This is a genomic window from Litchfieldia sinesaloumensis, from assembly GCF_900156865.1.
GTDB lineage: Bacteria > Bacillota > Bacilli > Bacillales > Bacillaceae_L > Ferdinandcohnia > Ferdinandcohnia sinesaloumensis.
Window position 1 is genome coordinate 94,017 of record NZ_LT732529.1, and the last position, 230,686, is coordinate 324,702.

The 230,686-nt window shown below is 37.1% G+C and carries 204 protein-coding genes, 1 tRNA gene, 1 riboswitch and 1 other annotated feature (1 of these 207 running past the window's edge); of the genes, 144 read left to right on the forward strand and 61 right to left on the reverse strand.

Annotated features, from left to right (window positions below):
- Nucleotides 1–597, reverse strand: a 597-nt coding sequence (locus tag CZ490_RS00515) for a SulP family inorganic anion transporter (protein ID WP_268761965.1), incomplete at its 3' end; no start/stop codon positions are given.
- Between the two features lie 527 nt (nucleotides 598–1,124).
- Here CZ490_RS00515 and CZ490_RS00520 point away from each other — a divergent pair.
- A tRNA-Gly gene (locus tag CZ490_RS00520) sits at nucleotides 1,125–1,198 on the forward strand.
- Nucleotides 1,199–1,268: 70 nt separating this feature from the next.
- Here the strand turns inward: CZ490_RS00520 and CZ490_RS00525 are convergent.
- Complete coding sequence (locus tag CZ490_RS00525; protein ID WP_077617040.1) at nucleotides 1,269–1,934, reverse strand: B3/B4 domain-containing protein; 666 nt, start codon at nucleotides 1,932–1,934, stop codon at nucleotides 1,269–1,271.
- Nucleotides 1,935–2,037: 103 nt separating this feature from the next.
- On the opposite strand from CZ490_RS00525, the gene queG reads away from it, so the two are divergent.
- The 13 genes from queG (at nucleotide 2,038) to CZ490_RS00590 (ending at nucleotide 23,292) form a co-directional block, all read left to right on the forward strand.
- Nucleotides 2,038–3,171, forward strand: a complete 1,134-nt coding sequence (gene queG, locus CZ490_RS00530) for a tRNA epoxyqueuosine(34) reductase QueG (RefSeq protein WP_077617041.1) — start codon at nucleotides 2,038–2,040, stop codon at nucleotides 3,169–3,171.
- A 144-nt stretch (nucleotides 3,172–3,315) separates the two neighbouring features.
- A complete protein-coding gene (locus CZ490_RS00535; protein ID WP_077617042.1) occupies nucleotides 3,316–4,200 on the forward strand; it encodes an amidase domain-containing protein in 885 nt (294 codons plus the stop codon).
- Nucleotides 4,201–4,280: 80 nt separating this feature from the next.
- Nucleotides 4,281–4,760, forward strand: a complete 480-nt coding sequence (gene trmL, locus CZ490_RS00540; protein ID WP_142255315.1) for a tRNA (uridine(34)/cytosine(34)/5-carboxymethylaminomethyluridine(34)-2'-O)-methyltransferase TrmL — start codon at nucleotides 4,281–4,283, stop codon at nucleotides 4,758–4,760.
- 277 nt (nucleotides 4,761–5,037) lie between these two features.
- Nucleotides 5,038–6,492, forward strand: coding sequence for an IS1182 family transposase (locus CZ490_RS00545; RefSeq protein WP_077617044.1), 1,455 nt, complete (start codon nucleotides 5,038–5,040; stop codon nucleotides 6,490–6,492).
- Nucleotides 6,493–7,231: 739 nt separating this feature from the next.
- Complete coding sequence (locus tag CZ490_RS00550; RefSeq protein ID WP_077617045.1) at nucleotides 7,232–9,127, forward strand: PrkA family serine protein kinase; 1,896 nt, start codon at nucleotides 7,232–7,234, stop codon at nucleotides 9,125–9,127.
- Nucleotides 9,128–9,698: 571 nt separating this feature from the next.
- Nucleotides 9,699–10,868 (forward strand): sporulation protein YhbH, encoded by a 1,170-nt coding sequence (yhbH, locus tag CZ490_RS00555; RefSeq protein WP_077617046.1) that lies wholly within the window; start codon nucleotides 9,699–9,701, stop codon nucleotides 10,866–10,868.
- A 137-nt stretch (nucleotides 10,869–11,005) separates the two neighbouring features.
- Nucleotides 11,006–12,535, forward strand: a complete 1,530-nt coding sequence (locus tag CZ490_RS00560) for a response regulator transcription factor (RefSeq protein ID WP_200801534.1) — start codon at nucleotides 11,006–11,008, stop codon at nucleotides 12,533–12,535.
- Nucleotides 12,536–12,545: 10 nt separating this feature from the next.
- Nucleotides 12,546–14,315: a sensor histidine kinase gene (locus tag CZ490_RS00565; RefSeq protein ID WP_077617048.1), complete on the forward strand. Its 1,770-nt coding sequence runs from the start codon at nucleotides 12,546–12,548 to the stop codon at nucleotides 14,313–14,315.
- A 374-nt stretch (nucleotides 14,316–14,689) separates the two neighbouring features.
- The gene (locus tag CZ490_RS00570) at nucleotides 14,690–15,973 is read left to right on the forward strand and encodes an ABC transporter substrate-binding protein (RefSeq protein ID WP_077617049.1); all 1,284 of its coding nucleotides are present in this window, start codon (nucleotides 14,690–14,692) and stop codon (nucleotides 15,971–15,973) included.
- Between the two features lie 214 nt (nucleotides 15,974–16,187).
- The gene (locus CZ490_RS00575) at nucleotides 16,188–17,114 is read left to right on the forward strand and encodes a carbohydrate ABC transporter permease (RefSeq protein WP_077617050.1); all 927 of its coding nucleotides are present in this window, start codon (nucleotides 16,188–16,190) and stop codon (nucleotides 17,112–17,114) included.
- Entirely contained in the window at nucleotides 17,111–17,935 is an 825-nt protein-coding gene (locus CZ490_RS00580) for a carbohydrate ABC transporter permease (protein WP_077617051.1), read from the forward strand. The genes CZ490_RS00575 and CZ490_RS00580 overlap by 4 nt, the downstream gene beginning before the upstream one ends.
- 26 nt (nucleotides 17,936–17,961) lie before the next feature.
- The gene (gene lacZ / locus CZ490_RS00585) at nucleotides 17,962–21,003 is read left to right on the forward strand and encodes a beta-galactosidase, LacZ type (RefSeq protein ID WP_142255316.1); all 3,042 of its coding nucleotides are present in this window, start codon (nucleotides 17,962–17,964) and stop codon (nucleotides 21,001–21,003) included.
- Between the two features lie 60 nt (nucleotides 21,004–21,063).
- On the forward strand, nucleotides 21,064–23,292 hold the full coding sequence (locus CZ490_RS00590; protein ID WP_077617052.1) for an alpha-galactosidase: 2,229 nt from the start codon (nucleotides 21,064–21,066) through the stop codon (nucleotides 23,290–23,292).
- A 68-nt stretch (nucleotides 23,293–23,360) separates the two neighbouring features.
- Here CZ490_RS00590 and pelA read toward each other — a convergent pair whose 3' ends face one another.
- Nucleotides 23,361–27,989: a pectate lyase gene (pelA, locus tag CZ490_RS00595; RefSeq protein ID WP_159439880.1), complete on the reverse strand. Its 4,629-nt coding sequence runs from the start codon at nucleotides 27,987–27,989 to the stop codon at nucleotides 23,361–23,363.
- A 437-nt stretch (nucleotides 27,990–28,426) separates the two neighbouring features.
- Entirely contained in the window at nucleotides 28,427–29,305 is an 879-nt protein-coding gene (locus CZ490_RS00600) for an AraC family transcriptional regulator (protein WP_077617054.1), read from the reverse strand.
- A 429-nt stretch (nucleotides 29,306–29,734) separates the two neighbouring features.
- Between CZ490_RS00600 and speD the strand changes: the two genes are divergently transcribed.
- The 8 genes from speD (at nucleotide 29,735) to CZ490_RS00635 (ending at nucleotide 36,877) form a co-directional block, all read left to right on the forward strand.
- On the forward strand, nucleotides 29,735–30,544 hold the full coding sequence (gene speD, locus CZ490_RS00605) for an adenosylmethionine decarboxylase (protein ID WP_077620893.1): 810 nt from the start codon (nucleotides 29,735–29,737) through the stop codon (nucleotides 30,542–30,544).
- Between the two features lie 251 nt (nucleotides 30,545–30,795).
- Nucleotides 30,796–30,933, forward strand: coding sequence for an FbpB family small basic protein (locus CZ490_RS00610; RefSeq protein WP_077620894.1), 138 nt, complete (start codon nucleotides 30,796–30,798; stop codon nucleotides 30,931–30,933).
- An 89-nt stretch (nucleotides 30,934–31,022) separates the two neighbouring features.
- A complete protein-coding gene (locus tag CZ490_RS00615) occupies nucleotides 31,023–31,730 on the forward strand; it encodes a TerC family protein (protein WP_077617055.1) in 708 nt (235 codons plus the stop codon).
- A gap of 148 nt (nucleotides 31,731–31,878) precedes the next feature.
- Complete coding sequence (locus CZ490_RS00620) at nucleotides 31,879–32,460, forward strand: TetR/AcrR family transcriptional regulator (protein ID WP_077617056.1); 582 nt, start codon at nucleotides 31,879–31,881, stop codon at nucleotides 32,458–32,460.
- Between the two features lie 77 nt (nucleotides 32,461–32,537).
- Nucleotides 32,538–33,473, forward strand: coding sequence for an SDR family NAD(P)-dependent oxidoreductase (locus tag CZ490_RS00625; RefSeq protein WP_077617057.1), 936 nt, complete (start codon nucleotides 32,538–32,540; stop codon nucleotides 33,471–33,473).
- 176 nt (nucleotides 33,474–33,649) lie between these two features.
- Nucleotides 33,650–35,977: an RNA polymerase recycling motor HelD gene (gene helD, locus CZ490_RS00630; RefSeq protein ID WP_077617058.1), complete on the forward strand. Its 2,328-nt coding sequence runs from the start codon at nucleotides 33,650–33,652 to the stop codon at nucleotides 35,975–35,977.
- Between the two features lie 111 nt (nucleotides 35,978–36,088).
- Entirely contained in the window at nucleotides 36,089–36,232 is a 144-nt protein-coding gene (locus tag CZ490_RS22450) for a hypothetical protein (RefSeq protein WP_200801535.1), read from the forward strand.
- An 87-nt stretch (nucleotides 36,233–36,319) separates the two neighbouring features.
- Nucleotides 36,320–36,877 carry a DNA-3-methyladenine glycosylase I gene (locus CZ490_RS00635; protein WP_077617059.1) on the forward strand — a complete coding sequence of 186 codons (558 nt, stop codon included), beginning with the start codon at nucleotides 36,320–36,322 and terminating at the stop codon, nucleotides 36,875–36,877.
- Nucleotides 36,878–37,001: 124 nt separating this feature from the next.
- Here the strand turns inward: CZ490_RS00635 and CZ490_RS22215 are convergent, their stop codons facing one another.
- A complete protein-coding gene (locus CZ490_RS22215) occupies nucleotides 37,002–37,139 on the reverse strand; it encodes a hypothetical protein (protein WP_159439881.1) in 138 nt (45 codons plus the stop codon).
- A gap of 108 nt (nucleotides 37,140–37,247) precedes the next feature.
- Here CZ490_RS22215 and proC point away from each other — a divergent pair, with 108 nt between their 5' ends.
- The 3 genes from proC to CZ490_RS00650 all read left to right on the forward strand — a co-directional run bounded on the left by proC (nucleotide 37,248) and on the right by CZ490_RS00650 (nucleotide 40,385).
- Complete coding sequence (proC, locus tag CZ490_RS00640) at nucleotides 37,248–38,054, forward strand: pyrroline-5-carboxylate reductase (protein WP_077617060.1); 807 nt, start codon at nucleotides 37,248–37,250, stop codon at nucleotides 38,052–38,054.
- 408 nt (nucleotides 38,055–38,462) lie between these two features.
- A complete protein-coding gene (locus tag CZ490_RS00645; RefSeq protein ID WP_159439882.1) occupies nucleotides 38,463–39,389 on the forward strand; it encodes a VanW family protein in 927 nt (308 codons plus the stop codon).
- A 78-nt stretch (nucleotides 39,390–39,467) separates the two neighbouring features.
- Entirely contained in the window at nucleotides 39,468–40,385 is a 918-nt protein-coding gene (locus tag CZ490_RS00650; RefSeq protein ID WP_077617062.1) for a ketopantoate reductase family protein, read from the forward strand.
- A 38-nt stretch (nucleotides 40,386–40,423) separates the two neighbouring features.
- Here CZ490_RS00650 and CZ490_RS00655 read toward each other — a convergent pair whose 3' ends face one another.
- Entirely contained in the window at nucleotides 40,424–40,864 is a 441-nt protein-coding gene (locus CZ490_RS00655; RefSeq protein ID WP_159439883.1) for an OsmC family protein, read from the reverse strand.
- 447 nt (nucleotides 40,865–41,311) lie between these two features.
- On the opposite strand from CZ490_RS00655, the gene CZ490_RS00665 reads away from it, so the two are divergent.
- A complete protein-coding gene (locus CZ490_RS00665) occupies nucleotides 41,312–42,241 on the forward strand; it encodes an alpha/beta hydrolase (RefSeq protein ID WP_077617064.1) in 930 nt (309 codons plus the stop codon).
- Between the two features lie 87 nt (nucleotides 42,242–42,328).
- Here the strand turns inward: CZ490_RS00665 and CZ490_RS00670 are convergent, their stop codons facing one another.
- The 3 genes from CZ490_RS00670 to CZ490_RS00680 form a co-directional block, all read right to left on the reverse strand.
- A complete protein-coding gene (locus tag CZ490_RS00670; RefSeq protein WP_077617065.1) occupies nucleotides 42,329–42,424 on the reverse strand; it encodes a YjcZ family sporulation protein in 96 nt (31 codons plus the stop codon).
- A gap of 149 nt (nucleotides 42,425–42,573) precedes the next feature.
- Nucleotides 42,574–43,446 (reverse strand): sulfite exporter TauE/SafE family protein, encoded by an 873-nt coding sequence (locus CZ490_RS00675; RefSeq protein ID WP_077617066.1) that lies wholly within the window; start codon nucleotides 43,444–43,446, stop codon nucleotides 42,574–42,576.
- A gap of 90 nt (nucleotides 43,447–43,536) precedes the next feature.
- Nucleotides 43,537–44,448 (reverse strand): RluA family pseudouridine synthase, encoded by a 912-nt coding sequence (locus tag CZ490_RS00680; RefSeq protein ID WP_077617067.1) that lies wholly within the window; start codon nucleotides 44,446–44,448, stop codon nucleotides 43,537–43,539.
- Nucleotides 44,449–44,616: 168 nt separating this feature from the next.
- On the opposite strand from CZ490_RS00680, the gene CZ490_RS00685 reads away from it, so the two are divergent.
- A complete protein-coding gene (locus tag CZ490_RS00685; RefSeq protein ID WP_142255317.1) occupies nucleotides 44,617–45,018 on the forward strand; it encodes a DUF5365 family protein in 402 nt (133 codons plus the stop codon).
- Nucleotides 45,019–45,155: 137 nt separating this feature from the next.
- On the opposite strand, the gene CZ490_RS00690 is transcribed toward CZ490_RS00685, so the two are convergent.
- Complete coding sequence (locus tag CZ490_RS00690) at nucleotides 45,156–45,635, reverse strand: thioredoxin family protein (RefSeq protein ID WP_077617069.1); 480 nt, start codon at nucleotides 45,633–45,635, stop codon at nucleotides 45,156–45,158.
- Between the two features lie 3 nt (nucleotides 45,636–45,638).
- On the reverse strand, nucleotides 45,639–46,079 hold the full coding sequence (locus tag CZ490_RS00695; protein ID WP_077617070.1) for a disulfide oxidoreductase: 441 nt from the start codon (nucleotides 46,077–46,079) through the stop codon (nucleotides 45,639–45,641).
- A gap of 185 nt (nucleotides 46,080–46,264) precedes the next feature.
- Between CZ490_RS00695 and CZ490_RS00700 the strand changes: the two genes are divergently transcribed.
- The 3 genes from CZ490_RS00700 (at nucleotide 46,265) to CZ490_RS00720 (ending at nucleotide 49,710) form a co-directional block, all read left to right on the forward strand.
- On the forward strand, nucleotides 46,265–46,942 hold the full coding sequence (locus CZ490_RS00700; protein ID WP_077617071.1) for an HAD family hydrolase: 678 nt from the start codon (nucleotides 46,265–46,267) through the stop codon (nucleotides 46,940–46,942).
- A 140-nt stretch (nucleotides 46,943–47,082) separates the two neighbouring features.
- Nucleotides 47,083–48,245, forward strand: a protein-coding gene (locus tag CZ490_RS00710; RefSeq protein ID WP_142255311.1) for an IS3 family transposase whose coding sequence is annotated in 2 segments (ribosomal slippage) — nucleotides 47,083–47,356 and nucleotides 47,356–48,245 — 1,164 coding nt in all. Because the reading frame shifts where the segments join, the coding sequence is not laid out codon by codon here.
- A 302-nt stretch (nucleotides 48,246–48,547) separates the two neighbouring features.
- Nucleotides 48,548–49,710, forward strand: a protein-coding gene (locus CZ490_RS00720; RefSeq protein ID WP_142255311.1) for an IS3 family transposase whose coding sequence is annotated in 2 segments (ribosomal slippage) — nucleotides 48,548–48,821 and nucleotides 48,821–49,710 — 1,164 coding nt in all. Because the reading frame shifts where the segments join, the coding sequence is not laid out codon by codon here.
- A 78-nt stretch (nucleotides 49,711–49,788) separates the two neighbouring features.
- Here CZ490_RS00720 and CZ490_RS00725 read toward each other — a convergent pair.
- On the reverse strand, nucleotides 49,789–50,034 hold the full coding sequence (locus CZ490_RS00725; protein ID WP_077617072.1) for an HPr family phosphocarrier protein: 246 nt from the start codon (nucleotides 50,032–50,034) through the stop codon (nucleotides 49,789–49,791).
- Nucleotides 50,035–50,191: 157 nt separating this feature from the next.
- On the opposite strand from CZ490_RS00725, the gene glpK reads away from it, so the two are divergent.
- From glpK to CZ490_RS00740, 3 genes are all read left to right on the forward strand, one after another.
- Complete coding sequence (gene glpK, locus CZ490_RS00730; RefSeq protein WP_077617073.1) at nucleotides 50,192–51,682, forward strand: glycerol kinase GlpK; 1,491 nt, start codon at nucleotides 50,192–50,194, stop codon at nucleotides 51,680–51,682.
- A 131-nt stretch (nucleotides 51,683–51,813) separates the two neighbouring features.
- Entirely contained in the window at nucleotides 51,814–53,484 is a 1,671-nt protein-coding gene (locus CZ490_RS00735; RefSeq protein ID WP_077617074.1) for a glycerol-3-phosphate dehydrogenase/oxidase, read from the forward strand.
- 723 nt (nucleotides 53,485–54,207) lie between these two features.
- Nucleotides 54,208–55,938 carry a phospho-sugar mutase gene (locus CZ490_RS00740; RefSeq protein WP_077617075.1) on the forward strand — a complete coding sequence of 577 codons (1,731 nt, stop codon included), beginning with the start codon at nucleotides 54,208–54,210 and terminating at the stop codon, nucleotides 55,936–55,938.
- A 46-nt stretch (nucleotides 55,939–55,984) separates the two neighbouring features.
- Here CZ490_RS00740 and CZ490_RS00745 read toward each other — a convergent pair whose 3' ends face one another.
- Nucleotides 55,985–56,224, reverse strand: coding sequence for a YhdB family protein (locus tag CZ490_RS00745; protein WP_077617076.1), 240 nt, complete (start codon nucleotides 56,222–56,224; stop codon nucleotides 55,985–55,987).
- A gap of 202 nt (nucleotides 56,225–56,426) precedes the next feature.
- Between CZ490_RS00745 and CZ490_RS00750 the strand changes: the two genes are divergently transcribed.
- From CZ490_RS00750 to CZ490_RS00775, 6 genes are all read left to right on the forward strand, one after another.
- Nucleotides 56,427–56,783 carry a DUF3889 domain-containing protein gene (locus CZ490_RS00750; RefSeq protein WP_077617077.1) on the forward strand — a complete coding sequence of 119 codons (357 nt, stop codon included), beginning with the start codon at nucleotides 56,427–56,429 and terminating at the stop codon, nucleotides 56,781–56,783.
- A 120-nt stretch (nucleotides 56,784–56,903) separates the two neighbouring features.
- On the forward strand, nucleotides 56,904–58,316 hold the full coding sequence (locus tag CZ490_RS00755; RefSeq protein WP_077617078.1) for a SpoVR family protein: 1,413 nt from the start codon (nucleotides 56,904–56,906) through the stop codon (nucleotides 58,314–58,316).
- A 133-nt stretch (nucleotides 58,317–58,449) separates the two neighbouring features.
- Nucleotides 58,450–58,806 (forward strand): putative zinc-binding protein, encoded by a 357-nt coding sequence (locus tag CZ490_RS00760; protein WP_077617079.1) that lies wholly within the window; start codon nucleotides 58,450–58,452, stop codon nucleotides 58,804–58,806.
- Between the two features lie 189 nt (nucleotides 58,807–58,995).
- On the forward strand, nucleotides 58,996–59,415 hold the full coding sequence (locus CZ490_RS00765; RefSeq protein ID WP_077617080.1) for a universal stress protein: 420 nt from the start codon (nucleotides 58,996–58,998) through the stop codon (nucleotides 59,413–59,415).
- Between the two features lie 370 nt (nucleotides 59,416–59,785).
- Nucleotides 59,786–61,264, forward strand: coding sequence for a SulP family inorganic anion transporter (locus tag CZ490_RS00770; RefSeq protein WP_077617081.1), 1,479 nt, complete (start codon nucleotides 59,786–59,788; stop codon nucleotides 61,262–61,264).
- A gap of 115 nt (nucleotides 61,265–61,379) precedes the next feature.
- Entirely contained in the window at nucleotides 61,380–61,910 is a 531-nt protein-coding gene (locus tag CZ490_RS00775) for a CBO0543 family protein (protein ID WP_077617082.1), read from the forward strand.
- Between the two features lie 120 nt (nucleotides 61,911–62,030).
- Here the strand turns inward: CZ490_RS00775 and CZ490_RS00780 are convergent, their stop codons facing one another.
- From CZ490_RS00780 to CZ490_RS00790, 3 genes are all read right to left on the reverse strand, one after another.
- Entirely contained in the window at nucleotides 62,031–62,498 is a 468-nt protein-coding gene (locus CZ490_RS00780) for a hypothetical protein (RefSeq protein ID WP_077617083.1), read from the reverse strand.
- 121 nt (nucleotides 62,499–62,619) lie between these two features.
- Nucleotides 62,620–63,270 (reverse strand): hypothetical protein, encoded by a 651-nt coding sequence (locus tag CZ490_RS00785; RefSeq protein ID WP_077617084.1) that lies wholly within the window; start codon nucleotides 63,268–63,270, stop codon nucleotides 62,620–62,622.
- Nucleotides 63,271–63,374: 104 nt separating this feature from the next.
- Nucleotides 63,375–64,184: an EcsC family protein gene (locus CZ490_RS00790; protein WP_077617085.1), complete on the reverse strand. Its 810-nt coding sequence runs from the start codon at nucleotides 64,182–64,184 to the stop codon at nucleotides 63,375–63,377.
- Between the two features lie 142 nt (nucleotides 64,185–64,326).
- On the opposite strand from CZ490_RS00790, the gene crcB (CZ490_RS00795) reads away from it, so the two are divergent.
- Nucleotides 64,327–64,710 (forward strand): fluoride efflux transporter CrcB, encoded by a 384-nt coding sequence (crcB, locus tag CZ490_RS00795; RefSeq protein ID WP_077617086.1) that lies wholly within the window; start codon nucleotides 64,327–64,329, stop codon nucleotides 64,708–64,710.
- Nucleotides 64,707–65,066 (forward strand): fluoride efflux transporter CrcB, encoded by a 360-nt coding sequence (gene crcB / locus CZ490_RS00800; protein ID WP_077617087.1) that lies wholly within the window; start codon nucleotides 64,707–64,709, stop codon nucleotides 65,064–65,066. Before crcB (CZ490_RS00795) ends, crcB (CZ490_RS00800) begins: the two co-directional genes overlap by 4 nt.
- A gap of 50 nt (nucleotides 65,067–65,116) precedes the next feature.
- On the opposite strand, the gene CZ490_RS00805 is transcribed toward crcB (CZ490_RS00800), so the two are convergent.
- Complete coding sequence (locus CZ490_RS00805; protein WP_077617088.1) at nucleotides 65,117–65,680, reverse strand: FAD-dependent oxidoreductase; 564 nt, start codon at nucleotides 65,678–65,680, stop codon at nucleotides 65,117–65,119.
- A 259-nt stretch (nucleotides 65,681–65,939) separates the two neighbouring features.
- Between CZ490_RS00805 and CZ490_RS00810 the strand changes: the two genes are divergently transcribed.
- Both CZ490_RS00810 and CZ490_RS00815 read left to right on the forward strand, forming a co-directional pair.
- The gene (locus CZ490_RS00810) at nucleotides 65,940–68,732 is read left to right on the forward strand and encodes a YhgE/Pip domain-containing protein (RefSeq protein ID WP_077617089.1); all 2,793 of its coding nucleotides are present in this window, start codon (nucleotides 65,940–65,942) and stop codon (nucleotides 68,730–68,732) included.
- A gap of 122 nt (nucleotides 68,733–68,854) precedes the next feature.
- Entirely contained in the window at nucleotides 68,855–69,601 is a 747-nt protein-coding gene (locus CZ490_RS00815) for a GTP cyclohydrolase II (protein WP_077617090.1), read from the forward strand.
- A gap of 706 nt (nucleotides 69,602–70,307) precedes the next feature.
- Here CZ490_RS00815 and CZ490_RS00820 read toward each other — a convergent pair.
- The 5 genes from CZ490_RS00820 to CZ490_RS00840 all read right to left on the reverse strand — a co-directional run bounded on the left by CZ490_RS00820 (nucleotide 70,308) and on the right by CZ490_RS00840 (nucleotide 74,270).
- Nucleotides 70,308–70,679, reverse strand: coding sequence for a potassium channel family protein (locus tag CZ490_RS00820; protein WP_077617091.1), 372 nt, complete (start codon nucleotides 70,677–70,679; stop codon nucleotides 70,308–70,310).
- Between the two features lie 129 nt (nucleotides 70,680–70,808).
- Nucleotides 70,809–71,885 (reverse strand): hypothetical protein, encoded by a 1,077-nt coding sequence (locus CZ490_RS00825; RefSeq protein ID WP_077617092.1) that lies wholly within the window; start codon nucleotides 71,883–71,885, stop codon nucleotides 70,809–70,811.
- Between the two features lie 191 nt (nucleotides 71,886–72,076).
- Complete coding sequence (locus CZ490_RS00830; RefSeq protein WP_159439884.1) at nucleotides 72,077–72,523, reverse strand: MarR family winged helix-turn-helix transcriptional regulator; 447 nt, start codon at nucleotides 72,521–72,523, stop codon at nucleotides 72,077–72,079.
- Between the two features lie 110 nt (nucleotides 72,524–72,633).
- Nucleotides 72,634–73,632, reverse strand: coding sequence for an inorganic phosphate transporter (locus CZ490_RS00835; RefSeq protein WP_077617094.1), 999 nt, complete (start codon nucleotides 73,630–73,632; stop codon nucleotides 72,634–72,636).
- Nucleotides 73,633–73,649: 17 nt separating this feature from the next.
- Nucleotides 73,650–74,270 carry a DUF47 domain-containing protein gene (locus CZ490_RS00840; RefSeq protein WP_077617095.1) on the reverse strand — a complete coding sequence of 207 codons (621 nt, stop codon included), beginning with the start codon at nucleotides 74,268–74,270 and terminating at the stop codon, nucleotides 73,650–73,652.
- Nucleotides 74,271–74,471: 201 nt separating this feature from the next.
- Here CZ490_RS00840 and CZ490_RS00845 point away from each other — a divergent pair, with 201 nt between their 5' ends.
- The 14 genes from CZ490_RS00845 to CZ490_RS00910 all read left to right on the forward strand — a co-directional run bounded on the left by CZ490_RS00845 (nucleotide 74,472) and on the right by CZ490_RS00910 (nucleotide 86,014).
- The gene (locus CZ490_RS00845; protein WP_077617096.1) at nucleotides 74,472–75,209 is read left to right on the forward strand and encodes a hypothetical protein; all 738 of its coding nucleotides are present in this window, start codon (nucleotides 74,472–74,474) and stop codon (nucleotides 75,207–75,209) included.
- Entirely contained in the window at nucleotides 75,202–76,275 is a 1,074-nt protein-coding gene (locus CZ490_RS00850; protein ID WP_077617097.1) for a DUF3419 family protein, read from the forward strand. The genes CZ490_RS00845 and CZ490_RS00850 overlap by 8 nt, the downstream gene beginning before the upstream one ends.
- Nucleotides 76,272–77,312 (forward strand): hypothetical protein, encoded by a 1,041-nt coding sequence (locus tag CZ490_RS00855; RefSeq protein WP_077617098.1) that lies wholly within the window; start codon nucleotides 76,272–76,274, stop codon nucleotides 77,310–77,312. The genes CZ490_RS00850 and CZ490_RS00855 overlap by 4 nt, the downstream gene beginning before the upstream one ends.
- Nucleotides 77,313–77,325: 13 nt before the next feature.
- Nucleotides 77,326–78,006, forward strand: coding sequence for an iron-containing redox enzyme family protein (locus CZ490_RS00860; RefSeq protein ID WP_077617099.1), 681 nt, complete (start codon nucleotides 77,326–77,328; stop codon nucleotides 78,004–78,006).
- 211 nt (nucleotides 78,007–78,217) lie between these two features.
- Complete coding sequence (locus CZ490_RS00865) at nucleotides 78,218–80,257, forward strand: transglycosylase domain-containing protein (protein WP_077617100.1); 2,040 nt, start codon at nucleotides 78,218–78,220, stop codon at nucleotides 80,255–80,257.
- A 179-nt stretch (nucleotides 80,258–80,436) separates the two neighbouring features.
- Nucleotides 80,437–80,946, forward strand: coding sequence for a hypothetical protein (locus CZ490_RS00870; protein WP_077617101.1), 510 nt, complete (start codon nucleotides 80,437–80,439; stop codon nucleotides 80,944–80,946).
- A gap of 126 nt (nucleotides 80,947–81,072) precedes the next feature.
- The gene (locus tag CZ490_RS00875) at nucleotides 81,073–81,600 is read left to right on the forward strand and encodes an NfeD family protein (RefSeq protein WP_077617102.1); all 528 of its coding nucleotides are present in this window, start codon (nucleotides 81,073–81,075) and stop codon (nucleotides 81,598–81,600) included.
- Between the two features lie 16 nt (nucleotides 81,601–81,616).
- Complete coding sequence (locus CZ490_RS00880; RefSeq protein ID WP_077617103.1) at nucleotides 81,617–83,152, forward strand: flotillin family protein; 1,536 nt, start codon at nucleotides 81,617–81,619, stop codon at nucleotides 83,150–83,152.
- Nucleotides 83,153–83,314: 162 nt separating this feature from the next.
- Nucleotides 83,315–83,878, forward strand: coding sequence for an RNA polymerase sigma factor SigY (gene sigY / locus CZ490_RS00885; protein WP_077617104.1), 564 nt, complete (start codon nucleotides 83,315–83,317; stop codon nucleotides 83,876–83,878).
- The gene (locus CZ490_RS00890) at nucleotides 83,832–84,185 is read left to right on the forward strand and encodes a YxlC family protein (RefSeq protein WP_077617105.1); all 354 of its coding nucleotides are present in this window, start codon (nucleotides 83,832–83,834) and stop codon (nucleotides 84,183–84,185) included. Before sigY ends, CZ490_RS00890 begins: the two co-directional genes overlap by 47 nt.
- On the forward strand, nucleotides 84,182–84,385 hold the full coding sequence (locus CZ490_RS00895; RefSeq protein WP_077617106.1) for a sigmaY antisigma factor component: 204 nt from the start codon (nucleotides 84,182–84,184) through the stop codon (nucleotides 84,383–84,385). The genes CZ490_RS00890 and CZ490_RS00895 overlap by 4 nt, the downstream gene beginning before the upstream one ends.
- The gene (locus CZ490_RS00900) at nucleotides 84,385–84,591 is read left to right on the forward strand and encodes a hypothetical protein (RefSeq protein ID WP_077617107.1); all 207 of its coding nucleotides are present in this window, start codon (nucleotides 84,385–84,387) and stop codon (nucleotides 84,589–84,591) included. Before CZ490_RS00895 ends, CZ490_RS00900 begins: the two co-directional genes overlap by 1 nt.
- On the forward strand, nucleotides 84,572–84,886 hold the full coding sequence (locus CZ490_RS00905) for a YbjQ family protein (RefSeq protein WP_077617108.1): 315 nt from the start codon (nucleotides 84,572–84,574) through the stop codon (nucleotides 84,884–84,886). Before CZ490_RS00900 ends, CZ490_RS00905 begins: the two co-directional genes overlap by 20 nt.
- A gap of 108 nt (nucleotides 84,887–84,994) precedes the next feature.
- Entirely contained in the window at nucleotides 84,995–86,014 is a 1,020-nt protein-coding gene (locus CZ490_RS00910; protein ID WP_077617109.1) for a thiazole biosynthesis adenylyltransferase ThiF, read from the forward strand.
- A 273-nt stretch (nucleotides 86,015–86,287) separates the two neighbouring features.
- On the opposite strand, the gene CZ490_RS00915 is transcribed toward CZ490_RS00910, so the two are convergent.
- Nucleotides 86,288–86,671 (reverse strand): globin domain-containing protein, encoded by a 384-nt coding sequence (locus CZ490_RS00915; RefSeq protein WP_077617110.1) that lies wholly within the window; start codon nucleotides 86,669–86,671, stop codon nucleotides 86,288–86,290.
- Nucleotides 86,672–86,889: 218 nt separating this feature from the next.
- On the opposite strand from CZ490_RS00915, the gene CZ490_RS00920 reads away from it, so the two are divergent.
- Nucleotides 86,890–88,158, forward strand: a complete 1,269-nt coding sequence (locus CZ490_RS00920; protein WP_077617111.1) for a hemolysin family protein — start codon at nucleotides 86,890–86,892, stop codon at nucleotides 88,156–88,158.
- Nucleotides 88,159–88,230: 72 nt separating this feature from the next.
- Here the strand turns inward: CZ490_RS00920 and CZ490_RS00925 are convergent, their stop codons facing one another.
- The 3 genes from CZ490_RS00925 to CZ490_RS00935 all read right to left on the reverse strand — a co-directional run bounded on the left by CZ490_RS00925 (nucleotide 88,231) and on the right by CZ490_RS00935 (nucleotide 89,365).
- A complete protein-coding gene (locus tag CZ490_RS00925) occupies nucleotides 88,231–88,620 on the reverse strand; it encodes a hypothetical protein (RefSeq protein ID WP_077617112.1) in 390 nt (129 codons plus the stop codon).
- A 31-nt stretch (nucleotides 88,621–88,651) separates the two neighbouring features.
- Nucleotides 88,652–88,870: a YozQ family protein gene (locus CZ490_RS00930; protein WP_077617113.1), complete on the reverse strand. Its 219-nt coding sequence runs from the start codon at nucleotides 88,868–88,870 to the stop codon at nucleotides 88,652–88,654.
- Between the two features lie 285 nt (nucleotides 88,871–89,155).
- On the reverse strand, nucleotides 89,156–89,365 hold the full coding sequence (locus CZ490_RS00935; RefSeq protein ID WP_010283556.1) for an alpha/beta-type small acid-soluble spore protein: 210 nt from the start codon (nucleotides 89,363–89,365) through the stop codon (nucleotides 89,156–89,158).
- A gap of 293 nt (nucleotides 89,366–89,658) precedes the next feature.
- Between CZ490_RS00935 and CZ490_RS00940 the strand changes: the two genes are divergently transcribed.
- On the forward strand, nucleotides 89,659–89,901 hold the full coding sequence (locus tag CZ490_RS00940) for a hypothetical protein (RefSeq protein WP_077617114.1): 243 nt from the start codon (nucleotides 89,659–89,661) through the stop codon (nucleotides 89,899–89,901).
- A 78-nt stretch (nucleotides 89,902–89,979) separates the two neighbouring features.
- On the opposite strand, the gene CZ490_RS00945 is transcribed toward CZ490_RS00940, so the two are convergent.
- The 8 genes from CZ490_RS00945 to CZ490_RS00980 all read right to left on the reverse strand — a co-directional run bounded on the left by CZ490_RS00945 (nucleotide 89,980) and on the right by CZ490_RS00980 (nucleotide 97,719).
- On the reverse strand, nucleotides 89,980–91,077 hold the full coding sequence (locus CZ490_RS00945; RefSeq protein ID WP_077617115.1) for an ABC transporter ATP-binding protein: 1,098 nt from the start codon (nucleotides 91,075–91,077) through the stop codon (nucleotides 89,980–89,982).
- A 139-nt stretch (nucleotides 91,078–91,216) separates the two neighbouring features.
- Nucleotides 91,217–92,116 carry a PucR family transcriptional regulator gene (locus CZ490_RS00950; RefSeq protein ID WP_077617116.1) on the reverse strand — a complete coding sequence of 300 codons (900 nt, stop codon included), beginning with the start codon at nucleotides 92,114–92,116 and terminating at the stop codon, nucleotides 91,217–91,219.
- Nucleotides 92,117–92,187: 71 nt separating this feature from the next.
- The gene (locus CZ490_RS00955) at nucleotides 92,188–92,373 is read right to left on the reverse strand and encodes a hypothetical protein (RefSeq protein WP_077617117.1); all 186 of its coding nucleotides are present in this window, start codon (nucleotides 92,371–92,373) and stop codon (nucleotides 92,188–92,190) included.
- 64 nt (nucleotides 92,374–92,437) lie between these two features.
- Nucleotides 92,438–92,650 (reverse strand): YheE family protein, encoded by a 213-nt coding sequence (locus CZ490_RS00960; protein ID WP_077617118.1) that lies wholly within the window; start codon nucleotides 92,648–92,650, stop codon nucleotides 92,438–92,440.
- Nucleotides 92,651–92,660: 10 nt separating this feature from the next.
- Entirely contained in the window at nucleotides 92,661–93,860 is a 1,200-nt protein-coding gene (locus CZ490_RS00965) for a YheC/YheD family endospore coat-associated protein (protein ID WP_077617119.1), read from the reverse strand.
- On the reverse strand, nucleotides 93,857–95,215 hold the full coding sequence (locus CZ490_RS00970) for a YheC/YheD family endospore coat-associated protein (RefSeq protein ID WP_077617120.1): 1,359 nt from the start codon (nucleotides 95,213–95,215) through the stop codon (nucleotides 93,857–93,859). The genes CZ490_RS00965 and CZ490_RS00970 overlap by 4 nt, the downstream gene beginning before the upstream one ends.
- A 50-nt stretch (nucleotides 95,216–95,265) precedes the next feature.
- Nucleotides 95,266–96,336, reverse strand: a complete 1,071-nt coding sequence (locus CZ490_RS00975) for a YheC/YheD family endospore coat-associated protein (protein WP_077617121.1) — start codon at nucleotides 96,334–96,336, stop codon at nucleotides 95,266–95,268.
- 24 nt (nucleotides 96,337–96,360) lie between these two features.
- Nucleotides 96,361–97,719: a YheC/YheD family endospore coat-associated protein gene (locus CZ490_RS00980; protein ID WP_077617122.1), complete on the reverse strand. Its 1,359-nt coding sequence runs from the start codon at nucleotides 97,717–97,719 to the stop codon at nucleotides 96,361–96,363.
- A gap of 279 nt (nucleotides 97,720–97,998) precedes the next feature.
- On the opposite strand from CZ490_RS00980, the gene CZ490_RS00985 reads away from it, so the two are divergent.
- From CZ490_RS00985 to CZ490_RS01015, 7 genes are all read left to right on the forward strand, one after another.
- Nucleotides 97,999–99,135: a DUF445 domain-containing protein gene (locus CZ490_RS00985; protein ID WP_077617123.1), complete on the forward strand. Its 1,137-nt coding sequence runs from the start codon at nucleotides 97,999–98,001 to the stop codon at nucleotides 99,133–99,135.
- A gap of 216 nt (nucleotides 99,136–99,351) precedes the next feature.
- Entirely contained in the window at nucleotides 99,352–99,708 is a 357-nt protein-coding gene (locus tag CZ490_RS00990; protein ID WP_077617124.1) for a YlbF/YmcA family competence regulator, read from the forward strand.
- A 171-nt stretch (nucleotides 99,709–99,879) separates the two neighbouring features.
- Nucleotides 99,880–100,743 carry a Cof-type HAD-IIB family hydrolase gene (locus CZ490_RS00995; RefSeq protein WP_077617125.1) on the forward strand — a complete coding sequence of 288 codons (864 nt, stop codon included), beginning with the start codon at nucleotides 99,880–99,882 and terminating at the stop codon, nucleotides 100,741–100,743.
- Between the two features lie 137 nt (nucleotides 100,744–100,880).
- Nucleotides 100,881–102,395, forward strand: a complete 1,515-nt coding sequence (locus CZ490_RS01000) for a coproporphyrinogen III oxidase (RefSeq protein ID WP_077617126.1) — start codon at nucleotides 100,881–100,883, stop codon at nucleotides 102,393–102,395.
- A gap of 216 nt (nucleotides 102,396–102,611) precedes the next feature.
- On the forward strand, nucleotides 102,612–103,751 hold the full coding sequence (locus CZ490_RS01005) for an acyl-CoA dehydrogenase family protein (protein WP_077617127.1): 1,140 nt from the start codon (nucleotides 102,612–102,614) through the stop codon (nucleotides 103,749–103,751).
- 43 nt (nucleotides 103,752–103,794) lie between these two features.
- On the forward strand, nucleotides 103,795–105,414 hold the full coding sequence (locus CZ490_RS01010) for a long-chain fatty acid--CoA ligase (RefSeq protein ID WP_077617128.1): 1,620 nt from the start codon (nucleotides 103,795–103,797) through the stop codon (nucleotides 105,412–105,414).
- Between the two features lie 120 nt (nucleotides 105,415–105,534).
- Nucleotides 105,535–106,323, forward strand: coding sequence for an enoyl-CoA hydratase (locus tag CZ490_RS01015; protein ID WP_077617129.1), 789 nt, complete (start codon nucleotides 105,535–105,537; stop codon nucleotides 106,321–106,323).
- Nucleotides 106,324–106,692: 369 nt separating this feature from the next.
- Here the strand turns inward: CZ490_RS01015 and CZ490_RS01020 are convergent, their stop codons facing one another.
- Nucleotides 106,693–106,875 carry a YhzD family protein gene (locus CZ490_RS01020; protein ID WP_077617130.1) on the reverse strand — a complete coding sequence of 61 codons (183 nt, stop codon included), beginning with the start codon at nucleotides 106,873–106,875 and terminating at the stop codon, nucleotides 106,693–106,695.
- A 159-nt stretch (nucleotides 106,876–107,034) separates the two neighbouring features.
- On the opposite strand from CZ490_RS01020, the gene CZ490_RS01025 reads away from it, so the two are divergent.
- The 8 genes from CZ490_RS01025 (at nucleotide 107,035) to CZ490_RS01060 (ending at nucleotide 116,692) form a co-directional block, all read left to right on the forward strand.
- Nucleotides 107,035–107,934, forward strand: coding sequence for an ABC transporter ATP-binding protein (locus CZ490_RS01025; RefSeq protein WP_077617131.1), 900 nt, complete (start codon nucleotides 107,035–107,037; stop codon nucleotides 107,932–107,934).
- On the forward strand, nucleotides 107,927–109,180 hold the full coding sequence (locus CZ490_RS01030) for an ABC transporter permease (RefSeq protein ID WP_077617132.1): 1,254 nt from the start codon (nucleotides 107,927–107,929) through the stop codon (nucleotides 109,178–109,180). The genes CZ490_RS01025 and CZ490_RS01030 overlap by 8 nt, the downstream gene beginning before the upstream one ends.
- Nucleotides 109,181–109,355: 175 nt before the next feature.
- Nucleotides 109,356–110,588, forward strand: coding sequence for a metallophosphoesterase family protein (locus tag CZ490_RS01035; protein WP_077617133.1), 1,233 nt, complete (start codon nucleotides 109,356–109,358; stop codon nucleotides 110,586–110,588).
- A gap of 4 nt (nucleotides 110,589–110,592) precedes the next feature.
- A complete protein-coding gene (locus CZ490_RS01040) occupies nucleotides 110,593–113,610 on the forward strand; it encodes an ATP-binding protein (protein WP_077617134.1) in 3,018 nt (1,005 codons plus the stop codon).
- 69 nt (nucleotides 113,611–113,679) lie between these two features.
- The gene (gene yhaM, locus CZ490_RS01045) at nucleotides 113,680–114,624 is read left to right on the forward strand and encodes a 3'-5' exoribonuclease YhaM (protein WP_077617135.1); all 945 of its coding nucleotides are present in this window, start codon (nucleotides 113,680–113,682) and stop codon (nucleotides 114,622–114,624) included.
- Between the two features lie 103 nt (nucleotides 114,625–114,727).
- Nucleotides 114,728–115,567: a hypothetical protein gene (locus CZ490_RS01050; RefSeq protein WP_077617136.1), complete on the forward strand. Its 840-nt coding sequence runs from the start codon at nucleotides 114,728–114,730 to the stop codon at nucleotides 115,565–115,567.
- A 75-nt stretch (nucleotides 115,568–115,642) separates the two neighbouring features.
- On the forward strand, nucleotides 115,643–116,002 hold the full coding sequence (locus CZ490_RS01055) for a YtxH domain-containing protein (protein ID WP_077617137.1): 360 nt from the start codon (nucleotides 115,643–115,645) through the stop codon (nucleotides 116,000–116,002).
- Between the two features lie 111 nt (nucleotides 116,003–116,113).
- Nucleotides 116,114–116,692: an HTH-type transcriptional regulator Hpr gene (locus tag CZ490_RS01060; protein WP_077617138.1), complete on the forward strand. Its 579-nt coding sequence runs from the start codon at nucleotides 116,114–116,116 to the stop codon at nucleotides 116,690–116,692.
- A gap of 7 nt (nucleotides 116,693–116,699) precedes the next feature.
- Here the strand turns inward: CZ490_RS01060 and CZ490_RS01065 are convergent, their stop codons facing one another.
- Complete coding sequence (locus tag CZ490_RS01065; RefSeq protein ID WP_077617139.1) at nucleotides 116,700–117,044, reverse strand: DUF1878 family protein; 345 nt, start codon at nucleotides 117,042–117,044, stop codon at nucleotides 116,700–116,702.
- Nucleotides 117,045–117,282: 238 nt separating this feature from the next.
- Here CZ490_RS01065 and CZ490_RS01070 point away from each other — a divergent pair, with 238 nt between their 5' ends.
- On the forward strand, nucleotides 117,283–117,822 hold the full coding sequence (locus tag CZ490_RS01070) for a DUF3267 domain-containing protein (protein ID WP_077617140.1): 540 nt from the start codon (nucleotides 117,283–117,285) through the stop codon (nucleotides 117,820–117,822).
- Between the two features lie 70 nt (nucleotides 117,823–117,892).
- Nucleotides 117,893–118,072 (forward strand): hypothetical protein, encoded by a 180-nt coding sequence (locus tag CZ490_RS01075; protein WP_077620895.1) that lies wholly within the window; start codon nucleotides 117,893–117,895, stop codon nucleotides 118,070–118,072.
- Between the two features lie 74 nt (nucleotides 118,073–118,146).
- On the opposite strand, the gene CZ490_RS01080 is transcribed toward CZ490_RS01075, so the two are convergent.
- Entirely contained in the window at nucleotides 118,147–118,230 is an 84-nt protein-coding gene (locus CZ490_RS01080) for a YjcZ family sporulation protein (protein ID WP_121447089.1), read from the reverse strand.
- A 301-nt stretch (nucleotides 118,231–118,531) separates the two neighbouring features.
- Between CZ490_RS01080 and CZ490_RS01085 the strand changes: the two genes are divergently transcribed.
- Complete coding sequence (locus tag CZ490_RS01085) at nucleotides 118,532–119,404, forward strand: peptidylprolyl isomerase (RefSeq protein WP_077617142.1); 873 nt, start codon at nucleotides 118,532–118,534, stop codon at nucleotides 119,402–119,404.
- A gap of 73 nt (nucleotides 119,405–119,477) precedes the next feature.
- Here the strand turns inward: CZ490_RS01085 and CZ490_RS01090 are convergent, their stop codons facing one another.
- The 4 genes from CZ490_RS01090 to CZ490_RS01105 form a co-directional block, all read right to left on the reverse strand.
- Nucleotides 119,478–119,675 carry a sporulation YhaL family protein gene (locus CZ490_RS01090; protein ID WP_077617143.1) on the reverse strand — a complete coding sequence of 66 codons (198 nt, stop codon included), beginning with the start codon at nucleotides 119,673–119,675 and terminating at the stop codon, nucleotides 119,478–119,480.
- 237 nt (nucleotides 119,676–119,912) lie between these two features.
- Nucleotides 119,913–120,431, reverse strand: a complete 519-nt coding sequence (locus CZ490_RS01095) for a tryptophan transporter (RefSeq protein ID WP_077617144.1) — start codon at nucleotides 120,429–120,431, stop codon at nucleotides 119,913–119,915.
- 122 nt (nucleotides 120,432–120,553) lie between these two features.
- On the reverse strand, nucleotides 120,554–121,636 hold the full coding sequence (gene serC / locus CZ490_RS01100; protein ID WP_077617145.1) for a 3-phosphoserine/phosphohydroxythreonine transaminase: 1,083 nt from the start codon (nucleotides 121,634–121,636) through the stop codon (nucleotides 120,554–120,556).
- A gap of 211 nt (nucleotides 121,637–121,847) precedes the next feature.
- Nucleotides 121,848–122,273: an HIT family protein gene (locus CZ490_RS01105; protein WP_077617146.1), complete on the reverse strand. Its 426-nt coding sequence runs from the start codon at nucleotides 122,271–122,273 to the stop codon at nucleotides 121,848–121,850.
- Nucleotides 122,274–122,888: 615 nt separating this feature from the next.
- Here CZ490_RS01105 and CZ490_RS01110 point away from each other — a divergent pair.
- From CZ490_RS01110 to CZ490_RS01120, 3 genes are all read left to right on the forward strand, one after another.
- The gene (locus CZ490_RS01110; protein ID WP_077617147.1) at nucleotides 122,889–123,626 is read left to right on the forward strand and encodes an ABC transporter ATP-binding protein; all 738 of its coding nucleotides are present in this window, start codon (nucleotides 122,889–122,891) and stop codon (nucleotides 123,624–123,626) included.
- Nucleotides 123,623–124,852 (forward strand): ABC transporter permease, encoded by a 1,230-nt coding sequence (locus CZ490_RS01115; protein WP_077617148.1) that lies wholly within the window; start codon nucleotides 123,623–123,625, stop codon nucleotides 124,850–124,852. Before CZ490_RS01110 ends, CZ490_RS01115 begins: the two co-directional genes overlap by 4 nt.
- 68 nt (nucleotides 124,853–124,920) lie before the next feature.
- Nucleotides 124,921–125,631: an EcsC family protein gene (locus CZ490_RS01120; protein ID WP_077617149.1), complete on the forward strand. Its 711-nt coding sequence runs from the start codon at nucleotides 124,921–124,923 to the stop codon at nucleotides 125,629–125,631.
- Between the two features lie 46 nt (nucleotides 125,632–125,677).
- Here CZ490_RS01120 and CZ490_RS01125 read toward each other — a convergent pair whose 3' ends face one another.
- Together CZ490_RS01125 and CZ490_RS01130 are read right to left on the reverse strand one after the other, a co-directional pair.
- A complete protein-coding gene (locus CZ490_RS01125) occupies nucleotides 125,678–126,877 on the reverse strand; it encodes a M20 family metallopeptidase (protein WP_077617150.1) in 1,200 nt (399 codons plus the stop codon).
- A gap of 229 nt (nucleotides 126,878–127,106) precedes the next feature.
- On the reverse strand, nucleotides 127,107–129,242 hold the full coding sequence (locus CZ490_RS01130; protein ID WP_077617151.1) for a GDYXXLXY domain-containing protein: 2,136 nt from the start codon (nucleotides 129,240–129,242) through the stop codon (nucleotides 127,107–127,109).
- 167 nt (nucleotides 129,243–129,409) lie between these two features.
- Between CZ490_RS01130 and CZ490_RS01135 the strand changes: the two genes are divergently transcribed.
- The 14 genes from CZ490_RS01135 (at nucleotide 129,410) to CZ490_RS01200 (ending at nucleotide 148,105) form a co-directional block, all read left to right on the forward strand.
- The gene (locus CZ490_RS01135) at nucleotides 129,410–130,099 is read left to right on the forward strand and encodes a TerC family protein (protein WP_077617152.1); all 690 of its coding nucleotides are present in this window, start codon (nucleotides 129,410–129,412) and stop codon (nucleotides 130,097–130,099) included.
- A 106-nt stretch (nucleotides 130,100–130,205) separates the two neighbouring features.
- Entirely contained in the window at nucleotides 130,206–130,538 is a 333-nt protein-coding gene (locus CZ490_RS01140) for a YckD family protein (protein WP_159439885.1), read from the forward strand.
- 182 nt (nucleotides 130,539–130,720) lie between these two features.
- On the forward strand, nucleotides 130,721–132,076 hold the full coding sequence (locus tag CZ490_RS01145) for a transposase (RefSeq protein ID WP_077617154.1): 1,356 nt from the start codon (nucleotides 130,721–130,723) through the stop codon (nucleotides 132,074–132,076).
- Nucleotides 132,077–132,454: 378 nt separating this feature from the next.
- Nucleotides 132,455–134,026, forward strand: a complete 1,572-nt coding sequence (locus CZ490_RS01150; protein WP_077617155.1) for a sensor domain-containing diguanylate cyclase — start codon at nucleotides 132,455–132,457, stop codon at nucleotides 134,024–134,026.
- A gap of 359 nt (nucleotides 134,027–134,385) precedes the next feature.
- Nucleotides 134,386–135,849, forward strand: coding sequence for an extracellular solute-binding protein (locus CZ490_RS01155; protein ID WP_077620896.1), 1,464 nt, complete (start codon nucleotides 134,386–134,388; stop codon nucleotides 135,847–135,849).
- 285 nt (nucleotides 135,850–136,134) lie between these two features.
- Nucleotides 136,135–137,619, forward strand: coding sequence for an extracellular solute-binding protein (locus tag CZ490_RS01160; protein WP_077620897.1), 1,485 nt, complete (start codon nucleotides 136,135–136,137; stop codon nucleotides 137,617–137,619).
- 122 nt (nucleotides 137,620–137,741) lie between these two features.
- On the forward strand, nucleotides 137,742–138,986 hold the full coding sequence (locus CZ490_RS01165) for an MFS transporter (protein WP_077617156.1): 1,245 nt from the start codon (nucleotides 137,742–137,744) through the stop codon (nucleotides 138,984–138,986).
- A gap of 252 nt (nucleotides 138,987–139,238) precedes the next feature.
- Entirely contained in the window at nucleotides 139,239–140,186 is a 948-nt protein-coding gene (locus CZ490_RS01170) for an ABC transporter permease (RefSeq protein ID WP_077620898.1), read from the forward strand.
- Between the two features lie 20 nt (nucleotides 140,187–140,206).
- Entirely contained in the window at nucleotides 140,207–141,082 is an 876-nt protein-coding gene (locus CZ490_RS01175) for a carbohydrate ABC transporter permease (protein WP_077617157.1), read from the forward strand.
- 42 nt (nucleotides 141,083–141,124) lie between these two features.
- A complete protein-coding gene (locus CZ490_RS01180) occupies nucleotides 141,125–142,258 on the forward strand; it encodes a prenyltransferase/squalene oxidase repeat-containing protein (RefSeq protein WP_077617158.1) in 1,134 nt (377 codons plus the stop codon).
- Nucleotide 142,259: 1 nt separating this feature from the next.
- Nucleotides 142,260–143,777 (forward strand): glycoside hydrolase family 28 protein, encoded by a 1,518-nt coding sequence (locus tag CZ490_RS01185; protein WP_077617159.1) that lies wholly within the window; start codon nucleotides 142,260–142,262, stop codon nucleotides 143,775–143,777.
- A 131-nt stretch (nucleotides 143,778–143,908) separates the two neighbouring features.
- Nucleotides 143,909–144,919 carry an alpha/beta hydrolase family protein gene (locus tag CZ490_RS01190; RefSeq protein ID WP_077617160.1) on the forward strand — a complete coding sequence of 337 codons (1,011 nt, stop codon included), beginning with the start codon at nucleotides 143,909–143,911 and terminating at the stop codon, nucleotides 144,917–144,919.
- A gap of 26 nt (nucleotides 144,920–144,945) precedes the next feature.
- Nucleotides 144,946–146,511: a glycoside hydrolase family 43 protein gene (locus CZ490_RS01195; RefSeq protein WP_234987147.1), complete on the forward strand. Its 1,566-nt coding sequence runs from the start codon at nucleotides 144,946–144,948 to the stop codon at nucleotides 146,509–146,511.
- 40 nt (nucleotides 146,512–146,551) lie between these two features.
- A complete protein-coding gene (locus CZ490_RS01200; protein ID WP_077617162.1) occupies nucleotides 146,552–148,105 on the forward strand; it encodes a glycoside hydrolase family 43 protein in 1,554 nt (517 codons plus the stop codon).
- A 30-nt stretch (nucleotides 148,106–148,135) separates the two neighbouring features.
- Here CZ490_RS01200 and CZ490_RS01205 read toward each other — a convergent pair whose 3' ends face one another.
- Both CZ490_RS01205 and CZ490_RS01210 read right to left on the reverse strand, forming a co-directional pair.
- Complete coding sequence (locus CZ490_RS01205) at nucleotides 148,136–149,035, reverse strand: pectinesterase family protein (RefSeq protein ID WP_077617163.1); 900 nt, start codon at nucleotides 149,033–149,035, stop codon at nucleotides 148,136–148,138.
- Between the two features lie 78 nt (nucleotides 149,036–149,113).
- A complete protein-coding gene (locus CZ490_RS01210; RefSeq protein WP_077617164.1) occupies nucleotides 149,114–151,417 on the reverse strand; it encodes a helix-turn-helix domain-containing protein in 2,304 nt (767 codons plus the stop codon).
- Nucleotides 151,418–151,716: 299 nt separating this feature from the next.
- Between CZ490_RS01210 and CZ490_RS01215 the strand changes: the two genes are divergently transcribed.
- The 7 genes from CZ490_RS01215 (at nucleotide 151,717) to modA (ending at nucleotide 158,799) form a co-directional block, all read left to right on the forward strand.
- Nucleotides 151,717–152,832 carry a glycoside hydrolase family 88/105 protein gene (locus tag CZ490_RS01215; RefSeq protein ID WP_407639772.1) on the forward strand — a complete coding sequence of 372 codons (1,116 nt, stop codon included), beginning with the start codon at nucleotides 151,717–151,719 and terminating at the stop codon, nucleotides 152,830–152,832.
- Nucleotides 152,833–152,835: 3 nt separating this feature from the next.
- Nucleotides 152,836–154,131, forward strand: coding sequence for a Gfo/Idh/MocA family protein (locus CZ490_RS01220; protein ID WP_077617166.1), 1,296 nt, complete (start codon nucleotides 152,836–152,838; stop codon nucleotides 154,129–154,131).
- 29 nt (nucleotides 154,132–154,160) lie between these two features.
- Nucleotides 154,161–154,820 (forward strand): YesL family protein, encoded by a 660-nt coding sequence (locus CZ490_RS01225; RefSeq protein ID WP_077617167.1) that lies wholly within the window; start codon nucleotides 154,161–154,163, stop codon nucleotides 154,818–154,820.
- Nucleotides 154,821–154,830: 10 nt separating this feature from the next.
- A complete protein-coding gene (locus tag CZ490_RS01230; protein WP_077617168.1) occupies nucleotides 154,831–155,511 on the forward strand; it encodes a rhamnogalacturonan acetylesterase in 681 nt (226 codons plus the stop codon).
- A 14-nt stretch (nucleotides 155,512–155,525) separates the two neighbouring features.
- On the forward strand, nucleotides 155,526–156,365 hold the full coding sequence (locus tag CZ490_RS01235; protein WP_077617169.1) for a sugar phosphate isomerase/epimerase family protein: 840 nt from the start codon (nucleotides 155,526–155,528) through the stop codon (nucleotides 156,363–156,365).
- Between the two features lie 107 nt (nucleotides 156,366–156,472).
- Nucleotides 156,473–157,966: a tagaturonate epimerase family protein gene (locus CZ490_RS01240; RefSeq protein ID WP_077617170.1), complete on the forward strand. Its 1,494-nt coding sequence runs from the start codon at nucleotides 156,473–156,475 to the stop codon at nucleotides 157,964–157,966.
- 59 nt (nucleotides 157,967–158,025) lie between these two features.
- Nucleotides 158,026–158,799: a molybdate ABC transporter substrate-binding protein gene (gene modA, locus CZ490_RS01245; protein WP_077617171.1), complete on the forward strand. Its 774-nt coding sequence runs from the start codon at nucleotides 158,026–158,028 to the stop codon at nucleotides 158,797–158,799.
- A gap of 62 nt (nucleotides 158,800–158,861) precedes the next feature.
- Here the strand turns inward: modA and CZ490_RS01250 are convergent, their stop codons facing one another.
- A complete protein-coding gene (locus CZ490_RS01250) occupies nucleotides 158,862–159,104 on the reverse strand; it encodes a helix-turn-helix transcriptional regulator (protein ID WP_327078395.1) in 243 nt (80 codons plus the stop codon).
- Nucleotides 159,105–159,286: 182 nt separating this feature from the next.
- Entirely contained in the window at nucleotides 159,287–160,102 is an 816-nt protein-coding gene (locus CZ490_RS01255; protein WP_077617172.1) for a bifunctional hydroxymethylpyrimidine kinase/phosphomethylpyrimidine kinase, read from the reverse strand.
- A 229-nt stretch (nucleotides 160,103–160,331) separates the two neighbouring features.
- Between CZ490_RS01255 and trhO the strand changes: the two genes are divergently transcribed.
- The 3 genes from trhO (at nucleotide 160,332) to CZ490_RS01270 (ending at nucleotide 162,337) form a co-directional block, all read left to right on the forward strand.
- Nucleotides 160,332–161,300 (forward strand): oxygen-dependent tRNA uridine(34) hydroxylase TrhO, encoded by a 969-nt coding sequence (gene trhO / locus CZ490_RS01260; protein WP_077617173.1) that lies wholly within the window; start codon nucleotides 160,332–160,334, stop codon nucleotides 161,298–161,300.
- Between the two features lie 120 nt (nucleotides 161,301–161,420).
- On the forward strand, nucleotides 161,421–161,687 hold the full coding sequence (locus tag CZ490_RS01265) for a hypothetical protein (RefSeq protein ID WP_077617174.1): 267 nt from the start codon (nucleotides 161,421–161,423) through the stop codon (nucleotides 161,685–161,687).
- Nucleotides 161,688–161,707: 20 nt separating this feature from the next.
- Nucleotides 161,708–162,337, forward strand: a complete 630-nt coding sequence (locus tag CZ490_RS01270; protein ID WP_077617175.1) for an NUDIX hydrolase — start codon at nucleotides 161,708–161,710, stop codon at nucleotides 162,335–162,337.
- Nucleotides 162,338–162,410: 73 nt separating this feature from the next.
- Here CZ490_RS01270 and CZ490_RS01275 read toward each other — a convergent pair whose 3' ends face one another.
- A complete protein-coding gene (locus tag CZ490_RS01275; protein ID WP_077617176.1) occupies nucleotides 162,411–164,516 on the reverse strand; it encodes a transglycosylase domain-containing protein in 2,106 nt (701 codons plus the stop codon).
- A 220-nt stretch (nucleotides 164,517–164,736) separates the two neighbouring features.
- Complete coding sequence (locus CZ490_RS01280; protein ID WP_077617177.1) at nucleotides 164,737–165,243, reverse strand: antibiotic biosynthesis monooxygenase; 507 nt, start codon at nucleotides 165,241–165,243, stop codon at nucleotides 164,737–164,739.
- Between the two features lie 143 nt (nucleotides 165,244–165,386).
- Between CZ490_RS01280 and CZ490_RS01285 the strand changes: the two genes are divergently transcribed.
- The 4 genes from CZ490_RS01285 (at nucleotide 165,387) to hemY (ending at nucleotide 171,387) form a co-directional block, all read left to right on the forward strand.
- Nucleotides 165,387–167,525: a transglycosylase domain-containing protein gene (locus CZ490_RS01285; RefSeq protein ID WP_077617178.1), complete on the forward strand. Its 2,139-nt coding sequence runs from the start codon at nucleotides 165,387–165,389 to the stop codon at nucleotides 167,523–167,525.
- A 213-nt stretch (nucleotides 167,526–167,738) separates the two neighbouring features.
- On the forward strand, nucleotides 167,739–168,776 hold the full coding sequence (gene hemE, locus CZ490_RS01290) for a uroporphyrinogen decarboxylase (protein ID WP_077617179.1): 1,038 nt from the start codon (nucleotides 167,739–167,741) through the stop codon (nucleotides 168,774–168,776).
- 22 nt (nucleotides 168,777–168,798) lie between these two features.
- Entirely contained in the window at nucleotides 168,799–169,731 is a 933-nt protein-coding gene (hemH, locus tag CZ490_RS01295) for a ferrochelatase (protein WP_077617180.1), read from the forward strand.
- Between the two features lie 225 nt (nucleotides 169,732–169,956).
- Entirely contained in the window at nucleotides 169,957–171,387 is a 1,431-nt protein-coding gene (hemY, locus tag CZ490_RS01300; RefSeq protein ID WP_077617181.1) for a protoporphyrinogen oxidase, read from the forward strand.
- 154 nt (nucleotides 171,388–171,541) lie between these two features.
- Here the strand turns inward: hemY and yhfH are convergent, their stop codons facing one another.
- Entirely contained in the window at nucleotides 171,542–171,670 is a 129-nt protein-coding gene (gene yhfH, locus CZ490_RS01305) for a protein YhfH (RefSeq protein WP_077617182.1), read from the reverse strand.
- A 191-nt stretch (nucleotides 171,671–171,861) separates the two neighbouring features.
- On the opposite strand from yhfH, the gene CZ490_RS01310 reads away from it, so the two are divergent.
- From CZ490_RS01310 to CZ490_RS01340, 7 genes are all read left to right on the forward strand, one after another.
- The gene (locus CZ490_RS01310; protein WP_077617183.1) at nucleotides 171,862–172,593 is read left to right on the forward strand and encodes an MBL fold metallo-hydrolase; all 732 of its coding nucleotides are present in this window, start codon (nucleotides 171,862–171,864) and stop codon (nucleotides 172,591–172,593) included.
- Nucleotides 172,594–172,600: 7 nt separating this feature from the next.
- Nucleotides 172,601–173,593: a lipoate--protein ligase gene (locus tag CZ490_RS01315; RefSeq protein WP_077617184.1), complete on the forward strand. Its 993-nt coding sequence runs from the start codon at nucleotides 172,601–172,603 to the stop codon at nucleotides 173,591–173,593.
- A gap of 170 nt (nucleotides 173,594–173,763) precedes the next feature.
- Nucleotides 173,764–175,317 carry a fatty acid--CoA ligase family protein gene (locus tag CZ490_RS01320; RefSeq protein ID WP_077617185.1) on the forward strand — a complete coding sequence of 518 codons (1,554 nt, stop codon included), beginning with the start codon at nucleotides 173,764–173,766 and terminating at the stop codon, nucleotides 175,315–175,317.
- Between the two features lie 120 nt (nucleotides 175,318–175,437).
- Nucleotides 175,438–176,214 carry an enoyl-CoA hydratase gene (locus CZ490_RS01325; RefSeq protein WP_077617186.1) on the forward strand — a complete coding sequence of 259 codons (777 nt, stop codon included), beginning with the start codon at nucleotides 175,438–175,440 and terminating at the stop codon, nucleotides 176,212–176,214.
- 181 nt (nucleotides 176,215–176,395) lie between these two features.
- Nucleotides 176,396–177,124, forward strand: a complete 729-nt coding sequence (locus tag CZ490_RS01330; protein ID WP_077617187.1) for an AzlC family ABC transporter permease — start codon at nucleotides 176,396–176,398, stop codon at nucleotides 177,122–177,124.
- A complete protein-coding gene (locus CZ490_RS01335; protein WP_077617188.1) occupies nucleotides 177,117–177,422 on the forward strand; it encodes an AzlD domain-containing protein in 306 nt (101 codons plus the stop codon). Before CZ490_RS01330 ends, CZ490_RS01335 begins: the two co-directional genes overlap by 8 nt.
- A gap of 11 nt (nucleotides 177,423–177,433) precedes the next feature.
- Complete coding sequence (locus tag CZ490_RS01340; protein WP_077617189.1) at nucleotides 177,434–177,739, forward strand: MGMT family protein; 306 nt, start codon at nucleotides 177,434–177,436, stop codon at nucleotides 177,737–177,739.
- 24 nt (nucleotides 177,740–177,763) lie between these two features.
- Here the strand turns inward: CZ490_RS01340 and argS are convergent, their stop codons facing one another.
- Nucleotides 177,764–179,449: an arginine--tRNA ligase gene (argS, locus tag CZ490_RS01345; RefSeq protein WP_077617190.1), complete on the reverse strand. Its 1,686-nt coding sequence runs from the start codon at nucleotides 179,447–179,449 to the stop codon at nucleotides 177,764–177,766.
- A 42-nt stretch (nucleotides 179,450–179,491) separates the two neighbouring features.
- Nucleotides 179,492–179,856 (reverse strand) — a binding site (T-box leader).
- 175 nt (nucleotides 179,857–180,031) lie between these two features.
- Between argS and CZ490_RS01350 the strand changes: the two genes are divergently transcribed.
- The 3 genes from CZ490_RS01350 to aceA all read left to right on the forward strand — a co-directional run bounded on the left by CZ490_RS01350 (nucleotide 180,032) and on the right by aceA (nucleotide 184,470).
- Nucleotides 180,032–181,291, forward strand: a complete 1,260-nt coding sequence (locus tag CZ490_RS01350; protein WP_200801536.1) for a M48 family metallopeptidase — start codon at nucleotides 180,032–180,034, stop codon at nucleotides 181,289–181,291.
- 284 nt (nucleotides 181,292–181,575) lie between these two features.
- Nucleotides 181,576–183,165, forward strand: coding sequence for a malate synthase A (gene aceB / locus CZ490_RS01355; RefSeq protein ID WP_077617192.1), 1,590 nt, complete (start codon nucleotides 181,576–181,578; stop codon nucleotides 183,163–183,165).
- A 27-nt stretch (nucleotides 183,166–183,192) separates the two neighbouring features.
- Nucleotides 183,193–184,470 (forward strand): isocitrate lyase, encoded by a 1,278-nt coding sequence (gene aceA / locus CZ490_RS01360; RefSeq protein WP_077617193.1) that lies wholly within the window; start codon nucleotides 183,193–183,195, stop codon nucleotides 184,468–184,470.
- 69 nt (nucleotides 184,471–184,539) lie between these two features.
- Here aceA and CZ490_RS01365 read toward each other — a convergent pair whose 3' ends face one another.
- A complete protein-coding gene (locus tag CZ490_RS01365; RefSeq protein ID WP_077617194.1) occupies nucleotides 184,540–184,776 on the reverse strand; it encodes an IDEAL domain-containing protein in 237 nt (78 codons plus the stop codon).
- 279 nt (nucleotides 184,777–185,055) lie between these two features.
- On the opposite strand from CZ490_RS01365, the gene CZ490_RS01370 reads away from it, so the two are divergent.
- Complete coding sequence (locus CZ490_RS01370; RefSeq protein WP_077617195.1) at nucleotides 185,056–185,268, forward strand: hypothetical protein; 213 nt, start codon at nucleotides 185,056–185,058, stop codon at nucleotides 185,266–185,268.
- Nucleotides 185,269–185,508: 240 nt separating this feature from the next.
- Complete coding sequence (locus CZ490_RS01375) at nucleotides 185,509–186,039, forward strand: competence protein ComK (protein WP_077617196.1); 531 nt, start codon at nucleotides 185,509–185,511, stop codon at nucleotides 186,037–186,039.
- A 56-nt stretch (nucleotides 186,040–186,095) separates the two neighbouring features.
- On the opposite strand, the gene CZ490_RS01380 is transcribed toward CZ490_RS01375, so the two are convergent.
- Complete coding sequence (locus tag CZ490_RS01380) at nucleotides 186,096–186,461, reverse strand: YhjD family protein (protein WP_077617197.1); 366 nt, start codon at nucleotides 186,459–186,461, stop codon at nucleotides 186,096–186,098.
- Between the two features lie 167 nt (nucleotides 186,462–186,628).
- On the opposite strand from CZ490_RS01380, the gene CZ490_RS01385 reads away from it, so the two are divergent.
- The 15 genes from CZ490_RS01385 to CZ490_RS22585 all read left to right on the forward strand — a co-directional run bounded on the left by CZ490_RS01385 (nucleotide 186,629) and on the right by CZ490_RS22585 (nucleotide 208,683).
- Entirely contained in the window at nucleotides 186,629–188,620 is a 1,992-nt protein-coding gene (locus CZ490_RS01385) for a S9 family peptidase (RefSeq protein WP_077617198.1), read from the forward strand.
- Nucleotides 188,621–188,772: 152 nt separating this feature from the next.
- The gene (locus CZ490_RS01390; RefSeq protein WP_077617199.1) at nucleotides 188,773–189,393 is read left to right on the forward strand and encodes a TVP38/TMEM64 family protein; all 621 of its coding nucleotides are present in this window, start codon (nucleotides 188,773–188,775) and stop codon (nucleotides 189,391–189,393) included.
- A gap of 26 nt (nucleotides 189,394–189,419) precedes the next feature.
- A complete protein-coding gene (gene lepB / locus CZ490_RS01395) occupies nucleotides 189,420–189,980 on the forward strand; it encodes a signal peptidase I (RefSeq protein ID WP_077617200.1) in 561 nt (186 codons plus the stop codon).
- A gap of 121 nt (nucleotides 189,981–190,101) precedes the next feature.
- A complete protein-coding gene (locus CZ490_RS01400) occupies nucleotides 190,102–193,338 on the forward strand; it encodes an AfsR/SARP family transcriptional regulator (RefSeq protein ID WP_077617201.1) in 3,237 nt (1,078 codons plus the stop codon).
- A 251-nt stretch (nucleotides 193,339–193,589) separates the two neighbouring features.
- The gene (locus CZ490_RS01405; protein ID WP_407639798.1) at nucleotides 193,590–194,813 is read left to right on the forward strand and encodes a substrate-binding domain-containing protein; all 1,224 of its coding nucleotides are present in this window, start codon (nucleotides 193,590–193,592) and stop codon (nucleotides 194,811–194,813) included.
- Between the two features lie 70 nt (nucleotides 194,814–194,883).
- Nucleotides 194,884–195,651, forward strand: a complete 768-nt coding sequence (locus tag CZ490_RS01410) for an ABC transporter ATP-binding protein (protein ID WP_077617203.1) — start codon at nucleotides 194,884–194,886, stop codon at nucleotides 195,649–195,651.
- Complete coding sequence (locus tag CZ490_RS01415; RefSeq protein ID WP_077617204.1) at nucleotides 195,635–196,342, forward strand: ABC transporter ATP-binding protein; 708 nt, start codon at nucleotides 195,635–195,637, stop codon at nucleotides 196,340–196,342. Before CZ490_RS01410 ends, CZ490_RS01415 begins: the two co-directional genes overlap by 17 nt.
- A 28-nt stretch (nucleotides 196,343–196,370) precedes the next feature.
- Complete coding sequence (locus CZ490_RS01420) at nucleotides 196,371–197,231, forward strand: branched-chain amino acid ABC transporter permease (RefSeq protein ID WP_077617205.1); 861 nt, start codon at nucleotides 196,371–196,373, stop codon at nucleotides 197,229–197,231.
- A gap of 4 nt (nucleotides 197,232–197,235) precedes the next feature.
- Nucleotides 197,236–198,243 (forward strand): branched-chain amino acid ABC transporter permease, encoded by a 1,008-nt coding sequence (locus tag CZ490_RS01425; RefSeq protein WP_077617206.1) that lies wholly within the window; start codon nucleotides 197,236–197,238, stop codon nucleotides 198,241–198,243.
- A gap of 12 nt (nucleotides 198,244–198,255) precedes the next feature.
- A complete protein-coding gene (locus tag CZ490_RS01430; protein ID WP_077617207.1) occupies nucleotides 198,256–198,435 on the forward strand; it encodes a hypothetical protein in 180 nt (59 codons plus the stop codon).
- Between the two features lie 4 nt (nucleotides 198,436–198,439).
- Complete coding sequence (locus CZ490_RS01435) at nucleotides 198,440–199,456, forward strand: 3-oxoacyl-ACP synthase (RefSeq protein WP_407639799.1); 1,017 nt, start codon at nucleotides 198,440–198,442, stop codon at nucleotides 199,454–199,456.
- A complete protein-coding gene (phaZ, locus tag CZ490_RS01440; RefSeq protein ID WP_077617209.1) occupies nucleotides 199,456–200,367 on the forward strand; it encodes an intracellular short-chain-length polyhydroxyalkanoate depolymerase in 912 nt (303 codons plus the stop codon). The genes CZ490_RS01435 and phaZ overlap by 1 nt, the downstream gene beginning before the upstream one ends.
- Nucleotides 200,364–201,101 carry a 3-oxoacyl-ACP reductase FabG gene (gene fabG / locus CZ490_RS01445; RefSeq protein ID WP_077617210.1) on the forward strand — a complete coding sequence of 246 codons (738 nt, stop codon included), beginning with the start codon at nucleotides 200,364–200,366 and terminating at the stop codon, nucleotides 201,099–201,101. The genes phaZ and fabG overlap by 4 nt, the downstream gene beginning before the upstream one ends.
- A 409-nt stretch (nucleotides 201,102–201,510) precedes the next feature.
- Nucleotides 201,511–203,013: an acyl-CoA synthetase gene (locus tag CZ490_RS01450; RefSeq protein WP_077617211.1), complete on the forward strand. Its 1,503-nt coding sequence runs from the start codon at nucleotides 201,511–201,513 to the stop codon at nucleotides 203,011–203,013.
- A gap of 288 nt (nucleotides 203,014–203,301) precedes the next feature.
- Nucleotides 203,302–208,683, forward strand: a complete 5,382-nt coding sequence (locus CZ490_RS22585) for a 5'-nucleotidase C-terminal domain-containing protein (RefSeq protein WP_234987149.1) — start codon at nucleotides 203,302–203,304, stop codon at nucleotides 208,681–208,683.
- Nucleotides 208,684–208,836: 153 nt separating this feature from the next.
- On the opposite strand, the gene CZ490_RS01470 is transcribed toward CZ490_RS22585, so the two are convergent.
- Nucleotides 208,837–209,247 (reverse strand): VOC family protein, encoded by a 411-nt coding sequence (locus tag CZ490_RS01470; protein ID WP_077617212.1) that lies wholly within the window; start codon nucleotides 209,245–209,247, stop codon nucleotides 208,837–208,839.
- A 146-nt stretch (nucleotides 209,248–209,393) separates the two neighbouring features.
- On the opposite strand from CZ490_RS01470, the gene CZ490_RS01475 reads away from it, so the two are divergent.
- The 4 genes from CZ490_RS01475 (at nucleotide 209,394) to CZ490_RS01490 (ending at nucleotide 214,179) form a co-directional block, all read left to right on the forward strand.
- Nucleotides 209,394–209,903, forward strand: coding sequence for a GNAT family N-acetyltransferase (locus CZ490_RS01475; protein WP_077617213.1), 510 nt, complete (start codon nucleotides 209,394–209,396; stop codon nucleotides 209,901–209,903).
- Nucleotides 209,904–209,999: 96 nt separating this feature from the next.
- Nucleotides 210,000–210,215: riboswitch (cobalamin riboswitch) on the forward strand.
- 146 nt (nucleotides 210,216–210,361) lie between these two features.
- Entirely contained in the window at nucleotides 210,362–212,644 is a 2,283-nt protein-coding gene (locus CZ490_RS01480) for a ribonucleoside-diphosphate reductase subunit alpha (RefSeq protein ID WP_407639800.1), read from the forward strand.
- A 15-nt stretch (nucleotides 212,645–212,659) separates the two neighbouring features.
- Nucleotides 212,660–213,706: a ribonucleotide-diphosphate reductase subunit beta gene (locus tag CZ490_RS01485; protein WP_077617214.1), complete on the forward strand. Its 1,047-nt coding sequence runs from the start codon at nucleotides 212,660–212,662 to the stop codon at nucleotides 213,704–213,706.
- 2 nt (nucleotides 213,707–213,708) lie between these two features.
- Nucleotides 213,709–214,179, forward strand: a complete 471-nt coding sequence (locus CZ490_RS01490) for a flavodoxin domain-containing protein (RefSeq protein ID WP_077617215.1) — start codon at nucleotides 213,709–213,711, stop codon at nucleotides 214,177–214,179.
- A gap of 97 nt (nucleotides 214,180–214,276) precedes the next feature.
- Here CZ490_RS01490 and CZ490_RS01495 read toward each other — a convergent pair whose 3' ends face one another.
- Nucleotides 214,277–215,416 carry an MFS transporter gene (locus tag CZ490_RS01495; RefSeq protein WP_142255319.1) on the reverse strand — a complete coding sequence of 380 codons (1,140 nt, stop codon included), beginning with the start codon at nucleotides 215,414–215,416 and terminating at the stop codon, nucleotides 214,277–214,279.
- A gap of 266 nt (nucleotides 215,417–215,682) precedes the next feature.
- Here CZ490_RS01495 and addB point away from each other — a divergent pair, with 266 nt between their 5' ends.
- From addB to CZ490_RS01515, 4 genes are all read left to right on the forward strand, one after another.
- Nucleotides 215,683–219,171, forward strand: a complete 3,489-nt coding sequence (gene addB / locus CZ490_RS01500; RefSeq protein WP_077617217.1) for a helicase-exonuclease AddAB subunit AddB — start codon at nucleotides 215,683–215,685, stop codon at nucleotides 219,169–219,171.
- On the forward strand, nucleotides 219,164–222,928 hold the full coding sequence (addA, locus tag CZ490_RS01505; protein ID WP_077617218.1) for a helicase-exonuclease AddAB subunit AddA: 3,765 nt from the start codon (nucleotides 219,164–219,166) through the stop codon (nucleotides 222,926–222,928). Before addB ends, addA begins: the two co-directional genes overlap by 8 nt.
- Before the next feature lie 131 nt (nucleotides 222,929–223,059).
- Nucleotides 223,060–224,244, forward strand: a complete 1,185-nt coding sequence (locus CZ490_RS01510; protein WP_077617219.1) for an exonuclease SbcCD subunit D — start codon at nucleotides 223,060–223,062, stop codon at nucleotides 224,242–224,244.
- Complete coding sequence (locus tag CZ490_RS01515) at nucleotides 224,241–227,627, forward strand: AAA family ATPase (RefSeq protein ID WP_077617220.1); 3,387 nt, start codon at nucleotides 224,241–224,243, stop codon at nucleotides 227,625–227,627. The genes CZ490_RS01510 and CZ490_RS01515 overlap by 4 nt, the downstream gene beginning before the upstream one ends.
- A 31-nt stretch (nucleotides 227,628–227,658) precedes the next feature.
- Here the strand turns inward: CZ490_RS01515 and CZ490_RS01520 are convergent, their stop codons facing one another.
- The 6 genes from CZ490_RS01520 to CZ490_RS01545 all read right to left on the reverse strand — a co-directional run bounded on the left by CZ490_RS01520 (nucleotide 227,659) and on the right by CZ490_RS01545 (nucleotide 229,669).
- On the reverse strand, nucleotides 227,659–227,877 hold the full coding sequence (locus CZ490_RS01520; RefSeq protein WP_077617221.1) for a spore germination protein: 219 nt from the start codon (nucleotides 227,875–227,877) through the stop codon (nucleotides 227,659–227,661).
- A gap of 78 nt (nucleotides 227,878–227,955) precedes the next feature.
- Nucleotides 227,956–228,342, reverse strand: coding sequence for a spore germination protein GerPE (locus tag CZ490_RS01525; RefSeq protein ID WP_077617222.1), 387 nt, complete (start codon nucleotides 228,340–228,342; stop codon nucleotides 227,956–227,958).
- Nucleotides 228,343–228,348: 6 nt separating this feature from the next.
- Nucleotides 228,349–228,528, reverse strand: a complete 180-nt coding sequence (locus tag CZ490_RS01530; RefSeq protein WP_077617223.1) for a spore gernimation protein GerPD — start codon at nucleotides 228,526–228,528, stop codon at nucleotides 228,349–228,351.
- Nucleotides 228,525–229,151 (reverse strand): spore germination protein GerPC, encoded by a 627-nt coding sequence (gene gerPC / locus CZ490_RS01535; protein WP_159439886.1) that lies wholly within the window; start codon nucleotides 229,149–229,151, stop codon nucleotides 228,525–228,527. Before gerPC ends, CZ490_RS01530 begins: the two co-directional genes overlap by 4 nt.
- Before the next feature lie 69 nt (nucleotides 229,152–229,220).
- Nucleotides 229,221–229,436: a spore germination protein GerPB gene (locus CZ490_RS01540; protein WP_077617225.1), complete on the reverse strand. Its 216-nt coding sequence runs from the start codon at nucleotides 229,434–229,436 to the stop codon at nucleotides 229,221–229,223.
- Nucleotides 229,437–229,447: 11 nt separating this feature from the next.
- Entirely contained in the window at nucleotides 229,448–229,669 is a 222-nt protein-coding gene (locus tag CZ490_RS01545; RefSeq protein ID WP_077617226.1) for a spore germination protein, read from the reverse strand.
- Nucleotides 229,670–229,880: 211 nt separating this feature from the next.
- Here CZ490_RS01545 and CZ490_RS01550 point away from each other — a divergent pair, with 211 nt between their 5' ends.
- Nucleotides 229,881–230,686, forward strand: partial view of a DUF418 domain-containing protein gene (locus tag CZ490_RS01550; protein ID WP_077617227.1) — the 5' portion only. 391 nt of this gene lie beyond the right edge of the window; only the first 806 of its 1,197 coding nucleotides appear in the window; its start codon is at nucleotides 229,881–229,883; the stop codon falls past the right edge of the window.

Below are 230,686 nucleotides of genomic sequence, written 5' to 3' on the forward strand. Positions count from 1 at the left end.
TGACCCAGGCACTTTCGGAAAAAATTTTGGCGTTAGTAGGAGAACTACCAAACAAATGATAGCAGTTAATAGACTATAACTATTAATCTGATTAAAATGAAGAACAATTTCTCTCATATTATCCAAAAATAGCTCATGCTTCTGAACTTTTTCTAGGCCAAGAAAATTTGGTATTTGTCCTACGAAAATAATAACCGCAATCCCAGATGTGAAACCAATAGTGACAGGTCGTGGGATAAATTTAATTAATGATCCCAATCTAAAAATTCCCATTAGCAATAAAATAACCCCAGCCATAAAGCCCGCAATTAATAGATTTTCAAATCCATAGGTTACAACAATCCCAAACAAAATCGGAATAAACGCACCAGTAGGACCACCGATTTGATACTTTGAGCCTCCGAAGAGTGAAATAAGAATACCCGCAATGATGGTTGTGTAGATCCCATATTCAGGCTTTACGCCTGAAGCAATCGCGAAGGCCATTCCAAGAGGAATAGCTATTATCCCAACAACGATACCGGAAATAAGATCCTTTTGAAAGGATTGAAACGAATATCCTTGATATCTCCCCGAAAAAGCCCATTTACTTTTCATGTTTATCATTCCTTTTGAATAATTGAATATCTGATTATTTGAATATATATAGAATCTACTCCTATTATTCTGTAAAGTCAAAGTAAATGTTAAAAAATAAAATGGGACCACCATTGAAAATTGGCAGTCCCTAATAAATGACTTTAGTATCAAAGGATAATTACATCAGAAGTGTTAAACATCTTAATAACATAGAAATATTTTAAAAATTACTATTGCAATATAGTAACCAGGTGTGTATAATAACTCAAGTAGTTATTAAATAAAAAAACTTCGACAAAATGTTACAAAACGTCTTGCATTGTATTTACAAACTTGTTATAATGTTCACATAATTCATTTGCGAACATAATATTATTAATAGTGTGCGGGTGTAGTTTAATGGTAAAACCTCAGCCACGAGCAAAGCTTCAATGATTATGCTGCGAGTTGCCTCGACACATTTACATCATGAAATAGCTAGCAGAGGAAGAGGCATGTAAGGCCTGAGAGACGTAAGATAGTTTGATAACAATTTAATATATAGTGCGGGTGTAGTTTAATGGTAAAACCTCAGCCTTCCAAGCTGATGTCGTGAGTTCGATTCTCATCACCCGCTCCATACATATATAACGCAGTGTTTCGTTTCTTAGATAAACGAAGTGTTGCGTTTTTTCATTTTTAAAGAGAAATTACATGACTAAAAAGGACTTTGCTGAACCACCATGAACTTGCGTAAACATTGCCCCAAGTGATGCTAGTAAATTTTTACAGCTGTCTTCTTGTAGTGAAGGGTTCAAATATACAATTTGAATAGCATGTTTCGTATCAGTAGTTACGGCCGTTCTTTCGGAATCAACATAAGGACTTCCAAATGCACCAGTTTCATCACTAGATAACATTTTATCCTTCATAGAAATTACTCTTCCGTTAATTGCCATATATTCGTCACTAGATTGTCCGATACGAATCTCGATATCTCCTTTGATCTTGGTTGTATCGTATATTCCGATTGGGATTTCATATTGCATCGAAAAGAAATTGTTCAGGTCGACAGCTGAGTGAATTGAGCTTAAAAAGTTTTGCTTTTGGATCCGGCGATAGATTGCTTCTACTGATGGACGATAGCGATTTGGATCAGTACCCACCTGCTTGAAAATCTGCCTCCATGCTGAGATTCCTTCTACATCGGTCACAGGCTTGTCCTCTAAATCAAAAAAGAGAGATTCTTGAAAGGTCTGCAGTCTGCCTCGAATCATTTGTGGAGATTCGCCAACTTCGATATGCTCGTATTGAATAATTCCTACCTTGAGATTTGGAACAAGCTCTTTTAAATGTGGCGAAATGTGAATTTCCATCATTTATCCCTCCAAAAATAGTTTTAAATAGTGTACCATAAATCCTAGTGCTTCATTAACTAGAGCGGCTTATTAAATTTGATGAAAGGGGGTTACTCTGAGTTTGGATATTTTACAATTTCAACAAGAACTTGTTGAGTATAGCAAAACAATAGGAATCGATAAAATTGGCTTTGCGAGCGCTTCTCCGTTTGAAGAGTTAAAATCAAGACTACTTCGCCAACAGGAATTAGGGTATCAATCAGGGTTTGAGCCGAAGGATATAGAAAAACGAACTAACCCTGAGCTCCTTATGCCTGGGGCAAAATCAATTATTGCAATTGCCTTAGCCTATCCTTCCAAGCTTAAGGATGCACCTAGAAGTACACGCACGGAACGTCGTGGGATGTTTGCACGTGCTTCATGGGGAGAGGACTACCACCATGTTTTACGGGACCGGCTCCAAAAATTAGAATCATATATCTTAGAAAAACTCCCAGATGCAAAACTACAGTCGATGGTGGATACGGGCGAATTATCCGATCGAGCAGTAGCAGAACGTGCAGGTATCGGATGGAGCGGAAAGAACTGTGCAATCATTACGCCAGAATTCGGATCGTATGTGTATTTAGGTGAAATGATCACAAATATTCCGTTTGCACCTGATACTCCAATAGAGGACCAATGCGGTTCATGTCGTGCATGTCTTGATGCGTGTCCAACAGGGGCTCTGGTTCAAGGTGGTCAAATTAATGCGCAAAGATGTGTAAGCTTTTTAACGCAAACAAAGGATTTCTTACCAGAAGAATTCCGCACAAAAATTGGTAATCGCCTTTATGGCTGTGATTCCTGTCAGACTGCATGTCCGAAAAACAAGGGTATTGATTTCCATTTTCATGAGGAAATGGAGCCGAATCCAGAGGTAGTTAAACCGCTGTTAAAGCCGATTTTATCGATTAGTAATCGTGAATTCAAAGAAACATTTGGGTCATTGTCTGGTTCATGGAGAGGTAAAAAGCCGCTCCAACGTAATGCAATTATTGCTCTGAGCCACTTTAAAGACATTAGTGCAATTCCAGAATTGACAACCGTATTGAAGGAAGACCCTAGACCGGTGCTTCGAGGAACTGCCGCATGGGCGATTGGGAAAATAGGAGACAAAAGTGCTCTTTCTATTTTAGAAGAGGCAAGACTTAAAGAGAAGGACGAGCAGGTATTACAGGAAATTGAAAAAGGACTTAATATGTTAAACAACTAGAAGGGTGCAATGACGCATCCTTCTTTTTACTATTTACTGAAAGATTCAATTCAACGCCTAATTGAGAGTAAGAAAGATTCTCTACTTAAAACACATATTCCTTCATATTGTGTAATATCACAACTTTGAGGTGGTGTTAGGTTGATGAAGTCGACATTAGCGAAGGTGGTTGAAGCTAAAGCTCAATTACTAGTTGGAAATACTCGAAACGCATCTTCGGTACAATTACCTGAGAAAGAACTTGGACTCATACAACGTAAAAAAGAACTTCTAGACGAACGCTCAGCGGAAATCGTCAAATGTCATACAAACAGTCAAATTATCGGAAAGAAAGAAGTGGATGGAAAGTTGCATCTCAATTATCTGGTCCATTATCAATACTTAATACGCCAAAATAAAAATCTCTACGTAGAGGAGCAGTGTGAGGAAAGAAGGGCAATTTTTACATCAAATAAACTGATAACGGATGAAGAGGTACTCAAGGAGGTGGATTATGATTATGAGCCAATGGAACGGGAAACCACCGAAGAACGAAATCTAGATTTTAGGTATAACCGACTTGCAGCAGTACAATACGCGGAGCGTTGGTGGAATGACTATAATCCAAAGTATAAAAAATTTAATGATAATTGCACAAATTATATCTCTCAATGCCTGCATGCAGGCGGTGCACCCATGTATGGCCATCCAAACCGCGGAAAAGGATGGTGGATGCAAAATAATAATTGGAGCTATAGCTGGTCTGTTGCAAATGCATTGAGATGGTATTTAAGTGGATCTCAAAAAGGTCTGCAAGCAAAAGAGGTCTCTTCTCCAAAAGAGCTGTTATTAGGCGACGTGATCTGTTACGACTTTGAAGGGGATGAGCGTTTTAATCACAATACGATTGTGGTAGCGAAGGATTCACAAGGATATCCGCTTGTAAATGCACAATCACAAAACAGCAGGATGAGGTACTGGTCCTATTATGATTCCACTGCGTATACACCTAACATCAAGTATAAGTTTTTTCATATCATCAATAATTAGAGGACTTCACATAAACGAGAAGGGGATAGAGACACGACAGTACAATCGTTATCTTTTTTGGTATAATACGATTGAGGTGAATGTTAGTGGGATTACACGTCGTATTATATCAACCAGAAATACCTGCGAATACAGGCAATATTGCACGAACATGTGCGGCAACAGGTACAACCTTACATTTAATTCGGCCACTTGGCTTTTCAACAGATGATAAAATGCTGAAGCGTGCAGGACTTGATTATTGGGAACATGTAAAAATATATGATTATGATTCTCTGGAGGAGCTTTTCGATAAATATAAGGATGGAGAGTTTTATTTCATTACGAAGTTTGGAAAAAATACGTATTCATCCATTGATTGCAGTGATTTACGAAAAGAACACTTCTTTGTATTTGGTAGAGAAACCACCGGGTTACCGAAGAGTCTTATAGAAAACAATAAAGAGCGGGCATTGCGTTTACCAATGACAGAAAATGTTCGTTCTCTTAACTTATCAAATACAGCAGCTGTCCTCGTATATGAGGCATTGAGACAACAAAATTATCCAGGACTTTCATAAAAAGTGACCTCTACAAAAGCGAGGGCACTGAAAAAGTCCATTTTCTAAAGTGGAGGTTGATTTCCGCTACAGGCACTCGCTTTCCGCGGGCGGTCCGGAAGCCTCCTCGTCGCTACACTCCTGCGGGGTCTTCCCTGGCCACGCTTTTCCCGCAGGAGTCTCGTGCCTTACGCTCCAATCAACAAATTTAATAAAAGGTATCATATTCTCAAAATGGAGAAAATGATACCTTTTTTCGTTGTATAATTATAGTATCAATTCAATGTGGGTGGGTTCTATGATTCAAAAACAACAATCAATGACTATTAGTCCGTTTATGCAAATCTATGATATTGTCGTTCCGAAGGATAATATGCTGCGGAAAGTTAATGAACTTGTGGATTTCTCTTTTGTATATGAAGAGCTTAAGGATAATTATTGTCATGATAATGGTCGAAATGCTGTCAATCCTATTCGTATGTTCAAATATTTATTCCTAAAGACTATTCATGACTTATCTGATGTTGATATTGTTGAGCGTTCTAAGTATGACATGTCTTTTAAGTATTTTCTGGACATGGCTCCTGAAGAGCCTGTGATCAATCCAAGTTCTTTAACTAAGTTTCGAAAACTTCGATTGAAAAATGTTGACCTATTAGATTTGTTAATTAATAAGACCGTTGAAATTGCGATTGAAAAGGAAATCATCAAAAGTAAAAGCCTTATTGTAGATGCTACCCACACTAAAGCGCGTTACAATCAGAAATCTCCTAAAGAAATCTTATTGGATCGCTCGAGAAAACTAAGAAAAGCCGTTTATCAAATAGACGAAACAATGAAAGAAAAGTTTCCTACAAAAACTACGACTGATGTTCTACAAGATGAAATTGAGTACAGCCAAAAGCTTATAGATGTGATCGAAAAAGACGAAACTTTATCTCAGTATCCAAAAATTAAGGAACAATTAAACCTTTTGAAAGAAACAGTTGCCGACGATATTAAACATTTACAGATTTCTGAGGACAGAGATGATGCAAAAGTTGGGCATAAAAGTGCTGATACCGCTTTTTTTGGATTCAAAACACATGTTGCTATGAGTGAAGAACGTATTATCACAGCTGCTACGGTCACAACAGGTGAGAAAAATGATGGAAAACAACTGGAGACTCTAATAGAAAAAAGTAAAAAAGCTGGACTAGATGTTGAAACAGTAATTGGTGATGCAGCCTACTCTGAAAAGGGAAATATCGAATACGCAAATGAGAATGAGATAAAATTAGTAGCTAAATTAAACCCTTCTATAACACAAGGTTTTCGGACAAAGGAAGATGAATTCCAATTTAATAAAGATGCAGGGATGTATGTGTGTAAAGCAGGACATATGGCTATTCGTAAAGCACGGACAGGGAAAAAGGGAATTGGAAATAACCAAAAGGACACTTATTACTTCGATATTGAAAAATGCAAACATTGTCCTTTTAAAGATGGATGTTATAAACAAGGGGCTAAAAGTAAAACATATTCAGTCACGATTAAATCAAATGTACATAAGGAGCAGGCACTATTTCAAGAAAGCGAGTATTTCAAAGAGAAATCTAAAGAACGATATAAAATAGAGGCTAAAAATAGCGAACTAAAACACAGACACGGGTATGATGTTGCAAAATCCTCGGGTCTAATTGGCATGGAGTTGCAAGGTGCCATGGCGATATTTACAGTAAATGTCAAGCGGATTTTAAAACTCTTAGGTTAAATAGTAGGGATGGAGTTTTAAATATACGGATAAAAAAGACGACTTTAAATTCAAAAATGAATTTGAGTCGTCTTTTTTGTTACGTAAATTTAGTTACCCCTAAAATAACGTCAGTTCTTCAGTGCCCTCACAAAAGTAGGGGTCACTTTTAATTCTTGTCTAGCTAAAGTGCCTAACCTCTCGAGGCCATAAGCCAATCCGTTAAGAAGTATAAGAGGGTCATCCTTACTGACGGCCATTCTTATGCATGTCAGGGATTTTCAAGGCACTTGCGCATTTCGTTTTTATTTTTTGTTTACAGTTGGCTTATCTTCGTAAGCAGAAGTAAAGATGGCAGCTAAAAATGTAACACAAACACCTAAAATTAGAACTAATTTCATGTGTATTTCCTCCTTTATGTATGAAGCTCAAGCCTCAAAAAGCTTTATAAAACACGTCTACGTGTATTATACCCCAAATTCAATATCGTGTGAATGTTATCTATGGACAAATTGTAAACATTTTCGCACCTTTCAAGAATAGGCACATACACTAGTAGTGAACGTCCTTCCTATTTTATCCCCTTATTTTCAAAAAAATTATCCCCTTTGTCCAACTAAGAAAACAGAAGGAATTTTTCATACAATTCAGAATAGGACATGTTGAAATTTGTAAGATTAAAGCATGTTAAAGGACATCCTCGCATACATTTTAATAAACCGTGCAAGAGACATCAAAAGATGGAGGAGGCCCCTAATAAATGGATATCTTAAAAAAGATAGAACAATTTCGTGAAGAGGAACAACGTTTGAAGTGGGAAGGTACCTTCGCTGAATATTTGGAAATTCTAAAGGAAAAGCCGTGGGTTGCACAGTCTGCTCATTCCAGAGTTTATAATATGATCAAGGATGCAGGTGTTGAAGAGGATGATGGCAAGCGTAAGTACAAATTCTTCGATCACCAGCTTTTTGGTCTTGAAGAGTCACTAGAGCGCTTGGTGGAAGAATATTTTCATCCAGCTGCCAAACGACTTGATGTTCGAAAACGAATATTATTATTAATGGGTCCTGTTAGTGGCGGTAAATCAACTCTCGTTTCCATGTTAAAAAGGGGATTAGAAACTTATTCCCATACGGAACGTGGCGCGGTTTATGCAATAAAAGGCTGTCCAATGCATGAAGACCCATTACACTTGGTACCACATCATTTACGAGAAGACTTTTTTGATGAATATGGAATTCGAATTGAAGGGAATTTGTCACCATTAAATATGATGAGATTACAAGAAGAATATGGTGGCAGAATTGAGGATGTCAGAGTGGAACGGATCTTCTTCTCAGAGGATAAACGTGTAGGAATAGGTACGTTTAGCCCGTCAGATCCAAAATCACAGGACATTGCAGATTTAACAGGAAGCATTGATTTTTCTACGATTGCAGAATTCGGTTCAGAATCGGACCCAAGAGCCTATCGCTTTGATGGTGAACTAAACAAAGCTAACCGTGGAATGATGGAATTCCAAGAAATGTTAAAATGTGATGAGAAATTCCTCTGGCATTTATTATCACTAACACAAGAAGGAAACTTTAAAGCAGGAAGGTTTGCGTTAATCTCGGCAGATGAACTAATAGTTGCTCATACGAATGAAACGGAGTACCGTTCCTTCATTGCTAATAAGAAAAATGAAGCGTTACATTCACGTATCATTGTCATGCCTGTTCCTTATAACCTGAGAGTTTCTGAGGAAGAGCGAATTTATGAAAAAATGATTAAGGAAAGTGACGTTCGTGACGTTCATATTGCACCACACACGTTTAAAGTGGCAGCGATGTTTACAATTCTAACAAGATTAAAAGCGCCTAAAAAAGGCGATGTCGATATTATAAAAAAGATGAGATTGTACGATGGAGAAAGTGTTGAAGGTTTCAATGCAGTTGATGTAGAGGAACTGAAAAAGGAATACCAGGATGAGGGGATGAGTGGTATTGATCCACGTTATGTGATTAACCGTATTTCATCCACCATTATCCGTAAAGAAATACCATCCATAAATGCATTAGATGTATTGCGTTCATTAAAGGATGGACTAGAGCACCATCCATCTATATCAAATGAAGACCGTGAGCGCTATTTGAATTTCATCTCAATTGCGAGACGAGAGTACGATGATATCGCGAAAAAAGAAGTGCAAAAGGCATTTGTTTATTCATACGAAGAATCTGCTAAGACGTTAATGGATAACTATCTTGATAATGTTGAAGCGTATTGTAATAAAAATAAACTTCGTGATCCGTTGACTGGCGAGGAAATGAATCCGGATGAAAAGTTAATGCGCTCGATTGAAGAGCAAATTGGTATCTCTGAAAATGCGAAGAAAGCATTTAGAGAAGAAATTCTCATTCGTATCTCGGCATATGCACGAAAAGGAAGACGATTTGATTACAATTCCCATGAACGCCTGCGTGAAGCGATTCAAAAGAAATTATTTGCGGATCTTAAGGACGTCGTAAAAATTACAACATCCACAAAAACACCGGATGAGCAGCAACTTAAAAAGGTAAACGAAGTTGTGGCAAGATTGATTGATGAACATGGCTATAATTCAACATCAGCCAATGAACTTCTTCGTTATGTTGGTAGCTTACTGAATCGATAATTGATAAATAACGTTATAGGGGTTAGGCCAATGGATGGTCTAATCCCTTATTTTTCAAATAGGATCGGATGCACGTTTTTACCGTTTATCGTGTTTAAGGAAAGGAAACGTATGATGACCACCGCTCTTCTTCCGTGCTTATGAAGAAGGACGTTGGAAAATCCTCTTCATCGTACTTATGAAGAGGAAAACCAGCCTAAGATCCACTAATCTTCCGTTCCTTCATGTTTAATAAGATGTAGGAGAACTTGTCCATTTTATGAAAAAAGTTAGTGATGTTAATGATTGAAAAATCAGTAGGAACTTGTCTATTTTTAAGGCACACAGCCCAATTTGCGAAATTTTTTGTCAATAATACGATAATCTTGCATAGTATAAAGTAATCTACTATTCGTTCTTATAGTGCCAAGTAGGTAAGAAGTAGGTCTCTTTTTTATTTTAACCAAATGTAAAACTATATGTTTTTTCGTATTACGAAATTCTTTCGCAAGCCGTCAAGATAATGTATGAAGGTCAAGGTAAAAATGTGAATCGTTCGTAAAAAGAAATTAAAAATGGGAGGGGAAAATTAATGTCTAAGAATTTTGTTATTTCACAAGAAGATTGGTCCCTCCATCGCAAAGGCCATGATGATCAAACACGACACCAAGATAAGGTACAGGATGCAATTAAGAATAATTTACCTGATTTGATTACCGAAGAAAGTATAATCATGTCAAACGGAAGAGATGTTGTTAAAATTCCGATTCGTTCATTAGACGAATATAAAATCCGGTACAATTATGATAAAAATAAACATGTTGGCCAAGGGGATGGAGAGAGTCAGGTTGGTGACGTTATCGCTAGAGATGGTTCTGGCCAAAGTGCAGGCAAAGCGGGTCCTGGAAAAGGGCAAGGTGCAGGTGATCAGGCTGGTGAAGACTATTATGAGGCAGAGGTTTCACTTATGGAGCTTGAGGAAGCGCTATTTAAGGAGCTGGAATTACCAAATTTGAAGAGGAAAGAACAAGATCAGAACATCGTTGAGAATATTGAATTTAATGATATCCGCCGTACGGGTCTAATGGGTAATATTGATAAAAAGCGAACGATGATTTCAGCTTACAAACGAAATGCAATGGCTGGAAAACCAAGCTTTCATCCAATTTATCGTGAAGATTTGAAGTTCAAAACGTGGAATGAAGTTGTTAAACCAGATTCAAAGGCAGTTGTACTCGCAATGATGGATACGAGTGGTTCGATGGGGATTTGGGAGAAGTATATGGCGAGAAGCTTCTTTTTCTGGATGACCCGATTCCTGCGTACCAAATATGAAACGGTTGAAATTGAATTTATTGCTCATCACACAGAAGCGAAGGTTGTCTCAGAGGAGGATTTCTTCTCAAAAGGTGAGAGTGGAGGTACCATTTGCTCATCCGTTTATCGCAAAGCATTAGAAATCATTGATGATAAGTATCCAGAAACACGCTATAATATTTATCCATTCCATTTTTCAGATGGGGATAATTTAACTTCGGATAATGCTAGATGTGTAAAATTAGTAAGTGAACTAATGAAGGTTTCGAATATGTTTGGTTACGGTGAAGTAAACCAATACAATCGTCATTCAACTCTTATGTCAGCTTATAAAAACATTGAAGATGAAAAGTTCAGGCATTATATCTTAAAACAAAAAGCAGACGTATTCCATGCGATGAAGAGCTTTTTTAAAAAGGAAGAAGAGAATAAAATGTATGCGTAAAGAGAGCCAGCCGATAAGGCTGGCCTTTACTTATTCTTTTAAGTCGTAAGGGCAATAAAAGATGTTTGTACCAATTTTGATGTGTATAATAAATAGTAGTTAAGAAACGGAAAGTCTTTGTATGTGGAGTGATTGCATTGACGGAGAATGAATTTTGCAGAATTCTAATTGTTGACGATGAAGTATTAATAAGGCAAGGAATTAAATATTATCTAAATTGGGAAGAGGAAGGTTTTCAAATAGTTGGAGAGGCTTCAAATGGTAAAGAAGCTCTAGAATTGATTGAAGAAACAGATCCTCATATTGTCATTACAGATATAGTAATGCCAATTATGGATGGAGAAGAGCTCACAAAAGAAATAAAAATAAAATATCCAAATATAGAAATACTTATACTTAGTAGTTTTGGAGAGTATGATTATGTTCGATCTACTTTCCAAAGTGGTGTTGTAGATTATATATTAAAGCCTAAGCTAGATGCACAAGGTTTGTTGGCTGTTTTAAAAAGGGCACAAGAGAAAATTCCTTTATCTAAAAATAAAAAGAAAGTACTAGATGTGGACCTTTCTATAGGACAAGCTATCGAAAAACAAATCAAAGGCTATGAAGTAGGTGTAGATGAAGAACTAACTCTGAACACATTTCCATATGACAGCTTTTTCTTAGTAGCTATCGATTTAAAAAGCGTCACAGCTGATGATGTCACACTTGAGACAATAGATAGGAATTTAAAGTTAAATTTGACTAAAACTTTTCTTTATCAGCAGGAACAAAGCAATTATGTTGCTATTCTCAACTTTAATAAAGAATATGAGCCTGAGGTGATTAACAGGCTTTCTCAAATTGAGAAAACAATACCTCAAGTAGCCATTGTTCTAAGTGATGTATTTTCAACCTTTAATGAAATAGGAAAGGTGTACAAAGAAGAATTGCAACCTATGCTTCAATATCGGTTCTATTTCCCTGAGAAATCTTTCGTCCAGAATTCTGATTTCCCTAAGGAACCACCATACTGTGATCCGTTTAACCTAGATCGATTCACAGAGGATTTTACACGTGGGCGTTTTGATTTGGCACTAACTTATGTAAGAGAATATGCGAAGATATACTCTGCATGTTACACAACTGATATTGCTGAATTTAAATCTTTTTTTGGGAATATCATTTTTAATATTTCAATTCTCTTAGAGAATATGGAATACGATGTAAAGGAACTCGAAAGTGTTAAGTATGATTCTTTGCAGTTTATTGAGGAAGCAAATACGGCAACTGAAGTTGTGAAGCAGCTACATACGTTTATAGACGAGTTTTATAAATGTATAGAACAAAAACGAAATTCTCCTAGTCAATCAAATATGAAAAAGCTTTTAGATTATATTCAGAATCATTATGCAGAACCACTTACACTAACAGGAGTAGCTACTCATTTTCATTTTAATCCTTCTTATTTATCAAATTATTTTTCGGTTCATAATAAAGAAGGTTTTATTGAGTATTTAAATAAAATTCGCGTCGAAGAAGCAACGAAACTACTCGTTCAGAGTGATGTTCCTATTTCTGAAATTGGTCCTATGGTCGGTTACTCTGATCACAGTTATTTTTCGAAAATGTTTAAGAAGATAAAAGGAATGTCACCTAGCCAGTATCGTAGAAAAACGACGAGCTGAGGGTTATCTAATGAAGAATCGTAGATTTCTATTTAAGCATAATAGTCTATTTTTAATATTGTTTCTTTTAACAGTAATTAGTATTATTTCGGTTGCTGTTATTATCACGTGGACTACTCTACGTATGGCAGAAGACTTTTTCATCGATAAGTTTAGTATTACGAATGCTAAAGTGCTAGACCAAGTTACCGACAGCTTTGAATCCTTTCACTACTCAATCGTGACTGCTTCTAATAACTTATCTCAAAGCGGGACAATGAAAGCAATATTGACCGAAGAGCAAACCAATGCAGAAAAGATGAGCTCCTATTTTAATCTTCGCCAGTTAATGAAGAGGGTGGAGCCTAATCTTGATGCATACGATGTGAGTATAACTGTATTAGGTGAAAATGAGATTAGTTACTCTACAAACAGGAATTATTGGCCAATTTCTGACTATGAATTAACTGAAAGCCATCTTACTTCTAGGACCAGCCAAAATCCTAAAAAGTTAATGTATCATTATGACCAACGTGAGAATCTCAACTCTAATCAATTAAGCTCCTTCGTAATAGCGACAAGAGCTTTGTTAGAGCATAGTTCCGGTAATGTATATGGAATTATGTATTTTGCCATTCGTGAAAACGAATTTCGAAGTTTTTATACAAACTATACAAGTCCAGGGAATGACATTTTTGTTATCGACAAATATGGAAGAATTGTTTCAAGCAATCGAAATGACTTAATTGGTCAGGGGCACCCTGTCCTACAAGAGTATGCGTCTGAACTCATAGAAAATTCTAAAAAATACATCATTAAAGACTTTGATGACAAAGAACATATTTTCTTTGGACAATACTTGGAATCATTCGATTTATATATCTTAAATGTAGTTGATAAGGAAACCGCTGTTAGCGGGTTAATTGATACAAAAGAAATGGCGGTTACATTGACAGTCATTATTGTGGTAGCCATTCTTTTTGTCTTTCTAATGTCAAGAAGAATAACCAATGCGTTGTATCGTCTAGTCAGAGAAATTTCCGATGCTTCAAAGAATAATTTCCATCAATATGTGTCAGTAGAGGGGACATATGAAACGAGGGAATTGGGACAAGCATTTAACTCAATGCTCGATGAACTTCATGATTATGTTGATCAACTTGTTGAATCTCAAAAGCAGATACGGCATGCGGAGCTTGCAGCACTTCAACAACAGATTAATCCTCATTTTCTCTACAATACGTTAACATCGATAAAATTTATGGTGAATCAAGGTAGCAAGGAACAAGCGGAGGATACACTCAATGCCTTTATATCCATTTTGCAAAATACAATTGGAAACGGTAGTGAGACCGTCACTGTAAGACAGGAGGTTAACACTCTAAAGGATTACGTGTTAATTAATCAAATGCGGTATGGAAACAGAATAAGTGTTAGTTATTTTGTGGCTGTACATTGTGAAGATTATTTGATTCCTAAACTGATTCTCCAACCTTTCATGGAAAATGCATTTTTCCATGGATTTAATCATAAGTCAGAAGGCTCAATAAAAGTATTGATTTGGAAGCAGGGAGTAGAACTAGTTTGTGAAATAGTTGATAATGGGGATGGAATGGATCTAAATGAAGGAAATGAACTTCCAATTTCTAATCGAAAGCAAGACCGTTTCACTGGAATTGGAATACGTAATGTTCACGAGCGCATCCAACTCTTATACGGGGAAAAATACGGAGTTTCTATTACAAGTGAAATTGGAAAGGGTACTAAAGTAAGGATTACCTTACCACCTAATAATGAATAAAAATTGGCTCCATTTTGTGGGAGGCCGCTGAAAAACTTGCGTTTTGAGAAAATGATACCTTTTGTTAAAAATTTGTTGATTGGAGCGTAAGGCACGAGACTCCTGCAGCGGAAATCAACATTCACTTTAGAAAATGGACTTTTTCAGTGCTGTGCTCTCATTTAGTGGGGGCTCTTTTTTTTAGTTATGTATATAAAAATTATCATAAAATCTAAAAATAGTTCAAATTTGAAATTTGGAAGCGGATACAACATATAAAAATAACACAATTTTAGTTAAATATCGTCCTAACGAAACGGTGAATTTAGGTGCTAAGATAGATATGTAATAAAGATAACGCTTTCAAATAAAGAATAATTCAAGGGGGAATATCCATGAAAAAAATCTTAGCATTATTATTTGTTAGTATTTTAATTTTATCTGCATGTTCATCTGATTCAGAAAAAACGGCAGACGAGTCAAAAGATACAAATGAAATAACAGTATGGGCTTGGGATCCTAATTTTAATATTAAAGCAATGGAAATTGCTAAAGAAGTGTTTGCTGATGAAAACGCTGATGTAAAAGTAAATATTGTCGAAAATGCCCAAGACGATATTATTCAAAAGCTAAATACAGCACTTAGCTCTGGAACAACTAAAGGATTGCCTAACATCGTTCTAATAGAAGATTATCGTGCACAAAGCTTTTTACAAGCATATCCAGATTCATTCCACAAAATTACGGGGTCATTTAATGTTGATGATTTTGCACCGTATAAAATTGCACCAACTAGTTTCGAAGGAGAAAACTATGGCCTTCCATTTGACACTGGTGTAGCAGGTTTATATGTTAGAACTGATTATTTAGAAGAAGCTGGTTACTCAGTAGAAGATATTACAAATGTTGATTGGAATAAATTCATTGAAATCGGTAAGAAAATCAAAGAAACAACTGGAAAAGATATGTTAACTCTTGATCCAAATGATCTTGGACAAATTCGTATGATGATCCAATCAAGTAACTCTTGGTATTTAAAAGAAGATGGTGTAACACCAAACTTAGCTGACAATGAGGCACTAGAACAGGCATTTGAAGTATACAAATCAATTCTTGATGCAGATATTGTAAAGCCAGTTTCTGACTGGAGTCAGTTCTTAGCGGCGTTTAATAGTGGTGATGTGGCATCTGTTCCAACAGGAAACTGGATTACACCTTCGATTAAAGCTGAAGCTTCACAATCAGGCAATTGGGCAGTAGTTCCATTTCCAACTCTTCCTGATGTTGAAGGCTCTGTGAATGCTTCAAACCTTGGAGGAAGTTCATGGTATGTACTTAATGTAGATGGTAAGGAAGATGCTGTAGACTTCCTAGCAAAAACATTCGGTTCAAATGCTGATATGTATCAAACATTAATTAATGAAATCGGTGCGATTGGTACGTATATGCCAGCTGCTGAAGGTGAAGCATATCAAGCTGCAGATGAGTACTTTGGTGGACAAACAATCGTTTCTGACTTCTCAACATGGACAGAACAAATTCCGCAGGTTAACTATGGTCTGCATACGTACGCGTTAGAAGACATTTTAGTTGTTGAGATGCAAAACTATTTAAAAGGTAAATCAATTGACGACGTGTTAAAGGATGCACAAAAACAAGCTGAAGCACAGGTCAAATAATAACCACATATAGTCTCGAAAATCTGACAAAATTGATATTGAGGCAATGCCTCGGAAAACTCTCAACTCCTCTTATAGCGGAGCTGTCCTGAAGCGTCAGGCGAGAACTTCCGAGGCTCTTATTATTAAATAGAGCAATAGACATCAGTTTCCTCCAATATTGGCGGCAAATCGTGTTCTAAATTTATTTATAGAAGTAGGGAGTTGACTAAAAATGATTACAGCGAAAACGAACGCCGATATACCCCGAAAAACAAGTAAATCTTCAAGAGGTCTTCGTACGAAAAATGCATTAATTGGCTGGTCATTTATTGCAATTGCAACCATTATGATCTGTTGGTTCTATTTTTACCCAATGGTTCAAGCATTAATAATGTCATTTCAATCTGGGACAGGAACAAATCTAACTTTTGTTGGATTGGAAAATTACAAACGTCTTTTTCAAGATCCAACCTTTATTGCAGCCGTTAAAAATACAGTCATTTTTTTAATAGTCCAAGTACCGGTGATGATCTTATTAGCTCTTGTATTCTCAGTCTTATTAAATGACAAGACATTAAAGTTCAAAGGTTTATTCCGTACCGCTATCTTTTTACCAGCTGTTACGTCTTTGGTCGCCTATTCCGTTATATTCAAATATCTATTTGGAGTAGATGGAATACTAAATATTATGTTAATGAAAATATCTATAATATCTGAACCAATTCAATGGCTTACTGACCCCTTCTGGGCGAAGATAGCGATTATTATTGCGATTACATGGAGATGGACAGGATATAATATGATATTCTACCTATCTTCTTTACAAAACATAGACCCATCTATTTATGAAGCAGCGAAAATTGATGGTGCAACATCTGTCCAACAGTTTTTCAAAATTACAATACCGATGTTGAAGCCTATTATTCTATTCACTTCAATTACTTCAACGATTGGTACGCTTCAATTGTTTGATGAGGTTATGAATATTACCGGTGGGGGACCTGGTAACTCCACAATCACAATATCACAATATATCTATAATATTTCCTTTAAATACACACCAGACTTTGGCTACGCTGCAACAGTATCGTATGCTATCGTAATTATGATTGTTTTCTTCTCTATCATTCAGTTTAAAGTGGCAGGTGATAAAAAATGAGTAAATTCAAACGTGTTATTAGTTATGGAGTATTAATTATTGCCACAATCATCTCGGTATTCCCTTTCTTGTGGATGATTGTAAGTGCTACGAATAAATCAGTAGATGTAACAAAAGGTAGATTGTTACCCGGCTCAAATTTAATAGAAAACTTTCAGAACCTTCTAGAGACAGTAAATTTAGTACCTGCACTAGTCAACTCAGCAAAGGTTTCAATCTCTACAACTATTCTAGCTTTATTGATAGGTTCTTTAGCTGGTTATGGTTTTGAGATTCATAGGAGTAAGGCAAAAGATATTGTATTCAATATTCTATTACTTTCAATGATGATACCTTTTGCAGCCTTAATGGTACCGTTGTTCCGTATGTTTGGTTCAATTTCACAAAACGCTCCATTTATGGGAATTGATACACTAACTGCAGCAGTACTACCGAGTATTACTACAGCGTTTCTTATCTTTTTCTTCCGCCAAAATACAAAAATGTTTCCGAAGGATATTTTAGAGGCAGGTCGAATTGATGGATTAAGTGAATTAGGAGTATTCTTTAAAATATACGTACCAACAATGAAAACAACTTATGCAGCAGCAGCTATTATTACGTTCATGGCTAGTTGGAATAACTATCTATGGCCATTAGTAGTGTTACAATCTCCTGAAAATCAGACAATACCCTTGCTTATTTCAAATCTAGGTTCAAGTTATTCACCTGATTATGGAATGATTATGACAGCAATTGTAATTGCTACTTTACCTGCAGCGCTAATATTCTTCTTAATGCAAAAGCATTTCGTTGCAGGAATGATGGGATCTGTGAAATAACATTTTTAAGGAAAGGTAGTGTAATAATGACTATGAAACCGAGTTTAAACTGGCTTTCAGATTTGAATGTATTTGCAGTTAATCGAGTATCAGCACATTCGGATCACTCTTATTATGAAAATTTGGAGGAAGCAAAAGATAAAGCGCCTATGAGTATGCGCTTTGATATGAACGGCAATTGGAAATTTCATTATGCAGATAATCCGAAACTTCGCCCAAAAGAATTTTATGAGTTGGATTATGATTGTCGAAGTTGGGAACATATCAAAGTTCCAGGGCATATCCAATTACAGGGGTATGGACAACCACAATATGTAAATACGATGTATCCTTGGGATGGACATAATGATATTCGTCCACCTGAAATCCCGACTGACCACAATCCAGTTGGTAGTTATGTAAAGTATTTTACTGTTCCTGAAAACATGGTACAGAAGCCTGTATATATCTCTTTTCAAGGAGTAGAATCTGCATTCTATGTTTGGCTAAATGGTGAATTTGTAGGATACAGTGAAGACTCATTTACACCTGCAGAATTTGAATTAACTCCTTTTATAAAGGATGGAGAAAATAAGCTTTGTGTTGAAGTATATCAACGTAGTACAGGAAGTTGGTTAGAAGATCAAGATTTCTGGAGATTTTCAGGGATTTTTAGAGATGTATATTTATATACAGTTCCCGAAATTCATATTCGTGACCTACATGTAAATGCTGATTTAGATCAATCCTTAACGGTTGGAACGCTGAATGTAAATCTTGAATTGTTAAAGAGTATATCTACTGACGTGCCATTAGTAGTTGAGTTATTTGACGCAGAAAATCAACTTGTTATATCTGAAAATATGAACCTATCAGATAGCAAGCATTCATTTTCTATGTCACTTAACGAGCCAAATCTTTGGAGTGCTGAAAAACCTTATTTGTATAGATTGTATCTTCAGGTCTTTAATCAATCTGGAGAATTAATTGAAGTTGTGCCACAGAGTGTTGGGTTTAGAAGATTTGAACTTGTTGATAAGGTTATGAAAATAAATGGCGAACGAATCGTATTCAAAGGTGTTAATCGTCATGAATTTAACTATCAAACTGGCCGTGCAATTACGAAAGAAGATATGCTTTGGGATATTAAAACTCTTAAACAACATAATATTAACGCAGTCAGGACATCTCATTATCCAAATCAAAGCCTTTGGTATGAGCTTTGTGATGAATATGGAATCTATGTAATTGATGAAATGAACTTAGAAACCCATGGTTCATGGCAGAAGATGGGGGCTGTAGAGCCATCATGGAATATACCAGGGAATAAACCTGAATGGCATGATATTGTAATGGATCGTGCAGTTTCCATGTTTGAAAGAGATAAAAATCATCCATCGATTGTGATTTGGTCTTGTGGAAATGAATCATATGCTGGTGAAGTCATTTTAAGTGTTTCTAAATATTTTAAAAAAGTAGACCCAAGTCGTCTTGTTCATTATGAAGGAGTATTCCATAACCGTGATTATGATGAGATAAGTGATATGGAAAGCCGCATGTATGCAAAGCCAGCTGATATTGAAAACTATTTGAACAATCAACCTGAAAAACCTTATATCAGCTGTGAATATATGCATGCAATGGGTAATTCACTTGGAGGTATGAATAAATATACAGATTTAGAAAGTAAATATCCTATGTATCAGGGTGGCTTCATATGGGACTATATTGACCAGTCTCTAATCAAAAAGGACCGTTACGGAAACGAGTTTTTGGCATATGGAGGAGACTTTGGGGATCGCCCAACTGATTATGGGTTTTGTACAAATGGAATTGTGTATGCAACCCGAGAGCTTTCACCTAAAATGCAAGAAGTAAAGTTTCTGTATCAAAACATTAAGCTATACCCAGATCAATCTGGTGTAAGAATTGTAAATGATAACCTATTTACAAATACAACTGATTTTGAGCTTCAATATGTGTTATATCGAGAAGGGGTAGAGGTATACAAAACTACTACTAATGTTGATATTGCACCATTAAGCGAGGGAAATCTGTCGTTCAATTGGCCGTCTGGCGTTATGGATCTACCAGGCGAATATAGCATCCTAGTTTCATTCAAACTTAAGGAACAAACAGTTTGGGCTGACGCTGGTTATGAAATCGCATTTGGACAATTCATATTTGAGGTCGGGGAAAAATTGATATCAATTCAAAGAGATAAAGCTAGTGAATTACGAGTAGCTTACGGTGATGTTAATATCGGTGTTCATGGAAGGGAATTCTCTGCTATCTTCTCAAAACAAGCTGGGAGTTTGATTTCATTAAAATATGCAGGAAATGAAATGATTGAAATGCCTCCAGCACCATTATTCTGGAGAGCTACAACTGATAATGACAGAGGATTTTCTCAAACCTATCATTCAGGTGAGTGGTTAACCTCTAGTCTTGCACGCAAATGTGTAGGAGTAGACGTGCAGGAAGAAGTAGATTCCGTTCGGGTGAGTTTTGTATATAAATTACCAATTCATAGTGAGGTTAAAGTTAAGGTTGATTATACAGTGCTTCGTGACGGAAGTGTAAGAGTTAAATCCGTATATCATGGTACTGAAGGATTACCACAAATGCCTATACATGCTGTATCTTTCAAAGTATCTGCAGATTATGATCAGTTAGAATGGTATGCAATGGGTCCAGATGAGAATTACTCGGATCGTTCAGAAGGAGCAAAATTAAGTATCTTTACTAACAACGTTAAAGATAATCTCTCAGGCTATGTCATGCCGCAGGAATCAGGTAATCGTACCGGTGTACGTTGGGTTCGTTTAACAAATAGGGAAGGAACTGGTCTCAAAATTGAATCAGTTTCAGAACCAGTTGAATGTAATTTCTCACCATATACAGCATTTGAACTTGAGTCTGCGCAACATGTTTATGAGTTGCCACCTGTGCACTATACAGTTGTTACAGTCGCAGGAAAGCAAATGGGTGTTGGTGGTGACGATAGCTGGGGAGCACCTGTACATGAAGAGCATCTACTTCAGGCAAATGAAGATAGAGAATTCGAGTTTATCATTCAGCCACTGTAAATGATATAAATCTAAAGAGCTTGATTTTATCAAGCTCTTTAGTATAGGAGGGGAAAAGTGATGAATTATATACTAATAAACGAGCAAACCAAAGAATTTCACTTAACAAACGGTAACATTAGTTATATTTTTAATGTCTTAAAAAATGGGAGTCTGGGTCAGTTATATTTTGGGAAGGCCATCAAACACAGAACGGATTTTTCTCATTTCCAGCGTACAGATATTCCAACGGCAGCCAGCTGTCATTACTTTCAAGATGATCCTGCATTCTCGTTAGAAACCATTAGACAAGAATATCCGGTTTACGGAAAAGGAGATTTCCGAGACGCTGCGATTGAGCTTGAAACAAACGAAGGGAGAATTGGTAATGGTTTTATTTATAAATCATATGAAATCTCTCAAGGGAAACCAAATCTCAAGGGATTACCTGCAACATACGCAAAAGAAAACGAAGCAAGTTCTATTACAATTACATTAATTGATGAAAAAGTTCAAGCAGAACTACAGTTAACCTACACCATATTTCATGACTTTTCAGTTATAACTAGAAGTGTAGCCTTGAGAAATAGTGGATCTAATCCAATCTATATAAAAAAGTTAATGAGTTCTTCGATTGACCTTCCAGATGCAGCTGATTTAAGAATGATTCATTTAGCTGGTACTTGGTCAAGGGAAAGGCATCTTGAGAAACGTGACCTTGTACCAGGCATTCACTCGGTTGCAAGTATTCGGGGAGCAAGTTCACATCATCATAATCCATTTATAGCATTAATGAGAAAAGATGCAACAGAGCATGATAATGAGGTTTATGGTTTCAATTTCGTATACAGTAGTAATTTCTTAGGTCAAGTTGAAGTGGACCATTATGATACGGCGCGAGTCATGATGGGGATTCATCCTCATCAGTTTAAGTGGCAACTTGAAGGAGAAGATAGTTTTCAGACCCCTGAAGTGGTTATGGTTTACTCAGAAAATGGATTAAATGGGATGAGTCAGACGTTCCATAATCTATATAAAAATCAGCTAATTAGAGATCCGTGGAAAACTGAAGATAGACCTATTTTAATTAATAACTGGGAAGCAACTTATTTTGATTTTAATGAAGAAAAATTAGTTAATATCGCAAAAAGTGCAAGTGAACTTGGAATTGAATTGTTTGTCTTAGATGATGGTTGGTTTGGTAAAAGAAATGATGATACATCCTCACTCGGTGACTGGTTTGAAAATGAAGAGAAATTACCTGATGGTTTAACCTCTCTCTCAGAGAAGATAAACAAACTAGGAATGGAATTCGGACTATGGTTTGAACCTGAAATGGTAAGTCCGAATAGCCTTTTGTTTGAAACACATCCAGATTGGATAATAGGAAGACCACAGGAGCACTTAACTTTTGGACGAAATCAGCTTGTACTTGATTTTTCAAGAGAAGAAGTTGTCGAGTATCTTTATGAGAAGATGGCCACAATCATAAAGAGAACGAATTTGTCCTACATCAAATGGGATATGAACCGTAATATTACGGATGCATTTTCAAACGCACTTTCATATGAGAAACAGGGTGAGTTTTTCCATCGTTACATTCTAGGTGTTTATACTTTATACGATAAACTAACATCTGAATTCCCAACAGTTTTGTTTGAATCATGTGCAGGTGGTGGGGGACGATTTGATCCTGGAATGTTATATTATGCGCCACAGGCGTGGACAAGTGATGATACAGATGCAGTCGAAAGACTCAAGATTCAGTATGGAACATCCATCGTTTATCCGATTTATAGTATGGGTTCACATGTTTCCGCTGCACCTAACCATCAAACGTTACGGTCAACATCCATTGAAACAAGAGCAAACACAGCTTATTTTGGAACCTTTGGTTATGAACTGAATCCGTTAGAGTTAAGTGATGAAGATCGTAATGTTATAAAAGTGCAAGTGGAATTTTATAAGACACATCGTAATCTTGTTCGTGACGGGAACTTTTACCGACTTCAAAGTCCGTTTGAACAAAATGAAACTGCATGGATGATTGTTTCAAAAGATAAAAAAGAAGCATTAGTAGGCTACTATAAAGTGCTAGCTACTCCTACTACAAAAAAACATCAAGTCTTAACGTTAAAAGGATTAGATGAATCTATCTCATATACTATAAATGGAACAGAAGATATTTATTACGGAGATGAATTAATGTATAGAGGATTGCCACTTTCAGTCGAGTTTAATGGTGCTAATGGACAACATGCAGAACGCGGTGGAGATTATCAATCTATTGTTTATTACTTAAAAGGATAAGGGTTAGAAATGTATGCGAAAAAGAGAGGGGAGAACCCTCTCTTTTTTGCTACGAACCCTATAATTATTTAGGAGTTTAATCCTTTTCTTCTATAATATACACAACCAACACTAATTCCAATTAGAGTGAAAAGAAAACCTAGCATTAGCCAGTTATAGTTCGAAGTGGCAGTAGTGGGTAAGGTATTGTCACCTTTTTTATTCTCAGGCCCTTCAGAATTGTCTTTATTTTCGTCACCATTGCCTGGATTCTTACCATTACCAGGGTTCTCGTTACCGTTCCCTGGATTCTCGCCATCACCAGGGTTTTCGTTACCGTTCCCTGGATTCTCACCATTACCAGGGTTTTCGTTACCATTCCCCGGATTTTCACCATTACCAGGGTTCTCGTTACCGTCTCCAGGCTCTTCACCGTCACCAGGCGGTTCTTCGTCCCCACCTGGTTCCTCAGTTTCCCCATCTGTAGGATCCCAACCATTTAGTACATTTTTCACTGTCCAGTTAGCGGCTTCTTCATCGGTCAGCTGCCTTCTTGATTCATTAATTGCAGCACCAGGTCCGAAGTTTTTATATTCATATAAGCGTGCTTTTTCAGGATCCAAGCCACTCATGGATGTCCAGCCTTCTTCTTTAATGTGATTTCCGAGTTCACTATTCATAATGACCACACTACCGATTGCATTTGGATTTCCACCAGCAGGCCAAGGTCTGCCTAAATAGACAGTGCCAGCAGGAGCATCACTTGTAAGCTTGCTATCCTTGATCAAGATTCCGTATGGATCTGTGATTAAAGTACTTGCAGCAGTGATATATCCATTATTTGAGTCTGAACCACGGTCAAGTGAGTGAATAATAGAATCCTCAAAAACAGCGCGTGCTGCACCGAAGATAAAATCAACATCACCTTCAACATACACTTGTGTATAGTATTGGCTTCCAGAGTGGACATATAAGGTATCCTGGTTACCAATGAATCTTACATTCTTAAAATATTGCCGTTCCCCAGCAGCATATACGGCAACAGCTTGTTTACCGCTCACATCTGTGGAGCTTTCATCAAAAGAGTTTTCGAATGTTACATTTTCAACTCTGAAATCATTCGCGCGTAAATAGACACTTGCACTTCCACTTGTACCAAGAGTACCACCAACACCATTATCTCTACCCGCAAAGTTATCGTAAGTTAAGATAGTCTTTTCTGGGTCTTCACCAATTATTGTAATAAATGGTTTAGTATTCGGTACAGTGACAACCTCTTTATAGACTCCATTTTTGATAAAAATCGTAATCGGAGTTGTATTATTTGCAGGAATCGCATCAATTGCAGCTTGGACTGTTGTATAGTCACCAGTTCCATCTTTAGCAACAAAGATTTCATTTTCAATCTCACCAATCTGTTCTTCTATGCTTTTCACAACTTTGATATCACCATCTTTTAATTGTCGACCATCAAGATCATTAGAGTTAGTACCAACTACCTGTGCATATACGTGATTTGTAAAATATCCAGTTTCTGAGACAGTACTTAATAATTTCGTCCCCCAATGACCACCCCATGAATAACCATTTCGACGTTCTTCTTCAATTTCCATAATGTCGTATTTAATAACACCATCCCGACCAGAGAAGATTCCACGGTTGGTACCAATCTCATAAAATCTATACCATGCGGTAGAATTTGAATCTTCTACAAAATACACATTATTTGGATCACCACTTACATATCGAGTATTTTCTAGTTTAACCTCATCTAGCCATTGTAGTGCAGCAAGAACTGATTTCTTTATTTCATCAGTTTGTGGACGAGACATAAGGAATCTTATAATACCAATTGATTCCTGACCTGAAACCGATGCATGCTCATAGGCACGTGCATTTTGTGGTTCAAACGTATACGGATCATGCTGAGCGCCCCAAGCGGTTAACGTTCCATCAGGGAATTTAATTTGTGCTTTTAAAATATAATCAATTCCACTTTTAATTGAAAGCTTGATTCTTTGAATATACGAATCGTCCAATACATCAGAGTCAAATGGATACCTATTTTCAACAATATCATCCATCATCTCTAAAACATTGATCATTGCTTCATCATTAAAGGTGACATAGTCGGAGTAATTACCGCGACTAGGATAGACCTGAGCGAACCCACCAGTGTCGTATTGTAATTGGAATAAGAACTCAAGTCCTTTTTCAACGCTATCTTTGTATTTTTTATCGCCGGTTTCACGATACACCTCGGCTAAGAAAAGGATCTCCTTAATCGTTGCATCATTATCAATCGTACCTAATTCAACACCATTTTCAATCCATTCAGAACGAGGCTCAGTCCCATCCCAAGGGCGTTCATAAATATGTGGCCAGTTTTTTGTCCAACCACCATGCTCCATTTGCCAGGTTAATAGATTATCAGCTTTTCGAATCGCTTCGTTTAAATCGCCTTTAAAATCTACCTTCTCTGGTTCAACTACGTACTGCCCGTTTTGATCCAGTTCATCTAAACTGTTTAAAATAAGTACTGTTTGGCCAAATTTATTTTTACCTTTTGCGGCCTTATCAATTCTGAGATTCTTGAAGTTAGGGCTGAGAGTCGACCAATTACCAGTAGGATAAACGACACGAATATCAGAGAAATCAAATTCATCAAATGTACTATTTAATGTAATAGCAATAAGATTGCTTGATATCGCATGAACATTCGCAATTTGAACGGTATTATTTGAATCATCGCTTGGAAGAGAATCAACTAGGATTTTTGCTTCTCCCCATGTAAGGTCATTATTATCATCATTTGCTAATGTTGCGGTACCATTTAAATTCTTAATAATTTCTACTGCTTCCTGTTTCTTTAGTAACATGTCCGGATGAATCTTATTATTCTTTACAAGACTATCCATGTAGCCAGCTTGTTTCGCAGCTGCAAGAACATAGGAATACCATTCAGTAAGGGAGACTTCCCAAACGTTTGTTTCACTACTTAAGCCCTTAAATGGTTCTTCTTTTTCAAGTCCAAGTTTACTATTAATTAATGCCATGAGCTCAAGTCTTGAGATAGAATCGTTATCAGCAGGCTGCTTGTCAGCGATCAATCCCAACTCATTCAATTTTTTTAGGTGAAGGCCACTCACAACATCCGTTAAATCAGATTCTTCAACATCAATCGGACCATCACTAGAGCCGTTTTCTTTATTATGGATTCGCAAATGGTCAATATTGGCTCCACCACTTGGACCAACACCAGTAGCACGAATTTTATTTTCCCCAGCATTTAAGTTTGCTTTAGTTGATGTGTACACCCATGTTGTCCATGCGCCGGTAGGGTCAAAGGCTAATGATTCTGCTACAACCTTGTCATTTACCTTAATCTCAGCAGGTCGTGCATCAGATCCGCCAGAAGCGTATCTGAAGTCAATGAAGTATTCTCCATCAGTTGGAACATTTACAGTCCATTCAACCCAGCTGCCTGGCTGATTTGGTTTAAAGTCAATAAATCCAGTTCCCGTAAATCCAGGATGCTGATTATCAATGATGACACCATTTTCATCTAGATGAGCATCTTCAGCCTCATAGGTTTGATCAACTTCCATATAAACTTTTAGATGGTCGATATTCGCACCGCCACTCGCTCCAACGCCGGTAGCAACAATTATATTCTCGCCAGCCTTTAAGCTTGCTTTAGTTGATGTGTAAATCCAATTTGCCCAACCACCTGTTGGATTGAAGGCGAGTTCAGGCTCGACAATCTCTCCATTAACCTTTATTTCGGAAGGACGTTCATCAGTTCCACCATGGGCAAATCGAAAATCTAACGTATATTCTCCTGCGACAGGAACATCGATTGTCCATTCGATGATACCTCCTGGTGCATTCGGTACCATATCTACGAAACCAGTTCCTGTAAACCCAGGATGTTTATTATCAATAATGGCATTTGTTAGCTTTCCTTCCTCAGCTTCAAAAATGCCACCTTGAACAGGTTCAGAAGGAGGGGTCGGTTCACCAGGCTCTTCAGGTTCTTCAGGCTCAACCTTTGGTAAAGATCCGGAAATTTTAATGTCATCCACATAATGTCCAAGTGCTTTACTACCTGGAGTAAATGTTTCAAAATAATTTACTTTAGTCGTAGGTTCATTTAGTTGGGCATCCTCTAATTTAAGTTCATCATTGATATAAACATCTGCTGTTTGATTGTTTATATCAATCTCAACCTTGATGTCGTACCATACATTTTCCTCAAGTTGAACCAATGGGGTAAAATTGCTCCCAGTTCGATAGGATATGTGATTATCCTTGGTTTCAATAATGATAGGCGTTTTGTCTCCTTTTACTCTCATTACTTTCGTAGAGCTTGTATACTTCGGTTGCATGAATTTCATTTGCACAGTGACTACATCAACGAGTTCATCAAAGGATTTGCTTAGATTCACGTCTGCTGTTTCACTAGTGTCATTTAGGAATACACTCTTGTTTGTAAGATCCGGAACTTCTGTTACTTCAATTGTTCCACCATTCTCAGATACATTAAAATTTGCTGGAGGTTCGCCAGTGATATCTCCATTAAAATTAGCTTCAAAAAGAAAGCTGGAATCGTCCGTTTCTTCAGCATTAACCAGATTTATAGATACTGAAGAAAACATACTTGTGAACGTAAGTAGTACCACTAACAAAAGATAACCGAAACGCTTAGTTACACTCATTTTTTTAACTCCTTTCTTTGTACATAGATTGATAGACATCTGAAAGAACTGCTAATGTCACACCTCCTTGATAGGTCGAAAGAACTATTGGAATATTCAGTTATTAAAACGGTTACAAAGGAGAGTGTATCATAGGGTTGACACCAAAAATAGCAACATATTGCTGTAAAAGTATGCTGATATTGCTATTAGGGAGAGACCTTACAAAATGATTATTACTGTAATAGGAGATAGGCATGTATGAAAGAATCAAAAAAAGAGAGGGGAGACCCTCTCTTTCTATCGAGCTATATCATTTTAGGTAAAGAGGCCTTTCCTACGATATAATACAACACCAACACTAAAACAGATAATGGTTATTAGGGTGTCTACTATAATTGACAGTTGTATATATAAACTCTTACATCAACAGTTGCACCTAAAAATAGAAGTAAGAATCAGAGAATATTTGCTTTAGATCGAAATTGCTTTGGAGTCATATTGACTTGTTTTTTAAAGCTTCTGATAAAATTTGATGGGGAAGTAAATCCTGTTTTTTCCGAAACTTGATGAATTGGAACACTTGTAGAATGTAATAATTTTTTTGCCTCGTTAATTCTTCGTTGGAGTATGTATTCGTGGATGGTTAAACCAAGTTCTTTCTTGAAAAAATGGCATAGGTAATATTTATTTAGATGTAAGGTTTGGGCCAAGTTGTCGAGACGCCAATCGGTATTCCAAACTATATTAATTTCTTTCAAAATCCTTTCAAGCATTTCGCCCTTTCTCGAATCTCGGTTTGTGATTAGAGGTGTGTTCTGTACAACGGATGACTGAAGGTCACGACCGATAAATAGGAGAAACTCAAGGAAATATAACTCTAATGCACTTTCTTTTTCCCAAAGATCTTCGTTCTCTTGTTCAAATAAAAGGTTATCAACAATTTGTTGTAGATATTCTTCCTTCCATGGCTGTAGAGTAAGCACGTATTGTGGGGAAGGGAGACTGTCCAAAAAATGTGTAAACTTCTCAAATATTGGATGCTTAAAACTTAAAAAGTCCTCGGAAAAGAGGATAACGACTCTTTCATAAGGTACTCCTTTACGCAATCTGACCTTATGAAAATCTGTACTCTTAAAAAAGATGATTTGTCCTTTTGTTAGATGAAACACGTTTTCTTCAAAAATATATGTGGTTTCACCGTTCTGGAGCCATACGATTTCAAAACCTGAGTGAGAATGGAAGTTTGATGCAGTTTTTCGGTCCACCTTGTATTGTACTGAGAATTTCGGTCTCTTAAATTTTTTGCTAAACAATTTATCATGATAGACTCTCATTTTTCCACCTTCCTTAAACTATTCCAATATTAAAAATAAATCGGTTTCAAAAATGAGTTTAACATAGTAGAGATAGTCATAAATGTGCATAAATTGCTCTAAAAATATGAAAACCTTGCTAATTAGCAAGGTTCTTATCAAATGATTATAGGTGTTATGAGAAAAAAGGACAAAATGTAATTATTAATAGAAACTTAATTATTTGTTCATAGTTTCTTCATACTTGCAAAGTAATATAAAGACATGGAAAAGAAACAGCTTTTTCATACCCCCCTTTTAAATGATCATATCTTTTTTAGTATCCGGCTAATGTAGCCGGATATTTTTTTTGAAAAAATGAATATTACGTTTAAATGTATAGAATCGCAGGATTCAACCAATATAAAAATATGGAAAAAATAAAAATAGGGGGATATATACATGAAGCATATGACGCTTACACCAAATCAGATTCTGAATCTACACGGTTTCAACAATCTGACAAAATCATTAAGTTTTAATATGTATGATATTTGTTATACGCGTTCACAAGAAGAGCGAGATGCGTATATTGAATATATTGATGATGTATATAATGCAGATCGCTTAACTGAGATTCTCAGTAATGTTGCGGATATCATTGGTGCGAATATTTTAAATGTCGCAAAGCAGGATTATATTCCGCAGGGGGCAAGTGTTACAATTTTGGTATCTGAAGGCCCAGTCGATGAATCGCCTGATGAAGCGTTTGAAGAGTCCCCAGGACCGATTCCAGGGTCTGTTGTTACGCAGTTAGACAAAAGCCATATCACCGTTCACACGTATCCTGAATCACATCCTCATGAAGGAATAAGTACATTTCGAGCTGACATTGATGTTTCAACCTGTGGAGAAATATCTCCTCTTAAAGCGTTAAATTATATGATTCAGTCGTTTGAAACGGACGTGATGACAATTGATTATCGAGTACGTGGATTCACGCGAGATGTGACAGGGCATAAGCTATTCATTGACCATGAAATAAATTCGATTCAAAACTACATCCCTGATGAAATTCAAGAAATGTACCATATGTTTGATGTGAATGTGTATCAGGAAAACATTTTTCACACAAAATGTAAACTAAAGGAGTTTGACTTAGAGCACTACTTGTTTTTTAATAATACGAAGGAAAAACTAACGCCAGAAGAGGAAACAATCATCGCTGAAAAACTGATTACCGAAATGGATGAAATTTTTTATGGAAAAAACATTAGATAAATAGTTGACAAAAGTGTGAACAGGATGTAAAATTATTCATATAATAAATATTGTGAATATTGTTCTCCTAAAGGGGAGTAGCTTTTACAGCAAAGTCGTCATTTCAGAGTGTCACAACTCTCGGCTTTGTTGGCAACTTTAACGTTGTTAGCAAGACCTTTACCAGACTACGGTAGAGGTCTTTATTTATGGCCTTTACCAACCAAGGTAAAGGTCATTTTGTTTTTTACTGGATCGAGGTGAGAAGAGGTATGTTAAAGAGGAGAATAGGGTCAGTATCAATGGAAGAATTAATAAAAAGAAACAAAGAAGAGCTTTTACGAGATAAGCAAGAGTTAGAAAAAATTGAAAAACGTCTTGATGATAAGCATGTTACTACAGTGAAGTAGTTTTATTCTAGGGAAGGTCTATGCTTTCCCAATTAAATAGATTAAAAGTTTAATAGTTTAATAGTCAAAAAAACGAAGGGAGATCTTTGATGGAATTTTTAAGCGCTGAGTTTTTTTCCGCACTCTTAGTTATTATTATGATTGATTTGGTGCTTGCGGGCGACAATGCCATCGTAATCGGATTGGCGGCAAGAAATTTACCTAAAGAACAACAAAAGAAAGCTATTATCTGGGGAACTGTAGGTGCAATTGCAATTCGAATTGTAGCAACATTAGCAGTTGTATGGCTCCTTGAAATCCCAGGTTTACGACTTGTAGGTGGTATCCTTCTTGTATGGATTGCTTATAATCTGTTAGCTGACGACAAAGGTCATGAAATTAAAGCAGTTGGTAACTTCTGGGCAGCAATACGAACCATTATTATTGCAGATGCTCTAATGGGTCTAGATAATGTTTTAGCAGTTGCTGGTGCTGCTCATGGTAACTTCTTACTAGTTGTTTTGGGACTAATTATTTCGGTTCCAATTATGGTTTGGGGAAGTACATTATTCATTAAGTTAATTGATCGTTTCCCAATCATTATCACAATTGGTGCTGCAATTTTAGCTTGGACTGCGTCAAAGATGATTGTTGCAGAACCATTCCTAAGCTCAGTCTTTAGTAATGGCTTTGTGAAATATGGTTTTGAAATTCTCGTAGTGGCTGCTGTAGTTGCAATTGGCTATATGAAGCAGAAAAAAGCAAAAACGGAATATGCAGCACAACAAGAACAACAAGTGTTAGCAAAAGTAGAATAGTACTTATAGGCTAGGCGGACCCATAAAAGGGTCCGCTTTTATATTGTATTGAAGATTACAAAATATGTGCATGGAATTGATTGACATTTGGGTTAAACTGGAATAAACTATTTATTGAACAGTGGTTAATAAAGGAGATACAGCAATTATGTCACCAAGAAAACAGGTTCAAGAAGAATTATCACGGGAAAGGATCATGGATGTTGCCCATGAATTATTTGTTCAAAAAGGGTATCAACATGTTTCAATGCGACAAATTGCAAAAGAACTAGAGTACAGCCATGGCGCAATTTATTATCATTTTAAAAATAAAGCTGATTTATTTTATGCAATGGTTGTTCAAGATTTTGAAATGCTAAATAGAGTTTTAGAGCAAATTATCAATCTAGACTTACCGCCCGTAGAAAAAATAAAAAAAATACTCATAGGTTATATCGAATTCGGCTTAACACACAAAAGCCAATATGAAATGATGTTTCTAATAAATGACGAAGAAGTAAAAAGCTGCATTCAAAATGAACCTCTAGAAAGCTATGGAATGTTTGCGAATGCTTTATCGTCTTTAAGTAATCATAAAGCGAGCATTCAGGATATCTGGTCAATTTTCCTGTCAATCCATGGATTTGTTACCCATTACTGTAGAAGTAAACAAACATTTGAGGATGTAGAAGGTTTAGCGGTGTCACATGTTGAGTTTATTGTAAAACCAATAATTGAGGGGAAAGAGTAATACTCCCCTCGATTAATGTATATATTTTTTTATTGTCTTTTGACCAGTGGTTAATAAACGCAAAGGAGAGGATTGGAGTGAAAAAAGCCTTAGTACTAGGTGCAACTGGTGGAATGGGATATGCAATTGTCGAGGAGTTAATCGAACGTGGAATAGAGGTAATTGCATTCGCACGAAATGAAGAAAAATTAAAGAGGTTTTTTCAAGATAGTAAGAATGTACAAATTCATGCGGGGGATGTATTTAACATTACAGACCTTACCCATGCGGCAAGAGAAGTAGATGTTATTTTTCATGCGATAAATATACCATACAGTGAGTGGTCTCAAAAGCAGCCAACTTTAATGAGGAATGTGGTAAAAGTGGCAGAATCGTCAAACTGTAAACTTGCGATAGTTGATAATATTTACGCTTATGGTCGGGGAAATGGAGAAAAAATAAAGGAAGAATACTCGAAAAACCCTCATACTAAAAAAGGGAATATTAGGCTAGAACTTGGGAAAATAGCCTTCCAAGCAAATACTCCAGTTCTTGTCGCTCATTTTCCGGATTTCTATGGACCCAATGCTGAAAATGCCATGCTCACTTATACATTTAATAAGATGGTTCAAAACAAAAAGGCCATGTTTGTCGGGAATCAACAAAATGCTAGGGAATATATTTATACACCTGATGGTGCAAAAGCAATTGTCGAGCTTTCCCTACATGAAAAGGCATATGGGCAAAGCTGGAATATCCCTGCCGCAGGAGTAATCTCAGGTAAGGAGATTATTCATATAGCACGTACTCATCTTGATTTTCAAAAAACTGTTTCAACAGTGTCAAAAGGTATGATTCAATTTTTAGGTATTTTTGATATGCAAATGAGAGAGGTTGTTGAGATGTTTTATTTAATGGAGGATCCGGTCGTATTAGATGGAACAAAATATGAGCGAGAAATTGGTTCCTTACCAGTTACGCCATATGAAGAAGGAATTAGAAAGACATTGGATTTTATGGTGGATAATAACTAAAAGTACATTGAAAAAGACAGAACGACATGATATGATGTCTATGTTCTGTCTTTTTTTAGATATGTATCATAAAAGCGTTCAATTTACCCTATTATAATTATATAACAACAAAATCGCTTTGTCAACAAACTTTCATTGGGTAGAGACAGAAGTTCACTTAACGAGGAGTGGTGTTCATGGAGAAACAACAACAGACACACTGGAATAAGGAACAAGACAGACTAGAAGATGTATTTGATGTCATCGACAGCAAGAAGGAGGCTATTGAATCCAAAGTGGGGGGGATTAAAGGTGAGATTGTCGACCTCCGTAAATCATTTTGGGAGGATGTAACTGTCAACCTTGATGAGCCTGATGACGTCCTTGAAACATTTCAAAGTATCAAACAACAATCCGAACTATTAGGTGAACGTGAAAGAAACCATCGGCAGATTCATAAACAAATGAAGGTGCTGGACAGACTTAAAGAATCGCCTTACTTTGGTCGTTTTGATTTTCTTGAAGATGGAGAAGACAAAGCAGAGAAAATTTACATTGGAATTGCTTCCTTATTAGACAAGAATGAAGAGGATTTCTTAATTTTTGACTGGAGAGCACCAATTTCAAGTATGTACTATGACTATTATCCAGGCCCAGCCAAGTATGAAACACATTATGAAACAATAACAGGGGAAATGACGTTAAAACGTCAATTCATTATAAAAAACGGAAAATTGAAAAGCATGTTCGACACAGGTGTCACGATTGGAGATGAAATGCTTCAAGAGGTACTTGGTAACAATGCGAATACTCAAATGAAAAGCATTGTGGCTACAATACAACGGGAGCAAAACAAAATCATTCGGAATGAAAAGAGCCGCTATTTAATCGTTCAAGGTGTGGCTGGATCAGGAAAAACGTCGGCTGCTCTTCAGCGGGTTGCTTATTTGTTATATCGCTATCGGGAACAGCTAAGTTCAAATAATATTATGTTATTTTCTCCAAACCCTTTATTTAATAGCTATGTTGCGACTGTTCTACCTGAATTAGGAGAAGAAAATATGCAACAATCGACTTTCCAAGAGTATGCGCGATATCGATTAGATAATCTTTTCGAGGTGGAAGATCCATTTAAGCAGATGGAATACTTATTAACAGCTATGGAGAAGTCTGATTATAAAGTGAGGCTTCAATCGATTGCATTTAAAGCAACCCTTGCCTTCAAGACCCTTATTGATACGTATGTAAAAGAACTTGGGGAACAAGGACTTCTTTTTAAAGATATTTATTTTAAACAGAAAAAAATCATTTCAAAGGATGATATTCAGGACTATTTTTATTCATTATACACAACGACATCAATACCGAATCGATTAACAAAGGTAACAGAGTGGTTAATTAAGGAAGTCATTAAGCGTGAGCGGAAAGAACGTAAAAAAGATTGGGTCCTACAAGAAGCAGAATTGATGGAAAAGGAAGAGCACCTTGAGATTTTTAACCAATTACAGAATAAACGTGAGTTTTCCGAGGAGACCTTTGATGACTATGAACGTGAAGAAAAATTAATCGCGAAAGAAATCGTACGAAAACATTTTAAGCCAATAAAAAAAGCAATTAAAAGACTTGATTATCTTGATATAAAAGGATTATACTCCCAATTATTTACTTATGCGAAAGAGAAAAACGTTACAGAGAAATGGCAAGAAATTTGTTTCTATACTATAAAAAGTTTGCAAAATAATTATCTGACCTATGAAGATACAACTCCATTTCTATACATGCAGGATCTGGTTGAAGGAAAAAAATCTAACACAGGAATCCGTCACTTATTCATCGATGAGGCACAGGATTATTCTCCTTTCCAGTTTGAATATCTAAAGCAATTGTTTCCGAATTGTCGTATGACAATACTGGGGGATTACAATCAGGCCATATATGCACATACAATGGGGGCTCCGACCCTACTATCACCAGAACTCTATGGGGACGAAAAATATGAAGTTATCCAGTTAAAGAAAAGTTATCGTTCTACAAGAGAAATTGTTGAGTTTTCAAAAGGGATTGTATCTGGTGGTGAGGAAATAGAACCATTTAATCGTTCTGGTGCATTTCCATCGTATAGGGAAGTGCAGACAAAAGAAAACCTACATGAGGAACTACTTGCACATATTAAAACTCTTCAAGACAAAGGTCATGAAACAATTGCGGTGATCTGCAAAACAGATACAGAAAGCAAAGAAGCTTTCGAGGCGTTACGAGATAAAATCCAAATTCGTTTAATGAGCCAAGAATCCTATCAATATGATAAAGGTGTTTTGGTATTACCGACTTATTTGGCTAAAGGAATTGAGTTTGATGCCGTGATTATTTATAATGCATCCAATGAGGTATACGGTAGAGAATACGAAAGAAAACTTTTTTATACCGCATGTACAAGGGCTATGCATGAATTACGAGTCTTTTCAATTGGCAAAAGAAGCTTTTTCTTTAATGGAATTAATAAGGAAAAATATATAGAAATGTGAGAATCAGCAAGTATGCTGGTTCTTTTTTTTATTTGGATATTATTAACGTGAAAAAAAGATGCCAGGAAAGATAAAAATAAGAAAAAGATTTCTTCATAAGGAGGTAGAAAAATGACGACAAATTGTTTTTATTGCCATGACCCTTTTGAAAATGAAAGATTTCATTATGTAGCGTTTGTAAATATTGAAGGAGAACGAGAAGAAACATTATGCAAGGAATGCTATCAAGATTGGCTTGAAGGGATAAAGGAATGAATGATGTCTAAAGGGAATAGAGCGAAATCTCTAATTCCCCATTTTTTTGTTATAATTCTTTTATCAGGATAAAAAGGTGGGAGACTTTTGAATAGGTGTGGTTGGGTTAATGAGGATCCCCTTTACATTGACTACCATGACAATGAATGGGGTATTCCAGTTTTTGACGATCGCCTCCTCTTTGAATATTTAAATTTAGAGGGAGCACAGGCTGGTCTTAGTTGGTATACAATCTTAAAAAAAAGAGAGAATTATCGCAAGGCCTTTGATAACTTTGATCCATCAAAAATTATTACATATGATTCAGTGAAAATAGAAGAACTCTTGTCAAATGAAGGTATTGTCCGAAACCGATTAAAGATACAAGCAGTTATAACAAATGCAAAAGCATATTTTGAAGTGGTACAGGAATTTGGAAGTTTTCAATCATATATCTGGTCATTCGTTGATGGTAAACCAATTATAAATCATTTTAAAACTTTGGCCGAAGTACCAGCCACTACGGAAATTAGTGATAAATTAAGTCGTGATTTAAAAAAACGCGGTTTTAAATTTGTTGGCCCCACGATTTGCTACGCATTTATGCAAGCAACTGGAATGGTAAATGACCATATCGTTAGTTGTCATTGTTATAACCGTACATAGCGTCTGAAGTTACCGAGAGTTCGGACAAGGCACAGCAAAATGTAGTTACACTTGTCCGAATAATTTCTGATTTAATTTCATTGTTAATTTACATTAGATATCGTATGCGTTTTTACCTTTTCTATTACATATTTGAATTGTCATCGTCTTCATCTTCGTACAAATAGCCAAGTTCTCTTTCTTTGTGAGCCAAGGTATTTGTAAGGTCATGCCATCCTGAGTACCCAAAGACGGTATCAAGAAGTCTTTCGAATCGATACATGTTTAGTCACCTCTTTTTGGGAGTTAGTATGTCCAGACAATCGACAAGTATGTGTAATTTTTTTAGACGGCAAAACTTCTTTATAATAATAAGTAGAGGTGGTTTATAATGAGCAAACAAATAGGTTTTATTGGTTGTGGGAAAATGGCCCAAGCTATGATTCAGGGAATTATTACGTCCAAAGTCGTTACACCAGAACAAATCATCGTAAGTGCAAAAACAGAGGATTCGCTTCAACATGCCGAGAAGGCATTTGAAATTAGGACAACAATTCACAACAATGAGGTGGCAGCCCAAGCAGATTTACTGTTCCTCGCGGTTAAACCAAATTTGTACGGGGAGATCATTAACGAGGTGAGAGAGTCCGTTAATGATCAGACGATAATTATTACAATAGCTGCTGGAATATCACTGGATTATGTTGAAAAACAGTTTGGAAAACCAATGAAGGTAGTACGTTCCATGCCAAACACACCTTCCTTAGTAGGTGAAGGAATGAGTGCCCTTTGTGTAAGTTCATCAATTGATGAAGGAGATTTATTTGAAGTTGTTCAACTTTTTGAGGGATATGGAAAGGTAGAGGTTATAGAGGAAAGGCTTATGGATGCTATTCCAGCCGTAAGTGGTTCTTCACCTGCATATGCCTATTTATTTATTGAAGCCTTAGCAGATGGGGCTGTTTTGCAAGGGATTCCACGTAATCAAGCATATAAACTTGCAGCCCAAGCACTACTTGGTGCGGCAAAAATGGTCCTAGAAACAGGAAAACATCCAGGGGAACTGAAAGATGATGTTTGCACACCGGGTGGCGCAACCATTGAAGCAATTGCAACACTTGAAAAACAAGGTTTCCGAGCAAGTGTAATTGCAGCAATGGAAAGTTGTACAGAAAAGTCGAAAGAATTATCAAGTTAACCTAGAAAAGCATTCAGACTGTTCTCTAGGCCTAAAAAACTGTAATCAATAATACTGATTGCAGTTATTTTAGTTGATTTGTTCTTTAATAAGAACGTATAATGAAAATATGTCAAATGTTACTAAAAATGTAACGAAAATGAAAGTTCCAACGTCTAATGTAGTGAAAACTGGTTAACTTCTTCTGATTTCAAGCTACTACTCTTACCAAAAATTTCACTCCAATCTTCCAACATCTTAGTCTACTTACAATGTACGAGAAGGTAAATCTAGAACTTACAGTAAATAGGAATATATTCTTTTTTTCATAATAAAATGCCTATGTAAGTTCCTTTGTTAACCACTTTTAATATTTGTAACATTGTCCAGGAAAAAAGCGAAGACAAGTAAACTATGGGAGAGAGTAACTTGAAGAAATCAACTTTACCATTATTATTGGGTGTATTTTTAATGAGTGGTTGTAGTCTCATCGAGAAAAAAGAACCAGTAAGTGTTGAATTGCATCATGTTGCACCAGTTGAAAGCGTTGAGGCAAAACAGGGGATTGGGGCTCGGGAAGTTTCTATTATTGATCCTCGAGATAATTCTGTTATTGAAGTATTGAATATGGCGGATTACCAAACTGAAGAGGAATTACAAGCAAAGGCTACTCAATTAGCAAGTGATTTAGCCGCATCAATTGACAGACCGATGAAACCTGCAAAACTATCAACAACTGGAGAGCTGCAGCCTGGCCAAAGTAGAATGATACTAATTGAAGATGAGCTTGTCACTAGATTACTAGATGATTCTATTTTTACCAAACAGGTCATACTGCCAATTGAAGAAACGAACCCAAATGTTACACAAGAACAAGTAGAAGGGATAAGTGAAGTTGCCCTTGGAAGCTTCACTACGTACTTCAATGCTTCAGTAGAAGGAAGAACCTTTAATATAAAAAAATCTGCAGATGCAATCAATGATATAGTATTGGGGCCAGGAGACCAATTTTCTTTTAATACAGTTGTAGGTAATGCCTCCAAGGATAATGGATATGCGCTTTCGACTGTCATTGTTAATAAAGAATTTGTTCCGGGTTATGGAGGAGGAGTTTGTCAAACTTCAAGTACTCTCTATAATGCGGTTGTTAAAGCGGGTCTTGAAATTGTCCAAATTCATCATCATTCAAAACCAGTCGGATATGTTCCGCTTGGTCATGACGCAACGGTTGCTTATCCTTATTTAGATTTTAAGTTTGCGAACAATCGTCCTTATCCAGTTGTATTAAAATCATATGTAAAGGGTGGATCCCTTCAAGTTGAAGTTCGTTCTGCAGCAAATTATGTATCAAATTAGTAGAATAAAAGGCCAGCGAAGCTGGTCTTTTTTCTGTTATACTATCAATAAGTTAGTATGAAAGGGGTTGCAAAGTTTTTGAGAATACTAGTTGTAGGAGCTGGAGCAGTAGGTGGCTATTTTGGGGGGCGATTACTTGAAAAAGGTGAAGATGTAACCTTCTTAGTACGTGAAAATCGCCAAAAACAAATACATAAAAATGGTCTTCAAATCGAAAGCATACATGGAAATGTGACACTTCAACCGAGGACCATTTTATCGGGTGAGAAGGTGGGTACGTTTGATGTCATAATCCTATCAACAAAACAATATCATCTGGACGGTGCTTTACATAGTATTGAGCCATATGTAGGTGAAGCCACAATGATTCTCCCGTTATTAAACGGCTTTAGTCATGTAGATGTTATCAAGTCCAAATTCAACCCCGAAAATGTAATCGGTGGCTTATGTTTTATCGAATCAACATTGGACTCCGAGGGGAAAATTATTCAATCAAGCCCTAACCACCGCGCTAACTTTGGGGAATTATCAGGGGAAAGAACGGAACGTATTGAAAAATTAGCAAAAGTGATGTCAGGCACAAAAACAACCATTCAATTAAGTGACAATATCATTCGGGAAATGTGGCATAAGTATATGTTTATTACTTGTCTCTCAGGAGTGACATCTTTAATGAGATCTCCAATAGGTCCGATACGAGAAGAAAACAATGGGCAGAAGATAATCTTAAATCTTTTGAAAGAAATTGGTGCTGTAATGAGGTCAATTGGTGCTCCAATAGATGAAGATATTGAGGAAAAGCATCTAGAAACAACAAACTCAATGACATATGAGATGAAGTCATCGATGCAGCGTGATATGGAAAAAGGAATAGATATCGAAGCGGATCAACTACAAGGTTATTTGTATAATATTGCCCAGAAAAAGGGTATCGAGACTCCATTATTAGAGCTTATTTATTCAAGTTTAAGGGTGTATCAAGTACAAAGAGGGTAAACAAATACACCCCTTATAAAAATTAAGGGGTGTACCTATTATCCAACTACTTTTACAACAGGTTCAACGGTTACCTCAACATTACCTTTAAGCGTCTGTGAAATAAAGCAGGCTTTCTCTGCACGATGAGCAAGTTGAATTACTTTTTCTTGTAATTCATTGTCAGCCTGTTTTACAAAAAGTACTGGTTTATGAACAATACTTTCAAATACTAAACGCTTACCATCTTTTTTCACGGTTCCATCTGTTTCGACCTCAAAGTGGGTGTATTCAATATTACGGTTAGAAAGAATTGCAGCAAGAGTAAGCATATAGCAATTTGTTGCTGCTGCAATTAGCAATTCCTCAGGATTTGCACCGACACCTGGGCCATCAAGTTGCTTTGGAGCAGAAACGGTAGTTTGAAGCCCATCTGTGGTAATCGTACCTTCACCGTTTCTATCGCCGGTCCATGTTCCTTTCACTGTAAAAAGACTCATCTCATTCATCCCCTCGTAGTTTCACTACTTATACTTCTATTATATGCACAAAAATTGGAAACAAGAAAGGAATCTGTACATAAAACAAAAAGCTGATTCCGTTAACGGAACCAGCTTTGAAATACAAAGGGAATGCCACAATTGCCGTCCCCATATTGTTTCACAACCTGCACTCTCACAGGTGGGAGTTTGCATAAATTGCGTCACCTTCCATGAAAATCAAATGCGCCTTGGCATATTTGATGGCCTGGTGTTGCAAGCTAATCTCTTAAACTCCCTAATAATTAGTATTCGGTTGAAACAATACTAGGAAACGAACATCACAGCACTTGTTGTTATGCCTTTATTTTACCGGACCTTCTACTGAATGAAAATAGGTGGTTGTTACCAAATTTATTTCTATTATTTATACTGAAAAATATACTATTTTAAAAGGAGGCTATGGGAATGAGTTGTACGGATTTTACATTTGTAGCAGATGATGGTACCGAAATCTATTGTAAAAAATGGGTAGAAGAGAGCTATTTAACTCCAAAAGGAATAGTTCAAATTTCACATGGAATGGCTGAACATATTGGACGCTATGATGTTTTTGCAAAAGCGTTGATCAAAGAGGGATATGTTGTTTATGGTAACGACCATCGAGGACATGGTCAAACGGGGATAAACGCAAATTTAATGGGGTATTTTGCAGAAGAAAATGGGTTCAATCTAGTTGTTAAAGATATGTACCAACTAACAGAGGTTATTAAGAATCTTCATCCTAACCTACCCATTTTTCTTTTTGGGCATAGCATGGGCTCTTTCTTAACACGGAGATATATACAGACATATGGAGCCGAATTGGCAGGTGTCATACTATCAGGGACAGGTGGGGACCCAGGCTTAATTGGCAAGGTGGGAATCGGAATCGCTCGGCTAGAAATGAAACGTAAAGGAAAGAAGACACAGAGTCATCTTATGAACAAGCTTACCTTTGGAAGATACAATAAGGCCTTTAAAGCAGCACGAACTGAATACGATTGGCTTACAAGAGACGAAAAAGAAGTAGATAAATATATCCAGGATCCCCTTTGTGGTGGTGTATTTTCTGCTGGCTTTTTCTATGATCTAGTCAGTGGTGTTGCAATAGTGAATGACCAGCATGCTAATAAAAAAATTGAACCGGAATTACCGATGTACTTTATAGCAGGTGATAGAGACCCTGTGGGTAATTTTTCAAAGGGTGTTCTTCAAGCTGCAGAGATGTATAGGAAAATAGGAATCAAAGATGTAACTGTTCAGTTATATGAAAATAGCCGCCATGAGATAATAAATGAATTGAACAAAGAAGAGGTATTCAAAGATATTATTCACTGGTTAGATAGTCATAAATAAAAATAGGATCTAAAGGCTACGGCCTTCAGATCCCTTTCGAGGAGATATGGTGTGGATACGTGGTGGATACGCACAGGTACCTTTTGATTAGTTCCAGTAAGAAGCACCTACAATAATTAATAGGATAAATAGAACCACGATTAACGCAAAGCCGTTGTTGCCTCCGCCTCCATTATAGCCCATATATAGCACCTCCTTCTTTGAGAGATACTATATAGTATGTGGTAAATGAATAAGTGAAATGGACAATCATGGAGAAAGTGAAAAACAGGTATTACCCTAGATTTCTAGAAAATAAAAACAACACCCTTAATTGATGGGGTGTTGTTTGGTTATCCGGCTTCTTTCTCTTTAAGGCGAAGTCGATGAGAATGAAGCACAAAATGGATTAGCATAAAGGAACAATACGTAAACAAAAGAAGCAGTCCGACAAAGTCAAGATGAAGTAGCTTAAAAACTAAGCTGACCCCAGTGGCGATATATAACCCAGCTAAAAAGTATCGAACCTGATTATCCTCGTACACATTTGTTACTTTTGCTCCAATTTGGCCGCCGATAAGGGCTCCAACAATCAGGATGCCGATTATTGCGTAATCAAGCTGAACTGAAGAAGCGTAGGTTGTAAAACCTGCCGCAACAATCATAAATACACTAAGCAGGCTTGTACCCACAGCATATTTTGTTTGATAGGAAAGGATACTGATTAATAATGGAACAATAATGAATCCTCCACCTACCCCTAATGCAGTTGAAATAAAACCGGCGAATAAACCGATCAACACAATTTTTATATACGAATATTCTGTTTTACTGGTTGGCTGCTCCTTGCTAGGAGATTTGCTCACGAGTATTGAAATAGAAAAGTATAAAATGAGAGCTAGGTACATTAATGGAATAACCGTGTTTTCTAGTTGATACCTTTCAAGTAATATCACAAATGGATGGGCAAGCTGAGTAGCGATAATCCCACTTATTCCAATAATGATGGATGTTTCCCATTTAATATTATTTAGGCGAAAATGCGCAGTTACTCCAGAGAGTGATGTTGCAACTGTATACAATAGGCTTGTGGCAATTGCTGTTACTGGAGAAAACCCCAAAAGGATTAATGTTGGGGTAAGAATAAACCCGCCTCCAATGCCAAAAAAGCCAGACATGATTCCGATACTTAGACCCAATACAACGTAAATAAGTAAGTCCTGCAATGGCAAACTCCTTTCCTTATTCACTCTGTTGTTCATTATACAGGAAAAATCTAAATCCTGCATGTGTACAAGACCTAAAAACCAGACAATTTAGAAAAATGCACTTTCGAAAATTGGTGGTTCATCCAAAAATGGTGCTTCACATATAATTTCTTCATTTGTTAATGGGTGAAGCAATTTAATTTTTGCCGCATGTAGAGCCTGTCTAGGGACAGTTGGTTTTCCACCATATAAAGTATCTCCCAAAAGTGGGTGACCTATATGGCTTAAATGCACTCGAATCTGATGTGTGCGTCCTGTTAGGAGTTCAAGTTCTACTAAGGACATTTTTTTAGCAGGAAATGTTTGTATTACTTTATATTTTGTAATTGCCTTTTGCCCTTTTGGGGATATTCTTCTACGAGTTGGATGGTGGCGGTCGCGTCCTATTGAAGCATCAATCATGCCTTTTTTTTGCCTAAAAATACCGTGGGCTAGGGCGACATAGGTTCGTTTAATCTCCCGGTTTTCGAGTCTTCGGTCTAAAATTGCCGAAGCCAATTTGTGTTTTGCAAAAATAATAGCACCGGTTGTATCACGATCGAGACGATGAATATGACGAACTTTTGTAAACAGGCCATGTGCTTGAAAATGATAGGCAATCCCGTTTGCTAAAGTACCAAGTTGGTTATCTTCGTTAGGATGGGTATCCATTCCTGATGGTTTATTTGCAATCAGGAGATGATCATCTTCAAATAAAATTTGTAAATTAGGATTGTATTCTGGCTGAACCCCGTACTCATCTTCCATAAATAGGTGTATTTGGAATTTATCATTCACTTTAAGAGATGTATTCCAAGGGAGGATTTCTCCGTTAAGTTTTGCACCTTTTTCCATTCGTAATTGATGGAGCATTTGTTTAGGCATTTCCCATTTTACTTTCAGGGCATCCTCAATTGTAATACCGTCCCAACTACTTGGTATTGATATCTCAAACCATTCCCCTAGTTTCTTTGTAAACAATATAATCATCCTCTTGAAATTCTTTCAATTTTATCTTTTACAAGTATATCCAAACCAGGTGATGAAAGAAAGAGAATGGTGGATTTAGAGGAAAGACTTACCGTACCAAAAACGAAGAACCCTATGTTATTCTAGATTTACTATGGAGATATAAGGGTGGGTTTTACATTGAAAATTGTAGTAGCATCAACTCCGGAGCAGGAGCATCATATTACGGAGCTAATAGATTACATGTACTCCTCTATCTTCCCAAATTACTTTGAAGATGAGTATATTGGAAAATTAGAAGAATGGAATGTGTTAACTCCAAAAGAGGAAGACGCCTACTATAACCGCACATTGGATAAGGCTTTCAAAGTCATATCAAGCCTTCAAGCAATTATTGCAGTACTAGAAACCATTCAAGAAGAGGGCTGCCAGGAAAATCATGAGGATATCTTTACAAAAAACGTGAAGATTCTTAATGATTATGGTTATTTATTCCCATTCAAGATTGAAGAGTTTCAACGTGAGAATAACACACAAAGCCTAAGTAAATATTCAAAACCAGCAAATCAATATCTAGCTTAATACATAAAGGCAGCGGCAGCCTTTACTAGTAATGCGTAGGTGCCAATATATCGGTTTAGACCTGAGAGCCGATGGCGCATGAAGCTAGACAAGAACGAAAAATCCCTGTTCAAAATGTTTGAGCAGGGATTTTTCTATTATTTTGAACTAGCCGTTGCTGATTCGAACCATGTTTTATATTCATTATGGTCTGGATGATAACCCACCAGACGTGAAACCTCTTCGCCATTTTCAAAATGAATCAATGTGGGCGTATATTCGATTCCGTATTTATTCCAACCTTCTTCAAACTCTAGAAGGTTGTACTTTTTTAAGTCAAGTCCCATATCATCTACCATTGGAACGATAACAGGAGTTGTTTCTTGACAGTGTGGACAGGTTGGACTATAGAAATAGACAGTCATTGTTTCCCCATTTTCCAATTTCGTCTCCAATTCATCAGGTAAAATCTGATTTCCATAGTTTGGATCATCAAGCTGTTTAATTGTTGCAGGATCAAGGTTTTTCTTTCCGTATGGATTTCCTTCTGCCTGCTGTTTGTTTTGTTGTGTAGTCACAAATGCAAGTGCTCCAAAGATAGCGACGATTATGACTGTAAAAATAATTACCTTTTTCAAGATTTAATTACCTTCTTTCAATTTTTTTAATGTTAAGAAGCTAGTAATAGCAATGATTGTAAAACCTATAAGTGCTAGAAAAGGAATTGTTACAAAACCAAACCAATTAATATATTGGCCAGTACATGGCACAATTCCGCATGCAAGAGAGTTTTCACCGACAGCTGGAATCTTTTGAACTAGATAGTGATAGATTGAAATAGAACCACCAATTAAAGATAGAATAAATGAATAGAGTGCAATAGAATAATTCTTTTTAATAATAGCGATTCCCAAAATGATTACGAGAGGGTACATAAAAATACGTTGATACCAACATAATTCACATGGTATAAATTTCTGGATTTCTGAAAAATATAGACTACCAAGTGTGGATATTAGTGCGGCAGCAAACGCTATAAATAAATATGTCTCCAGCACCTTTTCATTTAGTTTAGAATTCATCGAACCCCTCATTCCAGATAAGTATACTAAAAATTATAGTATCTCAAATAGTGAATGTAAAATGTAAAATCTTGAAGTGAAGATATCCAGTGAACATTTTGTGTCATTTTTGAACCTGCAGAAATGGACATTCCTTTATAGTTCCTTATAATAGAAGGTGGATTAGATAGACAGGAGATGATGTTTTGATAAAGGCAGTTATTTTTGATTTTGATGGACTAATCTATGATACAGAAACGAATGAATACAATGTATTGAATGAGATTTTTCAAGAACATGGTTCAGAGCTTCCACTGTCGGTGTGGGGGAAAGTAATTGGAACCCAGGCAGGATTTAATGCTTTAACATATTTGGAAGAGCAAATTGGTAAAAAAGTAGACCATGAGAAATTAACGAAGATAAGACGCGATCGGTTTAATGAACGAATGAAAAATGAAGGGGCATTACCTGGTGTAGAGGAGTATCTTTCAGCGGCAAAGAAAGCCGGATTAAAAATAGGGCTAGCATCAAGCTCGACTTATGATTGGGTGTCAAATCATTTGAAAAATCTTTGTCTTTTGGATTACTTTGAGTGCATTCGGACCTCAGATGACGTCGAAAAGGTAAAGCCAGACCCAGCCCTATTTTTAGAAGCAGCAAAATGCTTGGGTGTGTCACCTGAGGAATGTGTTGTCTTTGAAGATTCTGCAAACGGGGCACTAGCTGCTAAACGTGCAGGTATGTATTGTGTTGTCATACCTAACCAGGTTACAAAGGATCTAGATTTCTGTGAGGTAGATGATCGTTTGGTTTCGATGGCTTCGATTGAGTTAAATCAATTACTTGCTAGGATTGAAAGAGGAAAAACTAATCAGGGTGAGTAGAGACCTTGATGACGTACCTATATTAAATACAAAAACCACGATGAATATTAGAGTGACCCAGTAAAATGAGACAAGGAAAAAACACCCCCTGTATCGAATTTAGTTAATAACTAATCGATTTTTATGGAGGGTGTTTTTATATGGGGAAAAAGGTACATTATCCATCAGAGATTAAAGTAAAAGCAGTAGAAATGAAAAAGAATGGATTTACAAACTCAGAAATTATGAATGAATTGGGGATAAAGAATGTCTCACAAATAAAGACATGGATGCGCTGGGATCGTAATGGTGAAAGCTATCGTTTTGAACAGCCTATTGGAAAACAGTACAGTTATGGAAAAGGTCCAGGAAGCCAGGATGAACTTGAAATAGAACGCAACAAAAATAAGCATCTTCAGATGCAAATTGAAATTTTAAAAAAGTACAAAGAACTCGAAAGGAGCTGGTTCCGCAAGTAGTTATTGAATTGGTAGAGGAGTTATCAAAAAGATATAAAGTAATTGATATACTCAGTGTTCTAGAAATACCAAAATCTACATTTTATCGTTGGAAAAAGAAATACATTAATCGAGGGCCAAAAAAATTAGAAAAGCTTATAATCGGCCTTTGCGAAGAGACTAAATATCATTATGGACATAGAAAAATTAAAGCTCTTCTAAAACAGCGTTATAACATTAAGGTTAATCGCAAGACTGTACAAGTTATAATGCAAAAGTTCAATCTTCAATGTCAGATTAAAGTAAAAAGACAGAAACATATCAATGGCGAAAGTAATATTATTGTGGACAACATTCTTAACCGGAACTTTAAGGCAGAAAGACCAAATGAAAAGTGGGTAACTGACATTACATACCTACCATATGGCTCTTCTATGCTTTATGTATCAACAATAATGGATTTGTATAATAACGAGATAGTCGCTTATACGGTAAGTTCAGTACAAGATACGAATTTTGTATTGAGTACATTGAGAGAGGCCATAAAAAAGCGAAGACCTAAAAAAGTTCTATTGCACAGTGATCAAGGATCAGTATATACATCCTATGCATATCAAAATTTCGCAAAAGAAAAAGGCATTATCACAAGCATGTCCCGTAAAGGAAACTGCCATGATAACGCCGTAATTGAATCCTTTCACTCCTCGCTAAAGTCGGAAGGATTCAAAGACCATAGAAGATCTTCTATCACTAATATTAAAGTAATTGAGATTGTGAATCAATATATGTATTACTATAACGAAAAACGAATACAGGCAAAATTAAACTACCTGGCTCCAATTGAATATGGACGCCAGGTAGCATAGGTGTTTTTTCTAATTCCCATTTTGGCGGGTCAGTTCANTAACCAGGTTACAAAGGATCTAGATTTCTGTGAGGTAGATGATCGTTTGGTTTCGATGGCTTCGATTGAGTTAAATCAATTACTTGCTAGGATTGAAAGAGGAAAAACTAATCAGGGTGAGTAGAGACCTTGATGACGTACCTATATTAAATACAAAAACCACGATGAATATTAGAGTGACCCAGTAAAATGAGACAAGGAAAAAACACCCCCTGTATCGAATTTAGTTAATAACTAATCGATTTTTATGGAGGGTGTTTTTATATGGGGAAAAAGGTACATTATCCATCAGAGATTAAAGTAAAAGCAGTAGAAATGAAAAAGAATGGATTTACAAACTCAGAAATTATGAATGAATTGGGGATAAAGAATGTCTCACAAATAAAGACATGGATGCGCTGGGATCGTAATGGTGAAAGCTATCGTTTTGAACAGCCTATTGGAAAACAGTACAGTTATGGAAAAGGTCCAGGAAGCCAGGATGAACTTGAAATAGAACGCAACAAAAATAAGCATCTTCAGATGCAAATTGAAATTTTAAAAAAGTACAAAGAACTCGAAAGGAGCTGGTTCCGCAAGTAGTTATTGAATTGGTAGAGGAGTTATCAAAAAGATATAAAGTAATTGATATACTCAGTGTTCTAGAAATACCAAAATCTACATTTTATCGTTGGAAAAAGAAATACATTAATCGAGGGCCAAAAAAATTAGAAAAGCTTATAATCGGCCTTTGCGAAGAGACTAAATATCATTATGGACATAGAAAAATTAAAGCTCTTCTAAAACAGCGTTATAACATTAAGGTTAATCGCAAGACTGTACAAGTTATAATGCAAAAGTTCAATCTTCAATGTCAGATTAAAGTAAAAAGACAGAAACATATCAATGGCGAAAGTAATATTATTGTGGACAACATTCTTAACCGGAACTTTAAGGCAGAAAGACCAAATGAAAAGTGGGTAACTGACATTACATACCTACCATATGGCTCTTCTATGCTTTATGTATCAACAATAATGGATTTGTATAATAACGAGATAGTCGCTTATACGGTAAGTTCAGTACAAGATACGAATTTTGTATTGAGTACATTGAGAGAGGCCATAAAAAAGCGAAGACCTAAAAAAGTTCTATTGCACAGTGATCAAGGATCAGTATATACATCCTATGCATATCAAAATTTCGCAAAAGAAAAAGGCATTATCACAAGCATGTCCCGTAAAGGAAACTGCCATGATAACGCCGTAATTGAATCCTTTCACTCCTCGCTAAAGTCGGAAGGATTCAAAGACCATAGAAGATCTTCTATCACTAATATTAAAGTAATTGAGATTGTGAATCAATATATGTATTACTATAACGAAAAACGAATACAGGCAAAATTAAACTACCTGGCTCCAATTGAATATGGACGCCAGGTAGCATAGGTGTTTTTTCTAATTCCCATTTTGGCGGGTCAGTTCATATCATACAGATATCCTATCGTGGTTTTTATTTTTTTGTGATTAAATAAAACTTCTAAGCCATGCAAAGGCTTCCTCTTCGTCAGGACCATCGATTCTAACAGTGATTGTCTGTCCTTCACGGATTCCTGCTCCCATTAGTCCTAAAATACTTTTTGCATTATATGATCTATTTTTAAAATGAAATTCTACATCACTTGTAAATCGACTCAAGTTCTGAACTAATTCACCAGCCGGCTTTGCATGTAATCCTTCCTTAATAGTTACGGTAATTTCTTTTTCGATCAAATCATCCCACTCCTTAAAGAGGTAATTTTAATGGACCATTACTACATTTATTCTGGAAATGTATTTTTAGACCTAAAATTACAGACCATTTGCAGTAGCGAAAAATATGTAAGCGTGTTAATTTAATGTAATAAGAGAGTTCTAAGGGGGAAATAACTTGGAAAAATACATACTTTCATTAGATCAAGGGACCACAAGTTCACGTGCTATTTTATTTAATCAAGAAGGTGAAATTGTTCATGTGGCACAGAAGGAATTCACACAAATTTTTCCCAAACCAGGTTGGGTTGAGCATAATGCAAACGAGATATGGGGCACGATATTATCAGTCATGGCGACGGTTTTATCCGAAGCTAGTGTAAAAGCAAGTCAAATTGCTGGAATTGGAATTACGAATCAACGTGAAACCACAGTAGTTTGGGACAAAGAGACAGGACAGCCCGTGTACAACGCAGTTGTCTGGCAATCTCGTCAAACAGCGGAAATATGTGAGGATTTAAAAGCTAAAGGGTTAAACGAAACTTTCCGCGAAAAAACTGGTTTATTAATTGATGCCTATTTTTCAGGAACAAAAGTGAAATGGATTTTAGATCATGTAGAGGGGGCACGACAAAAAGCAGAAAAAGGCCAACTTTTATTTGGAACAATAGATACATGGTTAATTTGGAAACTATCTGGAGGCAAGGCTCATGTTACGGATTATTCAAATGCATCTCGAACATTGATGTACAACATCTATGAATTAAAATGGGATGATGAGTTGTTAGAACACTTAACTGTTCCAAAGTCAATGCTTCCCGAGGTTAGACCGTCTTCGGAAGTATATGCCAAGACAGCCGGTTACCATTTCTTTGGCCAAGAAGTGCCAATTGCTGGCGCTGCAGGTGACCAACAGGCAGCTCTTTTCGGGCAAGCCTGTTACCAACAGGGAATGGTCAAGAATACATACGGTACAGGCTGCTTTATGTTAATGAATACGGGTGAAAAAGCAGTACACTCAAAACATGGATTATTAACAACAATTGCATGGGGATTGAACGGTAAAGTTGAATATGCATTAGAAGGAAGTATTTTTGTAGCTGGATCTGCACTTCAATGGCTTCGTGATGGGCTTCGCATGATTAAAGATGCGAAAGATAGTGAAGGATATGCGATAAAGGTTGATTCAACTCAAGGTGTGTATGTAGTCCCTGCATTTGTTGGGCTTGGTGCACCATATTGGGATAGCGATGTTCGTGGTGCTGTATTCGGGCTCACTCGTGGGACAACAAAGGAACATTTCATCCGTGCAACATTAGAAGCATTGGCATACCAAACAAAAGATGTCCTCACTGCAATGGAAGCAGACTCTGGTATTTCTCTAAAGACACTCCGTGTAGATGGTGGAGCTGTTAAAAATAACTTTCTGATGGAATTCCAAAGTGGAATTTTAGGAGTACCAGTCGAGAGACCGGTTATTAATGAGACAACTGCTTTAGGGGCAGCTTACCTTGCTGGATTGGCAGTTGGCTACTGGAAGGATCAAGCTGAAATTTCGAGTAAATGGGCAATTGACCGTACGTTTGAAGCAAAAATGAGTGACGTTCAACACGAAGAGCTATATAGCGGCTGGAAAAAGGCCGTACAGGCAGCGATGGCATTCAAATAGAAATTATGCTATTATAGAGATAAGTTAATTATTCGGTAGGAGATTTGGAGAGACCGCAGGAGCCATTGTCACGATGTGAACAATGTCTTTTGTGGTCTCTTTTTTCTATCACTTTAAAGGAGTGGGGTTTTATGTCACAGTTTTCCAGCTTAGATCGAGATTCAATTTTAGCTGACATGGAAAAGGAAGTTCATGACTTATTTATTATAGGTGGTGGGATTACAGGTGCTGGAATTGCACTTGATGCTACTAGCCGTGGTTTGAAAACAACTCTTGTTGAGATGCAGGACTTTGCAGCTGGAACATCCAGTCGCTCCACTAAACTTGTGCACGGTGGCCTACGCTATTTAAAACAATTTGAAGTAGGTTTAGTAGCCGAGGTAGGTAAAGAAAGAGCTATTGTTTATGAAAATGGTCCACATGTAACAACCCCAGAGTGGATGCTCTTACCCCTACATAAGGGTGGGACGTTTGGGAAATTTTCAACATCAATTGGCCTTCGTGTATATGACTTTCTAGCTGGTGTAAAAAGATCAGAGAGACGTTCGATGTTGAATGTGGAGCAAACGCTAGCTAAAGAACCACTCATTAAAAAAGATGGCCTAAAAGGCGGCGGGTATTATGTAGAGTATCGAACGGACGATGCTCGTTTAACGATTGAGGTCATGAAAAAGGCAGTTGATAAAGGTGCGAAAGCGGTCAATTATGCCAAGGTGGAATCGTTCATTTATGAAAATGAAAAGGTTAAGGGAGTAAAAGTAGTAGACGTACTAACAGGAAAAGAATATCAAATCTATGCTAAAAAAATCGTTAATGCTACAGGGCCTTGGGTTGATAAGATGAGGGAAGCAGACTCTTCAAAAAAGGGGAAAGTCCTTCGCTTAACTAAAGGTGTCCACATTGTAATTGATCAATCAAAGTTCCCACTAAAACAAGCGGTCTACTACGATACTCCTGATGGACGAATGGTGTTTGCAATTCCTCGAGACGGAAAAACATACGTGGGAACGACGGATACATTTTACGACAAAGACACTGCGCATCCAACAGTAACGGTAGAGGACCGAGAGTATTTAATTAAGACAATTAACTATATGTTCCCAGATGTAGATGTGAAGGATTCTGATATTGAATCAAGCTGGGCTGGTTTACGCCCTTTGATTTATGAAGAAGGAAAAGATCCGTCTGAAATTTCACGTAAAGATGAAATCTGGGTATCGGATTCAGGTTTGATTACCATAGCAGGTGGAAAATTAACGGGTTATCGCAAAATGGCTGAAATCGTCGTAGACAAAGTAGGGAAGCTTTTAGAAGAGGAAGGGGAAGCTGTACTCAAACCTTGCCAAACCAAAAATATTCCGATATCAGGTGGAAACGTCGGTGGATCGAAAAAATTTCCATTGTTTGTGGAAAGTAAGGTCGAAGAACTAGTGAGTGAATTTCAGCTAACTCATGAAGACGCTGAAAGGCTCACTCGTTTATATGGATCAAATATTGAGTTGGTAAAAGGAATCATGCAAGACTATAGGGATCAAGCACATAAAACAGCTCTCTCATTACCTGTACTTGCGGCTTTGGAATATGGAATTCAATATGAAATGGTGACAAAGCCAATTGACTTCCTCATTCGACGTACAGGAGCAATGTTTTTTAATATAGCATGGGTTAACAAATGGAAAGAAGAGATTGTTGCTTATATGGCTGTAAAGTTTAATTGGACTGAAGATGAAAAGCGAGGTTACGAAGCCGAAGTCGAATCCTATATCAAAGTAGCGACCGAGGCCAGTGAAAGGGACATGTAATTTGTATGGATTCAGGCGGAGTAATTCGCCTGTTTTTTTAGTGAGTTGGGGACAAACTGATTTGGATGTATGGCACCGTAGGGATAGTTACAAGGTAGGGTGTTATTCAGGTGCGCATCTGGATAAAATTAGGTAAATGCGAACCAGTAAACCCGAGATGCAGGTACGCATTTGGATAAAATTAGGGAAAAGCGAACCAGCAAACCCGAAATGCAGGTTCGTATTTGGATAAAATTAGGAAAGAGCGAACCAGTAAACCCGAAATGCAGGTACGTATTTGGATAAAATTAGGAAAAAGCGAACCAGTAAACCTTAAATGCAGGTACACAAATGGATAAAATTAGGTGAATGCGAACCAGCAAACCCGAAATGCGGGTACGTATTTGGATAAAATTAGGAAAAAGCGAACCAGTAAACCTTAAATGCAGGTACGCAAATGGATAAAATTAGGTAAATGCGAACCAGCAAACCTTAAATGCAGGTACGCAAATGGATAAAATTAGGAGAATGCGAACCAGCAAAGCCAACAACTATCCGCTCACTTTGATAAAATTAGTGGAAACCAAGAGGCAACTGCCAAAATACAAGCCTGCAACTACCTACATAACAATAGATAACAGACAAACTTGAATAAAACATTGGAAATTAACAGGATTTTATATAGAATAAGTAGAAGATAAAACATACAAGTAATATACAACTTAAAATGGAGGTTCATCGAACATGAGCTGGATGGAAAAATATAACCAGTGGCTGAACACGCCCGGGTTAGATGAAGAAATAAAAAATGCGTTGCTTGAAAAAAAAGACAATCCAAAAGAGCTTGAAGATTGCTTTTACAAAAACCTTGAGTTTGGAACTGGTGGAATGCGTGGGGAAATCGGACCAGGGACAAACCGCATGAATTTATATACAGTACGGAAAGCATCAGCGGGGCTTGCTGCTTTTATTGAGTCTTTCGGGGAAGAGGCAAAACGTCGTGGAGTTGCGATTGCTTATGACTCTCGTCACAAATCACCTGAATTTGCTATGGAGGCAGCGAAAACCCTTGCCTCACGTGGAATTCAAACGTATGTATTTGATGAACTTCGACCAACACCAGAACTATCTTATGCTGTTCGTCATTTAAACGCATTCTCTGGAATTGTAGTAACAGCTAGCCATAATCCACCAGAATATAATGGTTACAAGGTATATGGTTCTGATGGTGGACAACTACCACCTGAGGCTGCTGATACAGTGATTGAAAAAGTAAATGCAATCGAACACGAGTTAGAACTAAAAGTGAGTAGTGAAGAAGAATTAAAGGCTTCAGGACTTATTAAAATGATTGGTGCTGAAATCGATAACGCTTATACAGAAAAGTTAAAAACTATTTCAATTAATCCTGAACTGTCACAAGTAGGAGTTAAAGTTGTCTTTACACCGCTTCACGGAACAGCAAACAAGCCAGTTCGTAATGGATTAAAAGCATTTGGATATGAGAATGTAACAGTAGTAAAAGAACAGGAACTACCAGATCCGAACTTCTCTACTGTAAAGTCACCAAACCCTGAAGAACACGCAGCATTCGAATTAGCAATTGCTGAAGGTAAAAAGATTGACGCAGACATACTAATTGGAACAGATCCCGATGCAGATCGTTTAGGTGTAGCTGTTAAGGATAACAGCGGTGAATATGTTGTATTAACAGGAAACCAAACGGGGGCAATTCTGCTGCATTACATTTTATCTGAAAAGAAAAAGAAAGGTATTCTTCCGGATAATGGAATCGTGCTAAAGACAATTGTTACGTCCGAAATAGGACGAGAAATTGCTACATCATTTGGACTTGATACGGTCGATACATTGACTGGATTTAAATTTATCGGTGAAAAAATTAAGCAATACGAACAAACTGGAGAATACAAATTCCAATTTGGCTACGAAGAAAGCTATGGATACTTAATTGGAGACTTTGCTCGAGATAAGGATGCTGTTCAAGCGGCACTTTTAGCAGTAGAAGTTTGCGCTTATTATAAGAACAAAGGTATGACTATGTATGAAGGTCTAATGGAAATTTTCGAGAAGTATGGCTATTATCGTGAAGGTCTTGAATCCTTAACTCTAAAAGGGAAGGAAGGCGCAGAGCAAATTAATAATCTTCTTGCTAGCTTCCGAAGTGAGCCACTAACAGTTGTTGCGGGTCGCAAGATAAATCTCATCGAAGATTATAAAGAAAGTATTCGTACTCATATTGAAGAAGGCAAAAAAGAGGAAATTACGCTTCCAAAATCAAATGTCTTAAAGTATTTCTTAGAAGATGGTTCATGGTTCTGTTTACGTCCTTCTGGCACAGAGCCAAAAGTGAAATTCTATTTTGGAGTTAAAGGAAATTCTCTAGAAGACAGTCAAAATGTCTTAAATAGCATTTCATCAGATGTTATGGAACAAGTTCATTCTATTTTAAAATAAAAACAGGACCCGCGGGTCCTGTTTTTTCAATAAAGGCAATCCCCACTTACATATGTGCGGCTAGCTCCTCCATACTTTCTGTCGATGCATGGTCTATATAGCGGAGTAAAGAATATAACTGTCGTTCAATAACGGAATAGTCTTTTTCAAAATTATAGGCATGTAAAAAATGTTCGATTTTTTTGGAAAGAAAATCATCCTTTGTCCGAACCATCAAAATAAGTAGGTTGTCCCACTGTGATCTATGCGTGTAATAAAGCGCTTTGTCGTAATCTACACTATTCACTGCTTTTTCCCTCCTTTAAGGAGTTGATTATAGTTTGTGGAGAAATGCTGTTTTTTCTCGCTGTAAATCTTGGGCAAGAATCCAATACAAATTTGAATAGTAAGCAGAACTGAAAATGCATTAGAACTGGTAAAAATAAAATGACTAATCTCTAATGAAAAAGCGCAAAATACAAGTGATTTTTACATAGGAGGTAATAACCGTGGAAAAACGAATGTTAATTTCAATTTTGTGTACCATGTTTCTTTTTCTGGGTGGTCCATCGGTAGGTGCACAGCAGAAACCACCACAAAAACCACCACAACAGGAACAACAGCTTCCAACAGATTATGAAAAATGGGGCAGGATTGCGGTTGAATTAGCAAAAATGAATTATGTGGACAGCAAGATAAGCGATTATCAATATAAGGGAAGAGAGAACCTAACAGATACGCAATCGAAGGATACATTTGAGTTAAAAGTTCAAACAAAAGATCGCACATTTACAGCGAAGGTAATGATTTTGTTTAATCCCCAAACAGATTCCCTTTTATCGTTAAGCATTGAAGAAGTTAAATAATCCAAAAGCCACTATTTTGTGGCTTTTTTCGTTAAATCCACGTAACAAACAAAATCCCCTTTCATCATTTTGACAAACTCCTCATAAATTGTGATAAGGACGAAAAGGGGGAGATCAACTGTGAGAGATTCAGACCGCCAGGCACTCGAGTATGCAATCGATGAAATTACAGAAATTGCAGAAGGCTTTGGACTTGATTTTTATCCAATGAGATACGAAATATGTCCTGCTGATATAATTTATACATTCGGTGCTTATGGGATGCCTACTCGTTTTTCACATTGGAGTTTTGGAAAGCAATTTTATCGAATGAAACTCCAGTATGATTTAGGGTTAAGTAAAATTTATGAACTTGTTATTAATTCAGATCCATGTTATGCCTTTTTGCTTGATTCCAATTCCCTCATCCAAAACAAATTAATTGTTGCCCACGTACTTGCTCACTGTGACTTTTTCAAAAATAACTTTCGTTTTAGTAATACAAAACGAGATATGGTTGAAAGCATGGCTGCAACTGCTGAGCGCGTAAAGCATTATGAGCATTTATATGGAAAGCTTGAAGTTGAGACATTCCTGGATGCGGTATTAGCTATTCAAGAGCATATTGACCCATCTCTCATGAGGCCAAAACTGTCTTGGAGTCTTGGGGATGATGAAGAGGAAGAGGTAAAGAGAAAGGCAACTCCATACGATGATTTATGGAATATGGATAGCAAGCCTAACAATGAAAAGCCAGTTCCCCGTAAGAAAAAGAAATTTCCACCCCAGCCTGAAAAAGACATACTATTATTCATTGAACAATATAGTCGTGAACTAGAGGACTGGCAGCGTGACATTTTAACAATGATGCGTGAGGAAATGTTATATTTTTGGCCGCAACTTGAAACAAAAATTATGAACGAAGGCTGGGCTTCGTATTGGCACCAGCGTATTATACGAGAGATGGATTTAACTTCTGATGAAGCTATTGAGTTTGCAAAGCTTAATGCAGGAGTCGTTCAACCATCAAAAACTAGCATTAACCCATATTACCTTGGCTTAAAAATCTTCGAGGATATTGAGGAACGCTACGACAATCCAACGAAAGAAATGATGGAGCGGGGCGTAAAACCAGGGTCAGGTCGCGATAAAATCTTTGAAGTACGTGAAGTAGAATCGGATATTTCATTCATTCGAAATTATTTAACAAGGGATCTAGTTTATCGGGAAGATATGTATCTGTTCCAAAAGCAAGGTCGTGATTATAAAATTATAGATAAGCAATGGGAACAGGTTCGGGACCAGCTTGTGAATATGCGTGTCAATGGAGGCTTTCCTTATATCACGGTGAATGACGGCGATTATTTGAAAAGCGGAGAACTCTACTTAAAGCATTGGTACGAAGATATTGAGCTGGATTTAAAATACCTTGAAAAAGTACTCCCATACATCTATCAACTATGGGGCAGACCAGTACACATGGAAACCGTTTTAGAAAATAAAACCGTTGTATTTACGTATGATGGAAAAACAGTGCACAGGAAGTATATATGAAATATGAGAAGCTACCTAGTCGGGTAGCTTCTTCCTTTTTTTAAAAATCTCTGAAAAATAGTGAGTTTCTTCACTGAGCATAAATGGAAATTAAGCTAAAATAAGTTTTAATCTAAAGGGAGGGGATAGATAGGTGGAAAAAAATAAACTACCAATTGTGTACTCATGCTCAGGGTGTTCATCAGCTGCACAAACAGCCAATACAATTGCGATAAGAATGGACCGAGAACATGTAGCTGAAATGTCCTGTATTGCGGGTGTTGGAGGGGATGTTAAACCTCTTGTTAAAACGGCAAAATCAGGTCGTGACATTATTGCGATTGATGGTTGCCCACTAGCTTGCAGTAAGCATATTCTTGCAAGACACAATCTTGAAGCAAAACACCATTTTGACTTAACAAATTTTAATGTGCCCAAAAAGCAACATGTAGATCCGGATCCGCAACTTACGAAAAAAGTATATCATCAGATTTTAGAGTTAATGCAATAATGTTTAATAAGAAAAGGCTGAATTGAAACTAGTAACGTAAGTGACATTATAGCCTTTTCTTCACCCAATTTTTATAAACCTTTCCGTTTATCGTATATTTGCCTGCCGAAACAGTGATACAATATATGAAAACGCTTTAATATATAAACGTGAATCTTTCCTTAGTTAAACTTTAAAGGGAGGTTAATGATGTACAACAAAATCCTATTAGCCACTGATGGTTCTGAGCATTCTAGGCGAGCAGCTGAACATGCAGTAATGCTTGCAAGCGGAAATTCCCATACAACAATTGTAATTGTATACGTAGTTGATCCTAATAAAGTTAAATCCGATATATTAGAAAACTGGAATGGGCCGGATATTGGTGATAAAAGAAGACTTCGGTTGAGAGAAACTGAACGGATTTTGAAGAAAACAAGAGCGTCCTATGAAATAAACATTCTTCATGGTGAACCAGGACCTACTATTGTCAATTATGCGAATAAAAATCAGTTTGATCTCGTCATCGTAGGTAGTAGAGGGTTAAATGTCCTCCAGGAGTTTGTATTAGGAAGTGTCAGTCATAAAGTAGCTAAGCGTGCCAATTGCCCCGTATTAATCGTAAAATAAATAAAGAACAGAGAGGTAGATGACTTTAACTACCTCTCTCTCCGTTAGCATCTACGCTTCGAAATGATTAGTCAGTCAATATTTAGAGCAATCCTCTCAAGCCATTACCAATCGCCCTTAAGAAATAACTGCGGCCTAAAAAATACCACTACAAATAGATGGTGTTTACCATTCTATACTGAAAACGAAAGATAAGAAGAGTATTTTTAAGATAACATAAATTGTTTACGATTACATGAGGTTTCACAAAAGTGAACCAATCCAGTATACTATGATTTGTTCACGACGGACCCGACTTTCATGAGAGTTGAAAGTCATAATGAAAATAGATAGGCGAGAGCCTAAGAAAAACAAAGAAAGAGGTGCTAAATTGAATTTATCAACATATAAAACTGAATGGTTTGGCAATGTCCGAGGAGATATTTTGGCAGGAATTGTTGTAGCACTCGCACTCATTCCAGAAGCAATCGCTTTTTCATTAATTGCAGGGGTTGATCCAAAGATTGGATTATACGCCTCATTTTGTATTGCCGTAACAATTGCATTTGTTGGGGGAAGACCTGGCATGATATCCGCAGCTACAGGTGCGACGGCATTGTTAATGGTAACTTTGGTTGCAGAACATGGCCTCCAATATTTACTTGCTGCGACGATTTTAACCGGAATTATACAAATTGTTATGGGTGTGTTAAAGCTAGGTAGACTCATGAAATTTGTCCCACGATCCGTTATGACTGGTTTCGTGAACTCTCTTGCCATCCTTATTTTTGTTGCTCAATTGCCGCATTTTGTAGGAGAATCATGGCAAATGTATGCGATGGTAGCTGGAGCTTTAGCCATTATTTACATCTTCCCACGTTTAACAAAGGCTGTTCCATCGCCACTAGTTGCGATTATTGTTATGACGATAATTGCCATAATAACCAATAGTGGAGTACGTACCATTGGAGATATGGGTGAACTTCCGTCAACATTACCGATCTTTTTACTTCCTGATATTCCATTGAATTTTGAAACATTAAAAATTATTTTTCCTTATTCTTTATCAATTGCGATTGTTGGTTTAGTTGAGTCGTTATTAACTGCTTCTATCGTAGATGATATGACTGACACAGAAAGTGATAAAAACAAGGAAGCACGTGGTCAAGGAATTGCCAATATCGTCTCTGGTTTCTTCGGATCAATGGCAGGTTGTGCGATGATTGGTCAATCAGTGATTAACGTTAAATCAGGAGGCCGTGGAAGACTTTCAGCATTTGTAGCTGGTGTGTTCTTAATGGTGTTAATACTAGTATTACAAGACTTCTTAGTCCTGATTCCTATGGCAGCCCTTGTTGGGGTAATGATTATGGTTTGTATTGGAACATTTGACTGGTCTTCATTACGAACACTTCATAGAGTTCCGATTACGGATACGATTGTTATGATTGTAACTGTTATTACAGTTTTACAAACTCATGACCTCTCAAAAGGTGTTTTAGTTGGTATTCTTTTAAGTGCAATCTTTTTTGCTGCTAAAATCTCAAAAGTAAAGGTAACGAGCCTATCAGCAAAGGCTTCACATAAGAAAGTGTATCACGTTTCAGGACAACTGTTCTTTGCATCAGTAACTGATTTTGTTGATAGCTTTGATTTCAAAGAAGACGTCAAAGAAATTGATTTAGATCTATCAAATGCTCACCTTTGGGATGACTCTGCGGTTGGGGCGATTGATAAGGTCGTTATAAAATATCATCAAAATGGCACCAAAGTAAACATTAAAGGATTAAATACAGAAAGTAATAAATTAGTTGAAAAACTAGCTGTATATAAGTCTCCGGCTGCTCTTGATAAAGCAGTAAACCAATAAGATAAAACGACACGCTGTTGTATGGAGCGTGTTTTTTTGTCTAGTAAGAAAGGAATAGGACATAATAAAAGGTAACTTCAAAAATTTTACAGTTTTAATAATTGGGGTGCCTTTTGTGAATGCAATCTATGGATTCGTTTGGCTACTAGCGCTATTTGTTTGGGGCGATTGGAGAAATCCAAAAAAGTACTACTCAACTTATCTCTTCTTTCTATTAGGTGATTTTTTATATCTCTATTTTTTCTCAGATTATTATCCGATGTGGAGTTATGCCCCTCAGGGCTTTGATGAGGACATCGGACTTACAAACACACATGTTGTTTTATCAATAATGGCAATTAAATATCCTGCAACCATTCTAATTTTTTTGGGAAGATATCCTGGGGATCAATCATGGGTTAAACAGTTGATTTATATCTTAATGTGGAGTTCTATTTACGGAATCAATGAGGCTTTGGATTTATTCTTTGGTCTAATAACCTATGACAATGGCTGGAGTATTTGGTGGTCAGTGTTATTTAATTTCGTCATGTTCTCAATACTACGATTACATTTTGTGCGACCATTACGTGCCTGGGTAGCTTCCTCTATTTTTATTCTCATTCTTTGGCATGTCTTTGATGTGCCGTCTTCGGTGTTCCGATAAAGTTATAAAGATAGAGAGGGGTTCTACGAGGAACTTAGTAAAAAACAAAAGTTGTATAAAAAGGTGAAATGAATTTTAAAGGTTGCTGGTCTTATTCAGCAACCTTTTCTTTTTATGTAATTATCCGAGAGCATCCGATTTACTAAAGGTCAGGATAATTTTCCTTAAGATAAAACCAATAATTAATCCTGGAATTACACACATCATCGGGAAAAAGACAGGTCCAAATGTGACACCGAAAAACGTGGCCTTGGGTGATACCATTAAACCAACCGTTACAGAATAAGCACAGAAAGCAAATGGTAAAAAGGAATAAGGTGCTTTACCACCGCCTGCTTCTTTAAATGCATCCCACATAGCGAAAAAATAAAGACATGGATAGAACATAAGCCATCCATAGTTAATAGATGTAAGTGCTCGCTCTGTTTCACCTAAGAAACTAAGCATAATTCCTTCATTAAAATTTGCGCAGGTATTAACCAAGAACTCTAAGAAAATAAATGTGAGACCCTTTAAATATTGCTTGTTTAATAATTGTCCGAACCCCGGCAATGCAATGCTCCAAAATATGCGTTCAATTGCTTTCACATTCGTGTTATTCACCACACTTCAATTTCGATATCTATATTTTCTTATATTTCCCAGTTTATTATTCATGGAAAATCAATGTAAAAAAAGCATCTGCACTAAGCAGATACCTTTTACGATATTACATATGTTCATTTGGAGGTACTGGCATACCATGAATGGAACTTCTTTCGATTGACTTATTGGGCGAATGAGATTCGTGCATTGGGTGTGATTGCTGATTCGGATAATCATCTACCTCGGATGGAACCTGGGTAGGCTGAACCTCATGAGCTTGTGTGCCAATGTTGTCAGTTGTATGAGTTACATAATCCTGAGGAGGGCTTTGAGTTGAGTAATCCTGGACAGTCTGATCCGAGTATTCATAATAACCATGTTGAACTTGGTTTGTTTGAGTATGATTTCCTTGGGATGTATTTTGATTATATTCTTGCGGTTGTTGTGGATACCCCTGATATTGCTGCGTATTAAAACTTGATGGATGCTCATTGGACTGATTCTGTTGAGGCATTCCTTGTTGGCTAGTAGGTTGCTGACTCTGCAGTTGTTCTACAATTTGACCTACTGCTTCTGCTGGTGTGTCTGGGATTTTATCAAAAAAACCTTTACCTTTGTCAGGGTTTGAAATAATCCCCATTGTTGCCAGAATCCCAAAAATAGCAGTTACATATGTTTCCCAAGTCGTTAAATCAATTTGCAGACCTAAGTCTTTAAATACCATATATAAAATCGATACAAGAGAGACCCATAATCCATAGTTTTTCCATTTCATAAGCTGATAACCCCTTTCGGTAGTCTCCTGAGTATCTTATTCTGTTCCTTTAAAAAAGGTTACCAGCTTGAGGTAGGTTGTACCAAATTCCATGGAAAATCTGTTTAGTTCTCGGGTTGCACATCCTGCATTCTTTCTAGGATTCGTCTTTTTCGGTATAACATATTACCAGTCTCTGTAAGGTCTTGAATCATTGAACGATTTGAAATCGCCCCGAAAATAATTCCCGCAATCGGAATCATTTGAAAGAGCTTTTTCCAACCAAATTGATCTCGATAAGTGTAGACAACCTCACGCCAACCTTGCAGTTGGGACATCATCTCATTAGAAGAACTTCTCCCTTGATAAAAAGAGGATAGTTCTTTTAAGATGGCTTGCTTACCAACGATATCTGCAGATGAAAACTGCAAGCATTTAATTATAAAAATCCGCTCATTTTTATCTTTTGGATCGAATCCATGTATAATGGCTATTTCTTGTAGTGTTTTTAACGACATACTTAATATTGCGGGGATATCGACAGCAAGTGTAAAAATACCTCCGACACCAGTAGTGGCACCTTGGAGGGTAGCAACCTTGGTCCATTTTTCTGCATGCTCTTGACTTGCTTCAATCATGGCTTGAACGGGTATTTTCTCAATATCTGAGATGCTTTCAATGGTGGTATTTGTCTTCTTTTCAACGAGATTTAAAATTGCTTTTTCCTGAACAAGATATTTACCACCAGTTTGAAGATAGCTACCAATTTCATCAAGTAATACTCCAATTTTGTCATGAATGAATTTCGGAGTTAGCTTATCGAGAATCTTGAATGGAAGACGACCAATCCGCTCCCAGAACCATAATCCACTTTGTTCTTTTTCCCAAGCTTCGATTCTTTTTAATTCAATTTCAAGTATTTCTTTAGACTCCATTTGCATACCTCTTTCTCATTATTGCTTAATGTGTATTACGTATGTAATGTAAAATAGTTTCATTTGAACTTCAGGAAACGCTCCCTATTCCTTAGCACAAAAATGGTATAATAATTTAATCAGATAAAGGACAGTGATTGCAATGAAAATACTGTTTGTAATGCTAGGTGGATTTTTTGGAGCTATAAGCCGTTATTTACTAGGTGTGTGGATCATTATGCCTACAGGCTTCCCAATTGGAACTTTAACTGTAAATTTGATTGGTTGTTTTATTCTGGGATGGTTATTAACCTTTATAGCTACTCTCAGAAAAGTTAATCCGATGATTACATTATTTTTTGGAACTGGATTTTTAGGATCATTTACTACATTCTCCACATTCTCTGTAGAAGTGATTCAACTGATTGAAGATCAGAAGATAGGATACGCTGCTCTTTATATGATGTTAAGTCTATTTGTAGGATTAATACTTTCTTACATAGGGTATCGAGTAGCTATTACACGAAAATTAGGTGAAAAATCATGATGATATTGGTGGGGATAGGCGGTGCATTAGGTGCAGCAAGTAGATATTTAGCAGGAGTATGGATTGCTAGGAAAACCCGAAGCACATTCCCATATTCGACTTTCTACATAAATATTGCTGGCTCATTTTTATTAGGGATTATAATAGGATTGAAGTTAAATCAAGATATTTCAGAATGGAGTTGGTTGTTGTTAGGAGTAGGTTTCTGCGGTGCATTTACCACGTTTTCAACGTTCGGGTATGAAGTCATTCAATTAATGATTACTCACCAAACTAGGAGAGCCTTTGTGTACATAGTAGCAACAACTGCAATATCCATCATTTCATCATATATAGGTATCCAAGTCCTCATATAAAAAGCCAGGAGAATATTCTATACTCCTGGCTTTTGGCGTGCGTGGATTTATTATTTTTTTAATACGTCATGGTCAACATAACGTTCACCATTGATTTCGCTGATTACATTTATTGCTACTTTAGCGCCGTCACCAGCTGTGATGATGGTATGAACACTTACACCAGCACATGTTCCGGCAGCCCAAATACCTTCTACATTTGTTTTTCCTGCTGTATCAACATCCAGAACCGTTTTAATACGTGGCTCGGTTCCTTCTTTTGTAGCCACACCAGATGCGGCAGCAACATCAGTTAAAGCACCTGTTGCAAAAATCACGTGTTGTCCTTCGTACCCACCATTTTCAGTTACTACTTTAATACCGTTTTCAGTTTTCTCAACAGAAGTAACAGCCTGTTGAACAACCTCAGCTCCGAATTTAGCAGCTTGCTTTTGGCCGATTTCAACTAGTTCTGGTCCTTCGATTTCCATTACGCCATAATGGTTTTCAACCCATGCACGTTTTGTCATACCTTTGTCACTATCTAAAAGTAATGTTTTCTTTCCAGCCTTAGCGGTAAATAAAGCAGCACTCGCACCAGCTGGACCTGCTCCAATAATTACAACATCAAACATAGACTACAACTCCTTATGTAAAATACTATTCAATGATAATTATACCCATTAAAGAGTTGACAATCTAATCATCTGCTTAAAAAACGATTTAATAGGGAGGAGGTCCTCAAATAAAAATTTTTTCATTTAGGCATTTTTGGAAGGATTTTCTATGGTTGAGTCCGAATATAAAGAAAAGTTAGAAATAATAGAATATTAAATGAATGAGTATTCATTCATTTCTTTGTTTCTAACAAAAATGAATAAAGGGGGTTACTAAATGAATGCCTTTAAACTATTTAAGGCAGACCTAGCAAGAATTGCACAAAAGAAGACAGTATTATTTTCAGTTATTGCGGTATTGCTAGTTCCAATTGTGTACGCAGCAATACTACTATCGGCAAAATGGTCACCGTATGACAATCTGTCTAACTTGCCAGTTGCTGTCGTCAACCTGGACAAGGGTGCTGTCTCTGGCGGCGAACCTATTAATGTAGGGGAAGATCTTGTTGCTAATATGAAGGAATCAATGACGTTAGGATTCCAATTTGTTAGCCAAGAACAAGCCCAAAAAGGGTTGGAACATCAAGATTACTATATGGTAATCGAAATCCCTGAGGACTTTTCAGAAAAGATTACAACTGTTTTAGATGAAAATCCTCAAATACCAGAATTGCGTTATATCCAAAATGAAGGCCTTAACTTTATGGCCGCCCAGGTGACAAATAGCGCAACAGTGACAATTCGTGAACAACTCGGTAATACCATTACTGAAACCTATGCAAAAAATCTGTTCACTCAATTAGGTGAAATTGCAAGCGGTTTCAAGAGTGCTTCAGATGGTTCTGAGCAAATCCATTCTGGATCAACAGAACTACATGATGGAACTAGTACAATGCTAGAGTCCTTACAGGAAAAGGCACCAGATATTGATAGGCTAGCTGCTGGTGCAGAGGAGCTTGAAGCGGGGACTGGGGAGTTATTAAGTAGTTTAACAGGTAAAAAAGGTGATATTGCAAAATTAGCTGCAGGTGCAAAAGCAGCAAATGATGGTACAGCTGAAATCCTTAGTAACTTAAAAGGGAAGTCTGGTGATATCGCAACACTTGCCAAAGGTTCAAAAGATTTGGAAGCAGGAACAAAAGAAATACTGACCAACCTAACTGGAAAACAGCCTGATATATCAAGACTTGCTGAAGGGGCTGCCTCAATAGATTCAGGAGCAGCGACTATTTTAGGTAGATTAGATGGAAGTGCTGAAAATATTGCTGCACTTGCTGCAGGCTCAAAGGAACTTTCTGCCGGTGTGCAGAGTTTATTAGACCAAATTGAAGGCGGTTCTGATAAAATAACTGAGCTTCATCAGGGTGCTTTGGCTTTAGAAAATAGTGGCCCAGTGTTAAAGGGCGGGGCTAAGCAGGTGTTAGATGGCTTGCAAGAGATTCAATTGAGCGTTGATGGAAAATTGCTACCAGGAGTTCAGGGCTTAAAAGCTGGGGTTGGCGAACTTCGAAATCGTGTAGATAGTGAGCTAGCAGTAGGTTCAAAAAAGTTAGCAGATGGATTAGAAGCATACTCTAAGCATCCACTTCTTGCAGCAGACCCACTATTTGCAGCATTAGTTCAGGGAAGTAAGGATATTAATGCTGGAATTAATGAAGTAATTACCGGCATTGACACTAGATTAACACCAGGAATAGATACACTTGAAAAAGGGATCTATGAAAAAGGAAATCCAGAAACTCTAAAAAACGGCATCGATGCCCTAGTTGCTGGGCAGTCAACATTATATACAAAAGTGGATAAGGAGCTAGTTCCAGGATTTACGAGTTTGGCTGATGGTACAACACTACTAGATGCTTCCTGGAAAAAGATGCTGACAGAAATTCCTGTGATGAATAAAGGAGCAAAAACGATTGCTGCTGGTAACGAAACCGTTAACGAAGGCTGGCAAGCTCTTACTGCTGGGGTAACGGAATTGAAAACTGGTACTTCTCAGATTAGTGTAGGTACTGCAGATGTTAATAATGGGTGGAAGGCACTCACTGCGGGTGCTACAGAGTTAAATGCGGGTTCTGCAAAAATAGCTGCTGGTAACCAAACAGTTAACACTGGTTGGCAGACGTTAACAGGTGGAGTAACTGAACTTCATGCTGGTACATCCCAAATCGCAGCAGGGAATGCGGATGTTAATAAGGGCTGGCAACAACTTTCTGTAGGAGCAGCTCAAATCCACGGTGGAGTTCAGCAAGTAAGTGATGGCACCCAAACTGTTAAAACTGGCTGGGGTGATTTAACAGAAGGTGCTACACAGATTAATGATGGAGTAGGTAAAATTAAGGATGGTAGTGAGGAATTGGCTAGTGGGCTTGGTGATGGTGCTGAAAAGACAAGCGCTATCAATGCTGGTGATTCAAATATTGAAATGTTCTCATCACCGGTAAAAACTGTTGGCGAAAAAGTAAATAGCTATCAGTATTATCGAGATTCAACAGCACCATACATTATTTCACTTGCACTGTTCGTGGGTATGCTTATCCTGTCCTTTATTATTGACTTTAAAAAGCCAGCGAACGATCCATCTTCATGGATTAGCTGGTTTGCAAGTAAGTATTTGCAACTTTCAGTATATGCAATCGGACAGGCATTACTAGTTTCTATATTTGTTTTACTATTCCTAAGATTACAGGTAGGAAGTGCAATTTCGTTCATGTTATTTACCGTTTTTGTGAGTATGACATTCATGACAATCATTTTCTTCCTAGTAACATTAGCAGGAAATCTTGGCAGATTTTTAGGGTTAGTCTTTATCGTGCTTCAACTCTCAATCACTGGAGCAAACCTTCCAATTGAGATGCTTCCAGAAGGCTTACGTAACCTTAGCAAGTTTTTACCGCTAACCTATTCAAATGCTGGATTTAAGTCGATTATATCTCTTAATGATGTCAGTATGATGTGGGCGAATATTGGAATCCTGTTCATTTACTTTGCTATCTTTATAGCATTGGCCGTAGGTGTATTTTTACTAAGTGGTAAAAGACAAGAAGAAAATGATATGACCTATTCAGGTTAACTCTGAGACCCGAGATCCCTCACAATGAGGGAGTCGGGTTTTTTCTATACAAAACGCACCTCTGGATAATCTTTTTATAAATATCTAATACTACGTGTATCTTGAGGTCAGGGGGATTTAAAGTGATTACGAATGAAATCATATCAATCTTAGAAAGTAAAATACAGTTTATTGAAAGAGGCGATAAAGCGATTTATTTAGTGGGGCCAATTGAGTTACCAGTAAATTTAGATGGAGAAACAGTTGTTTTTAAATGGTATTGCTGGCTTCTTTGTAGTGAGGTGACCATTGATACAAATCGTATTATTGAGAAACTATCATCATCCAACCTTGCTGAAATGCAACAATCAAGTGTTTTGGTATATGGTGATTTTGAACAGGCAGACGAAGCGCTAATCAGAATGCACAGTATCTGTCATACTGGTGATATTTTTGGAAGCAAACGTTGTGATTGTGGTTATCAATTGAAACATTCAATGAAGATCATTGTGGAGCATGGGGCAGGAGCTTTATTTTACCTTGCAAATCATGAAGGGCGAGGAATTGGCTTGTTCAGTAAGGCAATGGCGTATATCCTGCAGGAAAATGGGCTTGATACAGTGGAAGCAAACCTCCAACTAGGGTTTAAGGACGACGCTAGGAATTACGATGATGCAATTCGAGTATTAAAAACGTTACGAACAAAACCTGTTTCCTTAATAACGAATAATCCTAAGAAGATTGACGCGTTAAAAAATGCTGGATTGAATGTTTCAGAGCGAATGCCAATCTGGGGAGATGTGTCAGAATTCAATCAAAAATATTTAAAGACCAAGGTAGAGCGAGCTGGTCACTTAGTTGAAATGGCACAGGACGAACAACCACTATAGGCTCGTGTCTGGGAAGAATTAGCTAGATGTGAACTAGAGCATCGAAAAGGGTTCGGTCAAGGAATAATTTTGGGAGTAAATCCGCAAAAGCTCATAAGAGGTTCACGTATGTAAGAAATCAGGGGATTGCGAACCCGCAAGTCCACTTAATAGGTTTGAATATGTAAGAAATTAGGGAACGCTGAACCCGCAAAGGCTCTTAACAGGTTCGCACATGGAAGAAATTAGGGAACACCGACCCCGCAAAGGCTCTTAACAGGTTCGCATATGGAAGAAATTAGGTAACGCCGACCCCGCAAAGGCTCTTAACAGGTTCGCAAGTGGAAGAAATTAGGTAACACCGAACTCGCAAAGGTTCTTAACAGGTTCGCATATGGAAGAAATTAGGGAACACCGAACTCGCAAAGGCTCTTAACAGGTTCGCATATGGAAGAAATCAGGGAACAATGAACCCGCAAAGGCTCTTAACAGGTTCGCATATGGAAGAAATTGGGTAACACTGAACCCGCAAGCCCGCTTAACAGGTTCGCACATGGAGTAAATCAGGAAACACCGACCCGCAATGACCCAAAAGAATTTAGCACATGAAATAAATTAGGTAACTACAACCCTACAAACACTAAAAAGGGGTCCGCAGCTGAATATTAATCAGGAGTGCGAACCCAAACCCTATTATCACTAATAATCATAACTAATTACATTCCAATTAGGAATCATAAGGAAAGTTATCACCTTCGTAATTCTTAAATGGCGGGAGAAACTGTATGACAATTACTACAGGCAACAAGTAACCAATCAATGCTTCAATAATAGCTACAGCCCTTGATACCCCAAATGGCGTTACATCTCCATACCCAACTGATAAAAGGGTAATTGCACTAAAATATAAGGAGCGGGTCACCATGTCGATGGACTGCTCCTGGTGCGACTCAGAGGCATAATGATCATGAACAGATCCTAGATCAAGTATATCTAAAAAAATATATATAACTGCAAATGTTAATAATGTATTAAGATAGACAACGATGAAAATTAATCCACGATACAGAGTTTTCTTGCGGTGTATGAATGATTTCATATAAAACTCACATCCCTTACAGGCGTCCTTTATATATGTATATTAAGAAGTCAGTAGAATAGACTAGCCTTCCAATATCCTTGTGAAATGAAAAAACTCGGCAAATTTGCCGAGTAATGCTGCCCCATGCTATTGAGGTAAATCGTTCATTTTAGACTGATTTAATGCTTGGAAGAATGCTTCTTTATCATCTGCAGTGACATACATCTTAGTAATCTTCTTTCTCTTGCCAAATGGGAGATAGGCAAATATAGGTTCTGCTAATTCAATTTCGAATTGTGGATCTTCTTCAAAAAGATCTGGAAGGGTAATTGAAAAACTCTCCTTTTCTTTTTCTCTAGTCTTTTTATCTGTAACGGATGCTTGCACAGATTTGATGTTGTCTAAATTAACTTCAATTTCACGTCGAATACCGACCTGTGCAAAAAGCTTATTGTCTTTTAAGACAATAGGTGAAAGACGTACAGCTTGGTAATCTGCAACAATCCAGAGTAGTGCATATAGATCCAAAATGGTTATAATCCATGCGGCAGTATGACCCCAGAAATGAGCAATTAAAAAGTGAATTCCAATTACCTCAATGACCATTGCATGTACAAGCATGATAAACAAACCGAAGTATCCAGACTTTGTATGAATTGTGAATACATGCGAGCCTGCTTTATTCTCCCATTTCTTCTTCCAAACAAAGAATGCATAATAGAAAATGGTGAAATCGTAAACAAGAAAATCAATAAGTTTTTTCTTCCCAAATGTTTTATACAAAGCGTTACGCATTGTAGAAGGGTAATAAAAACAGTTTTCTTTTTGTTCTTTGTAATTACGAATAAGTATTGGAATTTTACGTAGTAATAAGCTGGCAAGATATAATTCAATTACAATAAAAACTGCCTCGACTAATAAAATTCCGTACTTAGCGTACTTAAAAATATCACTGTTATGATGTGGAACAATGAAATAAGAAAACCAAAAGCCGGCGATAACTACAGGAAGAAGTGTAATTAAAGAGAGACGGTTGCGTACCACTAGCAAATAGAAAAAGAGTGGTAATACAATAGTTAAATCAAACATGGAGGCGAGTATCAGTGTATCCGTTATTGGCTCGAATGGCTGAACCACCATAATGGTATAATTTGAGCTCAAGATTAACAGTGCTACTATTAGAAACAGATAAATTGATTTGTTCTTTTTGAGTGAAAGCACCATGGGACATCCCCCTTAATTTTGTTTAGTACACGGATTTGAAGTGGATACCAAAAGTAGTGGAAAAGGATATGAACAATAATCGAACCGAAGTTCCTACATGTAAAAATGAAAACCCCGTCAAATCTTTTGTCTCGCTTGCAGAGATATAAAATATTGCCAGTATACAAATGATACTGGTCAAAAGGACTAGGCTACGAACCATTTTCATCGGAAGTAATTATTATCGTATGCAGTTTTCTAACGATAGTTTGGAACTGTATCATTTCCTCTTCAGTTAGTTTTGAGTAATATTTCTCCATAATTACTTGATCGATTTTTTCACTTTCCTTATACATTTCTTTCCCCTTCGAACCAAGAGATATGAGAATTTCACGTCTGTTATTAGGATTAATTTCTCTTTTAATGTACTGTTCACTTTCTAATTTGTTTAAGAGCTGGCTGGTAGCACTGGCTGATATCTTCATGAGCTGCGCTAATTCATTTACCGTAATCGTTCCTGCTTGGTAGACATGGTGTAAGACAATTGATTGTTTGGTGGTAATGTCATATTGGAAGATGGCTTCAAATTCCTTGAGCAAAAGTGCATTGACCTCATCGAGAAGAGTAAAAGTTTCTTTCATATATGCTGTTGTATCCATATTACACCCTCCTTTAATGTTAATATCAATAAACATTTAAGTTACCTTAAATATATTATAAAATTAAACGTTTTCCTTGGCAACAAAAAAAGGCGGCTTTTGCCACCTTTTTAAAAAAATAGGTTGATGATTTGAAAAATGATTCCAGCTAATAATGCTGAAATAGGAAGCGTAATCACCCAAGTGAGAACGATTTTACGAGCGACCCCCCACTTAACCCCTTTAATCCGCTGTGCGGAGCCTACGCCCATGATAGCAGATGAGATAACATGAGTTGTGCTAACTGGTAAATGAATGTACGTCGCTCCAAATATGATGAGAGCAGAAGACAAATCTGCTGCCGCTCCATTTATAGGACGGATTTTCATAATTTTACCGCCAACTGTTTTAATAATTTTCCAACCACCAATTGAAGTACCAAGCCCCATGGCAGTTGCAGCGGCAATTCGTACCCATAACGGAACATCAGTAGAGGTGGTGAATCCTCCAGCTATTAATGCCATCGTCATAATCCCCATTGCTTTTTGAGCATCATTTGTTCCATGGGTAAATGCCTGAAGTGAGGCAGTGAAAATTTGAAAAATCCTAAAGCCCTTATTTGTTTTATATAGTGTTGAGTTACGAAAGATGACCTTAAATAGACTCATCATTATAAATCCAACTGCTAATGCAATAAAAGGGGAAAGAATAAGTGCTTGTATGATTTTTATAAAGCCACTGTAGTTTAATATCCCAAATCCAGCAGCGGAGATAGCCGCCCCTGCTATTGAACCAATTAAGGCGTGAGATGAGCTACTAGGAATACCGTAATACCAAGTTAACAGGTTCCAAGCTATTGCCGAAAGGAGCGCCGCCAAAATAACAACAGTTCCATTTTCAATTGCGAACGGATCTACAATGTCTTTAGTGATAGTTTTGGCTACACCTGTAAAAGTTATCGCGCCGATAAAGTTCATTGAAGCAGCTAAAATAATAGCAACTCTTGGCTTAAGCGCCTTAGTCGATACACTGGTTGCAATCGCATTAGCTGTATCATGAAAACCATTAATAAAATCAAATGCTAGGGCAAAGAAAATAATTAAAATGGTGAGTAATAGTAAAGTATCCATGCTAGTATGATTCTCCCTTAGGCGTTTCTCATAATAATCGTTTCAAGTGTATCTGCAACGTCTTCACAGGAATCTGATACGCCTTCGAGAATCTCGTATATCTCCTTAATTTGAATAATTTTTATAGGATCAGTTACATTTTGAAAAAGTTGTTTTAATGAAATACGAAAAATCTCATCACATTGCGATTCATAGTCATTGATTTTAATCGTATGTTGCCGTATCTCTAATAGCTTTTTTGAAGACAGAAGCTCAATTGCTTTAATAATTTCGATTGTGCTTTTATGAATGTGGTCAGCGTAAGAATTCATATATTCATCAGTTTCTGTCAACGAGTAAATTTCAAAGCGTTCCGCACATTGCTCCATTCCGTCCAAAACATCATCCATCTTGATGGCTAAATGTAAGATGTCCTCCCGTTCAATTGGAGTAATGAATGATTTATTTAACTCAGTTATTAAGCCATGGATTATTTTGTCCCCCTTCTTTTCATAGTTCTTCATTTCAAATGAAAATTCTTTCAGGTTAGAGACATTTTTAATTTTAAACTGAACAAAATAATCAGCTGCTTCTTTTAAATTTACGGAAATGGATGATAGTGCGTCAAAAAAAACATCTTTTTTCTTGTTTCCAAACATAGTGTTTAATCCTCCAGCAAAAATAACTTAACACACGATTGAATTTCAAAATGTTCACATGTGTTTAGGTGTAAAACTTATTGTTTTAGTATCTATAGAAAATTCAGGGAATATACTTGAAATTTATCTATTATCGTGTAAAATTACACTAAAGAGAAAATGGTGTAATTTTACACTAAAGGAATTGGCTGGTGTGTAAAGATGTTAACTATAGAAATTTTGAACACTAGGGATGAACAATCAAAAACAAAAAAAGAAATCATTTCACTAGCAAGAAGGGTCAGCCAGATTGGGGAAAAGTACGTACACTCAAAACTTGAAATTTACGACCAAGTCATTTGCCTACGACGAAATCAAAAGCTATTGGCCGCTCAATTCGTTCAAAGCTTTGAACAGAATGGAGACTTTTTTGTATACTTTGGACCTTTGTTTTCAAGAATGAGCTGTTTTCTTGAATTGTTTATGCAGTATTTATTTGTGGTAATGGCCGATAATCAAGAACGAAGAATTCACCTACTTGCTGAAATTGAGAATCCAGAAGTGCTTTTGCTGTTTAAAGCCTTGTTTGAGGATAGGGCTTATCCAAAATTTATCAATTGTCCTGTCCCAAATGAAATAAAGGAAAAGGTTCATATTTTTTCAGAGAACCTCTCCCATATTCATGACCTTGATAGTGATCGTTTAACCTCAAAATCCATTGATTCGCTTTATCAAAAGCAGTCTATTCATAAAGAAATAGAGAATTGGTTGTATTCAAGAAAAATTGATTTATCACAATGTATGAATGTTGTACTGTACGCGACTATTCCGGATACACCAGATTTGCGCAAAGATTTCATTATGGAGCTAGAGCATGGAAGACAAAGGTTGGGGAATTGGAAGGATAGGAAAAACGAAGTGTTAGCTTTATTTGAAGGAGGAATCGTAAGTAATGTCTGAGATTTTTTTTTCACAGATTAGGGAAGATAGCTTAGTAGAAAGAGAGATTTCAAGTTTAGTGATACCTAAGAAAGTTCTTGTAATTGGCTCTGGTGGCTGTACAGCTTTTTCCATTTTGGATGATTCGGTTGACCAGGTTATCTGTGTAGATGTCAATCTCGCCCAATGTGCTTTAATTGAGTTAAAGAAGGCAGCTATAAAGCGTTTGTCGTTGGATGAATATCTTGCTTTTATCGGTGAAACTCCATGTGAAAATCGGTTAGGAATTTATCAGGAGTTAGCGAATGAACTTCCTGGTTACGTTCAAGAATTTTGGACGACACGTAATCAAGATCTTGACTTAGGAATTAATCAATGTGGAGTAAATGAACGTTTTTATCGTTTTATAGGAGAATCTATTTGCCGGAATATATACGATGAAACCGTTTGGAATGAATTATTTGCTGCAAAAAGTCTAGAGGAACAGCATGCATTTTATCATCAGTATTTAACCACTATCGAATGGAGAACAGTTGCCCAACTATTATTGAGTAAAACGACACATCTTCAATTCTTTCCTGCGTTCATGTTTGCTAATGCACGTGAGAACGATTTTGGGAATTTCTTTTTGAGCCAGTTTGAGAAGGAAGTAAAAACAAAACCGATTCACTCTAATTATTTTCTAAGCCAAATCTTGTTTTCTACCTATTTGTATGAACAGAACGAGGGTGTTCCGTTTTACCTAACTGAAGAAGGATATGTAGCAGCCAAAAGAAATATTACTAAACTTGTAATCCATCCATTGAGTATTCAGGAGCTACTATTTAAGGAAGGTTCCATTGATGCTTTTTATTTGTCTAATGTATTTGACTGGGCAGATGAGAAAGGAAAAGAAGCGATTTGTAACGGGATATTACGCTCAAAATCTGAGAATGCAGTCGTATTGTTTCGAAACATGCTTAGTACGAGTCAACTGCCATCTAGTTTTATGAGTAAATTCAGCATTAATGAAGAATTATCTAGACGGTGTGAAAAGCTAGAGAGATCCATGTTATATCAAAAAATCACAGTAGGGAAGTTTCTATGACCTATCAATTTTTAGAACTTGATGAATCATTTGAGGAACAATTATTACGTTTAGCTTCAAGAACAAATACAGGTAGCGATCTCTTTTATGTTGACCGCTCACCTCATTTTTTTCGATTATCAGATGAATTCGGAATGACAAAGCATTTCGGGTTATTTAGGGAAAATGAACTAATCGGGTGTGTCGCGGTAAGTCAGCAACAGCGGGTAATTGATGGTACTTGTGAAAGAGTATTTTACTTAAATGATTTAAGGCTACACCCAGATTACCATCGGACGTTTGCCTATTATCGTCTTGCAGAAAATTTACTATCATTCTATCGAAATGAAGATACCGTAAAATGGATGTTTTCAACGGTTCTTGACAGTAACACAAATAAATCATCGATGATAAAGGGAAATCAGCTCCTTCCAGGAGGTGTTGAAATTGGCAAGACTACACATATTGGTGTCCCGATGTTCATGAATTACCGAAAACACAAACAAAAGTCATACAACGAACATTTAAGTGTTATTGAGATTGACGGGGAAGAGGCTTGGCAGGTTTATCAAAAACGAATGACGTTTAAATCATTTGCCCCATGTGATAAGGACCTTTTTATGAAAGAAAATGGTGTGTTTTTAGTCATAAGAAATGATAGGAAAGAAGACCTGGCGGTGTGTAAGCTTGTGGACCAAAGTGATGCTAGGAAACTTCGGCTCTCTGACAAACTTCCAATCGCGTTTAAATTGGTGAATTTTCTTTGTAGGGGTGTTGTTTGCCCACCATTACCAGATAAAGGAGACCTTTTTCGTCATGGTTACATGGCGTATTTCATGGCCAAGGAAAACCCACTACGTTATCGAGATGAATTTATTGCTTATATACAAAAAACTTATAAGCATCGATTCACATATTTATTTTACGGGGCCAGTGCAGAGGATAGCCAACGTTACCGAAGCAATCTATTAACGATTAAACTTTCATCAACGACGTATGCTTATGGAGATATTCCAATAAGTCTTGCAATGGATTTTCATGAATTAACACTAATTTAAGGAGGAAGTATCAATGGAGAAATTTATCGAGCTTAAGAAAGTGACAGACAGTCTATTTGGTGAAAAAAAGATTGAAGAACATCCATTATTTACAGCAATGAAAAATAAGGAGTTTTCTGAAGAACAACAAAAGAAAATTGCCCTTCAAATTTATCATGTGGTTCTTTACTTCCCTCGTTTTTTATCGGCAATTTTAACAAATATGCCAGATTATAGAATGAGAATGCCGCTGGTGGAGAATTTATTTGAAGAGCATGGGAAAATGAATGAAAAATATGTTCATAGTCAGACGTACAAGCAATTTTTAAAGGGAATTGGGATTACTGAACAGGAAATTAACGAAAGTGAGCCAAGTATTCCGGTCATTGCATACAATCGAGCTATAACTGATTTATGTCTCCACTATCCCTACTTAGAGGGATTAGCAGCACTTGGAGTGATTGAAGAAATTGTTGCAAGGGTTTCACCATTGGTAGGAAAATTTGCAAAGAATACCTATGGGAGTGAGAACCAATCGCTTATTCATTTCACCGACCATGAGGTGCTTGATGTTCAACATGCCAATGAAATATATGAAGTAGTGGCCCTAGGTTATGAAGGAGATCAAAAACGGATGATTGAAACAGGTTTGAAATTTGGTATGTATTATCACTCAAGAATGTACACTGACATCCTTGAAGATGTTCGTAACTAAATGGTAAAAAAATATATTAACTGGTATCCCCCTAAAAAATAATCCCATTCGAATTCATATATATAGTGCTATTTTATCAAAGTTTTTGATGTCTAGCTCCAGGCGCCATCGGCTCTCGGGTCTAAGCCAATCGCTTCGGAAGGTTGGGCTTGTCTTATGCTTGTCGCCGATAAGCAGGCGCATTCCGCATTTCTATCAGGAGGGCATTTGAATGGGAAAGAACTTCATGAAGACTTTGTCCGAGGTTGGGAAAGTAAAAATCATACTGTTGATTGGTTTGCTATTTATTTTATTTGTTGCAATCGGAATGAACTTGTATATCAATTCTCGTGATGTAAGTGCATTAAATAATCCATTGCCAGAGCCAACTATTATTTATGATAAAAATGGGGAGATTGCCAGCAAAGTTTCAGGAACTAAAATTGAAGCTGTCCGGTACGAAAATATCCCACCACATGTGGTCAATGCTATTATCGCCATAGAAGACCGTCGATTTTATAAACATCCGGGTGTTGATTATATTGGTATTTTTCGTGCTCTATTTCGGAACATAAAAGCGGGCGGGATTGTTGAGGGTGGAAGTACGATTACCCAGCAATTAACAAAGAATGTCTTTCTAACACATGAGCAAACACTGAAGCGAAAAATAGATGAATTCTTCATTGCTCAAAAAATAGAGCGTACATTTTCAAAAGAAAAAATCATGGAAATGTATCTCAACCAAATCTATTTTGGTGAAGGCGCATGGGGGATTAAAAATGCTGCTAGAACCTACTTTGGAAAAGAGGTTCATGACTTAACCGTAAGTGAAGGGGCGATTCTTGCTGGGTTAATTAAGGCTCCTTCGTCCATGAATCCTTTAATAGATATGGAAAAGTCGTTTAATCGAAGAGACCTTGTATTAGCGATGATGGAGGAACAAGGCTTCCTTACTTCAGCTCAAGTGAAAGATGCAAAGGAACAGGAAATTGTATTCAAAGGGCGCCAACTTGATCCATACAAAGGAAAGTATCCTTATTATGTTGATTATATAATTGAAGAGGCTATTGAGAACTATGGACTCACCCAAAATGAAGTATTATCTGGTGGCTTGGAAATTTATACAGAGCTTGATCCTCATATGCAAGAATCGATGGAAAATGTGTATAAAAACGATAGTCTTTTTCCGGAGAGTACATCTGATCAATTACTTCAGAGTGGTGCTATTTTAGTAGATCCAAAGACTGGCGGGGTAAGTGCGCTAGTGGGAGGACGTGGTGACCATGTATTTCGTGGCTTTAATCGTGCGACTCAGTTAAAGAGACAGCCAGGTTCTACCATTAAACCACTGTCTGTGTATACGCCTGCATTGGAACATGGTTATAGTATTTATGATGTCCTACCGGATACACCGATGAGCTTCAATGGCTACGAGCCTAAAAATGTGTCTGGAAACTTTAAAGGCAGTGTAACAATCTATGATGCAGTGAGGAATTCAGATAATGTTCCAGCGGTATGGCTGTTAAATGAAATTGGACTTAAAACAGGTATTGATGCTGTCAATAAATTTGGTCTTCCGATTACAGAAACGGATCATAACCTAACTCTTGCTCTCGGAGGTTTGGATGGGGGGGTGGCCCCGATTCACATGGCAGAAGCTTATACAACATTTCCAAATGAGGGAAGTAAGACGAAGGCACATGCCATTTCAAAAATTGTTGATACAAGTGGAGAGGTCATTGCTGAATGGAATGAAGAACCTGAACAAATTACGAGCCCTGAAGTTGCAAAAAGAATGACATTTTTACTCAAGGGAGCGGTTGAAAATGGAACTGGCCGCCATGCAAGAATTGAAGGTAGAGAAGTTGCTGGGAAGACTGGTTCAACTCAGGTCACTATCGATGGAATAAATGGATCAAAGGATATATGGATGGTTGGATATACACCTGAGTTAGTAGGTGCAGTATGGCTTGGATATGATAAAACAGATGCAAATCATTATGTAACAACTTCCAGTTCAACAGCTGCAACTATTTTTAAAGAAATCATGCAGCAGTCCTTAAGTAATACTCCAGCTAGTTCATTCAATCTCCCAGCCTATCAGCCTCCTGTTCAAAAGAAGGAGAATGTGCGGAAACAGAACAATGGTAGGGAAGAAAGGGATGATAAGAAAGGGCAGAAAGAGAAGTGGAAAGAGGAAAGAAAGAAACAGAAAGAAGCAGAAAAAAGGCGTAAAAAGGAAGAAAAAAAGAGAAAAAAAGACGATGACTAAAAAGGAGGTTCCCAACATAGGGAACCTCCTCTTTGTTTGCATAGAATTACACACATAAGATTAACTAATGAGAGTCGATAATGAAAAAAATATTTATTATAAATTAGTTGTATAGTATTGTAAAACTAGGAATATTTTGTGTGATAAAAGACCTAATATATTTGAAAGTGTTGGTGCGAATGAAAAAAGGTTTGCTATTTGTATTAGCATATGGAGTAATTATTCTATTATTAATTGGGATTGGATTCTTCTATTCTAAGCTTTTTGTACCCACCACGAACGTAAGCATTGATAATAACAAAGAGAAATCAGAGTTTACCCAAAGTTTTAAAGAAGCTCTAAGAGAGGACAAGGAGCGAACAGAAAAGAAAAAATTAGAAGAAAACAATAACAATAGATGGAATCCATCTCCGACCTTTATTTTAGTTGCTGTTTCGGTTGGTGCTGTTGCTGATATCGTAATAGTGATCCTTTGGGCACGCCATGAAAACAGAAAGAACCAGGACATGGGACTAGAAAGCAGACAACGAAAAAAAAGAATCACAGATTCCACCATTTTTTGGTGGATAATTGGATTAGGAGTTGTCCAGAAGAGACATGAAAAGTTAGTGGTTGATTGGAGATACGTGATAGCCTATATTGTTATCGGCTTTGCTTTAAAGTTCTGGATTTCCAAAGATTTTGTTTAAATAGAAGTAAACGACACCCTTTTACATAAAATTTATAATTTTTATAAAAAAGTGAAACCTTTTTCAATCAACTATCGTAAATAACATTGTAAAGAGAACTTCAAATGTCGTTTTGGAGGTGAATCTGTGGAAATATTCGGATATGATATCGAAACAGTCTATCTTATTGGCTTAGTTATTAGTGGAATTGGTACCCTACTCTTTATTTTGTTTGGTGATTTTCTTGAGGGAATGTTCCCAGACAGCTTTTTGAGTCCCACACTTATTTTTTCTTTCCTCACATTTTTGAGTGCGTCAGGTTATATTTTTGAAAAACTGCTTTCCTTTCATAGCATCGTAATTTTTATAATTTCACTTGTTCTAGCACTTATTTTAGTCACATTACTTAATGTCTTTGTTCTTATTCCACTATCCTCTGCAGAAGAATCAACGGCGTACAAGGAAGAGGATTTAAAAGGTAGAATCGGAAGGGTGATTACTTCGATACCGGTTGACGGCTATGGAGAAGTTGTTATTGAAGGAATCAGTGGAACCATTGCCAAATCGGCCAAAAGCTTTCACAATGAACCTATTCCATATGATGAAAAGGTTCTTGTAATAGATATAAAAGAAGGCGTTGTATACGTCTTGCCTTACCAAAATATGATTAATTAAAGGGGGATTTAAAGGTATGACTACTGGAATTTGGATTGTAATTGGAATTGTAGCATTCTTGCTACTAGCACTTATTGGGGTGTTTGTTACAAAGTACAGAACTGCAGGTCCAGATGAAGCACTCATTGTAACAGGGAGCTACCTTGGTGGGAAAAATGTTCATGTAGATGAAGCTGGGAATCGAATTAAAATAGTTCGCGGTGGGGGTACATTTGTACTACCGGTATTCCAACAAGCTGAACCACTTAGTCTCCTATCTAGTAAACTAGATGTCTCAACACCTGAAGTGTATACAGAACAAGGTGTTCCAGTTATGGCTGACGGGACTGCGATTATTAAAATAGGTGGTTCAATTTCAGAAATTGCTACAGCTGCCGAACAGTTTTTAGGGAAAAGAAAAGAAGACCGAGAAAATGAAGCTAGAGAAGTATTGGAAGGTCACCTTCGTTCGATTCTTGGTTCCATGACTGTAGAAGAGATTTATAAAAATCGAGAGAAGTTCTCACAAGAAGTTCAACGAGTTGCGTCTCAAGATTTAGCAAAAATGGGTCTTGTAATCGTTTCGTTCACCATCAAAGATGTGCGCGATAAGAATGGTTATTTAGATTCACTTGGAAAGCCGAGAATTGCGCAGGTAAAACGTGATGCAGATATTGCAACTGCAGAAGCTGATAAAGAGACACGTATTAAACGTGCAGAAGCAGATAAAGAAGCGAAAAAGTCCGAGCTAGAGCGCGCGACTGAAGTGGCTGAAGCAGAAAAAGTTAACCAGCTAAAAATTGCTGAATACCGTAGAGAGCAAGATATTGCAAAGGCACGTGCTGACCAAGCCTACCATTTAGAAGAAGCAAGAGCGAAACAAGAAGTTACTGAACAGCAAATGCAAATTCAGATTATAGAAAGACAGAAACAAATTGAGCTAGAAGAGAAAGAGATTTTACGTCGTGAAAAGCAATACGACTCAGAAGTGAAGAAGAAAGCAGACGCTGATCGTTACTCTGTCGTTCAAGCAGCAGAAGCAGAAAAAGCAAAGCAGTTGGCAGAAGCCGATGCGAATAAATATCGAATTGAAGCAATGGCGAAAGCAGAAGCAGAGAAAATCCGTATTGATGGTCTTGCAAAAGCAGAAGCCCAACGTGCACAAGGGGAATCTGAAGCAGATATTATCCGCCTAAAAGGTCTTGCAGAAGCAGAAGCAAAACAAAAAATTGCAGAAGCCTTCGAGCAATATGGAAGAGCTGCTATCCTCGATATGGTTATTAAGATGCTTCCTCAATATGCGAAGGAAGTTGCGGCACCATTATCAAATATTGATAAAATTACAGTCGTGGATACTGGTAGCAATGGGGAAAACAGTGGTGCCAATAAGGTTACAGGCTATGCAACGAACCTAATGTCTACACTTCAAGAATCGTTAAAAGCTTCTTCAGGTATTGATGTAAAAGAAATAATTGAGAATTTGTCTGGTAAAGGCAATGTGAAAAACAGTATCGACCAATTAACTGATGAATTAGTCCAATCAAGAAAAACTGAATCAACTGAAAAAGAATAATTGTCAAAGGAGAAGTTAGACCTACACATGGTTCTAGCTTCTTTTTTGGGGTATTGGGTAAAATAAACAAAAAAATATGTAACGTAAAGTGAACTTTTTACTTACCTTATTCGTATTATTAACGAAAATAATATCAAATCATCTCGGGGGAGAATTCATTGCATGGATGAAAAGGAACTAATACGTAGTGCAAAGCGTGGTGATTCACTCGCGTTTGCAATGCTTTTTAAGGAGCATTATCCTTTTTTAGTAAAATATCTTATAAAAGTTACAATGAAACCTGATATAGCCGAAGACCTGGCACAGGAAACAATGATGAAAAGTATGGAAAAAATTAAAATGTATAATGGCAAAGCAAAATTCTCCTCATGGCTGATAACAATAGCAACGAACTTATACATTGACGAACTCCGAAAGAAGAAACGTGAACATAATTATCAGCAACAGGAACAAGCGTTACGAAAAATGAAATGGCAATTTAATAACCTATCGGAGGATTGGAATGACGTCCTTAATGCACTGGGAAGGCTTTCTGATGAAATTAGAATTCCAATTGTGCTAAAGCATTATTATGGATATTCGTATGAAGAAATAGCTGAAATGCTTCATATCGCCATTGGTACTGTTAAGTCGAGGATACATAATGGAATCCATACGGTAAGAAAGGAGCTGAGACCAAATGAAGAAAAACAAACTAGTACTGCTAAACAACGAACAACAACATGAGGATGATCCTGAAACGGTTCAAGAAGTTAAAGAAGCACTTACTAAAATAGACAATCACTATTCGGTTTTCACTCCGGATTTACAAGTGTTTGAACAAATGGTAGCAGCTGAACAACAGAAACAAAAAAAGAAATTTAGACGTGATTTAACTGCATTTATTTTAATTGCTTTACTTATTATGACAGGCTTAGTTACTGCCTTTTTTCAACTACCACTAGCATTTATCATCATACAAGGTATTGTAACGATAGGCTTACCACTTTATAGCTACTTTGGTAATAGAAAAAAGGTGATGGGTGTACGATGACAACAGAAGATATCCGTATAATTATACCAGTCGTAATTTTAGTACTCATCCAAGGGTTTTGGCTGTTTTTAGATGCGAGAAAAAGGGGACATAATTATTGGTTTTGGGGTATTTGGGGCTTGATTCAGACGCCATTGCCAACTATTTTTTATCTCATTTTTGCTAGAAAAATTTATCGTCGTAAAGCAGGTAGGGAATGATGAGGAATATAGCGAAATATATTGTATTAATGATAGCTATTGTTGGACAAATCATAGGTATTGTTTTTTTGTTCATTGATATATCGAGGGCTTTAACGTTTTATGCCTTTTATATGGTTGCCATTATTTTATTATTTGCATTGTTAGTTTGGGAACGAAAAAGTGAGAAAAGGGAGGATGATGAAAATGATTATCGTGACTACTGATTTTGTACCAGGTAAAGAAATAAAAGAGCTAAAAGGGTTCGTTAGAGGAGGCACCGTTCAGTCGAAGCATATAGGAAGAGACATTATGGCAGGATTTAAAACAATTGTTGGAGGAGAAATTTCCGATTATACAGAAATGCTAGAAGAGGCAAGGCAAAAAGCGATTGGACGAATGGTGGATGATGCAAAGGCAAAAGGAGCAAATGCGGTTATCGCGATGCGTCTACAAACATCAGCTGTGATGCAAAATGCATCAGAAATTATTGCATATGGTACAGCAGTTTATGTAGAATAATCCCTTTTCAAGCTAGAATAGAAAGCCTATTCTAGCTTTTTTATTATAAAAAAGCCTTTCCTATGATAGGATAGACTCATTAAGATAGCAGGGAAGGTAGGGACCGAGATGAATGATCGCTATTCTCGACAAGAACTTTTTACTCCAATTAGAGCAGAAGGGCAACAGAAAATACGAAATAAGCATGTCCTAATTGTCGGTGCCGGTGCACTAGGTACGGGAAGTGCAGAAGGGCTTGTTCGGGCAGGTATAGGTAAACTCACTATTGTTGATCGCGATTATGTAGAATGGACAAATTTGCAAAGACAACAATTATATAGCGAAGAGGATGCAGCCAATCGTTTACCAAAGGCCGTTGCTGCTAAAAGACGATTGGAAATGATTAACTCTGAGGTGGAAATTCAGGCACATGTTATGGATGTTTCGATTGAGGAGATTGAAAATATTATTGTAGATATAGACCTAATTATCGATGCTACTGATAATTTTGATATTAGAATGCTCCTAAATGATGCATCACAAAAATTTAACATACCATGGATTTATGGGGCATGTGTTGGTAGCTATGGGATTAGTTATTGCATTCTGCCAGGACAGACACCATGTCTTCATTGCCTGTTAGAAACCGTTCCGATAGGTGGACTGACATGTGACACTGTTGGAATTATTAGCCCCGCTGTTCAAATGGTAGTAGCCTATCAGGTAACTGAAGCACTTAAATTATTAGTGGAAGATTATGAAGCGCTTAGAAACAAACTGGTGTCATTTGATTTGTGGAAAAACCAGCACACTGCTATTAAGGTCGACAGAGTAAAAAAGGAAGGTTGCCTTTCATGTGGTACCAATCCTACATATCCATATTTGTCATACGAGAACCAAACAAAGTCAGCAGTTCTATGTGGAAGGGATTCTGTTCAAATACGACCAAGCGATAAAATTGAAAGAGATTTAGATTCTCTGGCAGAACTTTTATCGGCTCAAGGTGGCAAAATTGAAAAGAATCCGTATCTCTTATCTTTTACAAAAGACCAAAATCGGATGGTTATCTTCAAAGACGGACGTGTTCTCATACATGGAACAAAGGATATATCAGAAGCTAAGGGCTTGTATCATCGTTATTTAGGATAACTAGTTAATTCCATATTCAGTTCTAAAAAGAACTCCTTCATGTCAGCGAAAACAGATTCACAAAAGATTCAAACGTTTGACAAAATGTTGCCTTAAAATACGCAAAAGTTGATTGAATTTGATGATACTCTATTATCATAAAAGGATAATGGGGGAATCAAAGTGGAAGAACTATCAATTACATTTAATATTGCAGCATCTTTGGTATTACTATTTTTCATTGGTGCAATAATAATAGAATCCTAAAAAAAAATCCACGCATGCGTGGATTTTTTAGTCTGGCGTATTTACCATGATTCCTGCTACTTGTTGGAGTCGCGCATAGAAGGCTTCAGCTGCATCACCAGTAAGTCCCGTTTCTTCGAATGCTTCTTTCATACAACGTAGCCATGCTTTAGCACGTGTAGGTGTTACTTCAAAAGGCATATGCCGATATCTCATTGCCGGTGGACCAAATTCATTACTATACAATGTTGGGCCACCTAAAAACTGGGTTAAGAACATATATTGTTTTCTTTTAATTTCCTCGATATCTCCTTCGAATAAAGGAGCTAAATCTGAATCAGCATATACTTTAGGGTAAAAAGCCTCAACTAAGTTTTCGATAGCATCGGCTCCACCAATTTCTTCATATAAATTATTCAATTTAAAATCCATCGTTTCACCACCACTAAATATTATATTATAAGTACTATACCAATACTAAAAACAACAAGGTGTGATTTGAATCACAATTATACTTAATCATTCCCATTGATGTGAATGTTTGCTATTATAAAAATAACCAGAAGAATTTGTGTTAGTGATAGCTATTTCTATTAATACTATCTTAAACAAAAACAAATTTTATTACAATTTAGGAGTGTGAGTTTTACGTGGACGATTTGCCACTGAGTACCATTATTTTGTTAGTTGTTTTAATCTTTTTATCAGCTTTCTTTTCTGCGAGTGAAACGGCTTTTTCGAGTGTTAACAGAATACGGCTCAAGAATTATGTAGATGAAAAACGACGTGGAAGTAAGAAAGCATTTTACATTACGGAGCATTTTGACAATGCACTTTCAACAATCTTAGTTGGAAATAATATCGTTAATATTGCTGCTGCGTCAATCGCATCTAAAGTTGCTACAGATCTTTTTGGAGGCAATACAGGACTTGTAGTCAGTACATTCGTAATGACATTACTCATTTTAATCTTCGGGGAAGTACTTCCAAAGTCATTTGCAAAAGAAAATGCGGAGACCTTTTCGTTACGAGTCTCAGGTATTCTCTTTTCATTAATGAAGTTACTGACGCCAATTACATATTTATTTGGATTATTGAAGGCAATGGCAGCTAAGCTTATTAAGAGTAATAATGATGCTCCATCCTTCACTGAAGAGGAACTTAAGGTAATGGTTGATATGAGTGAAGAAGAGGGCGTTATTGATAATAAAGAAAAAGAATTGGTACACCGCTCACTTGATTTTAACGATATATTAGTTGGAGAAATTTTAACACCTCGAATCGATATGATCGCGGTGGAAGTTAATGATCCTATTGAAAAAATTCGTGATATGTTTTTAGAAGAACGATTTTCACGTGTCCCAGTGTATGAAGAGAATATTGATAATATCATTGGGATTTTATCAGAACGTGAATTTCTAAGTCTCCTTGTTCAACAAAAGAAGATTAATGTTCGTTCTATAATCCGTAAACCGTTTTTTGTGGTAGAATCAATGAAAATTTCAACCTTATTGCCTGAGCTTCAAAAAAGTAAGACACATATGGCAATCGTTGTTGACGAATTTGGTGGAACATCTGGTTTAATTACGCTAGAGGACATAATTGAAGAGATTGTTGGAGAAATCTGGGATGAGCATGATGAAAAAATTAAGTACATTACTCAAATAGATGAAAATACGTATGAAATAAATGCAGATATGCCACTTGATGACTTTGCAGAGATCATAGGAATTGAAGAACCTGAAAGTTCACATCATTCTGTTGGTGGATGGATATTTGAGTCCTTTGAGAAGATTCCGGTCATCGGTGACACGTTTGATTATCACCATCTCACCTTAACAGTTGTAGAAGTCGAAAATCGACGAATAAGAAAAGTGAATGTAGAAGTTAACCAACCAATATTAGATATTGAAGATTAATTATATAACACGAGGGGACGGTTCTTTAAGTAATCCAAAATGGATAACGTAAAAGTGCCGTCCCCTCTTTAGCTACTGAATAATATCAGCGAGATCTGCAGGAATAGGTATTTTGTCATCAACATCATATTTTTTTTCAAATGAATGGTATTCAAAGAGAATCCCTTCCGGTGAGGATACTGATAAGTCTAGAATGTAGTCACCATGATCCCCTTTGGTTTCAAGATAAAATGTATTATCATCAATTTTCAGGTGATAAAAGTGATATTGAAACCCTAGAAATTCTTTTGTATCAAAACTCGTGTTCGGGTGGGTCGAAATGTACTGAGCTAAATCATCAATTGTGGCCATGGGTTTGTGCAATACAGTATTAATTTTTTCTTTTACAATTTGGGATGTAGTCGAAAATGTTTCCTTTGCCTTCGTTGTTAAATCCCGAATAAACTGATTAACTTCACTCAATCCGGATCTCTCCTAAAAAGGATTTTCTTAGTTAAGAATAATAATCCTGGTAGCCCTCGCGTGGAATTTCGACATTTTTACCTTTAACGTCATCAACTACGGCTTTAATTTCACCTTCCATGTAAGCATCGCTTACTTGTTCATGTGTTGTAGCAAGTCCAGATGACAATTGGTCATTCTTGCCGTAGTCCTCGATCTCATACTGCCTACCTGCTAACTCTTCTGTGCCGTTTTGTAATTTATCCTTCAAAGTAATCTCCTCCTACTCATAGTGTCATCATAATTAGTATCCCAACAAAATTTTGTAATAAGTCTAGTTAATAATTGGAACCTTAGACTGTGAAAGGGGTTGTTAATCCGGTAAGCGCTGCATGCCCGTACCAAGTGAGCAGCAAGGATAAAGGTAACGCAAGTAGTGCTGCATACCCGTAGCAAGTGAGAAGTAAAAAAGGTTACGGAAGCAATAGGGCAATTATAAATAAAAACGAGAGACACCCTTTTGGGGTGCCTCTCTAGCCATATTATTTAATTGTTATTAACCTTGACGTCCACTCATAGATTGTTGAGCGAATGATACTAAACGCTTTGTAATTTCTCCACCAACTGATCCGTTTGCGCGAGATGTAGTGTCAGCACCTAAGTTAACACCAAATTCTTGAGCAATTTCATACTTCATTTGGTCGATAGCTTGTTCTGCACCTGGTACTAATAATTGGTTACTGTTGTTGCTATTGTTGTTTGCCATTTTCCTTCATCTCCTTAAACTGATTTTTTTTGGTGGGTTACTCCGGAATTGCACCAGATATAAGGGTTTCCTTAGCCTCTAGGCTAACCCGTTTTATAAACTTTTCTAATGATGTTCGGTGGTGCTTGGTGAGTTGCTGTTGCTGTGTTTGTACTAAGTATTATGTGACGTAAAACGATTTATATTCGAAAATTTATCTACCAATTAATTCCTTTGAAATAGAAAGCATAACAGCCTCGATTCATCAAAAACTATTTGTAATAAATCTTGAATTATGAGTAGGAGAGAAGAGCATGGCTATTTGTCCATTATGTAATGGCTTTAATAAAGCAAGTTTCTCTTGTGCACAATGTGGAAGTACTCTTGAGGATTCTGGACGCATTATCGATTATTTTGACGACTATAGTGCATATATGCAAATCGATGACATGAAGAGGATAGATGGTTTTCAAACAACGTTACAAGACAATGAATGTGCTCATTTATTTTATTGTACAAACTGCCATACGGATGAGATCAAATTTATTAAAGAATAGGTACCATTGTAACTGCCACTTGGTCCAACAACAAAAAAAGTCGCCCAATGATGGACGACTTTTACTTTTTACTATTAATTATCGGATTCTTCGATCAGTTTCTACGTCGAAGAAGTGACACTTGTTCATATCGAACGCTAATTCAATTGTTTCACCTGGTTTTGCTTGAGTACGAGAATCAACACGTGCTACAAAGTCAGTTCCAGCTAACTGAGAGTAAAGCATAGTCTCAGCCCCAGTTAATTCAGATACTTCGATATGCGCATTGATTTTTGAACCTTGAGATGACTCAATGAATACAGGCTCATCATGAATGTCTTCTGGACGGATACCAAGGATTATCTCTTTGTTCAAATAACCTTGCTCACGAAGGACCTTCATTTTTCCTTCTGGAACCGCAATTTTTACATCACCAATAGTGAATGTACCATCTTTTAGTGTTCCAGGGAAGAAGTTCATTGCAGGTGATCCAATGAAACCAGCAACGAATACGTTCTCTGGGTTATCATAAACTTCTTTAGGAGCACCGATTTGTTGAATAATACCATCTTTCATAACTACAAGTCTAGTCGCCATTGTCATTGCTTCTGTTTGGTCATGTGTTACGTAGATTGTAGTTGTTTGTAAACGTTGGTGAAGCTTAGAAATTTCAGCACGCATTTGTACACGAAGCTTAGCATCAAGGTTTGATAAAGGCTCATCCATTAAGAATACCTTAGCGTCACGAACAATTGCACGACCTAACGCAACACGCTGACGTTGTCCACCAGATAGAGCTTTAGGTTTACGATTTAAATACTCTTCTAAGCCTAGAATCTTTGCAGCTTCCTGAACTCGACGATCAATTTCATCTTTCGGGAATTTACGAAGTTTTAGTCCGAATGCCATGTTATCATATACACTCATATGTGGATATAGTGCATAGTTTTGGAATACCATTGCGATATCGCGGTCTTTCGGAGCAACATCGTTTACACGTTTGTTATCAATAAAGAAATCCCCTTGAGAGATCTCCTCTAGACCTGCAATCATACGTAACGTAGTTGATTTACCGCAACCTGATGGACCTACGAATACGATAAATTCTTTGTCTTGAATATGAAGGTTAAAATCCTCAACTGCTGTTACTTTATTGTCGTATACTTTATAAATATGATCTAGAACTAATTCTGCCATTTTTTCTCCTCCTATTTTGAAAACGGTTTCGATAGTTAAAGTTTACTCGAGAGAGAAAAATGCGTAAATGTGTAAATTGCACAAAACGATGAAAGGGTTTTCGTGCATGTCTACGAATGATTAGATATTAGCTCTAAAATTAAAAATGCTCAATAGTCAAAATAGCTAAATAGGTAGTGACAGCGCCGTGAAAATGCTTAATATCAATCCCAGTCTTTTCAGTGAATTTTTCTATACGATATTGTAGGCTATTACGGTGCATGTATAGCCGTTTTGCTGCATTTGATACATTTAAATCACTCTCAAAGAAAACCTTAACCGTTTCAAGTAGCTCAAGGTCATTTTGAAGTTCCTCAGGGATTACATTTTTTAGTTGGTTGCGAAAATTCGTCCCCATCCCCTCTAGTAATAGAAAAGGGAAAATATCATGTAAACGATAGACTTTCTGTTTATGTAAAAACAGTCTCCCTTTCTGAAACCATTCTTTTTCAGTTTGAAAGAGGCGAGGTAAATCATTTGAAAGGGGGTATGTCTGTCCAATAAATAAGCGCAAATCTGTATAGAAATCACTAGTCAAAGTGACAGTAATTTCTTCATAAAGAATATCATCTATTGTTTCTTCATTTCTCGATTCAATCAGTACGCCACTCGAATCACTTTCCCATAAGAAGATGGTATTCATAGGCAAAAGTGCTTGAATGGCCTCTTGGAATTCTAACTGGTCTGTTATTGGTTGTTCAGCATGAAATTGAATAAATCTACATTGTGAAAATGAAAATTGATCAATTGCTAGGTTGCCCTGTTGATAATACAAAAAGTTATACCAAAAGGCCTGTGAGTCAGTCATATCATTGACATGACTACCGTATGGCGTGAAGAGTGAGGATAGAAGTGATGCTTCTTTCGTCGAAAGTCGTTCCTTTTTAATCCCAAAAAAGGTTCCTGTATCAACTGAAAACCAAGAGTATAATTTAGTTTTATAAGGTGATTGAGCGGTTACAAAGTCATCTTTATAATGGAGTTTTAAATTATCAATCATCAGAATTAATTCCTTTCGTAATAAAAAAATCTCCCTCTATTATAACAGAAGGAGAATGTGTCGCTAATTGATTATTCTATTACTTCTGGTGGATCTTCTTCGACAAAGTCGCGAGCTTCTTCTATGTTTGTTTTTCCGTGAAAACGATACACGCTTCCACCAGCCATTCCTTCATTAATGAAACGGTCAACATCCATGAGAACCTCATCTTTCCCTTCATATTGAAGGTCTTCACGTTCTTTCCCTTTTTTAGACATAAAAAAACCTCCTTTGGTACATAGTGTGTGAAGGAGGCGGAAAAATAATCATCGTAGATATCCATTAATTATCATAAACATGGAAGAGCATTAATTCATGAATTTGTTTTGTAATGTCATTTATGACGTTTAAATCAGGGTGATCCCCATGCCAGTCAATACTTCCATCCTTATTATATACTCCACTAAATTTTGTTCCTTGGTAGTAAAAAGAAAAACTCCAGCCAGGAATCTTGCTACTTTTATATAAAGGCTTCCATTGAAAATGTGAGATCATTGTAAACTCCTTAAGTAGTTATAGTTGCTTTCATTATAAGGAGTTTGGTTAAATTTTCAAGCCCTTTTTTACGGATGTGGGTCTCGTCGAATACCATCGGCTTTGAGTTAATCTCGTAAATAAAGAGTCCCCCGTCAACACTGCGACCAAGGTCAATTGAAAATTCTCCGACAAATTCTTCAATTTGTTTGTTTAATTCTTTTCCAATAATATAGACGAGTCGATTTAAAAGTGCTTCATCAAACCGTGGACGAACCCTTTCATATGGAATAATAGTGCCACCGTTTGGTACGTGAGTTGTAACTTCGCTTTCACCACTTAATCGAACTCCAATTCCGCTGATGGAATGTCCAGTACTGTCATAATCATAATGGCATAATAACCGTAAGTCATACCGTTTTCCATCATATGTGTCGTATGGAATGGCTTTTTGTAAAATAAAGTCCTCTTGAGCAAATTCTTCATCATTCTTCTCCCAAAATGAAGCGAGAGTTCGATAAATTTGTTTCCCATTTGGTGTTTCCACGATGATTTTATTTCGTTCCTTTTTTAGCCTGTAAATGCCAATACCTTTGGATCCACTAGCTCTTTTCAAATAAATGTCCTGATGTTTTATTAACATTGATTCTAGGTCGCTTAATTGCGTAAGTAGAATGGTCTCTGGTAGAAAGGAAATAAGAGATTGATTTCTTTTCAAAATTTGATAAACATTCCATTTGGAAAAGAAGTATGGATTAAAAAAGGGAATCCCTTTCATTTTTAAAAAGGAAACCACAGCATTAAAAAGTTGGGTTTCCTCAATTGGGCGATAGGGTATACGGTTATAAACTGTAGTAGGTAGAGGTACTTCTAGTTTTATCCATTTCATTAACGGTTTATAAAAGGTAAAGCACTGGACAGGGTGTTCCTGTAATGAATGTGGTGTAATAATTATTCCTAGTGCACCACGATCTTGTAAAGCTAAAACAATACTTTTTAAGTTTTGTAAGTTACCGATAAATGTATTGTCTGAGGATGGTGCAGTTAAAATTCCAATTAAAGGTCCAACACGGTTGCCATCTCTATTTACAGGAAAGGGGAGCGAATTGTTTTGCCTGCCCGCCACATAAGTTAAGATAGTATCCTCTTTTCCGAAAAGAAGGCCTTTTGGCTCTTCACACTGGTACCATTCTCGTCTTGCGATGTTGTAATAAATGGTACACATGTTCATTTAAATACTTCCTCAGGGGTTTTGATGGTTGTTTCAGTTAAATAGACAGCATATTGCAATGGAAGCCTGCTAGAGAGTTTATCATATTTTCTGAGCTTTGGATGTGAAAAGATGGAGCGGCCAGGCTTAGAATTTGCTTCAAAAAGCCAGACACTTCCATTTTTATCTAGCCCTAAATCAAATCCAAGTTCACCAATATGTCCTTTTTGTCTTGAATCGATGACCTCACTTAATAACAATGCTGCTTGTTTTAGGGAATCGGCTATTTTTCTGCATTCCTCGATATCATGGAATAGTTCAGTAAGTGTCCGAACAACTCCTCCGTTATTAAGGTGTGTAGTCACACTTCCTCGCCCAGAGATTTTACCCGCGATTACACTTACTTGCCAAACGCCTTTTTCATCTTTGTTTGTATGAACACGAAAATCAATTGATTTATGATCATGACGAATCAAATGAATTCCCTGTTGAACGATATAATGTTCCAATCGTTTGTTACGAAAATGAGTGTTGATGAACGATTCGATGGTAGAGAATCGCTGTAGACGATTATTTCCATTCTCGTCACGGTAACGACAGAAATAAGAGTCCGTTTCTCGGTCAAATAAAACTTGGTATATTCCTAAACCAAGGCTTCCGTTTGCAGGTTTGATATAGACATGTTGATATTTTGAAAGCATCCGTTCAATCAAGGAAAAGGTTGGATTTTTATGAGTTTCGGGTAAATACGTTGCAACACGGTGGTCACCCTCTAATAGTTGATGGATTTCCCATTTGTTAAAAAATCCAGGGTTAAACCATGGAATTAAGTATTCTTGATGTAGACGTTCTTTAATTTCACGTAAGGTTTTATGTTTTTCTGTTCGACGGTTTGGGAGGCGATCATATACAACATTAGGAAATGGAATTTCAATTGTTTCCCAACCATTATGACTATGAAATAATCCATGGATTGTACCTTTATCCCAATCAATATGTTTCGCACCAAAAATAAACACATACGCACCGACAACTTTTTCCTGTGCCAAAAGTTTTGCAAAGAATAAGGTACGTTCTCCAATTGGTCGAATCATCGATTCACTAAATCCAGCAGTGAAAATTCCAACCAAAGGACCGATATACATATTCCCATCATGGACAAAAACTTGCGTTGTACTTGTGTAAGGAATTTTTAGAGATTCAAAGATGTCTTCAGATATTTTGAGTTCTTGTTTATCACTCTGAATGACCTCGCATTCGCAGAAGGAGGTACCAAAATATATATGCTTAATTGTTTTTTTATATTGGATGGTTCTAGGCATATACACTTTTCCGAGTTCCTGTTTCGTAATAGTGAGTGGTAGTGGTGTTCGCATTTTTACAGCTCCTTTTTAATGTGTCCAGCTCCGGGGCGCCTTGCACTTTTTTAAGTAGAAAGTTTTGACTGTAAATAGTGACAATAGTGTAAGGGTGTTGTATAGAGAGTATCTTCAATTGATGGGTCAGTATCTAAAATTACCTTTCTACCAGGTTTTGAATTTGTATCTAAGATCCAAAGGGCTCCGTCCTTTGTAAGACCCAAATCTATGCCCATTTCGAATAGAGGTTCGAAGTGTTCTTCTAAAACATTGGGCAGCCTATTACTAATTGTATGAATGTTTTCTAAAAGTAATTGCTTATGAGAGATAGACATTTTTTCTGTCCAGGTATGAAAAGAATGAGTCTCACCGCCGCCACCTAAATTTGAGATAAGGTGACCAGGTAATCCAAGACGAATCCCACGGCCTTGTTCAACCCATTTTCCTTGGCCATTCTTTTGAAGCAAAATCCGGATATCAAATGGGCGGTTGTCTTCGTCGTGTAGTTGTAAGTATTCTTGTGATAGATACGGCTGTATAGAAACATTGGCATCAAGCCATTTTTTTAAATCACGTCTGGTTGTAAACTGTGTTTTATTTAGTTGCTTTGATTCCTTGTAGATAACCTCAACGTAGTTACGGTGTAGAAATAGTCCAATTATGCCTCTTCCCATTGAGCCTTTTTCAGGTTTAAGGATAAGTTGATGCTTTTTCATCAAGGTTCGTAGAATAGCAGAGGAGGAGTGAGCTTGCTCGGTAAAAGGGATGTAGGGTGAAAGTATTTCATCTTGGCACAACACATTGTAAATCTCCCATTTATTTGGAAGACCTTGACCGAGAAATACCGTATCTGGTCGACTTTTCAACCAGTTCATGATGGGTTGACTTTTAATAGATAACTCATCACTCGTGTAGAAACATCGATCATATAAAAACGTCGGAATGTCAAATATACATTGTTCCCACTTATTCGTTGTATGGTTGTATTGTTCACCGCGGATCATCTCCGAGGATGGTTCAATGGATGTTGGTGTAAATCTATAAAGCTGAATACCTAACTCTGGTGCCCGTTTTGCTATTTCAGTTGCGTACCCTCTCTCCTGATTTGGGTAAATTGTAACAAAACCCAATGGAATCATAGGACCCACTCCTTTCTTATCAATTTAAGTCAACTCGGAAAGATAGACACAATGTTGCAATATTGCTTTTGCACTTGGACGAATTCTAGTCGATACTCCATTCTGTTCTTGGTTTTTTGAAGGTTTTGTATTGACTTCAATAATGGTTGGTTTGCCATTTTCATCAAGTGCAAGGTCAATCCCAAGTTCAGCAAAAATGCCATCTGCTGTTCCGTCGATAATCTCTGCCACCTCAATTGCTAAATCCTTTAATAATCTTTTAATATGAGGAATTTGTTTTACTTCAAAGTTCTTTATAAGGACTTCATGAACCTTTTTAATTTCTCCTCCTCTTGCAAGATTAGAAACAAATTGGTCTTTTGAAGAAACTCGTGCGACAGCTGAGGTTATTTGCCACTTTTCACTTAATTGTTTTTGACAAAGTAAACGAAAATCCAAGGGCTTTTCCTCATACAATAGGAGGGGAATACATTGCTGAACAATGAATGTATGTTGTTTCAACCTTGATAAAAGAGACTGAAATAGGGAGGCAAAACTTTGATGAACAGTCTCAATTTCGCCAGAAAACGTTGTGTAATCTAAAAAGTATGAGTCATCCTCTAGTTTATGAATCCGGAAAATATTTCTCCCCTGACTGCCATGAACAGGTTTTACAAATACACACTGATAATTCTCAATCATGTCAAAGAGAACATCCTTACCAGTTAAAACAATAGTATCAGGCATATACGTTTGTAAATGTTCATGTTCCTTTAATATTTCATACACTTCCCACTTATTTAAAAAGTGATCATTAAAATAGGGAATACGGTTAATCTGCAACTCATTTGTAAAGTCAGTAAAACGTAGGGACTGCTCTCGTTTACGCGAGTGAATCCGATTGTGGACTACTTGTGGGTATGGGACAATCGACTTTTTCCATGTACCATCGAAAAAGACATACCCCATGTGATCATAGAATGTATTTAACGAGAATACATAAAAAAGTACTCCAATTTCATTTGCATATTTCGATAATTCCTCGCAAAATTCCTCTATAGAACCTAATGATATGCGACTTTTTTGCTCGGAAACATCTGTTAATAAACCGACGACTGGACCAATTTCTAATTTGCTATTTCCTTTTTTTTGAAGAGTAATTGAAAAAGTCTCAGCTGGAAGCTGTAATTCACGTAGAACACTTTCACTACATTGAATAACAGGTTCGCTCTCATTAATAGATACGATTTCAACGTTAACACTATTCCTACTGCAGTGTATTTCAATACTCTGTTGTTTTTGTAGGCTTAATTTCTTAAAAATAATTTCACTCATTTTTATTTGAAAGGGGGAGACCTGCTTATTTGTAACAGGAATTACCTCGATAAGAATTTTTTCCGTCATCTCGATAACCTCATTTGCTTAACTTGACGTTCAAACACTATAATTGATAAGGTGATAAAAAATCTTGAACTTAGTTTTTGATGTCTAGCTCTAGGCGCCAACGGCTCGAGGACACTAGTCAATCGCTTCGGAAGGCAAGAACGCCTTCTGTCAGCGCTTATCATGTACTCGTTGCCGCTTTGCGGACACCTTGCGCTGTTCTGGTCTGGGCGAAAGCCTGATACCGTATCGTATGAAAAAAACATAAAAACTGTGAGTGAAAATTAAAGGGTGAGTTATATGAATGTATTTTTAATGATTCTATTCATGATGGTAATTGGAGCCATCATAGGGGGAGTAACAAATTCGCTAGCAATCAAAATGCTATTTCGTCCGTATAAAGCTATATATATTGGCGGAAAACGGCTACCATTTACCCCTGGATTAATTCCAAAACGAAGGGATGAACTCGCTTCTCAGCTGGGTAGAACCGTTGTTGAGCACCTTCTTACTCCTGAAAGTCTTAAAAAAAAGCTACGAGACGAGAATTTTGTCAACACAATTGAAGGATGGGCGAAGGAAGAAGTCGAAAAACTTCTCGACACAGAAAAGAACTTCATCGAGCTTACTGCACAAGTTGGGATACATAAATTCGATGATTTGGCAGAGGGAAAACTACTAAATTTTATTGAAACAAAATATGAAGGCCTGCTAGATGAAATAGGCCAAAAGGAGATTGGAGAGGTCATTCCTGAGGAACTGCTAGAAAAAGTAGAAATGAAGTTTCCTGGCGTTGCTGAATATATTACTGCAAAAGGCATCGAGTATTTTGAGAGTGAAGAAGGAAAACTTCGACTAAAAAGAATGATAGACGATTTTCTGTCTACTCGTGGGATGCTCGGAAATATGGTTCAAATGTTTTTAGGAAACACAAGTCTTATTGATAAAATACAACCTGAGATCATTAAGTTCCTTGGCAACCCAGGAACGAAGGAACTTTTACAATCATTAATTGAAAGAGAATGGAATAAAGTAAAGGCTTGGGAGGTAAATCAAATTGTTGATCAGGTAGGTTCAGACAAAATTCTAACCTTCCTTAGAGAACAAACACTACAAATCATTCCAATCAAAAAATACCTCGGAACTCCGGCCAATGTTGTATTGCTTCCTTATAAGGAACGTATACTTAACGATTTTGTCCCTAAAGGAATTGAGGTAGCTGGCGAATTTGTAGCAAATCGTATTGAGAAAATGATGAAGAGTCTTAAGTTAGAAGAGATTGTAAAAGACCAAGTTGGTACATTTTCTGTGGAACGTCTAGAAGAAATGGTCTTAGGCATATCAAAAAGGGAGTTTAAGATGATTACATACTTAGGTGCTTTACTAGGTGGTATCATTGGTATCTTTCAAGGGATTATTGCACAACTTTTCCAATAAGAGTCAGCAAATATACCTTTATTGAATATGTTTAACTTACCGTAAGCTTTCTCAATGTCTTGCCCCTCGAGAACACAACCCAATCCGTCAAGTACTTGTCGGGGCTGTTTCAGACGCTTGCGCTTTTCTATCAGGGATGAATTATTTGGTAATGTTTGTTATAGTGGAAAAGAACCATTTTGCTCGTAGTAAATCTAGATAAAGGAGGTAGGTAAAATGGGTGTAAATTTATATGATGTTGCGTATGGTGTTGAGAAGGCGATTCGAGAGAGCGAAGAGTACCAAAAGCTTAAGCAACTTTATGATCAAGTGAATAATGACGAAGGTGCAAAGAAACTTTTTGAAAGCTTTCGTAACATTCAGTTATCCCTTCAACAAAAACAAATGATGGGTGAAGATATTTCACAAGAAGAGGTAGAACAAGCTCAAAAGCAAGTTGCCCTTGTTCAACAACATGATACAATTGCACAACTTATGGAAGCAGAACAACGCATGAGCGTAGTTATCGGAGAATTAAACCAAATCATGCTTAAGCCACTTGAAGAATTATATGGCAGTATGGATCAACAATAAGGACGTGACTAGAACCCTAAGCTTGAATAGCTAGGGTTCTTTTTTATTTCGTCTATTTATGTAAGTGGTACCAGCGATCGCCCATATTCGGGTAAGTCTTATGTTCTAATCAGTTTCATTTTTTCATAACCATATGTATAGGGACACTCAACTGAAGAAGGAGGACCTGCTATGTATAGGTTACTAGCAATAAATGTGGATGGAACATTACTTCGTTCGAATGGTCGGCTTCAAAGCGGTACAAAGGAAGCTATTGATTATGTTCGAGCAAAGGAAGTTTATGTGACTCTTATAACAAGACGTCATTTCGCATCTACTAAAAAAATTGCGAAGGCATTAAAATTAGATTCATTGCTAATTACACATAATGGAGGATTTATTAGCCAAGATTTAGATAATCCTATTTATGTAAAGCGTATTAAAGAAGAGAAAACATTTAATATTGTCCAGGTTTTAGAAAACTTTAAGTGTAGCATTCGCCTCCAACACGAGAAGTTTTCAATTGGTAATCGAATGCGGTTCCCAGGTAACCTAATAGCAAAAGCGATGTTTGGCTCTGGAGATCCACTGTTTTATCCCATGCAGTTTGTCGATTCATTAGGTGACCATTTAACAGATAATCCTGTTGCGCCACCTAAAATAGAAGTTTTTTCGCAAAGCGAAAATGAGCTTACTATTATTAAGGAAACAATACTTGAGCATTTCCGGGACATTCAAGTTTCGATAACAGAGCCACATAAACTAGAAGTTACCCCTTTTGGTGTTTCTAAGTTAAGTGGATTAAAAGTCTTAGCTAATCAATTAAATATTCCATTACATGAAACAGTTGTTATTGGAGATTCTCTTGATGATATTGAAATAATTGAATCTGCTGGGTTAGGGGTTGCCATGTGGAATGCCCCAAAAGAAGTAAAGTTTGCAGCTGACTGGATAACGCGCTCTAACAATATGAATGGTGTCTCCTATATGATTAAAGAGCATTTCAGAAAGCAGCAAAGAATTGAGTTTTTAAATCAAATAAAAATTGGAAAATAAAGTGAGTTTAACTTCGCCTCCACTGATAGTGGGGGTTTTTTAATGTCAAAATGGCAAACCCAAATTCTCATATTGATTAAAAAACGTACATTCTGTACACTTAAGTCAGTCATTTTTAGAAAAGGTGAGGCAAAAAGATGCGAATTTTGTTTAATGGGCTAGGGGATGATCGATTTAATCGACCATTACAGCTCATCACGAATTTATTTTACGAAGATAGTGAAGTTTCCAATTCACAATTAGAAAATCCTGATCTTATCGTAGACGTTCAATATGAATATAGTAATCCTGTGATTAGCACATATGCCAAACTGACTGATGTAAAGTCTGGCATAGAATATGAGGGGAGCTATAGTAAGGAATTTCCGCCATTTGATAATGATAAAGAGCTCTTTAAAAAAATCAAAAATGCTGTATCACATGTATATGTTACAGTCTTGCAAGATTTTACAGGTGTTATTCAGCCTTGGGGAATGCTCACTGGTATACGACCGACAAAACTTTTACACAAGAAGATTAGAGAGGGTGTATCTCCTGGGTTTGCTCATAAACAGCTTAAGGAAGATTATTTAATTACCGATGAGAAAATAGAATTAATGCAGCAAATTGTCGACCGTCAGCTTACAATGGTACCCGATTTATACCAACTACAAGAGGAAGTAAGTATTTATATTGGCATTCCTTTCTGTCCAACCAAATGTGCGTATTGTACGTTCCCTGCCTATGCAATTAATGGAAGGCAAGGCTCAGTTCATTCATTTCTGGGTGGGCTTCACTATGAGATGCGAGAAATGGGCCGTTGGCTAAAAGAAAATAATATTAAGATTACAACTGTTTATTTCGGAGGTGGAACTCCTACTAGCATTTCGGCTGAAGAAATGGATATGTTGTATGAGGAAATGTATCAGTCCTTCCCAGCAGTGGAAAATATTCGTGAAATCACTGTCGAAGCGGGAAGACCAGATACAATAACACCAGAAAAACTAGAAGTACTTAAAAAGTGGAATATTGACCGAATTAGTATTAACCCACAGTCCTATATCCAGGAAACGCTAAAAGCGATTGGGCGTCATCACACCGTCGAAGAAACAATTGATAAGTTTCATCTGGCAAGGAACATGGGGATGAATAATATTAATATGGATTTAATTATTGGTCTCCCTGGTGAAGGCATAGAGGAATTTAACTACACACTTTCAGAAACAAAAAAACTAATGCCAGAGTCATTAACGGTTCATACTCTATCTTTTAAGCGTGCATCAGAGATGACGAGAAATAAGAAAAGGTACAAAGTTGCTGGTCGTGAAGAAGTTATTGATATGATGAACAATGCTTCCTCATGGACAAAAGAAAATGGGTATGTACCATATTATTTATACCGAATGAAGAACATTCTTGGAAACTTGGAGAACGTCGGCTATTCACTACCTGGGCAAGAAAGTATCTACAATATTATGATTATGGAAGAAATGCAAACGATTATTGGGCTTGGATGTGGTGCAGCAAGTAAATTTATCGACCCAGTAACCGGAAAAATAACTCAGTTTGCAAATCCTAAGGATCCAAAATCCTACAATGATCATTTTGTTGAATACACAAATAAAAAAATTGATATCTTAAACAATCTATTCGGAGTATCAAAAGGGGTATAGGAAATTATACCTCTTTTTATTAACTAAAAAAAAGGATTTTTCTTCTCAATGAGGAAATATTCAAGTACTAGAATTCATAAAGTTTAGAGACTCCTTAAACACTTATGTAAACGCTTCCTTTTTATTGAGCGATACTTCTACGTACAGATTATCTATTGTTTACCCGACAAGACACATACAAAGATGCGTAAAACTCTTAACCGAGGAGGGATAAAAATGACGGCACGTTATTTACAGAAAGAACACCATATTTTTCGGGATGCCTTTCGAAAGTTCCTTGAAAAAGAAGCATACCCCTTTTACAACGATTGGGAAAAAGACGGAATTATTCCCCGTGCCTTCTGGACAAAAATGGGGGAAAACGGCTTTTTATGTCCATGGGTAAACGAAAAATATGGGGGTCTCGAAGCTGACTTTGGTTATTCAGTAGTTATTAACGAAGAGCTTGAAAGTGTAGGGGCAAGCATGATTGGAATAGGTCTTCATAATGATATCGTCGTTCCATATTTGAGTGAGTATGGTACTGAAGACCAAAGACAAAAGTGGTTACCAAAATGTATATCGGGTGAAATGATTACAGCAATCGCGATGACAGAACCTGGTGCCGGTTCTGATTTGGCTGGAATTAAAACAACCGCTATAAAAAAAGGTGATCATTATATTGTCAATGGGCAGAAAACCTTTATAACAAACGGCATTCACGCTGATTTAGTGGTTGTGGTATGCAAAACCAATCCGAATGAAAAGCATAAAGGGATTAGTTTGTTAGCAATTGAGAGAGATACCCCAGGTTTTTCAAGAGGTAGAAAGCTAGATAAGGTTGGCCTACATGCTCAAGATACAGCAGAGCTTATTTTTGAGGATGCCATTGTACCAGCGGAAAATCTCATTGGTCTTGAAGGAAAGGGCTTCTATTATTTAATGCAACAACTCCAACAAGAACGGTTAATCGTCGCTATTTCAGCTCAAATAGCGGCTGAAACAATGCTAAACCTCACATTAAAATATGTAAAAGAGCGAGAGGCTTTCGGTCGTTCAATTAGTAAATTCCAACACGTTCAATTTAGACTTGCTGAAATCGCAACTGAAATTGAGATTGGTAGAACGTTTTTAGACGATTTAATTGAACAACATATAGCAGGAAATGACGTGGTGACGAAGGTTTCGATGGCTAAATGGTGGTTGACTGATATGGCGAAAAAAGTAGCGGCAGAATGTATGCACCTCCATGGTGGCTATGGATATATGGAAGAATACGAAATTGCTAGAAGGTATCGTGATACACCTGTATCGGCAATTTATGCGGGTACGAATGAGATAATGAAGTCCATAATTGTGAAAAATATGGGATTATAAGTTAAAAAAGTAAACAACTATTATTGGAGTGGGGGAATGGAATATGATGAATGTACCATTGCTAGTTTCTTCAATGCTTGAGCGCGCTGAAAAATATTTTCCTAAAAAAACTGTAATTTCAAGAACATCCACCGGAATTGTTACACATACCTATAAGGAGATAGGTGAGCGAACAAGAAGATTATCAAGTGCACTAGAAAAATTAGGTGTAAGCCAAGGTGAGCGTGTTGGAACATTAGCTTGGAACCATCATCGACACCTTGAAGCCTATTTTGCGATACCTGGCATTGGAGCAGTTTTGCACACTATCAATATAAGGCTTTCACCAACGCATATCACATATATTATTAATCATGCCGAGGATAAGGTTTTGATATTTGATGAAGACCTGCTTCCATTATTAGAAAAAGTAGAAGATCAGCTAAAAACTGTAAAAGCATTTATCCTCATGACCGATAAAAAGGAACTGCCAGAATCTAGTATCGAAAACCTTTACCATTATGAAAAACTCATCAGTGAAGGAAACCCTTCATTTGAGTTTAAGAAAGACCTTGATGAAAATGATCCTATGGGTATGTGTTATACTTCTGCAACTACAGGAAATCCGAAGGGTGTTGTTTATTCTAACCGAGGAGTAGTATTGCATAGTATGGCACTTGGTCTTGCGGATAGTTCTGGATTATCTGAGAGCGATATTGCGATGCCGGTTGTTCCGATGTTCCATGTGAATGCCTGGGGATTGCCGTTTGCTGCAGTGTGGTTCGGTACAACACTTGTTATGCCTGGCCCCTATTTTACTCCCAAGGTTTTAGCTGAATTAATAGATTCTAAGAAGGTTACAATGACAGCGGGTGTACCAACTATCTGGTTGGGACTCCTGAATGAACTGGAACAAGGAACGTATGACACAAGTAGTTTAACCCGCATTTTGTGTGGAGGATCGGCGGCACCAAAAGGGCTCATTAAAGCATTTGAATCAAAATACAAAATTCCTTTTATCCATGCATATGGGATGACGGAGACGACACCACTTGTTGTTTTATCTCGTTTAAAAAGCTATCAAAACGATCTATCGGATGAAGAAAAGCTAGAAATCCGTTCAAAACAAGGTTCACTTGTGCCTTTAGTTGAAATGAAAGTGGTTGGTGCAAATGGGGAAGTTGCCAATGATGGAAAAGAAATGGGAGAATTATTATTAAGAGGAAATTGGATTGCTGACGAATATTACAAAGATGAGCGGACAAACGACGCGTTCCGTGATGGATGGCTCCATACTGGAGATGTTGTCACAATTGATGAAGAAGGAAACGTGAAGATTGTTGATCGAACAAAGGACTTAATAAAGAGTGGTGGGGAATGGATTTCCTCTGTTGATATTGAAAATGCCCTTATGGCTCATAAGGATGTTTTTGAAGCTGCAGTTATTGCAGTCCCACATGAGAGATGGCAAGAGCGCCCTGTAGCATGTGTTGTGTTAAAGGATGCTTCCAAAAATCAGACCACTAAGGAGGAACTGTACGAGTTCCTTAAACCACAATTTGCAAAATGGTGGTTGCCAGATGATATCGTCTTTATGGATGAAATCCCTAAGACATCAGTCGGGAAATTCTTAAAAAGAGCACTGCGTGATCAATTGAAAGAGCATTTATCACAGGTTAAATAATTTGTATTAGATAATAAGGTCATCCAAAAGTTTTTGGATGACCTTATTTTAAAGAAAACGGTTTCATTTATATTGATATAATTGTATAATATTAGAAACACCACTTAAGGGGGCTTAATAATGGCAACTGAACAAGTAGAAAAAGTGTTTCTTCAAATGGATGATCGTGTAGCGTATCTCACACTCAATCGTCCAGAGGCATTAAATTCGATGGATGTTGAAATGTTAAACCAAATTTTACATAGTTTAAAAGAAGTAGCTGCAAACGATGCTGTTGACATCCTAGTTTTAGCAGGAACTGGACGTGGATTTTCGGCAGGTGGTGACATCAAAACCATGTTGAGTTCAGCGAATGAACATGCTTTTGAACCTGTGATGGAACTTATTTCAGACATAATGAAAACGCTTTATTTGTTACCGAAATTAGTTATAAGTGCAATACATGGACCGGCAGCTGGACTCGGTTTAAGTTTTGCGTTGGGTGCAGATTATATTATTGCTGATCGCCAATCTCGCTTAGCGATGAATTTTATAGGTATTGGTCTAATCCCGGATGGTGGTGCACATTTCTTTCTAGAAAAAAGACTTGGTGAAGCAAAAGCGAAGCACCTCATTTGGGAAGGAAAGCAATTATCGCCTGGGGAAGCATTACATATTGGATTAATTGATGAAGTAGCTGAGGAAGAACTGCAAACCGCGGTTATTCATAAATTAAAAAAATGGAAAAAGAAACCGATTCTCGCCATGATTCAATCAAAGTCGATCTATAACCAAATGCATTTACCAGAACTTGAAAAAATCCTAGAATTAGAAAAACAAGGCCAGCATTTAATGAGAGATACAAAAGACCATAGAGAAGGTATTCAAGCTTTTCTGGAAAAAAGAAAGCCGATTTTTACAGGTGAATAAGAACGGAATCCCACTGAGAGCTCAGTGGGATTTTTTAGTAGATAAAGGCTGTGGTTGAAGTTAACTAAATTGAACATATGATAGTTAGTGTAACCTACGGGCTGGGTATGTACCTGATTTCTATATTAGTAGAATAAAAGGGGAACGCAAGCACCCGATGCTTGCCCAATCCAAGGTTCACCAGACTCTAAGGGTAACGCAAGCCCCCGTTGCGAACCCGATTCAAGCTCGACCGGGTTCGAAGGGTAACGCAATCGCCTGATGCGTGCCCAATCCGGTCTTTAACAGACCCTATGGGTAACGCAAGCTTGCCATTATCAGTATTTTTTTCTTCTTCAAGAAAAAAGATACCCCAATTGAGGTACCTAATTAACGATGAAACAGCACTAACTTACCTGCTGAGCTTGTGCAGCGGTGTGTGGTTTCAAGGTAATTCTTTTCTTTAAGGATTCTTTCTCCAGTTTCCTTTGCTTCCTTTTCGGTCGCAGCCTCAAAAGATTCTTCAAGTAATTTTTCTCCAGTTTTATCAAACACAGTTAATACATAGTTCAATTTGAATTCCCCTCCACTTGTATAAAGATTCTGATAGTTTGAGTGTAGTGCATTCTTTGTTTTGGTGCAATAAAAACTATTCTACATATGTGTTATCATAATAAGCGAAACTTTTTCCTATCATAAACGTAAATACTAATTGGAGAAGGAGGAGACGAGATGGCATTACAGCTAGAAAATGTAACAAAACGATTTGGTAGCTTTACAGCTGTCGATAATCTATCAATTGAAATTCCTGAACGTGAAATGTTTGGTTTTTTGGGGGCCAATGGTGCTGGAAAGACTACTACATTTCGTATGATTTTAGGACTGTTAGATGTTAGTGATGGCCGCATCCATTGGGATGGAAAAAAAATTAACTATGATACAAGTCATTTGATCGGGTATCTTCCTGAGGAAAGAGGTCTTTATCCTAAGATGAAGGTTCGTGATCAGCTTGTGTACTTAGCAAGGCTACGAGGAATGCAAAAACAGGATATTTTAGAACAAATTGACTACTGGCTAGATCGATTCAAGGTACCTGAATATGCGACTAAGAGAGTTGAGGAATTATCAAAAGGAAACCAGCAGAAAATACAGTTTATTGCTTCTGTTCTACATAAACCAAAGCTACTAATTCTCGATGAACCATTTAGCGGACTTGACCCTGTAAATGTGGAACTCTTAAAAGAGGCAGTAGTTGAGTTGAAAAATTCCGGAACCTCAATTGTCTTTTCAAGCCACCGAATGGAACATGTTGAAGAATTATGTGAGCACTTATGTATCATGCATCATGGAAGACCAGTTGTGCATGGCTCATTACGTGATATAAAACGTTCTTTTGGAAAGAAGAATGTCATTGTACATGCTGATTTTGATATTAGTCACTTAAAAACGTTAGCAGGGGTGACAAAGGCAAAGGAAACAGCGGAGGGCCTTCACCTCCAGGTAGAGAGTGAGGATATCTCACAAAAGATCCTCGATTCCATTGCAGGTAAAGGGTTTGTACGAAAGTTTTTATTAGAGGAACCATCCTTAAATGATATCTTCATCGAAAAGGTAGGTGCTTCTTATGAATAAGTTCTGGATTATTCTTTTTCACACCTATATCAGTAAATTAAAGACAAAATCCTTTATTATCACAACAATTATTACAGCACTTATTGTCTTTGGTCTATCAAATATTCAAACAATTATTGAAAAATTCGATCAGGATGAAGTGAAGCAGGTTGCTGTTCTAACAGAATCGGATGAACTTTTTCATGCCTATGAACAGTCCTTAACAGCTATGTCTAGTAGTATTGTTATCGAAAAAATGGACGGAACAGAAGAACAAGCCGAGGAGCGGGTTACATCTGATGAGATAACAGGATATCTCATGTTGACGGAAACGTCTGAAGGACTTCCGCAAGGATCATATAAAGCACTATCCATAACTGATTCAGCAGTTACTGACCAATTAGAACAGGCTCTCCAACAATTAAAGGTGACGATTGCGACTACAAAAGCGGGATTAAGCCCCGAACAGATTAATGAACTGTATGCACCAGTCCAATTTGACAAGGTGGCTCTGGAGGAACATGCAAAATCTGAGGAAGAGCTTAATCAAGCTCGAGGTTTAGTTTATGTGCTCTTATTTGTCATTTATTTTGCAGTTATCATGTACGCAAATATGATTGCCATGGAGGTAGCGACTGAAAAATCTTCTCGTGTTATGGAGATCCTCATTTCAAGTGTATCCCCAATTAAGCAAATGTTTGGGAAAATTCTCGGTATTGCTTTATTGAGCTTAACCCAATTTGCTGTAATCTTGGCGGTAGGATATGGTTCCTTAAAGCAAAGTATGAGTGGAATGGAAGGGGGATTCTTTGAAGTATTTGGATTTGGAGAGTTGCCTGTTTCAACATTTGTATATGCGGGAGTTTTCTTTATCCTTGGGTATTTCCTTTTTGCTACGTTAGCTGCATTTTTAGGGTCCTTAGTTAGTCGAATAGAAGACGTGCAACAAATGATTACACCGATGACCCTATTGATTATAGCTGCGTTTATGATTGCAATGTTTGGTCTTACAAAACCAGAATCGTCATTTATTACGATTACGTCATATATTCCGTTCTTTGCACCGATGATTATGTTCCTTCGTGTCGGTATGTTAACCTTACCTGTATGGGAAATCGCATTATCAATCGGAATACTTGTACTGACCATAACACTTTTAGCAATATTTGGTGCTAGAGTATATCGTGGAGGGGTTCTAATGTACGGAAAATCTTCCTCCTTTAAAGACATTAAGAAGGCCTTACAACTAACAAAGAATGATAAATAAATTACCAAAGGACTAGTACTCTAGTTGCCTTATAAACCGAGGGGATGCATTCACCCTCGGTTTTTTTTGTGATTCAAAAACCGTAACAATTAAAAAGTTCACAAACAAGAACGTGCATTCGTATTTTAAAGGTGTTAAAATAATGTAAATGAGACTAAGGATAAGGAGTTGTGTGATGGATTCGATAACTTTTTTACATATCGCGGATTTACATTTGGACAGTCCTTTTTCAGGATTGGCAAATTTACCATCGAACATTTTTAAACGTGTACAAGAAAGTACTTTTACCTCCTTTACTAGACTAGTCACTATTGCAATTGAGCAAAAGGTTGATTTTATAATCATCGCAGGTGATATCTTCGATGGAGAAGACCGGAGTTTACGTGCACAATCAAGATTTCGCCGGGAAATGGAACGTCTTCAAGAACATAATATTGAAGCGTTTGTCACTCACGGTAATCATGACCACCTTGGTGGAAATTGGCCACATTTCGAATGGCCAAGCAATGTCCATGTATTTCTAAATGAAGATGTTGAGGTACTTCCTTATAAGAAAGATGGACTACATATTGCGAATATATACGGCTTTAGCTATACGAAAAGGGCTGTACTTGAAAATAAGACTGAATCCTATGTAAAGGTAGAAAATGCACCGTTTCATATTGGTATACTACATGGAAGTAAAGAGGGAGAAAGTGCTCATAGCCGCTATGCTCCATTCTTACTATCCGAATTACAGGCAAAAGGTTTCGACTATTGGGCTCTTGGCCATATTCACAAAAGTGAGATTCTTTCTGAGGATCCACTTATTATTTATCCTGGGAATATTCAGGGACGTCACAAAAAGGAGACAGGTGAAAAGGGTGGTTATCTAGTAAATTTATCGAAAGTTGGGATAGATTATACATTTTTTCCAACATCAGATCTTATTTGGGAAGATACCATTATCGATATCACGAATCTTACTAGTTTTGATGAGTTAGTAGATATGTCACTATCTCATCTCGAGTACCTTCGCAAGGAAAAGCAGGGCTTGTTTGTAACAATTGAGTATACAGGATTAGGCATCCTTCACGAACAACTCCAGGAAAATGTAATAAAAGAAGACCTATTATCACTCCTAAACGATGATTTAGTAGGAGAAAATTTTATTTATATTGTCGCCATTAAACAAAATCTACAAATCGACATTGGACGTGAGAAGTTAAAGCAAGACTCTCACTTTATGAGTGACTTGTTGAAGAACATCGAGACCTATCAGGATTTTGAACAGGCAATACGGTCTCTCCGAAACCATCAAAGCTTCCGGAGATATGTAGATACATTTACAGGAGAAGAGTTACAGGAGATTCTTCGTGATGCGGAAAATCTGATTCTTCGCGAACTTTATTATTCAAATAGGAGGTGACGGGATGAAAATTATTGGTATTCAGGTCTATGGCTATGGAAAACTCGAAAATTTAGAATTAGGTAACCTGTCTCCTAATCTTCAACTCTTTTTTGGACAAAATGAAGCGGGAAAATCAACACTTATGTCTTTTATTCATAGTATCTTATTTGGATTTCCTATGAAACAACAGAATGATCAACGCTATATACCAAAAACGGGGACAAAATATGGTGGGAAGCTTATCCTCCAAACGAATGAATATGGCACAATTGTAATCGAAAGACTGCCCGGAAAAGCCACAGGTGATGTTTCTATTTATTTTCCAGATGGAACGGTAAAAGGGGAAGAATTTATCTCGGAACTCTTCCTAGGAATGGATAAAAGTCTCTATCAGAATGTATATTCCTTTAATACACAGGGGCTTCAAGGTGTACATAACTTAAAGAGTGAAGATTTAGGAGGTTTATTATTTTCTGCTGGAACGGTTGGAACAGATGCTTTGCTCGAATTGCAAACGAAACTATCAAAAGAGATGGACGGTCTCTATAAGCCTAAAGGAAAGAACCCTCCCCTTAATGTGGAACTATTACGGCTTAAGGAGGAACATACAAAAGTTGCGAAGTGGCAGGAAAAAAACAACGAATACGAGGAATTGCTAGAGGAAAAGAAACGAATTGAAAATGAACTATTATACCTGGATTCTAGAAAACATTACATAAAGAATAACATTAATGATTCGGAGAAGTTGCAAACAATTCAACCTTTATTAGAGGAATATCAAACCTTATCAAATCGTTTGAAAACACTACCAGTTTTTGAACCATTTCCAGAGGATGGACTAAATCGACTAGAACAACTACATGCACAAATAAAGCCATATGAGGCACAATTAGCTTCTTTACATGAGCAGTCTCTAAAATGGAATAAGCAAAAACAGGCTATCGATTTATCGACAAAATATCTAGAGCTTGAACAGCAAATTACTGAATTAGTTGAAAATAAGAGTTTATTTAATGAAAAACAAACAAGATATCAAGCCTTAACAAGAGAAATACAACAGGTAGACGATGAACTAAAACGACTGAGGGATCAAATAGGTTTTTCTTTGTCAGAAAAAGACATTTTCGTATTGCCACTGAGTATTGCTACTAAGGATGAATTTTCAGAGCTTGTTACTGAAGCAACTAGACATAAACAGCAGAAGCATTACTTAGATGATAGTTTTTCCCAGGCGAAGGAAGCCTTAGAAACTAGTGAGCAAAAGCTGAAGACGTTACACCAACAAGTTCTGTCAGAGAAAGAACGTAAGCATTACGAAAAAATGAAAAATCAGCATTTAGTTCAAGATAGTCTAGTGAAAGATAAGGTATTAATTGAGGAAGAACTAAAAAGAATCGATCAAAAAATACATCGAGTTTCAACGAAAGAGTCAGATAATAAATCCAAGCTTACTCGCTTGTTTTACGGAGTTAGTGTTGCATTAGTTATTGTATCCATTTATTTTTATCTGTCTCAAGAATGGCTTACCGGTGTAATTATCACAATCGTGGCTCTTAGTATGCTTCCGATTTCCAAGATAGTAACTTCTAAGATGTCTTCATCCTATATTCAAGAGCTTCATGATGATAGGGAAAGACTACTGAAAGAACTCCATTCGATACAAGAGGAGTTAACCCAAAGCAATATAAAGGATGACGGAGAAATAGTTAAGATACTTATTCGTGATCAGCATGTGAGGCAACAGATTGAGATAGAAACTGCCACTCTGCAACAAAATGAACGAGCGTATGATAAAGTACTTAAGGAATTTGAAGAGTGGGAAATTACTGGTTTTTCGATAGATGAAAAAGCGACAAATATCAAAAAAACTTATGGCCTTCCATTACAAATCTCTAACGAACGGTTACTGGATGCCTTTCAAATTCTTGAAGCAATCAGGGAAAAAGCCTTTAGTAAACAAAAGCTTAAAGATGTAGGTTCAGTTCTTCAACATGAACTTTCTGACTTCCAAGCAAAAATCACTTCCATTGCCAAAGAAGTAGGATATGAAGACCAGGATGACATCCATATTGACCAAATTGGCCTCCGTTTGCAAGAAGAAAAAAAGAAATATGAACATTTTTTACAAATTGAAGAAAAAGTTAAAGATACGGAAGACCAAATCTCAAAGCTATCTCTGGAAATTGTTCATCTGAAGAAGGAATATCGTAAACTATGGGAAATCGCAGAGGTTCCAGGTGAAGAAGCCTATCGTGTAAAAGGACAGGCAAATCAAGCAGCAAAGGAAATCAAGGAACGGATGGATTTACTTGATGCACAGTTTATTCGATTCGGAGAATTAGTGAAGAAATGTAATGTCGAAATAAATTACCAACAACTAATTGAGGAATTTTCAACTGAAATTGATCAACTCTATGCATCTGAAAAAGCATTACAAGGTCAACTATCATCCATCAACCACCGACTTAAAGAACTTGAAGAGGGAGGTACCTATGCAGATTTCCTCCATTCGTATGGAGCAAGTAAATCCTTGGTTAAGGACTATGCAAAATCTTGGGCGACACTCGCTGTTGCAAAAGACATACTATCTAAAACAGTTGAACAATATCGAAAACTTCGACTTCCAAAGGTAATCGAAAAGGCAGAACGTTATTTTTCGATTTTGACAGAGGATAGGTACAAGAATATCTATTTAGATAATGAAGCAGATGGATTTATTGTTGAGGATGAAAAAGGGCTGCGTTATCGACCGAATGAACTTAGCCAGGCAACGTCTGAGCAATTATATATTGCTTTAAGATTTTCACTTGCTAATACCATGCATCCAAATCAATCCTTTCCGTTTATTATCGACGATAGTTTTGTTAATTTTGACTCATTCCGTTTAGCAAGTGCCATTTCGTTAATAAAAGAACTTTCAAGAGATAACCAAGTTCTTTTATTCACCTGTCATCAGCATGTATTGGAAGGATTTGGTGATGCTAAACCCATTTTTTTAAGTAATGAAGATACCAAGGAAAAACTTAAAAGTATGCTATAATTTTTATATAAATAGTAGAATTCATAATTAATATAGATAGAGGAAGACAGAATAACAGGGGGAGAATACATGATCAAGGGTATTGTTCATTACGAAGTTGGTCAGCAAGTAGATGTGTATTTATTAATTAAATCAGCAACTAAAGGGGTTGCTAGTAATGGTAAGCCGTTCTTAACGTTAATTTTTCAGGATAAAAGCGGGGAAATAGAAGCCAAGCTTTGGGATGCGTCACCCGAAGATGAAGCTAGCTATGCTGCTCAACAAATTGTAAGACTTGCGGGGGAAATCAATAGCTACCGTGGTAAAAGTCAACTAAAAATCCGAAATATCCGACCTGCAACAGATTTAGACGGAGTGACGATTGCAGATTTTCTTGAAGTTGCACCGGTGCCACAGGATGAAATGGCTTCAAAAATTACACAGTATATTTTTGAAATGAAGAACTCTAATATCCAACGAATTACGAGACATTTACTAAAAAAACACCAATCTGCTTTTTATGAATATCCAGCTGCAACGAAGAATCACCATGAATTTGTGTCAGGCTTGGCTTATCATGTTGTCTCAATGCTTGATTTAGCTAAGGCAATCTCAACCCTGTATCCTAGTCTAGATACAGACTTACTATATGCCGGTATTATTCTCCATGACTTGGGTAAAGTGACTGAGCTGTCAGGACCAATTTCTACAACATATACAATAGAAGGTAATTTATTGGGGCATATTTCCATCATGGTTAATGAAATTGGCCAAGCTGCAACTGAGCTTGGGATTGAAGGAGAAGAAGTTACCGTATTGCAGCATATTATTTTAAGTCATCATGGCAAGGCTGAATGGGGAAGCCCCAAGCCCCCGATGATTAAGGAAGCGGAGATTCTCCATTATATTGACAATCTTGATGCTAAGATGAATATGTTAGATCGTGCCTTAGAACGTGTAAAACCAGGAGAATTCTCAGAACGTGTCTTTGCATTAGATAATCGAAGCTTCTATAAACCAACCTTTCATAAATAAAAAGAAAAAAACTCGACTCGATTTTTTAAAAAGAGTCGAGTTTTTTTCATAGAACCTACCTTTTAATGGAAAGCTATGAAGAAAAAACAGAGGTACAAATCTTATGGCAAAAATATTACTTCTATTTTATCTTTTTCTCTCTTCTACTCAAACAAATGTCACAGCCACAACTGAATATGACGAACAGGACAGTCCATTTAGTTTTAAAGTTGAGATGGTTCCATGGGATATCGTAAACGAGATTCTTCCGAGAAAATCCTTCTTTACAATTATTGATGTTGAAACAGGACTACAGTTTCGAGTCCAAAGAAGAGCTGGAAGCAGGCATGCAGATGTTCAACCACTCACGGTTGATGACACAAAAATTATGAAGAAGATTTACGGTGGGAAATGGAGCTGGAAGCGTAGAGCAATTATCGTAAAACATGATGATCAAATGATTGCCGCGTCGATGCACGGAATGCCACATGGAGCAGGCTCATTACAAAATGGATTTCCTGGACATTTTTGTGTTCATTTCTTAGGTAGTACGACACATCGTTCAAAAGAGCCAGATCTGGCTCATAAACTTATGTTATTAAAAGCGGGAGGAAAGCTTGAGGAATATATAAATAATGCTGACCCCTATCATCTCGTCGAAATTTTTTCAACAGGCATTAACCAAAATGACCGAAAAATAATTAATCAGACGATTGTTCCGAATATAAATAACAAAAAGCTATTTCAGAACTTGAATCAAATTAGTATTTTTTCAGTAACCAATATGTCCTATTTGCCGTTAAGTGATTTCAAGGGACTCCTAACCATCGAAATCCCCATTGAAGCTGAGATTTTTCGAGAAAATCAAGGGAAAGAACGAAAACAGATCACTTTCGTGTTAGTCCGTAATACCCTAATTGAGCGTTGGTATATTCAGCAGAATGAGTTATTGAAGGAACTCTAACTAAAAAAAGGATTTATTCAGTTTTTGTAGAATTCTGTAAATAACACTTTAAATTTCAATCTTGGAGTGAATACGATGAAGTCAACTAAATCTCTACTTTATGGTGTGTTAATTGGAAGTGTGATTGGTGGTGTATCTATTCTATTAAGTACGCCTACTTCAGGCAGGGAATTTAGGAGGAGTTTGAAAAAGAATCAATCACAGATCACTAATTCCCTTACACAAGTTGTATACGAAGGTAAAGCATTAACTGAGCAAATATCTAAGTCGGCTAGTCATGCAGTCTCAACACTTTCGGAAGTTTCAAGTGATATTAAGGATTCCATTAACCATTGGAAAAAAGAAATTGAGGGGAATCAAAAAAATATACAAAAAGAACTTTTAGAAATTGAAAGTGCCTTAGAAAAATTAGAAAAGGCGGTTATAACTGAGTAATAACAAAATTCCTTTAGTTAATTTAAAATTTTGTAAATTTACATCTTTATTAATTTTTATTTTATTGGCATAATAGTAGATAGAGAAGAAATTAGAAAAGTGGGTGAATCTATGAAACATGAAGAAAAAATAGGCTCCATCAAAGAAGCGCTCCTTTTTAGTCAAAGAATGGCACAACTTAGTAAGGCATTATGGAAGTCTATTGAAAAGGACTGGCAACAATGGATTAAGCCTTATGACCTAAATATTAACGAACATCATATTATTTGGATAGCGTATCATTTGAAAGGTGCTTCAATTTCAGAAATTGCTAAATTTGGAGTTATGCATGTTTCGACTGCATTTAACTTTTCTAAAAAGTTAGAGGAACGTGGACTTCTACAATTTTCGAAAAAAGAAAATGATAAGCGTAACACGTATATCGAGTTGACTCCAAAAGGTGAAGAGATCTTTTTGAAAATTCTAGAAGGCTATAATCCTAGTAAAAATGCAGTGTTAGAAGGGGCTGTGCCACTTAAGAAGCTTTATGGAAAGTTTCCAGAAATCGTGGAGGTAATGAGTATCGTCCGGAATATCTACGGGGATGACTATATGGAAATTTTTGAAAAGTCATTCCGTAATTTGGAAGATGATTTTATCGAGGTTGATGGTAAGCTTTATAAACGAGTTGAGGAAAAAATAGAATTGTAAAAGTACATTATAAGTTGATTTTATCAATTATCCCTTTAAACTCGTTCATTAAAGGGGTATATTTTCTTTCTTTTGCCAACACATCGATTGTTGTTTCAGGATGTAAACGGGGATGAAGCATCCCGACAAATTGAGTCAAAAGCGGTGCGAAACCAACGAATCCCTCCGCTTTTTGTTTTTTATATTCAATGCTCAATTCTTCACATATCCTTAATAAGTCATCAACTTCTTTTTTTGTTAATTGGGCATCCATAATTAATTGGTAAAAGGGGGATAGCTTATCTCCTAATAAAGGTAAGATTATTGATTGATAATACTCAAGCCGCTCTAAACGATCTTCTATGGACTCCATGTTCTACACTCCAAACCGTTAAATCAATCACGAGGCCGTACAAAACCTCTACTTCTTGTTATTATGTCCAAAAACCACGAAAAAAGTCGAAGAAACAGGGATTTTATCGTTCTTTTGGATACCTATTGCAATTTTGTTAGAAACAAAGTAAAGTAATTTAGTAAGTTTAGAGTCGAATAGCAGACTTTATTCGGATTGTCTAATTATTACTTCTTATGATTGCGGATGGTGATTGAGTATGACTTGTTGGAAAACCATTAATCTTTCAAAGGATTATGGATTCCATCGAATTATCATGATATCCATGATTTCAATGTTAATTACATTTATTCTTTTTTATTTACCAATGATTCTAATGTATTCTTCAATTGAACCAAAAGAAGACGGGTCCTTATTTTTTTTATTCAGCTTATTCTTGATATATCCAGTTCATGCACTCTTGCATATTCTACCATTCTGGATAACGGGAAAGAAATTAAAGCTAACATTTAAATGGGTGTATGGCATTATTCCAATCGTATCTACTCGTTCTAAAAATGCGCTTTCTAAACCGTTTATTATTTTAGTAATGGGTACCCCTTTCTTATTTATAACAGGCCTAATGATTGGTGGATGTGTCTTATTTCCGGGATATATACATTATTTTTCGATTATTGCAGCCATAAATTTTGGATTATGTGTCCCTGAATTAATCTATATAGGACAGTTTATCAAGGCACCTAAATCGTGTACTGTTGAAGAAATAGAGGATGGGTATGATATTTTAATTCAAAAATAAAATGTTTTTTAGTTATATGAAGCAAACGTTAGTGTCACTTATTTTGATTTTTAGATGGGGGGATTTAGGAGTGATCTTATTTTATATTCCATTTGCTGCTTTTATATTGTTTTACATTAATCAAATGACTTACCGGCTCTGTGAGCAAAAAGAAATTCCTGATGACCGCCAGCCAAAAGTATATCGAACAATAAATATTTTAATTACCATTTTACTTATTTCCTCTTATGTGGAGATATTATTTACATGAAAAAAGGATGGCCTTTTCCCGGCCATCCTTTTTTTGTTGTGTTTGTTTACACTTCTGCTATCGCAGTGTTGATCTTAGAACCAAGCAGCACCAACGATGATTAATAGGATGAATAACACGACGATTAGCGCGAATCCACCAGCGTATCCGTGACTCATAATAACACCTCCATTTATCTTTGTACGGTATTTTATGCGAAATCATTTGTGAACGAGTAGGCGAGTGTCTCGCCTTTTAAAATCTTTTTCACAATTAGAGTTGAACCTGTAAAGGCTGATGCCTTATTATCAAGTTCACTATATCCTATTCAGCAATATTCTCCATGACTGTGCGAATGTCCCATTTTTTGAAGAATCTTGCGAAAATGTTTTCTTTCTCTTTTAAAAGTATGTTATAGTAATTTCTGTAGCATTGGACAAAAACGTAGATAAAAAATGTACATAAGTAGGAGTGTGTAGAATGAAGAAATCAATTATTGCCCTGACAGCGGCTGTAGGTATTTTAGGTTTAAGTGCGTGTAACAATGCCGATGATTCAGCGGTTCTTGTCGAAACTAAAGCAGGAAATGTAACAAAAGAAGAACTATATAATGCAATGAAGGACCAAGCGGGTGCTGTAATCCTTAAGGATTTAGTTTATACAAAAGTATTATCTGATAAATATGAAGTAACTGATAAAGAATTGGATGCAAAATATGATGAAATGCAAGCTGCATTAGGAGCTCAATTTGATGCAGTTGTAGAGCAAAATGGAGAAGATTTTGTTCGTGAACTACTTAAATCAGACATGCTAAAAGAAAAAGCAGCTCTTGATGAAGTTGAAGTAAAAGAAGGCGAAATTGTAAAAGCTAGCCATATCTTAGCTAAATTCTCAGACAATCCAAGTGAAGAACCAACTGAAGAGCAAAAAGCAGCAGCAAAAAAGAAAATAGATGAAGCTAAGGCTAAACTTGACAGCGGTGAAAAATTTGAGGATGTAGCAAAAGAATTCTCGGATGATGGTTCGGCTCAAAATGGTGGAGATCTAGGTTGGTTTGGTAAAGGCCGTATGGTTCCAGAGTTTGAAGAAGCAGCGTTTTCACTTGGAAAAGGTGAGACTAGTGAGATTGTTGAATCACAATTCGGCTATCACATCATATTAGTTACAGAAACGACTGAAGGCTTTGAAGACATGGAACAAGAGAAAAAGGATGAAATCCGTAAGGCGTTACTACAATCTGATCAAACGGGCGCTACTCTTCAAAAAGCTTTAGATAATGCAGTTAAAAATGCAGATGTTAAAGTGAAGGACAAAGATTTTAAAGATCTATTTGAAGCTCCTTCAGCAGAATAATAACCACGAAGAAGGACCGTTTAAACAAACGGTCCCTTTTTATCTTTGTCTAGCTCAAGGTGCTTTCTTGTTATCACATTACTTCTGGTTTATTGATTTGTTTGGATCGTCTTTCTCTCTCTTCGTTCATTCTTTCAATGTACACATTGCCTTCTTGCTCAATATAGGAGTCTTCAATTTGCTTTTCCTCTCTGGATGTCCGAATCACCATATATGCACTAAGAAGTACCCCAAATAATGCTACATATACAAACCAAGGTACTGATAACATCTAATCCACTCCTTGTCCTACTTTTTACTTCTACTATATGTTGGGATTAGAGTAGATATCACTCATTTTCATAGATTTTGGATTGGAATGGGATATCTATTGTGGGTAATTGGATTCTATCGATGTTATTTCGACTCTATCATTATCGACTTATCTTGTTTCTACCGATTTAACAACCTACTTTTTAATAAGTGAACAAAAAAAAAGTGCCCGACAATATGCCGGACACCCCTAAGATTATGCACTGACTGTGAAGTTTGTACGTCTAATAATTTGTTGAGCAATTGGTTGGATAATAGCCATTGCAATTGTACCCATTACAGTTGTTGGCAGGACAACACTTAAGAACAATCCGATGAATGTTCCTGGAAGACCAGCAACGATTAGTGCAATACTTAAGAATACAATTCCAGAAGCTAAAATTCCTATAGCAGTAACTGCACATATCATTACTATTGACTTGGTATACTTTCTTGCAGCAATGAAAATACCATAAAATACGAATGCTGAGATTACTTTATCGAATGGACTCGCAATTTGACCACCTGGGAAACTAGTTGTCAATGCAGAAATCACACCAGCGACAAGTGCAACAAGCAATACATATTTCTTTTCAGGAAAAAGGATAATTCCTAAAAACATCATGACTAACAATAAGTCAGGTTTCATTCCGAGATAAATCGGGGGCATTACGGCGTGCAGAACAGCACCCATTCCAATTAATAATGATAATAGTACTAAAATCTTTGTATTCATTTCTCATCTCTCCTCAGCTTTTCTAAGCTATATATTTTTGGGATTCTCCAATAGTGCACTAATTGCCTATTGCGAAAATCTTATCTATAAGTATATCAGACTAGTACGTTAAATTAAAGTTTTTAATTTTCTGATTTAAAGGTTTTCATAAATGAAGTAAGTGCTTCAACTGACTCATAAGGAACGGCATTGTAGATGGATGCACGGCAGCCTCCAATAGAGCGATGTCCATTTAACCCGACAAATCCCTTTTCTTTAGCCTGCGCTAAAAACTTTTTGGTAAGTTCTTCACTTGGAAGAGTATAGGATATGTTCATAATAGAACGGCTCCCTTTTTTTGCATGTGCTTTATAAAAACCATTAGATTCATCGATTGTATTGTATAGAAGTGCCGCTTTCTCAGTATTCTTTGCCTCGATAGCCGGTACGCCACCTTGTTCTTTTACCCACTCAAGAACGAGTGAAAGCATGTAAATTGAAAAAGTAGGTGGTGTGTTATATAAAGAATTTGACTGAATATGTGTAGTATAATCTAACATAGTTGGTAGATTGCTATTCCCTTCCTTCAAAAGAGAATCTTTAATGATAGCAACTGTAACTCCAGAAGGACCTAGATTTTTCTGAGCCCCCGCATAAATCATGCCGAATTGTTCTACATTTATCTCCCTACTTAAAATGTCACTCGACATATCGGCAATTAATGGGACATTTGTGTAGCTCGGGTATTTTTCCCATTGAGTACCATATATTGTATTGTTTGATGTAATATGAACATATGCTGAGTTGGTAGAATGCTCGTTATCCCTAATTTCTGGAATGAAATTGTATTTTTCTTCTTTACTGGTGGCAATTACATTGGTATCTCCTAGCCTTTTTGCTTCATCGAGTGCCTTTTGAGACCAAGAGCCCGTTAATATGTAGTCACCTGTTTTATCTGGTGTTAAGAAATTCATTGGAATCATTGAAAATTGAAGACTCGCACCACCTTGTAAAAATAAAACATGGTAGTCATCGGGAATACGCATTAGGGTGCGTAAATCAGAAATGGCTTGTTGATGAACTTGGTCGTATTCTTTGCTGCGATGACTCAATTCCATTACTGACATGCCAGATCCTTTAAAATTGAGTAATTCAGCTTGTGCACGGTTCAGCACTTCCTGCGGGAGAGCAGAAGGACCGGCATTAAAATTATAAGCTCGTTGCATGGTTGACTCCTCCTATATTTTTGTGACATGCTTCAGGCGCTACCGGCTCGAAGTTAAGCCAATTATGGTCGCGCTTGACGCATTTTCATATTGCTTTAGTTGAATAAAGTTATCTTATCATGTTTTCGAAAAAATTAAGAGTGAAATTTTTCGAAAAAAACGAAAAAGAACGAAATAAAAAAAGCAAGACATGAAGTCCTGCCTTACAAAATTAGCTTTGAATTGCTTTAGAAATACTTGAAGCGATATTTTGTAAATCTTCGCCTGAGTATTGGTTTTCATGTGACTTCCATACAATACCAAACCCATCACCTTTACCGTAGCGTGGTATGAGGTGTAAGTGGAAGTGAAAGACAGATTGTCCTGCCTGTTCACCGTTATTTTGCAATAGATTCATCCCGATAGGGTTAAATTCCTGTTTAATTGCATTTGCTATGGATGGAACAGATTCAAAGATATTCTTAGCAATTTCTGGTGATAGTTCAAATACGTTTTCTTTATGTACTTTTGGGATAACGAGAGTATGTCCTTTTGAAACTTGGCTGATATCTAGGAATGCATATACATGTTCATTTTCAAATACTTTTGCACTTGGAATTTCTCCATTTATGATCTTACAAAAAATACAATCACTCATTTAAGTCCATTCCTTTCAACACTATTTATATATTATCTTAGCACATCTTTAAAAGATGTAAAAATTTTCATGCCAATATGTTTATCATAAAGAAGAAACAGGATGCAATCGCAAAGGATGCATCCTGTTCTTGAAGAAGGGCATTTTTGTTATAGGTTTACGGTATCTTTGATAAACACCTCATTTTTTTAGGAATGAAAGTCTTTATCTAATGGAGTGAGTCAATTCCATAGTTCAAGCGGACCATCCCCTTGTCATTGTTTTATAAGTTATCACAACTTATAATTCGACTAGATAGTCTTTAACAAACACCTCATTTACAAAATAGTTTTATTTTGTTAGTGGTAATTTGTTACGAACCGGTATTTCTCTCACATTTCCCAATGTTACCATCCCCTTATAACAGTTTTAAAAGCTGTCGTCTAAAATAAGGATATTGTCTTTAACAAACACCTCATTCCAGGTAGATGATGAACATCCAAGGCTTTTTCTCGCCCTCTTCAAAAATTAGTATGGCCGTTTCAAATCAATTTATGCAAAGTTTTTAGCTATGTAAAAAAGGAAAATTTTGATATGATAAAAAGAAATAGTAGGGTGTTAAGAAGGGAGCTATACATGGCACTATTAGAGATAAAAAATCTAACCGGTGGTTACACACAGAATCCAGTTCTTAAGGATGTTTCCTTCCAAGTCAAACAAAATGAGATAGTCGGTTTAATTGGGTTAAACGGTGCAGGAAAAAGTACAACGATTAAGCATATAATTGGGCTGATGGATCCAAAGAAGGGGTCTATTCATATTAACGGAAAAACAATACAAGAGGACATGGAGTCTTACCGTTCGATGTTTAGTTTTATTCCAGAAACCCCGATTTTGTATGATGAGTTAACTTTATACGAGCATTTAGAATTAACTGCCATGGCATATGGTTTAGACAAAGAAGTATTTGAGGAAAGAGTACAACCATTACTTAAAGAGTTTAGAATGGAAAAGAAAGTGAAGTTCTTTCCTTCTAACTTTTCTAAGGGAATGAAGCAAAAGGTAATGATTATGTGTGCTTTTCTAGTTGAGCCATCCCTATACATTATTGACGAGCCGTTTGTTGGTTTAGATCCTTTAGGCATTCAATCACTTCTAGAGATGATGAACAACATGAAAAATCAAGGAGCTGGCATTTTAATGTCAACTCATATTTTGGCAACGGCGGAGAGATATTGTGATTCCTTTATTATTTTACATAATGGGAAGGTAAAGGCTTCCGGAACTTTAAACGATCTCCGTACACAATTTAATATGGAGAACGCAACCCTTGATGATATTTATATCAGCCTAACAAAGGAAGAAGAAGAATGATTGATATCAAGGAATTATGGAGAAAGCGTCAAACCCAACATTTTAAAGAAATAAGCCGTTACTTACGGTATATGTTAAACGACCATTTATTGATTGCTCTTCTGTTTTTAGGAGGAGGGGGAGCGTATTACTATAATTATTGGTTACAGGATGTCCCGAAAGATTTTCCGTATGCCATCCTTATAGCACTAATATTAGGGGGGGTTTTAACTGGAAGTCGTGTGCAGACCTTGTTGAAAGAACCCGATCTAGTGTTTTTATTACCTATCGAAAAAAAACTAACACCTTATTTTCAAAAGGCATTCTGGTACAGTTTTTTTTCGCAGATTTATCTATTGTTAATCGTTTTTGCAATTGCAGCACCTTTATATCTCGCTGTTACAGATAAAAGCCATACATCGTTAGTATCAATTTTTGTGATTGTTCTGTTTAGCAAGGCATGGAATCTGCTGTTAACTTGGTTTACTCAATATTATACAGAGAATTCTACATACTACAGTGATTTAGTCATTCGATTTATATTAAATCTCGTGCTTATGTACCTATTGTTTTCTGGTGCATCAATTCTTTTTATCGGATGTGTAGTCGTTATCAAGCTTGTACTACTCCTTTATTTTCAAAGGGCTGTAGAGAATAAGGGGATAAAGTGGAATACCTTAATTGAGTTAGAGTCAAAAAGGATGTTAACTTTTTATCGTCTGGCAAACTTATTCACAGATGTGCCAAAGTTAAAGGAACAAGTGAAAAAAAGACAATGGCTCAACTGGGTTACTGGTTTCATTGTGTATTCAAAGGAAAATACATTTCGGTACCTATACACACGAACCTTTTTACGTACGAGTGACTACCTAGGATTGTATGTAAGGTTAACCATAATTGGTGGGTTAATCATTTACTTCATCCCGTTTCACTACGGAAAAGCGTTTGTAATGATACTATTCTTATATCTGACTGGCTACCAGCTTATCACGCTATGGAGGCACCATAGCTTAAAAATTTGGGTTCAATTGTATCCTGTTAATGAAGCATCCAAGCAAGCGTCGTATTTGAAATTCTTATTCCAATTACTCGTTGTTCAATCAATTATTTTTACAGTTACAGTCTTATTAACTACAGAAATCGCAACAACACTCATTTTATTAGTGGCCGGACTTGTTTTTGTCTATCTGTTTGTATTTAGTTATACAAAAGGAAAAATTCGAAAGCTTGATCGTTTGTATGGATAATCATTCATTTGAAACCTTTGCATCTATTTATTCGTATACGTACTAAACATATAGAAGGGTAGAGGTGCATGAACGATTCATATATGTTAATGGTGGAAGAAGAATTATTTCAATGGCGTAAAAGGTTAATAAAGAAATCGAATATGCTTCAGCGGGTATCAAAAAAGGCTCAAACAAAGGTAAATGCTATGATACCTGAGAAGGCTCACACGGTAATAACAGAAAGTATTAAAAAAATGATTCAGGCAACATTAGTAGGTTCAGAATTCACAACCAAGGGTAACTATCCAAATAAGTTGACATTACAAGCGAAAGAAAAGTTAATTGATGACAAGTTAACAATCTATAGACGTACTGCAGCAGCAGAAGGAGCGGGAACGGGTGCAGGAGGATTTCTTCTAGCACTTGCTGATTTTCCATTGTTACTATCGATAAAAATGAAGTTCTTGTTTGAGGTTGCGGCAATTCATGGATTTGATACAAAAAATTATGAAGAGCGACTCTTCATATTGTATGTTTTTCAATTGGCATTTTCGAGTGATGAACATAAAAAGAGAACTTTTGAAATAATTGAGAACTGGGAAGAAGAGAAGCATAAGCTGGTTGAAGTGGATTGGCGTGTGTTTCAACAGGAGTACCGTGACTATATAGATTTCATTAAAATGCTTCAAATTCTACCAGGAGTTGGGGCGGTTGTAGGGGCTTACGCAAATTATAATTTACTTGATCATTTAGGTGAGGTTGCTAAGAACTGTTATCGTATCCGAATCTTAAAATAAATCTAAAAAGCAAGAATGCCTAACCATGCATTCTTGCTTTTTCCTTTTAAACAGTTGCTTTCTCTTGTTTTTCAATTGATAAGTAGTTTAAGGTAGCCGCACCTAATGTTTTAGCAGCAATGAGCATTGCTTTTTCATCAATATCAAATTTGGGATGATGATGTGGATAGGCTTTTGTCTTATCAACTGGCATTGCACCTGTAAAGAAAAAGGTTCCTGGAACATGCTGTAAATAATAAGCAAAATCCTCTCCACCCATTTGCGGTGCAGTTTCTTGAACGTGATGGACACCAGGTACACTTTTAGCAACTTCTACAAGGAAATTTGTTTGTTCTTCATGATTCACAACCGCTGGATAGCCTCGGTGAAATGCATAGGTATAGGAGGAGTCAGCCGCCATGCATGTACCCTTTACGATTCGTTCAATTTCACCTTCTATTTGAGTTCGAACCTCTTCACTAAACGTTCTAACTGTACCTTGTAGACTGGCTGTGTCAGCAATTACATTAAACGGATTTTCTGCAACAAATGAGCCAACAGTCACTACAGCAGATTCGATAGGGTCTACACGTCTACTCACAATTTGCTGTAAATTCGTAACAAGTTGTGACCCGATAACTATTGCATCCTTTGTTGTATGTGGATGTGCTCCATGTCCACCTAAACCTTGAATCTTAATTTCAAATCGGTCTGCAGCAGCCATGACAGGGCCAACACGATAGTCAATCGTTCCTGTAGGAATGGTTGACCATAAATGGGTACCAAAGATAACGTCAACACCTTCTAAACAACCATCTTCAATCATAGAAATTGCCCCACCGGGTGCGAACTCTTCGGCATGCTGGTGAATAAGGACAACAGTTCCTGTAAGCTGTTCCTTCATCTCATGTAAGGTCTTAGCTAAAACAAGTAAGGTTGCTGTATGTCCATCATGTCCACATGCGTGCATGACACCTGGGTTTGTTGACTTATAAGGAACATCTTTTTCATCCTGGATGGGCAGGGCATCAAAGTCGGCACGTAGTGCTACAGTTGGACCTGGTTTAGTCCCAGAGATTTTTGCAACGATTCCATTGCCACCGACGTTTCTACGCACCTCGACCCCTAAATTTTCATAGAAATTTGCGATATATTCGGCTGTTTTATACTCTTTAAATGAAACTTCAGGATGTTGGTGTAAATAACGACGCATCTCTACCATTTCAGCATACTTTTTATCTAAAGCATCATATAAGTTATGTAACATTTCTCGATTCTCCCTTTGCTTTGGCGTACGAGTAAATTATATCATGATTAACTTTATTCAACAGAAAAAACTTCTGTTGAATAAAGTTATAGCCTCCGGCGGATGCCACGATTTTTTAAAGGTAATTTTCGCGCAAGCTCGAAAAAATCGGGCGCAAATACGTCAAGGCGTATTTGATTTAGCATTTTATTGAAATTTTGCATAAAAAAGAGGAGGCAATATAGCCTCCCTAATAGATTGATTCGAGTAATGAATTTCCGTTTTTGGCCACTTTAACTTTGGCGTATTTTGCATCTCGTTGAAGGTCTAACCCCGTTCCTTCTTTTACGAAAAAACTTTCTATGCCCAAGATTATAGCATTGTAGCCATTATACTTACCGGCAATTAGAACTTCATCCTCGGCAAGTTTGTACTGGGTTGGTTCAATCGATGTCAGTATTTCTTCTCGTTGATAGACACCGTCCTCATCTTTTTTTGCGAGGATATACACTCTGTTTTCAGAATGAACATTATTTAGTTCATTAACTTCAGCAATCTCGTACCGTAAAATAACATAATCTCCTTGGAGCATGGAACGGGGGTCAACAGGAGCTAACTCAAGTGTGATTTCTGTTCCATTTTTCAATAATGACTCATTGCTAATGATTTGATAACCGACAAACGTTAACTGTAAAAGGAGAATGATTCCAATTAGCCTCCATTGCCTTTTTGAAAAAAGTTTTTCGTTTTCTAACTCCTTGACTTCTGATTTGCGTTCGTAATATTGTGTGATACCAAAGAAGATAAGACCAATAATCAGAAGAGAAAGTGATTTGTGTACAAGTGACCAAACTAGGTCATAATAGGTTGAAACAAGTAGTGCAATCCAGTACAACAAGGTCATACGAAAGAAAAATATCTTTTCCTTTCTTGAAAAGTAAAGTACAAGGGAAGTTGTGATAATAAAAAACAGAAGACTATATATAATTTCTTGCCAAAGTTGATGGTCGACAAAGGTGAGTACATAGAAAAAGAGTAAAGCGTAAAACAAACTTATACGATCCAAAAGGGACTCCGAACGAGTAAAGTAATAAACTAACGCATTTACAAATGCATACCCAATCAACACCATTTCTAGCTGTTCCCAAAGTTGAAATTCATCAAGTAATAGGTATAATGAACAGCCGATGAATGTTGAATAACTAAGAAAACGAATGATACCATCTTTTATTGCTATGATAACAACGATTGATATGACTAGATAGAAAATGGTGATTGGTGTTGAAAGAAAAAATGCTTCGAGTAAACCGGAAAAAAAACCGATAAATAGTAATGTATTTCTGACATAAGGCCCCAGTTTTTTTACAAACAAACCAACACCAATAAAGATAGTACTAAGGACTACAGTTGAGTAAGAGCTAGAAAAAAGCAGAAAGAGAACTCCACCAAAGCTTATTGAAAACATGAATGATCCAATTAGGGTAACTATTACAATTAATGTACCTTTAATTGTTTGCCCGATTTGGGTTTCTGAATGTTTAGATGATAAATGTCTGGCTAGAATAACTCCACCGACAATTAGGGCGATGGAAAAGATTGAACCTAAAATTTGTAAACCAAGAAATCCGATTGCATCTCCAAATAAGAATGGGATTTCAATAATCTTTGTGCACATGTAAATACTAACCATCGTAAATAAAATAATCGATATATATTTGTCAATTTTCTTCGTCACAAGATAAAAATAAGAGATAGCAGCATATCCAAGATATAAGAGATTGGTCCAGCCACTATAGGGTTCATACAATTCAAAAATACTCATAGTAATTAGCATAATATGTGTCATTATATATGACATATAACGAACGGCTTTATTTTGAAAAGAAGTTGAAAATGTAAAAATAAATAGGATTAAATTAATAACAGCAATGACGAGATATATGAGCCACTCTTGAAAGTCTGTGCGAATGATGTTATAGGATGAGGGGTTCATATAGAACCAATAGGCAAGATGAAATAGGATAAAGCTTAGTATCGAGAAAGGTCCATAGCGCGTGCTGATTGAGAGTAATAAAGCAGGAATCAGCCAAACAACAAATAGAACATAACTATCTGCGTGCGAATTATATATTTGGCCTATTAATGCTACACACAAACCAAAGGAAATTGCACCTGCCACCAATAGCCACTTCCCTAAAAATAGCTGGTGGGACAGGATTTTTGTGGATACTATAGATAAAAAATAAAATAACAACATTGCAGCTACGGCTAGAATTAGTTTTTCAAACCGAGAAAACTCTGGCCAATTTGCAGCGAAAAAGTATAGAACACCCGATAAGACCAAGACAATTGAAGCAAAGTATCCAAATGGAATCAGCTTCTTCATTTAAAACGCCCCTTTTCTACTAACAACCTGCTTATATTATATGTTATAAAGATGGTTGGTTGTATCGTTTATAATATAAATTTCCAATTTAGATGCCAATATTTAATGAACATTTTATATAAAGATAAATATGATTTTGGGTAAAATAATCTCGAGGTGAATTACTTATGGAATTGTTCTCAGGAGAGTTTTTTTCAGCTCTACTTTCGATTATAGTAATTGATCTCGTCTTAGCAGGCGATAATGCGATAGTAATCGGTTTAGCCGCAAGAAATTTACCTAAAGAACAGCAGAAAAAGGCCATTATCTGGGGAACCGTTGGGGCAATTCTTATTCGAATTGTAGCAACACTGTTAGTTGTATGGCTACTCGAATTGCCGGGATTGCGTCTAATAGGGGGAATCCTCCTAGTGTGGATTGCGTACAAGCTCCTTGTCGATGATAAGAATCATGAAATTGAAGCGAAAGGATCCTTCATCTCGGCAATTAGGACAATCGTTATAGCGGACGCCTTAATGGGACTAGATAACGTACTTGCAGTAGCGGGTGCTGCTCACGGTAGTTTTCTCTTAGTTGTTCTAGGGTTAATTATTTCAGTCCCTATTATGATATGGGGAAGTACGCTATTCATCAAATTGATTGATCGTTTTCCAGTTATTGTTACAATAGGTGCAGCTATTCTAGCTTGGACAGCAACAAAAATGATTGTTGAAGAACCGTTTCTAAAGGGCTTCTTTGAAAATGAATGGATTAAATATACATTTGAGTTGCTTGTGGTAATTGCTGTAATCTTTATTGGAATAAAGACAAAGAAAACGAAAGCACAGTCTATAAAAGAAAAACAGGAAGCATCTTAACAAAGGCAGCCTTCAAGGCTGTCTTTTGTTTTAATAAAATGTGTATAATCCTTGGTTAAATATGGATACTACAAAAAGATACATAACTCAGAAAGGATGTATGAAGATGAAAAGAATCACATTGTCTGTTTTTGCTTTATTACTAAGTATCTTTTTTGTAGGGGGTATTCAAGCTTCCGCAGAAATGGGAAAAGACACAGAAAAGCCAAATGTAGAACTATCTGATAAACAAAAGCAAGAGTTAGATAAGCTTTATCTCGAACTTCTTGAAACAAAAAAAGAAATTATTAACAAGTACGTTGAATATGGCGTGCTCACGAAAGAAAAAGCTGATAAAAAACTAAACTGGCTAGATGAGCATTACGAAAAAATAAAAGAACATGGCTACATTCCAAAGCATCATCATAAGAAAGATAAAAATGATAACGAAAATGATTAAATAACTAGGCTAGATAAAACAGTTTTGTTTTGTCTAGTTTTTTTTCTTTACATTAGAATCAATTTCATAAATCTGAGCCCAACGGGCTCAAGGCTTTCAGACACTAAAAAAAGGAGTACCTCCCCAGATGTCGAAATAAGTAAGTACCACTACAAACTTATGAGACTGGAGGAAGACTCCCTATGACTATTATACGACAAGGAAGCCTGTTTGACATACAAGAATTATACGACTTAGAACCTACCCAACGTTTTGAGGCTATTTTTTCTACTATTGACATTGATCCCATCTTCGCTGTGGTAACGAAGAAATCACGTTTTGGTAGACCTGTGGAGCTTAATTATGCGGCAATGATTTACTCATTAGTTGCACGCATATCGGAACGAATTCCGTTCATTAAAGACTTGGTAAAGCGATTAAGAAACGATATGATTTTCCGACTAGACTGGGGCTTTTTGGTTTCTGATATAGTCCCTTCTGAGGCAGCTTATTCAAGAATTGTAACGATCCTCAGTGAATCTGAAGTTCTTGAAGGGGCTAAGAATACGATTCTAAATCAAGTCATTACAGAAGGGTTTATCAACGATGATACTGCAGCCCTTGATGCCTCTCATTTTGAAGCGAAGGATCAGGCTCCTCCAAAAAAGGAAAAAACAACATCTGAACCTAAGAAGCGTGGTCGCAAATCAAAGGAAGAACGTGAAAAATGGCTGGTTGAACAAGCTGAACGTGAAGTAAATCTTCCTCTTTATGAAAAGAAAATTGAAGAACAGTTGGACGTTTCTTTGTCTGAACTTCGTTCTCAAATGCCCCAGGATCCACAATGGGGTGTGAAGAAAAACAGCGAAGGAAAGAACGTTTTTTGGTATGGTTATAAAGCACATTTGTTAGTTGGCACAAAAAGTCAATATATCCTTCAATCTCTCTTTTCTTCTGGAAATTTAAATGATGGAAAAGCAGCCATTCCTTTGTTAAAAGGAATTCAAGAAAATGTTTCTTTAAAGACCCTTCGTTATACAACGATGGATGCTGGGTATGATTACGAACCAATTTATGAACAAGTTCATCGATTGGGATTACAATCCGTCATTGCTTATAATAAACGCAATGAACCCGAACCGATCGGTTTTGATAAACACTTTGCCCCAACTTGTTTTAGGGAACATTCCTATCGTTACGAGAGTTATGACGCAAAATACGAGACCCTAAAATACACGCGTCCAAAAGAATGTAAGGATTGTCCGTTAGCCGATCAGGGAATATGTCAAAAAGTATATAAAGTAAAGATTACCACTGATCTTAGAAAGTACACTGCACCAGCCCGAGGTTCGAAAACTTGGAAAACAATATTTAAGCGCCGAACCGCAGTAGAACGTGTAAATGCTTATCTGAAGGAGTACTTTCAACTTAACAATGTTCGTTATCGAACTGGAAAACGTGCTAAAGTTCACTTTGATTTGGTGACATTGGTTTATAATGCTTCAAAATTGGCAGCAGATCGTATGAATGCAATGTTAAATCAACGGCAAGCTGCCTAAACTAATGGCGATGAGAAAACTATAAATATTTTAACTTTGTTGATTGGAGCAGAAGGCGGCGACTCCTGCGGGAAAAGCGTGTCCAGGTGAGACCCCGCAGGAGTGAAGCGACGAGGAGGCTCACGGACCGCCCGCGGAAAGCGTCCGCCTGGAGCGGAAATCAACAACAAAGTTCGTAGTGTTAAATTTTTAAAAATCCCAAATTTCTCTTAGGGATACTTTAATCATTTTTAAAATAGGCAATTATGAAATTGATTCATTAAACAAAAAAATGATTTCTCTTCCCCCTAATATCTGCTATCATTTACTCTTGATAAATGTCGATTATTGTAAAAAAAATATAAATTATATAGACTCTTTCATTAGGAGATAGCATAAATGAGGAAGCGTAAGGGCCTTCGAATTCAAATTGCAATTAGCTTATTAATAATCATGACCATTCTTTGTACTCTAATCGTTGCAGTATATTCATCACATCTAAGCTTAAAAGAAACGTTAAAGAATAGATACTTGGAAAATAATTATACGTATGCAAAAAAACTGTCACTAAGTACAGGTGACTTGTTTTTTCAAATGCAAAAAAGTATAACGTCACTAGGTAATATAATAGGAAATCATCCCATTAGCCAGGGGGATTTGGAAGAATGGAGAAATGCAAACAGTAATTACTTCAACTCAATATTTATTACGGACGAAGATGGTGTTATCAAGAATATAAGCCCGGAGATTGTTACGTATAAATCGAAAGTAACGGCAGGGACTAGAATCCAATCAGAAACCGTACAAATAGCGCTGCAATTACAACGTCCATTTATTTCCGAACCTTATAATGGAACATCTGGTCAATTAATTCTGTTAATCTCCGCTCCCATTTTTAATCAAAGTGGCCAATATGAGGGATTAGTTGGAGGAACCGTGTATTTAGAAGGAGACAATGCCTTAAAAAAGATGCTTAACAATCATAGTTATGATGATGGTTCTTATGTCTTTGTTGTCGACGGTAGCGGAAAAATAATTTATCACCCCGATTCAAGTAGAGTCAATGATAATGTTTCAGAAAATAAAGTAGTCTCAAAGATGCTTCAAGGAAAACATGGATCAGAAGTGGTTAATAATACGAATGGAAAGGATTTTTTTGCCGGATACGCAATTATTACCGATACAGGTTGGGGGATTGTTTCACAAACACCAATAACTGTATTGGAAGAACCTCTACAAAATTTGGTTAAAATGATGATTTATCGTTCCTTTCCATTACTACTGCTAATTTTAATCATCGGTGGTGCCTTAACTATAAATTTATCAAAACCAATAAATAGATTAGCAAGATTATCTGAAGTGGCAAGTACTCAGAAAAACACATCTATGAATTTGAGCAAGGTTTTAACTAAATCAAACATATATGAAATACGTCAGTTATATCATCACATTGCGAATTATTTCACACTATTAAACAACCAAATTCAATTAGATGGATTAACAGGACTTGTTAACAGGAGAACGTTCGATCTTGTTGTTAATGAGTGGTTAGAGGAAAAATTGTCATTCTCATTAATTATTTTAGATATTGATTATTTTAAAAAGGTAAATGACACATTCGGTCACTTAATAGGGGATGATGTTTTAAAGCAACTAGCCGAATTAATGAAATCTGTTACAGCGGAAGAGGATATTTGTTTTCGATATGGCGGGGAGGAATTTGGAATACTAATGTTGAATAAAAATCAGAATGAGGCACTTGAAGTTGCTGATGCATTAAGGAGATTAGTAGAAAGTAGTCCGAATCCAACTGGTCAAATAATCACTATCTCATTGGGTGTCACTACATCAGGTATGGACGATCAACATGCCAAACAAATTGTTGAGAGAGCCGATATAGCTCTTTACGAATCCAAGAAATCAGGAAGAAATCGTACTACTCTTTACGCAAAAACAAAAAGGTTGCAATAAAATAGGAGGTTTTTTTTTCCTTTTTTTATGAGATAGTTAACAATGACCGGATTAAACATAGGTGACCTTGAAAAAAAGTCTTAAATTAGTAGTAGTCAGGCTATTTATAGGTGACTACTTTTTTTGCTGTGAAAAAATATGTCTAGAATAATAAATAAAGTCTATGACACATAGTCAATTTCTTACAACTCAATCTCGAAAAACCTTATAAACCCTTGTATAATAGGAGGAACAAAGATTGTGATTATTTACGGAATTTTGAAAGTCAACTAGATTTAGGAGGTAGTATAGATTTCAACTAGGAGGTATTAGTTTTGAAGAATAGTAAAAAGAAAGTTTTAGGACTATCCCTTGCATTAATGCTAGGTGTCGGCGGGCTTGCTGGCTGTGCAAGTTCTAACTCATCCGGGAATACAAATTCAGATGGAAAAACGAGTTTTACAATTATGGCAAATCTTTATACACCGGAAGTTCCATCGGATAAGATTGAAAAACTACTTGAAGAAAAGACAGGTGTTGATTTAAACATTCAATGGACACCTGATACAAGTTATGAAGAAAAACTTAACACTGCGTTTGCAACAGAGACCCTTCCAGAGGTTGTGTTCCTAAAGAACCAAACAACCTTTATTCAATTTAAAGAAGCTATTCGTGATGGTCAGTTTTGGGAGATTGGACCATATTTAGATGAGTTCCCGAACCTTAGTAAACTTAATGAACAAATATTTGAAAATACAGCAGTCGATGGTAAGATTTATTCGTTATACCAAGGAAGACCATTATCTCGACAAGGATTAATTTATCGTAAGGATTGGGCTGACAACCTAGGATTAGAGGCTCCAAAATCCATTGATGACGTGTATGAAATGGCTAGAGCATTTACGGAAGACGATCCTGATGGAAATGGAAAAGATGATACATTTGGAATCACTGACCGTGCTGATTTAGCATATGGATCTTTTAAAACAGTAGCTTCATGGTTTGCAACACCGAATGGCTGGGGTGAGAAGGATGGACAACTTCTCCCAGAATTTATGTTTGATGAGTATGTTGACACAATGGATTATATTAAAAAACTTCGTGATAATGGCTATATCAATCAAGACTTCCCTGTAACAAGTAAAGAAGATCAACAAGCATTCTTTAAAAATGGTACTGCAGGAATGTATATTGGCTCAATGGCTGATGTTGTAAGTATTGATAAAGATGCTGTGGCCCTTAATCCTGATGTAGAATTTGAAGTTCAAAATAAAATAGTAGGACCTACTGGTGAATATGGCATCTGGGCGATACCAGGCTATGGAAATGTCGTGTTATTCCCTAAATCTGCAGTTAAAACTGAAGAACAACTTAAAGAAATCCTTGGATTCTTTGATAAATTAGCGACACCAGAAATAGCAAACTTAATTTTCTGGGGTATTGAAGGTGAACATTATACAGTTCAAGATGGTCGTGCATTAGCTTCAGAAGACACGGATTTAACGACGAGAGAGGTTAAGCCGTATCAATCATTAGAAATCGGTGAACCGAAGACGAATGGAAGATATGAAGGGGTATTTACACTACCGGCAAAAGAAAAGGCAGAAGAATTAATTGTAGACAATGAAAACTACTTAATTCATGATCCAACCGTTCCACTTGATTCTCCAACTTTTGCTGAACGAGGAGAATTGCTTAACCAGAGAATTAATGATGCTACATATCAATATATACTCGGTGATATAGATAGAGATGGCTTTAAAAAGGCGATTGAGGATTGGAAAAAGAATGGCGGAGAAGAAGTAATAGCTGAATTTAATGACGCTTACCAGAGCATTCAATAGCTGGATTACCATTTAGATGAAGGTTGAAAATTGCCTTCATCTTTTTGACTGACTTGTCCACTTCTCGAAAGATTCTAAACGTTTTGTAAATGTAATAATCATTTTCTTATAAATGCCTTTGAAAGTGCTTACAAACTGCGATTCTATAGGGTTATGTGAGAATTTGATTATTCACATCATCATACCATAGAGATAAATTTAAGGTGCATCATCAAAAACAAAATATAGGGGGTATTTAGTTTGAAGAAAAGTAAGAAGAAGTTTTTAGGTTTATCCCTTGCACTAATGGTAGGGATAGGCGGACTTGCTGCTTGTTCAAATGAAAGCGCTTCAGGAGACAAGGATTCAGACAAGCCAAAAGAACAAAAAGAGGAGAAAGTTAGCTTTACACTAATGGCTAACCTTCACACACCTGAGGTTCCATCTGACAAGGTTGAAAAATTATTAGAGGAAAAAACAGGTGTAGATCTAACGATTCAGTGGACTCCTGATACAAGTTATGAGGAAAAATTAAACACTGCATTTGCAACAGAAACCTTACCAGAAGCTGTATTCTTGAAAAACCAAACAACATTTATTCAATTTAAGGAAGCCATACGTGATGGTCAGTTCTGGGAAATCGGTCCGTACTTAGATGAGTTTCCAAATTTAAGCAAACTAAATGAACAAATCTTAGCTAACACAGCTGTTGATGGAAAGATTTATTCAATTTATCAAGGAAGACCATTATCTCGCCAAGGTTTAATCTATAGAAAAGACTGGGCAGAAAAATTAGGTCTAGGAACTCCTGAAACAACTGAGGATATTTATGAAATGGCTAAAGCATTTACTGAAAATGATCCGGATGGAAATGGAAAAGATGATACATTTGGATTAACTGATCGTAGTGACCTAGTTTATGGAGCATTTAAAACTGTTTCTTCTTGGTTTGGTACTCCAAATGAATGGGGAGAGAAGGACGGAGAACTACTTCCAGAATTTATGTTTGATGAGTATGTTCAAACAATGGATTTCTTTAAAGACCTTCGTGACAATGGATATATCAACCAAGACTTCCCAGTAACAAGTAAAGAAGATCAACAGTCATTCTTTAAAAACGGAACAGCTGGAATGTATATTGGTTCAATGGCTGACGTTGTAAGTCTTCATAAGGATGCAGTTCAGTTAAATCCTGATATTGAATTCGATGTTCATAATAATATTAAGGGGCCACATGGAGAATTTGGAGTTTGGGCAATCCCTGGTTATGGAAACGTAGTATTATTCCCTAAATCTGCTGTTGAATCTGAAGAGAAACTAAAAGGAATTCTAGGATTCTTTGATAAATTAGCTACTCCTGAAGTTGCTAACTTAATTTTCTGGGGTATTGAAGGTGAACATTACGAAGTTCAAGATGGTAGAGCTTTAGCTTCAGAGGACCAAGACTTAACAAACCGTGAAGTTAAACCATATCAGGCAATTGAAATTGGTGAGCCTAAGACGAACGGAAGATATGAAGGGGTATTTACATTACCTGCTAAGGAAAAAGCGGAAGAATTAATCATTGATAATGAAAATTACTTAATCCATAATCCAACAAATGCACTTGATTCAGCGACTTTCGCAGAAAAAGGAGAACTCCTTAACCAAAAGATGAAGGATGCAACGTATCAGTATATCTTAGGAGATCTTGATAAAGCGGGCTTCGAGAAAGCAATTGAAGATTGGAAGAAGTCTGGTGGAGACGATGTAATTAAAGAATTTAACGAGTCTTACAAAAAGTCAAAGTAAATTACTGAACTCTTAGAGCGAAAATAAAAGGCTGTTCCATACAGCCTTTTATTTTATTCATTTGCTATGAAAATCAAAATCTACTACTGTACAAATCTTTCTTTTTTTAGGATGTGTATTATATGTTCCGTATTGAAAAGGCGAGAAGATTAAATCAACAAGCCGTTATTTCCCTTGTGAATCATGCCATTTACCAATTCGGAAATTCAATGTCTTTAATCTTTCTCAATATATATTTATGGAGGTTAACCAATAGCCTATTTATTAATGCAATCTTCAACTTAGTTGCAATTCTTGCACAAGCAGTTACAACGTTCTCAATTGGTAAGTTTGCAAAGCAGAAAGGAAAACTACTCGCATACCGATTAGGAATTTTTATTACTGCTTTTTTTTATCTCTTCATTTTAATAGCGCAAGAACAAATCGTAACGTTTTATCTTCTCTTTGCAATTATGAAGGGCTTTTCACAGGCGTTATATTGGCTCGGTTATTTTACGATTGTTCATGAGGTATCGACAAACGAAAACCGTTTACGGGTTTTAGGAATAAACACCATCGTGATGAATGGAACCAATCTAGCGGGTCCAGCGATTGCGGGAATGATCATTGGGCTTTATTCCGGATTCCAAGGCTACATGATAGTATTCGGTGCAGCATTTTTCATGTTCGCAATAGCAGCAATCGGAAGCTTGAAATTGAAAAAAGAAGAGAATCATCATACATCCTATTACATGAAGTATTTACCGTTAATTGTAAAAAGGGACCCGGGGTTTAAGAAATCACTTTTCGGATGGTTTATCTTAGGGTTTCCACATGGGATATTATCTTTTATTCCTGCCATTTTATTATATGAGATTTTTCTAAAGGAACAGACGGTAGCTTACTTTAACATGGTTTTTTTATCGTTATCTATTCTATCAAGCTATTTAATTTCAAGGTTTGCTCAATCAGAAGGGACCTTCAAATATTTGCTCTTGTCGGCTGCGGGATTCACACTCTCAACCGTTGTTTTGCTTTCAAATCTATCAGCATTGACAGTCATTTTGTTCATGTCCATTTATTCTTTATTTAAACCCTTGCAGGGGAATTCATATGAAGCCTTTTACTATAACAAGATTGGAAATCTCCCATTAAAATCAAATTTCAGGACGGAAGCTGTCGTTCTAAGGGAAACGATTATCAATCTAGGTAGGGGGTTTGGCATAATCATTTTCTTAATTTTTGTAAATGGGATTGAAGCAGGAAGTATTCCAATTGTTCTCTTTGCTTTAGCGATAGTACAATGGTTCATCCCTTATTTGGTAACACATAATCAATCCTCTTTATCAAAAAAAAATAGTCGACAGTATAATCATAATCTAAGATAAGACCTCAAAGTCTTTGAAACCGTTATAATCTACTGAATATATGAAACTTTGATTATTTACGATATCTAAAAAGATTTACAAAATACAGGTATAAGGTTTGTTTCATATCGGTAACACAAACAACTCCTATTTGTATTTGTTTATTAACAAACCTTAAAGCGAATACATTCACAATTATGACTATATGAAGAAAGGAAGATGATGGTGAAGTCAGAGACAGTTGTTGACCAAAACAGCCAAACAGAACTTTCAATGAAACAGCCAGCTGTTAGTTCTGATTTGGAAAGAAGCTTTAAAGCCGAGATAAAAAGGCGCATATTTAAAAACAAATTATTATATTTAATGATCCTTCCTGGTTTGTTGTATTTACTAATTTACAAGTATGTTCCAATGTTTGGTCTAGTCATTTCATTTCAGGATTATAAACCTTACCAAGGAATCCTTGGAAGTCAATGGGTAGGTTTTGAACACTTTGCTCGCTTATTTACAGATTCAGATTTTTGGACGATTTTTAGAAATACACTTGTACTTTTTGGATTGCATATTTTTATAGCGTTTCCAATTCCAATCATATTAGCTTTGATGTTAAATGAAGTGAAAAATCTTTTCTTTAAACGTACAATCCAATCACTCATTTATATTCCACACTTTATGAGTTGGGTAATCATCGTATCAATCAGCTTCGTTTTATTAACAATGGATGGCGGCTTAATCAATGAATTATTAGTAAGTCTTGGATTTGAGAAGGTTAACTTCCTAATGAATAAAGACTGGTTTAGACCTGTTTATATCATCCAAGTTGTGTGGCAAAGTGCTGGGTGGGGTACAATCATCTACTTAGCGGCAATTTCTGGAGTGGATCCTGGTCTATATGAGGCGGCAAAAATGGATGGAGCAAGTAAATTACGTCAGATTTGGCATATCACTTTACCAGCCATACGACCAGTAATTATTGTCCTCCTTATCCTAAAAATTGGGGATGTATTGGAGCTTGGTTTCGAGCACGTATATCTATTACTAAATGCATCAAACCGTAGTGTTGCTGAAATTTTCGATACGTACGTGTATACAACAGGATTATTACAAGGCCAATATAGCTACAGTACCGCAGTTGGATTATTTAAAGGGTTAGTTGGTTTAATTCTTGTTGTCTTTGCTAACCGAATGGCTAAGAAATTCGGAGAAGAAGGTATATATTAGGACTTTAGAGGGGTGAGAACGTGGTAGGAGAAAAAGAGTTAGGAAGTCGTATTTTTCGGTGGGGAAATAACCTGTTACTTATTTTGATAGCACTTACAATGGTCCTGCCATTTGTGCATGTTATCGCAGCCTCATTTACAACGAGTGCAGAGTTAGCAGATAAACGGTTCGTATTATTTCCGACAGTTTTTAGTTTAGATGCTTATAAGTACATTTTCTCAACAGATACAATCTTTAAGGCGTTGTTTGTTTCAATCGGAGTTACCTTTATCGGAACATTGTGGAGTATGTTTATCACATTATTAACAGCCTATGGATTGTCACGTAAAGAATTAGTTGGTAGAAGGCAAATCTTGTTTCTATTCGTATTCACAATGTTATTTAGCGGTGGGATGATCCCAACTTTCTTAATAGTAAAAGAGACAGGGTTACTTGATAGTTATTCAGCATTAATTATCCCTGTTACAATTAACGTTTTTAATATGATAATTTTACGAAGCTTCATCATGGGGTTACCAGAAGGCTTAATTGAGTCCGCTAAAATTGATGGTTGTAATGATTTTGGAGTGTTGTTTAGAATCGTATTACCGATTTCGAAGCCAGCTCTAGCAACCGTTTCGTTATTTTATGCTGTAGCATACTGGAATACGTATATGCATGCAATTCTCTATATAAATGATGCAGCAAAATGGCCAATACAGGTTTTACTACGACAAATTGTTGTTCTTGCAAGTGGACTTAGCTATGATAGCTCTGAATTTACAAATATTCCACCGCCAGATATTACAATTAAAATGGCTGTTATCGTTGTGGCAACAATCCCTGTATTAATGGTATATCCATTCTTACAAAAATACTTCACTAAAGGAGCTATGCTTGGCTCAATGAAGGAATAGTGGAATTTATCTAACAATAATATAGTTGAAGGAGAGGTACAGATGGATGTAACCAATTCATTAGAGAAAATGGATTCTCTATTTGAGGGATTTTTTGAATGGCTGGCAGGCCAATATGATCCGTTTACAGGTGGTTTTTACTATGCAAAAAGCTCTGTATCTGACAGCTCCTTTTCACCTGATATCGAGTCAACTGCTCAAGCTTTAAATATCTTATCAAGAAATGAATTACTTACTAAAATGCCCGTAGAATTACGGGCAAAATTTATTTCTTTTTTTCAACAAAAACAAGACCCTGAAACAGGTTTTTTTCTAGATGAAGATCCACACATGAAGAATGATGAAGTAATGGTTAGCAGAGCCTTCAACTATTCAGTGAATTCTATTAGACGATTGGGTGGAAAACCACTCTTTCCATCACCTATAGACCTTAATAAAGCACCCAATTATGTGAACACAAAAGAAGAATATCTAAATAAATGGAAAAGCATTAGTTTAGTGAATAGTTGGCGTGGCTGCGATTTATTAGCATCATCATGTATGTATATCGGGCAGATGGAACCAAATCAGCAGAAAGAAATGATTCAAGCTGCTGAAGATTATTTGGAGAGTATACAAGATACAGAAACAGGGCTTTGGGGAGAAGGTAGCATGTATGTTCAAATTTCAGGAACTTTCAAACTCCATACGTTTTATCATAAATTTGGCCTACCTATGCCGAGAGTTGAAAAGATATATAAAAGTATCCTTCGATGTTTACGTACTGAAACTGCAAAGGATATGTGTTACATCCGAAACCCAATTGATTTGTTGTCCTATATCAATCTTGATATTCCAAAACAGGAGCTTGAAGAAATTTTTCAAATAACAGTAGATAATATCGAAAAACTAAAACGTCCAGATGGTGGTTTTTCAAGAGAAATAGGGAAATCCCCTACTGCACCAAATGTTGCACAAGTGAAGTCAGACGAATTTTATCCAGAAATGCCAGAGGCGGTTCATCTTGGTAAAGGGTTATATGAAGGCGATATGAATGCCAGTACTCAGGCAACACTTATTCGTTTACAGATGCACAAATTAGTAGGCAAAACCGCTAGCCCGATAAAGGGTTCTGAGATCTTTTATACATTATTAAAAAAATTAAATGATATAGCAAATAATTGTTGGAGGGAATAGAATGGCATTTTTAGACATCACACAATTAGGAGCGGTTGGAGATAATCGTACAGATAATACAGACTTTATTGCTCAGGCAATTAATCAATGTGTAGAAAATGGAGGAGGAACTGTTTATGTTCCATCTGGAACGTATTTGACGGGGCCAATTACACTCAAAAGTAATATTACTCTTTATTTAGAGGCCGGAGCAACGATAAAGTTTTCAGATGACTTTGACCGCTACCAACCTGTAAAAACTCGTTGGTCTGGCTATGAGTGTTATGGATATTCTCCATTACTTTTTGGTGAGAATCTTAGTAATGTGACTATCAAAGGAGAAGGTTCAATTGATGGTCAAGGTCAAGCATGGTGGAAGATTAATAGACAACTTCGTGTAAATAGTAAAGGATACTCTTCAAAAACAACGGAAAAAATTGCCCAATTAAATCAACAATTTATTGATCCTATTGAAACCAATCTTGTAGAGTGGGATTCACAATTCCTACGTCCACCATTATTCCAGTTAATTAATTGTAATCACATCACGATTGAGGGCATCACATTAAAAAATTCTCCTTTCTGGAATACACATCTTGTATACTGCGACCATGTAACTGTTCATAATGTTACGTTTGAAAATCCAGCCGATACACCGAATGGTGATGGTTTTGATATTGATTCCTGCTCGAACGTTCGTGTTTCAGACTGTCACTTCGCTGTAGGTGATGATTGTCTTGTCCTTAAATCAGGGATTAATGAGGATGGAAGAAGAATAGGTAAACCGACAGAAAATGTGGTTGTAACGAACTGTACAATGCATCATGGCCATGGCGGAATTGTACTTGGCAGTGAAATGTCAGGTGGAATAAAAAATGTGACAATCTCGAACTGTACGTTTATTGGAACAGATCGTGGAGTACGGATCAAAACAAACCGTGAACGTGGTGGATATGTAAAAAATATTCTAGTTAACAATATTTATATGGAAGATGTGTTATGTCCAATCGCCATCAATTCATTCTATCGACATGGTGTGAACGAAAATAATCCAACAGTAAACAATTTAGAAGCACAACCAATAACTGAAAGCACACCGGCAATCGAGCATATTCAAATTAGTCATATCACAGCAAGAAACTGTCGAGCTTCAGCTGGGTTTATATACGGTCTTCCAGAAAGTCCTATTAACGATATCTCAATTAATCATTCAACAATTGAAATGACGATAGACCCTGATGAAAAGGGTGGCGAACCAGATATGGTTCAAGAGGAATTGATAATGGCTGGAGCAGGAATATTCGGCAAATATATCACGAATTTAGACATCCACCATGTTCGTGTAGAAACACGTCAGGGGGCAGGGCTTCAAATTGAGGACAGTGAGAATGTAAACATTGATTACTTCTCAATGAGGAACCAGCATGAACCCTCACCTGTAGTGATACTAAATCGTGTTGAAAATAAAAATATTAACGGCTATGCTTCTCAGGTGAATAATCCGAATTATGTACAAACGGACTCCAAAGTAAATTCCTAAATATAGGCTCCAAGTGATTTTCGCGAAAAAGCATCCACCGGAAGCGGATATTAACCGTACAAATGAAAATCAGTGTTCGAGAAAACAGCATAAATAACCAATTAAATATGTAAAGACAAGGAGGGATTCACATGTGGGTAGTCCATCAATTTTTGGATGAACTCTATCAAGATGTACAGAGTAAAACGAAAATACATGATGAGAATTGGCAATCAAGCTTAACCGCAAAATTTCAAGAACTAATAGGCACTTTTAATAGTAATGAAGAACTTGAGCCTACGATTGTTAAACAAAAGGTCTATGATCAATACACAAGATACAGTGCTGCTATTACAACCTTACCTAATGTAAGAATGCAAATGTACGTATTGGTACCAAACGGATTAGAGGGTAAAAAAGCTCCGGCAGTTCTAGCTTTACATGGCCATGGATACGGAAATAATGACATTGTTGGTTTAGATCCGACTGATAATGAACGACAAGGGGACCCAGGAATACATAAGGATTTTGCAATTGAACTTGTAAAACGTGGCTTTATTGTTGTAGCTCCAGAATTAATAGGATTTGGGAAGCGTACTCTTTCAAATGATGTACGTACCAACCCTTCTGATAACTCTTGCTATTCATTAGCGAGTCAGTTGTTGCTTTATGGGAAAACTCTAGCCGGTCTACGTGTTTTTGAATGTCAGAGAGTACTAGATTTTATGGCAGAACTAGAAGAGCTTGATACTGACCGAATCGGATGTATGGGAATATCAGGAGGAGGACTCGTTGCTGCTTTTACATCAATTCTTGATACGCGGATACGAGCAACTGTCATCTCTGGTTACACGAATACATTTAAAGGAAGCATTATGAATAGAAGGCATTGTTTAGATAATTATGTACCAGGTATATTGCAATACGCGGAAATGCCAGAATTAATCGCATTGATTGTTCCCCGTCCATTATTTATCGAGTCAGGAAAAAAAGATCATCTATTTCCAGTGAGAGAAACAGAAAAAGCTATTGACGAGATTAAACAAATTTATTCAGAACGCAATGTTGAACAATTGCTGAGATGGCAGCTTTTTGATGGTGGTCATGAAATATGTGGAGATCAGTCATATGATTGGCTTTGTTCTACTCTAGAAGTTACGTGAAACTCAATATAATACCATATATGGAGATGAATGTTTACATGACAGATGCGAATATAACACGAACGATTCAAAAGGTTTGGCAAGCAGATTTAGAGAATGGGTATTATCAAAATCCAATTTTACATGCAGATTACTCGGATCCTGACGTTATTCGGGTAGGGAAGGATTATTATATGGTCTCATCAAGCTTCCATATGACGCCGTGCTTACCTATTCTACATTCCACTGATCTTGTGAATTGGAACATTATCAATCACGTTGCGGATTCTTTACCTTTTGAGAGCTATGATAAACCACGTCACGGTGATGGTGTTTGGGCTCCTAGTATTCGCTATCACGACGAGAAGTTTTGGGTTTTCTTTGGTGCACCAGACGAAGGGATTTTCATGAGTACGGCGAGCGATCCAGCCGGTGAATGGACTCCTCTACATTTAGTCAAGAAAACAAAAGGTTGGATTGATACATGTCCATTTTGGGATGATGACGGTCAGGCTTATCTTGTGAGTGCTTTTGCAAAGAGTAGAATTGGATTCAAAAGTATCCTTCATATTAGCAGAATGAATCCTGACGGAACTGAATTGTTAGACGAAGGGGTCCATGTGTTTGATGGTAATGAAAACCATCCAACAATTGAAGGGCCGAAACTATATAAACGGAATGGCTATTACTATATTTTTGCACCTGCAGGTGGTGTTGCAACGGGCTGGCAAACCATTCTTCGTTCGAAAAATATCTTTGGTCCTTATGAGGATAAGATTGTTCTACACCAAGGAAGCACGGATGTAAATGGTCCTCATCAAGGAGGCTGGGTTGAGACTGAAAGTGGTGAATCATGGTTTATTCATTTTCAGGATAAGGATGCCTATGGGCGAATTGTACATCTTCAACCTATGTGGTGGGAAGAAGATTGGCCAGTAATAGGACAAAATCAAAATGAAGATGGAATTGGAGAACCAGTTCTTAGGTGGGGGAAACCTAGAAGTCTAGTATCTTCAGAGATTATGACTCCTGCAATGAGTGATGATTTTAAAGCTGGAAAATTGGGGCTACAATGGCAGTGGCAAGCGAATTGCAAGCCTCAGTGGTATGAATTAAAAAATGGCCAACTACGATTACATTCGATAGGGCATTCAGGTGAGGCAAATCTTTATCATATCCCAAATGTCATGACTCAGAAATTTCCTGCTGAAACTTTTAAAGTAACAACAAAACTACGATTTGTTCCTGAGACAGAACAAGACAGAACCGGTTTACTAATAATAGGAAAAGAATATGCATCTATCGAAGTACGGAAACAAAAAGGGCAATTGGGTGTCTACTATGTAACTGGTGATGAGACACAGATTGATATTGCTGTAAACTTCGGGACGATTATAGGGAATGAATTATTCCTACACATTGAGGTAAACGAAGGTGCAATTTGTCAGTTTGGTTATAGTGAAGATGGTATCAACTTTACAAAGGTGGATGAGGTATTTAAAGCTACTCCAGGACAATGGGTTGGTGCGCAAATTGGCCTCTACTGTTTTAATCTTGATCAGGAAGCGAGTAAAGGATATGCTGATTTTGACTACTTTTCTGTCCATACGTAAGTAGGCATATATTGCTTTTTAAAGGAAGGAGGTAGATCCTTTGACTACTTTTAAAAACCCAATTATACCCGGCTTCTATCCAGATCCATCAATCTGTCGAGTTGGAGATGACTATTTTCTCGTTACATCAAGCTTTGAATACTTTCCCGGTATTCCTATATTTCATAGTAAAGACTTAGTCAATTGGCGTCAAATCGGACACGTACTAGATCGTCCAAGCCAGCTTGATCTTGACAGTACACCAAATTCAAAAGGAATCTATGCGGCAACAATCCGCTATCACAATGGTATATTTTATGTCATTACAACATTTGTAGAAAGCCAAACTGGAGCAAGAAGAAACTTCTTTGTAACTGCTGAAAAGCCTGACGGTCCTTGGTCTGAACCTTACTGGCTTATGGATTGTCCAGGTATTGATTCATCTCTGTTTTTTGATGAAGATGGAAAAGTGTACGTCACAGCTAATCGGCGACCTCCAGGCGGGCAGCTCTATCCAAAACATATGGAAATTTGGTTACAGGAACTAGACTTAGATACGAAACAACTAACCGGTGACAAATACAGTCTATGGGATGGTGCATTAAAGAATATACATGCACAAGAGGCCCCACATATCTATAAGGTTGACGGAATGTATTATTTAATCATTGCAGAAGGGGGTACGGGTTTTACTCATTCAATTACGGTTGCTCGGAGTAAGTCGATTACAGGGCCTTACGAAGGGGCTAAAACAAATCCAATTTTGACTCACAGGCATTTAGGAAGAGAGTACCCCATCACGAATGTGGGGCATGGTGATATTGTTGATACAGTCAACGGAGAATGGTGGATGGTTTGTCTAGGCACACGCCCATACGGTGGGGCATATCGAAACCTAGGAAGGGAAACTTTCCTCGTTTCACTCAAATGGGAAGAGGGATGGCCAGTCATTAATCCAGGTAAAGGTATTGTTGAAACCGAAGGGAAGAAGCCAAACTTACCGGAGAAGAAATGGCCATCTTTACCAGCTTGTGATCATTTTGATACTTCAGAATTAGGAATGCATTGGAACTTTATTCGCACACCACGTGGTGATTTTTGGTCCTTGAAGGAACGGCCAGGCTATTTACGTTTACGACTAAAGCCCGTAACGTTGACGGAAAATGCTAATCCTGCCTTTGTTGGATTAAGACAACGTGATATTAACTTTGCTGCTCGAACGAAGATGGAATTTTCTCCAAAGCATGAATTTGAAGTTGCAGGTTTGATTTTACTACAAAATGCCGATTTTCAGTATCGAGTTGAGCGTGTACAATCAGAACTAAGATTAATAAAAAGAGAAGCAGGCAAAGAAGAGGCCATAGCAATAAGACCTTATGAACAAAAAGAAATCTACTTTAAAGTAGAGGCATCTGGACAGTCTTACAATTTTTACATCGCCAGTAAGGCTGAGCAGTGGGAAATTTTAAAGGAAAATGTAGATGGAAGAATATTAAGTTCAGATTTTGCGGGTGGTTTTACAGGTGCATATTTAGGATTATATGCTAGTTCTAATGGACACGAGTCTTCCAATTTCGCTGATTTTGATTACTTTGAGTACATCAACTTAGAATAGAAATGAAGAAATAAGCTCCCATTTGGGAGCTTATTTAGGAAGCCATTTATCCTTCGTCAGGAAAATATTTTCTAATGTATATTTGGAGGCTTCTCCTTCAGTTAATGACTTGCACCAGTCGACTCGATGAGTTGAATCACTCCCTGGTCCAGTACATTTAAACTCACTATACCGAGACGTTTTTTCATTGTTTGCATCTCGCCAATTATCCCATCCATTTGGGTGAATATGCTCGCCCATCCATGTATTGAGAAATACAGTATGAGAGTACGGACGCCATGGACGCCCTAAGAATACTTCAGAAGCTTCTTTTTCCCCTGTAAGCTTACAGTTGTTAAAAACATATCCGAATTCATTCTCCATAGGTGTTGAAGCAGCCGTAATATAACCTTTTCTGAGACTATGAATTGTGCAGTCTTCAAACACAGCTACAGCAGAACCAAATATGAAATCAACATGCCCTTCAATATAGCACTCTGAGAAATAATGTCGACCTTTAGATGTGTAAAGAGTGTCTTGATTTGCTAACAATCGGACATGTTTGAATGTACATTTATCTCCTGCAACATAAAGTGCAAGAGCTTGTCCAATGTCGTCACCATACCCGGCAATATTTTGGATGGTAAGATTCTTCATTTCAAATAAATCAGCAAAGGCATGGAACGTAGCAGTTTCAAATGTCCCAATTTCAGAACCTTTTTCATTTTCCATTCGGGCATATTTATTACCAGAAATGATTGTCTTGTTTTCGCCAGCACCAATGATGGTAATATTCGGTTTGTTTTCTGGCACAGTTATAATCTCTTCATATAGCCCTTCTCTTATAAAAATAGTGACAGGTTCCAATGGGAAGACTCGTACCGCGTCAATCGCAGCTTGAATCGAAGTATGATCTCCATCTCCCTGTTGAGAGACTACTAGTTTTTGCATGAGTCCATCTCCTTTTTTACTGTTAACTCCAGCGCCTAGCCCCTTGATGTCAGCAGACAAGGCGCATGTTCGCATTTCTTATTTCGCTCTAATTGATTCACGATATTTACCCGGAGTGGTTCCTTCGATTTTCTTAAAGGAGCGTATGAAATTTTGAGAATTGTTAAAGTTTAGCCTATCAGAGATTTCTTTTACGGAAATATCGGTTTCAGCAAGCCATTTTTTCGCCATATTAATTCGATAGCTTGATAAATATTCACTAAAGGATATGTTCATTTCTTTTCTAAAGATGCTGCTCAAATAGTTCGGGTTGTAATGTAATCTATTTGCAATCATATCCAGTGTAATATTGGACTCGAATTCCTCATGAATAATATGAACAATATTCTCTGAGATAGATTTATATTGTGATTCAGCACGATCTTCAATCTTTTGTAAAAGGGGATCAATAACAACGGTTATAAACCATTCTTTAACATCTTCCCTCGTTTTAAGTTCATAGATATTTTCAAAGATAGAACGATTGTCCTCTAAATCTAGTACATTTATTGCTAATGTGTGCATTAGCTCAATTAAATCACTTAGAAGCCGAACTAATGAAATTTGATATTGTACATGATTTAAATCCTCAGAGAAAATTTCATCAATTAACTGACTGAGTAAATCATATACTTTCTCTTTGTCATTCACTTTAATTGAATCAAAGAGTTCATTTTCAAGTCGTTTAGGAAAATAGGTGTGCAATCCTTTTCCAAGTTCAAGGTTTTCAAAGAAAATGATTGATTCTGTTCCAAACTTTAGTGTGTATTTAAGGGCCTCTAGACTCTCTTTGTAACCAATATTTGTTTGGAAAACATCATTAAAGGACTCACTTACTCCAATACTGATAGGAACACTAAAGTCTTCCTTAACCTTCTTCTGAATTTGTTCGGCGATATTATTTACATACTGATTAAATTCATTTTTAGATTCCATATCGCTTAGTAAAATGGTAACCTGAGTCTGTTTGTAAACAATAGGCATCATTCGGTCATTACTAGGTATTAGTTCTTCAACGAGACCATTGATGACAAATAATATAACGTCTTCTTCTTTATTCTTGTATGAAGTTCCTTCTAGGCTATCGATTTGAACTGTTAAAACACTTACCCACTTGTAATCTAAATTATATCCATAATATTCCATTCTTCCCTTTAGTTCATCTTCAGTGACTTTGCCTGTTAATAGCCTATGTGTAAAAAATTGTTTAAGTTGGTTAATTTGGTTTTGTAGTGACTTTTCTAAAATATCATTTTGCTTTAACATATCTTTCACATGGTTTTCAATGAAGACAAACTCATTTTTATCTTTTCGTTTATCCTTATCTGTTAGTGAATGTAAGATAACATTTTGTAATTGTTTAATAGGTTGATAGATAATCTTACTTCCAAATAATGCTAGTAGTAATGACATTCCTGCAATTACCAACGTAATCGCAAGAGTTAACCATCCGATTGACCTAGACTGTGCTGTTAGTTCACTGAGTTCAACAATTGAGACGTATATCCACCCATTATAAAATGACTTTCGATAGGTAAATAGATAGTCGGTATTATCAGAGGTTACCGTAAATTGTCCGCTTTCCTTATCCAGAGACGTGTTGTCAGAGAGTACATCTCCATATTCGAATGCTTGTCCCACCTTATCAGTATCATTGTGTAGGACAACGCTTCCATTCTTATCTACAATAAAAATCGTTTCAAGTGTATTATCTTTCTTCAGGATGTCACGAAAGCTGCATGTTGGTATGTTCGCAATTATCATTCCAGTTTTGTTCGATGAAACTGCAGGTAGCTTTTTAATAAGGTTCAAATTATAACTACAGGCTCTAGAAGCAACTTTTTTATACAACGGTTCTTTTTTGTTTTCTTCTAAAAGCCAGACTGAGCTTGTCTTAAGAGTAAGATACCGTTCAGAGATTTCGGTCATTTGTACATCAGATAAGCGTTGTAACCCATAGTTATTAACAAGCCAGTTGTTTTGAAGACTGATTAGAGCAACATCAGTAAGACGTGTATCAAATGTTTGTTGGTGACTTAAATCATCCCTTAACTGGTTATATAGCTGGAATTGTCTTGTTGTAAGTGGTTCTCTTAATGATTCAATAATCTTAGATGAAGTTGATAGCTGTGTTAAAGATTGATCAACGGATTTAATAACCTGCTCAACGTTTGTTTGAATTTGGTACACACTATGCTCTTTCTCTTTGGCAACATAATTCTCTACCAATGAGCTTGACCGGAGAAAGGAAAATATACCAATAATAAGAACAGGTATAATAGCTAATACGCTTACAAATAAAATCATTCTGTGAAAGAAGCTACCAGGCAGCTTGAATTTCATGAAATCACTCCAAGTCTATTTAAATCTAAGGGTTTGATTATAATATTGTAACACTTCTGTAATATTAGAACATTATCTTATTATATATGTAAGTGAACATAAAATGAATAATCATTATGTCACATTGTGTTCATATTATTAGGACATCTCTTTTAATCTCAAGGGTTAAAGGTCCCAATAAAAAGTAAATTAAATGATTATAGTTATTATTAAAATTATAATCTATGATAACAGCAGGAGTGAAAAGTGTTACCGTTTTCAAAATAGCCTATTATCATTGTGAGAGAGGATGTATGTTCTTGAATAACACAAAAGTTGAAAAATCACCATTATATTTTGCGAAGAAAACATGTGATACGCTTATGGAAAAATTTGCTCCCGAGGAGCTTCCTCCGGGTGGGCGTTGGCATTATCACCAAGGTGTATTCCTATGTGGTATGGATCTTGTTTATAACAAAACAGGTGAAGAAAAATACCGAGATTATTTAAAGGCATATGTTGATCATAATATTGATGAAAATGGGAACTTATTGTTTGCGAGAGATGAGTTAGACTCAATTCAAGCCGGACTATTACTATTCCCATTATATAAAGCTACTGGTCTAAAAAAATATCAGGTAGCAGCTCAACGATTGCGTAACATTTTTACAACTTTAAATCTTACGAGTGAAGGTGGCTTTTGGCATAAGGATAAATATCCATATCAAATGTGGTTAGATGGTCTATACATGGGTGGACCGTTTGCATTGCATTTTGCAAATGAATTTAACGAGCCATCTTTAATCGATATGGTCATCCACCAAGAAAACCTGATGAGAAAACATACGAAAAGCGAAGCAACTGGTTTGTATCATCACGGTTGGGATGAAAAGAGCGTTCAGCCATGGGCTCGTCCGGATGGAAAAGCTCCCGAGATTTGGGGTCGTGCACTTGGTTGGTACGGATTAGCAGTGATTGACATGATTGATATTTTACCGGAGGAGCACCCACACAAAGAAGAATGGATTGCGTTTATTCAAGATTATGTTCGAGATATTGTAAAGTATCAAGATGAACAGACAGGCCTTTGGTATCAAGTGGTAGATAAAGGAGATCTTGATGATAACTGGCTCGAGACATCTGCTTCTAGTCTGTTTGTCTATTGTATTGCCAAAGCAGTTTCTAAAGGATATGTGGGTGAGGAATACGCTTCTTATGCAACAAAGGCGTATGAAGGACTACTCAAATACAAAATACATGAAACTGAAGAAGACACTCTTATTATTGACGATATTGTAATTGGTACTTCAATTGGAGTCTATGATTATTATATTAATCGCGAGCGAAGCCACAATGATTTGCACGGAGCGGGTGCTTTTATCATGGCAAGTATGGAAATGGAGAAATTGCTTGCCGAACATCTGGAGGTTGTGTAATTAATGAAGAGATATGCAGTCTGTGGGTTAAGTAACAGAGCACTTAAAATGTTTATACCTCCATTAATCGAGAAGTTCGCAAAACAAAGTGAGATTGTTGGTTTGCTAGATAGTGATGAATATCGTCTTCAATTATGTAAGGAAAATTTCCCTGTATTGGCACACACGCCAACCTATTTTCCAAATCAAATTGATCAAATGATTGAAGAGACGAAACCAGATTGCATTATTGTTGTAAGCCGCGATAATACACATATTGATTATATTTTAAAAGCGCTAGAACATGATGTAGATGTCATTACAGAAAAACCGATGGTGACAACTGCTATAGATGCTGCCAGAGTAATTGAAGCAGAAAAAAGTAGTAAAGGGAAAGTCACAGTCGCGTTTAATTATCGATACAGTCCTTACCATCGAAAAATTAAAGAGCTTATTCTAGAAGGAAAAATAGGAAGAGTGACTTCGGTTGACTTAAATTGGTATATCGACACCTACCATGGAGCTAGCTATTTCAAACGCTGGAATCGGAAGAGGGAATTTTCTGGCGGACTTTCAATCCATAAATCCACACATCATTTCGATTTAGTGAATTGGTGGATTGATCAAAACCCAGTAGAAGTTTTTGCGCATGGAGCCTTGCACTACTATGGACCAAACGGAGAACTTAACCCAGATTCGACTACAGATAACAGATATTGTGGTACATGCCATGTGAAGGATAAATGTGATTATTATCTAAGATGGAACCCTCGTGAATTTTCGGAATCTGTTGAGGATGATCATTTAAACATGGGGGACAAGAAAGAAAATACCTATACGGATTATCGACCAGATGCTTGTATTTTTGATTCTGAAATAAACATTGAGGATACGTATACAGCCTCAGTCAAGTATAATAAAGGTGCATTACTAAGTTATTCAATTAATTTCTCGACCCCATTTGAAGGGTATCGCCTTGCAATCAATGGAACAAAGGGAAGAATTGAAACACAAGAATTTCATGCACCAAGCAGAGTACCATTCGAAGTACCTGAACAAACAATCGATTACTATCCATTATTTGGATCAAAAGAAATTATTCATGTGGTTAAAACACCTGGTGGTCATGGTGGAGGGGATCCTGTGTTAATACATGATCTTTACCAAGGAATCGACCCAAGACGAAATTATGAAATATTAGCAGGTGCCGAGGCAGGTGCCTATTCGATTGCACTAGGAGAAGCGGTTTGGAGATCAGTAGAAGAGAGTAAACCAATTTCTATTCAAGAATTACTTAAAAACTATCAAGAACAAGTGTAAGAATACATCTCTAGGAAGGGGAATGGCATATGCTAGGAGGATTGGATAGTCCATTTTATCGGTGGTGTGGGGCTATATCACGATTGATTTATTTGAATGTGCTTTGGCTTCTATTTACAGTAATGGGACTAGTAATTGCAGGCTTCGTACCTGCTACAGTAGCCCTATTTTCAATAACCCGCAAATGGATTATGGGAGAAGAGGACATCCCTGTTTTTTCAACATTTTGGAGTGTGTATAAAAAAGAATTTTTTAAATCCAACCTCCTAGGGCTGACCCTTTTCATTGCAGGATATATTTTATATGTCGACCTTGTATTCCTTCCAACCACAAGTGTGTTTTATATGGTGGTAAGGTATGCACTCATTGCAATATGCTCAGTTTTCATTGTGATATTGTTATACATTTTCCCAATCTATGTCCATTTTAATGGGAGTATTAAGACCTATATAAAACATTCTGTCATGTATGGTCTATCACATCCACTTGTTACATTTTCAATGATGTTGGGGATTATGTTACTTTATATTGGATTTACTTATGTACCATCTCTCATCCCATTCCTTAGTGTGAGTATACTAGCCTACTTCATAATGTGGCTGGCCTTAAAGGTTTTTGCAAGAATTGAAGAAAAAGTAAACGCAGAAAACAAAGTAATTTCGGACGAAAGAAAACCTAGTTTTAGATAATAGAGGGTGTATGATGGAAAACGTTCATATATATATTGCGGGAGATTCGACTGTATCAGATTGCCCTCCAAACGAAGAACCACGTGCTGGATGGGGGCAGGTACTTCATTACTTTTTTCAAGAGCATGTCATTATTCATAATTACGCAATTGGCGGCCGTAGTTCGAAAAGCTTTATTAACGAAAAAAGATTAGATTTAATTTTAAATGAGATACAACCAAATGATTACCTTTTCATTCAATTTGGACACAACGATCAAAAAGAGGATCATCGAAAAACAGAGCCATATTCATCCTATCAAGCTTATTTGAGTCGATATATTGATTCGGCACGAGAAAAAAACGCCATACCAGTATTAATTACCTCCATGCATCGTAGAACCTTTGATGAAAATGGAAAAATCATTAATAGTTTAGGTGAATATCCAGAAGCGATGATTGCTCTTGCAAAAGAGAAACAAGTAAGCCTTATTGATTTGTGGAAACAATCGAAGGAGTTATATGAAACCTTAGGGCCGGATGACAGTAAAACTCTATTTATTTGGTTTGAGCCTGGTGAACATCACAACTATCCAAATGGAATTAGTGATGATACCCATTTTCGAGAAGAAGGAGCTATCAAATTAGCAGAAATGATTGCCAGAGAAATGAAAGTAACAATTCCGCATTTGGCCAATCATTTAAAGTTTTGAAGTGAGGTGTTTATATGCTCAATCTAGGTATTCGAGCTCATGACATAAAAGCAGACTCTCTAAATGAACTCGTTCAAACAATAGGAGAGAAAGGACTTACATCAGTACAATTGGCATTAGCGAAATCATTTCCAGAACTAAACACAAGTTTAGGTAGTTTATCACCTGGTTTTGGTAAATACATAGGAAATGCTTTTCAACAAAAAAATGTTCAAATTGCTGTACTAGGCTGCTATATTAATATGATTCATCCAGACCTAGATGAACGACAAGCAGCATTAAACCGTTTCAAGGAACATATACGATTTGCTAGGGACTTTGGTTGTAGTGTTGTAGGGACAGAAACAGGGAATGTTCATGCGAAAATGGGCTATACAGTAGATAATTTCGAAGAAAAACCCTTTTTGGATGTTGTTGAAAGTGTGAGAGAACTTGTAGAAGAAGCTGAAAAATTTGGTGTTATTGTTGGAATTGAAGCAGGTGTAAATCATCCTGTATACAATTCACTTCTGTTAAAACGATTATTGGATGAAGTAAATTCAAATAATTTACAAGTAATCTTTGACCCTGTAAATCTATTGACAGTAGACAGTTATCTTAATCAAGATGAAATTATCAAAGAGGCTATAGAATTATTGGGAGATCGAATCATCATTGTTCATTGTAAGGACTTTATTATTGATCAAGGTAAGTTGAGTTTTGTAGCTCCTGGTAAGGGATTATTAAACTACGAACTAGTCATGAATCTGGTTAAAGCCAAAAAGCCATTCATCCAGTTTCTGTTAGAAAGTACTACAGACCCTTATATAGATGATAGTATTATTTATTTACGAGAAACCTACGAAAAAGCTTAATTAGAGGACAGAGATGAAATAGTAAAATTAGCATGATGAAAATTGTAAATCTTGTTACTTTTCGATATTATTTTAAGAGAGTACTATATTATTAGGAGGCAAAATAGATGGAACATTTAAAGCAACTAGTTGTAGCATTAAAAAACGGAAACGTTTTCGAAAATACGGGTGATGTTACAGTATATGAAAAATCTTTAACTCATCACGACAATGTAAGCCTTGTCATGGTAAGAGACCAGAAACAAAAGTGGATTCTTGCTGCTGGTGAAGGAAATTTATTTGAAGATTTAGAGGGCACAGTAATTTCTGATAATGGTAAGGTAATACCGTTAACACATGAAAATCGTTTAGTGTTAAATCGCTATTTTGATTATACTGTTCCAAGAGCTTTCGGTACAAAAGTAGCTACAATGGGGCTTGGAGACCGTTTAGGTATTGCTTCGCCTGGACATATTGAAACAGTTCGAGATCATAATGTGAAGCCAATCCTTGCTCAACAAAGTATCCGAGAATTAACTTTAACGAATCGTACGATGAATGATGTAATCGATGCAGCAAGTTTCGCAGTTTTCCAAGAAGGATACACTGGCGGATTTGGCGCAGACGGAGACCATCTGAAAGAGGAAGAAGATATAAAAATGGCATTGTCACTAGGTATGTCAATGTTAACCTTAGATTGTTCTGATCATATCCAAAATCGTGTTGAAGGTTTAACAGAAGAGGAAATCAGTGCTGAATTCGAAGGGCTACCTGAAGAAACAAAGAGTCATTATAACGAAGAATATGTAAACAAAGAGTTTGATTTAAATGGTCTTTCAATCGTATTTGATGAAAAGACAGTAAAGAAATTTGCTTTGTTATACGGAAAAGCATTAGATTATATGGTTCATGTCAATGATACATATATTAAACAAGCAGACCGCGAAATTGATTTTGAAATTTCTATTGATGAGACTGAAACAGTAACATCACCAGCAGCACATTTCTTTGTAGCAAATGAACTTCAGCAACGTGGAGTAGAAGTAACAAGTCTTGCTCCAAGATTCTGTGGTGAATTCCAAAAAGGAATTGATTATATTGGTGATATTGAACAATTTGAAAAAGAACTACGTGAACATGCGCTAATTGCTGAATATAATGGTTATAAATTAAGTATTCACTCTGGTAGTGATAAATTTACAGCGTTTCCAATCATCGCGAAGTACACAAATGGTGTCCTTCATGTTAAAACAGCGGGTACAAACTGGCTAGAAGCTGTTCGTGTTATTGCAAAGGTAAATCCTGGTTTATACAGAAGAATGCACGCATATGCACTTGAACATCTAGATGAAGCTCTACAGTATTATCATATTACTCCGGAAATGAGTACAATTGCTCCACTTGATACTGTTTCAGATGCGGAACTTCCAGAGTACATGAACAATGATGCTGCACGACAAGTTATCCATGTTACGTATGGCTTATTATTAACTGCAAAAGATGAAAGCGGAAACTTCATCTTTAAGGATGAATTCTTTGCAACATTAAGTGATAAAGAAGATGTTTATCGTCAAGGCCTAGTTAAGCATATTGGCAAACACGTAGAGTTATTAAACCTATAAGAAAATGATATTCCAAAACACCTTTCCTTTAGCTATACTAGCAATGGGAAGGTGTTTTTATGTTTAGGTCTATACTTTTACTTATTCTACTACTATTTTTATATGGGTGTAGTTCACCTGAGCTTACTGACGATGTAAAACCAGTCGAACTAACGGTCTCAGCTGCAACCAGTATGCAAGATGTTTTAAAAGAATTGAAGAATATCTTTGAAGAAGAACACCCTACAATTGACATTGCCTTTAATTTTGGGGCAACAGGTACACTTAGCCAACAAATTTCACAAGGGGCACCTGTAGATATATTTTTATCAGCCTCAAGAGAGAAATTTGATGAGTTGATGGATAAGGAATTAATTCATGATGAGTTTCATCACCATCTAATCGGTAATGAGATTGTATTGATCGTTCCAAAGGAAAATGAGAAAAATATTGTATCAGTGGAAGACTTGACTACCAAAGCCAAAAAGATATCAATTGGTATACCAGAAGTAGTTCCTGTCGGTGCATATGCAAAAGAAGCACTTGTTACTATGGGGGTATGGAGTACTATCGAAAATAAGGTGGTACCTGCTAAAGATGTTCGGCAAGTACTCACATATGTAGAGACGGGAAATGTCGATGCAGGATTTGTCTACAAAACAGATACAGAAGTTTCTGATCAAATTCAAATCATTAAGAGTATCGAGGCAACTCAGCATTCTCCAATTATCTATCCAATCGGGATAATAAATACTACTGTACATGTTGAGGAAGCAAAGTTATTTTACGAGTTCTTGACAAGTGAAAGAGCACTAACGCTATTTGAGGAATATGGATTTTCTAGACTAGAATAATGAAGTAGCAATTGAGCGTATGCCCAATTGCTTTTACTTTTTAGCGATAGCAGGATTTGTTGTTACATATACGTTACGCCTTTAGCAACTTCTTGAACGATGGATACAAGTGATGAAATTTGTTGATCGTCTAAATTGAATGATTCTTTTATTTTTGTTTCGAGATTGTTAGTAATTCTACGTTTTCCAACTTCTACAAGGGCAATAAGAGCAAAACTGCAATTTACTGCTTTTGCGAAATCACGTTGTGTCATGTTATTTTTTTTACGCAAAAATTTCACAACATCTTTGTTCATCTTAGGCATTTTAAACACTCCTAACCTATGGCTTTCTACGAGTGAATACAAGGGTGGAAATCTACTATTCTAGATATCCACAATATTACCATCATATATATATTTCGTCTAGGCAGGTTTTTTCCTAGCATTTGAAATAAGAAAAAGCTGTAGAGCTTGTCTACAGCAGTGTTCTCAGGTTCTGACCTTCTTTAGTTATCCCCAAATATCCGACGAGCAGCGTGGTTTGTCGGGCCTACATATTCATTTAATTTAAATGAATGACGAATTGCGGCAGTGATAAATTTCTTTGCTTCATATATCGCGTCCTTCGTTTCAAGACCTTTTGCAAGGCCAGCAGCGATTGCGGATGAATACGTACAGCCAGCACCGTGGGTAAAGGTTGTTTCAAAACGATCACCTTCAAGGATCTCTATTTCATTCCCGTCATATAAAACATCGACAGCTTTATCATGCTTTAGCTTACCGCCGCCTTTTACAAGGACATACTTCGCACCAAGGTCATGAATTCTAATAGCTGCCTCTTTCATTTGGTCTACAGTTGTAATTGAACCAATTCCACTTAATTGACCAGCTTCAAATAAATTTGGAGTAATAACAGTAGCAATTGGTGTAAGAATTTCTCTAATTGCTTCAGCATGATCAGGGAACATCACTTCATCTTCCCCCTTACAAACCATTACAGGATCTACTACAAATTTATTTAGGTTATGTTTTTTCGCTGCGTCTGCAGCAATTTCAATTATATCAACAGTAGGAAGCATACCAGTTTTTGCGGCATCTACACCAATACCATCAAGGATTGTTGCTAATTGTGCCTTGATAATATCGTTATCAACCGGAAATACCTGATGGTTCCAGTGGTTGTTTGGGTCCATCGCAACAATTACAGTTAAGGCAGACATACCAAATACACCGTACTCCTGCATTGTTTTTAAATCGGCTTGAATACCTGCTCCACCACTACTATCGGAACCTGCAATTGTTAACGCCTTTGGTAAACTCATGTTTGAAACCCCCATCTAGAAAAAATTTGACAAGTTATATTATATAACAATTGTGTCGAATAGATATATTTTTATATAAAAAAAGCGTACTTACAATAAAAGGAAGGTATAAAAAATTGATTTCTTATAATAGATTTTGTTACAATACACTGATGTAAGAGAAAAAGTGTAATTCGATCCTAAACACATTCATATCTTGCAAATATTAATGATAGGCGGTCGAAAAAGAATGACAGAAACAAAAACTTATCGAGTATTATTGTATTATCAGTATGTAACAATTGAAAACCCAACAGAATTTGCAGCAGAGCATCTTGCTTTCTGTAAAGAAATCGGCCTAAAAGGCCGAATTTTAGTAGCAACAGAAGGAATTAACGGAACAGTCTCTGGAACAATCGAACAAACTGACAAGTATATGGAAGAAATGAGGAAAGATCCTCGCTTTGCATCGATGGTTTATAAAATTGATGAAGCAGAGGGACATGCGTTTAAGAAAATGCATGTAAGACCTCGTCCTGAACTGGTAAACCTAAGTCTTGAGGATGATATTAATCCCCATGAATTAACAGGTCAATATTTAAGTCCAAAAGAATTTTATGAAAGAATGCAGGATCAAAATACAATTATTCTAGATGCAAGAAATACCTACGAATATGATTTAGGGCACTTCAGAGGTGCAATTAGACCAGATGTTGAAACTTTCCGTGACTTGCCACAATGGGTTCGTGAAAACAAAGACATGCTTGAAGGGAAAAAGATTCTAACTTATTGTACTGGTGGTATCCGTTGTGAAAAATTCTCTGGTTGGTTAGTTAGAGAAGGATTTGAGGATGTAGGTCAGCTTCATGGTGGAATTGCAACCTATGGAAAGGACCCTGAAGTACAAGGTGATCTTTGGGACGGACAGCTTTATGTTTTTGATGAAAGAATCGCAGTTCCAGTAAACCATAAAGAGCATGTAATTGTGGGGAAAGACCATTTTACAAGTGAACCATGTGAACGTTACGTAAATTGTGCAAACCCTGAATGTAATAAACAAATACTATGTTCAGAAGAAAATGAGCACAAGTACTTAAGAGGCTGTACACATGAATGTCGCGTGCACCCACGTAATCGTTATATAGAAGAAAATGGATTGACAAAGGAAGAAGTGGCTGAGCGTCTTCAAGCCCTTGAAAATGAATTAGTCCAACAATAAGATTAAGTGAAAGAAACCACAGTGAAATGATCACTGTGGTTTTTTAATAGAAAGTAGATAAGTTAGAGTCATCTACACGACACTTTTTGGTACAATAAAGTAAAGTGAAAGGAGCGAGCCGTGCAAATTATAGCTTCCCAACCATATATAGTTATACAGCGTAAAATTGAATGGAATGAACAAAAGTACATTGAAACACACCATCAGTTGCGATTATTCGAAGATCGCATTCTTTCTTCTGTGAATGAATTCCATCTAGACTCTGTGCTTGATGTTTCATTTCGATCAAGCTTTTTATACCTCCACACAAACCAAGGAGTATTCTCCTATAATATAAAAGAAGAACCACTTGATTTTATAAATGCTTTTAAGGAATTAAAACAGTAATAAAATTTTCGAGGTGAACTATGGAAATTGAAAAAATTGTCAATGTAGTCAAACACCGAACTCCATCTATATTAGGACGCGGGGATTTTAAACGCTTTTCCATTCTTCTTCCGTTAATTAAAAAGGATAATGAAGTTCATGTCCTTTTTGAAGTTCGTTCAAATGAGTTAAGAAGACAGCCAGGAGAAATCTGCTTCCCGGGTGGAAAAATGGACCCAACTGATAAAAACGAAGAGCATACTGCAGTAAGGGAAACAATGGAGGAACTAGGGTTAAAGGAAAGTCATATAACGGACGTAAGTCCACTCGATTATTTTGTCTCACCGTTTGGTACGATTATTTACCCATTTGTAGGTGTTATCACCAATCCGGATCAAATACGTCCGAATCCTTCAGAGGTTGGAGAAGTATTTACTGTGCCATTATCCTTTTTTCTTTCAAATCCACCGCAAATTTTCAAAGTGAATTTTCATGTGGAGCCTGAAGAAAATTTCCCTTATAACGATATCGTAGGTGGAGAAAACTATAATTGGCAAGTGAGAGGGATGGATGAGTGTTTCTACTATTATAAAGACCGTGTCATATGGGGATTAACTGCCGGAATACTGAAACATTTTATTGAAGTGATTGATAGTAGCCCTGCTAATTGAGGGGCTTTTTTATGTGGTAATGTACGAATCAAGTGAAAAAAGAGTATCGAATCCCGATACTCTTTAATAGAGACTAGTTCCCTATTAAGTCTCTAATCTTATTCTCCACTTTTTCGCTCACATTTTTAAGGTCTTTTTTTGCTTCATCTAGAACCATTTTCCACTTTGTACTTTCTTCCTTCAAGGTCTCTTCAATTTTTTCAGCTGTTTCTTTAATTTCTTCCTTTGTAATTGTTTTTCGATCCTCTTGTCCGGAAAGCTTTGCGTTAACGGAAACGACATCAAATGAATCAACTTCCATCGATGGGAGCATTTCCTCCATAATAGCCTTAAATAAAGGAACGACAGAAACTGAGCTACTGCCTGGGAGATAATGTGTTTCGTCTGTCTTATCATAACCTAACCATATAGCACCAACGAAATTTGGTGTATAGCCAACAAACCATTGGTCTTTTGTCCCATTAATATGTTTATAAGGGAGCTGTGTTGAGCCTGTTTTTCCTGCTAACTCAACGCCAGGGATTTTTGTTCCTTTCCCTGATCCTGTTTCTACAACATTTAGTAGCATGGAGGTCATATCATTTGCGACTTTTTTAGAAGTAACCCTAGTCGTTTTATGCTTATGTTCTGCAATGACGTTCCCGGTCGGGCCTACAATTTTGGATATTAGATGACCTTCTGGGCGCTTCCCTTCATTTGCGAATACAGAGTAAGCCTCAGCCAATTGTAATGGTGAAATTCCTGTACGCATTCCACCAAGTCCAATTCCTAAGTATTTATCCTCTGCTACATAAGGAATGCCAAATCGTTCTAAAGCATTAAGTCCCTGATCAAGCCCAATTTGGTCTAATAGCCAGACTGTAGGTGCATTTAATGAGTGTTCAACAGCTTCGTACATCTTAACTTCTCCTTGATATGTTTTTGAAAAGTTTTCAGGAGTGTAGTCTCCGTATGTTTTTAACTCATCTACTAGTACGGAAGATATTTCATAGCCATTTTCAAGTGCAGGTGTATAGACGGCTAAAGGCTTTATTGTCGAACCTGGTTGTGCCTGTAAATGGGTGGCCCGATTAAACCCACGGAAAACTTGGTCACCACGTCCTCCAACTAAGCCAAGAACTCCTCCGGTTTCAGGATGTAAAATAACAGCTCCGCTTTGAACAAGTACGTCCTTGCTTTTTGGAAAAAGGTAGTCTTTCTTATAGACAGTTTCAAGAGCGGATTGAATTTGTTGGTCCATTTGTGTATAGATGCGATATCCACGAGTTAAAATCTCCTCTTGGGTCAAGTCATATGTTTTTACTGCTTCATCTAATACCGCATCCACATAGTATGGGTAGTTTCTTTCAATATAGCTTCCGCCACCATCTTCAAGCTTGATTTCTTCCGTTTTGGCTTGTTCATATTCATCATCAGAAATCATGTTTAACTCATGCATTTTTAATAAGACAGTGTTTCTTCTATTAATGGATCTATCATAGTTTTTATATGGGTCCAATGCCGATGGTGCTTGAAGTAGTCCAGCAAGCAAAGCTGCTTCACTTATCGAAACATTTTCTATTTCTTTATTAAAATACTTCTTTGATGCCTGGCTAATTCCCCATGACCCGTTTCCAAAGAAAACTTGATTAAGATACATTTGCAAAATTTCGTCTTTAGAATAATGCTTCTCAATTTCCAGTGCTAGGAAAAGCTCTTCAATTTTTCGCTTATACGTTTTCTCAGGTGAAAGAAGTGCATTCTTGGTCAGCTGTTGTGTGATCGTACTCCCACCGCCAGTTATTCTGCCTGCAAATAGATTATTGAAAAAGGCACGCGTTATCCCTTTTATATCGAAACCATTATGGGAATGAAAACGTTCATCTTCAATTGCGACAACTGCATTCTTTACATGGTCAGGAAGCTCCTCGATTTCGACTCCTTCAGTTCGGTTTGTCATAATCGTGGTTGCTACTTCACCGTCTTTATCATAAATAACAGTGGCTTGACGTAAACCATCCTTTAAAGATTTAACATTAGCCTGACTAGCCATAAAGGCAAAAAATAGCATGGACACTAAAATTATCACTAATACGGTTAGTAATAAAATCTTCGTCAGATGCTTATCACGCCAAAATCGTTTAATAGATTCCCAGATTCGTATAATATATGGAATGATTTTTTTAAATAAACCCTTCATAATCGTTTCTCCATTCATTTGGGTACTGAACTTATATTTTATAATAGTTATTTGAATAAAAATAGGCTTAAATCTGTAGATGTGGAGTGTGTCGGGATAAGATAGATTATTGAAGACATAGGAAAACGATTACTGGTATATCGAATACGGCCTAAACGGTATACAACCCAATCGAAAAACGTTACCTGCTATCCCGAATACGACTAAAACTATCAATAACCTATTCATCTTCTAACAAATAGTATGTTTTTGTGTATACAGGCCCAGAAAAAATAGTTGTGTTTAAGCCGGCTTTATTTTTTTCTATCAATTGCTCTAGTTGTTCAAATGCTATTGAGTGGGACCAATCCGAGTAGGATGATGCATTTTCCCAAAAGGTTGTAATTACAAAAGAATCGCTTTTAATCGGCCGAAGTACACGATATGCAACCAAGCCAGAAACATTTTGAAATAGCATGCTCATGTTTGAAATCTGGCTTTCAAATAGTGGCTTCCCCTCGTCAGATACTGGAACATAGGTGAACGAAGCAAAATTCGCATGACTAATGTCTCCACTACCAGTGATGATTTCATATTTTCGTGGTGCAGCAAAGACAGATTTCTTAGTTGTTTCATGTAGTAGCATTGCTGTTTCATTATTAAAAAAAGCATTCATATTTTTAGTTTTATGCTTATTTTGCAACTTCTTTAAAAAGTCAGGTGTACCAAATGCAATATAAAAATTCATATTACCCTCCTTAATATGTACAGACATACATAGTGAGAAACTTTTACAGTCATACTAAAAGATAACATAAGGAAACATGTATAAAAAATGTGTGTGAATGTTTGAGACTTGCTACATTTTTATTACTCCAAGGAGGTTGCTGTATGAAAAGGAAATTATTTCTCTTATTCTTTACTGTTGTCGGTTCGTTTGTCCTTGGATTGTTTGGGTATTTGCTTATCATATATGCAGGCGACTATGTCATTGATGACAAAAAGCTTGTTATGAATTCTGCAACTAAGCTTGTCAGTAAGGATGGACAATTTATTACAAAATTATATTATGAAAATCGTGACATTGTACAGATAAAGGATATTCCAGAGCATGTTCAACAGGCATTTATCGCGGTTGAGGATACACGGTTTTACAAACATCATGGTATCGATCTTCAAGCGATTGGTAGGGCTGTCTATAAGGATATTGTTGCTGGTGGAAAGGTAGAGGGTGGCAGTACGATCACACAGCAGCTTGCCAAGAATGTCTTCCTCACCAATGAAAAAACCTTCCTTAGAAAGACAAAAGAATTAATTATTGCGATTAATTTAGAGGAGGAATACAGTAAACAAGAACTTCTTGAAATGTACCTGAATCAAATTTACTTTGGTCATGGAGCTTATGGAATTCAGTCGGCATCAAAGTTTTACTTCAATAAAAATGCAAGTGATTTAACAGTGGAAGAAGGGGCGTTGCTGGCCGCAATTCCTAAAGCACCATCTAGATACTCTCCTGTATTAAATCCTGAAAAAAGTATACAAAGAAGGGACCTCGTTATTAGCCTAATGGAGAAAAGAGGGTTTTTACAGCCAGAGGAAGCGGTAAGGGTCCAAGGAAAGACAGTAGCTTTGGATATTCAGGAGGTAGAACGAGACCCGGCATTATTGACTTACATCGATATGGTTTTCGATGAGGCAAAAACTCGCTATAAACTATCAAATGAAGAATTATTAAGAGGTGGTTATACAATCACTGTCCCACTTCATATGGAAATCCAAAAAACGGCATACGAGCTCTTTAAGGATAAAAAGAATTTTCCAGGTGTAGACGATAATGTCGAAGGTGCCTTTGTCCTATTAGATAATGAAACTGGAGGGGTCTTGGCTAGTATAGGAGGCAGGCATTATGTAAGCAGGGGGATTAATCGAGTTCTGGTTAAACGGCAGCCAGGATCAACAATAAAACCACTTGCTGTGTACGGCCCTGCCCTAGAAGAAAATGAATTTGAACCGTATTCGATGTTAGTTGATAAAAAGTTGTCTTATGGAGAATATGAGCCAAGCAATTATTCGGGTATCTATAAAGGGAAAATTTCAATGTATGATGCAGTAATTGAATCGGCAAATGCACCAGCGGTATGGATGCTTGATCGTCTTGGGATTGATACTGCAAAAGAATACTTAACAAAAACTGGGATTACAATTCCTGATCAAGGTTTATCGATTGCTTTAGGAGGGCTTCAGGAAGGGATTTCCCCAATTGCTATGGCGAAAGCTTATCGTGCTTTTGCTCGTGATGGAAAGGTTATTGAACCCCATGTAATAAGTAAAATCGAAGACCGTGATGGAAAAGTGATTGGAGAGGCACCGAAACATGAGACTGAGGCGTTTTCAAAACAAACGGCTTGGTATATGACGAGAATGCTCGAAGGAGTTGTCGATAGTGGGACTGCCAGAGTAGGTTCGTATTCTGGCGCACTTGCTGGTAAAACAGGGACAACTAACTTACCAGGGGTCGAGAACGGAATAAAAGATGCTTGGTTTGTTGGGTTTACGCCAACTGTCGTAGGGGCAATATGGATGGGGTATGATTCCACAAACTCAAATCAATATTTAAAAAGTGGGAGTGCATCACCGACGAAATTGTTCAAAAAGATTCTTGACCATTCAGAGCTTAAAAATATGACAGCTTTTTCAACTCCAAAAGATGTTGAAGAACTTGAACCTCCAATTCGACTATCTGAGATTTCTGATGTGAAAGCAAATCTATCTTTCAAGCCGCTTGGGCTTTTTACCGTTTCACTAAAATGGAAACCATCAGTGGATGAGCGTATTGAATATCGGATATATGAAGAAAATTCTAAGTCTGTTAAGTACGTAGGCTCTGTAAGAGGTATCGGTGAGTACGAAATTGAAAACGTAAATATTTTTTCAATGCCTTCTTATTTTATAGTCCCATATAACTCACTAACTAATGAAGAAGGTTCATATTCAAAAGCTGTAAAGCCTACCTTTTTTTCAAACAAATAATAATTTTACAGAGGGGTGCTAATCTTCACTCCTCTTAAATGTTCGTCAAATTTTTGACATTTACCTCGGTTTTGTATACAAGGATAGTAGAAACAATTATAGTGGTAGAGTGAGGATCAATGAAGTGTTCTATAATATACAATATTAATATTTTTAACGTACTTATGCTATTATTGTAGCTATTGTGAAGAGTTGAAAGGTAGGTAAATACACATGCAAAAGGGTTTTAATGATACATTACTAAGGGCGGCTAGAGGTGAAAAGACTGATCACGTACCGGTATGGTATATGCGTCAAGCAGGGCGCTCACAACCAGAATACCGTAAGATTAAAGAAAAATACGGTTTATTTGAAATTACACATCAACCAGAACTATGTGCATATGTAACAAGACTTCCAGTTGAACAATATGATGTAGATGCTGCTATCCTATATAAAGACATCATGTCTCCACTACCAGCATTAGGGATAGATGTTGAAATTAAGGCTGGTGTAGGTCCAGTTATCAGCAACCCGATTCGTTCTCTTAAAGACGTTGAAAACCTAGGAGAAATCCATCCAGAAGATGATGTTCCATACGTGCTTGAGACAATTAAGCTATTAACGACTGAGCAGCTTTCAGTTCCATTGATTGGATTTGCAGGCGCGCCGTTTACATTAGCGAGCTATATGATTGAAGGTGGACCTTCAAAAAATTATAATAAAACGAAAGCTTTTATGTATGCTGAGCCTGAGGCTTGGTTTGCATTGATGGATAAATTAGCTGAAATGACTATTACATATGTTAAGTCACAAATTGCTGCAGGTGTTAAAGCTGTGCAGATTTTTGATTCATGGGTAGGTGCACTAAATGTTACTGATTACCGTCATTTCATTAAACCTACCATGCACCGTATTTTTACTGCCTTACGTGAGGAAAACGTGCCTCTCATTATGTTTGGGGTGGGAGCGAGTCATTTAGCTTTAGAATGGCACGACCTACCATTAGATGTAGTTGGACTTGACTGGCGCTTACCTATTATGAAGGCAAGGGATCTTGGAATCACAAAAACTGTTCAAGGAAATCTTGACCCAGCCATTTTACTTGCCCCATGGGAAGTAATTGAAGCGAGGGCGAAAGAAATCTTAGACCAAGGAATGCAACAGCCAGGGTATATTTTCAATCTCGGACATGGTGTTTTCCCTGAAGTTAAACCAGAGACTCTTAAGCGTCTAACCACATTCATCCACGAATATTCGAAACAAAACTAATCTAGCTTTAGAGGTGTTAGAAATGACAAAAAAGAAAATGGGATTACTCGTAATGGCGTATGGTACTCCCTATAAAGAAGAAGATATTGAACGATATTATACACATATTCGCCATGGTCGTAAGCCTTCACCAGAAATGCTTGAAGACTTAAGAAGTCGATACGAGGCTATTGGTGGAATTTCACCACTCGCAAAAATCACTACTGAACAAGCAGAAAAGTTAGCAGAGCATCTAAATCTTATTCAAGATGAAATTGAATTTAAAATGTATCAAGGTTTAAAGCATATTGAACCTTTTATTGAGGATGCGGTTTCCCAGATGAATCAGGACGGAATAGAGGAAGCAGTAAGTCTTGTACTCGCCCCTCATTTCTCCACTTTTAGTGTAAAATCGTATAATGGGCGTGCAAAGGAAGAAGCAGAAAAACTAGGAGGACCAACAATTACATCTGTGGAAAGTTGGTATAAAGAACCTAAGTTTACCCGGTACTGGGCAAATCAAGTAAAACAAACATTTGCTTCAATGACGGATGAAGAGCGTGAAAACGCAGTATTAATCGTATCCGCTCATAGCCTTCCTGAAAAGATTATTGCTGCAGGTGATCCATACCCAACTCAGCTACAAGAAACGGCTGACTTAATTGCAAAAGCAGCGGGCGTAAAAAATGTTGAAATCGGCTGGCAAAGTGCAGGTAATACACCAGAACCATGGTTGGGACCAGATGTTCAAGACCTAACAAGAGATCTTTACAACGAAAAAGGCTATAAAGCTTTTGTCTATATCCCAGTTGGTTTTGTTGCAGACCACTTAGAAGTACTTTATGACAATGATTACGAATGTAAGGTTGTAACGGAAGAATTAGGTGTGAGCTATTACCGTCCTGAAATGCCAAATGCAAAACCAGAATTTATTGATTGCTTGGCAACAGTAATTTTAAAAGAACTAAACAAATAAATAGTTGATGTATACTATGGCTGTGTTAAATTGCAATGTTGATATTTGAAGTCTTTTGATTGTAGCGGAAGGTGGCGACTCTAGTGGGAATAGTATGAGGGCCATAGACAAGCTTGCTTGTTGAGGGGCCTCAGGCCATGCCCACTTATAAATGTCCGCATGAAGAGGAAATCAACAACACCGTTTAACATAGCCTAATCTATAGAGCAAAGAAGGCGATGTTAAGTGAGTAATCAAAAGGTAGTCGTAATAGGTGGTGGGATTACTGGTTTAACTGTAGCTTATTATCTCCAGAAAGAGGCAAGGGAGAAGGGCTTAGATATAAACTGTACGCTATTGGAAGCAAGCCATCGACTTGGTGGGAAAGTACAAACGATTGAAAAAGATGGTTTTGTCATTGAACGTGGTCCAGATTCCTTTTTAGCTAGAAAGAAAAGTGCTTCTCGACTCGTCAATGAAGTGGGGCTTGGAGATAAATTAGTTAACAATACTGCGGGTAAATCATATGTACTTGTTAATGGAAAACTCCATCCAATGCCAGGTGGCTCCATTATGGGAATACCTACGCAAATTGGCCCCTTCATTACAACTGGATTATTTACACCAATTGGTAAATTGCGTGCAGCTATGGACTTTGTATTGCCACGTACTCCGGGTGGAGCAGATCAGTCACTTGGTCAATTTTTTAGACGAAGACTAGGTGACGAGGTAGTTGAAAACCTAATTGAGCCATTACTTTCAGGTATTTATGCTGGAGATATAGACCAATTAAGTTTAATGTCTACTTTCCCTCAATTCTATCAAGTTGAGCAAAAGTACCGGAGTCTAATTTTAGGAATGAAACAAACAACACCACCAAAACCTAAGCCAAGCGGAGAAACAAAGTCAGCACCAAAAGGTCAGTTTCTAACTGTAACGACAGGACTACAATCATTCATTGATGCTATTGAAGCAAAGCTTGAGCCTGGAACGGTATTTAAAGGTATCAAGGTTGAAGGGATTGTAAAAGAACCAGAACAATATGTGATTAAGCTTAATAGTGGAGAAAACATTATTGCCGATAGTGTTGTGGTTGCGACACCACACCATGTAACACAATCTATTTTTAATCAATATCCATTTTTTGATTCATTTAAAGAAATGCCATCAACTTCTGTTGCAACTGTTGCAATGGCATTCCCGGAAGAGGCAATTAAGAAGGATATAGATGGAACAGGATTCGTCGTGTCTCGGAATAATGATTATATTATTACTGCTGTCACGTGGACTCACAAAAAATGGCCGCACACGACACCAAAAGGAAAAGTGCTTCTTCGTTGTTACGTTGGTAAAGCTGGAGATGAAGCAATCGTCGATCAATCTGATGAGGAAATTATCAAAGTGGTCCTAGATGATTTGAATAAAACAATGGCTATTACAGACCAACCTGAATTTTCAATTGTAACCAGATGGAAGGATGCAATGCCACAGTACACAGTTGGTCATAAGGATCGAATTGCAAATGTCAAGGAGAATGTTGCAGAGCAGCTACCAGGTGTCTTCTTAGCAGGAAGCTCATATGAGGGTCTAGGTCTACCTGACTGTATTGATCAGGGTGAAGAAGCAGTTAAACAAGTACTCGAATACCTAAAAATGAATACACCAGTTTTAGTATAAAAAAAGGAAGGCCTCGGCCTTCCTTTACTCATTTAGCTCTAGCTATCAGTGCATTGAAACTTTGGTCTAAGTTAATCATTTCAGAAGGGTAATGTAGACCCTTTGCGAGCACTTTCTTTTACTTGTCACCTATAGATAGGTACCATATGCATTTCTACTTAATCTCATTACAGTGGTCACATTTGTTACCGTAGCACTCATGCTGCTCATCGATGTCATGACCACATTCAGCACATTTTTTAGCTGGTAGGTTTTTGAAAAATTCTGTACTTTTAACTAACATTTATAACCCCTCCGTTTCTATTCTTATTTAGAGTGTACTATAACAGATAAAAATATGTCAATAACTGTTTTGTAACAATTTTTAAAATAAATGAATTTTTTTTGCGTATCGATTATAGTGGTAGTGGATAGGGTAAACCATTGAAGAGTTTTACTATTAAAAGGTCGAAAAAACGAAAGAAAGGTGATCCTATGAAGGTAACCGTAGTTGGATTTTGGGGTGGTTTTCCAGGAACAAATGAGGCCACGACTGGTTATTTAATTGAACACGACGGATTTCGATTACTCGTCGATTGTGGAAGTGGTGTACTAGCACAGTTGCAGAATTATATTTCAATAGATGAACTAGATGCGATAATTGTTACCCATTACCATCATGATCATATAGCGGATATTGGTCCAATGCAATACGCCAGACTCGTAACAAATATGATACATAACCAACAAAAGGAATTGCCTATTTATGGACATACAGCTGATAAAGAGGGCTTTTCAAGGTTGGAACACAAAGGACATACAAAAGCGATTCCTTATAATCCAGAGGAAAAAAGTAGAATTGGTCCCTTTACAATCTCGTTTATGAAAACAAAGCATCCAGTTGTATGTTATGCAATGAGGATTACAGCAGGCGGAAAAACAGTTGTATTCTCAGCAGATTCTAGCTACCTAAAAGAGTTTATTCCATTTACACAAGATGCAGACCTGTTTATTTGCGAGTGCAATTTATATGCGGACCAAGACGGTTCGAAAATGGGACATATGAATAGTACGGAAGTTGGAAAAATTGCAGCTGCAGCCAATGTAAAAGAGCTATGGATTACACATCTGCCTCATTACGGAAATCATCAAGACCTTGTTGAACAAGCCTCAGAACAATATGATGGTCAAATTAAATTAGCAAATTCAGGACTAATTTGGGAGTGAAGATAGTATGTTATTTATTGACAATAAAGGAATTAATGACCCACAAATAAACCTAGCGATTGAAGAATATGCATTGAAAAATTTAGATATAAATGAAACGTATTTATTATTTTACATTAATGCCCCGTCAATCATAATCGGAAAAAATCAAAACACCGTTGAGGAGATCAACACTCAATATGTAGAAGAGAATGGCATTAAAGTAGTTCGCCGTTTATCGGGCGGTGGAGCAGTATATCATGATTTGGGAAATTTGAATTTTAGCTTTATCACGAAGGATGACGGAGAAAGCTTCCATAACTATAAAAAATTTACGGAACCTGTAATTGAAGCACTACATAAACTTGGCGTAAATGCTCAACTAAGTGGACGTAATGATATTGAGGTAGAGGGAAGAAAAATTTCTGGTAATGCTCAATTCTCCACAAAAGGAAGAATGTTCAGTCACGGTACATTAATGTTTGATTCTGAAATTGATCATGTCGTTTCTGCACTTAAAGTAAAGAAGGACAAAATTGAATCAAAAGGAATTAAATCTGTACGAAGCAGGGTTGCAAATATAAGCGAATTCCTTGAAGAGAAAATTACAATTGAAGAATTTAGACAAATGCTATTACGTTATATCTTCAATACAGATAGTGAAGATATTCCTACTTACGAATTAACCGATAAAGACTGGGAGCAAATCCATCAAATATCGAAAGAACGTTATCAGAACTGGGAATGGAATTATGGAAAATCACCTAAATTTAATTATCAGCATACACATCGGTTCCCAGTCGGTTCTATCGACGTCCGCCTCGAAGTTCAAAGAGGCATAATTGAAAACTGTAAAATTTATGGGGACTTCTTTGGTGTAGGAGATGTCGAAGAAGTTGAAAACAAATTAATTGGAACAAAATATGAAAAAGCTGAATTAGAAACAGCATTAGAAAACGTTGATATTCAGCATTATTTCGGTAAAATTTCAAAAGAAGATTTTATTCATTTAATTTACTAAGTAAAATAGAGATAGCGGATAAGATTTTTCTGAATTTTATCCGCTTTTTTCAAAAAATACATAATTCTGTATTGAAAGAAAAACTTTCTTTCAATATAATATATTTAGAATTTTATTTTTTGTCATTTAATGAATGATTATTCATTCAGTGACTAAGGGGAGGGAGAAAAATGAATTTATCATCACGACTAGGGGAAACAGCAAAGAATTACTTCGACAAACCAGCATATATTTTCCAAGACAATGTAAGTACATATGCTGAATTAGATGGTGCAGTAACAAAATTTGCAAGCGGTTTAGAAAAATTGGGGATTAAAAAGGGCGATCATATTGCTCTAGTTTTGGGGAATACACCCCATTTTGTAATTGGTTTTTACGGCGCTCTTCGTGTAGGAGCTACTGTTATTCCGATTAATCCAATTTATACACCTGATGAAATCGGTTATATTGTGAATAACGGAGATGTAAGGGCTGTCATTACGTTAGACTTGCTTGTCCCACTGTTTGAAAAGATGAATGAACACCTTCCAAAAGTTGAACATCTCATTGTTTGTGAAACACCTCAAGGGGCAAGTAGTGAAGTGGATGTCTCAAAGCTCTCAATCTACCCTAAAATGAAATCGTTTACAGGAGTAGTAGGGTCAGGCGAACTCTCATATGTTGGGCCAACACTTGATGATGAGGATGTGGCAGTTATCTTATACACATCTGGAACAACTGGTAAACCTAAAGGAGCAATGTTGACACAGAAAAACTTGTACAGCAATGCAAGGGATGTTGCAGAATACCTTAAGATTTCAGAGAATGATAGAGTTATTACAACATTGCCGATGTTCCACGTATTTTGCTTAACAGTAGCGCTAAATGCTCCATTAATGAATGGTGGGACGATGCTAATTGTACCTAAGTTCAGTCCTAAGGAGATTTTTGAACTTGCAAAGGAACAACAGGCAACTGTCTTTGCAGGAGTACCAACGATGTACAATTTCCTTCTACAGTATCCTGAAGGTAACCCTGAAGACTTCCGTTCATTGCGCTTATGTATCTCAGGTGGGGCAGCAATGCCTGTTGCACTTCTAAAGAGCTTTGAACAGAAGTTTAATGTGCTAGTATCAGAAGGATATGGTCTATCAGAGGCCTCGCCTGTTACATGCTTTAATCCATTAGATCGTCCTAGAAAGCCAGGTTCTATCGGGACTAGCATTGTCAATGTTGAAAATAAGATTGTTAATGAAAATGGCGATGAAGTACCTGTTGGTCAGGTTGGCGAATTAGTCGTTCGTGGCCCGAATGTAATGAAAGGGTATTATAAAATGCCAGAGGAGACCAATGCAACATTGCGCGATGGCTGGCTTTATACTGGAGATTTAGCTGAAATGGATGAAGAAGGATATTTTTATATCGTGGACCGCAAGAAGGATATGATCATCGTCGGTGGATATAATGTGTATCCTCGAGAGGTTGAAGAAGTCCTATATAACCATCCTGAAATTGTTGAAGCCGCTGTAGTTGGAGTCCCAGACCCAGACCAAGGTGAAGCGGTTCAGTGTTATGTAGTTAAGAAGGACCCTGGTTTAACTGAAGAAAGTCTTCTTGCTTATTGTCGTGAGCATTTAGCTAAATACAAACTTCCTAGTAAAATAGAATTCATTGAAGAACTTCCTAAAAACACGACTGGAAAAATCCTTCGCCGTGCGTTAAAGGATTTAGTTGTGAATAAATAAGTAATGGATGAACAGGCCAACTATGCCTGTTCTTTTTTGAATAGAATTTGTTAAAGGAATTTTTTTATTTGAAGCGAAATAGGATGTAAGCGATATAAAAATATAAGAAGAGGTGGAATTATGACTACTGTTATATACCGAGTTGAAAATCATGTCGCAACAGTCACACTCAATCGACCAGAATCGTTGAACTGCTTTAATTATGAAATGCTCAAATCACTTGATGAGGTTATTGAGCATATCCGTACGAATGCGGATGTTCGGGTTGTTATCATTACTGCTTCAGGTGAAAAGGCATTTAGTGTTGGTGCTGATCTTAAAGAGCGGAAAACATTAAATGAGGAACAAGTGAGAAGAAATGTATATAAAATAGGTCAAGTTTTTGCAAATATAGGAGAGCTTCCACAGCCAACGATTGCTGCCATCAACGGCTATGCATTTGGGGGTGGGATGGAGCTTGCATTAGCATGTGATTTCCGTATTTCTGTTGAAGATACCCAGATGGGGTTGACCGAAACAAGCCTAGCTATTATTCCTGGTGCTGGTGGAACTCAGCGACTTCCACGTCTTATCGGGGAAACAAAAGCAATGGAGCTAATTTTGACTGCAAAACGAATAACTGCTAATGAGGCAAAAGACATTGGACTTGTTTCAAGTGTTGTGCCGCGTGAAAAGCTAATGGAAGCTTCTATGAAGCTAGCAAATGATATGTTGAAAAATGGCCCCCTTGCCTTACAACAAGCCAAGTTTGCTATTAAGCAGGGACTTAATACAGATTTACATACAGGGTTTAAAATTGAAAGAAAAGCCTATGAAGTGATTATCCCAACTGAAGATAGAGTGGAGGCACTAGCTGCATTTAGTGAAAAAAGAAATCCGAACTTTAAAGGAAAATAAATTTTGTAGGCGTCTCGTGATGGGGCGCTTTTTATTATTAAATTTTGGTTAATCTCAGGTAGAATTGAATTAATTCCGAAAGAAACAATAGACCAAAAAATTTCCAAACAAAAACATTGAAAAAACTGCCCGAATTTAAGACAATTAGTAATAAAAAAGATTAAAGGGGATTATCGGGGGAATGGCAACTACAGTACTAGCAAAAAAGCAATCAGAATTTCGTAGTGGTATCCAATCGGGCATCAGTATCGCACTTGGTTACGCACCAGTAGCATTGACCTTTGGATTATTGGCGAAGTCAACCGGGTTAACGGTAGCAGAAACTGTAATGATGAGCATAATCGTTTTTGCAGGGGCGTCACAATACATCGCCTTGCAACTAATTGCAGTCGGTACAGGTGCCTTTGAAATTATTCTAACTACATTCATTTTAAATATTAGACACTTTTTAATGTGCGCTTCTCTTAATGAGAAAGTGGAAGATGATCATCCGATTAAAAAAGCATTGTATTCCTTTGGAATCACGGATGAGACATTTTCTGTTGCGGCCGTTAAGGAAGGAAAGGTTACAACTGGTTATTTATTTGGGGTAATCTCCATATCCTATGGAAGCTGGGTTGTTTTCTCAGGGATTGGCCATGTAATTGGGGCCAGTCTTCCTCATGTGTTACAGCAAAGTATGTCGGTTGCTTTGTATGCAATGTTTATTGGCTTACTTGTACCATCATTAAAAAAACATCGGAAGGTCGTTGTGCTAGCAGGGAGCGCAGCGATTTTAAATACCATCTTTTCATTTTTCCTAGAACCGGGCTGGTCAATTGTTGCGGCTTCACTTATTGCTGCAATAGGTGTTGAAGCAGTTATAAGTCTGTTAGGAAGGAAGAAAAAGGAGGATAAGCAGCATGGATAAAACCATATTGATCATCATTATTGGGATGGGGCTTGTTACATACATACCAAGGATGTTGCCACTTGTTGTATTCAACTCTGTGAAATTACCGCCATTCCTGCAAAATGTATTAAAAAATGTTCCATATGCCATTCTTGGGGCTCTGATAATTCCGGGGATCTTCACAATTAATGAAGATATTTGGTTTGGAATTATCGGTGCTGCGGTTGCCTTTCTAGTGGCTTATTTGGGAGCAAATGTCATAGTCGTCGTATTAAGCTCAATACTTGCATTAAGTATTTATTCATTCTTTATGTAGGGAACAACATTATGAAACCTTTTACGGAAAATGTGATTCAAATTATTAAACAAATACCATCTGGTAAGGTCATGACATATGGACAGATTGCGAGACTTGCGGGAAGTCCAAGAGGTGCAAGACAGGTCGTAAGAATCCTACATTCATTGAGTAAAAAATACAATCTCCCTTGGTTTCGGGTTGTAAACGCTAAGGGAGAAATAGCGATACGTGATGAAGAGGCACATGTTTCACAATCCATCTTTCTGGAAGATGAAGGTATTGAGGTCGTAGATGGCACAATTGATTTAGTAAAATATCAGTATCATCCAGATTAAGCCTAGGATAAAATCCTAGGCTTGTTACATTTCCTCCGGAGCCTTAATACCAAGTAATTGAAGTCCTTCCTTCAGAACAATGGTAACCGAACGAACCAATGCGATACGATCGTTTATTTGATTATCTTCGTTCAGGACCTTAACATGACTATAGTATCTATTGAACTCTTGGGCGAGATCAATGATATATTTTGCGATGACAGATGGCTCATACAGCTGCATACTTCTTTGAATGATGGTTGGGAATTCCATGAGAAGCTTCACAACCGCCCAGCCGTGAGCATCATCAAGCCCGTTTGTTTCATCTCCAGTCAACTCAGCTTTCCGCAAAATAGAAGAAGCTCTTGCGTGGGTATATTGCACATATGGTCCAGTTGTTCCTTCAAATTTAAGCATCTCCTCTAGTGAGAATTCAATATTATTAAGTCTTTCATTCTTTAAGTCGTGAAAAATAATGGCACCCACACCAACCATTTTTGCGATTTCTTCTTTGTGTTCGAGGCGTGGGTTTTTGACCTCAATATTATGTTTTGCAAGTTCGATCGCTTCTCTAATAACCTCTTCTAATAGGACAATTTTTCCCTTTCGAGTAGACATTTTCTTTCCTTCTTTTAGAATAAAACCGAATGGAACATGGACCATATCTTTTGCCCACTCATATCCCATTTTTTCAAGCACTAGAAATATTTGTTTGAAATGCAAGCTTTGTTCATGGCCTACCACATAGACTGCTTTTTTGAACTTGTAGTTATCTTGACGGTAAATGGCTGCTGTTACATCTCTTGTTGCATAGAGGGTTGCTCCGTCAGATTTTCTAATTAGGCAAAGTGGAAGGTTAGCTTCTGATAAGTCAACTACCTCGGCACCCTCTGACTCAAACAAGAGTTTTTTCTCATGTAGCATTTCAACAGTCATTTCCATTTTGTCATTATAGAAGGCTTCACCATTGTAGGAGTCAAACTCTACATCGAGCAGGGAATAAATCCGTGAGAATTCCTTTAGTGATTCGTCTCTAAACCAACGCCAAAGGTTTAATGCATCTTCATTTCCTTCTTCAAGTTGCTTAAACCACTTTCTTGCCTCATTTTCAAGATCAGGGTTAAATTCAGCTTCAGAATGAAAGTGGACATAGAGCCGAAGCAATTCACTGATTGGGTTAGCCTTAACGGCCTCCTTATTACCCCAAAGTTTATAAGCAACTATTAATTTACCAAACTGCGTGCCCCAATCCCCTAAGTGGTTGATTCGAATTGGCTGATAGCCGCACTTTTCTGCAATCTTTGCTAGGGCATTCCCAATTACAGTAGACCGCAAATGCCCCATCGAAAAAGGCTTCGCGATATTAGGAGAAGAAAAATCAATTGTGATTATCTCTCCTTTTCCTATTCTATGGCTACCGTATTTTTCACCTTTAGTAAGTATGGTTTGAAGGATGTGTTTACTTACCTCTTGTTTGTTCAAAAAACAGTTCACATAGGGACCTTCTGGAACTACCTTTTCAAAAAGTGGATTCCGTAGCGATGCAGCGATTTCCTGTGCGATAACGACTGGAGCTTTTCTATATTTTTTCGCAAGTGTAAAGCATGGAAAAGCGAGATCACCCTGTTCTTGGTATTTTGGTTTTTCAATAAGCTTTACTATTTCGTCGTAAGTTAAAACATGTTGAAGTTGTGTTGAAATTTCTTCGGCGTATACCTGAACGACATTCATATTCTAAACCTCCTTAATAAAATAAAAAAATCTCGTCTCTAAAATAGAGACGAGATTTACCCGCGGTACCACTCTGATTGTTCATGATGAACCTGACTTAATAAATAACGGTTTCACCCGGCACACCCTACTAGAGGATGTTCCAAAAGTCCGGTGAAAATGACACATCGAATTTCTTCGTTGGCTCGCTTTTCCGTTCCTCACGTATTGATTACATACGCACCGGTACTCAAAGCTTCGCCGCATCGAACTTCTTGGTCCTTTTCATCCTCCTTTTTGAACATACATTATAGTTTCAGGTGAGCTTCTTAGAAGTGCGGTTCATCTTGATTTCAACACTGGGCTTTCACCATCCCCAATTCGCTATTGGTCTACATCAGGATTACTCTCTTCATCATCGAATTTTAAAATATATTTTATTCATAATAACGAATTCCTAAATAGAAATCAATGGGTATTTTTAAGCTTGCCTTGTCAAAAATGATGAAGACATGAGACTATATTGAAAGTCATTGTTCTATCTGGCCCTACTTTTAACTAAAATACTAGTAAGAGGGGTTGTACATGAAGGGGGACAGCTTAGTGAAAAAGGTAATCGGATGGTCACTTGGGATTTATCTTGTCTTTGGACTATTTATAGCATGGTATTTATTTTTTGGAGCAAATACGGACATCCCTACACAGTTAAAAGGAAGTCCAGCGGACCCGCAGACATTTATGAATGAACGCGAGCTTTTATTAAGTGAAGAGTATTCACAAATTAGAAATCTCTTGTTTTTCATATCAATTCCATTTGAATGGCTGATTTATATACTGGTCCTTGCAATTGGGATTTCTGCAAAATTTCGCGACTGGTCAAAAGTATCTGCTAAATTTTCAATTTTGCAAACGGCGATTTATCTATTTTGGCTCTCCTTGTTAGTTGAGGTACTATCATTCCCACTATCATGGATAAGCTACAATGTTTCGAAGACATATAATATAACAGTTCAATCGACTCAAGGTTGGATGAAGGATTTATTAATTGATTTTTGGGTGAATTACGCATTAATGATTGTGATTGTGGGTGTTTTATTCAGGTTGATAAGAAGAAACGAGAAACGATGGTGGTTTCATGCATGGCTACTCTCAATCCCTTTCTCCATGTTTCTTATGTTCGTACAGCCGGTTATTATTGACCCACTCTATAATGACTTTTTCCCATTAACAGATAAAGAACTTGAGACGAAAATACTGGAACTTGCAGATCGAGCAGATATCCCTGCAGATCATGTATTTGAGGTGAATATGTCTGAAAAAACAAATGCATTAAATGCTTATGTAACTGGTATTGGCTCAAATTCTCGAATTGTGCTTTGGGATACAACTCTTCAGCGTTTAAATGAAGGTGAAATATTATTCATTATGGCTCATGAAATGGGACATTATGTCATGAAGCATATTTATATTGGAATTGCGGGTTACCTGCTTTTAACTCTTGTGGGATTATTCATCATAAGTAAACTGATGAGCTTCATGATTCGAAAATGGGGTCATCTGTTTAAAATATCAAGTGTAAAAGATATTGCAGTTCTCCCTGTGTTCCTATTGTTAATTTCCGTATTAAGTTTCGTGTCAGATCCGGTGTCAAACGCTGTTTCTAGACATCAGGAAAAGTCTGCGGACTTGTATGCATTAGAAATGACGGAGGACAACCAAGCAGCAGTCACATCGTTCCAAAAACTATCAAGAGCAGGCCTAAGTCAAGTTAATCCTCCGTTCCTAGTTAAGGTATTCAGATATGGGCACCCAACAATGCTCGAACGAATAACGTATACAAATGAATTTGAAAAGAATAAGTAGTATCACGAAAGCCTTGTTTACAGTGCGAACCTGTGAGCGAGGCTTTTCTTATTTTCTCCTTTCTAAATGATTATTGATATTGGATAAAATCAATTGTATCAAGAACAGCTAAGTTTGCGAAACAGCCTTATCTTTAATGTTGTTATAGTACAGAAAAACTATATTTATAATTGTTATATAAAAATTTACAGAAAAATGTTCCATTTTTGAAAAGTGTGTTATATAATACTTTTAGAATTAATAATCTGTATTACAACAATATAAGAAAGGTGTTAATGAATAAAATGACTACACAAACCTCAGGCATTCAAATTAAAGGAAAGATGTATGAGCAGTATGAAGAAGTTTTGACACCTCAAGCATTAAACTTCATTGAAAAACTTGAACGTAACTTTGGAGAAAGAAGAAAGCAGCTACTAGAAAAAAGACAACAAAGACAGAAAGAAATTGATAATGGAAAGATGCCCACTTTCTTATCGGAAACAGAACATATTCGCAATGGTGAATGGACTGTAGCCCCGATACCTAAGGATTTGCAGGATCGGCGAGTTGAAATTACAGGTCCAGTTGATCGAAAGATGATTATAAATGCATTGAACTCAGGTGCAAAAGTTTTTATGGCTGATTTCGAGGATGCTACCTCGCCCACTTGGAAAAATATAATTGAGGGACAGATTAATTTACGAGATGCAGTAAGAGGGACAATCACGTTTGAAAATTCCAAAGGAAAACTATATAAGCTAAATGATGAAATTGCAACCCTTGTTGTTCGTCCACGTGGATGGCATTTAGAGGAGAAGCATATTGAACTTGATGGAAAGAGGATTTCTGCTGGTTTACTAGATTTTGGACTTTATTTTTATCATAATACGAAACGCTTAATAGAAAACGGAAGCGGACCCTATTTTTATCTACCAAAGATGGAGAGTCATCTTGAAGCAAGGCTGTGGAATGATGTTTTCGTTTTCGCACAAAATGAACTTCAGATTCCTCAAGGAACGATTAAAGCAACTGTTTTAATTGAAACGATTCTAGCAACCTTCGAAGTAGATGAAATTTTGTATGAACTAAAAGCACATTCTGCCGGGCTTAATTGTGGCAGATGGGATTATATATTTAGCTATTTAAAGAGATTCCGAAATGTGGATAATGTGATATTACCAGACCGTTCTCTTGTGACAATGACTGCTCCATTTATGAGTGCGTATTCACAGCATGTCATTAAAACTTGTCACAAGCGGAACGTCCATGCAATTGGAGGGATGGCCGCCCAAATACCAGTGAAAAACAATCCTAAAGCAAATGAGGAAGCTTTTGGGAAAGTACGTGCGGACAAAGAACGTGAGGCCAACAATGGACATGATGGTACTTGGGTTGCTCATCCTGGACTTGTACCTGTTGCAAGACAGGTCTTCAATACAATTATGCTAGGACCTAACCAGATAGATAAAAAAAGAGAGGATGTGCAGGTGACTGTCGAAGATCTTATCGCAATTCCTGAAGGGAATATTACTGAGCTAGGGGTTCGAACCAATATCAATGTTGGTATTCAATACATTGAATCTTGGTTACGCGGCCATGGTGCTGCACCGATACACAATCTTATGGAGGATGCGGCAACAGCAGAAATCTCTAGAGCCCAAGTGTGGCAATGGATACGTCATCCGAAAGGAATTTTGGAGGATGGGCGAAAGGTTACAATAGAGCTTGTTCAACGGTTTCAGGAAGAAGAACTTGAAAAAATAAAACTTGAAATTGGCAATGAAGCCTTTGCTTCAGGCCGCTTTACAGAAGCTACTAAACTATTTGATGACTTAATAACAAATGATGAGTTTGTAGAATTTTTAACGTTACCTGGATATGAAATCTTATAAAATACCGAAAAAATAGGAGGATATAAAATGACAAATGAAAGAATTCAACAATTACAAGAAAGCTGGGAAATGGATTCAAGGTGGAAGGGGATTGAAAGACCTTATAGTGCTGAGGATGTGGTTCGTTTACGTGGGTCAATTGATATTGAGCACACATTGGCACGTAGAGGGTCTGAAAAGCTTTGGAATCTACTAAACACTGAAGATTTTATCAATGCACTTGGCGCATTAACGGGTAATCAAGCTGTTCAGCAAGTGAAAGCCGGTTTAAAGGCGATTTATTTAAGTGGGTGGCAAGTAGCTGCAGACGCGAATTTGTCTGGTCATATGTACCCTGACCAAAGTCTATATCCAGCAAACAGTGTACCAAGTGTTGTAAAGCGGATTAACCAAGCGCTACAACGTGCTGACCAGATTCAGCACCTAGAAGGTGAAGGAGATACTGACTGGTTCGCTCCAATTGTGGCTGATGCAGAGGCAGGATTTGGTGGCCAATTAAATGTATTTGAGTTAATGAAGGGTATGATTGAAGCGGGAGCTGCTGGTGTACATTTTGAAGATCAGCTTTCTTCAGAAAAGAAATGTGGACATTTAGGCGGAAAGGTATTATTACCAACTCAAACAGCAGTGAAAAATTTAATCTCTGCACGCTTAGCAGCCGATGTAATGGGAGTTCCGACAATACTAGTTGCGCGAACAGATGCAGATGCAGCAGACCTTATTACAAGTGATATTGATCCCGTTGACCAGCAATTTATAACGGGTGAACGTACACCGGAGGGATTTTTCCGAACAAAAGCTGGACTTGACCAAGCAATTGCACGTGGTTTAGCTTATGCACCATATGCAGACTTGATTTGGTGTGAAACATCAGAACCGGATTTAGAACAAGCCAAGCGTTTTGCAGATGCTATTCATGAAAAATTTCCTGGTAAGCTATTGGCTTATAATTGTTCTCCATCGTTTAACTGGAAGAAGAAGCTAGATGATGAGACGATTGAAAATTTCCAAAGGGAAATCGGAAAAATGGGTTACAAATTCCAATTTGTTACTTTAGCTGGATTCCATGCATTAAACCACAGCATGTTTGAATTAGCAAGAGGATACAAGGAAAGAGGAATGGGAGCATATTCTGAACTTCAGCAGGCTGAGTTCGCTAGTGAAAAATATGGATATACAGCAACACGCCATCAGCGTGAGGTTGGAACGGGATACTTTGATGAAGTGGCACAGGTGATTACAGGAGGAACATCTTCAACCACGGCATTAAAGGGGTCTACTGAAGAAGCTCAATTTACGAAGTAACAGGCGCGTGAAAAAACTGGCTAACAAGTTGTTAGTCAGTTTTTATGTGATTTTACGAAATCATCATAATTACAATGTCTTACTATATAGTTTGCGGTATTCTGCTGATGCTTCCATAAACAAGCCCTCATTTTTCGAGTCAATGGCCTCATTCACTTTACTTTCTAAAAGTTCTTTTTTTCGTTTAAATAGGCTCTCATCGATAATCATTTGAATATATATGTCTAATACCGTTTCCCTAGGTGCTCTGATTGAATTTTTATCCCGTGACTTCATGATCTCTGAATAGGTTTTTCTTTTTTTCATGAAAGCTCACCCCTAAATCATTTTTACTAGTATATTTAGGAAGGTAGATAAAATCAACTGAATTTTTAGACTTTTTTTAAAATTTATTTGGAATACTTACTTTCGAATATGCAATTGCGTATTTTCACTAGGGTTCTTTCGCTCGTAAGAAACCATTTAAAATATGTTGCATTTGCAGAAAGGGATATTTATATTTTTGGGATAATATCGGCAGAATATAGGAAAAATTTGTATGATATTTTGGTTTTACAAGCAAGATAGTAATGGAGGTGGAAAAAAATGAAAAAACAAGATGAACGACTAACATCTGATATGCCAATGAATACACCATTAAATCCAGTCTTCGGAATGTCAAATACGTTAGATACTAATAACCCTTTTCTCTCTGAATCGGTCTATGCTGGAAATTCAATTGACGAACATACCACATTAGAACAAGCTAACGCCCATTTGGCTGAGAAAGAAATTGGACAAATAAATGAGAATTCATGAAAAAAATGTGGAGACAGTTTACACAAACCCTCAGAAGTGATTGGCAAGATTGAAAATTGTAGGTGGTTTTCTTTTGAAAATGTTTTTGGTTCATTAAGAGCATTTTAAAAAGAAATCCACTTTTTTTGTGAACAATTTATGAACCATTTGTGAACTATCTGGTTATAAATACCTAGGAGTGCTAATATGAAAATGCTTCCATTAGTTTAAAAATTAAAATAATTTTAAGGAGATGAATAAATGGAAAATAAGGAAACGAATTATTTGCTGGAATATGAAATTAACCCGGACACAATGGCGGTACTCCCTATTGAAGATGGTAAGAATACCTGTTCAAGAGTACTCGAAGTAGAAGGTGAATATATTGTAGCCATGAAGCCGACTGAGATTGTAGACAGGAGCTGTCGTTATTTTGGAAGCTCACTTAAGGGCCGACAAGAAGGGACTCGTGAAATAATGGGAGTTACCCATAAAGCGCCAATTATTGTTGAGGCCTCCAATAAAATTTTTTTGTTTCCGACTACCTCTCCAACGAAGCTAGATTGCGCTTGGCTCTCACATAATTATGTTTCGGAGTGTAGCTTTAGCCAATATGAGAGTACGACTGTTATCTTTACAAATAAGCAAGCCATCCAATTGCAAATTTCGAAAGGCTCCTTCCAAAATCAACTTCATAGAACTGCCCAATTGCGGACCATCGTTACGAATAGAATGGATAAGTCCAGAAAACGCATTAAATTTGTCTTAAATCCCCAAACAAATGAGAGTTAACCTAGAGTTACTAATTAAATGAAGTCGTATAAAGGATAGTTGTAATTACAATATCTCTACTCAATGACATTTTTCTGGACGAAATAGGATTCTAGAAGCTGTTGAACTTCATTTCGGATCCGTGGGTTAAAATAATTATGCTCCTCTTCATAGCCTCGGTACATGAATGAAAATAAGGTAAATGCCTCATCTCTTTGTTTTTCATAAACCTTCATATTTTTCTTTTTCATCTGTTGTTTGATTGTATAGAGATCTTTTTGAACCATCTTCATTGTATGCTCAATTAGATGGAGATACGGTTTTTTTAACTTAAAGCTAGCGGTTTCGATTGCTGATAGATCCCGATTAAGAATCGTAAGGACCATTGGTAAGAAGATGGCTTTTTCAAAAATATTACGATCATCTTCAGGTATTCTTGTCATCATTATCCCTTCTTTTAAGAACGTATGTTTGTATATATGATATAATATTTTTTAAGAAGAATCAAGAATGGTGAAGGAGAATTTATTTCTGTTGTCGAAATACTTTTATAGTAGTACAAAATACCACAAGACTACTTTGCCAATACTGAAATAAAGGACGGAGAAGAATGACGTACAAAAAGACACGAGGAATTACTGCAGAGGATTTATATGAATTAAAAACAGTCAATGACCCACAATTTTCTCCAGACGGAGATAGGTTCGTATTTGTAGAGACAGAAATTAATAAGGACAAGCATGAGTATAACTCACATTTATATGTTGGGACAGTAGATGGGACAATCACTCAGTGGACATTTGGAGATGTCAGGGACGGATCGCCACGCTGGTCGCCGGATGGTAAGAAGATTGCATTTGTATCAAATCGCTCTGGGAAACAGCAAATTTATTGTATCAATGCTAATGGTGGTGAACCAAAACAACTTACATATTGTGTGAATGGAGCACGAAACCCAATCTGGTCACCAGATGGTAAGCAAATTTTGTTTGTAACTTCTTTAGGACCAGATGAAAGCATCTCAGATAAAGAAAAGAAGAAAAAAGATGAGGATGAGAAAAAGCTAGAGCCTTTGGTTGTCGAACGAATCCGGTATAAATCTGATGCAGCAGGGTTTCTAGATAATAAGAACCAACATCTTGCTGTAATAGATGTGTCAACTGGTGCAGTAGAGCAATTAACATCTGGGGAGTATGATTACACTGCTGGCTGTTGGTCACCAGATGGTACGCAAATTACATTCGTTGGAGATATCAGTGAGGAGTCAGATTACAATCTGATTTCTGATGTATATGTGATGTCAGTAAGTGATAAAAGGTATCAAAAAATAACTGCTAGCACAGGTAGTTTTGGTAACCCTTCATGGTCACCTGATGGTAAGTTCATTGCATTAATTGGACATGAACAAGAATTTGCTGGAGCAACTTTACCAAAAGTTTGGCTATATACTGTTGAAAGTGCTGAACTCACTTGTTTAACAAGTGAATTAGATGCATATGTTGGCGATTGTGTTGCTGCTGATTTTCAGTTAGGAGCATCGAATTCCGGTGTCATTTGGAACGAGGATAGTAGAAGTTTTTACTTCATTTTATCGAATCATGGTAGTACAGGGGTTTATTATGGATCGATTGAAGGTGAAGTGTATCCATCCTTATTTGAAAATCAGCACGTATTCGCCTTGACTGTGAACAATCATAAAGCTGTTGTTGGGATCAGTAAACCAACAGAGCCAGGGGATTTATATCATCTGGATTTAAGTACAGGTGAATTAAACCAACTTACTAAAGTAAATGAGTCATTTTTACAGGAAGTTGAATTGTCAGATGCAGAACCATTTACATTCCAGGCACCAGATGGCTGGGAAATCAATGGTTGGGTAATGAAACCAGTCGGTTATGAAGAAGGTAAAAAGTATCCGACTATTGTTGAAGTACATGGTGGTCCTCATGCTATGTATGCCAATACCTATTTTCATGAGTTTCAAGTGTTAACAAGTAAAGGATTTGCAGTTGTTTTCACAAACCCTCGCGGAAGTCACGGCTATGGACAGCAATTTGTAGATGCTGTTCGAGGTGATTATGGTGGTAAAGATTATTTAGATGTAATGGCAGCAACAGATTATGCTGTCCGTCATTTTGATTTTGTTGATGAAACCAAACTTGGAGTGACAGGCGGAAGCTACGGTGGATTCATGACGAATTGGATTGTTGGACATACAAATCGTTTTAAAGCAGCAGTTACACAACGTTCTATTTCGAACTGGCTTAGCTTCTATGGAGTAAGTGATATTGGCTACTTCTTTACTGAGTGGGAATTAAAAGGGAATCTTCTCGAAGATGCTGAAAAACTATGGAATCATTCACCACTAAAATACGTCGGGAACGTGGAAACTCCTTTACTAATCATCCATGGTGAGCGTGATTTCCGCTGCCCAATCGAACAAGCGGAACAATTTTATGTGGCATTAAAGCATCAAAAGAAACCAACAAAATTTGTACGGTTCCCAGGTGCTAATCATGAATTATCAAGAAGTGGGAATCCTAAGCTTAGAGTATCACGACTAAATCATATTAAAGGTTGGTTTGTGGAATATCTCGGATAAGAGTTTGAAAGGCACTAGTGTTCCAAACTAGTGTCTTTTTCTATATCATTTGTGTATTTTTTTTGGTAGTAATGCCCAAATGGGTGTACAATATTATGTAATACTAAATTGAGCATCTGCATAGGTGGAATTGATTTTCTGAGGGGATACATATGGATATAGAAATGATAAAAGAACTAATTACATTGAAAAATATCGAAGAGTTACTAGGGGAATACCGTTCGTTTGGTCCGTTACCTGGAATTCTGCTTCCAATGTTAGAGGCGTTCCTTCCGTTTCTACCACTAGTTGCATTTGTTGTTGCCAATGCAAATGCGTTTGGACTTTGGCTTGGTTTTTTATACTCCTGGGTTGGTGCTATTGGTGGTGCTCTTCTGGTCTTTTTCTTAGTCCGTAAATATGGTCAAAAACGATTCTTCTCGTTTGTTAGTCGCCACAAAAAAGTGAAAGGTCTCATTAACTGGGTAGAACGGCATGGATTTGGCCCATTATTTCTTCTGTTTTGTTTTCCATTTACTCCTTCAGCGGCGATTAATTTAGTTGCAGGATTATCAAGGGTTAGTACAGCACAATTTGTTTTAGCTGTTTTATGTGGAAAATTAGTAATGATATTCACCATTAGTTTCATAGGCTATGATATACGAGCACTTATTCAACAACCAGTACGAACCATTATAGTAGCAATTATTATTTTTGTACTATGGATTGTTGGTAAAAGAGTAGAGGCATGGTTAAAGGTAAAGCCAAATCTCCTTAAAGAAGATGAGGCTTAGAAGCTAAAAACGAAGGGGGAGTTGGGATGGAAGAAGCCAAACATGTAAAAAAACAGAATTTTTCCTTTATAAAATCAATAGGTATCAGTTTGATTATTGTTGTGTTTTTACGAACCTTCTTTTTTACAAACTACATTGTCGAAGGTGAATCGATGATGCCCACTCTTGAAGACGGGAACCTATTAATGGTAAACAAGATTGGCATCAAAATAGGGGAACTCGAACGCTTTGATATTGTAGTTTTTCACAAAAACAAAGATGAGGATTTTGTAAAAAGAGTAATCGGATTGCCAGGTGATCACATCGAATATAGGGACGACAACCTATATGTTAATGGAAAAGGTATATCTGAACCCTATTTGAAGGATTTTAAGGATGCGTTATTCGTTGGTCAATTAACAGGAGATTTCACCCTTGAGGAAATAACAGGGGAATCAATTGTGCCTGAAGATCATATATTTGTAATAGGGGATAACCGTCTGGACAGCTGGGACAGCCGCCATTTTGGGTTCATAAAGATGGAACAGGTTGTTGGAAAGGTAAATATAAAATACTGGCCGTTTGATAAAATGGGAATTTTAGATTAAGGCAGCACTTATCTATTTACTATAAAGTACATCTCAGAAGAACTCAGCCGATATTCGAGTTCTTTTTTTGTTTCAATATGATAAAATAGTAGCAAAATTACAAAAGAGAGGAGGTTATGTAATGAGTGCCAAAATAGAAGTTCTCCAGACAAAAATAACGCCACCGAATGTAAAGGACACAATTTTAAGAAGACCTGTGTTAATGAAAAAAATGAAAACGATTCCATTCTATCCGCTAACCATTTTGCATTCGGGAGCAGGTTATGGGAAAACGACGGCACTTGCATCCTACATTCATGATCAAAAGAGTTTTTCATGCTGGTATAGTGTTGGAATAAACGATGATGATATTATCCCTTTTTTAACTTATATGGTTTATGCCATTCGCAAAAACTTCCAGGGTTTCGGAACGGAGCTCCTGCTTTATGTTGAAAATATTGAACGTTATGTACGAGATGAAGAAATACGAACCCTTTGTTCTTTATTTATAAATGAAATAACAATACTTGGGAGAAATGTCATGCTCGTTATTGATGACTACCATCTCATTCAGCATTCATCCGCAATTGATCAATGGATGACGTGGTTGATTCAACATCTTCCCCAAAATTTAAATCTCGTCATCTCAGGGAGGCTCAAACCGAACTGGGGTTTTCTCACATCTATGAACTTGAAAGGTGAACTTCAAGAGATTAAGCAGAGTGATCTAATGTTTTCATTTGACGAGGTAGAAGTGCTCTTAAGCGATTTGTACGAAGGGGATATGGCTGAAAAAGATATAGAAAGAATATATTCATTAACGGAAGGGTGGATTATTGCTATTGGGATGATTCGGCAGCAACTATCATCTGATAGTGGAATAGAGTCGATTCTCAATAATAAATCGAAATCTCTTGATGAATTATTTCGATTCCTAGCGATGGAAGTATTTATGAAACAGCCCCCAATGATTCAGCAATTTCTAGAAAATACTTGTATTTTTGAAGAATTAAATGGAAAGGTGTGCGATGAAGTTTTAGGGATTAGAGGCTCCAGTGAGATGTTAAAGGAGCTTTCCGAACACAACCTTTTTTTACTTTCCATCGGTGAAGGACAGTACCGCTATCATGCTCTTTTTAAAGAGTTTCTTGAGCAACGACTATTTTCAATTAATGAACGTCATTTTTATAATCTACATATTCAAACGGCTAGATTTTATCAGAGAATTGGAGATTTTAATCAAGCGATTTATCACCTTGAAGCAACCGAGGATTTTGAGAGAATAGCAGAAATCCTTCATCATTATGGAGAAAAGATGATTCAGAATGGTCAGCTTGTCGGCGTACTTGAACGGATTAAGAATATTCCTGAAGCTCTTATGGACCATTATTATCTCCTATGGCTTTATAAAGGAGAAGCATTGAGATATCGTTGCTCCTATAAAGAAGCTGAAGATTGTTACATAAAAACAATTGATTTAGCTAAATCAGCTAGGGATTTACAGGGGTTAAGTAGAGCTTATGAAGGACAAGCGAGAATCTATCTAGATACCATTCAGCCTGGCAAAGCCGAGCGTTACTTATTGCAGGCAATTGAAGCGCTTGAAGAAAATGTGGCCTCCTCAAGTGAGGATAAAAGTAGGGTCTATCAATTGATGGCTGAAAACCTTGCAAATGCTGGCCAGGCAAATAAGGCACAAAAATGGTATGAAAGAGGGAAAGACTTAAATATTCCACTTTTAGATGGAAACTTGGAATCAAGATTATATTTACGGACTGGTAAACTTGTAGAAGCTAAGAGAATTTTATCTCAAAAAAAAGTTACCGAACAAAATCAAAAGACCATTCATTTACAACAATCTCATCGAGAAACGGATCTATTGTTATCATTAATCGAGTCATTTATGGGAAACGGGCAGGCGGCTAAGGAGCTTGCCGAGGCTGGGATAAAACAAGGGGTACAATTTCAAGCACCGTTTGTTGAAGCCTGCGGGTGGATACGTATGGGGCATGCAGTCCAATTACTAGAGAAATATGATACGTCATTAGCAACCCAATGTTACGAAACAGCTCTTGAAATTATGGATGAAATAAACGTTTCAAGGGGAAAAGCAGAACCATTGATGGGGCTATGTCTTCTTTATGGAAATAAAGGTTTATATGATCGGGCTATTGAATTTGGCAATAAAGCATTGGATGAAACTGAAAAAGTGAAGGATGCATGGCTGTCAGCGATGATTTTATTATGTATGGGGATGTCTGCCGTTCACAATGAACGATATAACGAAGCCAATATGTATCTTAAAAGATGTGAAGCCCTGTATACAAACTGTGGAGATCAATATGGTATCGTCCTAACACAGCTGTGGTTATCATTTCTATATTATTACGAGAAGAATCATGATGCATTTATAGAGTCTATTACAATTTTTTTAAAGAAAATGCAGGTTGGAGGTTATGATTTTATCCTAACAAAGCGAACCGCCTTTGGTCCGCTAGACTTATATAATGTTGTTCCTCTATTACTAGAAGCACAAAAGGAAGGTATTCATCTTCCATATGTAAATCAGCTGCTAAATGCTTTGGGCTATTCGAATATTACCTCGCATCCTGGATACACTTTACGAATTAAGTCGTTAGGTGGATTTCAAGTGTGGTTGGGAAATCAAGAAATAGAAGAATCTGATTGGCAACGTGGCAAGGCAAAAGAATTACTTGAGCTTTTTGTCACAATGCGGAACACAATGGTAGCTCGTGAAGAAATTTTTGCGTGCCTTTGGCCTGAACATAGCGAGTTAGCAGCGGCGCGAGATTTTAAGGTTGCCTTAAATGCATTAAACAATGTGTTGGAACCAAATCGTGTGGCTAGATCGACACCGTTTTTTATTAAGCGTATTGGGTCATCTTATGGGTTGAATAAGCAAGCTGGCTATCAGCTTGATATAATTGAATTTGAAGAATGGATTCATGCTGGCTTGCACGAAAAGTCTACTGAGCAAATTATTAAATTTTTAAAGCAGGCTCTAGCATTCTATGAAGGTGATTATTTACCTAACCGAAAATATGAAGACTGGTGTCTTAGTGAACGGGAACGACTACAGGTATTATTTTTACGAGGTGCAGAGCGTATTGCACAAGCATTTGTTCAAACGGAGGAATTTGATGAAGCCATCTTTTGGTGTGAACAAATCCTTACAAAAGATCGGACATGGGAAGAGGCATATCGCTTGTTGATGTTCTGTTATTACCATAAAAACAACCGTCCCCAAGCAATAAAGTGGTACAAAAAATGTGTATCTGCATTGGAGGATGAGCTAGGGGTTACTCCGATGCAACCAACCAAGCAAGTGTACGAAATGGTTCTTCAATCATCAAAATAAAATTAAAATTCCAGAGGCTGGAGCTACAGAAAATTGTAGTTCCAGCCTTTTAAATATATTTAAGGTTGGACAGGCATAAAGTGAAGTAGAAGATTTTAAAAAGAAATAATGATGTACCATAACCTCAAGTACATAATCAATATCTTCGTGTAACTCAGTTGTAACTGCCCTCAAGTACGATGAATGCAAAGGTTTTATAGTTTCAACGAAAAAAGGGGGAAGGGAAATTGAAAAGAATCTCATTTCGAAAAATGCTTTTTCTAAGCTTGCTGACCATGCTTATGGTTGTTGCAGCTGCTTGTAACTCAGACTCTTCTAATACAAAAGAAGAGGGGAGTCCAGGATCCGATGGTTCAAGTGAAGAAAAAAAGGAACCAATTAAAATTGGCGTACTTGCTTCATTAAGTGGAGGTCTTGAGTCCTATGGAAAGCAAACAACACAAGGATTTGAACTAGGTCTTGAATATGCAACAGACGGAACAATGGAAGTGAACGGTCAAGAAATTCAATTTTTCATAGAAGATACAGAGACTAAACCAGAGGTTGCCATACAAAAGGCAACAAAGTTAATTGAGGAAGACGGAGTTGATTTTTTAGTAGGCTCATCAAGCTCAGCTGATACTTTAGCAGTACTTCCTCTAGCAGAGGAGTATGAAAAAATTATGATTGTTGAGCCAGCTGCAGCCGATAGTATTACAGGTGCAGATTGGAACAAGTATATATTCAGAACAGCCCGTAACTCTTCACAAGATGCGGTTGCTGGAGCAGCTGCAATTGCAAAAGAAGGGGTAAAAATTGCAACACTTGCACCTGACTATGCATTCGGACGTGACGGAGTTGCAGCCTTTAAGGAAGCAGCGGAGAACTTAGGAGCTGATATTATTCACGAAGAGTATGCAGATCCTTCTGCAACAGACTTTACATCTAATATTCAAAAGATTATTGAAGCAAAGCCTGATTATTTATTTGTTGTGTGGGCGGGAGCAAACTCGCCGTGGAACCAGATTGCGGATATGAAAGTACAAGAAAATGGCATCAAAATATCAACTGGTGCTCCGGATATCCCAGCGCTAGCAACAATGAATGCATTAATTGGAATGGAAGGATTCACAGTATATTATCATGGTCTTCCAGAAAATGATTTGAACGATTGGTTAGTTGAAAAGCATAAAGAAAAGTTTAATGGAGAGGTGCCAGACCTATTTACTCCTGGTGGAATGACTGCTGCATTAGCCATTGTCGAAGCGATAAAAAAGACTGAAGGCGATACTGATGCAGATAAACTAATCGAAGCAATGGAGGGGATGAGTTTTGATACCCCTAAAGGCCAAATGACTTTCCGTGAAGAAGACCATCAAGCACTTCAAACGTTATATGCGATTCGACTAGAAGAGGTTGATGGTGTGGATTATCCTGTTCCAGTCTTAATGAGAGAGTTAAGTCCTGAGGAGACAGCGCCACCAATTCGTAATTAAATTCAAACAAAGAACTTCGGTAGTACTTTCTCTACCGAAGTTTCCTTTTAGAAAAAAGAGGTGAAAGTAAGTGAAGAATATTATCGAGACGAAAGATCTAACGATAGCTTTTGGAGGTCATGTTGCTGTTGATAAGGTGAACTTTACGGTTCCACAGGACCACTTCAAATCAATCATTGGACCAAATGGAGCGGGTAAAACGACTTTCTTTAATTTGTTAAGTGGTCAATTATCACCGACTCATGGCAACGTTTTTTTAAAGGGTGAAGACATTACAAAGTTGTCTCCAACTGCTCGTACTCGAAAGGGGATTGGTCGCTCCTTCCAAATTACAAATGTTTTCCCTAATCTAACAGTTCTAGAAAACGTTAGGTTAGCAGTTCAATCGGTATCTGGTGTTCGTTACCAGATGTTTAAGCATTTCCGTAAATATCGACAATTCGAAGAAAAGGCGTTACAGATTTTATCGCTTGTTCTTCTTGATAATAAAGCAGATGCCATCGCTAAAAATTTAGCACATGGTGAAAAACGAAAGTTAGAAATTGCAATGCTTCTAGCTTTAGAGACAGAGGTTTTACTACTTGATGAACCAACAGCTGGAATGTCGCTAGAGGAGGTCCCTGCAATTCTTGAAGTTATAAAAAAGATAAAAGCGGAAGGGAATCGAACTATCATTTTAATTGAACACAAAATGGATATGATTCTCGACCTATCAGATAGTGTGATGGTTTTATTTAATGGAAGATTACTGGCAGATGGAACACCTGAAGAAATTATGAACAATGAGACGGTTCAATCTGCTTATTTAGGGGGTCTGTACGATGACACTACATCTTAAAGTGGAAGGAATTGAAACGTTTATTGACCAGTTTCATATTTTACAAGGTGTTTCATTTGAGGCTCAAAAAGGAGAGGTTACTGTTCTATTAGGTAGAAACGGGGCAGGAAAGACAACTACATTAAGGTCCATTATGGGCCTCAATCCTCCAACAAAAGGTAGTATCGAATTTAATGGGGAAAACATTGCTGGTTTAGCTACCTATGATATTGCAGGCAAAGGGATAGGTTATGTTCCAGAGGACCAAGGAATTTTTGGTGAACTGACTGTAGAAGAAAATATGAAAGTTGCAATTAAAAGAGAAAATGAGGAAACCAAGGAACGTTTGGAATACATTTTAAACCTGTTTCCAGATTTAAAACAGTTTTGGAAGAGAAAAGGAGGTAATCTTAGCGGTGGTCAAAAGCAAATGCTCTCCATCGCAAGAGCGTATGTGAATAACAATGATCTTTTACTAATTGATGAACCTAGTAAGGGGTTAGCTCCTATTATCGTTGAAAAAGTTATGGAATCGATTCAAGAGATGAAGTCTAAGACAACAATTGTTTTGGTTGAACAAAACTTTATCATGGCTAGTACAATTGGGGATCGCTTTTTCATTATTGATGATGGGAGAATGGTACATCGTGGAGAAATGCAGGAGTTAAAGGAAAATGAACAACTCCGAAAACAATATTTAGGAATTGCCTAATAGTGTTGTAGATAGAGGAGGGGAATTTGTGGAAGCGATTATAAATTTAACAGTTAATGGACTTGCTACAGGTATGTTAATTTTCCTACTTGCAGCGGGATTAACGTTAATCTTTGGCCTAATGGATGTTCTAAATTTTGCTCATGGAGGCTTATTTGCTTGGGGGGCTTATGCAGGTGTATGGTCATACGGTCAGACTGGTAGTTTTCTAGTTGGAATCATAACTGCACTTATTACAGGTCTAGTCCTGGGCTTATTAATGGAAAAGTTTATTATCACCCCAGTGTACGGAAATCACATCCAGCAGATTTTAATTACGCTAGGGGTAATGATCGTTCTATCTGAAATGCTAAAGGTTGTTTGGGGACCTAATCAATTAAGTGCCAGAACACCGGAATATTTAAGTGGGAGTTGGGAGTTTGGAGGCATTATTCTTATTAAATATCGGCTATTTATTATTTTAATAGGTTTCCTCGTTTTCTTTTTAATTTACTATATCTTGAAAAATACAAAGATAGGATTAATCGTTCGTGCGGGGGTAATTAATAAGGAAATGGTCCAATCACTTGGGATAAATATTAAAAAGATTTTTATGCTCGTTTTTATGGTCGGTGCCGCAATGGCAGCTCTTGGTGGTGTCCTACTTGGACCCTATTCAGGGCAGATTTATGCAGAGATGGGTATGGAATTTGCCATTCTCGCTTTTATCGTAGTTGTCATAGGTGGAATGGGGAATATTACAGGTTCCTTGTTTGCAGCAATATTAGTAGGGTTATCAGGCTCCTATATGGCATACTATGTCCCCGAATTATCATTAGCAGTTAATATGCTACTGATGGCAGTTGTATTAATTTTTAGACCACAGGGCTTATTTGGAGCAAAGGGGTGAAGAAATGAGGCTTATTACTAGATCTACTAATGCCAATATTGTATACATTGCGGCAGCTGTGTTCCTGATTTGCTATCCATTTATCAATGACACTAGAAGTATATTAATCTTGTTTACACAAATTTTTATTTTTGCTGTGTTTGCAATGAGTTATGATATCTTACTTGGTTTTACAGGAATTGTTTCATTTGGGCATGCCATGTTTTTCGGAATAGGAGCATATACGACAGGTATTTTATTAAAAAGGTTTGAGCCAACATTGACGGTCTTTATTCTCTCCATTCTAATTGGGATGGTTCTAGCTGCCTTATTAAGTTATATAGTTGGTTTGCTTTCATTACGATTAAAGAGTCACTTTTATGCCATGCTTACACTTGCATTCTCAGGATTGTTTTTAGTAGCTGCTGAGAAATGGCGATCATTAACAGCTGGAAATGACGGATTTACGTTTCGCATCCCAGATGTTCTGAAAGACCGAATGACTTTGTATTTCATTACACTCAGTCTTATGATTGTTGTTTTTCTGCTATTAAAAAGATTTACAGAATCACCACTTGGTAGGGTACTTCAGGCAATCCGTGAAAATGAACCTCGAACAGAATCACTGGGCTATAATGTGATTCATTATAAAATAATTGCAAGTATCGTAGCTGGGGTTATCGCGAGTCTATCAGGTTCCATGTATGTACTAACACTTCGATTTGTTAACACATCTGTATTTGCACTTGATGTAACTTTAGATGCGCTTCTCATGACAATTATTGGAGGAGTAGGTACGCTAGTAGGCGCAATCATAGGTGCCGGGCTTATAGAATTTGCTCACCATTGGTTAACGGGGCTTGCGAAGGTTCACTGGATTTTTGAACGTTGGATGATTTTCTTTGGGATTTTATATATATTAGCTGTTATGTTCTTTCCGATGGGGATCGTCGGAACAGTTAAGACATGGTTGAGTAAAAGAAAAGGGACGAAAAAGGTAGTAAAAGACGATAATGAAAAAATAGCAGGCTAAGGAGCGAAGGCCATGAATGACAATCAAATCATTACCTCATTCGTTGTCCGCTGTTCCCTTATTGATGTTGATAACGGGACAATGAAAAAGCATTGGAGAATTAAAGTAAGTCATGTTCAAGGAGAAAATGAAATTGTGGTGGCTGATTTAGATGATGCTGTTCAGTTTATGAAGCGTGTAATAGAGGAGTGAACTTATTTTGCAATCAGTTGGAATTTTAAGTACTGGTGTATACATTCCTAAAAACTTTCTTACTGCAGAGGACATCTCAATAGAGAGTGGGATACCCAAGGACATCATCGAAAAAAAGCTAGGGATTCTGAGAAAGCCAATACCTGGACCAGAAGACCATACATGTGAGATGGGGATTAAAGCTGCAAGAAAGGCAATTCGAAAAGCGAATGTAGACCCACTTGAAATTGATTTAATTATTTATATTGGAGAAGAGCATAAAGAATATCCCATATGGACAGCTGCCATTAAAATGCAACAGGCATTAGGTGCGACAAATGCATGGGGCTTTGATGTTGCGATGCGTTGTGGAACAACAATTATGGCTTTGAAGGTTGCAAAGGCCATGATGAGTTCCGATGACTCTATAAAAACAGTATTACTTGCGGGTGGATATCGAAATGTAGATTTTATCGATTATGAGAATCCTAGAACACGGTTTATGTATAATCTTGGAGCGGGTGGGGGAGCTATCCTTTTACAAAAAGAGGTTAATAAAAATCATATTCTCGAAAGCGATATTATTACAGACGGGGCGTTTTCAGAAGACGTTGTTGTAGTAGCCGGGGGTACGAAGAATCCAATCACAAAGGAAGCGATAGAAAACAAATTAAATATGCTAGATGTTCTTGATCCGGAAGGGATGAAACTGCGACTTGAAGAAAAGTCGATGCAAACCTTTCTAAAGGTGATTCGAGCAGCAGTAAAAAGAAGTGGTTATTCAGAATCTGACATTGATTATTTAGCTATTCTTCATATGAAAAAATCAGCACATGATTATGTATTAAAGGAGTTAGGCCTTTCTCAAGAGCAGTCAATCTATCTAAATGAATATGGCCATATTGGTCAAATGGACCAAATACTTTCTATGGAATTAGCGGAAAAAAGCGGTAAAATAAAAGAAGGGGATCTTGTGGTATTAGTGAGTGCCGGTATAGGTTATGCGTGGGGTGCTACCGTAATTAAATGGGGGGATTGTTGATGGCTGCAGTTGAACAAAAATCTGTCAAACTAGCAAATGGAGAAACGCTGGGTTACCGCGAACGTGAGGGTGGAGATAAAATCATACTCCTTATTCACGGAAACATGTCCTCATCCAAGCATTGGGACGTTGTTATTGACCGTATTGACAGCGATTACAAGGTCTATGCGGTTGATATGAGAGGCTTTGGAATTTCTACCTATCATAAGCCTGTAAGTTCTATAAAGGACTTTTCTGATGATATTAAATTATTTGTTAATGAACTTGGACTATCCGATTTTACTATTGCTGGTTGGTCAACGGGTGGTGCTGTTGGAATGCAGTTCGTGGCGGATTATCCTGGACTTTGCTCAAAACTAATTTTACTTGCATCGGCCTCAACGAGAGGATATCCGTTTTTTGGGTTAGGTGCTGACGGTCAGATGGATTTTTCAAATCGCTTAAAGACAATGAGTGACATTCACAAAGATCTAGCTCGAACAATTCCAATCCAAACAGCCTACAACAAACGAGATAAGGATACGTTAAAAGCCATTTGGAATGCTGCTATTTACACGAAAAACCAACCAGAAGAAAGTCATTATGATGATTACCTCGAAGATATGATGACACAACGAAATCTAGCAGAAGTCTACTATTCTTTAAATACATTCAATATAAGTCATCATCACAACGGTTTAACCGCAGGGTCAGGGCTGGTTGACGCCATTAAAATTCCAGTTTTAGTATTGCGTGGAGATCGAGATTACGTAATAACAGAGAATATGGCAAAAGAAATTATGATGGATTTAGGAGATAATGCCACATTTGTTGAACTAGAAGATTGTGGACACTCCCCTTTGATTGACAATCTAGAATTATTGCTGCATGAAATAGAGAAATTTATGAAACAGAAGGAGCCTGCAAAATGAGATTGATAGATAAGGTAGCAGTCATTACAGGTGCGGCAAACGGGTTGGGTCTAGAAGCGGCTATAACTTTCGTGAGAGAAGGTGCAAAAGTTGCACTAGCAGACTATGACACAACCGGGGCTGAGAGAGCAAAGGAATTGAAAGAACAAGGTGCAGATGTTGAATTCTTTAAAGTTGATGTTGCAAACAGAGAAAGTGTTGATTTAATGGTCTCAGCAGTTATGGAGCGTTTTGGGAAGATTGATATTTTAATCAATAATGCAGGGATTACTCGAGATGCTATGTTGACGAAGCTATCTCAGGAGGATTTCCAAAAAGTAATCGATGTTAACGTAACGGGTGTTTTTAATTGCACCCAGGCGGTGGTCCCGCATATGATTTCAAACGGAAAAGGAAAGATTGTTAGTACCTCATCTGTAACGGGGGTTTACGGAAATGTGGGGCAAACAAATTATGCAGCTTCTAAAGCAGCTGTTGTTGGTATGACGAAAACATGGGCTAAAGAGCTTGGAAGAAAAGGGATTAATGTAAATGCTGTTGTCCCAGGGTTTATTGAAACAGGGATGGTTGCAGCAGTTCCAGAAAAGGTAATCAATCAAATGAAACAAATGATTCCTCTTCAGAGACTTGGAAAACCGTCAGACATCGCGAATGCCTATCTATATTTATCGTCTGATGAATCGGATTATGTGAATGGAACAGCCATCCATGTGGATGGTGGTATTATGATGTAAATTGTATTGGGCTGGGGACTGATTATTCAGTTCCTTTTTTGTTGTTTAGGGGGAAGCTTTCACCTGGATCTGAAGTATTTGGGTTATCTAGAAATTGGAGAGAAGGTGGCTTATAAGATTTATTTGATATCTAGTGCAAGCTAGTAGCGGTGTAACGTCCTCGTGGTATCCAAAAATTAGGCGAATGCAAGCCAAAAAAGCGGTGTAACGTCCTCGCATTATCCAGAAATTAGGAAAATGCAAGCTCACTATCCCGTTAAGCGTCCCTGCCTTATCCATATATTACGATGTTAGTAACACTCGACTACAGTTCAGCAACATTTTTCATTCCACACACTCTCCATGTAACTTCCATGTAACTCCAATCTACTATAGTTATGTTAGAACAAAGATGTAAGGAGAGATAGTTGTGAGGTGGGAACTGGATTGGATCGCAAATCGGGCTCGACTATCACCTGAGTCAATAGCTGTTGTTGACGGAGAAACGGGCAAACGCTTTACCTTTGAAGAGTTAAATAAACGTGCGGAAAATATTGCTTCATATATTCGTAAGATGGGCATAAAAAAAGGAGATCGGGTTGCACTTTTATCTCCAAATGATGTCAGTTATTTTGATTTGCTTTTTGCCTGTGGGAAAATTGGTGCTATTTTTGTACCGTTAAATTGGCGTTTATCAAGTGAAGAAATAAAGTATATACTATCGAACTCGTCACCTAAGCTTGTTGCATTATCAAGTCAATTTGATGAGTTGATTAAAGAAAAATCAACCTTGGAAATTGTTAAGATTGATTCAGAAGATTACCGTCAAATGACATATGCCTCAAATAATGCCTACGAACCAGCGGTATTCATACATGAAGATGATCCTTTAGCAATCATTTATACAGGTGGAACAACAGGTAAACCAAAGGGAGTAGTCCTTTCCCACCAATCAATCATGTGGAATGGATTAAATACAATTATAAGCTGGAATTTGACTGCTGAAGATGTAACATTAACCTATATGCCTATGTTCCATACGGGAGGACTTAATGCGTTATCAATTCCCATTTTGATGATGGGAGGAAAGGTCGTTATCGCCAATAACTTTGAACCTAAACGAGCGATTGACATAATTAATCAAGAAGGATGTACAGTCGTCTTACTTGTGCCAACGATGTACCACATGATGGTTAACACTCCATCATTCAAGGATGTAAGCTTTCCAACGATGCACACCTTTTTATCGGGAGGGGCACCATGTCCACTCGACATTTATCAGGCTTTTGAAGAAAAGGGATTATCTTTTAAAGAAGGTTATGGCTTAACCGAGGCAGGTCCAAATAATTTCTTTATTGATCCAAAGATTTCAAGATTTCGTAGGGGATCAGTTGGGAAAGCGATGTTTTATAATGATGTGAAAATCATTACTTCTGAAGGTAACGTAGCGAAGGCAGGAGAAGTTGGAGAACTTTTAATTCGCGGAAAACATCTATTCCATCACTACTGGAATAATCCGGATGCAACGAAGGAAGCATTCCGTGATGGATGGTTACATACCGGTGACTTAGCGAGAAGTGACGAGCAAGGCTATCATTACATCGTTGGGCGAAAGAAAGAAATGATTATTACCGGTGGAGAAAATGTATACCCTTTAGAGGTTGAACAATGCATCAGCAAACATCCCGCAATTAATGAAGTTGCTGTCATTGGTGTACCACATCAAAAGTGGGGAGAGATGGTGATTGCCATAGTCTCATTAATGCCAGAACAACAGATTTCAAAGGCTGAACTAATCGAATTCTGCAAAACAAAAATTGGTCATTATAAGGTTCCAAAGGAGTTTATTTTTATAGAGAATATCCCAAAAACACATGTTGGAAAAATTGATAAAAATCAATTGAAAAAAACGTACGAAGACCTAGTTGGTTAATAAGCAAACTAAGTTGAATCACGCACTTGTATCTATCAAAAAAATTTGATACCTAAAAAACGACTACTTTTGTCATTAGTAGTCGTTTTTTTGTTGTAGGAATAAATGAGTAGAAAAAAGAAAAACACCAACGTTTAAATAAGACTATTTACCTAACGTTCGTGTTTTATGCTAAAAATAAGTAAAACTTTTGTTTAGTTTTCGTAAATTTCATTGACCTACATTACTATTTGCCATTAATCTGTAGGCGTACCAAATTCTACTAAATCGAAGTGAGGGGAGAAAACTGTGAAAAAAGTCTTAGTAAGAAAAATACTATCAGTATTATTTGTTTTTAGCTTAATAGTTCCTAGTATACTATTGAACTTTGCACCTTCTGTAAGTGCTGCTGAAGAAAATGCAAGTGTAAATGAAGAACAGTCATATCTAACAGTTGCAGATGCGATAGCAAATAATACTGGGAAAGCTTCAGTGCAAGGGTATATTGTAGGAACAGCAATAAGTGGGAAAAACTACGATCAGGTTGAACCATTTACTATTGATACAAATCTAGGTTTAGCTGATGATCCAAACGAAAGTGATCCTACTAAAATCTTACCTGTACAGCTACCCAATAATAGTATTCGTACAGAATTAAACTTAGTTAATCATCCTGAAAATTTTCAAAAGAAGATAGTTATAACTGGGAATTTAGAGGCATACTTTGCTGTCCCTGGATTAAAAAGCCCATCATCTTTTGAATTTTTAGACGGTGATTCTGACCCAGGAGAACCTACTCCAGAACCTGAACAACCGACTGTAATCAGTATTGCTGATGCACGCGCGCAAGGAACTGGTAAAGCAGCAGTGAAAGGCATTGTAACTGCCGTTTTGAAAAATACAATTCATATCCAAGATGAGACGGCTGCAATTGCTGTTCGCCCAACATCATTAGATGTTCAACTTGGTGATGAAATCACAGTTAGTGGTTCATTACAAGAGTATCGAGGATTATTGCAATTAGATTCTGCAAAGATAATTGAAAAAACAGCAGAAAAAGGTGTACCTGCTCCAGTTGAATTAGCAGGGGCTAACGTTAATGAAGCAAATGAATCGAAATTGGCAATTGTAAAGAATGTTGAACTTGTAAATGTGAATGAAGGAAATGGATGGGCAAACTTTACAGCAAAAGCGGAAGATGGCTCTGAATTTTTAGTACGTGATGAAAATGGTTCATTAGATTTAGCTGTTGGAACTACTTATGATTCAATAACCGGTATTGTCCAACAATTTGATACAGACTATCAAATTATTCCTCGTGAACAAGCTGATATTGTAGTAGATGCAACAAAAGTTCAGCCAGTCAGTGCATCACATTCATCAGGCACAATTCCATCAGGAACTTCAGTCACGTTATCTACTACAACTGAAGGTGCAGACATTTACTATACAACAGATGGATCTACTCCATCAGTTGAGAATGGCCAGAAGTATAGTACAGCAATAAAGGTTGATCAAGATACTACAATCAAAGCAGTTGCTGTAAAAGAAGGTTTTACAACAAGCGAAGTAAAAGAATTTATTTATAAAGTTTACGACGCAAAAGAGATTAACATCCATGATATCCAGGGAGAATCTCATGAATCTCCACTAGCTGGAAAAACGGTTGAAAATGTGAAGGGTATCGTAACATATACTTATAAAATCGGTAGTGGTAACTATTTTCATATGCAAACCCCAGACGATCAAACGGATGATAGTCCAAGCACATCAGAAGGAATTGTCGTTTACACAGGGAATCAAGCAAACGTTGAACTTGGTAATCTAGTAAGTGTAACGGGTACAGTAGACGAGTACCATATTGATGGATACTATGATTCAAAACAAGAAACAGACCTATCTGTAACACAAATCAATGCAAGAGATGACCATGGTGGTGTGGTATCTATAATTGAACAGAAGGTTGAATTACCGGAGCCAATTAAAATTACTGAAGATAACCTTCCAAATCAGGTTATTGATAATGATAGTTTTGCGGAGTTTGACCCAGAAGAAGATGCAATTGATTTCTGGGAAAGCATAGAAGGTATGCTTGTTGAAGTTGGGACAGTTAAGGCTGTTGCGCCTCAAGAGCATGGAGATTTAATTACGGTTTTAGAAAATAGAAAAACAGATACAATCCATGGCGGAGTTTTATTTACTGAAGACAATGCTAATCCGGACCGTATCCAATTCAAATTATATGATAATAATGCTGCTAGAGATTTTGAAGTAGCTACAGGAGACAAATTTACTGGACCTATTACAGGTGTCGTTAACTATGGCTACCAAAATTATAAAATTTACGTAGATTTAGACGTAATGGAATCAAAGCATGTTGAGGGTGATACAAAACCTGAGACAACAACGATCGTTAAGGAAGATGATAAGCTTACCATTGCTTCTTATAATCTAGAAAACTTCTCTAATAATACGAAATCAACAACTAATGACAAAGCACAAAAACTTGCGAGAGCATTTGTTCAAGATATGGATAGTCCTGACATCATCGGTGTAACAGAAGTTCAAGATAATAATGGGCAAGATACAGGAGATTCAGCTGCGAATGAGAGCTATGAACGTTTAATTCAAGCAATTGTTACTGCTGGGGGACCTGAATATCAATATTTAAATATTGATCCTGTTAACAATCAAGATGGTGGAGCACCTAATGCAAATATCCGTGTTGGCTTCTTATATAACCCGGATCGTGTTTCTTTACCAGCAGATATTCCTGCAGGGGATGCGACTACCGCGGTGGGTTATAAGAATGGTCAATTAACGTATAATCCAGGTCGTATTGATCCTACAAACCCTGCATTTGACAATAGTCGTAAACCGTTAGCAGCACAATTTACTTTCCAAGGTGAAGATGTAGTTGTAATAGCAAATCATTGGAATTCAAAATCTGGTGATACTCCACTATTCGGTTCAACTCAACCGCCAGTACTGGAAAGTGAATTTCAACGTAAAAAAATTGCAAATATTGTTTATAATTTCGTAGAAGAAATCAAAACGGATAATCCGAATGCAAATGTTGTATCAGTTGGTGATTTTAATGATTACCAGTTCTCTGAGTCTCTTAAAATCCACGAAGGCGATTTAATGACAAATATGATTAACAAAGTGGACGAGAGTGACCGTTACACCTACCTCTACCAAGGAAATTCTCAGGTTCTAGATCATATTTTAGTTTCAAATAGATTAGTAGAGAACACGAAAATTGATATTCTTCATATTAATGCAGACTTTACTGACATGGCCGGACGTGCGAGTGATCATGATCCAGTGATGGTTCAAGTTGATTTAACAGCTGATATACCGACTGGTAAATTTGATCTTACTATTATGCACACAAATGACACCCACGGATCATTAGAAAATATGCCTAAAACAGTAACAGCGGTTAAAGAAGAAAGAGCTAAAGATCCGAATGCACTTCTTTTACACGGAGGGGATGCATTTACTGGAACGTTGTTTTTCAATGAATTCCAAGGTGAAGCAGACTTAGCTATGTTGAAGTTACTGGGCTTTGACGCGATGACCTTTGGTAACCATGAGTTTGACTTAGGTTCATCTGCAGAAGGACATCAAGCATTGGTTGACTTTGTAAGAGGAGCAAATTTCCCGTTTGTAAGTGCCAATGTAGATTTCTCAAAGGATGAAAAGTTCGATGGTATTTTCAATGATCATGTAGCAACGGTATTTGAACATGGACAAATTTACAACGGAATCATCAAAGAAGTAAATGGTGAGAAAGTAGGAATCTTCGGTTTAACAACGGAAGAAACTGCTGACATATCAAGTCCAGGTACGATTGAATTTGAAAACTATCTTGCTGAAGCTTCAAAAACTGTTAAAGCTTTTGAAGCACAAGGTGTAAACAAAATTATTGCGTTAACACATATTGGTTTTGACGATAATGCCGCTATTGATAATGACTTAACCCTAGCAGAAAAAGTAGAGGGAATTGACGTTATCGTTGGTGGACATAGTCATACAGCATTAGAGGAACCGGTAGTTGTTGAGGAAGATGAAACACCAACCATTATTGTTCAAACTGGTAATGCAAACAGCAACCTAGGTGTATTGGATGTAGTATTTGATGACAACGGGGTAGTGATTGAACATGAAGGAAAACTAGTTTCAATTGGCAGCCAAGAAGCTGATCCAGAGGCAACGGAAATCCTAGCACCATACAAAGCACAGGTTGACAAAGTAGCACAAGAAGAAATCGGGGTAACAACTCCGATTGAGCTGGAAAATCCACGTACAAATGGTGACGATACTAAACCAAGTGTACGAAGAAACGAAACAATCTTAGGAAATCTAATTACAGACGGAATGCTTGAAAAAGCAAGGGAATTCACAGGGCAGAATGTCGTAATGGCACTACAAAACGGTGGAGGTATCCGTGCAGCAATTGATGCTGGACCAATCACTGTTGGTGAAGTTATTACTGTACTACCATTTGGAAATACGCTAGCAACAATGGAATTGACAGGTGCTGAGCTAAAAGAAGCATTTGAAATTTCTGTAAGCAGATTCCCTGGAGAGAATGGAGGCTTCTTGCATGTTGCGGGTGGAAAGGTAGAATTCGATTCTTCTAAACCAGCGGGTGAACGTGTAGTTGAAGTTTACATTAGAGATACGAATGGAAACCTAATAGCGGTGGATGATCATTCAATGTATATCATAGCAACAAATGCCTTCACAGCTAAGGGCGGAGACGGCTATGATGTGTTTGCAAAAGCCTACGAAGAAGGTCGTGTAACGGACTTAGGACTTTCAGATTGGGAAAACTTCCGTGACCATTTAGTAAGTATTGGTAGTGAAGGAATACCTACTGAGATTGAAGGTAGAATCATAGATGTTCACACAACACCTGGTGAAGAAGAACCACCAAGTGAGGAAGAACCTCAAGTGATTGTTGTTACTCCAGAGGTTGAAAGAGGAAACAAATATGTAGTATCTGCAAATGATTTAGGCGATTTAAATGAGGGAGCAATTGTAAATGTTGTAGTTCCTGAAAAGAAAAATACAATATTTGTATCGTTGACTCAAGAAGCTATTGCGAAATTAAAAGAAGCAAATGCAACATTAATTATTTCAAATAATGTAGTAGATCTTCAAATCCCTGCTTCGATTTTACCTGATGGTGAAACAGAAATTAAAGTCCAGAAGGATAATCGTAAGGATGCTTTAGTTGCTTATGATTTTACAATTAAATCGGAAGGCAAAGGCTATCACAAGTTCAACGAAAGAGTCACAATGACTTTTACCGTTGACCCAAAGACTATGGATAATCCAAACAAAGTGAAGGTCTTCTATTGGAATCCAGATAAAAAGGAATGGGAATTGGTTGGTGGTGAGTATAAAGATGGTAAAATCACTGCCACTACTGATCACTTCAGTACCTTTGGGGTGTTAGAAGTTAATGCTGCACAAGGCACACCGGCACCTGAAGATAATGATTCGAAAAATGAATCAACTACGATAGAATCTGGTGAAAAGAGTTCTAATGAAGGCAGCAAGCTTCCAGATACCGCAACGAATAATGTTAATATGTTAGCAGTAGGTCTATTACTTATTCTTGTAGCAATCGGACTCCTCTATGTGAGCAGAAGAAAAAACGTAAAACAGATTGGATAATTAAATAAGTTGAGGGGATTGTGTCCCAATAATAATCTGCAGTGAGAAAAAGTACTTTTTTCTCACTGCTTTTCCCTTTGGACTATTTTTCCTGGATTTTGATACATTAGCGAAATGGAAATAAAGCCTGATTTATGTTCTGGAGGCTTTACACTATTTAGTTTCAAAGTTTAAATCCCATATGATTCCGTAAGGATCCTTTATTTTGGCATATTTGGCGCCCCAAAAAGTATCCTGTAATTCCATTAATACAGCTCCCTTTTCTTTTAGAACAGTAAAGACTCTTATAATCTCATCCTCAGTATTGAAGTCAATCACAAGAGAGACATTAGTGCCAATTGTAACTGTTTGGCTAGGAGAACCATCAGACACCATTAATAGAAATTCGTTCTTTTTGAACTTACCATGAATGAGTCGTTCTTTTCCCCAATCCTCTGACTCATAGCCTGCATCTGCATATGTTTGAATGTCTAAAATCTCTCCTTCAAATAGTTCCTTATAATATTCTAGAGCTTCTTTGGCATTGCCATTAAACATTAAATACGGTGTGGCTTTTCCAATCATTAATAAAGTCCTCCTTTTTGTTTGATATCTTTGTCTACCCTATTTTTCCTCGAAACGAGTGATTACGTTGTATGTTTTTTCCACAAACCTCATTATAATGAATTAACACACAAAATAAAAATGAATATGTGATTGGAGGATGGATAATGAAGATTAGAAGGCTTTTACCTGACGATGCAGAGAGTTATTGGAAACTCAGAAAACAAGCATTACGTACTGACCCAGATGCTTTTCTTGTTACATATGAAGAAGCGATAGAAAAGAAGAATCCTATAGAAGAGTACAGAAAAAGTTTTCTTTCAGAAGATACAGTTACATTTGGTGCCTTTAAAGAAGAACAGTTAGTAGGGAATGTAACCATTCTTAGAGAAACACGAAAAAAAATAAGGCATAGGGCCAATATTGTTGCTATGTATGTTGATAATCAAAATAGAGGAGAGGGGATCGCAAAAGCATTATTAAATAAAGTCATTGAAATGTCCAAAATGATTCCTGAAATTGAACAACTCTATCTAACAGTTGATTCAGAGAATGATTCAGCAAAGGAGCTATATAAAAAAGTAGGCTTTCAGAAATATGCAGTTGAAAAAAATGCAATCAAACATAATGGACAATATCGTCATGAAGAACACATGATATTATTTCTCGAGAAATAATTGTCAAATTATGTCTTGCTAAAAGAGGAGTAGTCACTTATTATTAAAAGTAATGGTATATATTGATTGATTTTGATATTTAATAACTATATATTGTGTTTTGCCTTGAGGGAAGATGCCATTCGGCTTAATAGGGAATCTGGTGAAAATCCAGAACTGCCCCCGCAACTGTATATGCTGACGAAATGAACAGACCACTGTATAAGATTACTATAATGGAATATTTGAATTCCGCTTATGGTGCTTATATGGGAAGGGTTCAGATTAGAACGACGCATAAGTCAGGAGACCTGTCTTCACTTAAGATGTTTCACCTTCTTCGGGGATTGGGAAGATGAAACGGTGGCGACAGGTGGGCTTCTATTTTGGTCTCTCTTGATGTTATCGTTTCATCCGCTCAATTCATTGGGCGGATTTTTTATTGTATAAAAAAGATAAGGGAGAGAATTAAATTGAATATCACAACACATCGCGAATTGGATGTAGTTTTTAAATCACTTGATTATGCAGAAACCAATTATCAGATTGATATGACTGAGTTAAGAGACAAATTACAGGGAATAAATCTATCAAATCAAGATGCAAACCAACACGCTTTATTTTACGCGTTAAATAACATCGCTATGGACCAGCCTAATTGGACGTATTTAGCAGCGAACCTCTATCTAAACGAGCTTTATGAGAAAGCATCAAGTAGCAGAAACTATAATCGAGTTCTAAAATACGGTAGTTTTTATAGCCTACTTGAGGAACTATCACATAAAGGTATTTATTCATCAGATTTACTAGATTCATATACAAAAGAGGAAATAGACGAGTTAGGGAAGGTAATAGACCCTTCAAAAGATCTTTTATTTACATACATTGGCCTATTTTTGTTAGCAGACCGTTATCTTGCAAGAGATTATGAACGAAATATTTATGAACTTCCTCAGGAACGATTCATGGTTATTGCGATGACACTGATGAAAAAGGAGGAAAAGGCAGACCGCCTTGCTCTTGTGAAAGAGGCCTATTGGGCATTAAGTCATCTATATATGACAGTTGCAACTCCAACTCTCTCCAATGCAGGTAAAAGCTTTGGGCAACTATCTTCTTGTTTCATTGATACAGTGGATGACTCATTGGATGGAATTTATTTGAATAACTGGGATATTGCTAGATTATCAAAAGATGGTGGAGGAATTGGAGTATATTACGGCAAGGTTCGTGCTTTAGGATCAGATATAAAAAAATTCAAAGGAAATTCTTCTGGTGTGGTTCCATGGATTCGACTTATCAATGATACAGCGGTAAGTGTTGATCAGCTAGGACAACGCCAAGGAGCGATTGCTATCTATTTAGATCTCTTCCATAAAGACATAATGAATGGATTTCTAGATTTAAAGACAAATAATGGAGACGAACGACGTAAGGCTCATGATGTTTTTACGGGGGTATCGGTACCCGACCTATTTATGAGAAAACTTCAGGAAGTTGATGAAAACGGAAGAAGCATTGGTGAGTGGCATACTTTTTGTCCACATGAAGTAAAGCAAATCATGGGCTGGAAGGATAAAGCGGGAAATCCGTTAGGTCTTGAAGACTTTTATGATGAGGAAAATGAATATTACTTCACTGAAAAATATATGGAAGCCGTCCAGCATCCATTATTACCACGTAAGACCTATCGAGCTATGGATGTCATGGCACGAATAATGGTTGCCCAATTAGAAACTGGAACACCATACATGTTCTATCGCGATGAGGTCAACCGTCAGAATCCAAATAAACATCTTCTAGGAAAAGGGCGAACTTCAATCTTTTGTAGTAATTTATGTACAGAAATTGCTCAAAATATGTCAACATCAGCAATTACAAGGGAGTACATCGATGAGGAAGGAAATATTGTGATCGTTCGTAAACCTGGTGAGTTTGTAGTCTGTAACCTATCGTCTATCAATCTACCGAGGGCTGTTCAGAAGAATGTTCTAGAACGCTTAATTCGCATCCAGGTTAGAATGCTGGATAATGTTGTGGATTTAAATACAATCTCTGTAAAACAAGCTGAAATCACAAATAAAAGGTTCCGAGCAGTTGGACTCGGTACATTTGGCTGGCACCATCTGTTAGCACTAAAGGGAATCTATTGGGAATCTGATGAAGCTGTCCAGTTTGCTGATGAGCTCTATGAGGATATTGCTTATTATGCAATTCAGTCCTCTATGGAGCTAGCACAAGAAAAAGGTGCATATCAGGAATTTAGAGGTTCAGAATGGGAGACAGGAGCTTATTTTATGCGAAGAAATTATACATCTGAACGCTGGAGCAAGCTGCAACAAAACGTTTCACAAAACGGAGTACGGAATGGGTGGTTAATGGCTGTAGCACCTAATTCATCTACAGCAAAAATTGGTGGATCTACTGATGGGATCGATCCAATTTACGCTGCTGAATATGCAGAAGAAAAGAAGAATTTTAAATTTAAGGTAACAGCTCCGGATATCAACCATAAGACGTATGAGTTTTATCGAAAAGCACGTCATGAAGTTGATCAAATCTGGAGTATAAGACAAAATGCTGCACGTCAGCGCCATATAGACCAAGGTATTAGTTTTAATCTGTATGTAAGACATGATATTAAAGCAAAAGAGCTTTTGCAACTGCATTTAGAGGCTTGGAGACAAAGGCTAAAGACAACGTATTATGTAAGAAGCACCTCTCAAGCAGAAATTGAAGAATGTGAATTGTGCCACAGTTAAGGAGGAGGTAAATCAATGACTACCGATCAGCTTTTAAGAAAAATAAAATTATTTAATCCAGAGTATCCAAATAAAACAACCGGAATTATAAATGGGGAAACGTCAGGACTACTGAACTGGAATGATATTGCATATCCACAAATGTATACATTGTATCAGACCTTACTCGCAAACTTTTGGAAAGCACAAGAAATAAACATGCAGGATGATATCAAACAGTGGGATCAATTAACACCAACTGAAAAGGATGTGTTCTTACGAATAAACACACAGCTAGCATCATTAGACAGCCTGCAAACACCAACAATGAATCAGGTCATGGATTACGTCACAGATTCAAGCTTTAAGGCCATCTTCGCCGTAATCTCACAGCAGGAAGCGGTACATAATGAATCGTATTCCTATATTTTAAGCTCGCTTGTACCATTAAATGAACAAAAAGAACGTTTTGATCAGGCAAAGGATGACCCGATTGTTCGTAAAAGAAATCAACTAATTCTAGAGGCATACGAAGGTTTCAGAGAAAAGCCGAATTCAGAGAATTTATTTAAGCTTGCAATTAATTCCATCAACCTTGAAGGAATCTATTTTTATGCGGGGTTTGCGTTTTTTTATCATCTAGCTAGACAACAAAAAATGCTTAAAACTAGTACTATGATTAGCTACATTCAAAGAGATGAGATGCAGCATGCGTATTTCATTGCACAATTTGTTCGAATTCTTTTGTCAGAGAATCCTGAATTGAATACAGAAGAAAATAAAGAGTATGTATATCAGGCAATTGGACAGGCAGTGGAGCTTGAAAAGGAGTGGGCGCATTATATTTTGCAGGACATTGAAGGAATTGACCTACTTGAATTTGAAGAATATGTCGAATATCTAGCAAACAAAAGATTACGCCAGCTAGGCTTTCAAAATCTATATCAGGAAAAAGATAATCCAATGCCGTGGATCCAGGTGTTTAGTGATGAGATGATGAATGAAACAAAGTCGGACTTCTTTGAACAAAAGTCACGAACCTATACAAAAGTGTCTCAATCCAATGGGTTTGATGAGCTCTAAATATGAAAGTCGCTATTGTTTATACATCAATAACAGGTAATACAGAGGAAGCAGCGGAGATCATCAACAAAAATATGAAGAACTACACAGGTAACTGTTATCTTTATAAAGTGGAACATTTTCCTTTTTCCGATTTAGAATCATTTGATGTCATCCTTATAGGGACTTATACGTGGGGAAATGGTGACATCCCTATAGAAATGGTGAGACTTTATCGTGCATTTGAAACTAGCACTACAAAGGAAATTGTCACTGGGGTATTTGGGACAGGTGACCAATGCTATCCTTATTTTTGTGGAGCCGTTGATGAATTTCGCGATATGCTTTATGTACATTCGAACTTAGCTGCTACGCTAAAAATCGAATTACTCCCTCAACTACTAGATGAATCCCGTATGAAACGATTCATTAAGGTTGTGTTTGAGCGAGTGCAAAATAAAAATAACGATTTAGTTGTACCCTTCAGAGTGTAGACAAAGTCAGGACTGACTTTGTCTACATTCAATTTTAAAGGGATGACTAGTAAGTTTTACTTTCCCAGACTGAGGGTACAACAGTTTAGTTGTACACTTAGATATATGGGGTTTTTAACCTCATGGTTAATGCTATATTGAAAAGGAATATTCCAATAAGAGTCATTAATAATACTGTGAAATCTAATACAGATGCAATGATTGGACCAAAGCTTGCGCCAGTTAATAACGTGAATGAATAGATTGAAATAGCAGAACCTCGAGCATGTTCTCCTAACTTTCCCACCAAGGATATAATGGATGGGAAAAGTAATGATATCGAAGCAACAAAAGGTATGGTGAGAATAGCCATTATTGTGGGTGTTTCTGACAATAAGATTGAAAATAGACTCAAGGTTCCTAAGCTTAAGCCGAATAATAATGTTCGCTGATCCCCAAAATTTTGAACCAATTTTCCTGTGAATAATGAAAGGAAAGCTCCAATTAGACCGAAAGCCCTGATGTTCATTAATGTTTGCGGGTCGATTGAGTACTCTTCATGTAAGTATTGCCCAATTCCATCATAGAACGATATAAAGGTAAACAAAATTGTGAAGGTAATACCGTAGCATATGAGTAATGTCGAATTCCTTCCTATATTATGAAAGTCTTGCAATAGAGATGCCCCAGCTTGATTCGTTACCCGTACACTTGGGTAGATAAATATTCCGCAAACAAAAAGGACTAGATAAATGCCTGCAAAATTATAAAAAACATATTCCCATTGGTAAAAAAACGTAATACTAGAGCTTATGAGCTGTCCAAGGATACCTGCAACTAAGAAACCACTATTGATAAGTGCAAGGACTAGAGTTCTGTGTCGAACTGGAAATACTTCAAAGGTGTAGGCGAACGCAACTGGGGCAAAACTTCCAAGTGCTAGACCTTGTAATCCACGAAAAAGATATAAGGACATTTGATTAAAGGAAAGCCCTACTAGCCAAGTGGTAACAGCGGATATTAATAAACCATAGACAATTACCTTTTTTCTCCCTAACCTCTCAGAGAGTGGGCCAAAGGTAAGTAATCCAATCGCATAGAAAAACGAAAAAATGCTCCCGCCAAACACCGTTTGGTTGACAGTTATATTGAGTGAATCTGAGACATTTTGATAGATAGGGATTAATGTGTAAATATTCGATGCGATGAATATGCCCGTTATAATGAGTAAACTCGCAACAAAAAACAAACGCTTCAACCAGATCACCACCCTTTTGTAACATATGCCTAAAACGAAAGAGTGGTTAAAAAATATGACCTCATTGTGCCATGCAGAATAAGGAAAGTAAAAAAGGAGATAAGTTCCAAATCTACATCAGATGTCGTATCTTTATATGATTGAGAGCAATCTTTGACCTTTTCTAGAATCTGGATGAGTATACAATTCACTGTTCGACATTTTTTTTGATACAATTAGAAGATAAGAATGAACGAATGATTCTTCTCTCTTTAGGAGGTTAGTATATGTCTCTACAATTTATATTGGGACGTGCGGGTACTGGAAAATCATACACATGTCTTGAAGATATTCGAGCAAAGCTTCTTGATAATCCAATAGGTGCCCCAATTGTGTATTTAGTTCCTGACCAAATGACATTTCAATCTGAATATGATCTAATCAACACCCCGGGTATTGGCGGAATGATGAGAGCTCAAGTATTCAGTTTTACTCGTTTGGCATGGCGAGTTTTGCAAGAAACAGGCGGGATGAGCCGCTATCATGTTAATAATGTCGGTGTAAATATGCTTCTTCGAAAAATCATTGATTCTAAAAAACAGGAGCTCAAGGTTTTTTCTCGAGCTGCTGATAAAAATGGGTTTATTACTCAAATGGAAGAAATGGTTGCGGAATTTAAGCGATATTGTGTCACACCTGAAACCCTAGAAGAACAAAGACAAACAATTGCACCAGATAACAAAGTGCTATCCGATAAGTTACATGATCTACAGCTGCTATATGATGAACTGGAAAAACATTTATTCGAGAAATACGTTGATTCTGAAGATTATTTAAAGCTTTTAATAGAAAAAATTCCTCAGTCCACCTATATTAATGAAGCTGAAATATTCATAGATGGATTCCATAGTTTTACCCCGCAGGAGCTTGAAGTGGTGGGGCAGCTTATGAAAGTCTCAAAAAAAGTTACGATTGCTTTAACTACTGATAAGGCCTATGATGATTCACCACATGATTTAAGTCTATTCCGTATGACCGGAAAAACCTATCAATCTATTATTCAAATTGCTCAAGAGAATAATGTCAAGATTGACGATCCAATTTTATTAACAAATCAATATCGGTATTCTTCGGAATCTTCATTAGCACATTTGGAAAGATATTTTGACGAAAGACCAACAGTACCATATCAAGGTCGGGCTTCAATTACTTTAAGCCAAGCGGTGAATCGACGTGCTGAAGTTGAAGGAATTGCGCGTGAAATCCAAAAATTAGCACGGGATAACAATTATAGATATCGTGATATTGCAATTATGATTCGAAATACGGGTGATTATCATGAAATCATCGAAACCATTTTTCAAGATTATCAGATCCCATATTTCATTGACCAAAAACGTTCGATGTTAAATCATCCACTAATTGAACTAATTCGATCTAGCCTTGAGGTTGTAAATAGTAATTGGCGCTATGAGTCTGTTTTTCGTTGTGTCAAAACAGATTTATTGTATCCATTCGGTGAGGAGATATCCGCACTTAGAGAAGATATGGACAAGCTTGAGAATTATGTGCTTGAATACGGGATACAAGGGTATAAATGGACAAATGGTAATCTTTGGAAATACAAGCGAATCCGTGGATTAGAGGATTCTGACTTACCACAAACCGATAAAGAACGTGAGTACGAAGACAAGCTAAATGAACTTCGCCAAATGATTGTAAGTCCGCTGCTCAGACTCGGAAAACGACTTCAAAAGGCAAAAGACGGTAGAAGTATGTGTGAAGCTCTCTTCCTTTATTTAGAGGAGCTTGAAATACCGGCAAAAATGGAAGAGCTGAAGCTCAATGCGGAGCTAGCGGGTAGACTCTCAGAGGCAAGAGAAAATGATCAAGTTTGGAATGCGGTCTTAGATTTACTTGATCAATATGTAGAAATCATGGGTTCGGAAAAAGTTTCACTTACCATGTTCAGTAATATGATTGAAACAGGGTTAGAAAGTATGCGCTTTGCACTTGTTCCACCGGCGATTGACCAGGTACTTGTGGCAAGCTTGGAACGTTCGCGATTATCCAATATTAAATGCACATTTATTATCGGGGCAAATGATGGTGTCCTACCTGCACGGCCAAACGAAGAAGGCGTATTTTCAGAATCGGATCGAGAGAACTTGGCTGATACCGGGCTACAGCTAGCACCAGGTAGTAGAGAAACGCTTCTAGATGAAAATTTCTTAATTTATTGTGCCATAACAAGTCCAGAGGAGGCTTTGTATATAAGCTATCCATTGGCCAATGAAGAAGGGAAATCATTACTTGCATCGCCACTAATAAAGCGTCTAAAGGACATTTTTCCAAATGTAGATGAAAAGTTTTACATGAATGAACCTTCAGAACTTGAACCTAGTCAGCAGCTTGAATATATAGTAAATCCGGATGTGGCATTGTCGTCCTTAGCTACACAATTACAGACTTGGAAAAAGCAGTATCCGATTCAGGATCTATGGTGGGATGTTTATAATTACTTTGCAAACCACGATGAAATGAAATCTAAAAGCAAGCTTGTCTTAAGCAGTTTGTTTTATCAAAATAAGCCTAAAAGACTTTCAAAAGAAATTACACAGAGCTTGTATGGTGACCATATTCAAGGAAGTGTCTCTCGCATGGAAGTATTCCAAGGTTGTCCATTTTCTCACTTTGCAAGCTACGGGCTTCAGTTAAAGGAACGTAAGGTATTCCGCCTGGAGTCACCAGACATCGGTGATCTTTTTCATGCTGCACTTAAGAAAATTGCCGATTCATTGCGGAACAATGGAATCGACTGGCGTGACCTTACTAAAGAGCAATGTGACCAACTTGCGGAAAAAGCCGTAGAAGATCTAGCACCACGCTTACAGAAGGAAATCCTTTTAAGCTCAAATCGCTATCACTATATCATGTATAAACTACAGAAAATTATTAGCCGTGCTTCGAAGATTTTAAGTGACCATGCGAAAGCAAGTGGCTTTGCTCCGGTGGGAATTGAATTGGGATTTGGAAAGAAAGGACCACTTCCTCCTATCCGATTTAACCTGGATAATGGGAGCACGATGGAACTTGTAGGCCGTATTGACCGGGTTGATAAAGCGGAAAGTTCAAATGGTGTGTTACTTAGAGTCATCGACTATAAATCAAGTCAAAAGGCACTTAACCTATCCGAGGTATATTATGGACTTGCCTTACAGATGTTAACGTATCTTGATGTAATCATTACACATTCTAAGGAATGGATTGGAACGACCGCCAAACCTGCAGGTGTTCTCTATTTTCATATTCATGATCCGTTGATTCATTCTAATAAGGTTTTACCTGAAGATAAAATTGAAGAGGAAATCTTTAAAAGATTTAAGATGAAAGGACTTTTACTTGGTGATGAGGAATCTGTTCGACTTATGGACCAGTCATTAGGTACAGGTTATTCTCAAATAGTTTCTGCTGCAATTAAGAAAGACGGAAGTTTTTATTCCAATTCACAGGTAGCAAGTGAAGAGGAACTTGGATATCTTCGTAACCATGTACGAGGGGTCTTTAAAAACACTGGTAACAGAATTACCAAAGGTGAAATTGATATTGCACCGTATAAGCTTAAGGATAAAACGCCTTGTACATTCTGTCCGTTTAAATCAGTGTGTCAATTTGATCAGAGCTTAGAAGAAAATAGTTATCGCGTTCTACCAAGTGAAAGTAAAGACGTAATCCTAGAAAGGGTTCGGAATGGAGGTGTGAAGATTCATGAGTAATCTTATTCAAAAGCCAGAAGGTAGCCAATGGACTGATGACCAATGGAAAGCTATTATCTCCACTGGCCGGGATATATTAGTAGCTGCTGCGGCAGGGTCGGGTAAAACCGCGGTCCTCGTTGAGCGGATTATCCGCAAAATTTTGTCTAAGGAGCATCCGGTTGATGTAGACCGATTACTAGTTGTGACATTTACAAATGCATCAGCTGCCGAAATGCGCAATCGGATTGGAGAGGCATTAGAAAAAGCACTCAAGGAAGAACCAGCCTCCTTACATGTCAGAAGACAGCTAAGTTTGCTTAACCGTGCCTCTATCTCGACAATCCACTCCTTTTGTTTGGAAGTCATTCGAAAGTATTATTATTTAATTGATATCGATCCAGGCTTTCGAATAGCCGATTCTACAGAGGCGGAAATTCTGCGGGATGAGGTAATGGAAGAACTATTTGAAGAGCATTACAGTAATCTCGAACAAACAAAATTCTTTGATTTAGTAGATCGCTTTACTAATGACCGAACAGATGTTGAGTTACAAAACATGATCCGGAAGCTCTATGAATTTTCACGGGCACACCCAACTCCTAATGAATGGCTGAAGCAGCTAGTGGAGGATTATCGGGTAGATGACCAAACATTAGATCAGACTCCATACATTCCGTATTTATTGGCGGATATTACGCTTCAGCTTGAAGGTGCGAAAGCTAATTTAGAGCATGCGATGGATATTATTCGAATGCCTGGGGGACCTGCTCCTCGAGCGGAAAATATCGAAGCAGATTTAGACCAACTTCATCGACTCTTACAGGCAAAGGACCATTCATGGACGGCGCTCTACCATGAGATGCAAACTCTCGCATTTGGTCGAGCGAAACCTGTTAAAGGTGATGAATATGATGAATCACTAAAGGACCAAGTGACAAAGCTTAGAGATGAAGCCAAAAAGCTAGTCGAAAAGATTAAAGAAGACTTGTTTAGCCGACCGCCTGAAAGCTACTTAGATAATATTAAGGAAATGCAGCCTTCCATAGAGATGCTAGTTGAGCTAGTTATTGAATTTGGCGAGAAATTTCAAAAAGTAAAAGAAGAAAAGGGTCTGGTTGATTTTTCAGACTTAGAGCATTATTGTCTGGAAATCCTTCGCAAAGGCGGGACTTCTTCAGACGAGCTTATGCCTTCAGAGGCTGCACTTGAGTATCGAATCCAGTTCGAAGAAGCTTTTGTGGATGAGTATCAGGATACGAATATGGTTCAAGAATCCATTTTAAAACTCGTCACAAAGGACGGAGAGGCCACGGGCAACATGTTCATGGTAGGTGACGTAAAGCAATCTATTTACCGCTTCCGCCTTGCAGAACCTATGCTATTTTTAAGTAAATATAAACGGTTTACCCAATTAGGAGAAGATACGGGATTAAGAATTGATTTATCGAAAAACTTCCGAAGTCGTGCTGAAATCCTTGATGGAACAAATTATTTGTTCAAGCAAATTATGGGGGAAGCTGTTGGTGAAATTGAGTATGACGATGATGCTGAATTGAAACTAGGTGCCGATTATCCTGAAAGTGATCAAATGGCCGCTGAGCTATTACTAATTGATAAGAATGGGCAAGAAGCTGATAGTTATGAGCCAGAGGAGAACGTGGAAGATGATGAAGAGCAAGTAATCCTCTTTAATGAAGCAGAGCTAGAGACTGCACAACTTGAAGCACGTGCAATGGCAAAGCAAATAAAAGATATGATTACTTCTGGGTTCCAAGTGTTTGACCGGAAAGAAAATCGGATGAGACGAATTACGTATCGTGATATCGTGATACTTATGCGTTCAATGCCATGGGCTCCACAAATTATGGAGGAGTTCAAACAACAAGGAATTCCAATTTATGCAGATCTTGCTACAGGTTATTTTGACGCAACTGAAGTAGCCATTATGATGTCTTTGTTGAAGGTAATTGATAATCCATATCAAGATATTCCGCTAGCCTCAGTCTTACGTTCACCTATTGTTGGACTAGAAGCTGACGAACTTGCCAAAGTCCGAACCTATGAAAAAAACAGTCCTTACTATGAAGCGCTGAATGTATTCTTAAGGGAAGCATCTTCTGATGATGAAACATATGAGAAAGTTGTTAATTTCCACGAAAAGTTGGAAAACTGGCGTACCAGGGCGAGGACAGGCTCATTGTCTGATTTAATTTGGCAGTTGTTTCGAGAAACTTATTTTTATGACTTTGTTGGTGGAATGCCTGGTGGAAAACAACGGCAAGCAAATCTTCGTGCTCTTTATGACCGGGCCAGACAGTATGAAGCGACGTCTTTCAGAGGATTATTCCGTTTTTTACGGTTCATTGAAAGAATGCAGGACCGTGGTGACGATTTAGGAACGGCAAGAGCACTTGGTGAACAGGAAGATGTTGTCAGACTTATGACCATTCATAAAAGTAAAGGACTTGAATTTCCAGTTGTATTTGTTGGTGGACTATCAAAGCAATTTAATATGATGGATTTAAACAAAAAATACCTATTAGATAAGGAACTTGGCTTCGGCACGAAATATGTAAATCCAACTCTTCGTATATCATACCCGACTTTACCAATGCTTGCGATTAAGAAAAAGATGCATCTTGAACTGATATCTGAGGAAATGCGTGTTCTTTACGTTGCCTTGACAAGGGCAAAGGAAAAACTTTATCTTGTGGGGACAGTAAAGGACCTAGAGAAGCAACTAGGTAGATGGCAAGCGACACTTCAAAATAAAGAGTGGTTGCTTGCAGATCATACTAGAGCAGGTGCAAAATCGTATTTAGATTGGATTGGACCAGGTTTGATTCGACACCGAGATGCCGAATTACTTCGTGGTGAAGAAACATTCGATCTACTGCCACCAGACATCGTGCATCACCCAGCGAAATGGGAGATTCGTACAGTTCCGGCTGCAGAGTTACAGAAAGTTGAAGTTGGTGAAGAACATAAACATGAACAAATAGAGGAAGCGATAAAAGAAGGAAATCCAATACCTGTAAGTAGTGATGCACTAAAAAAAATAGAGCGTCAATTAACGTGGAAATATCCTTTTAAATCGGCAGCAAATAAACGTTCAAAACAATCTGTTTCAGAAATAAAAAGACAGCGCGAGAGCATGGATGAACATAGCGATACAGCTTTTCTTCCACAGTTTCGATCAAGCTCTGCCGATCGACCACGCTTCATGCAGGAAAAGTCTTTAACACCTGCAGAGCGGGGTACAGCAATGCATATGGTGATGCAGCATATTAACTTAAGTGAGCCCATAAACGAAGAATCTCTTCGTGAACAAATTCAAAAAATGGTTCATAACGAGCTAATTACAATGGAGCAGGCAGAAGTAATTGATGTAGCTGGAATACTTGGATTTTTCGAATCGAAAATTGCTAAGCGTCTGCTTGTGGCTGAAAATGTTAGACGAGAGGTTCCATTTAGTGTGGCGATTCCTGCATCAGAAAGCTATGCGGATTGGTCTGATGAACAACAGGAAAATGTATTGATTCAAGGAGTAATTGATTGTATTTTTGAGGATGATAATGGAATTGTCCTTATCGATTATAAAACAGATACGATTTCCGGTAAGTACAAAAGCTTTGAAGAAGCAAGACCAGTTCTTGAAGAACGTTATCGTGTACAACTTGAATTATATAGCAAAGCAATTGAACACATTTGGCGAAAACCACTGACCGGGAAATATCTATACTTTTTTGATGGTGGATATTTGCTAGAAGTATAGTGAAGAAGTACTGCTCTTGTATTGGGGCAGTACTTTTTGTTTCGATTTCCAATTTACTCTAGCATTCTAAGCCAATCTCCTATGTTAAAATAAATGTACTGTATTACGGATTAGAAAGGGGCCATTTTTAGATGAGAATTCTTCATACCGCAGATTGGCATTTAGGTCGATCACTTGAAGGAAGAAGCAGATTAGAAGAACAAGCACAATTTTTGGACGAGCTTATAAAAATTGTAGATGATGAAAAAATAGATGTTGTCTTAATGGCTGGAGATGCATTCGATACAGTGAATCCACCAGCGGTGGCGGAGCAATTATTTTATGATAGTATTTCTCGACTATCAAACGGTGGTAAAAGACCTGTATCGATTATTGCTGGAAACCATGATAACCCTGATCGCTTATCAGCAGCATCACCACTTGCCTACGGGCAGGGTATCCAATTAATTGGTTTACCTACCATGAATGTCCAAACCATAGATGTTCCTGCAACAAATGAAACTCTTAAACTAGCAGCCTTACCCTATCCTTCTGAATCGCGTTTGGCAGAGGTTTTGTCAGATTCACATGAAGAAATAATTCTTCGAGACAAATATGACCAACGAATTCAAGGGATCTTTGACGTTATGAGTAAATCATTCACACCTGAGACGGTTAATATCGCAATGAGTCATATTTATGTAACAGGTGGGAGCAGTACTGATTCCGAACGGCCTATCGAAGTAGGTGGTGCTTACACAGTTGCTGCAACTAGTCTACCGGAAGCAGCACAATATGTTGCTCTAGGACATTTACACCGTCCACAAATGGTGTCTAGAGCAAAAACACTGGCTAGATATTCAGGTTCACCATTAGCCTACAGTTTCTCAGAAGCGGGATATGCAAAATCTGTGACAATCTTAGACGCAAAACCTGGCCATCAGGTTGAAATGTCCGAGGTGTTCTTATCTAGTGGTAAGCCCCTTGTCAGGTGGAAGGCAAAGGAGGGACTTTCACAAGTTTACACTTGGCTTGATGAAGGAAAGGACAAGAATGCATGGATTGACCTTGAAATTCATGTTACAAACGCTCTTTCCATTGAAGAAATCCATCGATTACGAAAACACCACAGCGGTCTTATTCATATTCGGCCAGTCTTTGAAGAACTTGAAAAGGTAAGAGCGGAAAGTGCTGTGAAAATGAATACCCCAATTGATGAACTATTTGTACGATTTTATGAAAAACAGACAGGTGGGGCACAACCGGAACCAGAACTTACTAAAATATTTTTAGAGCTTATAACGGATGAAGCAGATGAGGACGGTGAAGATGTATGAAACCAATTACCCTAACAGTAGCGGGACTTCACAGTTTCCGAGAAAAACAAATAGTGGATTTTGGTTCCCTTTGCGAGGGTGGAGTTTTTGGGATTTTTGGTCCGACTGGAAGCGGGAAATCCTCGATTTTAGATGCGATGACACTTGCTCTTTATGGAAAAGTGGAACGTGCGTCTAACAATACTCACGGAATTTTAAATCATGCAGAAAATCAACTTCATGTTTCTTTTATATTCGAACTGGAGAATGCCAAAGGAACAAAACGTTATATGATTGAACGTAGCTTTAAACGACAGGATGATTTAAAGCTAAAATCCTCTCTATGCCGAATCATTGAAGTAGGTGCCGAATCAGTTGTACTAGCCGACAAAATTCGTGATGTAGAGCAATGTGTTGAAGAATTAATCGGATTAACCATTGAAGACTTTACAAAAGCCGTCGTACTACCTCAAGGGAAATTCGCTGAATTTCTGTCACTTAAGGGTGCCGACCGAAGACAAATGCTTCAACGGTTATTTAATCTTGAACAATATGGGGACAAGCTAAATAAAAAGTTAAAAAGCAAGTTAACTACAGCAAAAAATAAATTAAACGAAGTGACTGCTGAACAGGCTGGTCTTGGTGATGCATCAACTGAAGCAATTAAAGGTGCAGAACAAGAACTTAAAGAAATAGAAATTCTTCTTGAAAAGCGTCAAAACGAAGTGAATAAGATTGATCTTGACTTTGAAAAAAGTAAAAACATTTGGGATTGGCAACTGGAAAAAAGTACTCTAACGAAAAAGTTAGTTGAAATTGAACAGGATAAACAGCAAATTCTTTTGTTAGAAGAAAAACTACAGCATGCAGAAGAGGCTTCTCGCCTCCTGCCGTACCTAGAGGAATTTGAAACTGCAAAAGAAGCGTTAGAAAAAGCAAAAAATCGTCATGATTTGTTACAAGAACAGGTAGTAGCTAAAAAAGAGGAAAACGAAATTAAGGCGAAAGAGTATCAGCAAGCTCGACATGAAAAAACGGTAAAATTACCTTTATATCTAACCAAAAAGCAACAACTAACAGATGCTAAAGGTGTACAGGAAAAAGCAGTCGTTCTTGAAAAGGAAGTAAGTGAGCTAAAACAAAAGGTGAACAGCTTACAATCTCTTTTACGTGAAAAACTTGTTCAAATCCAAGTTATCGAAGAATCGATTACAGCGGACTCAGTTAAATTAAAGGAGAGTAAAGAAAAGCTTTCTCAACTTTCTGTTACAGCTGAAGTCCGTGAAAAGCTCCAAAAGGCTAATCATCAAAAACAATCGATTTTGTTTTCTAATGAAAACCTAAACGAACAAAAAAACGAACTAGAAAAGAGTCGCGTATTGCTTGAACAAACAGAAGAATGGCTTCATTCAAAGATTGAAATCCTTACTCAGTCAAAGCAAAGAATGGAAGCAATCTTTTTGAAAAATGCTGCCACCTATGAGGCTGTTTGTGAACATGACAGGGAAAGTGAAAAGCTTATCCGAGTTGCTGAAGCTAAACTTTCTGATCTAAGGGAAGCATTAGAGGAAAATCGCAGAAAAAATCTTGCCATAGGTCTTGCAGGACGGCTTCAAACTGGGAGTCCATGTCCGGTATGTGGTTCAACTCATCATCCAAAACCAGTTAGACATGAGGATCAAGGAGAAGCCATTGAAATACAAATTGAAAAACTCACACATGTTATAACAACAGCAAGAAGTATGAATCAAGAGTTTGCAACATTAAAATTCAAGCTTGAACAAATTTCTGAGGGTCTAATTCAGGAGTATCCCGGCGAAATGAAAGCACCCCTTCAAGAAAATAGTTCGTTTCATAAAGAGGGTTGTGAAGACGTAAACGAAAAGCTCCAGTTCTTGGAGGTTGAGCAAAAATCGTTGCAACAAGATTACTTGAAACTTCAGGAAAATGGAAGAAAGGTAATCCAAGGCATACGAGAGTCTTTAAAACAAGTAAACCATCTTGAACAAGCAAAGGAAATGAATTCAAAAACCTTTCTTGAGCTGCAAGAGCGGGTAACAAACCTAAATGAAAAGATGCAGGAACAATATAGAAATTGGAAGAAAGAATTTCCTCATCTTGAATTTGAAACAATTGAAGCAAGGCTAGCCGACATTTCAAAAAATGATAAGTTGGCCCAAAGCCTGTCGCAAGAAATTGAAAATGGCACCAAAATTCTTGAACAAAAAGAACTAGAGAAGAAAAATTACCAAGAAGAGTGTAATCGTCTTGACCGTCAAATTATTGAATTCAGTTCAACGTTAAAAAATAAGCTTGAGGCTTTAACGGAGGCACAGCAAAGACTTTCAAAGGAAATAGGAAACAATGATATTGATCTTCTTATGAAGGAAACGGAGCAAATGGTAAAGCAGCTTGAAGATGATGAAAGTTACGCTTATGATGCATGGCAGAAGGTTCAATCGCAACTTCAAAAACTTGAAAATGAAGTCCATGCTGCCATACAAGGACTGCATGATGGTATCAGTCGAAGTAAACTAGCAACAACAAAATGGACAGAGGTTCTTGCTACAACCAGCTTTACGGAAGATTCCGAAGTAAGGGAGTCGATTCTTACCAAAGACGAACGGGAGAATCTAAAAATTCAAATTGAGCGTTTTTGGGATCAATTCAAGCAAATCCAAACTGATCTACAAAAGATAAATGATTTACTGCAAGATCAGGTACTAACACAAGAAAAATGGGATGATATCCAAAGGATTCGTATTGAATTGAAAGAAATGCTGAACCAGGCTGTTGAAGCAAAAGGCGCTTCAATTAAAGCTCTTCAGGTTCTATTAGAGAAACATGAGCGCTTTAGTGAACTGGAGAATCAACGCGCCGAGCTTGAGAGATTAGTTGAGCAATATAACAAGCTACAATCAGTTTTTAAAGGAAATAGTTTCGTAGAATTTATTGCGGAGGAGCAGCTTGTTCAAGTAAGTCTGGATGCATCTGAACGACTAGGAACCTTAACAAGGCAGCGCTATGCGGTTGAAGTTGATTCACAAGGTGGATTTATCATGAGGGATGATGCAAATGGCGGAGTCCGACGTCCGGTCTCAACTCTTTCTGGCGGAGAGACATTTTTAACATCACTGGCATTAGCCTTATCACTCTCTGCACAAATCCAGCTTAGAGGAGAGTATCCACTGCAATTCTTCTTCCTTGATGAAGGTTTCGGTACATTGGATTCAGATTTATTAGATACAGTGATTTCTGCTCTGGAGAAGCTTCACTCGAAACAGCTCTCTGTCGGTGTCATAAGTCACGTTCAGGAATTAAGGGCTAGAATGCCTAAACGTCTAATCGTCGAACCAGCCGAACCATCAGGAAAAGGGACGATTGTTCGATTAGAAACTTTATAAAATTAGAAAAAGGCCGCTTGGGCCTTTTTTCTTATGCATTTTTTTTAATTAGTTGGTCTGCAAAATCTTCATCATTTGTATTCGTAGCATTCAGGCCGTTATTTGTACAGATAAAATCACCTGTGTTGAATGAGCCTGATCCTGAATATGTTTTAGCCGAATCCTTTGGTGAAACATAGAAAGAGTCACCAAAATTTACAACTCCGCCTCCGACACTATTTATTTTTATGGGTCCAACAACTGAGGGCATATTCCTTCATCCTTTTAAACAAATTATGATACTACCTTCTCCTATACTCATTTTATGAAAAAGTAAGTATTCCGTTACCTACCGTTTAGTATCATCATCTAGCAACTTTCGAATATGTTTTACTTTTGATTCGGCATGAATGGTATCTGTTGATCCAATCTGCATGACGGCAGCTGAAGAAACCCCATTAACGCGTATGGAGCCCACTTTAATGATTGGATTTTGATTATAAATATTGGTGCTTAAAGTTTTTGTTTCGTTGGTTTTTGGAGGCTTTGGAAGTTCCCTTGAAAAAATAGGATATTGAGAAAAGTCCCCTTCATTTGTAAAAAACAGTGGAACTTCCCTCTGTACCGCAAGTGCCTGAGAAACTGGTGTGATTTTTGTTGAGTCCCCAATCTCAAGTATGCTACTAAAAGATAATGAATTAACTTTGATGAAATCAACAACAGATATTCTCTGCACTCTTCATCATCCTTGAGGAGCCAAAGGAACATAGGGTCCAATAATAAGAGATTCAGGTGGCGTATCAAAGGCAGACGCAAGGGAGATAGTTTTTGCATCTCCAACAATAAAAACAGAAGAGGTCGATACACTGGCAATATCGATATGGCCAACCTGTATATCTTTATTAACAACGGTAAAGTTCATTTGTCAAAACCTTCTTTCATATTTTCAGGGAGATTCGAAAGATAAGCTGTGATTGAATTCTGAATATCGTTCTTCAACTTGGATAATGTAGTTTCATATATTTCTGCTAATTTTGTTGGATCTTGAAGTTCAGCTTGATTTTGTTCTAGATAGAAAATAATACGTTCGTTAATTTGTTTTCTTATATCTTCCACTATAAATCCGACATGTTCATCTGGGAGTGATGCTCTCTTCTGATTTAATGTTTGTTGGATATATATTGAACAGTCGTTGTTTAGATATGAGTCAACTTCGTCATGTATTTCACGAATTAAATCTTTATGAGTATGTCTGATATCAGGTATGTTCATCTTATTTTGTGAAACTGTAAAATCTTCAATTTGCTCGCCGTTCAAAGGATTTAATCCGATATTTAATGTGCCTTCTAATGTCTCAACTTTTAGTTGATCAAATTTATATTCGATCCTTTCGATTTGTGTGGTTGGTTTGTTTCTAATTTGATTGAGCTCTGTTTGTATACTCTTAAGTGTTGCTTCTATTTGTGAAATGCGCTGGTTTTGCTGTTCGATGTAGAGATGGAGGCTTCGAACATAGGCGGTGATATCATAAGGATACGAGTACATTAGCATTCACCCTTTCCGTAACACTGATGATTTACTTTATGCGATTGGAACAGGATGGGTGAATGCCTATTAGGATGTGGGAGAACTTAATGGAACAGCAGGTGCCTCGATTGGCGAAGTTCCTTCTCCGATTTGTGGAGCAGGTTCAGTAAATTCTCCTGTGTTGTAAAGGTGGGAGGAGGGTTTAATAAGTCCAGCACTCCCAATTTGAAAAACGGATGAATTACTGATACTTCCTACTCGTAAGTTTTGAATACAAATACTTTGATTAATATAAAAGTTCATGACTTTCCCCCCTAAGCATTCCCAACAATTACTTGGTCAATTGTATCTGTATCATAAGTGTTTGTTACACTCTGATTATTATAGATTCGAAGTCCATCCCCCGAATTAAATGAACCTGCACCAGCAAAAGTTTTAGCTGTGCTAGTGGGGGACATCTGGAAGACATCACCAATATTCATAACACTGCTGTTCCCAATGCTATTTACTTTTACGGCTCCTACTATTGCTGGCATAAAATACACCCTTTTACATAACGAATTTGATGATTACAGAAAAAATAATGGTTCAAACAACAACAGTTTATTTATAGTATGAAATATGCCCAGAGGATGTGATTTCAACTATTGCATCAGAAAGTCGAGTATATTCATTTAAAATTTCCTAGTGTTTCCAAATTTTTTCTCTTATAATCGAATATAGGTAAAAATGTGAGGAGTTGTAAGAATGAATAATGAGCAATTAACACCAGTGATGGGGGCAGAACGGATCCATTCGATAGATGTCATACGGGGACTCGCGATATTAGGTATTTTCTTTGTAAATATGCCTTCATTTTTTGCACCAGTTCTATATTTAAATCCAGAGACTTGGTGGAATGGAGAACTTCACCTTTGGACAAATCGTATCATTGATATTTTTGCTCAAGCGAGCTTTTATACCTTATTTTCTTTTTTGTTTGGGTTTGGGCTAATCCTTTTCAAAGAAAGAGCATTAGCTAAGGGATATTCATTTTATCCATTAATTACAAGAAGATTACTTGTACTTTTGCTGTTTGGCTGTCTACATGCCTTTTTGGTTTGGCATGGAGATATTTTAATTACATATGCCATTGTTGGGGCAATTTTACTTCTATTCCATAAGTCGAAACCAATTACATTACTGATTTGGGCGTTAATACTCATATTTGTGCCCAACTTATTTCTAGGTGGACTTATGTTTTTAGCTGTAATGTTCGAACCAGAAATAAATGCTCTCCTGTATAATGAACAGCTTGCTTTAAAATCAGCTGAAATTTATGCGAATGGTGGATTCTTGGAAATCACGAATCAAAGATTCCAAGACTGGTATTACGCAAATAACCTAGGTAGCATCTTTGCTTTAGTTATTACACTATTACCGATGTTTCTTCTGGGTGCTTACATTGCTAAGAAAAAGTGGTTTGAGGGTCGCGATGAAGATATAAAAAAGGTGAAAACTCTTTGGCTGATTTCACTTGTGATTGGGGTGCCTATGAAACTATTACCCTACTA

Bases quoted from the DNA above. Each gene is read 5' to 3' on its own strand.
- addB (WP_077617217.1), top strand. From the start codon at position 215,683: ATGTCTCTACAATTTATATTGGGACGTGCGGGTACTGGAAAATCATAC.
- CZ490_RS01145 (WP_077617154.1), top strand. From the start codon at position 130,721: ATGACTATTATACGACAAGGAAGCCTGTTTGACATACAAGAATTATAC.
- CZ490_RS01005 (WP_077617127.1), top strand. From the start codon at position 102,612: ATGACGGCACGTTATTTACAGAAAGAACACCATATTTTTCGGGATGCC.
- CZ490_RS00915 (WP_077617110.1), bottom strand. From the start codon at position 86,671: ATGGATTTTAAATTGAATAATTTATATGAAGAAATTGGTGGAGCCGAT.
- CZ490_RS00835 (WP_077617094.1), bottom strand. From the start codon at position 73,632: ATGGATACTTTACTATTACTCACCATTTTAATTATTTTCTTTGCCCTA.
- CZ490_RS00855 (WP_077617098.1), top strand. From the start codon at position 76,272: ATGACCTATCAATTTTTAGAACTTGATGAATCATTTGAGGAACAATTA.
- CZ490_RS01185 (WP_077617159.1), top strand. From the start codon at position 142,260: ATGGCATTTTTAGACATCACACAATTAGGAGCGGTTGGAGATAATCGT.
- CZ490_RS00810 (WP_077617089.1), top strand. From the start codon at position 65,940: ATGAATGCCTTTAAACTATTTAAGGCAGACCTAGCAAGAATTGCACAA.
- CZ490_RS00960 (WP_077617118.1), bottom strand. From the start codon at position 92,650: ATGATCTCACATTTTCAATGGAAGCCTTTATATAAAAGTAGCAAGATT.
- CZ490_RS01335 (WP_077617188.1), top strand. From the start codon at position 177,117: ATGGATAAAACCATATTGATCATCATTATTGGGATGGGGCTTGTTACA.
- CZ490_RS01030 (WP_077617132.1), top strand. From the start codon at position 107,927: ATGAATAAGTTCTGGATTATTCTTTTTCACACCTATATCAGTAAATTA.
- crcB (WP_077617086.1), top strand. From the start codon at position 64,327: ATGAAAATACTGTTTGTAATGCTAGGTGGATTTTTTGGAGCTATAAGC.
- CZ490_RS01090 (WP_077617143.1), bottom strand. From the start codon at position 119,675: ATGTTATCAGTACCTTGGTTTGTATATGTAGCATTATTTGGGGTACTT.
- hemH (WP_077617180.1), top strand. From the start codon at position 168,799: ATGACAAAAAAGAAAATGGGATTACTCGTAATGGCGTATGGTACTCCC.
- CZ490_RS01510 (WP_077617219.1), top strand. From the start codon at position 223,060: ATGAGAATTCTTCATACCGCAGATTGGCATTTAGGTCGATCACTTGAA.
- speD (WP_077620893.1), top strand. From the start codon at position 29,735: ATGACGCTTACACCAAATCAGATTCTGAATCTACACGGTTTCAACAAT.
- CZ490_RS01130 (WP_077617151.1), bottom strand. From the start codon at position 129,242: ATGAAGAAGCTGATTCCATTTGGATACTTTGCTTCAATTGTCTTGGTC.
- CZ490_RS01390 (WP_077617199.1), top strand. From the start codon at position 188,773: ATGGATATAGAAATGATAAAAGAACTAATTACATTGAAAAATATCGAA.
- CZ490_RS00840 (WP_077617095.1), bottom strand. From the start codon at position 74,270: ATGTTTGGAAACAAGAAAAAAGATGTTTTTTTTGACGCACTATCATCC.
- CZ490_RS01080 (WP_121447089.1), bottom strand. From the start codon at position 118,230: ATGAGTCACGGATACGCTGGTGGATTCGCGCTAATCGTCGTGTTATTC.
- yhbH (WP_077617046.1), top strand. From the start codon at position 9,699: ATGTCTAAGAATTTTGTTATTTCACAAGAAGATTGGTCCCTCCATCGC.
- CZ490_RS00900 (WP_077617107.1), top strand. From the start codon at position 84,385: ATGAGGAATATAGCGAAATATATTGTATTAATGATAGCTATTGTTGGA.
- CZ490_RS01070 (WP_077617140.1), top strand. From the start codon at position 117,283: ATGACTTGTTGGAAAACCATTAATCTTTCAAAGGATTATGGATTCCAT.
- CZ490_RS01275 (WP_077617176.1), bottom strand. From the start codon at position 164,516: ATGAAGGGTTTATTTAAAAAAATCATTCCATATATTATACGAATCTGG.
- hemE (WP_077617179.1), top strand. From the start codon at position 167,739: ATGCAAAAGGGTTTTAATGATACATTACTAAGGGCGGCTAGAGGTGAA.
- CZ490_RS01490 (WP_077617215.1), top strand. From the start codon at position 213,709: ATGAAAGTCGCTATTGTTTATACATCAATAACAGGTAATACAGAGGAA.
- CZ490_RS00825 (WP_077617092.1), bottom strand. From the start codon at position 71,885: ATGGTGCTTTCACTCAAAAAGAACAAATCAATTTATCTGTTTCTAATA.
- CZ490_RS01415 (WP_077617204.1), top strand. From the start codon at position 195,635: ATGACACTACATCTTAAAGTGGAAGGAATTGAAACGTTTATTGACCAG.
- CZ490_RS01205 (WP_077617163.1), bottom strand. From the start codon at position 149,035: ATGCAAAAACTAGTAGTCTCTCAACAGGGAGATGGAGATCATACTTCG.
- CZ490_RS00940 (WP_077617114.1), top strand. From the start codon at position 89,659: ATGGCTATTTGTCCATTATGTAATGGCTTTAATAAAGCAAGTTTCTCT.
- CZ490_RS00955 (WP_077617117.1), bottom strand. From the start codon at position 92,373: ATGTCTAAAAAAGGGAAAGAACGTGAAGACCTTCAATATGAAGGGAAA.
- CZ490_RS00590 (WP_077617052.1), top strand. From the start codon at position 21,064: ATGAATTATATACTAATAAACGAGCAAACCAAAGAATTTCACTTAACA.
- CZ490_RS01385 (WP_077617198.1), top strand. From the start codon at position 186,629: ATGACGTACAAAAAGACACGAGGAATTACTGCAGAGGATTTATATGAA.
- CZ490_RS01050 (WP_077617136.1), top strand. From the start codon at position 114,728: ATGGCAAAAATATTACTTCTATTTTATCTTTTTCTCTCTTCTACTCAA.
- CZ490_RS00850 (WP_077617097.1), top strand. From the start codon at position 75,202: ATGTCTGAGATTTTTTTTTCACAGATTAGGGAAGATAGCTTAGTAGAA.
- proC (WP_077617060.1), top strand. From the start codon at position 37,248: ATGAGCAAACAAATAGGTTTTATTGGTTGTGGGAAAATGGCCCAAGCT.
- CZ490_RS00805 (WP_077617088.1), bottom strand. From the start codon at position 65,680: ATGTTTGATGTTGTAATTATTGGAGCAGGTCCAGCTGGTGCGAGTGCT.
- lepB (WP_077617200.1), top strand. From the start codon at position 189,420: ATGGAAGAAGCCAAACATGTAAAAAAACAGAATTTTTCCTTTATAAAA.
- CZ490_RS00870 (WP_077617101.1), top strand. From the start codon at position 80,437: ATGAAAAAAGGTTTGCTATTTGTATTAGCATATGGAGTAATTATTCTA.
- CZ490_RS01375 (WP_077617196.1), top strand. From the start codon at position 185,509: ATGGAAAATAAGGAAACGAATTATTTGCTGGAATATGAAATTAACCCG.
- CZ490_RS00790 (WP_077617085.1), bottom strand. From the start codon at position 64,184: ATGGAGTCTAAAGAAATACTTGAAATTGAATTAAAAAGAATCGAAGCT.
- CZ490_RS00570 (WP_077617049.1), top strand. From the start codon at position 14,690: ATGAAAAAAATCTTAGCATTATTATTTGTTAGTATTTTAATTTTATCT.
- CZ490_RS00995 (WP_077617125.1), top strand. From the start codon at position 99,880: ATGTATAGGTTACTAGCAATAAATGTGGATGGAACATTACTTCGTTCG.
- CZ490_RS01170 (WP_077620898.1), top strand. From the start codon at position 139,239: ATGAAACAGCCAGCTGTTAGTTCTGATTTGGAAAGAAGCTTTAAAGCC.
- CZ490_RS00655 (WP_159439883.1), bottom strand. From the start codon at position 40,864: ATGAGTCTTTTTACAGTGAAAGGAACATGGACCGGCGATAGAAACGGT.
- CZ490_RS00975 (WP_077617121.1), bottom strand. From the start codon at position 96,336: ATGATTCCATTGGGTTTTGTTACAATTTACCCAAATCAGGAGAGAGGG.
- CZ490_RS01340 (WP_077617189.1), top strand. From the start codon at position 177,434: ATGAAACCTTTTACGGAAAATGTGATTCAAATTATTAAACAAATACCA.
- CZ490_RS01160 (WP_077620897.1), top strand. From the start codon at position 136,135: ATGGTAGGGATAGGCGGACTTGCTGCTTGTTCAAATGAAAGCGCTTCA.
- CZ490_RS22450 (WP_200801535.1), top strand. From the start codon at position 36,089: ATGACGACAAATTGTTTTTATTGCCATGACCCTTTTGAAAATGAAAGA.
- CZ490_RS01125 (WP_077617150.1), bottom strand. From the start codon at position 126,877: ATGTTACATAACTTATATGATGCTTTAGATAAAAAGTATGCTGAAATG.
- CZ490_RS01425 (WP_077617206.1), top strand. From the start codon at position 197,236: ATGAGGCTTATTACTAGATCTACTAATGCCAATATTGTATACATTGCG.
- CZ490_RS01540 (WP_077617225.1), bottom strand. From the start codon at position 229,436: ATGAACTTTTATATTAATCAAAGTATTTGTATTCAAAACTTACGAGTA.
- CZ490_RS01430 (WP_077617207.1), top strand. From the start codon at position 198,256: ATGAATGACAATCAAATCATTACCTCATTCGTTGTCCGCTGTTCCCTT.
- CZ490_RS01330 (WP_077617187.1), top strand. From the start codon at position 176,396: ATGGCAACTACAGTACTAGCAAAAAAGCAATCAGAATTTCGTAGTGGT.
- CZ490_RS01065 (WP_077617139.1), bottom strand. From the start codon at position 117,044: ATGGAGTCCATAGAAGATCGTTTAGAGCGGCTTGAGTATTATCAATCA.
- CZ490_RS01320 (WP_077617185.1), top strand. From the start codon at position 173,764: ATGAATTTATCATCACGACTAGGGGAAACAGCAAAGAATTACTTCGAC.
- CZ490_RS00535 (WP_077617042.1), top strand. From the start codon at position 3,316: ATGAAGTCGACATTAGCGAAGGTGGTTGAAGCTAAAGCTCAATTACTA.
- CZ490_RS00880 (WP_077617103.1), top strand. From the start codon at position 81,617: ATGACTACTGGAATTTGGATTGTAATTGGAATTGTAGCATTCTTGCTA.
- CZ490_RS22215 (WP_159439881.1), bottom strand. From the start codon at position 37,139: ATGTATCGATTCGAAAGACTTCTTGATACCGTCTTTGGGTACTCAGGA.
- CZ490_RS01180 (WP_077617158.1), top strand. From the start codon at position 141,125: ATGGATGTAACCAATTCATTAGAGAAAATGGATTCTCTATTTGAGGGA.
- CZ490_RS00905 (WP_077617108.1), top strand. From the start codon at position 84,572: ATGATTATCGTGACTACTGATTTTGTACCAGGTAAAGAAATAAAAGAG.
- CZ490_RS01370 (WP_077617195.1), top strand. From the start codon at position 185,056: ATGAAAAAACAAGATGAACGACTAACATCTGATATGCCAATGAATACA.
- CZ490_RS01250 (WP_327078395.1), bottom strand. From the start codon at position 159,104: ATGCCTAAGATGAACAAAGATGTTGTGAAATTTTTGCGTAAAAAAAAT.
- CZ490_RS01280 (WP_077617177.1), bottom strand. From the start codon at position 165,243: ATGAATTTTTATATTGCATTTGGTACACCTGACTTTTTAAAGAAGTTG.
- CZ490_RS00910 (WP_077617109.1), top strand. From the start codon at position 84,995: ATGAATGATCGCTATTCTCGACAAGAACTTTTTACTCCAATTAGAGCA.
- CZ490_RS01000 (WP_077617126.1), top strand. From the start codon at position 100,881: ATGCGAATTTTGTTTAATGGGCTAGGGGATGATCGATTTAATCGACCA.
- CZ490_RS00765 (WP_077617080.1), top strand. From the start codon at position 58,996: ATGTACAACAAAATCCTATTAGCCACTGATGGTTCTGAGCATTCTAGG.
- CZ490_RS01060 (WP_077617138.1), top strand. From the start codon at position 116,114: ATGAAACATGAAGAAAAAATAGGCTCCATCAAAGAAGCGCTCCTTTTT.
- CZ490_RS00860 (WP_077617099.1), top strand. From the start codon at position 77,326: ATGGAGAAATTTATCGAGCTTAAGAAAGTGACAGACAGTCTATTTGGT.
- CZ490_RS01225 (WP_077617167.1), top strand. From the start codon at position 154,161: ATGCTAGGAGGATTGGATAGTCCATTTTATCGGTGGTGTGGGGCTATA.
- CZ490_RS01235 (WP_077617169.1), top strand. From the start codon at position 155,526: ATGCTCAATCTAGGTATTCGAGCTCATGACATAAAAGCAGACTCTCTA.
- CZ490_RS00830 (WP_159439884.1), bottom strand. From the start codon at position 72,523: ATGGATACAACAGCATATATGAAAGAAACTTTTACTCTTCTCGATGAG.
- serC (WP_077617145.1), bottom strand. From the start codon at position 121,636: ATGCAACGAGCTTATAATTTTAATGCCGGTCCTTCTGCTCTCCCGCAG.
- CZ490_RS00695 (WP_077617070.1), bottom strand. From the start codon at position 46,079: ATGAATTCTAAACTAAATGAAAAGGTGCTGGAGACATATTTATTTATA.
- CZ490_RS01515 (WP_077617220.1), top strand. From the start codon at position 224,241: ATGAAACCAATTACCCTAACAGTAGCGGGACTTCACAGTTTCCGAGAA.
- CZ490_RS00845 (WP_077617096.1), top strand. From the start codon at position 74,472: ATGTTAACTATAGAAATTTTGAACACTAGGGATGAACAATCAAAAACA.
- CZ490_RS01380 (WP_077617197.1), bottom strand. From the start codon at position 186,461: ATGACAAGAATACCTGAAGATGATCGTAATATTTTTGAAAAAGCCATC.
- fabG (WP_077617210.1), top strand. From the start codon at position 200,364: ATGAGATTGATAGATAAGGTAGCAGTCATTACAGGTGCGGCAAACGGG.
- CZ490_RS01230 (WP_077617168.1), top strand. From the start codon at position 154,831: ATGATGGAAAACGTTCATATATATATTGCGGGAGATTCGACTGTATCA.
- CZ490_RS01085 (WP_077617142.1), top strand. From the start codon at position 118,532: ATGAAGAAATCAATTATTGCCCTGACAGCGGCTGTAGGTATTTTAGGT.
- CZ490_RS00785 (WP_077617084.1), bottom strand. From the start codon at position 63,270: ATGAAATGGAAAAACTATGGATTATGGGTCTCTCTTGTATCGATTTTA.
- CZ490_RS01530 (WP_077617223.1), bottom strand. From the start codon at position 228,528: ATGAACTTTACCGTTGTTAATAAAGATATACAGGTTGGCCATATCGAT.
- CZ490_RS00550 (WP_077617045.1), top strand. From the start codon at position 7,232: ATGGATATCTTAAAAAAGATAGAACAATTTCGTGAAGAGGAACAACGT.
- addA (WP_077617218.1), top strand. From the start codon at position 219,164: ATGAGTAATCTTATTCAAAAGCCAGAAGGTAGCCAATGGACTGATGAC.
- trmL (WP_142255315.1), top strand. From the start codon at position 4,281: ATGTTAGTGGGATTACACGTCGTATTATATCAACCAGAAATACCTGCG.
- CZ490_RS01150 (WP_077617155.1), top strand. From the start codon at position 132,455: ATGAGGAAGCGTAAGGGCCTTCGAATTCAAATTGCAATTAGCTTATTA.
- CZ490_RS00545 (WP_077617044.1), top strand. From the start codon at position 5,038: ATGATTCAAAAACAACAATCAATGACTATTAGTCCGTTTATGCAAATC.
- CZ490_RS01475 (WP_077617213.1), top strand. From the start codon at position 209,394: ATGAAGATTAGAAGGCTTTTACCTGACGATGCAGAGAGTTATTGGAAA.
- CZ490_RS00895 (WP_077617106.1), top strand. From the start codon at position 84,182: ATGACAACAGAAGATATCCGTATAATTATACCAGTCGTAATTTTAGTA.
- phaZ (WP_077617209.1), top strand. From the start codon at position 199,456: ATGGCTGCAGTTGAACAAAAATCTGTCAAACTAGCAAATGGAGAAACG.
- CZ490_RS01220 (WP_077617166.1), top strand. From the start codon at position 152,836: ATGAAGAGATATGCAGTCTGTGGGTTAAGTAACAGAGCACTTAAAATG.
- modA (WP_077617171.1), top strand. From the start codon at position 158,026: ATGTTTAGGTCTATACTTTTACTTATTCTACTACTATTTTTATATGGG.
- CZ490_RS00580 (WP_077617051.1), top strand. From the start codon at position 17,111: ATGAGTAAATTCAAACGTGTTATTAGTTATGGAGTATTAATTATTGCC.
- CZ490_RS00525 (WP_077617040.1), bottom strand. From the start codon at position 1,934: ATGGAAATTCACATTTCGCCACATTTAAAAGAGCTTGTTCCAAATCTC.
- argS (WP_077617190.1), bottom strand. From the start codon at position 179,449: ATGAATGTCGTTCAGGTATACGCCGAAGAAATTTCAACACAACTTCAA.
- CZ490_RS01015 (WP_077617129.1), top strand. From the start codon at position 105,535: ATGGCAACTGAACAAGTAGAAAAAGTGTTTCTTCAAATGGATGATCGT.
- crcB (WP_077617087.1), top strand. From the start codon at position 64,707: ATGATGATATTGGTGGGGATAGGCGGTGCATTAGGTGCAGCAAGTAGA.
- CZ490_RS00945 (WP_077617115.1), bottom strand. From the start codon at position 91,077: ATGGCAGAATTAGTTCTAGATCATATTTATAAAGTATACGACAATAAA.
- CZ490_RS00575 (WP_077617050.1), top strand. From the start codon at position 16,188: ATGATTACAGCGAAAACGAACGCCGATATACCCCGAAAAACAAGTAAA.
- CZ490_RS00820 (WP_077617091.1), bottom strand. From the start codon at position 70,679: ATGAAATCATTCATACACCGCAAGAAAACTCTGTATCGTGGATTAATT.
- CZ490_RS00890 (WP_077617105.1), top strand. From the start codon at position 83,832: ATGAAGAAAAACAAACTAGTACTGCTAAACAACGAACAACAACATGAG.
- CZ490_RS01400 (WP_077617201.1), top strand. From the start codon at position 190,102: ATGAGTGCCAAAATAGAAGTTCTCCAGACAAAAATAACGCCACCGAAT.
- CZ490_RS00670 (WP_077617065.1), bottom strand. From the start codon at position 42,424: ATGGGCTATAATGGAGGCGGAGGCAACAACGGCTTTGCGTTAATCGTG.
- CZ490_RS00665 (WP_077617064.1), top strand. From the start codon at position 41,312: ATGAGTTGTACGGATTTTACATTTGTAGCAGATGATGGTACCGAAATC.
- CZ490_RS01025 (WP_077617131.1), top strand. From the start codon at position 107,035: ATGGCATTACAGCTAGAAAATGTAACAAAACGATTTGGTAGCTTTACA.
- gerPC (WP_159439886.1), bottom strand. From the start codon at position 229,151: ATGTACTCGTATCCTTATGATATCACCGCCTATGTTCGAAGCCTCCAT.
- CZ490_RS00615 (WP_077617055.1), top strand. From the start codon at position 31,023: ATGGAATTTTTAAGCGCTGAGTTTTTTTCCGCACTCTTAGTTATTATT.
- CZ490_RS01255 (WP_077617172.1), bottom strand. From the start codon at position 160,102: ATGAGTTTACCAAAGGCGTTAACAATTGCAGGTTCCGATAGTAGTGGT.
- sigY (WP_077617104.1), top strand. From the start codon at position 83,315: ATGGATGAAAAGGAACTAATACGTAGTGCAAAGCGTGGTGATTCACTC.
- yhaM (WP_077617135.1), top strand. From the start codon at position 113,680: ATGATCAAGGGTATTGTTCATTACGAAGTTGGTCAGCAAGTAGATGTG.
- pelA (WP_159439880.1), bottom strand. From the start codon at position 27,989: ATGAGTGTAACTAAGCGTTTCGGTTATCTTTTGTTAGTGGTACTACTT.
- CZ490_RS01035 (WP_077617133.1), top strand. From the start codon at position 109,356: ATGGATTCGATAACTTTTTTACATATCGCGGATTTACATTTGGACAGT.
- yhfH (WP_077617182.1), bottom strand. From the start codon at position 171,670: ATGTTAGTTAAAAGTACAGAATTTTTCAAAAACCTACCAGCTAAAAAA.
- CZ490_RS01055 (WP_077617137.1), top strand. From the start codon at position 115,643: ATGAAGTCAACTAAATCTCTACTTTATGGTGTGTTAATTGGAAGTGTG.
- CZ490_RS01210 (WP_077617164.1), bottom strand. From the start codon at position 151,417: ATGAAATTCAAGCTGCCTGGTAGCTTCTTTCACAGAATGATTTTATTT.
- CZ490_RS01155 (WP_077620896.1), top strand. From the start codon at position 134,386: ATGCTAGGTGTCGGCGGGCTTGCTGGCTGTGCAAGTTCTAACTCATCC.
- CZ490_RS01310 (WP_077617183.1), top strand. From the start codon at position 171,862: ATGAAGGTAACCGTAGTTGGATTTTGGGGTGGTTTTCCAGGAACAAAT.
- CZ490_RS01120 (WP_077617149.1), top strand. From the start codon at position 124,921: ATGAACGATTCATATATGTTAATGGTGGAAGAAGAATTATTTCAATGG.
- aceA (WP_077617193.1), top strand. From the start codon at position 183,193: ATGACAAATGAAAGAATTCAACAATTACAAGAAAGCTGGGAAATGGAT.
- CZ490_RS01520 (WP_077617221.1), bottom strand. From the start codon at position 227,877: ATGCCCTCAGTTGTTGGACCCATAAAAATAAATAGTGTCGGAGGCGGA.
- CZ490_RS01010 (WP_077617128.1), top strand. From the start codon at position 103,795: ATGATGAATGTACCATTGCTAGTTTCTTCAATGCTTGAGCGCGCTGAA.
- CZ490_RS01165 (WP_077617156.1), top strand. From the start codon at position 137,742: ATGTTCCGTATTGAAAAGGCGAGAAGATTAAATCAACAAGCCGTTATT.
- CZ490_RS00620 (WP_077617056.1), top strand. From the start codon at position 31,879: ATGTCACCAAGAAAACAGGTTCAAGAAGAATTATCACGGGAAAGGATC.
- CZ490_RS01110 (WP_077617147.1), top strand. From the start codon at position 122,889: ATGGCACTATTAGAGATAAAAAATCTAACCGGTGGTTACACACAGAAT.
- CZ490_RS00600 (WP_077617054.1), bottom strand. From the start codon at position 29,305: ATGAGAGTCTATCATGATAAATTGTTTAGCAAAAAATTTAAGAGACCG.
- CZ490_RS01470 (WP_077617212.1), bottom strand. From the start codon at position 209,247: ATGATTGGAAAAGCCACACCGTATTTAATGTTTAATGGCAATGCCAAA.
- trhO (WP_077617173.1), top strand. From the start codon at position 160,332: ATGACAGAAACAAAAACTTATCGAGTATTATTGTATTATCAGTATGTA.
- CZ490_RS01485 (WP_077617214.1), top strand. From the start codon at position 212,660: ATGACTACCGATCAGCTTTTAAGAAAAATAAAATTATTTAATCCAGAG.
- CZ490_RS00735 (WP_077617074.1), top strand. From the start codon at position 51,814: ATGTCACAGTTTTCCAGCTTAGATCGAGATTCAATTTTAGCTGACATG.
- CZ490_RS01315 (WP_077617184.1), top strand. From the start codon at position 172,601: ATGTTATTTATTGACAATAAAGGAATTAATGACCCACAAATAAACCTA.
- CZ490_RS01545 (WP_077617226.1), bottom strand. From the start codon at position 229,669: ATGCCAGCAATAGTAGGAGCCGTAAAAGTAAATAGCATTGGGAACAGC.
- CZ490_RS01135 (WP_077617152.1), top strand. From the start codon at position 129,410: ATGGAATTGTTCTCAGGAGAGTTTTTTTCAGCTCTACTTTCGATTATA.
- CZ490_RS01195 (WP_234987147.1), top strand. From the start codon at position 144,946: ATGAATGTTTACATGACAGATGCGAATATAACACGAACGATTCAAAAG.
- CZ490_RS00610 (WP_077620894.1), top strand. From the start codon at position 30,796: ATGTTAAAGAGGAGAATAGGGTCAGTATCAATGGAAGAATTAATAAAA.
- helD (WP_077617058.1), top strand. From the start codon at position 33,650: ATGGAGAAACAACAACAGACACACTGGAATAAGGAACAAGACAGACTA.
- CZ490_RS01240 (WP_077617170.1), top strand. From the start codon at position 156,473: ATGGAACATTTAAAGCAACTAGTTGTAGCATTAAAAAACGGAAACGTT.
- CZ490_RS00950 (WP_077617116.1), bottom strand. From the start codon at position 92,116: ATGATTGATAATTTAAAACTCCATTATAAAGATGACTTTGTAACCGCT.
- CZ490_RS01285 (WP_077617178.1), top strand. From the start codon at position 165,387: ATGAAAAGGAAATTATTTCTCTTATTCTTTACTGTTGTCGGTTCGTTT.
- CZ490_RS00980 (WP_077617122.1), bottom strand. From the start codon at position 97,719: ATGACGGAAAAAATTCTTATCGAGGTAATTCCTGTTACAAATAAGCAG.
- CZ490_RS00985 (WP_077617123.1), top strand. From the start codon at position 97,999: ATGAATGTATTTTTAATGATTCTATTCATGATGGTAATTGGAGCCATC.
- aceB (WP_077617192.1), top strand. From the start codon at position 181,576: ATGACTACACAAACCTCAGGCATTCAAATTAAAGGAAAGATGTATGAG.
- CZ490_RS00565 (WP_077617048.1), top strand. From the start codon at position 12,546: ATGAAGAATCGTAGATTTCTATTTAAGCATAATAGTCTATTTTTAATA.
- CZ490_RS01365 (WP_077617194.1), bottom strand. From the start codon at position 184,776: ATGAAAAAAAGAAAAACCTATTCAGAGATCATGAAGTCACGGGATAAA.
- CZ490_RS01140 (WP_159439885.1), top strand. From the start codon at position 130,206: ATGAAAAGAATCACATTGTCTGTTTTTGCTTTATTACTAAGTATCTTT.
- CZ490_RS00935 (WP_010283556.1), bottom strand. From the start codon at position 89,365: ATGGCAAACAACAATAGCAACAACAGTAACCAATTATTAGTACCAGGT.
- CZ490_RS01115 (WP_077617148.1), top strand. From the start codon at position 123,623: ATGATTGATATCAAGGAATTATGGAGAAAGCGTCAAACCCAACATTTT.
- CZ490_RS01190 (WP_077617160.1), top strand. From the start codon at position 143,909: ATGTGGGTAGTCCATCAATTTTTGGATGAACTCTATCAAGATGTACAG.
- CZ490_RS01325 (WP_077617186.1), top strand. From the start codon at position 175,438: ATGACTACTGTTATATACCGAGTTGAAAATCATGTCGCAACAGTCACA.
- CZ490_RS01095 (WP_077617144.1), bottom strand. From the start codon at position 120,431: ATGAATACAAAGATTTTAGTACTATTATCATTATTAATTGGAATGGGT.
- CZ490_RS01040 (WP_077617134.1), top strand. From the start codon at position 110,593: ATGAAAATTATTGGTATTCAGGTCTATGGCTATGGAAAACTCGAAAAT.
- CZ490_RS00865 (WP_077617100.1), top strand. From the start codon at position 78,218: ATGGGAAAGAACTTCATGAAGACTTTGTCCGAGGTTGGGAAAGTAAAA.
- CZ490_RS01270 (WP_077617175.1), top strand. From the start codon at position 161,708: ATGGAAATTGAAAAAATTGTCAATGTAGTCAAACACCGAACTCCATCT.
- CZ490_RS01405 (WP_407639798.1), top strand. From the start codon at position 193,590: ATGCTTTTTCTAAGCTTGCTGACCATGCTTATGGTTGTTGCAGCTGCT.
- CZ490_RS00970 (WP_077617120.1), bottom strand. From the start codon at position 95,215: ATGCGAACACCACTACCACTCACTATTACGAAACAGGAACTCGGAAAA.
- lacZ (WP_142255316.1), top strand. From the start codon at position 17,962: ATGACTATGAAACCGAGTTTAAACTGGCTTTCAGATTTGAATGTATTT.
- CZ490_RS00740 (WP_077617075.1), top strand. From the start codon at position 54,208: ATGAGCTGGATGGAAAAATATAACCAGTGGCTGAACACGCCCGGGTTA.
- CZ490_RS00965 (WP_077617119.1), bottom strand. From the start codon at position 93,860: ATGAACATGTGTACCATTTATTACAACATCGCAAGACGAGAATGGTAC.
- CZ490_RS00990 (WP_077617124.1), top strand. From the start codon at position 99,352: ATGGGTGTAAATTTATATGATGTTGCGTATGGTGTTGAGAAGGCGATT.
- CZ490_RS01105 (WP_077617146.1), bottom strand. From the start codon at position 122,273: ATGAGTGATTGTATTTTTTGTAAGATCATAAATGGAGAAATTCCAAGT.